This window comes from Streptomyces sp. NPDC002779, assembly GCF_042888685.1.
GTDB lineage: Bacteria > Actinomycetota > Actinomycetes > Streptomycetales > Streptomycetaceae > Streptomyces.
This window is the reverse complement of record NZ_JBIAQC010000001.1, coordinates 1-230,686: the sequence shown is the minus strand read 5'-3', so window position 1 is coordinate 230,686 and position 230,686 is coordinate 1. Positions and strand designations below refer to the sequence as shown.

General features: G+C 71.3%; 191 protein-coding genes, 5 tRNA genes, 5 pseudogenes and 1 riboswitch (1 of these 202 cut by a window edge). Of the genes and pseudogenes, 145 read left to right on the top strand and 56 right to left on the bottom strand.

What is annotated here, in order from left to right:
• From ligA to ACFYW5_RS00950, 12 genes are all read left to right on the top strand, one after another.
• Positions 1–1,744 carry the 3' portion of an NAD-dependent DNA ligase LigA gene (gene ligA, locus ACFYW5_RS01005; RefSeq protein ID WP_389414819.1) on the top strand. 449 nt of this gene lie to the left of the window's left edge, so only the last 1,744 of its 2,193 coding nucleotides appear in the window; its start codon lies off the left edge, out of view; it ends in the stop codon at positions 1,742–1,744.
• A 266-nt stretch (positions 1,745–2,010) separates the two neighbouring features.
• Positions 2,011–4,224, top strand: a complete 2,214-nt coding sequence (locus ACFYW5_RS01000; protein ID WP_389414818.1) for a putative bifunctional diguanylate cyclase/phosphodiesterase — start codon at positions 2,011–2,013, stop codon at positions 4,222–4,224.
• Positions 4,225–4,389: 165 nt separating this feature from the next.
• Positions 4,390–4,686 carry an Asp-tRNA(Asn)/Glu-tRNA(Gln) amidotransferase subunit GatC gene (gatC, locus tag ACFYW5_RS00995; RefSeq protein ID WP_007384860.1) on the top strand — a complete coding sequence of 99 codons (297 nt, stop codon included), beginning with the start codon at positions 4,390–4,392 and terminating at the stop codon, positions 4,684–4,686.
• Positions 4,687–4,690: 4 nt separating this feature from the next.
• Complete coding sequence (gene gatA, locus ACFYW5_RS00990; RefSeq protein WP_389414817.1) at positions 4,691–6,184, top strand: Asp-tRNA(Asn)/Glu-tRNA(Gln) amidotransferase subunit GatA; 1,494 nt, start codon at positions 4,691–4,693, stop codon at positions 6,182–6,184.
• Entirely contained in the window at positions 6,181–6,420 is a 240-nt protein-coding gene (locus ACFYW5_RS00985) for a hypothetical protein (protein ID WP_389414816.1), read from the top strand. Before gatA ends, ACFYW5_RS00985 begins: the two co-directional genes overlap by 4 nt.
• A gap of 12 nt (positions 6,421–6,432) precedes the next feature.
• Entirely contained in the window at positions 6,433–7,950 is a 1,518-nt protein-coding gene (gatB, locus tag ACFYW5_RS00980) for an Asp-tRNA(Asn)/Glu-tRNA(Gln) amidotransferase subunit GatB (protein WP_389415610.1), read from the top strand.
• A gap of 27 nt (positions 7,951–7,977) precedes the next feature.
• A complete protein-coding gene (locus tag ACFYW5_RS00975; protein ID WP_389414815.1) occupies positions 7,978–8,274 on the top strand; it encodes a hypothetical protein in 297 nt (98 codons plus the stop codon).
• A gap of 194 nt (positions 8,275–8,468) precedes the next feature.
• Entirely contained in the window at positions 8,469–10,712 is a 2,244-nt protein-coding gene (locus ACFYW5_RS00970; RefSeq protein WP_389414814.1) for an MMPL family transporter, read from the top strand.
• Complete coding sequence (locus tag ACFYW5_RS00965; protein ID WP_389414813.1) at positions 10,690–11,265, top strand: GNAT family N-acetyltransferase; 576 nt, start codon at positions 10,690–10,692, stop codon at positions 11,263–11,265. The genes ACFYW5_RS00970 and ACFYW5_RS00965 overlap by 23 nt, the downstream gene beginning before the upstream one ends.
• 35 nt (positions 11,266–11,300) lie before the next feature.
• A complete protein-coding gene (locus ACFYW5_RS00960) occupies positions 11,301–11,828 on the top strand; it encodes a hypothetical protein (protein WP_389414812.1) in 528 nt (175 codons plus the stop codon).
• Between the two features lie 189 nt (positions 11,829–12,017).
• The gene (locus ACFYW5_RS00955) at positions 12,018–12,203 is read left to right on the top strand and encodes a hypothetical protein (RefSeq protein ID WP_389414811.1); all 186 of its coding nucleotides are present in this window, start codon (positions 12,018–12,020) and stop codon (positions 12,201–12,203) included.
• 65 nt (positions 12,204–12,268) lie between these two features.
• A complete protein-coding gene (locus ACFYW5_RS00950; RefSeq protein ID WP_389414810.1) occupies positions 12,269–15,331 on the top strand; it encodes an AAA family ATPase in 3,063 nt (1,020 codons plus the stop codon).
• 42 nt (positions 15,332–15,373) lie between these two features.
• Here ACFYW5_RS00950 and ACFYW5_RS00945 read toward each other — a convergent pair whose 3' ends face one another.
• Complete coding sequence (locus ACFYW5_RS00945) at positions 15,374–16,579, bottom strand: PQQ-dependent sugar dehydrogenase (protein WP_389414809.1); 1,206 nt, start codon at positions 16,577–16,579, stop codon at positions 15,374–15,376.
• A 113-nt stretch (positions 16,580–16,692) separates the two neighbouring features.
• On the bottom strand, positions 16,693–17,691 hold the full coding sequence (locus ACFYW5_RS00940) for an aldo/keto reductase (RefSeq protein ID WP_389414808.1): 999 nt from the start codon (positions 17,689–17,691) through the stop codon (positions 16,693–16,695).
• A 76-nt stretch (positions 17,692–17,767) separates the two neighbouring features.
• Here ACFYW5_RS00940 and ACFYW5_RS00935 point away from each other — a divergent pair, with 76 nt between their 5' ends.
• The 6 genes from ACFYW5_RS00935 (at position 17,768) to serA (ending at position 27,686) form a co-directional block, all read left to right on the top strand.
• Positions 17,768–18,742, top strand: a complete 975-nt coding sequence (locus tag ACFYW5_RS00935) for a 2-hydroxyacid dehydrogenase (protein WP_389414807.1) — start codon at positions 17,768–17,770, stop codon at positions 18,740–18,742.
• Between the two features lie 390 nt (positions 18,743–19,132).
• Positions 19,133–22,135, top strand: a complete 3,003-nt coding sequence (locus ACFYW5_RS00930; RefSeq protein WP_389414806.1) for a putative bifunctional diguanylate cyclase/phosphodiesterase — start codon at positions 19,133–19,135, stop codon at positions 22,133–22,135.
• A 214-nt stretch (positions 22,136–22,349) separates the two neighbouring features.
• Positions 22,350–24,206: an acetolactate synthase large subunit gene (locus ACFYW5_RS00925; protein ID WP_389414805.1), complete on the top strand. Its 1,857-nt coding sequence runs from the start codon at positions 22,350–22,352 to the stop codon at positions 24,204–24,206.
• Positions 24,207–24,226: 20 nt separating this feature from the next.
• A complete protein-coding gene (gene ilvN, locus ACFYW5_RS00920; protein ID WP_383313593.1) occupies positions 24,227–24,751 on the top strand; it encodes an acetolactate synthase small subunit in 525 nt (174 codons plus the stop codon).
• Between the two features lie 118 nt (positions 24,752–24,869).
• Positions 24,870–25,868 carry a ketol-acid reductoisomerase gene (gene ilvC, locus ACFYW5_RS00915; RefSeq protein ID WP_389414804.1) on the top strand — a complete coding sequence of 333 codons (999 nt, stop codon included), beginning with the start codon at positions 24,870–24,872 and terminating at the stop codon, positions 25,866–25,868.
• A gap of 228 nt (positions 25,869–26,096) precedes the next feature.
• Positions 26,097–27,686 carry a phosphoglycerate dehydrogenase gene (serA, locus tag ACFYW5_RS00910; RefSeq protein WP_389414803.1) on the top strand — a complete coding sequence of 530 codons (1,590 nt, stop codon included), beginning with the start codon at positions 26,097–26,099 and terminating at the stop codon, positions 27,684–27,686.
• A gap of 12 nt (positions 27,687–27,698) precedes the next feature.
• Here the strand turns inward: serA and ACFYW5_RS00905 are convergent.
• Positions 27,699–29,237, bottom strand: a pseudogene (locus tag ACFYW5_RS00905) (MFS transporter).
• Positions 29,238–29,321: 84 nt separating this feature from the next.
• Between ACFYW5_RS00905 and ACFYW5_RS00900 the strand changes: the two are divergent.
• The gene (locus ACFYW5_RS00900) at positions 29,322–29,906 is read left to right on the top strand and encodes a TetR/AcrR family transcriptional regulator (RefSeq protein WP_389414802.1); all 585 of its coding nucleotides are present in this window, start codon (positions 29,322–29,324) and stop codon (positions 29,904–29,906) included.
• Between the two features lie 8 nt (positions 29,907–29,914).
• Here the strand turns inward: ACFYW5_RS00900 and ACFYW5_RS00895 are convergent, their stop codons facing one another.
• Positions 29,915–31,102 (bottom strand): PucR family transcriptional regulator, encoded by a 1,188-nt coding sequence (locus tag ACFYW5_RS00895; RefSeq protein WP_389414801.1) that lies wholly within the window; start codon positions 31,100–31,102, stop codon positions 29,915–29,917.
• 162 nt (positions 31,103–31,264) lie between these two features.
• Here ACFYW5_RS00895 and ACFYW5_RS00890 point away from each other — a divergent pair, with 162 nt between their 5' ends.
• The 3 genes from ACFYW5_RS00890 to ACFYW5_RS00880 all read left to right on the top strand — a co-directional run bounded on the left by ACFYW5_RS00890 (position 31,265) and on the right by ACFYW5_RS00880 (position 34,423).
• Positions 31,265–32,191, top strand: a complete 927-nt coding sequence (locus ACFYW5_RS00890) for a proline dehydrogenase family protein (RefSeq protein ID WP_389414800.1) — start codon at positions 31,265–31,267, stop codon at positions 32,189–32,191.
• Between the two features lie 175 nt (positions 32,192–32,366).
• Positions 32,367–33,998 (top strand): L-glutamate gamma-semialdehyde dehydrogenase, encoded by a 1,632-nt coding sequence (gene pruA / locus ACFYW5_RS00885; RefSeq protein ID WP_389414799.1) that lies wholly within the window; start codon positions 32,367–32,369, stop codon positions 33,996–33,998.
• 296 nt (positions 33,999–34,294) lie between these two features.
• Positions 34,295–34,423: a hypothetical protein gene (locus ACFYW5_RS00880; protein ID WP_389414798.1), complete on the top strand. Its 129-nt coding sequence runs from the start codon at positions 34,295–34,297 to the stop codon at positions 34,421–34,423.
• 51 nt (positions 34,424–34,474) lie between these two features.
• Here ACFYW5_RS00880 and ACFYW5_RS00875 read toward each other — a convergent pair whose 3' ends face one another.
• Positions 34,475–36,034: a purple acid phosphatase family protein gene (locus ACFYW5_RS00875; protein ID WP_389414797.1), complete on the bottom strand. Its 1,560-nt coding sequence runs from the start codon at positions 36,032–36,034 to the stop codon at positions 34,475–34,477.
• A 142-nt stretch (positions 36,035–36,176) separates the two neighbouring features.
• Here ACFYW5_RS00875 and ACFYW5_RS00870 point away from each other — a divergent pair, with 142 nt between their 5' ends.
• Positions 36,177–37,229, top strand: a complete 1,053-nt coding sequence (locus ACFYW5_RS00870; protein WP_389414796.1) for a 3-isopropylmalate dehydrogenase — start codon at positions 36,177–36,179, stop codon at positions 37,227–37,229.
• 243 nt (positions 37,230–37,472) lie between these two features.
• Positions 37,473–38,561 carry a branched-chain amino acid aminotransferase gene (locus tag ACFYW5_RS00865; RefSeq protein WP_389414795.1) on the top strand — a complete coding sequence of 363 codons (1,089 nt, stop codon included), beginning with the start codon at positions 37,473–37,475 and terminating at the stop codon, positions 38,559–38,561.
• Positions 38,562–38,576: 15 nt separating this feature from the next.
• On the opposite strand, the gene ACFYW5_RS00860 is transcribed toward ACFYW5_RS00865, so the two are convergent.
• On the bottom strand, positions 38,577–40,034 hold the full coding sequence (locus tag ACFYW5_RS00860; protein WP_389414794.1) for a cytosine permease: 1,458 nt from the start codon (positions 40,032–40,034) through the stop codon (positions 38,577–38,579).
• Between the two features lie 147 nt (positions 40,035–40,181).
• On the opposite strand from ACFYW5_RS00860, the gene ureA reads away from it, so the two are divergent.
• From ureA to ACFYW5_RS00825, 7 genes are all read left to right on the top strand, one after another.
• Positions 40,182–40,877 carry an urease subunit gamma gene (gene ureA, locus ACFYW5_RS00855; protein ID WP_389414793.1) on the top strand — a complete coding sequence of 232 codons (696 nt, stop codon included), beginning with the start codon at positions 40,182–40,184 and terminating at the stop codon, positions 40,875–40,877.
• A complete protein-coding gene (locus ACFYW5_RS00850) occupies positions 40,874–42,586 on the top strand; it encodes an urease subunit alpha (RefSeq protein ID WP_389414792.1) in 1,713 nt (570 codons plus the stop codon). The genes ureA and ACFYW5_RS00850 overlap by 4 nt, the downstream gene beginning before the upstream one ends.
• Positions 42,587–42,594: 8 nt before the next feature.
• Complete coding sequence (locus tag ACFYW5_RS00845; RefSeq protein WP_389414791.1) at positions 42,595–43,614, top strand: agmatine/peptidylarginine deiminase; 1,020 nt, start codon at positions 42,595–42,597, stop codon at positions 43,612–43,614.
• A 10-nt stretch (positions 43,615–43,624) separates the two neighbouring features.
• Complete coding sequence (locus ACFYW5_RS00840) at positions 43,625–44,224, top strand: TetR/AcrR family transcriptional regulator (RefSeq protein WP_389414790.1); 600 nt, start codon at positions 43,625–43,627, stop codon at positions 44,222–44,224.
• Positions 44,225–44,354: 130 nt separating this feature from the next.
• On the top strand, positions 44,355–45,602 hold the full coding sequence (locus ACFYW5_RS00835) for a TolB family protein (protein WP_389414789.1): 1,248 nt from the start codon (positions 44,355–44,357) through the stop codon (positions 45,600–45,602).
• A 323-nt stretch (positions 45,603–45,925) separates the two neighbouring features.
• Entirely contained in the window at positions 45,926–47,530 is a 1,605-nt protein-coding gene (gene cimA, locus ACFYW5_RS00830) for a citramalate synthase (RefSeq protein ID WP_389414788.1), read from the top strand.
• A gap of 75 nt (positions 47,531–47,605) precedes the next feature.
• A complete protein-coding gene (locus ACFYW5_RS00825; protein ID WP_389414787.1) occupies positions 47,606–48,967 on the top strand; it encodes a hypothetical protein in 1,362 nt (453 codons plus the stop codon).
• A gap of 50 nt (positions 48,968–49,017) precedes the next feature.
• Here the strand turns inward: ACFYW5_RS00825 and ACFYW5_RS00820 are convergent, their stop codons facing one another.
• The gene (locus ACFYW5_RS00820) at positions 49,018–49,797 is read right to left on the bottom strand and encodes a S1 family peptidase (protein WP_389414786.1); all 780 of its coding nucleotides are present in this window, start codon (positions 49,795–49,797) and stop codon (positions 49,018–49,020) included.
• Between the two features lie 207 nt (positions 49,798–50,004).
• Between ACFYW5_RS00820 and ACFYW5_RS00815 the strand changes: the two genes are divergently transcribed.
• Positions 50,005–50,565 (top strand): YdeI family protein, encoded by a 561-nt coding sequence (locus ACFYW5_RS00815; RefSeq protein WP_389414785.1) that lies wholly within the window; start codon positions 50,005–50,007, stop codon positions 50,563–50,565.
• A 77-nt stretch (positions 50,566–50,642) separates the two neighbouring features.
• Here the strand turns inward: ACFYW5_RS00815 and ACFYW5_RS00810 are convergent, their stop codons facing one another.
• Positions 50,643–51,239 carry a YceI family protein gene (locus ACFYW5_RS00810; protein WP_389415609.1) on the bottom strand — a complete coding sequence of 199 codons (597 nt, stop codon included), beginning with the start codon at positions 51,237–51,239 and terminating at the stop codon, positions 50,643–50,645.
• 152 nt (positions 51,240–51,391) lie between these two features.
• Here ACFYW5_RS00810 and ACFYW5_RS00805 point away from each other — a divergent pair, with 152 nt between their 5' ends.
• From ACFYW5_RS00805 to ACFYW5_RS00795, 3 genes are all read left to right on the top strand, one after another.
• Complete coding sequence (locus ACFYW5_RS00805; RefSeq protein ID WP_389414784.1) at positions 51,392–53,689, top strand: polysaccharide lyase 8 family protein; 2,298 nt, start codon at positions 51,392–51,394, stop codon at positions 53,687–53,689.
• 154 nt (positions 53,690–53,843) lie between these two features.
• Positions 53,844–55,427, top strand: a complete 1,584-nt coding sequence (locus tag ACFYW5_RS00800) for an acyl-CoA carboxylase subunit beta (protein ID WP_389414783.1) — start codon at positions 53,844–53,846, stop codon at positions 55,425–55,427.
• Positions 55,428–55,473: 46 nt separating this feature from the next.
• Positions 55,474–55,665 carry an acyl-CoA carboxylase epsilon subunit gene (locus ACFYW5_RS00795; RefSeq protein ID WP_389414782.1) on the top strand — a complete coding sequence of 64 codons (192 nt, stop codon included), beginning with the start codon at positions 55,474–55,476 and terminating at the stop codon, positions 55,663–55,665.
• 77 nt (positions 55,666–55,742) lie between these two features.
• On the opposite strand, the gene ACFYW5_RS00790 is transcribed toward ACFYW5_RS00795, so the two are convergent.
• The 9 genes from ACFYW5_RS00790 to ACFYW5_RS00750 form a co-directional block, all read right to left on the bottom strand.
• Entirely contained in the window at positions 55,743–56,096 is a 354-nt protein-coding gene (locus ACFYW5_RS00790; protein WP_389414781.1) for a hypothetical protein, read from the bottom strand.
• Between the two features lie 43 nt (positions 56,097–56,139).
• On the bottom strand, positions 56,140–56,721 hold the full coding sequence (locus ACFYW5_RS00785; RefSeq protein WP_389414780.1) for an ATP/GTP-binding protein: 582 nt from the start codon (positions 56,719–56,721) through the stop codon (positions 56,140–56,142).
• A complete protein-coding gene (locus ACFYW5_RS00780; protein WP_389414779.1) occupies positions 56,702–57,295 on the bottom strand; it encodes a DUF742 domain-containing protein in 594 nt (197 codons plus the stop codon). Before ACFYW5_RS00780 ends, ACFYW5_RS00785 begins: the two co-directional genes overlap by 20 nt.
• A 96-nt stretch (positions 57,296–57,391) precedes the next feature.
• On the bottom strand, positions 57,392–57,805 hold the full coding sequence (locus ACFYW5_RS00775; RefSeq protein WP_004983065.1) for a roadblock/LC7 domain-containing protein: 414 nt from the start codon (positions 57,803–57,805) through the stop codon (positions 57,392–57,394).
• Positions 57,806–57,815: 10 nt separating this feature from the next.
• Positions 57,816–61,025 (bottom strand): nitrate- and nitrite sensing domain-containing protein, encoded by a 3,210-nt coding sequence (locus ACFYW5_RS00770; protein WP_389414778.1) that lies wholly within the window; start codon positions 61,023–61,025, stop codon positions 57,816–57,818.
• A 379-nt stretch (positions 61,026–61,404) separates the two neighbouring features.
• A complete protein-coding gene (locus ACFYW5_RS00765; RefSeq protein WP_015657619.1) occupies positions 61,405–61,980 on the bottom strand; it encodes an ATP/GTP-binding protein in 576 nt (191 codons plus the stop codon).
• The gene (locus tag ACFYW5_RS00760) at positions 61,961–62,359 is read right to left on the bottom strand and encodes a DUF742 domain-containing protein (protein ID WP_015657618.1); all 399 of its coding nucleotides are present in this window, start codon (positions 62,357–62,359) and stop codon (positions 61,961–61,963) included. The genes ACFYW5_RS00765 and ACFYW5_RS00760 overlap by 20 nt, the downstream gene beginning before the upstream one ends.
• A gap of 111 nt (positions 62,360–62,470) precedes the next feature.
• Positions 62,471–62,884 carry a roadblock/LC7 domain-containing protein gene (locus tag ACFYW5_RS00755; protein ID WP_023546525.1) on the bottom strand — a complete coding sequence of 138 codons (414 nt, stop codon included), beginning with the start codon at positions 62,882–62,884 and terminating at the stop codon, positions 62,471–62,473.
• A gap of 9 nt (positions 62,885–62,893) precedes the next feature.
• Positions 62,894–66,562, bottom strand: a complete 3,669-nt coding sequence (locus ACFYW5_RS00750; protein WP_389414777.1) for a nitrate- and nitrite sensing domain-containing protein — start codon at positions 66,560–66,562, stop codon at positions 62,894–62,896.
• Positions 66,563–67,133: 571 nt separating this feature from the next.
• On the opposite strand from ACFYW5_RS00750, the gene ACFYW5_RS00745 reads away from it, so the two are divergent.
• The 9 genes and pseudogenes from ACFYW5_RS00745 to ACFYW5_RS00705 all read left to right on the top strand — a co-directional run bounded on the left by ACFYW5_RS00745 (position 67,134) and on the right by ACFYW5_RS00705 (position 70,388).
• Positions 67,134–67,322, top strand: coding sequence for a hypothetical protein (locus tag ACFYW5_RS00745; RefSeq protein ID WP_389414776.1), 189 nt, complete (start codon positions 67,134–67,136; stop codon positions 67,320–67,322).
• 80 nt (positions 67,323–67,402) lie between these two features.
• Complete coding sequence (locus ACFYW5_RS00740; RefSeq protein ID WP_389414775.1) at positions 67,403–68,179, top strand: fumarylacetoacetate hydrolase family protein; 777 nt, start codon at positions 67,403–67,405, stop codon at positions 68,177–68,179.
• On the top strand, positions 68,172–69,656 hold the full coding sequence (gltX, locus tag ACFYW5_RS00735; protein ID WP_389414774.1) for a glutamate--tRNA ligase: 1,485 nt from the start codon (positions 68,172–68,174) through the stop codon (positions 69,654–69,656). The genes ACFYW5_RS00740 and gltX overlap by 8 nt, the downstream gene beginning before the upstream one ends.
• A gap of 41 nt (positions 69,657–69,697) precedes the next feature.
• Positions 69,698–69,820 (top strand): annotated as a pseudogene (locus ACFYW5_RS00730) (HAD family hydrolase); the annotation flags it as partial.
• 92 nt (positions 69,821–69,912) lie between these two features.
• Positions 69,913–69,984: transfer RNA gene (locus ACFYW5_RS00725), tRNA-Gln, on the top strand.
• Between the two features lie 21 nt (positions 69,985–70,005).
• Positions 70,006–70,078 (top strand) — tRNA-Glu (locus ACFYW5_RS00720).
• A gap of 29 nt (positions 70,079–70,107) precedes the next feature.
• Positions 70,108–70,180: transfer RNA gene (locus ACFYW5_RS00715), tRNA-Glu, on the top strand.
• Positions 70,181–70,199: 19 nt separating this feature from the next.
• Positions 70,200–70,271, top strand: a tRNA-Gln gene (locus ACFYW5_RS00710).
• Positions 70,272–70,315: 44 nt separating this feature from the next.
• Positions 70,316–70,388, top strand: a tRNA-Glu gene (locus ACFYW5_RS00705).
• A gap of 151 nt (positions 70,389–70,539) precedes the next feature.
• Here ACFYW5_RS00705 and ndgR read toward each other — a convergent pair.
• A complete protein-coding gene (gene ndgR, locus ACFYW5_RS00700; RefSeq protein WP_250074667.1) occupies positions 70,540–71,256 on the bottom strand; it encodes an IclR family transcriptional regulator NdgR in 717 nt (238 codons plus the stop codon).
• A 195-nt stretch (positions 71,257–71,451) separates the two neighbouring features.
• On the opposite strand from ndgR, the gene leuC reads away from it, so the two are divergent.
• From leuC to ACFYW5_RS00680, 4 genes are all read left to right on the top strand, one after another.
• On the top strand, positions 71,452–72,882 hold the full coding sequence (gene leuC, locus ACFYW5_RS00695) for a 3-isopropylmalate dehydratase large subunit (protein WP_389414773.1): 1,431 nt from the start codon (positions 71,452–71,454) through the stop codon (positions 72,880–72,882).
• Between the two features lie 6 nt (positions 72,883–72,888).
• Entirely contained in the window at positions 72,889–73,482 is a 594-nt protein-coding gene (leuD, locus tag ACFYW5_RS00690) for a 3-isopropylmalate dehydratase small subunit (RefSeq protein WP_389414772.1), read from the top strand.
• Between the two features lie 277 nt (positions 73,483–73,759).
• On the top strand, positions 73,760–73,990 hold the full coding sequence (locus ACFYW5_RS00685) for a hypothetical protein (RefSeq protein ID WP_389414771.1): 231 nt from the start codon (positions 73,760–73,762) through the stop codon (positions 73,988–73,990).
• Between the two features lie 138 nt (positions 73,991–74,128).
• On the top strand, positions 74,129–74,770 hold the full coding sequence (locus ACFYW5_RS00680; protein WP_389414770.1) for an HU family DNA-binding protein: 642 nt from the start codon (positions 74,129–74,131) through the stop codon (positions 74,768–74,770).
• Between the two features lie 67 nt (positions 74,771–74,837).
• Here ACFYW5_RS00680 and ACFYW5_RS00675 read toward each other — a convergent pair whose 3' ends face one another.
• Positions 74,838–75,041, bottom strand: coding sequence for a cold-shock protein (locus ACFYW5_RS00675; protein WP_186282898.1), 204 nt, complete (start codon positions 75,039–75,041; stop codon positions 74,838–74,840).
• A 45-nt stretch (positions 75,042–75,086) separates the two neighbouring features.
• Positions 75,087–75,725 carry a 2-phospho-L-lactate guanylyltransferase gene (gene cofC / locus ACFYW5_RS00670; RefSeq protein ID WP_389414769.1) on the bottom strand — a complete coding sequence of 213 codons (639 nt, stop codon included), beginning with the start codon at positions 75,723–75,725 and terminating at the stop codon, positions 75,087–75,089.
• A gap of 154 nt (positions 75,726–75,879) precedes the next feature.
• On the opposite strand from cofC, the gene ACFYW5_RS00665 reads away from it, so the two are divergent.
• Genes ACFYW5_RS00665 through ACFYW5_RS00655 form a run of 3 tightly spaced genes read left to right on the top strand, consistent with a single transcriptional unit; the run spans position 75,880 to position 78,880 of the window.
• Positions 75,880–76,656: a lysophospholipid acyltransferase family protein gene (locus ACFYW5_RS00665; protein WP_389414768.1), complete on the top strand. Its 777-nt coding sequence runs from the start codon at positions 75,880–75,882 to the stop codon at positions 76,654–76,656.
• Positions 76,653–77,663, top strand: a complete 1,011-nt coding sequence (locus ACFYW5_RS00660; RefSeq protein WP_389414767.1) for an NAD(P)H-dependent glycerol-3-phosphate dehydrogenase — start codon at positions 76,653–76,655, stop codon at positions 77,661–77,663. Before ACFYW5_RS00665 ends, ACFYW5_RS00660 begins: the two co-directional genes overlap by 4 nt.
• 59 nt (positions 77,664–77,722) lie before the next feature.
• Entirely contained in the window at positions 77,723–78,880 is a 1,158-nt protein-coding gene (locus ACFYW5_RS00655) for a D-alanine--D-alanine ligase family protein (protein WP_389414766.1), read from the top strand.
• A 1-nt stretch (position 78,881) separates the two neighbouring features.
• On the opposite strand, the gene ACFYW5_RS00650 is transcribed toward ACFYW5_RS00655, so the two are convergent.
• Together ACFYW5_RS00650 and ACFYW5_RS00645 are read right to left on the bottom strand one after the other, a co-directional pair.
• Positions 78,882–79,382: a DUF3515 domain-containing protein gene (locus tag ACFYW5_RS00650; RefSeq protein WP_389414765.1), complete on the bottom strand. Its 501-nt coding sequence runs from the start codon at positions 79,380–79,382 to the stop codon at positions 78,882–78,884.
• A gap of 20 nt (positions 79,383–79,402) precedes the next feature.
• The gene (locus ACFYW5_RS00645) at positions 79,403–79,636 is read right to left on the bottom strand and encodes an Lrp/AsnC ligand binding domain-containing protein (RefSeq protein ID WP_328678679.1); all 234 of its coding nucleotides are present in this window, start codon (positions 79,634–79,636) and stop codon (positions 79,403–79,405) included.
• Between the two features lie 206 nt (positions 79,637–79,842).
• Between ACFYW5_RS00645 and ACFYW5_RS00640 the strand changes: the two genes are divergently transcribed.
• Positions 79,843–80,808, top strand: coding sequence for a thiamine-phosphate kinase (locus ACFYW5_RS00640; protein ID WP_389414764.1), 966 nt, complete (start codon positions 79,843–79,845; stop codon positions 80,806–80,808).
• A complete protein-coding gene (gene thiD / locus ACFYW5_RS00635) occupies positions 80,805–81,596 on the top strand; it encodes a bifunctional hydroxymethylpyrimidine kinase/phosphomethylpyrimidine kinase (protein ID WP_389414763.1) in 792 nt (263 codons plus the stop codon). The genes ACFYW5_RS00640 and thiD overlap by 4 nt, the downstream gene beginning before the upstream one ends.
• Before the next feature lie 97 nt (positions 81,597–81,693).
• Here thiD and rpmB read toward each other — a convergent pair whose 3' ends face one another.
• Positions 81,694–81,879: a 50S ribosomal protein L28 gene (rpmB, locus tag ACFYW5_RS00630; RefSeq protein WP_004924906.1), complete on the bottom strand. Its 186-nt coding sequence runs from the start codon at positions 81,877–81,879 to the stop codon at positions 81,694–81,696.
• A 257-nt stretch (positions 81,880–82,136) separates the two neighbouring features.
• Between rpmB and ACFYW5_RS00625 the strand changes: the two genes are divergently transcribed.
• A complete protein-coding gene (locus ACFYW5_RS00625; RefSeq protein ID WP_389414762.1) occupies positions 82,137–83,792 on the top strand; it encodes a DAK2 domain-containing protein in 1,656 nt (551 codons plus the stop codon).
• Between the two features lie 95 nt (positions 83,793–83,887).
• On the opposite strand, the gene ACFYW5_RS00620 is transcribed toward ACFYW5_RS00625, so the two are convergent.
• Together ACFYW5_RS00620 and ACFYW5_RS00615 are read right to left on the bottom strand one after the other, a co-directional pair.
• On the bottom strand, positions 83,888–86,833 hold the full coding sequence (locus tag ACFYW5_RS00620) for a tetratricopeptide repeat protein (RefSeq protein ID WP_389414761.1): 2,946 nt from the start codon (positions 86,831–86,833) through the stop codon (positions 83,888–83,890).
• Complete coding sequence (locus ACFYW5_RS00615) at positions 86,833–88,662, bottom strand: HSP90 family protein (RefSeq protein WP_389414760.1); 1,830 nt, start codon at positions 88,660–88,662, stop codon at positions 86,833–86,835. Before ACFYW5_RS00615 ends, ACFYW5_RS00620 begins: the two co-directional genes overlap by 1 nt.
• Before the next feature lie 187 nt (positions 88,663–88,849).
• Here ACFYW5_RS00615 and recG point away from each other — a divergent pair, with 187 nt between their 5' ends.
• The 8 genes from recG to mutM all read left to right on the top strand — a co-directional run bounded on the left by recG (position 88,850) and on the right by mutM (position 96,068).
• Positions 88,850–91,057, top strand: coding sequence for an ATP-dependent DNA helicase RecG (gene recG, locus ACFYW5_RS00610; protein WP_389414759.1), 2,208 nt, complete (start codon positions 88,850–88,852; stop codon positions 91,055–91,057).
• Between the two features lie 110 nt (positions 91,058–91,167).
• Complete coding sequence (gene rsmD, locus ACFYW5_RS00605) at positions 91,168–91,755, top strand: 16S rRNA (guanine(966)-N(2))-methyltransferase RsmD (RefSeq protein WP_389414758.1); 588 nt, start codon at positions 91,168–91,170, stop codon at positions 91,753–91,755.
• 26 nt (positions 91,756–91,781) lie between these two features.
• The gene (gene coaD, locus ACFYW5_RS00600; RefSeq protein ID WP_389415608.1) at positions 91,782–92,261 is read left to right on the top strand and encodes a pantetheine-phosphate adenylyltransferase; all 480 of its coding nucleotides are present in this window, start codon (positions 91,782–91,784) and stop codon (positions 92,259–92,261) included.
• A 58-nt stretch (positions 92,262–92,319) separates the two neighbouring features.
• Positions 92,320–93,360 carry a cell division initiation protein gene (locus ACFYW5_RS00595; protein WP_389414757.1) on the top strand — a complete coding sequence of 347 codons (1,041 nt, stop codon included), beginning with the start codon at positions 92,320–92,322 and terminating at the stop codon, positions 93,358–93,360.
• Positions 93,361–93,489: 129 nt separating this feature from the next.
• Positions 93,490–94,137 carry a YceD family protein gene (locus tag ACFYW5_RS00590; RefSeq protein ID WP_389414756.1) on the top strand — a complete coding sequence of 216 codons (648 nt, stop codon included), beginning with the start codon at positions 93,490–93,492 and terminating at the stop codon, positions 94,135–94,137.
• Between the two features lie 2 nt (positions 94,138–94,139).
• Entirely contained in the window at positions 94,140–94,313 is a 174-nt protein-coding gene (gene rpmF, locus ACFYW5_RS00585) for a 50S ribosomal protein L32 (protein WP_028802425.1), read from the top strand.
• A 7-nt stretch (positions 94,314–94,320) separates the two neighbouring features.
• The gene (rnc, locus tag ACFYW5_RS00580; protein ID WP_389414755.1) at positions 94,321–95,127 is read left to right on the top strand and encodes a ribonuclease III; all 807 of its coding nucleotides are present in this window, start codon (positions 94,321–94,323) and stop codon (positions 95,125–95,127) included.
• An 80-nt stretch (positions 95,128–95,207) separates the two neighbouring features.
• Positions 95,208–96,068 carry a bifunctional DNA-formamidopyrimidine glycosylase/DNA-(apurinic or apyrimidinic site) lyase gene (gene mutM, locus ACFYW5_RS00575; protein WP_389414754.1) on the top strand — a complete coding sequence of 287 codons (861 nt, stop codon included), beginning with the start codon at positions 95,208–95,210 and terminating at the stop codon, positions 96,066–96,068.
• On the opposite strand, the gene ACFYW5_RS00570 is transcribed toward mutM, so the two are convergent.
• Positions 96,041–96,442, bottom strand: coding sequence for a winged helix-turn-helix transcriptional regulator (locus ACFYW5_RS00570; RefSeq protein WP_389414753.1), 402 nt, complete (start codon positions 96,440–96,442; stop codon positions 96,041–96,043). The two genes, mutM and ACFYW5_RS00570, sit on opposite strands and share 28 nt — an antisense overlap.
• A 107-nt stretch (positions 96,443–96,549) precedes the next feature.
• Between ACFYW5_RS00570 and ACFYW5_RS00565 the strand changes: the two genes are divergently transcribed.
• Positions 96,550–97,134, top strand: a complete 585-nt coding sequence (locus tag ACFYW5_RS00565) for a flavodoxin family protein (protein WP_389414752.1) — start codon at positions 96,550–96,552, stop codon at positions 97,132–97,134.
• A 62-nt stretch (positions 97,135–97,196) separates the two neighbouring features.
• On the opposite strand, the gene ACFYW5_RS00560 is transcribed toward ACFYW5_RS00565, so the two are convergent.
• A complete protein-coding gene (locus tag ACFYW5_RS00560) occupies positions 97,197–98,372 on the bottom strand; it encodes a CAP domain-containing protein (protein WP_389414751.1) in 1,176 nt (391 codons plus the stop codon).
• A 159-nt stretch (positions 98,373–98,531) separates the two neighbouring features.
• Between ACFYW5_RS00560 and ACFYW5_RS00555 the strand changes: the two genes are divergently transcribed.
• The 4 genes from ACFYW5_RS00555 to ACFYW5_RS00540 all read left to right on the top strand — a co-directional run bounded on the left by ACFYW5_RS00555 (position 98,532) and on the right by ACFYW5_RS00540 (position 104,767).
• Positions 98,532–98,813: an acylphosphatase gene (locus tag ACFYW5_RS00555; protein WP_389414750.1), complete on the top strand. Its 282-nt coding sequence runs from the start codon at positions 98,532–98,534 to the stop codon at positions 98,811–98,813.
• 377 nt (positions 98,814–99,190) lie between these two features.
• Positions 99,191–99,394, top strand: coding sequence for a hypothetical protein (locus ACFYW5_RS00550; RefSeq protein WP_250074615.1), 204 nt, complete (start codon positions 99,191–99,193; stop codon positions 99,392–99,394).
• Positions 99,395–99,608: 214 nt separating this feature from the next.
• Positions 99,609–103,166: a chromosome segregation protein SMC gene (gene smc, locus ACFYW5_RS00545; RefSeq protein ID WP_389414749.1), complete on the top strand. Its 3,558-nt coding sequence runs from the start codon at positions 99,609–99,611 to the stop codon at positions 103,164–103,166.
• Between the two features lie 185 nt (positions 103,167–103,351).
• Positions 103,352–104,767 (top strand): sugar porter family MFS transporter, encoded by a 1,416-nt coding sequence (locus ACFYW5_RS00540; RefSeq protein WP_389414748.1) that lies wholly within the window; start codon positions 103,352–103,354, stop codon positions 104,765–104,767.
• Between the two features lie 80 nt (positions 104,768–104,847).
• Here ACFYW5_RS00540 and ACFYW5_RS00535 read toward each other — a convergent pair whose 3' ends face one another.
• Positions 104,848–105,819, bottom strand: coding sequence for an LLM class flavin-dependent oxidoreductase (locus ACFYW5_RS00535; protein WP_389414747.1), 972 nt, complete (start codon positions 105,817–105,819; stop codon positions 104,848–104,850).
• Between the two features lie 105 nt (positions 105,820–105,924).
• Here ACFYW5_RS00535 and ftsY point away from each other — a divergent pair, with 105 nt between their 5' ends.
• On the top strand, positions 105,925–107,133 hold the full coding sequence (gene ftsY / locus ACFYW5_RS00530) for a signal recognition particle-docking protein FtsY (RefSeq protein ID WP_389414746.1): 1,209 nt from the start codon (positions 105,925–105,927) through the stop codon (positions 107,131–107,133).
• Positions 107,134–107,431: 298 nt separating this feature from the next.
• Here ftsY and ACFYW5_RS00525 read toward each other — a convergent pair whose 3' ends face one another.
• Positions 107,432–108,088: a bifunctional DNA primase/polymerase gene (locus ACFYW5_RS00525; protein ID WP_389414745.1), complete on the bottom strand. Its 657-nt coding sequence runs from the start codon at positions 108,086–108,088 to the stop codon at positions 107,432–107,434.
• A gap of 458 nt (positions 108,089–108,546) precedes the next feature.
• Here ACFYW5_RS00525 and ACFYW5_RS00520 point away from each other — a divergent pair, with 458 nt between their 5' ends.
• The 5 genes from ACFYW5_RS00520 to ffh all read left to right on the top strand — a co-directional run bounded on the left by ACFYW5_RS00520 (position 108,547) and on the right by ffh (position 116,149).
• Positions 108,547–110,037, top strand: coding sequence for a hypothetical protein (locus ACFYW5_RS00520; protein WP_389414744.1), 1,491 nt, complete (start codon positions 108,547–108,549; stop codon positions 110,035–110,037).
• A gap of 325 nt (positions 110,038–110,362) precedes the next feature.
• The gene (locus ACFYW5_RS00515; RefSeq protein ID WP_389414743.1) at positions 110,363–111,703 is read left to right on the top strand and encodes an ammonium transporter; all 1,341 of its coding nucleotides are present in this window, start codon (positions 110,363–110,365) and stop codon (positions 111,701–111,703) included.
• Entirely contained in the window at positions 111,700–112,038 is a 339-nt protein-coding gene (locus ACFYW5_RS00510) for a P-II family nitrogen regulator (RefSeq protein ID WP_030990174.1), read from the top strand. The genes ACFYW5_RS00515 and ACFYW5_RS00510 overlap by 4 nt, the downstream gene beginning before the upstream one ends.
• A gap of 26 nt (positions 112,039–112,064) precedes the next feature.
• Positions 112,065–114,512 (top strand): [protein-PII] uridylyltransferase, encoded by a 2,448-nt coding sequence (locus tag ACFYW5_RS00505; protein ID WP_389414742.1) that lies wholly within the window; start codon positions 112,065–112,067, stop codon positions 114,510–114,512.
• Between the two features lie 83 nt (positions 114,513–114,595).
• Positions 114,596–116,149, top strand: coding sequence for a signal recognition particle protein (gene ffh, locus ACFYW5_RS00500; RefSeq protein WP_389414741.1), 1,554 nt, complete (start codon positions 114,596–114,598; stop codon positions 116,147–116,149).
• A gap of 78 nt (positions 116,150–116,227) precedes the next feature.
• Here ffh and ACFYW5_RS00495 read toward each other — a convergent pair whose 3' ends face one another.
• Positions 116,228–116,833 (bottom strand): hypothetical protein, encoded by a 606-nt coding sequence (locus ACFYW5_RS00495; protein ID WP_389414740.1) that lies wholly within the window; start codon positions 116,831–116,833, stop codon positions 116,228–116,230.
• Between the two features lie 154 nt (positions 116,834–116,987).
• Entirely contained in the window at positions 116,988–117,845 is an 858-nt protein-coding gene (locus tag ACFYW5_RS00490; protein ID WP_389414739.1) for a class I SAM-dependent methyltransferase, read from the bottom strand.
• Positions 117,846–118,042: 197 nt separating this feature from the next.
• On the opposite strand from ACFYW5_RS00490, the gene proS reads away from it, so the two are divergent.
• The 18 genes from proS to ACFYW5_RS00400 all read left to right on the top strand — a co-directional run bounded on the left by proS (position 118,043) and on the right by ACFYW5_RS00400 (position 132,561).
• Positions 118,043–119,455 carry a proline--tRNA ligase gene (gene proS / locus ACFYW5_RS00485; RefSeq protein WP_389414738.1) on the top strand — a complete coding sequence of 471 codons (1,413 nt, stop codon included), beginning with the start codon at positions 118,043–118,045 and terminating at the stop codon, positions 119,453–119,455.
• Between the two features lie 260 nt (positions 119,456–119,715).
• Positions 119,716–120,312 (top strand): hypothetical protein, encoded by a 597-nt coding sequence (locus tag ACFYW5_RS00480; RefSeq protein ID WP_186282930.1) that lies wholly within the window; start codon positions 119,716–119,718, stop codon positions 120,310–120,312.
• A gap of 285 nt (positions 120,313–120,597) precedes the next feature.
• Positions 120,598–121,017, top strand: a complete 420-nt coding sequence (gene rpsP / locus ACFYW5_RS00475) for a 30S ribosomal protein S16 (protein ID WP_389414737.1) — start codon at positions 120,598–120,600, stop codon at positions 121,015–121,017.
• Between the two features lie 2 nt (positions 121,018–121,019).
• A complete protein-coding gene (locus ACFYW5_RS00470; protein WP_005479813.1) occupies positions 121,020–121,259 on the top strand; it encodes an RNA-binding protein in 240 nt (79 codons plus the stop codon).
• Between the two features lie 88 nt (positions 121,260–121,347).
• Positions 121,348–121,890, top strand: a complete 543-nt coding sequence (gene rimM / locus ACFYW5_RS00465; protein WP_250074586.1) for a ribosome maturation factor RimM — start codon at positions 121,348–121,350, stop codon at positions 121,888–121,890.
• Complete coding sequence (gene trmD / locus ACFYW5_RS00460; RefSeq protein WP_389414736.1) at positions 121,890–122,723, top strand: tRNA (guanosine(37)-N1)-methyltransferase TrmD; 834 nt, start codon at positions 121,890–121,892, stop codon at positions 122,721–122,723. The genes rimM and trmD overlap by 1 nt, the downstream gene beginning before the upstream one ends.
• A gap of 131 nt (positions 122,724–122,854) precedes the next feature.
• The gene (rplS, locus tag ACFYW5_RS00455; RefSeq protein ID WP_030041016.1) at positions 122,855–123,205 is read left to right on the top strand and encodes a 50S ribosomal protein L19; all 351 of its coding nucleotides are present in this window, start codon (positions 122,855–122,857) and stop codon (positions 123,203–123,205) included.
• 45 nt (positions 123,206–123,250) lie between these two features.
• Positions 123,251–123,946 (top strand): signal peptidase I, encoded by a 696-nt coding sequence (lepB, locus tag ACFYW5_RS00450; protein WP_389414735.1) that lies wholly within the window; start codon positions 123,251–123,253, stop codon positions 123,944–123,946.
• Positions 123,939–125,024: a signal peptidase I gene (lepB, locus tag ACFYW5_RS00445; RefSeq protein ID WP_389415607.1), complete on the top strand. Its 1,086-nt coding sequence runs from the start codon at positions 123,939–123,941 to the stop codon at positions 125,022–125,024. Before lepB (ACFYW5_RS00450) ends, lepB (ACFYW5_RS00445) begins: the two co-directional genes overlap by 8 nt.
• The gene (lepB, locus tag ACFYW5_RS00440; RefSeq protein WP_389414734.1) at positions 124,915–125,874 is read left to right on the top strand and encodes a signal peptidase I; all 960 of its coding nucleotides are present in this window, start codon (positions 124,915–124,917) and stop codon (positions 125,872–125,874) included. The genes lepB (ACFYW5_RS00445) and lepB (ACFYW5_RS00440) overlap by 110 nt, the downstream gene beginning before the upstream one ends.
• 51 nt (positions 125,875–125,925) lie before the next feature.
• Complete coding sequence (gene lepB / locus ACFYW5_RS00435; RefSeq protein ID WP_389414733.1) at positions 125,926–126,690, top strand: signal peptidase I; 765 nt, start codon at positions 125,926–125,928, stop codon at positions 126,688–126,690.
• 19 nt (positions 126,691–126,709) lie between these two features.
• Positions 126,710–127,195, top strand: coding sequence for an NUDIX hydrolase (locus ACFYW5_RS00430; protein WP_389415606.1), 486 nt, complete (start codon positions 126,710–126,712; stop codon positions 127,193–127,195).
• A gap of 56 nt (positions 127,196–127,251) precedes the next feature.
• A complete protein-coding gene (locus ACFYW5_RS00425; RefSeq protein WP_003965949.1) occupies positions 127,252–127,560 on the top strand; it encodes a DUF2469 domain-containing protein in 309 nt (102 codons plus the stop codon).
• Between the two features lie 88 nt (positions 127,561–127,648).
• Entirely contained in the window at positions 127,649–128,011 is a 363-nt protein-coding gene (locus tag ACFYW5_RS00420) for a YraN family protein (RefSeq protein WP_389414732.1), read from the top strand.
• On the top strand, positions 128,011–129,636 hold the full coding sequence (locus tag ACFYW5_RS00415; protein WP_389414731.1) for a YifB family Mg chelatase-like AAA ATPase: 1,626 nt from the start codon (positions 128,011–128,013) through the stop codon (positions 129,634–129,636). Before ACFYW5_RS00420 ends, ACFYW5_RS00415 begins: the two co-directional genes overlap by 1 nt.
• A complete protein-coding gene (gene dprA, locus ACFYW5_RS00410; protein WP_389414730.1) occupies positions 129,633–130,793 on the top strand; it encodes a DNA-processing protein DprA in 1,161 nt (386 codons plus the stop codon). The genes ACFYW5_RS00415 and dprA overlap by 4 nt, the downstream gene beginning before the upstream one ends.
• 282 nt (positions 130,794–131,075) lie before the next feature.
• Positions 131,076–131,918, top strand: a complete 843-nt coding sequence (gene whiG, locus ACFYW5_RS00405; RefSeq protein ID WP_389414729.1) for an RNA polymerase sigma factor WhiG — start codon at positions 131,076–131,078, stop codon at positions 131,916–131,918.
• Between the two features lie 85 nt (positions 131,919–132,003).
• Complete coding sequence (locus ACFYW5_RS00400; RefSeq protein ID WP_389415605.1) at positions 132,004–132,561, top strand: TetR/AcrR family transcriptional regulator; 558 nt, start codon at positions 132,004–132,006, stop codon at positions 132,559–132,561.
• Positions 132,562–132,750: 189 nt separating this feature from the next.
• Here the strand turns inward: ACFYW5_RS00400 and ACFYW5_RS00395 are convergent.
• Positions 132,751–133,176: pseudogene (locus tag ACFYW5_RS00395) on the bottom strand (peptidoglycan DD-metalloendopeptidase family protein); the annotation flags it as partial.
• 272 nt (positions 133,177–133,448) lie between these two features.
• Here ACFYW5_RS00395 and rpsB point away from each other — a divergent pair.
• The 10 genes from rpsB to ACFYW5_RS00345 all read left to right on the top strand — a co-directional run bounded on the left by rpsB (position 133,449) and on the right by ACFYW5_RS00345 (position 143,852).
• Positions 133,449–134,375, top strand: coding sequence for a 30S ribosomal protein S2 (gene rpsB / locus ACFYW5_RS00390; protein WP_389414728.1), 927 nt, complete (start codon positions 133,449–133,451; stop codon positions 134,373–134,375).
• Between the two features lie 183 nt (positions 134,376–134,558).
• The gene (gene tsf / locus ACFYW5_RS00385; protein ID WP_389414727.1) at positions 134,559–135,395 is read left to right on the top strand and encodes a translation elongation factor Ts; all 837 of its coding nucleotides are present in this window, start codon (positions 134,559–134,561) and stop codon (positions 135,393–135,395) included.
• Positions 135,396–135,581: 186 nt separating this feature from the next.
• Positions 135,582–136,340, top strand: coding sequence for a UMP kinase (pyrH, locus tag ACFYW5_RS00380; protein WP_389414726.1), 759 nt, complete (start codon positions 135,582–135,584; stop codon positions 136,338–136,340).
• A 144-nt stretch (positions 136,341–136,484) separates the two neighbouring features.
• Positions 136,485–137,042 carry a ribosome recycling factor gene (gene frr, locus ACFYW5_RS00375; RefSeq protein WP_389414725.1) on the top strand — a complete coding sequence of 186 codons (558 nt, stop codon included), beginning with the start codon at positions 136,485–136,487 and terminating at the stop codon, positions 137,040–137,042.
• A complete protein-coding gene (locus tag ACFYW5_RS00370) occupies positions 137,042–138,166 on the top strand; it encodes a phosphatidate cytidylyltransferase (protein ID WP_389414724.1) in 1,125 nt (374 codons plus the stop codon). Before frr ends, ACFYW5_RS00370 begins: the two co-directional genes overlap by 1 nt.
• A gap of 122 nt (positions 138,167–138,288) precedes the next feature.
• Positions 138,289–138,738 (top strand): SRPBCC family protein, encoded by a 450-nt coding sequence (locus tag ACFYW5_RS00365; protein ID WP_389414723.1) that lies wholly within the window; start codon positions 138,289–138,291, stop codon positions 138,736–138,738.
• 47 nt (positions 138,739–138,785) lie between these two features.
• Entirely contained in the window at positions 138,786–139,892 is a 1,107-nt protein-coding gene (rlmN, locus tag ACFYW5_RS00360) for a 23S rRNA (adenine(2503)-C(2))-methyltransferase RlmN (RefSeq protein ID WP_389414722.1), read from the top strand.
• Between the two features lie 38 nt (positions 139,893–139,930).
• Positions 139,931–140,036: riboswitch (TPP riboswitch) on the top strand.
• A gap of 77 nt (positions 140,037–140,113) precedes the next feature.
• Complete coding sequence (locus ACFYW5_RS00355; protein WP_389414721.1) at positions 140,114–141,196, top strand: thiamine ABC transporter substrate binding subunit; 1,083 nt, start codon at positions 140,114–140,116, stop codon at positions 141,194–141,196.
• Between the two features lie 35 nt (positions 141,197–141,231).
• Positions 141,232–142,833, top strand: a complete 1,602-nt coding sequence (locus ACFYW5_RS00350) for an ABC transporter permease (protein WP_389415604.1) — start codon at positions 141,232–141,234, stop codon at positions 142,831–142,833.
• On the top strand, positions 142,833–143,852 hold the full coding sequence (locus ACFYW5_RS00345; RefSeq protein ID WP_389414720.1) for an ABC transporter ATP-binding protein: 1,020 nt from the start codon (positions 142,833–142,835) through the stop codon (positions 143,850–143,852). The genes ACFYW5_RS00350 and ACFYW5_RS00345 overlap by 1 nt, the downstream gene beginning before the upstream one ends.
• A 66-nt stretch (positions 143,853–143,918) precedes the next feature.
• Here ACFYW5_RS00345 and ACFYW5_RS00340 read toward each other — a convergent pair whose 3' ends face one another.
• The 7 genes from ACFYW5_RS00340 to ACFYW5_RS00310 all read right to left on the bottom strand — a co-directional run bounded on the left by ACFYW5_RS00340 (position 143,919) and on the right by ACFYW5_RS00310 (position 150,617).
• Positions 143,919–144,611: an LAETG motif-containing sortase-dependent surface protein gene (locus ACFYW5_RS00340; protein WP_389414719.1), complete on the bottom strand. Its 693-nt coding sequence runs from the start codon at positions 144,609–144,611 to the stop codon at positions 143,919–143,921.
• Between the two features lie 150 nt (positions 144,612–144,761).
• Complete coding sequence (locus ACFYW5_RS00335; RefSeq protein ID WP_389414718.1) at positions 144,762–145,883, bottom strand: LOG family protein; 1,122 nt, start codon at positions 145,881–145,883, stop codon at positions 144,762–144,764.
• Between the two features lie 26 nt (positions 145,884–145,909).
• The gene (locus tag ACFYW5_RS00330; RefSeq protein WP_389415603.1) at positions 145,910–146,317 is read right to left on the bottom strand and encodes a VOC family protein; all 408 of its coding nucleotides are present in this window, start codon (positions 146,315–146,317) and stop codon (positions 145,910–145,912) included.
• 119 nt (positions 146,318–146,436) lie between these two features.
• On the bottom strand, positions 146,437–147,786 hold the full coding sequence (locus ACFYW5_RS00325; protein ID WP_389414717.1) for a hypothetical protein: 1,350 nt from the start codon (positions 147,784–147,786) through the stop codon (positions 146,437–146,439).
• Positions 147,768–148,508 carry an ABC transporter ATP-binding protein gene (locus tag ACFYW5_RS00320; RefSeq protein ID WP_389414716.1) on the bottom strand — a complete coding sequence of 247 codons (741 nt, stop codon included), beginning with the start codon at positions 148,506–148,508 and terminating at the stop codon, positions 147,768–147,770. The genes ACFYW5_RS00325 and ACFYW5_RS00320 overlap by 19 nt, the downstream gene beginning before the upstream one ends.
• A gap of 194 nt (positions 148,509–148,702) precedes the next feature.
• Positions 148,703–150,067, bottom strand: a complete 1,365-nt coding sequence (locus tag ACFYW5_RS00315; protein ID WP_389414715.1) for an aspartate aminotransferase family protein — start codon at positions 150,065–150,067, stop codon at positions 148,703–148,705.
• 19 nt (positions 150,068–150,086) lie between these two features.
• A complete protein-coding gene (locus tag ACFYW5_RS00310) occupies positions 150,087–150,617 on the bottom strand; it encodes an Lrp/AsnC family transcriptional regulator (protein ID WP_389414714.1) in 531 nt (176 codons plus the stop codon).
• A 170-nt stretch (positions 150,618–150,787) separates the two neighbouring features.
• Here ACFYW5_RS00310 and ACFYW5_RS00305 point away from each other — a divergent pair, with 170 nt between their 5' ends.
• Positions 150,788–152,227: a gamma-aminobutyraldehyde dehydrogenase gene (locus tag ACFYW5_RS00305; protein WP_389414713.1), complete on the top strand. Its 1,440-nt coding sequence runs from the start codon at positions 150,788–150,790 to the stop codon at positions 152,225–152,227.
• 67 nt (positions 152,228–152,294) lie between these two features.
• On the opposite strand, the gene ACFYW5_RS00300 is transcribed toward ACFYW5_RS00305, so the two are convergent.
• Both ACFYW5_RS00300 and ACFYW5_RS00295 read right to left on the bottom strand, forming a co-directional pair.
• Entirely contained in the window at positions 152,295–152,987 is a 693-nt protein-coding gene (locus ACFYW5_RS00300; RefSeq protein ID WP_389414712.1) for a glycerophosphodiester phosphodiesterase, read from the bottom strand.
• An 8-nt stretch (positions 152,988–152,995) separates the two neighbouring features.
• A pseudogene (locus tag ACFYW5_RS00295) lies at positions 152,996–154,152 on the bottom strand (adenosine deaminase); the annotation flags it as partial.
• Positions 154,153–154,213: 61 nt separating this feature from the next.
• Between ACFYW5_RS00295 and ACFYW5_RS00290 the strand changes: the two are divergent.
• Positions 154,214–154,900, top strand: a complete 687-nt coding sequence (locus ACFYW5_RS00290) for a DUF4190 domain-containing protein (RefSeq protein WP_389414711.1) — start codon at positions 154,214–154,216, stop codon at positions 154,898–154,900.
• A 68-nt stretch (positions 154,901–154,968) separates the two neighbouring features.
• On the opposite strand, the gene ACFYW5_RS00285 is transcribed toward ACFYW5_RS00290, so the two are convergent.
• Positions 154,969–155,523 (bottom strand): NADAR family protein, encoded by a 555-nt coding sequence (locus tag ACFYW5_RS00285; RefSeq protein ID WP_389414710.1) that lies wholly within the window; start codon positions 155,521–155,523, stop codon positions 154,969–154,971.
• Positions 155,524–155,734: 211 nt separating this feature from the next.
• On the opposite strand from ACFYW5_RS00285, the gene ACFYW5_RS00280 reads away from it, so the two are divergent.
• The 8 genes from ACFYW5_RS00280 to ACFYW5_RS00245 all read left to right on the top strand — a co-directional run bounded on the left by ACFYW5_RS00280 (position 155,735) and on the right by ACFYW5_RS00245 (position 165,360).
• The gene (locus tag ACFYW5_RS00280; protein WP_389414709.1) at positions 155,735–157,270 is read left to right on the top strand and encodes a gamma-aminobutyraldehyde dehydrogenase; all 1,536 of its coding nucleotides are present in this window, start codon (positions 155,735–155,737) and stop codon (positions 157,268–157,270) included.
• 51 nt (positions 157,271–157,321) lie between these two features.
• Complete coding sequence (locus ACFYW5_RS00275; RefSeq protein WP_389414708.1) at positions 157,322–158,569, top strand: spermidine/putrescine ABC transporter substrate-binding protein; 1,248 nt, start codon at positions 157,322–157,324, stop codon at positions 158,567–158,569.
• A complete protein-coding gene (locus tag ACFYW5_RS00270; protein WP_389414707.1) occupies positions 158,566–159,723 on the top strand; it encodes an ABC transporter ATP-binding protein in 1,158 nt (385 codons plus the stop codon). The genes ACFYW5_RS00275 and ACFYW5_RS00270 overlap by 4 nt, the downstream gene beginning before the upstream one ends.
• The gene (locus ACFYW5_RS00265; protein WP_389414706.1) at positions 159,723–160,649 is read left to right on the top strand and encodes an ABC transporter permease; all 927 of its coding nucleotides are present in this window, start codon (positions 159,723–159,725) and stop codon (positions 160,647–160,649) included. The genes ACFYW5_RS00270 and ACFYW5_RS00265 overlap by 1 nt, the downstream gene beginning before the upstream one ends.
• Positions 160,650–161,450 (top strand): ABC transporter permease, encoded by an 801-nt coding sequence (locus ACFYW5_RS00260; RefSeq protein ID WP_389414705.1) that lies wholly within the window; start codon positions 160,650–160,652, stop codon positions 161,448–161,450.
• Between the two features lie 24 nt (positions 161,451–161,474).
• On the top strand, positions 161,475–162,893 hold the full coding sequence (locus ACFYW5_RS00255) for an NAD(P)/FAD-dependent oxidoreductase (RefSeq protein ID WP_389414704.1): 1,419 nt from the start codon (positions 161,475–161,477) through the stop codon (positions 162,891–162,893).
• A gap of 114 nt (positions 162,894–163,007) precedes the next feature.
• A complete protein-coding gene (locus ACFYW5_RS00250; protein WP_389414703.1) occupies positions 163,008–163,454 on the top strand; it encodes a hypothetical protein in 447 nt (148 codons plus the stop codon).
• A 112-nt stretch (positions 163,455–163,566) separates the two neighbouring features.
• Positions 163,567–165,360 carry a chitinase gene (locus ACFYW5_RS00245; protein ID WP_389414702.1) on the top strand — a complete coding sequence of 598 codons (1,794 nt, stop codon included), beginning with the start codon at positions 163,567–163,569 and terminating at the stop codon, positions 165,358–165,360.
• Here the strand turns inward: ACFYW5_RS00245 and ACFYW5_RS00240 are convergent.
• Entirely contained in the window at positions 165,299–166,141 is an 843-nt protein-coding gene (locus ACFYW5_RS00240; RefSeq protein WP_389414701.1) for a phosphatase PAP2 family protein, read from the bottom strand. The genes ACFYW5_RS00245 and ACFYW5_RS00240 overlap by 62 nt on opposite strands.
• Positions 166,142–166,274: 133 nt before the next feature.
• A complete protein-coding gene (gene gabT / locus ACFYW5_RS00235; protein ID WP_389414700.1) occupies positions 166,275–167,609 on the bottom strand; it encodes a 4-aminobutyrate--2-oxoglutarate transaminase in 1,335 nt (444 codons plus the stop codon).
• Between the two features lie 242 nt (positions 167,610–167,851).
• Between gabT and ACFYW5_RS00230 the strand changes: the two genes are divergently transcribed.
• The 3 genes from ACFYW5_RS00230 to ACFYW5_RS00220 all read left to right on the top strand — a co-directional run bounded on the left by ACFYW5_RS00230 (position 167,852) and on the right by ACFYW5_RS00220 (position 173,318).
• Positions 167,852–169,942 (top strand): ATP-binding protein, encoded by a 2,091-nt coding sequence (locus tag ACFYW5_RS00230; RefSeq protein ID WP_389414699.1) that lies wholly within the window; start codon positions 167,852–167,854, stop codon positions 169,940–169,942.
• A 110-nt stretch (positions 169,943–170,052) separates the two neighbouring features.
• A complete protein-coding gene (locus ACFYW5_RS00225) occupies positions 170,053–171,738 on the top strand; it encodes a PucR family transcriptional regulator (protein WP_389414698.1) in 1,686 nt (561 codons plus the stop codon).
• 134 nt (positions 171,739–171,872) lie between these two features.
• On the top strand, positions 171,873–173,318 hold the full coding sequence (locus tag ACFYW5_RS00220; protein ID WP_389414697.1) for an aldehyde dehydrogenase family protein: 1,446 nt from the start codon (positions 171,873–171,875) through the stop codon (positions 173,316–173,318).
• 62 nt (positions 173,319–173,380) lie between these two features.
• Here ACFYW5_RS00220 and ACFYW5_RS00215 read toward each other — a convergent pair whose 3' ends face one another.
• Together ACFYW5_RS00215 and ACFYW5_RS00210 are read right to left on the bottom strand one after the other, a co-directional pair.
• Positions 173,381–173,740, bottom strand: coding sequence for a hypothetical protein (locus ACFYW5_RS00215; protein WP_389414696.1), 360 nt, complete (start codon positions 173,738–173,740; stop codon positions 173,381–173,383).
• Positions 173,741–173,898: 158 nt separating this feature from the next.
• On the bottom strand, positions 173,899–176,718 hold the full coding sequence (locus ACFYW5_RS00210; protein WP_389414695.1) for a glycoside hydrolase family 3 C-terminal domain-containing protein: 2,820 nt from the start codon (positions 176,716–176,718) through the stop codon (positions 173,899–173,901).
• 324 nt (positions 176,719–177,042) lie between these two features.
• Here ACFYW5_RS00210 and ACFYW5_RS00205 point away from each other — a divergent pair, with 324 nt between their 5' ends.
• The 7 genes from ACFYW5_RS00205 to ACFYW5_RS00175 all read left to right on the top strand — a co-directional run bounded on the left by ACFYW5_RS00205 (position 177,043) and on the right by ACFYW5_RS00175 (position 187,949).
• Positions 177,043–178,737 (top strand): extracellular solute-binding protein, encoded by a 1,695-nt coding sequence (locus ACFYW5_RS00205; RefSeq protein WP_389414694.1) that lies wholly within the window; start codon positions 177,043–177,045, stop codon positions 178,735–178,737.
• Between the two features lie 27 nt (positions 178,738–178,764).
• Entirely contained in the window at positions 178,765–179,799 is a 1,035-nt protein-coding gene (locus tag ACFYW5_RS00200) for an ABC transporter permease (protein WP_389414693.1), read from the top strand.
• A complete protein-coding gene (locus ACFYW5_RS00195) occupies positions 179,796–180,725 on the top strand; it encodes a carbohydrate ABC transporter permease (protein ID WP_389414692.1) in 930 nt (309 codons plus the stop codon). Before ACFYW5_RS00200 ends, ACFYW5_RS00195 begins: the two co-directional genes overlap by 4 nt.
• A gap of 124 nt (positions 180,726–180,849) precedes the next feature.
• The gene (locus ACFYW5_RS00190; RefSeq protein ID WP_389414691.1) at positions 180,850–183,036 is read left to right on the top strand and encodes a 1,4-beta-glucanase; all 2,187 of its coding nucleotides are present in this window, start codon (positions 180,850–180,852) and stop codon (positions 183,034–183,036) included.
• Positions 183,033–185,003 (top strand): beta-galactosidase, encoded by a 1,971-nt coding sequence (locus ACFYW5_RS00185; protein WP_389414690.1) that lies wholly within the window; start codon positions 183,033–183,035, stop codon positions 185,001–185,003. Before ACFYW5_RS00190 ends, ACFYW5_RS00185 begins: the two co-directional genes overlap by 4 nt.
• Entirely contained in the window at positions 185,000–187,189 is a 2,190-nt protein-coding gene (locus ACFYW5_RS00180; RefSeq protein WP_389414689.1) for a glycoside hydrolase N-terminal domain-containing protein, read from the top strand. The genes ACFYW5_RS00185 and ACFYW5_RS00180 overlap by 4 nt, the downstream gene beginning before the upstream one ends.
• 40 nt (positions 187,190–187,229) lie before the next feature.
• A complete protein-coding gene (locus ACFYW5_RS00175) occupies positions 187,230–187,949 on the top strand; it encodes a hypothetical protein (RefSeq protein ID WP_389414688.1) in 720 nt (239 codons plus the stop codon).
• Between the two features lie 50 nt (positions 187,950–187,999).
• Here the strand turns inward: ACFYW5_RS00175 and ACFYW5_RS00170 are convergent, their stop codons facing one another.
• Complete coding sequence (locus ACFYW5_RS00170; RefSeq protein WP_389414687.1) at positions 188,000–190,042, bottom strand: TIM-barrel domain-containing protein; 2,043 nt, start codon at positions 190,040–190,042, stop codon at positions 188,000–188,002.
• A 66-nt stretch (positions 190,043–190,108) separates the two neighbouring features.
• Positions 190,109–191,116: a LacI family DNA-binding transcriptional regulator gene (locus tag ACFYW5_RS00165; protein WP_389414686.1), complete on the bottom strand. Its 1,008-nt coding sequence runs from the start codon at positions 191,114–191,116 to the stop codon at positions 190,109–190,111.
• A 275-nt stretch (positions 191,117–191,391) separates the two neighbouring features.
• On the opposite strand from ACFYW5_RS00165, the gene ACFYW5_RS00160 reads away from it, so the two are divergent.
• From ACFYW5_RS00160 to ACFYW5_RS00130, 7 genes are all read left to right on the top strand, one after another.
• Complete coding sequence (locus ACFYW5_RS00160; RefSeq protein ID WP_389414685.1) at positions 191,392–193,323, top strand: acyl-CoA dehydrogenase family protein; 1,932 nt, start codon at positions 191,392–191,394, stop codon at positions 193,321–193,323.
• Positions 193,324–193,408: 85 nt separating this feature from the next.
• Entirely contained in the window at positions 193,409–194,665 is a 1,257-nt protein-coding gene (gene dxr, locus ACFYW5_RS00155) for a 1-deoxy-D-xylulose-5-phosphate reductoisomerase (RefSeq protein ID WP_389414684.1), read from the top strand.
• A gap of 8 nt (positions 194,666–194,673) precedes the next feature.
• Complete coding sequence (locus ACFYW5_RS00150) at positions 194,674–195,966, top strand: M50 family metallopeptidase (RefSeq protein ID WP_389415602.1); 1,293 nt, start codon at positions 194,674–194,676, stop codon at positions 195,964–195,966.
• Positions 195,967–196,135: 169 nt separating this feature from the next.
• Positions 196,136–197,293: a flavodoxin-dependent (E)-4-hydroxy-3-methylbut-2-enyl-diphosphate synthase gene (gene ispG / locus ACFYW5_RS00145; protein WP_250074464.1), complete on the top strand. Its 1,158-nt coding sequence runs from the start codon at positions 196,136–196,138 to the stop codon at positions 197,291–197,293.
• 132 nt (positions 197,294–197,425) lie between these two features.
• Positions 197,426–198,274 carry a GNAT family N-acetyltransferase gene (locus ACFYW5_RS00140; RefSeq protein ID WP_389414683.1) on the top strand — a complete coding sequence of 283 codons (849 nt, stop codon included), beginning with the start codon at positions 197,426–197,428 and terminating at the stop codon, positions 198,272–198,274.
• Between the two features lie 19 nt (positions 198,275–198,293).
• A complete protein-coding gene (locus tag ACFYW5_RS00135) occupies positions 198,294–198,824 on the top strand; it encodes a GNAT family N-acetyltransferase (protein ID WP_389414682.1) in 531 nt (176 codons plus the stop codon).
• An 81-nt stretch (positions 198,825–198,905) separates the two neighbouring features.
• On the top strand, positions 198,906–200,609 hold the full coding sequence (locus tag ACFYW5_RS00130) for a proline--tRNA ligase (protein WP_389414681.1): 1,704 nt from the start codon (positions 198,906–198,908) through the stop codon (positions 200,607–200,609).
• 583 nt (positions 200,610–201,192) lie between these two features.
• Here the strand turns inward: ACFYW5_RS00130 and ACFYW5_RS00125 are convergent.
• Genes ACFYW5_RS00125 through ACFYW5_RS00115 form a run of 3 tightly spaced genes read right to left on the bottom strand, consistent with a single transcriptional unit; the run spans position 201,193 to position 203,089 of the window.
• Positions 201,193–202,092, bottom strand: a complete 900-nt coding sequence (locus tag ACFYW5_RS00125; protein WP_389414680.1) for an aminoglycoside phosphotransferase family protein — start codon at positions 202,090–202,092, stop codon at positions 201,193–201,195.
• Positions 202,093–202,118: 26 nt separating this feature from the next.
• Complete coding sequence (locus tag ACFYW5_RS00120) at positions 202,119–202,583, bottom strand: ferritin-like domain-containing protein (protein WP_389414679.1); 465 nt, start codon at positions 202,581–202,583, stop codon at positions 202,119–202,121.
• Positions 202,580–203,089, bottom strand: coding sequence for a hypothetical protein (locus ACFYW5_RS00115; RefSeq protein WP_389414678.1), 510 nt, complete (start codon positions 203,087–203,089; stop codon positions 202,580–202,582). The genes ACFYW5_RS00120 and ACFYW5_RS00115 overlap by 4 nt, the downstream gene beginning before the upstream one ends.
• Before the next feature lie 194 nt (positions 203,090–203,283).
• Here ACFYW5_RS00115 and rimP point away from each other — a divergent pair, with 194 nt between their 5' ends.
• The 9 genes from rimP to ACFYW5_RS00070 all read left to right on the top strand — a co-directional run bounded on the left by rimP (position 203,284) and on the right by ACFYW5_RS00070 (position 215,002).
• Entirely contained in the window at positions 203,284–203,793 is a 510-nt protein-coding gene (gene rimP, locus ACFYW5_RS00110; RefSeq protein ID WP_389414677.1) for a ribosome maturation factor RimP, read from the top strand.
• A 2-nt stretch (positions 203,794–203,795) separates the two neighbouring features.
• Positions 203,796–204,782 (top strand): transcription termination factor NusA, encoded by a 987-nt coding sequence (nusA, locus tag ACFYW5_RS00105; protein WP_389414676.1) that lies wholly within the window; start codon positions 203,796–203,798, stop codon positions 204,780–204,782.
• A gap of 90 nt (positions 204,783–204,872) precedes the next feature.
• Positions 204,873–205,151, top strand: a complete 279-nt coding sequence (locus ACFYW5_RS00100) for a YlxR family protein (protein ID WP_389414675.1) — start codon at positions 204,873–204,875, stop codon at positions 205,149–205,151.
• 147 nt (positions 205,152–205,298) lie between these two features.
• A complete protein-coding gene (gene infB / locus ACFYW5_RS00095; RefSeq protein WP_389414674.1) occupies positions 205,299–208,454 on the top strand; it encodes a translation initiation factor IF-2 in 3,156 nt (1,051 codons plus the stop codon).
• Between the two features lie 133 nt (positions 208,455–208,587).
• The gene (locus ACFYW5_RS00090) at positions 208,588–208,881 is read left to right on the top strand and encodes a DUF503 domain-containing protein (RefSeq protein ID WP_250074448.1); all 294 of its coding nucleotides are present in this window, start codon (positions 208,588–208,590) and stop codon (positions 208,879–208,881) included.
• A gap of 33 nt (positions 208,882–208,914) precedes the next feature.
• Entirely contained in the window at positions 208,915–209,367 is a 453-nt protein-coding gene (rbfA, locus tag ACFYW5_RS00085) for a 30S ribosome-binding factor RbfA (RefSeq protein WP_389414673.1), read from the top strand.
• Positions 209,364–210,269 (top strand): tRNA pseudouridine(55) synthase TruB, encoded by a 906-nt coding sequence (truB, locus tag ACFYW5_RS00080; RefSeq protein WP_389414672.1) that lies wholly within the window; start codon positions 209,364–209,366, stop codon positions 210,267–210,269. Before rbfA ends, truB begins: the two co-directional genes overlap by 4 nt.
• A gap of 245 nt (positions 210,270–210,514) precedes the next feature.
• A complete protein-coding gene (locus ACFYW5_RS00075; protein WP_389414671.1) occupies positions 210,515–213,904 on the top strand; it encodes a trypsin-like peptidase domain-containing protein in 3,390 nt (1,129 codons plus the stop codon).
• A 129-nt stretch (positions 213,905–214,033) separates the two neighbouring features.
• A complete protein-coding gene (locus ACFYW5_RS00070) occupies positions 214,034–215,002 on the top strand; it encodes a bifunctional riboflavin kinase/FAD synthetase (protein WP_389414670.1) in 969 nt (322 codons plus the stop codon).
• Positions 215,003–215,073: 71 nt separating this feature from the next.
• On the opposite strand, the gene ACFYW5_RS00065 is transcribed toward ACFYW5_RS00070, so the two are convergent.
• The 3 genes and pseudogenes from ACFYW5_RS00065 to ACFYW5_RS00055 form a co-directional block, all read right to left on the bottom strand.
• On the bottom strand, positions 215,074–218,661 hold the full coding sequence (locus ACFYW5_RS00065) for an AAA family ATPase (RefSeq protein WP_389415601.1): 3,588 nt from the start codon (positions 218,659–218,661) through the stop codon (positions 215,074–215,076).
• Positions 218,662–219,081: 420 nt separating this feature from the next.
• Positions 219,082–219,210, bottom strand: a pseudogene (locus ACFYW5_RS00060) (SCO5717 family growth-regulating ATPase); the annotation flags it as partial.
• 452 nt (positions 219,211–219,662) lie between these two features.
• Entirely contained in the window at positions 219,663–219,956 is a 294-nt protein-coding gene (locus ACFYW5_RS00055) for a DUF397 domain-containing protein (protein ID WP_389414669.1), read from the bottom strand.
• 288 nt (positions 219,957–220,244) lie between these two features.
• Here ACFYW5_RS00055 and rpsO point away from each other — a divergent pair, with 288 nt between their 5' ends.
• The 5 genes from rpsO to ACFYW5_RS00030 all read left to right on the top strand — a co-directional run bounded on the left by rpsO (position 220,245) and on the right by ACFYW5_RS00030 (position 225,653).
• Positions 220,245–220,532 (top strand): 30S ribosomal protein S15, encoded by a 288-nt coding sequence (gene rpsO, locus ACFYW5_RS00050; RefSeq protein ID WP_015657483.1) that lies wholly within the window; start codon positions 220,245–220,247, stop codon positions 220,530–220,532.
• 297 nt (positions 220,533–220,829) lie between these two features.
• On the top strand, positions 220,830–223,049 hold the full coding sequence (locus ACFYW5_RS00045) for a polyribonucleotide nucleotidyltransferase (RefSeq protein WP_389414668.1): 2,220 nt from the start codon (positions 220,830–220,832) through the stop codon (positions 223,047–223,049).
• Positions 223,046–224,425, top strand: coding sequence for a M16 family metallopeptidase (locus ACFYW5_RS00040; protein ID WP_389414667.1), 1,380 nt, complete (start codon positions 223,046–223,048; stop codon positions 224,423–224,425). Before ACFYW5_RS00045 ends, ACFYW5_RS00040 begins: the two co-directional genes overlap by 4 nt.
• 24 nt (positions 224,426–224,449) lie before the next feature.
• Entirely contained in the window at positions 224,450–225,202 is a 753-nt protein-coding gene (gene dapB, locus ACFYW5_RS00035) for a 4-hydroxy-tetrahydrodipicolinate reductase (RefSeq protein WP_389414666.1), read from the top strand.
• 7 nt (positions 225,203–225,209) lie between these two features.
• On the top strand, positions 225,210–225,653 hold the full coding sequence (locus ACFYW5_RS00030; protein WP_389414665.1) for a hypothetical protein: 444 nt from the start codon (positions 225,210–225,212) through the stop codon (positions 225,651–225,653).
• Positions 225,654–225,895: 242 nt separating this feature from the next.
• On the opposite strand, the gene ACFYW5_RS00025 is transcribed toward ACFYW5_RS00030, so the two are convergent.
• Positions 225,896–226,447 carry a PH domain-containing protein gene (locus ACFYW5_RS00025; RefSeq protein ID WP_389414664.1) on the bottom strand — a complete coding sequence of 184 codons (552 nt, stop codon included), beginning with the start codon at positions 226,445–226,447 and terminating at the stop codon, positions 225,896–225,898.
• Positions 226,448–226,548: 101 nt separating this feature from the next.
• Positions 226,549–226,701, bottom strand: a complete 153-nt coding sequence (locus ACFYW5_RS00020) for a hypothetical protein (protein WP_389414663.1) — start codon at positions 226,699–226,701, stop codon at positions 226,549–226,551.
• Between the two features lie 159 nt (positions 226,702–226,860).
• Between ACFYW5_RS00020 and thyX the strand changes: the two genes are divergently transcribed.
• The 3 genes from thyX (at position 226,861) to ACFYW5_RS00005 (ending at position 230,552) form a co-directional block, all read left to right on the top strand.
• Entirely contained in the window at positions 226,861–227,601 is a 741-nt protein-coding gene (gene thyX / locus ACFYW5_RS00015) for an FAD-dependent thymidylate synthase (protein ID WP_389414662.1), read from the top strand.
• Positions 227,602–227,811: 210 nt separating this feature from the next.
• Positions 227,812–228,711: a 4-hydroxy-tetrahydrodipicolinate synthase gene (gene dapA / locus ACFYW5_RS00010; protein WP_389414661.1), complete on the top strand. Its 900-nt coding sequence runs from the start codon at positions 227,812–227,814 to the stop codon at positions 228,709–228,711.
• Positions 228,712–228,866: 155 nt separating this feature from the next.
• Positions 228,867–230,552 (top strand): ribonuclease J, encoded by a 1,686-nt coding sequence (locus ACFYW5_RS00005; RefSeq protein WP_389414660.1) that lies wholly within the window; start codon positions 228,867–228,869, stop codon positions 230,550–230,552.
• Positions 230,553–230,686: the final 134 nt, after the last annotated feature.

Below are 230,686 nucleotides of genomic sequence, written 5' to 3'. Positions count from 1 at the left end.
CACGGGCGAGGACATCACTCCCAATGTCCGGACGATCGCGGAGATCCCGGACCGGCTGACCGGGGACAGCGTCCCGGACCTCGTGGAGATCCGCGGCGAGGTCTACTTCCCGATGGAGAAGTTCGAGGAGCTCAACGCCCGTCTGGTGGAGGCCGGCGACAAGCCCTTCGCCAACCCGCGCAACGCCGCCGCCGGTTCGCTGCGCCAGAAGGACCCGCGCGTCACCGCCACCCGCCCGCTGCACATGGTCGTCCACGGCATCGGCGCCCTGGAGGGCGGCGACGGCCTCACCCGCCTCTCCCAGGCGTACGACCTGCTCAAGAGGTGGGGACTGCCCACCTCCCGGCACAACAAGGTGGTCGGCGACCTCGACGGCGTCCGGGAGTTCATCGCCCACTTCGGCGAGCACCGGCACTCGGTCGAGCACGAGATCGACGGAGTCGTCGTCAAGCTCGACGAGATCCCGCTCCAGGGCCGCCTCGGCTCCACCTCGCGCGCGCCGCGCTGGGCCATCGCGTACAAGTACGCGCCGGAGGAGGTCAACACCAAGCTGGTCAACATCCGGGTCGGCGTCGGCCGTACGGGCCGGATCACGCCGTACGCCCAGGTCGAGCCGGTGACGGTGGCCGGCTCGGAGGTCGAGTTCGCCACCCTGCACAACCAGGACGTGGTCAAGGCCAAGGGCGTGCTCATCGGCGACACCGTGGTGCTGCGCAAGGCCGGTGACGTCATCCCGGAGATCCTCGGCCCGGTCGTCGACCTGCGCGACGGCAGCGAGCGCGAGTTCGTGATGCCGAGCGAGTGCCCCGAGTGCGGCACGGCGCTGCGGCCCATGAAGGAGGGCGACGTCGACCTGCGCTGCCCGAACGCGCGCACCTGCCCGGCCCAGCTGCGCGAGCGCCTGTTCTACCTCGCGGGCCGCAAGTCGCTGGACATCGAGCACTTCGGGTACGTCGCCGCGGCCGCCCTCACCAAGCCGCTGGAGCCCGAGGACCCGCCGCTGGCCGACGAGGGCGATCTGTTCGACCTCACCATCGAGCGGCTGCTGCCCATCAAGGCGTACGTCCTCGACCAGGACAGCGGCCTGCCCAAGCGGGACCCGAAGACCGGCGAGGAGAAGGTCGCCCGGGTCTTCGCCAACCAGCAGGGCGAGGCCAAGAAGAACGCGCTTGCCATGCTGGAGAACATCCAGGCGGCCAAGGAGCGCCCGCTCGCCCGGGTCCTCACGGGCTTGTCGATCCGTCATGTGGGCCCGGTCGCCGCCGAGGCGCTGGCCCGTGAGTTCCGCTCGATCGAGCGGATCGAGCAGGCGAGCGAGGAGGAGCTGGCGGCCACCGACGGCGTCGGCGCGATCATCGCCGCCTCCCTCAAGGAGTGGTTCGCCGAGGAGTGGCACCAGGAGATCCTCCGCAAGTGGCGTGCGGCCGGTGTCCGCATGGAGGAGGAGGGCTCCGGCGAGGACCAGGGCCCGCGCCCGCTCGAAGGGCTCACCGTGGTCGTGACCGGCACCCTGGAGCGCTTCACCCGGGACGGCGCCAAGGAGGCGCTGCAGACCCGAGGAGCGAAAGTGACCGGTTCGGTCTCGAAGAAGACGTCCTTCGTGGTGGTGGGGGAGAATCCCGGTTCGAAATATGACAAGGCGATGCAGCTCAAGGTGCCTGTTCTGAACGAGGACGGCTTCGACGTCCTGCTGGAACAGGGTCCCGAGGCGGCGGCCGACGTCGCGCTTCCCACCGAGGAGTAGGCGGCGGCAGCGGTTGAAGGCCACCCGATCGGCGCATATCAGATGCATACGGGTGGCCGGGGCGCATTCGGGCAACCGTCGACGACCGCTGCCCGTGGAAGCCCTCTGCGGCCTACTGTTGAGATGTGCGCCTGCCGTGCCCAGCTGCGGTCGGGGCATTCCCTTGCTCATGATGAGCCGGGGAAGGGTTTTCCAACGCGGTGCCGCCCGGTCGTCGGGCCACGGGCCGCGTGGCGTGGGCACCGCCGGCTGTGAGAGGGACGGGAATGGAACCGACCGAGAGCGCCGCCCCGGACTCACGGCTGCGCCTGCGCCGGGTCACCGGCCCCTGGCGCGCGAGCCGCTGGTCCGGGCGGCCCGGCGCGGTACCGCTCACCGGGGCGGCCGGCCTCGGCGCCGCCCAGCTCACCGTCGAGCGCGTCCCGGGTGTGCCGGAGAGCGAGACCGAACGGCACCTGTCGTGGCCCGCGCTGCCCGCGGGCGTCGTGGCGGCGGCGGGCTTCGTGCTCGGCGCCGGGTTCTACCGCGCCTTCACCGGCGGCCACGCCCTCTTCCCGTCCGGCACCGTCGGCTGGTCGCTGGCGCTGCTCACCGGCATCATCGTCGGCCACCTCGTCGCCCTCGGCCGGGCCCGCTGGTGGGGCGGCACCGGCTCCGGCGCCGCCCTCACCCTCGCCGTCCTGATGCTCTTCGGCTGGCTGCCCGCCGGCATGGTCAGCCTCACCGTCGTCGTGCTGGTCGGCACAGCCCGCCGCCACCGCTGGCGGCAGGGTGTCCTGCACGGCTCGGTGGACATCCTTGGCATCGCCGCCGGGGCCCTGGTGCTCGCCGCGTTCGGCCGGGTGCCGTCCGTCGAGAACCCCTGGAACCCGGACACCTGGACCTTCTACACCGCCCCCGAGGTGGTGCTGGTCGCCGTCGCCTACCTCGCGGTCAGCCGCACCCTGCTGTGGTACCTCCACGCCCCGCGCACCGCAGGAGTGCCCACCGTCGCCCGCACCGCCCTGGTCAGACAAGGTCTGGTCGCGGTCGCCCTGCTCGGGATCGCCCCGCTGGTCTGCGTCGTCGCCATGGCCAAGCCGGTGCTGCTGCCGCTGTTCGCCATCCCGCTGATCGCCCTCGACTCCACCCTGTGGATAGCCCGGGCGCGCGCCGAGGAGCAACTGCGCGACCCGCTGACCGGACTGCCCAACCGGCAGTGGCTGCTGGAGCGGATCTGGACCGCGCTCGACGACGCCGAGCGGATCGACGCCAAGTCCGCACTGATGCTGATCGACCTGGACCGCTTCCGCTCGGTCAATGACACCCTCGGTCATCTCGCCGGGGACCGGCTGCTGCTCCAGATAGCCGACCGGCTCCGGCTGGCGCTGCCGCGCGGTGCCGAGGCCGCCCGCCTCGGCGGGGACGAGTTCGCCGTCTTACTGCCGGTCGCCGACTCCACGACGTCCGCGACCCGGGTCGCCCGCAGTCTGGTCGCCGACCTCAGCTCCCCGCTCGACCTGGACGGCCTCACCCTGGTCCTGGAGGCCAGTGCCGGCGTCGCCGTCTTCCCCGACCACGCCCTGGACGCCGAGGGCCTGCTGCGCCGCGCGGACGTGGCGATGTACCAGGCGAAGCGGGACCGTACCGGCGTGGAGGTGTACGAGTCCAAGCGGGACTCCAACACCCCCGACCGGCTCGGACTCCTCGGCGATCTGCGCCGGGCGCTGGACGCGCACGAGGTGCAGCTGCACTACCAGCCCAAGGTCCGCTTCGACGGCCAGGTGGCCGGCCTGGAGGCGCTGGTCCGCTGGGTGCACCCGGAGCGCGGGAAGGTGCCGCCGGACGAGTTCATAGCCATCGCCGAGTCCTCCGGGCTGATGCCCTATCTGACCGAGTACGTGCTGGACACGGCGCTCGGACAGGTCGCCAAGTGGCGGGCGCAGGGCCTGTTCGTCCCGGTCGCCGTCAATGTCTCCCCGCGCGACGTCCACACCCCGGGCTTCGCCGGCTCGGTCGCCGCCCGGCTCGCCCGGCACGGCGTCCCCGCGGGAGCGCTCCAACTGGAGATCACCGAGCACGTCCTGCTGGAGGACCCGCAGCGCGCCGCCGACACCCTCGCGGGACTGACCGGGCACGGCGTGAAGATGTCCCTGGACGACTTCGGCACGGGGTACTCCTCCCTCGTGCACCTCAGGCGGCTCCCGGTGAGCGAGCTGAAGATCGACCGCTCGTTCGTGGCCCGCCTCGCCATCGACACCGAGGACGCCGCGATCGTGCGCTGCACGGTGGACCTCGCCCACTCGCTCGGCCTGCTGGTCGTCGCCGAGGGCGTCGAGGACGACGAGACCTGGGAGCGGCTGCGCGACCTGGGCTGCGACGCCGTACAGGGCTGGCTGGTCGCCGCCGCGATGCCTCCCGAGGAGACGACGGCGTGGCTGCGGGCCCGGGGGTCACGAGGGTGGCAGCGGCCGCGGGCGGCACTGCCGGCGGCCGATTAGCGCGTCCGCGGTTCGTCGGGGCAGGTCGCGCCCACGCGGCGAAGCCGCGAAATCGACGCGGCCCCGGGCCCCTTTCCGGGCGCTGTCGAAACCGTTTCCCTGGCACGGGTCCCCGCCCCATAGGATTGGGCCCGAACCACCCACTCCCACCCAGAGGATCGCTGCATGCCTGGCATCACGCGCGAGGAGGTCGCCCACCTCGCCCGGCTGGCGCGTCTGGAGCTGAAGCCCGAAGAGCTCGAGCACTTCGCGGGACAGCTGGACGACATCATCGGCGCGGTGGCCCGCGTCAGTGAGGTCGCCGACCAAGACGTACCGCCGACCTCGCACCCGCTCCCGCTGACGAACGTCATGCGGGCGGACGAGGTCCGTCCGTCGCTCACCCCCGAGCAGGCGCTCTCCGGCGCCCCGGCCCAGGAGCAGCAGCGTTTCAAGGTGCCGCAGATCCTGGGGGAGGACTAATCGCATGACGGACATCATCAAGCTCACGGCCGCCGAGACGGCCGCGAAGATCGCCTCCGGCGAGCTCACCGCGGTCCAGGTCACCGAGGCCCACCTCGCACGCATCGAGGCCGTCGACGAGAAGGTGCACGCCTTCCTGCACGTCGACCGCGAGGGCGCGCTGGCCCAGGCCCGTGCCGTCGACGAGAAGCGGGAGCGCGGCGAGAAGCTCGGCCCGCTGGCCGGCGTACCGCTCGCGCTCAAGGACATCTTCACCACCGAGGGCATCCCGACGACCGTCGGCTCGAAGATCCTCGAGGGCTGGATCCCGCCCTACGACGCCACCGTCACCCAGCGCCTCAAGGCCGCCGACGTCGTCATCCTCGGCAAGACCAACATGGACGAGTTCGCCATGGGGTCCTCCACCGAGAACAGCGCCTACGGCCCGACCGGCAACCCCTGGGACCTCACCAAGATCCCCGGCGGTTCCGGTGGCGGCTCCTCCGCCGCGCTGGCCGCGCACATGGCCCCGCTCGCCATCGGCACCGACACCGGCGGCTCCATCCGCCAGCCGGCCGCCGTCACCGGCACGGTCGGCGTGAAGCCGACGTACGGCTCGGTCTCCCGCTACGGCATGGTCGCCTTCTCCTCCTCCCTCGACCAGGGCGGCCCCTGCGCCCGTACGGTCCTGGACGCGGCCCTGCTGCACGAGGTCATCGCCGGGCACGACCCGATGGACTCCACCTCGATCGACGCCCCGGTCCCGCCGGTCGTCGAGGCCGCCCGCAACGGCAGCGTCGAGGGCATGCGCGTCGGCGTCGTCAAGCAGTTCCGCGGCGAGGGCTACCAGGCCGGTGTCATCCAGCGCTTCGACGAGTCCGTCGCCCTGCTCAAGGAGCTGGGCGCCGAGATCGTCGAGCTGGACTGCCCGTCCTTCGACCTGGCGCTCTCCGCGTACTACCTGATCGCGCCCTCCGAGTGCTCCTCCAACCTCGCCCGCTTCGACGGCCTGCGCTACGGCCTGCGCAGCGGCGACGACGGCACCCACTCCGCCGAGGAGGTCACCTCCCTCACCCGTGAGGCGGGCTTCGGCCCCGAGGTCAAGCGCCGCATCATGCTCGGCACGTACGCCCTGTCGAGCGGCTACTACGACGCCTACTACGGCAGCGCCCAGAAGGTCCGTACGCTCATCAAGCAGGACTTCGACAAGGCGTTCGAGCAGGTCGACGTGATCGTCTCCCCGACGACCCCGACCACCGCCTTCGCGATCGGCGAGCGCGCCGACGACCCGATGGCGATGTACCTCGCCGACCTGTGCACCATCCCGACCAACCTGGCGGGCAACGCGGCCATGTCACTGCCGTGCGGCCTCGCCCCGGAGGACAACCTCCCGGTCGGACTGCAGATCATCGCCCCGGTCATGAAGGACGAGCGCCTCTACAAGGTCGGCGCCGCCGTCGAGGCAGCCTTCGTGGAAAGGTGGGGCCACCCGCTGATCGAGGAGGCTCCGTCGCTGTGAGCGCACTGTCCAAGGCCAAGGTCTTCAAGAGCTCCAAGTCCGGTCTGTACATCTCGATGGCCACGTCGGCCTTCGGGGCCCTGGGTGTCTACAAGCAGATCAAGAAGGCCCGCGGCGACAACGACACGCTGCGGCTGCTCGACGCCGTCGTGACCGGTGCCGCGGTCGTCACCAACCTGGCCATTCTCTACCGCGAGCTGAAGCGGCTGGGCGACGACGACGTCCTGCTGGGCTGAGAGGGAAGTTTCATCGTGACCACCACGACCGACCTGGTGTCGTACGAGGACGCGCTGGCGTCGTACGACCCCGTCATGGGCCTCGAGGTCCATGTCGAACTCGGCACCAAGACCAAGATGTTCTGCGGCTGTTCGACCGCGCTCGGTGCCGACCCGAACACCCAGACCTGCCCGGTCTGCCTCGGCATGCCCGGCGCGCTCCCGGTCGTCAACGCGACCGGCGTCGAGTCCGCCATCAAGATCGGTCTCGCGTTGAACTGCGAGATCGCCGAGTGGTGCCGCTTCGCCCGGAAGAACTACTTCTATCCGGACATGCCGAAGAACTTCCAGACCTCCCAGTACGACGAGCCGATCGCCTTCAACGGCTACCTCGACGTACAGCTGGAGGACGGCGAGACCTTCCGCGTGGAGATCGAGCGCGCCCACATGGAGGAGGACACCGGCAAGTCGACGCACGTCGGCGGTGCCACGGGCCGTATCCACGGCGCCTCGCACTCGCTGCTGGACTACAACCGCGCCGGCATCCCGCTCATCGAGATCGTCACCAAGCCGATCGAGGGTGCGGGCGAGCGCGCTCCCGAGGTCGCCCGGGCGTACGTCCGTGAGCTGCGCGAGCTGATCCGGGCGCTCGGTGTCTCCGAGGCCCGGATGGAGATGGGCCAGATGCGCTGCGACGTGAACCTGTCGCTGCGCCCGCACGGCCGCGAGAAGTTCGGCACGCGGTCCGAGACGAAGAACGTCAACTCGCTGCGGTCCGTGGAGCGTGCGGCCCGCTTCGAGATCCAGCGGCACGCGGCCGTGCTGTCCTCCGGCGGCACGATCATCCAGGAGACCCGCCACTTCCACGAGGACACCGGGTCGACGACCTCGGGCCGCGTGAAGGAGGAGGCCGAGGACTACCGGTACTTCCCGGAGCCCGACCTGGTGCCGGTCGCCCCGTCCCGTGAGTGGGTCGAGGAGATCCGGGGCGGGCTGCCGGAGCTGCCGCTGGTGCGCCGCAACCGGCTGCGTGAGGAGTGGGGGATCTCCGCCACCGACATGCAGTCGATCCTCAACGCCGGTGCGCTGGACCCGATCGTCGCCACCATCGACGCCGGTGCCGACGCCGCCTCCGCCCGCAAGTGGTGGATGGGCGAACTCGCCCGCAGCGCCAACGAGTCGGGCACCTCGCTCGACGAGCTGGCGATCACCCCGGAGCAGGTCGCCCGGGTCACCGAGCTCGTCGCCAAGGGTGACCTGAACGACAAGCTGGCCCGACAGGTCATCGAGGGCGTCCTCGCGGGCGAGGGCACCCCGGACGAGGTCGTCGACAAGCGCGGTCTGAAGGTCGTCTCCGACGAGGGTGCCCTGACCACGGCCGTCGAGGAGGCCATCGCCGGCAACCCGGCCATCGCGGACAAGATCCGCGGGGGCAAGGTGGCCGCGGCCGGTGCCCTGGTCGGCGCGGTCATGAAGGCGACCCGTGGTCAGGCCGACGCGGCGCGCGTCAAGGAGCTGATCCTGGAGAAGCTGGGCGTCAGCGAGGGCTGACGGCCCCTTGTCCCGAGCCCCAGGGGGATGCATCGCAGCCGATGCATCCCCCTGGGCGCGTCCGGAGACCTCCGGCACCCCGCACCGCACCGGGCCCGCTGGACGGCGGCCGCTGCAGGTGTGCTGCTGACCCTGGCCGGACTCGCCGCCTCGACACTCCGCGCCACCGGCGCCGTCCCGGCGCTCGTGGCGGCCGCCTACGCCCTCGGCGCCGCCGTCTGCGGCCTCGCCGCCTTCCTCGGCTCCCGCGGCCGCACCCGGCGGGCGCTGTGGCTGCTGATCGCCGGGGTGAGGGTGATGGCGTTCGGGGATCAGTTCGGCTGACATGGCGCAGCAGCCGTTACTGTCCTGTGATCCGTCTCCCATTCCTGTGAATAAGCCCACGAACACATCAAATGATCACTTTGGGCTGTAAGAGTGGTGCTCGCATTGCTGATGCGTTCTTTGCGGGTTGTTCACCTCATGAACCGCTGTTCCCGGTCAAAGATCCATAAATCGCACTCCTGGGAGCACGTTTCGTGGCAGCCCTCGCCCGCTGGTGTGTCCAGCGCCGCCTTGTCGCCGTTCTGCTGTGGCTTCTCGCCCTCGGCGCGGTGAGCGCGGCGGCCGTCGCCGCGGGCGCCGCGTACTCCAACGACTACGAGGTCGCCGGCACCGAGTCCGGCCGGGCCACCCAGCTCCTCGAGGACGGCTTCCAGGGCCTCGGCGGGGACAGCAACACCGTCGTCTGGCACACCGACGCCGGCAGCGTGCGTGCCGCCGACGTCCAGCAGACGATGAACCGCGCCCTGGAGGAGATCGCCGAGCTGCCCGGCGTGGCCGCCGTGACCGGCCCCTACGGCGGCCAGGGCGCGGCCCAGGTCAGCGCGGACAGCCGGACCGCCTACGCCACGGTCATCTTCGAGGACCGGGCCGAGAACATCGACCCCGCCGAAGTGCGGGCGGTCGTCGACATCGCCGGGGAGGCCGAGGCCGACGGGCTGCAGGTCGAGCTCGGGGGCACCGCGATCGGGCTCACCGAGTCCTCCGGCGGCCATCTCGCCGAGGTGGTCGGGGTGGCCGTCGCCGCGATCGTCCTCTTCCTCGCCTTCGGCTCGCTCGCCGCCTCCGTGCTGCCCATCGCCACCGCCCTGGTCAGCGTCGGCACCGCCTACGCCGGGACCGTGCTGCTCGGGCACGTCATGACCGTCGCCGACTTCGCGCCCATGCTCGGCATGCTGATCGGGCTCGGCGTCGGCATCGACTACGCGCTGTTCATCGTCACCCGGCACCGGCGCGGCCTGAAGCGCGGACTGGACGTCACCGAGTCGATCACCCAGGCCGTCGCGACCACCGGACGGGCGGTCGTGTTCGCGGGTGCCACCGTTTGCATCGCCCTGCTGGGCATGCTCATCCTGCGGCTGAACTTCCTCAACGGCGTCGCCGTCGCGGCCTCGCTGACCGTGGTGCTCACCGTCGCGGCCTCCGTGACCCTGCTGCCGGCCCTGCTGTCCTTCATCGGCCTGCGCGCCCTCAGCCGCCGCGAGCGGCGCAGGCTCGTCGAGCACGGGCCCGAACCCGAGCTGCCGACCGGGTTCGCCGCCCGCTGGTCGGCGTTCGTCGAGCGGCACCCCAAGCTGCTCGGCGCCCTCGCCCTGGTCGTCATCACGATCCTCGCCCTGCCCACCCTCTCGCTGCGCCTGGGCACCTCCGACCAGGGCAACAACCCGGACACCGCCACCACCCGGCAGGCCTACGACCTCCTCGCCGACGGCTTCGGCCCCGGCGTCAACGGCCCGCTGACCCTGGTGACCCAGGTCGACGGCGGCGACGACAAGCTCGCCCTGGACAGCCTCGACGCCACCCTGCGCACCACCGAGGGCGTCGCCGCGGTGACCCCGGTGACCTTCAACGCGGCCGGCGACACCGCGTACCTCACGGTCGTCCCCGAGTCCTCGCCGCAGTCCCGCTCCACCAGCGACCTCGTCGAGCGGCTCCGCTCCGAGGTGCTCCCGCGCGCGGAGACCGGCACCTCGCTCGATGTGCAGGTCGGCGGGGTGACGGCCGGCTACGACGACTTCGCCGATGTCATCGTCGGCAAGCTGCCCCTGTTCGTGGGCGTCGTCGTCGGACTCGGCTGTCTGCTGCTCCTGCTCGCCTTCCGGTCCATCGGCATCCCGCTGAAGGCCGCCGCGATGAACATCGCCGCCGTCGCCGCCTCCTTCGGCATCGTAGTCGCCGTCTTCCAATGGGGCTGGGGGAGCGAGCTGCTCGGTCTCGGCCGCGCCGGGCCGATCGAGCCCTTCCTCCCGGTGATCATGGTGTCCGTGCTCTTCGGGCTCTCCATGGACTACCAGGTGTTCCTGGTCAGCCGGATGTACGAGGAGTGGCTGGAGACCGGTGACAACCGGCGGGCCGTACGGATCGGCCTCGCCGAGACCAGCCGGGTGATCAACTCCGCCGCGGTCATCATGATCTCGGTCTTCCTCGCCTTCGTGCTCAGCGGCGACCGGGTGATCGCCATGTTCGGCATCGCGCTCGCCGCCGCCGTCGCCCTGGACGCCTTCGTCCTGCGCACCCTGCTCGTGCCCGCCCTGATGCATCTGCTCGGCGGCGCCAACTGGTGGCTGCCACGCTGGCTGGACGCCCGGCTGCCCCGGATCAGCATCGAGCCGCCCGAGGCCCGCGCCGCCCATGAGAGGCTGGCCGCTGCGACGGACGCCGAGATGGCGGACGTACTGGCGAAGGAGCAGCGGCAGGATGTACGCGATATCGCTGGGTGACGACGGCGCCGAACTGCGGCCCCTGGAGCCCTGGCACGCCGAGGAGTTCCTCGCGCACCTGGAGCGCGGCCGGGAGTTCATCAACCAGTACGTCCCGTTCGGCTCGAAGGCCGAGGACACCGCCGGTGCCAGCGAGGTCCTCCAGCGGTACGCCGACATGCGGGCCGCCGACACCGGGTCCCTGCACGGGCTGTGGCTGGACGGGAAGCTGGTCGGCGGGGTGCTCTTCCTGAACTTCGACGCCGCGAGCCGCAACTGCGAGGTCGGGTGCTGGCTGGAGCCGGCCGCGACCGGACGCGGACTCGTCACCCGCGCGATGCGGACGCTCCTGGACTGGGCGTTCGGCGCGCGCGGCATGCACCGCGTGGAATGGCACGCGGCGGCGGCCAATGAGCCCAGCATCAATGTGGCGCGGCGGCTCGGCATGACCCGGGAGGGCGTCCTGCGGGAGAACTATCCTCACCGGGGCGTCCGCCACGACACCGAGGTGTGGGCGATCCTCGCCGCCGAGTGGGCGCACGCACGCGCGCGTACCGCTCACAAGGATCATTAAGAAACCTCTCAGACAGCCTCCGTACGGTGCGAGACATGGGAACGAAGACAGTGGACGTGACGAAGACAGCCGAGGAGCCGGAGGCCGTAGAGGCCACCGAGCCCGACGACGAAGTGATGGACGAGGTGACGGAGGCCGAGGCCGCCGACACCACCAAGGACGGGGGCACCTCCTTCGTCGGACAGGGCGCCGGCGCCGTCGTCTCCGCGGCGCTCGGCCTGGTGTCGCTGACGGGCGGCTGGATCGGTACGGTCGCCGCCGCGCGCGAGACCCTCATCGGCCAGCTGGAGACCTCCTCCAGCGCGACCGTCGCCCAGCAGGTCCAGCAGGTCTACGGCGACGCCTGGCAGACCACCGCCCTGTGGGCGGGCCTGTTCGCGCTCATCGCCCTGATCGTCGGCGTCTTCGTGCTGGCCCGGCCCGCCTTCGGCGTTCCCGGCGAGCCGCAGCCCGTGTGGATCAAGTCGGTCGCCTGGGGCGGCGTCGCGCTCGGTGTGATCGGCCTGCTGCTGGCCGTCCTGAAGTACACCGACGTCCTGCTCGGCCTTCCTTCCACCGGCTGAATCACCGCAGGTCCTGAGGGGTCTTAGAGCGTCCGTGAGCACCTTACGGAGCATCTGAGGCCCCTCACCCGCATCTAAGGCCCCGGGCACCGCCGAAGATGCGGAACTCTCCCGATGTGGCGGACCCCCCTGGGAGACGAGAGTTGAGGCATCGCAACAAAGCGAAGCCAACTCTTCCAAGGGGACACCATGTTCGAGCACGAGCTCTACCGCCTGCGCACCGCCGACCTCATGCGCGAGGCCCAGAACGACCGGCTGGCCCGTGAGATCGTCCGCGGCCGCCGCGCCGCCCGCCGGGAGGCGGCCCGCCAAGCCGCCGAGGGCGAGGTGCATACCTCCCGTCTCGGCCGCCTGCGGATCACCCGCACCGCATGACCATCGGGGGCCTGGCGCCAGGGCGCACCACGAAAACCGGTGCCCCGCCGTCAGGGCCGCGTGCGATGCTCTGGCCCGTGGAGAACCAGTCCGTCAGCCCGGTGTTCGTCGGTCGTGCCGACGAGGTCCAGATCCTGAACGACGCGCTCGCCCGTGCCGAGGCCGGAGGAACCTCCCCGGCCTTCGGCACCGGGGGAGAGCCCCAGGCGCTGCTCCTCGGCGGCGAGGCCGGGGTCGGCAAGACCCGTCTCGTCGAGGAGTTCGCCAACCGCGCCGCCCGCGCGGGAGCCGTCGTCGCCCTCGGCGGCTGCGTGGAGATCGGCGCCGACGGGCTGCCCTTCGCGCCCTTCTCCACCGCCCTGCGCGCCCTGCGCCACGAACTTCCCGGGGAACTCGCCGCCGCCGCGGCGGGCCAGGAGGAGGAACTGGCCCGGCTGCTGCCCGAACTCGGCGAGACCGGCTCCCAGCGGCACGACGAGAACGGCATGGCCCGCCTCTTCGAGCTCACCGCCCGGCTGCTGGAGCGCGTCTCCGCCGACCGCACGGTCGTCCTCGTCCTGGAGGACCTGCACTGGGCCGACGCCTCCACCCGCCACCTCCTCGCCTACCTCCTGCGCACCCTGCGCACCGGCCGCCTGGTCGTCCTCGCCACCTACCGCTCCGACGACATCCACCGCCGCCACCCGCTGCGCCCCCTGCTCGCCGAACTCGACCGGCTGCGCACGGTCCGCCGCATCGAGCTCGCCCGGTTCAGCCGCGCCGAGGTCGGCCGCCAGATCGCCGGCATCCTCGCCACCGAACCCGACCCGGCCCAGGTCGACGAGATCTTCGAACGCTCCGACGGCAACGCTTTCTTCGTCGAGGAACTCGCCGTCGCCGCCCACGAGGGCTGCTGCACCGGACTCACCGCCTCCCTGCGCGATCTGCTCCTGGTGCGGGTCGAGGCCCTGCCCGAGTCCGCCCAGCGGGTGGCCCGGATCGTCGCCGAGGGCGGCTCCACCGTGGAGTACCGGCTGCTCGCCGCCGTCGCCCGGCTCGCCGAGGACGATCTCCTGGAGGCGCTGCGGGCCGCCGTCAACGCCAGCATCCTGACCGCCGCGCCCGGCGGCGACGGCTACCGCTTCCGGCACTCCCTGGTCCGCGAGGCGGTCAGCGACGACCTGCTGCCCGGCGAGCGCTCCCGCCTCAACCGCGCCTACGCCGAGGCCCTCCAGGCCGATCCGAGCCTCGTCCCCGCCGACGAACGCGTCATGCGCCTGGCCAGCTACTGGTACCACGCCCACGACCCGGCCAAGGCCCTGCCCGCCGTGCTGGACGCCTCCGTCACCGCCCGCCGCCGGCACGCCTACTCCGAACAACTGCGGCTCCTGGAACGCGCGATGGAGCTGTGGGACTCCGCGCCCGAGGACGTACGGGCCACCCTGCGCCCCGTCGACTACACCGAGGTCTATCCGCCCTGCGGCTGCGACCCCGCCACCACACCCCTGCGCTATCTCGACCTGATGGCCGAGGCCGCCGTCGCCGGACGGCTGTGCGGGGAGCGCGAGCGCGCCCTGAAGATCACCAAGCGGGCGCTGCGTCTGCTCGACGGCGAGGACGATCCCCTGCGGGCCGCGTGGTTCTGGATCCAGCGCTCCCGGCTGGTCCAGGCCCAGGCCCGCGGCGACGGCTGGCAGGAGATCGGCACCGCCCAGGAGCTGGTCCGGGGCCTGCCGCCGTCCGAGGTGCACGCCGACGTGCTGGCCACCGCGGCCGCCTGGGCCATGGTCCGGGCACCCGGCCCGGACGCCATGACCGCCGCCGAGCGCGCCGTCGAGTACGCGCGCATGGTGGGCGCCTCCGACATCGAACTGAACGCCCGCCTCACCCTGGGGGTACTGCTCGTCGACGCCGGGGACATCGAGACCGGGCTCGCCCAGATGTACGAGGTGCGGGAGCAGGCGCTGCCGCTCGGACTGCCGTCGGTGCTCGGCCGCAGCCACATCAACCTGGCGTCCGTCCTCGAAGGCATCGGCCGTTCCGAGGACGCGGTCGGGATCCTCCGCGATGGCCTGCGGCTCACCCAGGACCGGGGCCTGCGGGACTCGGAGGCCTGGATCTGGGCCAACCTCGCCGAGGCACTGATCTCCCTGGGCCGCTGGGACGAGGCAGCGCAGGCCGCGCTGGCCGCCCAGCGCGTGGGCCAGGTCGCCAAGCCGCGCGGCTGCGCCGCCCACTGCCTCGCCCAGATCGCGCTGGCCCGCGGACATCTGGACGAGGCCGCCCGGCACCTCGCCGACGGCCGCCTCGCCTACGGCTCCCACGACCCCATGCCGCAGAACGACCTGCCCCTGTCCCGGCTCGCGATAGCCCTCGCGGCCGCCGAGGGCCGCATCCTGGACGCCCGCGCCGAACTCACGCGCGTCCTCGACGCCGGCTTCCAGCCCGGCACCCAGCGCTACGCCTGGCCCCTGCTGCTGGCCGCCGCCACCGCCGAGGCCGACGCCCGGGACCTCCCCGCCGCCGACGAGGGCCGCACCGAGACCCTGGAGCGCCTCTTCGGCGCGGTGAAGACCCTCACCACCGACGCGCCCATCTGGCGCGCCCACGAGCAGTGGGTCCGCGCGGAACTCCACCGCGCCGAGGGACAGGCGCCCCCCGACCTCTGGTCGTCGGTCGTCACCGCCTTCGAGCGCCTCCAGCGGCCCCACGACCTCGCCCGCGTCCGCCACCGGCTCGCCGAGGCCCTGGTGACGGCGGGCGGCGAGGACGACCGGGCCTCGGCGGCGGAACTCCTCCGCCTCGCCCACGCCGTCGCCGACCACCTGGGCGCCCGCCCCCTCGCCGACGAGGTCGCCTCCCTCGCCCGGCGAGCGCGCCTCCCCCTCACGCCCGACGCGCCCCGCCCCGCCGCCGACACCCTCGGCCTCACCAGCCGTGAACGGGACGTCCTGCGGCTGGTCACGGCCGGCCGCACCAACCGCCAGATCGCCGAGGAACTCTTCATCTCCCCGAAGACGGCCAGCGTCCATGTCTCCAACATCCTCGCCAAGCTGGGCGTCGCGGGGCGGGGCGAGGCCGCGGCGATGGCGCACCGGATGGGGCTGTTCCCGACGGAGGACGGAGAGCGGGTGGGCGGCGCGGTCTAAGACACCTGCACCTCGCCGGCTAGGACACCTGTTCCTCGCCGCCTAGGACACCTGCACCTCCAGGATCCTGTCGTCCGCGTCCTCCGGTGAGCCCCGGCCGTCGGTGTTGCTCGTCGTCAGCCACAGCTTGTCGCCGCCTGCCGGGACCACCGTGCGCAGCCGGCCGTACTCGCCCTCCAGGAAGGACTGCGGGTCGGCCGCGGCCTCCGTGCCCTTCAGGGGGACGCGCCACAGACGCTCGCCCCTCAGGCCCGCCGTCCAGACCGAGCCCTCGGCGTAGGCGATGCCGCTTGGGGAGGCCTCGTCCGTGGCCCACTGGGTTATCGGGTTGTGGAACGCCGGGTCGTCCGACTCGCCCTCGGCCCGGGGCCATCCGTAGTTGTCACCCGGCTTGATCGCGTTCAGCTCGTCCCAGGTGTCCTGGCCGAACTCCGCGGCGAACAGGCGCTGTTCGGTGTCCCAGGCCAGGCCCTGCACATTGCGGTGGCCGTACGAGTACACCGGGGAGTCGGGGAAGGGGTTGCCCGGCGCCGGTTCGCCCTCCGGGGTCATCCGCAGGATTTTGCCGCCCAGGGACTTCTTGTCCTGCGACAGCCCCTCCTCGCCGCTCTCGCCCGTGCCCGCGTACAGCATCTTGTCGGGGCCGAAGGCGATCCGGCCGCCGTTGTGGACGAAGCCCTTGGGGATGCCCCTGAAGACGGTGTCCGGGGCGCCCAGTTGCTCGCCGGCCGGCTTGTCCTCGTCGACGAGCAGCCGGACGATGCGATTGTCCGAGGCCGAGGTGAAGTAGGCGTAGACCATGTGGTCCGAGGCGTAGTCCGGGGAGAGCGCGAGGCCCATCAGGCCGCCCTCTCCGGCCGGGGACACCCCGGGCACCTCGCCCAGCTCGGTCTTCTTTCCGCTCTCGGTGTCGACCCGGGTGATGGTGCCCTCGTCACGGGAGGAGACCAGCAGGTCGCCGTCCGGCAGCGGGGCCAGGCCCCACGGGCTCTTCAGTCCCTCGGCGACGGTCCGCACCACCTTGGCGGAGCCCTTGGCGGGCGGGGTGTCGTCGGTGGCCCGGGACGACGGTGGTGCCTGGGAGGCCGCACCGGTCGACGCCGCGCTGTCACCCGCGCCGGACGAGCCCCCTTCGTCGTCGGAGGAACACCCGGCCGTCAGCAGGAGCGCGGCCGCGGCCAGTACGGCCGACACAGCTCGACGTTGCACGATCATGGTCCCTTCGACGCGACGGCTTCTCCTTGTCATACACCGCTCGCGCCTCACAGGTTCCCGATCAATGATTCCCGCATCAAGACCGCCCGGCAACCGCCGGCTCAGTACCCGCCGACTCAGTACCCACCGGCTAAGTACCCACCGGCTCAGTCCCAGGACCCCCGCGCCCCGGGCAGCGCCCCGATCTCCGCCAGATCCTCCGCCGTGAGCCGCAGCCGCGCCGCCCCCGCGTTCTGCGTCACCCACCGCTCCCGCTTCGCCCCCGGCACCGGCACCACGTGCCGTCCCTGCGCCAGCACCCACGCCAGCGCCACCTGCGCCGGGGTGACGTCTGCCCCATGGCGGCGGGCGATGCGGCGCAGACCGACCACGATCGGCTGGTTGGCGGCCATCATCTCCGCCGTGAAGCGGGGATGGCGGGCGCGGACGTCGTCCGGTTCGAAGCCCTCGCCCGGCGTCAGCGTGCCGGTGAGGAAGCCGTTGCCCAGCGGCATCGCCGCCAGGAAGCCGATGCCGCGCGCCTCGCACCACGGCAGGAGGGACTCCAGCGCCTCCGGCGACCACACCGACAGTTCCGCCTGCACCGCGCTCACCGGGAAGACCTGCTGCATCCGTCGCAACTGCCGCAGCGTGGCGTCGTGCAGGCGGCTCCCGGACCGGCGACCGCCGCGCGCCCCCACCGCGCACATGCCCAACGCCCGTACCTTCCCGGCCCGGACGAGGTCCGCCATCGCCCCCCAGGTCTCCTCGACCGGCACCTCCGGGTCCGCCCGGTGCAGCTGGTACAGGTCGATCACGTCCGTCTGGAGCCGCCGCAGCGAGGCGTCGCACGCCCGTTTCACGTACCCGGGGCGGCCGTTGGCCACGATGTGCTGCTCGCCGACCAGCAGCCCGACCTTCGTCGACACGAAGGCGTCCTGGCGGCGTTCCTTCAACACCCGCCCCAGCAACAGCTCGTTGGTGAACGGGCCGTACATGTCGGCCGTGTCCAGCAGCGTCGAGCCCAGATCGAGCGCCCGGTGCACGGCCCGCAGCGACTCGTCACCGCGCTGCCGGGATCCGCTGTACGCCCAGCTCATCGGCATGCACCCGAGTCCGACAGCCCCCACCGCGAGCGCCGCCGCGCCGATCGTCCTGCGCTCCACCTGCTCGTGACCCTCCCTCTTCCGCCACCCCAACCTAACCTCTGCCGTCCCGGGGACCTGACATAGCCTCCGGTGCATGACTGCTGACGTGTGGCTTCCCATCCCGCCGGACGAGATCGAAGGGCTCCCCGAGGGGCCGGACTACCGCTTCTGGAACGGCGCCGACGACTATCCCGCGGACCCCGCCGCGTGCGCCTTCTACGTCGTCCCCTACATGAAGCCGCCGGGACTCGGACAGCGCCCGCTGCCCCTGATGAGCTCCGTCGAGGTCGTGCAGACGCTGTCCGCCGGCATCGACCACGTCGAGCCCGGACTGCGGCATCTGCGCGCGGGCGTCCGGCTCTGCAACGCGCGCGGGGTGCACGAGGCGAGCACCGCCGAGCTCACGCTCGCGCTGATCCTGGCCTCGCTGCGCGGCATCCCCGACTTCGTGCGCGCCCAGGACAAGGGGGAGTGGCGCGGTGGCTTCCGGCCCGCGCTGGCGGACAAGACCGTGCTCATCGTGGGATACGGCTCGATCGGCGCCGCCATCGAGGACCGGCTCGCGCCGTTCGAGCTCGCGCGGGTGGCGCGCGTCGCGCGCTCCGAGCGCACTACGGAGCGCGGGCCGGTGCATCCACTCACCCGGCTGCCCGACCTGCTTCCCGAGGCGGACGTCGTCGTGCTCTCCACCCCGCTCACCGAGACCACGCGTCACCTCGTCGACGCCGACTTCCTGGCCCGGATGAAGGACGGGGCGCTGCTGGTGAACATCGCCCGCGGCGGCGTCGTCGACACCAAGGCCCTCCTCGCCGAACTGGAGAGCGGGCGCATCACCGCGGCCCTCGACGTCACCGACCCCGAACCGCTGCCGCCGGGCCACCCTCTGTGGCAGGCTCCCGGGGTGCTCATCAGTCCGCACGTCGGTGGCCCGACGTCCGCCTTCATGCCCCGCGCCAAGCGGCTGCTGGTCGAGCAGTTGAGCCGTTTCGTGAACCGGGAGCCGCTGCGCAACGTGATCCTTACGACGGGTGCGGACAGCGGCCCGTCGACCAACGCGACAGCCACGTAACCCGGTTCGGGTACCCTCCGCAACCTTCCGGACGCGGTCCGTACCCGCATCCCCGCTGGTCGTCACGGAGCGTAGAGAACCTATGTCCCTGAGTGACGAGACTGGTGTATCGTCCCGACAGGGGCTGCGCCGCGCACCGTTCGGCGCCGGGGATGGACATTGCAGACTGTGAGGGGGGCGACGGGCGATGCACGGCCTATGGACCAACGATCCGACGCGGCGGGGCCGCCGGCGGCGACCCTGGCGCACGGCCGCGCGCAGGCGCGGCCACCACGGCAGTCCCGGCGGACACCACAGCCATCACCGCAGGCACAGCAGCCGCCGCAGGCAGGCCCATCCAGCGCACCGGGACCCGCGGGACCCGGGAGCGGCGCGGACCGGGAGGGACCGGTGAGCTCGCCGCCGCCTCCCACGACGACCCTCAACGGCGCGTTGCGGGCCCATCCTTCGTCGGGGGCGCTGCCCCGGCCGCCGTCCTCCGGCGGCGGGGCGGGCATGGTCCCCCAACTCGTTCTGGCCCTGGTGTGCGCGGGATACGCCGTCGGTTCCGCGCTCGGCTGGGGTTCGGACGAACTCGCGTTGATCATGGGCGACTTCGGGCTGAGCGCCGCGGCCGCTGCCGCCGCGGTCTCGTGCTTCCTGTACGCCCGGAGCCGCCGGATCCGCTTCCGGCCGGCCTGGCTGCTGTTCGCCCTCTCCTCGGTGATGGCGTCCCTCGGCAATCTGGTCTGGGGGTGGTACGAGGTCGTGCTCGAGCGGCCCGTGCCCAGCCCCAGCTACGCGGACGGCTTCTTCCTGTGCTTCGCCCCGCCCGCCATCGTGGGGCTGCTGGTGCTCGCCAAGCGCCCGGTGACCCGGGCCGGCTGGGTCTGCCTCGGCCTCGACGCCTGGCTGATCGGCGGCTCCCTGCTGACGCTGGCGTGGAGCCTGGCCCTCGCCCAGACCGCCGCCCAGTCCGAGGCGACGAGCGTGTCGCACACCGCGCTGTCGCTGGCCTATCCGCTGCTGGACATCGCGCTGGTCAGCATGGTGCTGGCGCTGCACTTCCGGCGCTCGTCGGTGAACCGCACCGCGGTGAACACCGCGATCGGGGCACTCGCCCTGACCGTGATGTGCGATGCCCTGTTCACCTCGCCGCTGATGAACAGCAACTACCGCTCCGGCCAGCTCCTCGACGCGGGCTGGTTCGCCGGCTCGCTGCTGCTCGCCTACGCCCCCTGGGCCTCCCCCCGGGGCGGCGACACGGAGCGGCAGGAGGGCGAGGGCTACACGCGCGTGGTGCGCGAGCACCTGCCGGGACAGCGGGGCGGCGGCAGCCACCACCACCTGCCCCCGCAGGGAGGTGATCACAGCCGGTTCCCGGCGGCCCGGCCGATCGCCGGCTCGCTGGCCGCCCTCACGCCCTATCTCGCCGCCGCCGTCTGCACGCTGGGGATCCTCTACAACGTCCTCAACGGCCGCAGCGTCGACCGCGTCGTGCTCATCACCGGCGGCACCGTCGTGCTCGCCCTCGTGGTGCGCCAGGGCATCATGCTGCTCGACAACATCACCCTCACCCAGGAACTGGCGCAGAAGGAGAACCACTTCCGCTCCCTGGTGCAGGGCTCCAGCGACGTCATCATGATCGCCGCGCCGAACGGCATCCTGCGCTACGTCTCCCCGGCCGCGGCCGGCGTCTACGGCCGCCCCGCGGAGGAGTTGGTGGGCACCGAACTGGCCAACCTCATCCACCCGGAGGACCTGGGCTGCGTGGTGCACGAGGTGCGCCGCTTCCTCGCCGCCAGCCCGCACGAGGAACCCACTACGCGCATCGAGTGCCGCTTCCGCTCCGGCGACGGCGGCTGGCTGAACGTGGAGTCCACCGTCAACCGCCACCACGGCGGCCTCATCTTCAACAGCCGGGACGTGACCGAGCGCGTCCGCCTGCAGGCGCAGCTCCAGCACAACGCCGAGCACGACCCGCTCACCGACCTGCCCAACCGCGCCCTGTTCACCAAGCGCGTGCAGCAGGCCCTGTCCGGCCGCCGCGCCTCCGACCGCGGCGCCGCCCTGCGCGGCACGGCCGTCCTCTTCATCGACCTGGACGGCTTCAAGGCCGTCAACGACACCATCGGGCACCAGGCCGGGGACGAACTGCTCGTGCAGGCCGCCCGCAGGCTCCAGGAGGCGGTCCGGCACGGGGACACCGCCTCCCGGCTCGGCGGCGACGAGTTCGCCGCGCTGATCGTCGGAGACGGCACCCGTGACCGGTCCGCCCGCGAACGGCACATCCTGGATCTCGCCGACCGCCTCAGGCTCACGCTGTCGCAGCCGTACGTCATCGACGGCAACGATGTCCGGGTCGCCGCCTCCATCGGCGTCGCGTTCGCCGAGCCGGGCCTGGGCGCGGGCGAGCTGCTGCGCAACGCCGACCTCGCGATGTACCGGGCCAAGGCGTCCGGAAAGGGCCGGGTCGAGCTGTACAAGCCGCAGATGCAGCAGGACGTCGTACGCAAGGCCGAGCTGGCCACGCGCCTGCGGGCCGCGCTGCACGACGGCGAGTTCGCGCTGCTGCACCAGCCGGTGGTGTGCCTGGAGGACGGCCGGATCACCTCGGTCGCCGCCCAGGCGCGCTGGCGGTCCTCGCAGGGCGTGCTGTTCACGCCCGCCGAGTTCCTGCGGGTCGCCGAGGACAGCGACAAGACCGCCGAGCTGGGCCGCTGGATGCTGGAGGAGGCCGTGGAGCAGGCCGCCGAGCGCGCCGCCACCGGGCTCTCGGTGCCGGTGACCGTCCGGATCAGCGCGCGCCGGCTGCTGGACCGCTCGATGCCGCCCGACTCGATCGAGGCCCTGCTCACCCGGTACCGGCTGCCGTCGGGTTCGCTGGTGATCGAGCTGGCCGACACCGACGTACGGGGCTCGCTGGACGAGCTGGAGCGCCGCCTGGGCGCGCTGCGCAGACTCGGCGTGCGGATCGCGCTGGACGGCTTCGGCAGTGGCGGCGCGGCGATCGCCGCGCTGCGCAGGCTTCCCGTGGACGTGCTCAAGGTGGACCGCGGCCTGGTCGAGGGCGTCGTGGAGTCCGCGCGGCTGCACAAGATCACCAGCGGGCTGCTGCGGATCGCCGCCGACCTGGGGCTGCAGTCCGTGGCCGAGGGTGTGGACCTGCCCGAGCAGGTGGTGGCGCTGCGGGCGATGGGCTGCACCCACGGCCTGGGCATGGCCTTCTCCGGTCCGGTGGACGAGTACCGGCTGCGCCGGGCGCTCGCCTCCGGCCGCTACCCGGTCCCGCACGGGCCGGGGGAGCCGGCGTTCGCGGGTGTGCGGGAGCCGCAGGGCCGGGGGGTGCCCGCCGTTCTCGGAGGCGGCGGCACCCGTCGCTCACATAATGAGACTCCCGTCCCACCACCTTGACACGCGGTGCGTGCCGGGGGGAGGGTCAGTGCCATGCGCACCCGAATTCTCGTACTTGGAAAGCGCGTCGGCTGACGCTGAGCCCTTGACCGCTCAGCGACCCACTCCCGGCGCGCTCCCCTCGCTTGCCTGACGGCACGAGGGGTTTTTTGTTGCACCAGCAGCAGTCGTACACCGTACAAACTTCGCAAAAACCCTCAGCATCGAGAAGAGAATGCCGATGACCGAGCAGGCCACCGGGGCCCATCATCCGCAGCCGCGGCCCCGTTCCGGAGGACAGCCGTCCGCCCCCGAGCACGTCACGGGTGCGCAGTCCCTCATCCGCTCCCTCGAGGAAGTCGGGGCCGACACGGTGTTCGGCATTCCCGGTGGTTGCATCCTTCCGGCGTACGACCCGCTGATGGACTCCACCCGCGTGCGTCACATCCTGGTGCGCCACGAGCAGGGCGCCGGTCACGCGGCCGAGGGGTACGCGTTGGCCACCGGCAAGGTCGGTGTCTGCATGGCGACCTCTGGCCCCGGCGCGACCAACCTCGTCACGCCGATCGCCGACGCGCACATGGACTCGGTGCCGATGGTCGCGATCACCGGCCAGGTGGCCTCCAAGGCGATCGGCACGGACGCCTTCCAGGAAGCGGACATCGTCGGCATCACCATGCCGATCACCAAGCACAACTTCCTCGTCACCAAGGCCGATGACATCCCCCGGGTGATCGCGCAGGCGTTCCACATCGCCTCCACCGGCCGCCCCGGCCCGGTCCTGGTCGACATCGCCAAGGACGCCCTCCAGGCACAGACCACCTTCTCCTGGCCGCCGGTCATGGACCTGCCCGGCTACCGTCCGGTCACCAAGCCGCACGCCAAGCAGATCCGCGAGGCGGCCAAGCTGATCACCTCCGCGAAGCGGCCCGTCCTCTACGTCGGCGGCGGCGTCCTCAAGGCCAAGGCCACCGCCGAGCTGAAGGTCCTCGCGGAGCTCACCGGAGCGCCCGTCACCACCACCCTGGTGGCGCTCGGCGCCTTCCCCGACAGCCACCCGCTGCACGTGGGAATGCCGGGCATGCACGGATCGGTCACCGCCGTCACCGCGCTGCAGAAGGCCGACCTGATCGTCGCCCTCGGTGCCCGCTTCGACGACCGCGTCACCGGCAAGCTGGACAGCTTCGCCCCGCACGCCAAGATCGTCCACGCCGACATCGACCCGGCCGAGATCGGCAAGAACCGCGCCGCCGACGTGCCGATCGTGGGGGACGCCCGCGAGGTCATCGCCGACCTGATCCAGGCGGTCCAGAAGGAGCACAACGACGGCCACCAGGGCGACTACAGCGCCTGGTGGAACGACCTGAACCGCTGGCGCGAGACCTACCCGCTCGGCTACGACCAGCCCGAGGACGGCTCGCTGTCGCCGCAGCAGGTCATCGAGCGCATCGGTCAACTCGCCCCGGAGGGAACGGTCTTCACCGCGGGCGTGGGCCAGCACCAGATGTGGGCCGCGCATTACATCGAGTACGACAAGCCCGCGACCTGGCTGAACTCCGGCGGCGCCGGGACGATGGGCTACGCGGTCCCGGCCGCGATGGGCGCCAAGGCCGGCGCACCGGACCGTACGGTCTGGGCGATCGACGGCGACGGCTGCTTCCAGATGACCAACCAGGAACTGGCCACCTGCGCCCTGAACAACATCCCGATCAAGGTCGCCATCATCAACAACGGCGCCCTCGGGATGGTCCGCCAGTGGCAGACCCTCTTCTACAACCAGCGCTACTCCAACACCGTGCTGCACAGCGGCCCGGAGGCGGACGGCAAGCAGCCCAGCGCGGGCACCCGCGTCCCCGACTTCGTCAAGCTGTCGGAGGCCATGGGCTGTTACGCGATCCGCTGCGAGGACCCGGCCGACCTCGACAAGGTGATCGAGGAGGCCAACTCCATCAACGACCGCCCGGTGGTCGTCGACTTCATCGTCCACGAGGACGCGATGGTGTGGCCGATGGTCGCCGCCGGCACCTCCAACGACGAGATCCTGGCCGCCAGGGACGTCCGCCCCGACTTCGGCGACAACGAAGACGACTGAGCGAGAGAGACGCAGAGAAAATGACCAAGCACACGCTCTCGGTCCTGGTGGAGAACACGCCCGGCATCCTGGCGCGGATCGCCGCCCTGTTCTCCCGCCGCGGCTTCAACATCGACTCGCTCGCGGTCGGTGTCACCGAGCACCCCGACATCAGCCGCATCACCATCGTGGTCAGCGTGGCCGACCTGCCGCTGGAGCAGGTGACCAAGCAGCTCAACAAGCTCGTCAACGTGCTGAAGATCGTCGAGCTGGAGCCCGGTTCGGCCGTGCAGCGCGAACTCGTTCTGGTGAAGGTGCGCGCCGACAACGAGACGCGCTCCCAGATCGTCGAGATCGTCCAGCTGTTCCGCGCCAAGACCGTCGACGTCTCCCCGGAGGCCGTCACGATCGAGGCCACCGGCTCCAGCGACAAGCTGGAGGCGATGCTGAAGATGCTGGAGCCGTTCGGGATCAAGGAGCTCGTCCAGTCCGGCACGATCGCGATCGGACGCGGAGCACGCTCGATCACGGACCGCTCGCTGCGCGCCCTCGACCGGTCGGCATAACGACGGATCCGGGCGGCCGGGGAACACCGGCCGCCCGCATACCGAGACCCCCGAACTTCCCTTCCGCCCGCCGTCATACGGTGGGACGCAACACCTGCACACAAGGAGAGAACCCAAAGTGGCCGAGCTGTTCTACGACGCCGACGCCGACCTGTCCATCATCCAGGGCCGCAAGGTCGCGGTCATCGGTTACGGCAGCCAGGGCCACGCCCACGCGCTGTCGCTCCGTGACTCGGGTGTCGACGTGCGCGTCGGTCTGCACGAGGGCTCCAAGTCCAAGGCCAAGGCCGAGGAGCAGGGCCTGCGCGTGGTGACGCCGGCGGAGGCCGCCGCCGAGGCCGACGTCATCATGATCCTCGTCCCGGACCCGATCCAGGCCCAGGTCTACGAGGAGCACATCGCCCCGAACCTGAAGGACGGCGACGCGCTGTTCTTCGGCCACGGCCTGAACATCCGCTACGGCTTCATCAAGCCCCCGGCCGGCGTCGACGTCTGCATGGTCGCCCCCAAGGGCCCGGGCCACCTGGTCCGCCGCCAGTACGAGGAGGGCCGCGGCGTTCCGTGCATCGCCGCCGTCGAGCAGGACGCCACGGGCAACGCCTTCGCGCTCGCCCTGTCGTACGCCAAGGGCATCGGCGGCACCCGCGCCGGCGTCATCAAGACGACCTTCACCGAGGAGACCGAGACCGACCTGTTCGGTGAGCAGGCCGTCCTCTGCGGTGGCACCGCCGCCCTGGTCAAGGCCGGTTTCGAGACGCTGACCGAGGCCGGCTACCAGCCCGAGATCGCGTACTTCGAGTGCCTGCACGAGCTGAAGCTGATCGTGGACCTCATGTACGAGGGCGGCCTGGAGAAGATGCGCTGGTCGATCTCCGAGACCGCCGAGTGGGGCGACTACGTCACCGGCCCGCGGATCATCACCGACGCCACCAAGGCCGAGATGAAGAAGGTCCTCGCGGAGATCCAGGACGGCACCTTCGCGCAGGCCTGGATGGACGAGTACCACGGCGGTCTGAAGAAGTACAACGAGTACAAGCAGCAGGACTCCGAGCACCTGCTGGAGACCACGGGCAAGGAGCTGCGCAAGCTCATGAGCTGGGTCGACGAGGAGGCGTAAGCCGCATGTCACGGGGTCGGAGCGGTCGCTCCGGCCCCGTTGTCCACCACGTCCAGCCACGGACGGGTGATCCTTCCGCTGCGGCGTAAGACGCCTCGGCCCGCAGCACTACACTTCTCGACAACATACGCGTCAGGCCCACAGCGTCGTGCGTCTTCCACGCGGCAAGCCCCTCCACCGCCAGCGGCCGTCGGGACGGCCGTCCGCAATGGACATGTGAGGACTCACGTGAGCTCGAAACCCGTCGTACTCATCGCTGAAGAGCTGTCGCCCGCCACCGTCGACGCGCTCGGCCCCGACTTCGAGATCCGCCACTGCAACGGCGCCGACCGGGCCGAGCTGCTCCCGGCCATCGCCGACGTGGACGCGATCCTGATCCGCTCGGCCACCAAGGTCGACGCCGAGGCCATCGCCGCCGCGCACAAGCTGAAGGTCGTCGCACGAGCCGGCGTCGGCCTGGACAACGTCGACGTCTCCGCCGCCACCAAGGCCGGCGTGATGGTCGTCAACGCCCCCACGTCCAACATCGTGACCGCCGCCGAGCTGGCCTGCGGCCTCCTCGTCGCCACCGCCCGCCACATCCCGCAGGCCAACGCCGCGCTGAAGAACGGCGAGTGGAAGCGCAGCAAGTACACGGGCGTCGAGCTCGCCGAGAAGACCCTGGGCGTCGTCGGGCTCGGCCGGATCGGTGCCCTGGTCGCCCAGCGCATGTCCGGCTTCGGTATGAAGGTCGTCGCCTACGACCCGTACATCCAGCCCGCCCGCGCCGCGCAGATGGGCGTCAAGGTGCTGTCGCTGGACGAGCTGCTCGAGGTCTCCGACTTCATCACCGTCCACCTTCCCAAGACCCCGGAGACCGTCGGTCTCATCGGCGACGAGGCGCTGCGCAAGGTCAAGCCGAGCGTCCGCATCGTCAACGCCGCGCGCGGCGGGATCGTCGACGAGGAGGCGCTGTACTCCGCCCTCAAGGAGGGCCGGGTCGCCGGTGCCGGTCTCGACGTGTACGCGAAGGAGCCCTGCACGGACTCCCCGCTCTTCGAGTTCGACCAGGTCGTCGCCACCCCGCACCTCGGTGCCTCCACCGACGAGGCGCAGGAGAAGGCCGGTATCGCCGTCGCCCGCTCGGTGCGGCTCGCGCTCGCCGGTGAGCTGGTCCCGGACGCGGTGAACGTCCAGGGCGGTGTCATCGCCGAGGACGTCAAGCCGGGCCTGCCGCTCGCCGAGCGCCTCGGCCGGATCTTCACCGCGCTCGCCGGTGAGGTCGCGGTCCGCCTCGACGTCGAGGTGTACGGCGAGATCACCCAGCACGACGTCAAGGTGCTCGAACTCTCCGCGCTCAAGGGCGTCTTCGAGGACGTCGTCGCCGAGACGGTCTCCTACGTCAACGCCCCGCTGTTCGCCCAGGAGCGCGGCGTCGAGGTGCGGCTGACCACCAGCTCGGAGTCGGCCGACCACCGCAATGTCGTCACCGTGCGCGGCACGCTCGGCAGCGGCGAGGAGGTCGCGGTCTCCGGCACCCTGGCCGGCCCCAAGCACCTCCAGAAGCTCGTCGCGGTCGGCGACTACGACGTGGACCTCGCGCTCGCCGACCACATGGTGGTGCTGCGCTACGAGGACCGTCCGGGTGTCGTCGGCACCGTGGGCCGGGTCTTCGGCGAGGCGGGCATCAACATCGCCGGCATGCAGGTGTCCCGCGCGGTCGCCGGCGGCGAGGCGCTGGCCGTGCTGACGGTGGACGACACGGTGCCCTCCGGGGTGCTGGCGGAGGTCGCCGAGGAGATCGGGGCGACGTCCGCCCGTGCGGTGAACCTGACCTGACGCCACTGCCGCTCAAACGCCGGACGCGCTGAGGTCTCTCGGCTCGTCCGGCGTTTCGCATGTCTGCTCCCGCACCTCGATCCGCCGCAGGGTGAGCGCCGCCAGTACCGCCGCCCCCGCCAGCACCACCGCCCCCGCGACCGCCGCCCCCTGCATCGCGCTGGTGAACGCCTCCCGTGCGGCCGTGGCGAGGCCCGGCACCCGGTCGGCGACCGCCAGCGCCCCGCCCAGCGTCTCGTGGGCGGGTGCCGGGGCCGAGTCCGGGATCCCGTGGCGGTAGACCGCCGTACCGATGGAGCCGAGCAGGGCCATGCCCAGCGCGCCGCCGAACTCGGCGCCGGTCTCCATCAGGGAGGACGCCGAGCCCGCCCGTTCCACCGGGGCGGCGCCCATCGCCAGGTCCATGATCTGGGACATCACCACGACCGCGCCGACGGCGAGCACCGCGCACCCGGTCAGCACCAGCCACAGCGAGTCGGTACCGGCGAAGGACAGCAGCCCGAAGCCCGACGCGGCGATCAGGAAGCCGCCGGTGACCACATGGGCCCGGTCGGCGCCCTTCTGCACCAGCCGGGTACCGATCGGTGCCGCCGCCCCGATCGGCACCGACGGCAGCAGCGCCCACAGGGCCGCCTCCAGCGCGCTCTTGTCGAGGACGGACTGCAGGTACTGCGTGGTGAAGTACGCCGAGCCCATGATGCCGAACGCCGAGACGAGGTTCAGGGCGACCGCGGGGGCGAAGCCCCGGCCGCGGAACAGGGCGGGGGAGATCATCGGGGAGGCGGCCGTGCGCTGGCGGTGGACGAAGAGCGTCGCGAAGAGCAGGCCGACGGTGACCGAGACGACCTAGCGGACGTTCCAGCCCTCGGAGGGGATCTCCTTCAGGCCGTAGATCACGGGCAGTACGGCCGCCATCGACAGCGGGACGCTCAGCAGGTCGAAGCGGCCGGGCTCGGGGTCCTTCGACTCGGGGAGCAGCAGCGGGCCGAGGAGCAGCAGGAGCGCCATCGCGGGCAGGTTGACCAGGAACACCGAGCCCCACCAGAAGTACTCCACCAGGACCCCGCTCAGCACCGAACCGAGCGCCACCCCGGCCGTCATGACGCCGGACCACAGCCCGATCGCCTTCGCGCGCTGGCCGGGGTCGGTGAACATCGTGCGGAGCATGGCCAGCGTCGAGGGCATCAGGGTCGCGCCGCCGATGCCGAGCACCGCGCGGGCCGCGATCAGCATCCCGGCGTTGTTGGCGTAGGCCGCGGCCAGTGAGGCGGTGCCGAAGGCGGCGGCGCCGATCAGCAGGAGGCGGCGGTGGCCGATGCGGTCGCCGAGCGAGCCCATCGTCATCAGCAGGCCGGCCAGGACGAAGGCGTAGATGTCGAAGATCCAGAGCTGCTGGGTGCCGGTCGGTGCCAGGTCGGCGCCGATCACCGGGACGGCGAAGTAGAGGACCGAGACGTCCATCGACACCAGCAGCAGCGGCAGCATCAGCACGCCGAGCGCGGTCCACTCACGGCGGCCCGCACGGGTGGGGGACAGGGGGTTGATTGTCATGGCGGGGAATGTACACACGTATAAAACGTCCGTCTATGACGAGTGTATAGGACGGACGTATGGACCGAGGGTAGGCTGTCCGTCATGGGACACCGTGAGGATCTGCTCGAAGGCGCCAAGCGCTGCCTGCTGGCGAAGGGGTTCGTGCGGACGACCGCGCGCGACATCGTCAGGGAGTCGGGGACCAACCTGGCGTCGATCGGCTATCACTACGGCTCGAAGGACGCGTTGCTGGCGCAGGCTTACGTGGCGCTGGTCGAGGAGGTGGGCGACGCCTTCGAGGGCGACAGGGCCGCGGGGATCACCGCGGAGCCGGGTTCGGTCGAGCGGTTCCAGCAGGTGTGGTCGAACATCATCGCCACCATGCGCGAGCCCGGTTCGCTGTGGCGGCTCAGCATGGAGATCGTCGTCATGGGCGACCAACTCCCGGAGGTCCGCGACCATCTGGCGGTGGCTCAGCGGGAGGCCGGGCGCGGTCTGATTCCGCTGCTCATGGGCGGGCGCGAGGAGGACGTCGAGGACGGGACCGCCGACACCCTCGGCATGTTCTACGTGACCCTCATGACAGGCCTCATCGCCCAGTGGACCTTCGACCCGAAGACCGCGCCGGGCGCGGAGCAGCTCACCGAAGGGCTGCGTCAGGTGATCGAGGCCGCCACCCGGAACTAGGAGGCCGACTACAGCCGCGCCCCCTTCAGCGCCATGTGCAGCAGCAGCCGGTCCTCCCCGTCGTCCAGATCGAGACCCGTCAGCTGCTCCACCCGGGACAGCCGGTAGTAGAGCGTCTGCCGGTGGATCCCGAGCTCGGCGGCCGTGCGCGCCGCCTGTCCCGCGCGGTCGAGGTAGACCTCGGCGGTGCGCGCGAGTTCCCGGTGCGCCGGGGAGAGCAGCGGGGCCACCGCCGGATCGAGCGCCGTCCCCGGCGGCAGCGCGGTGAGCAGGCGGTACGGGCCGATGCGCGCCCACTGCGCGACGGGCCCGAGCCGCGGCTCGGCCAGCACCGCGCGCGCCGCGGCCGACGCCTCCCGCCAGGCCGCCCCCAGCTCCCCGAGCCCGGCCCGGGCGGCCGCGATGCCCGCGCCCCCGGGTCCGCCCACCCGCTCCAGCAGCCGTCCGGCCGCGGCGGTCGCCGGAGTCAGCACCTCCGGGGAGCGCAGCCGGATCAGCAGCGCCAGCGAGTGGGCCGTCGCCCCCCACGGCACCGTGCACAGCGCCGTGGCGCCCGGCACCGTGCGCACCGAGGGGGCGTCGTCCGGGTCGGCTGAGGGCCAAGGGGCGACGCAGACGACCGTGTGGAGGGAGTCGGCGCGTACGCCGAGGGCGGTGCGGAGTTCGGCGACGGCCATCTCGCGCTGCCAGTCCCGCTCGGCGGTGAGGACGGCCCGCAGCTCACGGGTGAGGTCGGCGCCGTGCTGGGCCTCGTCTGCGAGCAGGGCGCCGATGCGGACGGTGACGTCCATCGCGGCGGCCAGCCGGCGGTCGGTGGGCCCCGGGTCGTCGTCCAGGAGCCAGACGTAACCGAGGACCACGCCCCGATGACGTACCGGCAGACAGATCCGGCCGCGGTAGACGCCGGCCTCCGGGGTGGGCGGGATGCGGACGGGGGCGCTCGCGCGGGTGATGCCGAAGCCCTCGAACCAGGCGCGGACGGCGGCCGTGGAGCGGCGGGTCAGGATCGAGCGGGTGCGCACGGGGTCCAGCGCGGAGGCGTCCAGCTCGTCCTCACTGTCATAGGCGCCGAAGGCGATCAGCTCGAAGTCGCGGTTCTCCAGGGTCGCCGGGGCGCCCAGCAGCTCCGAGATCTCGTCGACCAGCTCCTGGTAGTCACCCTTGAATTCCGACGTCACCCGGGCATTCTCCCGCATTTTCCGAGGTGCCTCATACATCTGTATGAGATCTGCGGCACGGATGCGTGACAGCTGTCGATGGCCGAGGATCGGAGGGATCCTTAGGTTTCACGGTGGTTCTCCGTGCCGTACCCGAACCGTTGGGATACGGCCTGTTTCTGATGGTTGTGGAGGTGCCCCGTGCTGGGTCCCGTGATTCTCGCCGCGTCGCGCAGCGACCGGATGCGACGTCTCGTCTCGGCCGCTCCGGTCACCAAGCAGGTCGTCGACCGGTTCATCCCCGGCGAGACCGTGGACGAGATCGTCCCGATCGTCGAGGACCTCACGGCCAAGGGCCTGGATCTGACCATGGACGTGGTCGGCGAGGACATCACCACCCCCGCGCAGGCCGAGGCCGCCCGCGACGCCTATCTGGCGCTGATCGACCGGCTCAAGGGGCTGGAGCTCGGCACCCGCGCGGAGATGTCCGTGAAGCTGTCGATGTTCGGCCAGGCGCTGCCCGGCGGCCACGAGCTGGCGCTGGCGAACGTCCGCCCGGTGGTGGAGGCCGCCGCCGCCATCGGCACCACGGTCACCCTGGACGCGGAGGACCACACGACCCTCGACTCGATGTTCGCCATCCACGAGGAACTGCGGAAGGACTTCCCGCAGACAGGCTGCGTGATCCAGGCCTACCTGTTCCGCACCGAGGCCGACGCCCGCCGCCTGGCCGCGAACGGCAGCCGGGTGCGCATCGTGAAGGGCGCCTACAAGGAGCCCGCCGAGGTCGCGTACCAGGACAAGGCCGAGATCGACAAGGCGTACGTCCGGATCATGCGCATCCTGATGGAGGGCTCCGGGTACCCGATGATCGGGTCCCACGACCCGCGTCTGATCTCCATCGCCCAGGAGCTGGCCCACCGCGCCGGGCGCAAGCTCGACGAGTACGAGTTCCAGATGCTCTACGGCATCCGCGGCGACGAGCACCTGCGCCTGGCCGCCGAGGGCCACCGGATGCGCGTCTACACCGCCTACGGCACCGACTGGTACGGCTACTTCATGCGGCGCCTGGCGGAGAAGCCGGCGAACCTGCGCTTCTTCGTCCGCAGCATGCTCACCCGAGGCTGAGACATGACGTACGCAGAGACTTCCCCCTGCTGGGGGTCCGGGGGTCGGCCCCCGGGAAAGCACAGCATGCGGCGTTTGGCGGAGAAGCCGGCGAACCTGCGCTTCTTCGTCCGCTCGATGGTCACCAAGGGCTGAGCCCGAAACACCCGCTCACGTACAAGGAGTTACGGATCTCATGGACGCTGTGACCCAGGTCCCCACCCCCGTCAACGAGCCGGTGCACGGCTACGCCCCCGGCTCGCCCGAGCGCGCCCGGCTGGAGGCCAAACTCAAGGAGCTGGCCGACAACCCGATCGACCTGCCGATGACCATCGGCGGCGAGAAGCGGATGGGCGGCGGCGAGCGTGTCGACGTCGTGCAGCCGCACAACCACAAGGCCCGCCTCGGCACCTTCGCCCACGCCACCCGGCAGGACGCCCAGGACGCCATCGACGCCGCCCTCGCCGCCGCCCCGGCCTGGCGCGCGATGTCCTTCGACGACCGCGCGGCGATCATCCTGCGCGCCGCCGAGCTGCTGGCCGGTCCCTGGCGCGAGACGCTGGCCGCCTCCACCATGCTCGGCCAGTCCAAGACCGCCCAGCAGGCCGAGATCGACACCCCCTGCGAGCTGGTCGACTTCTGGCGCTTCAACGTCAAGTACGCCCGTGACCTGCTCGCCGAGCAGCCCCCGGCGAACTCCCCCGGCGTGTGGAACCGGCTCGACCACCGCCCGCTGGAGGGCTTCGTCTACGCGATCACACCGTTCAACTTCACGGCCATCGCGGGCAACCTGCCCACCGCCCCCGCGCTCATGGGCAACGTCGTCGTGTGGAAGCCGTCCCCGACGCAGACCCACGCCGCCGTGCTGCTGATGCAGCTGCTGGAGGAGGCGGGCCTGCCCAAGGGCGTCATCAACCTCGTCACCGGTGACGGCATCGAGGTCTCCAAGGTCGCCCTGGAGCACCGCGATCTCGCCGGTATCCACTTCACCGGCTCGACCAAGACCTTCCAGTACCTGTGGAAGACGGTCGGCAACAACATCGAGAAGTACCGCACCTACCCGCGCATGGTCGGCGAGACCGGCGGCAAGGACTTCGTCGTCGCCCACCCGAGCGCCGACCGCGCCATCCTGAAGACCGCGCTGACCCGCGGCGCCTTCGAGTACCAGGGCCAGAAGTGCTCGGCGACCTCCCGCGCCTACATCCCGGCGTCGATCTGGAACTCCGGTTTCAAGGAGGAGTTCGCCGCCGAGGTCGACTACCTCACCATGGGTGACGTCACCGATCTGGCGAACTTCATCGGCGCCGTCATCGACGAGCGTGCCTTCGCCAAGAACAAGGCCGCCATCGACCGCGCCAAGTCCGACCCGTCCTGCACGATCGTGGCGGGCGGCTCCTACGACGACTCGGTGGGTTACTTCGTCCGCCCGACCGTCATCGAGTGCGACGACCCGGCGAACGAGGTGTTCACCACCGAGTACTTCGGCCCGATCCTCGCCGTGCACGTCTACGAGGACGACAAGTACGAGCAGATGCTGACCCAGATGGAGTCCGGCTCCGACTACGCCCTCACCGGCTCGGTCATCTCCAGCGACCGCGCGGCCACCGCGTACACCATGGACAAGCTGCGCTACGCGGCCGGCAACTTCTACATCAACGACAAGTCGACCGGTGCCGTCGTCGGCCAGCAGCCCTTCGGCGGCGGGCGGGCCTCCGGCACCAACGACAAGGCCGGCGCCCCGCAGAACCTGATGCGCTGGACGCTGACCCGCGCGATCAAGGAGACGCTGGTCCCGCCGACCGACTACACGTACCCGCACATGGGCTGATCGCCGACAGCCTCGAACGGGCCGGGTCCTTCGGGATCCGGCCCGTTCGCGTGCCTGCCGTCTCAGATAGTAGGAAGTCCGAGTAATTGTGGAGACAGAAGCGTCCCGCTCCCTTAACTTTGTAGGAGCCGAACGTCTCGCTCGATCAAGCGAATGGCGGTCGTGAGCCGGGCCCCGTGCAGGCAACCCCTGCGGCCACCGCTCCCCGCTGGGGGCACCTCCCACGCCCATTAGGCAGTGGGGGAGTCTCGTACCCCTCTTCCGCACTCCAGGTTTCTCGAAGGAGTCGATTTCCCATGGCCGAGACGACCGCCCGCCGAGTCCGTCACCTCCCCCGCTCCAGCGAGTCCGACCGCAAGAACGCCGCCGCCGCCCTCCAGCGCGCGCTCGACCGCCGTGACAACGGCGGCGCCACCGGCCACTGAGCCGGACCGCACACGCCGGGAGCCGCACCCGCGCGAGGTGCGGCGCGGGGTTCAGGCGCCGCGCCGCACCTCGAAATGGTCGACGCGCTTGCCGTCGTGGGCGAGGGCGGACACCTTCAGCCGCGCACCGGCCCCGCTGACCGCCTCCACCTTCAGGACCGAGAAGCCCCGGTAGCGCACGCGGGACCACTCCACGGTCTCCCGCTTCACCGACCGCGACCTGGTCCACCGGAAGGTGTCCACCGACTCGCGGTCCTTCACCCGGCCCTCGTAGCTCTCCTCGACGCCCGCCGGGAAGCCGTACAGATCCTTGCCGCCTCCGCCGGCCGTGACGTACACCGTGCCGTCCCGCGCCGGGTCGGTCGCCGCGCCGATCGGCACCGGGCGGCCCACCTCGCCGTTCTTGATGGCGTCGGTCCGCTCGTAGACATGGTTGTGGCCGTTGATCACCAGATCCACCCGGTGCTCGGCGAACAGCGGCAGCCACTCGGCGCGCACCCCGCCGTCCGAGGCGTGCGTGGACGTCGAGTAGGTGCAGTGGTGGAAGAAGACGACGACGAAGTCCACCGCCGCCGACGCCCGCAGCTCCCGCAGCCGCCCGGCCAGCCACATCGTCTGCCGGCCCCCGGTGTACCCGAGGTTCGCCGGGATCTCGTACGACACGTCGTTGGCGTCCAGCGCCACGAAGCCGACGTTGCCGTAGACGAAGGAGTACACCCCCGGCGCGGTCCGCGGGTCGAAGCCGCTCTCCGGGAGGCTGAAGCGGGCCACCTGGCCGCCGTAGCCGTCGGGGGAGTACCAGGCCTCCATGTCGTGGTTGCCGGTGGTCACCATCCACGGCACGGTCTTGGCGACCGGCTCGTTCTGCTTGAGGAACAGATCCCAGAACCCGGGGTCGTAGCCGTCCGATTCCTCGCCCCGGCCTTTGACGTTCGCGTAGCAGATGTCGCCTGCGTGCAGATGGAACGCCGGGTCCTGACGCAGCAGCAGCTGGTCACCGGCCTCGGCCGCGTCGCTGACGCCCTGGTCGCCGAAGGCCGTGAACACGAAGGACTCCGGGTTCGCGGGCGCGGTACGGAAGGAGGCGACGGTGGAGCGGTGCGGGGGCGCGGCCGGGTCGAAACCCTCGTGGCCCACGCCGTAGTAGTACGTCGTGCCCGGCAGCAGGTCGTCCAGGGCCGCGTGCACGTAGTACTGCTCCAGTGCGAGGCGTACGCCCTCCACGCCCGGCGTGTGCAGGGCGCGGATCTCGGCCTCCACCTTGCGGCCCAGCTCGTCCGGGCGGGCGCCGATGCGTATGTACGGCTTCCCGACCGCCGCCGGGACCTGCCAGGAGATCCGCATCTGGGTGCGCGGGTCGGCGCCGAAGGCGAGATGGCGGCCGAAGGGCCTGACCGCCGAACCCGGCACCTTCGTGGTCGCGGACCGGGACGGGGCCGAGGAGGCGGTGGTGCCCGCACCCGAGCAGCCGGTCAGCGCTCCGCCCGCCACCGCGCCCGCCGTCACCAGCGCGCGGCGTCGGGTCAGCTTGGTGTGCGCGTACTCGTACTGCTCGGCCATGCTCATCCGGCGCGCGAGCCGCGGCGGAATTCCGACGTCGGGGAGGTCCATGACGGAGAACTTCCCAGCGAACCCCAACACCCGTGGGTCGTACGGGTGAACGGCAGCCGACACGATGGAGTTGCGGCCGCTCGGCTGTCCGCATCGCGGACATGGCGTGTCATCCCATGGGACGAGGAGTAGGGTGCTGCGCATGTCGGCTAGCTCTCGCATCCTCAATCTGGCAGTGATCCCCGGTGACGGCATCGGGCAGGAAGTCGTGGCCGAAGGCCTGAAGGTCCTCTCCGCCGTCCTCCCGCAGGATGTGAAGCTGGAGACCAAGGAGTACGACTTCGGCGCCCGGCGCTACCACGCCACCGGTGAGACCCTCACCGAGGCCGACGCCGAGGCGCTCAGGAAGCACGACGCCATCCTGCTCGGCGCGATCGGTGACCCCACGGTCCCGTCCGGCGTGCTGGAGCGCGGCTTCCTGCTCAAGCTCCGCTTCCTCTTCGACCACCACGTCAACCTGCGTCCGTCGAAGCTCCTCCCGGGCGTGGAGACGCCCCTGAAGGGCCAGCCGGCCATCGACTTCGTGGTCGTCCGCGAGGGCACCGAGGGCCCCTACACCGGCAACGGCGGCACCATCCGCAAGGGCACCCCGCACGAGGTCGCCACCGAGGTCTCCGTGAACACGGCCTTCGGTGTCGAGCGGGTCGTCCGGGACGCCTTCGCCCGCGCCCAGGCCCGGCCGCGCAAGAAGCTCGCGCTGATCCACAAGAACAACGTGCTGGCCTTCGCCGGTCACCTGTGGACCGACGTCTTCAACCGGGTGGCCGCGGAGTACCCCGACGTCACCACCGAGTACATGCACGTCGACGCCGCGACCATCTACCTGGTCACCCAGCCCGAGCGGTTCGACGTCATCGTCACCGACAACCTCTTCGGCGACATCATCACCGACCTCGCCGCGGCCGTCTCCGGCGGCATCGGCGTCGCCGCGAGCGGCAACATCAACCCCTCCGGCGAGTACCCCTCGATGTTCGAGCCGGTGCACGGCTCCGCGCCCGACATCGCGGGCCAGGGCAAGGCCGACCCCACCGCCACGGTCCTGTCCGTCGCGCTCATGCTGCGCCACCTCGGCCACGACACCGAGGCCGCCCGGATCGACGAGGCGGTCGCGGCCGACCTGACCGCGCGGGTCGGCAAGCCCGCCCGCAGCACCTCCGAGATCGGCGACGCGCTCGCCGTACGAGTAGCCGGCTGACCCGTCGCGCCACTCGAAGCCGCCGGGTCTCTCCAGCACCCGGCGGCTTCCGCATGTCCCCGCCGGGTGTCACCATCAACCCCTGGGCCGCATTCACGCCGTTTCTTCCACGGCTCCCCGCGCGCGATAATCGAACGCGGAGCCGCGGAATGAGGGAATGCTCGGACGTCCTAGCACTGGCCACTGACAGTACTGGCGCGACCGCGGCCCGCCACAACCAAAACCGGTGAAGGACAACCACTCATGACGACGCCCACGATCGAGCTCAAGCCCTCCGCCAGCCCGCTCGCCGACGCCGAGCGCGCGGCGATCCTGGCCAACCCGGGGTTCGGCCGCCACTTCACCGACCACATGGTGACCATCAAGTGGACCGAGGGCCGCGGCTGGCACGACGGTCAGCTCGTCCCGTACGCGGCGATCTCCCTCGACCCGGCCAGCATGGTGCTGCACTACGCGCAGGAGATCTTCGAGGGCCTGAAGGCCTACCGTCAGCCCGACGGCACCGTCGCCACCTTCCGCCCGGACAAGAACGCCAAGCGCTTCCAGGAGTCCGCCCGCCGCCTCGGCATGCCCGAGCTCCCGGTCGAGACCTTCATCGAGGCGTGCGACGCGCTCGTCGCGCAGGACGTGGCCTGGGTCCCGGAGCACGGCGGCGAGGAGTCGCTGTACCTGCGTCCGTTCATGATCGCGACGGAGGTCGGGCTCGGTGTGAAGCCGGCCAACGACTACCTCTTCCTCGTCATCGCCTCCCCGGCCGGCGCCTACTTCCCGGGCGGCGTGCAGCCGGTCTCCATCTGGGTCTCCGAGGACCACGTCCGCGCGGTGCCCGGCGGCATGGGCTACGCCAAGACCGGCGGCAACTACGCCGCGTCCCTGCTCGCCCAGGCGGAGGCCGCCGCGAAGGGCTGCGCCCAGGTCTGCTACCTCGACGCGGTCGAGCGCAAGTGGGTCGAGGAGCTCGGCGGCATGAACCTGTACTTCGTGTACGGCGACAAGATCGTCACGCCGGCCCTCACCGGGTCCATCCTGGAGGGCGTCACGCGCGACTCGCTGCTCTCCGTCGCCCGTGACCTCGGCTACGAGGCCGAGGAGGGCCGGATCTCCGTCGACCAGTGGCAGCGCGACTCCGAGAACGGCACCCTGACCGAGGTGTTCACTTGCGGTACGGCCGCCGTCATCACGCCGGTCGGCACGGTGAAGCGGACCGGCGCGGAGTGGACGCAGTCGGGCGGGGAGCCCGGCGAGGTCACCATGCGGCTGCGCCGGGCCCTCCTGGACATCCAGCGCGGCACCGCCGAGGACAAGCACGGTTGGATGCACCGGCTCGCCTAGGCCTTCCCGTTCGGATCATCCCGGCGTCGCGGGCTCCTGGACCTCGTTGTTCGCCAAGGCCGTCGTGGACCGCGGGTCCACGGCGGCCTTCGTGCTCTCCCGGGCCGTGAGCGCCAGGTACAGCGCGGCTCCCACCGCGCCCGACAGCAGGAAGCTGCAGTCCACCCCGCCGGTCAGCGCGAGCAGCGGGCCCTCGTACGACGGCAGCGCCACCGCGAGCACGCCGACCGTCGCCCCCAGCGCCCAGGACACCGTCGCCGGGATGTTCCAGCCGCCGGTGAACCAGTAGATCCCGCCCCGCGCACGGCGGTTGAAGACCTGGAGGGCCTCCGCGTCGTACACCCCCCGGCAGCGCGCGAAGCCGATCAGGGTGATGACCGCCCACGGTGTGCCGATCGCCGTCAGCAGCAGGACGAAGGAGGTCATCGCGTCCTGGGCGGTGGAGGCGTAGTGGCCGACGAAGACGCAGACCGTGGCGAGAACCGCGACCGTGTAAGTGGCGGTCGCCCGGGAGGCGCGCGGCAGGATGGCGTCCAGGTCGAGGCCCATGGAGTAGAGCATCAGACCCGCGTTGCCGACCGAGCCCGCGGAGGCGGCGAGCAGCAGCGGGACCAGGTACCAGGTGGGGGCCGCGTCCACGAGGGGACCGGCGTAGTCGAGGGCCGCGCCGGCCGCGTACGCCGTGAAGGTGCCGAAGAGCTGCGGGACGAGCAGGCCGAGGGCGAGCCCGAGCCAGGTGGCGTGCAGGACCTTGCGGGAGGAGTGGCGGGCCGGGGAGATGTAGCGGGTGTAGTCGCCCAGCAGGGTGATGAAGGCGATGGGGCCCGACAGGCCCGCGGCCACCGCGGCCAGCAGCCACGTCGGCCAGAACCCGCCCAGCAGATAGCCGCCGGCCTCGGGGAGCGCGGCGGTCGTGAAGTCGGGGGCGTAGGCGAGGACGCCGAGCAGCAGCAGGACTGTCATGCCGACCGCGAGGACGCGGGACAGGGCGAGCAGCACGCGGTAGCCGTAGACCGCGCCGGTGACCGTCGCCGCGGCGAGCAGGCCGTAGACCAGGCCGTAGGAGAGGTCGCTTGCGGGGACGCCGAACAGGCGGGTCAGGACGCCGAGCATCACGTCGCCGCCGATCCACACGGTCAGCGCGGTGTAGCCGAGGGCGAGCAGCAGGCCGACCACCGAGCCGACCAGCCGGCCGCGCACCCCGAACTGGGCGCCGGAGGAGGTGGACAGGTTGGTCGCCGTGCGCAGGGAAATCAGGGCGAGCGGCGCGGTCAGGGCGACGCCGACGGCGGTGCCCACCAGGATCGAGCTGACCGACGCCCACCAGCCGAGGCCGAAGGACGGCGGCAGCCACCCGAAGATGATCACGCCGAGGCAGAGATTCGACCCCACCAGGATCGAGACGAGGTCACGGGGTCCGCTGGTGCGTTCCTCGTCGGGGATGGTGTCGACTCCGCGCCGTTCCATCGGCATGGCTGGTCTCCCTTGATCGGCCGCCTGAGAAGTTAGAGCGACGCTCAATGTGACGTTTCCGGAGCTGGCACGTCAATGTTTCCCTCGTACGAATCTGATGTTTAGAGTGTTGTTCTAACGACTGGAAGGCAAGGAGGTGCCCGCGTCATGAGACTGACTCCCACGGAACGTGACCGGCTGCTGCTCTTCGGAGCCGCCGAGCTGGCCCGTGCCCGCCGGGCCCGCGGTCTGCGGCTGAACGTGCCGGAGGCCACCGCCCTGATCGCGGACACCGTCTGTGAGGCGGCCCGGGACGGCCGGCGGCTGGCCGAGGCCGTCGAGGCCGCCCGCTCGGTGCTCGGCCCGGACGATGTGCTGCCCGGGGTCGCGGACGTGGTCACCGAGGTGCACGTGGAGGCGGTCTTCGACGACGGCTCCCGGCTCGCGGTCGTCTCCGACCCGATCGGCGCCGGGCTCGGAGCCGAGGCGCCCGGCGCGCTGCTGCCCGGCCCCGAGCACCCCGAGCCCGCAGCCGCCGTGCGTCTTCCGGTCACCAACACGGCCGCCGTGCCGGTCTCCGTCACCTCCCACTTCCACTTCTTCGAGGCGAACCCGCGCCTCGACTTCGACCGCCAGCGGGCCTACGGCATGCGGCTCGCGGTCCCCGCCGGGTCCTCCGTGCGCTTCGGGCCGGGCGAGAGCGCCGAGGTCGGCCTGGTGCCGATCGGCGGCGCCCGGATCGCGATCGGCTTCGCCGGGCTCGTCGACGGGCCGCTGGACGCGCCGGGAGCCAGGGAAGAGGCCCTGCGCAGGGCCGCCGCCTGCGGATATCTGGGCGTCCCCGGAGAGGAGGCCGCCCGATGAGCCGCCCCGGAGGCCACCCCGCCGAGGCCCGCCGCCTCACGCCGTACGAGTACGCCGCCACCCACGGCCCCCGCGCGGGCGACCGGATCCGCCTCGGCGACTCCGGCCTCACCGTCAAGATCGAGTCCGACTCCCAGCGCCACGGCGACGAGTTCCTGGCCGGGTTCGGCAAGACCGCCCGCGACGGGATCCATCTCAAGGCCGCCGCCGTCCGGGAGACCTGCGACGTCGTCATCAGCAATGTCGTGGTGATCGACGCCGTCCAGGGCATCCGGAAGGTCTCCATCGGCATCCGCGAGGGCCGGATCAGCTCGATCGGGCGGGCCGGGAACCCGGACACGCTCGACGGGGTCGACGTCGTGGTCGGCACCGGTACGTCCATCGTGTCCGGCGAGGGGCTGATCGCCACCGCCGGTGCCGTCGACACCCATGTCCATCTGCTGTCACCGCGCATCATGGAGGCCTCGCTGGCCTCCGGCGTCACCACGGTCATCGGGCAGGAGTTCGGGCCCGTGTGGGGCGTCGGCGTGAACTCCCCGTGGGCACTGAAGCACGCCTTCGGCGCCTTCGACGCCTGGCCGGTCAACATCGGCTTCCTCGGGCGGGGTTCGTCCTCCGACGGCGCGCCGCTGGTGGAGGCGCTCGCCGAGGGCGGCGCGTCCGGCTTCAAGGTGCACGAGGACATGGGCGCGCACACCCGGGCGCTGGACACCGCGCTGCGAGTGGCGGAGGAGCACGACGTCCAGGTCGCCCTGCACAGCGACGGCCTGAACGAGTGCCTGTCGGTCGAGGACACCCTGCGGGTGCTGGAGGGCCGCACCATCCACGCCTTCCACATCGAGGGCTGCGGCGGCGGACACGTGCCCAACGTGCTGAAGATGGCGGGCGTCCCGAACGTCATCGGCTCCTCGACCAACCCCACGCTGCCCTTCGGGCGGGACGCGGTCGCCGAGCACTACGGCATGATCGTCTCCGTCCACGATCTGAAGACGGACCTGCCCGGCGACGCCGCCATGGCCCGCGACCGCATCCGCGCCGGGACCATGGGCGCCGAGGACGTGCTGCACGACCTGGGCGCGATCGGCATCACCTCCTCCGACGCGCAGGGCATGGGCCGCGCCGGTGAGACCGTCCGCCGTACGTTCGCCATGGCCGGCAAGATGAAGGCCGAGCTGGGCGACCCCGGCGTCGGCCACGACAACGAGCGCGTCCTGCGCTACATGGCCAAGCTGACCATCAACCCGGCCATCGCCCACGGGCTCGCGCACGAGGTCGGTTCGCTCGAGGTCGGCAAGCTCGCCGACATCGTGCTCTGGCGCCCCGAGTACTTCGGCGCCAAACCGCAGCTGGTGCTGAAGTCCGGCTTCCCCGCCTACGGGGTGACCGGTGACCCCAACGCGGCCACCGACACCTGCGAACCCCTCGTCCTGGGCCCGCAGTTCGGCGCGCACGGCGCCACTCCCGCCGAGATCTCCGTCGCCTTCGTCGCCCAGGCCGCCCTCGACCAGGGCCACGACACCATGCCCACCCGGCGTCGCCGGGTCGCCGTCCGCGGCACCCGCGGCATCGGACCGGCCGACCTGCGCCTGAACTCCCGTACCGGAGCCGTCGACGTCGACCAGCGCACCGGGCTCGTCACCCTCGACGGAGAGCCCTTGCGCTCCGAACCGGCCGACTCGGTCTCCCTGAACCGCCTCTACTTCCTCTAGGACCTGAGATGACCTTCCGTATGCCCCCGGAGTGGGCTCCGCACGAGCGCACCTGGATGGCCTGGCCCGGCCCCAACCCCACCTTCACCACCGAGGAGGAGCTGGCCGAGGCCCGCGCCGCCTGGGCGTCCGTGGCCCGCGCGGTACGCCGCTTCGAGCCGGTGACGGTGGTGCACGGACCAGGACAGGGCGACTCGGCGCGCGAACTGCTCGGCCCGGACATCGAGTTGGCCGAGCGGGAGCTCGACGACGCGTGGATGCGCGACATCGGCCCCACCTTCGTCAAGGACGAGGAGGGCCGACTGGCCGCCGTGGACTGGGTGTTCAACGGCTGGGGCGGCCAGGACTGGGCCCGCTGGGAGCACGACTCCAAGATCGCCCGGCATGTGGCGGATCTGGCGGGGGTCCCCGTCCTGCCCTCGACGCTGGTCAACGAGGGCGGCGCGATCCACGTCGACGGCGAGGGCACGGTCCTGCTGACCGACACCGTCCAGCTCGGCGCGGGCCGCAACCCCGACTGGACCCGGGAGCAGGTCGAGGCGGAGATCCACGCCAAGCTCGGCACCAGCAAGGCGATCTGGCTCCCGCACGGCCTGGCCGGCGACTACGGCATGTACGGCACCCAGGGTCACGTCGACATCGTCGCGGCGTTCGCCCGGCCCGGCACCGTCGTCGTGCACAGCCAGCAGAACCCGGACCACCCGGACCACGCCCGGTCCCGGCAGTACCTGGAGATCCTGCGCGGCCAGACCGACGCGAAGGGCCGCCGCCTGGAGGTCGTCGAGATCCCCGCGCCCACCGTCCTCAAGGACGAGGAGGGCGACTGGGTCGACTACTCCTACATCAACCACTACCTCTGCAACGGCGGAGTCGTCCTGTGCGCCTTCGACGACCCCCGCGACGAGATCGCGGCCGGGATCTTCCGGCGGCTGTTCCCCGAGCGGACGGTGACGCTGGTGGACGCCCGTACCATTTTCGCGGGCGGTGGAGGCATCCACTGCATCACCCAGCAGCAGCCGAAGATCTAGGAGCCGTCGGATGGCCGGTGCGCGCAAGCACGCGCCGCCGCGGGAGGACGTCCTCGTCGCCGCCATGGAGATGATCGCCGAGCGCGGTCTGGAGAAGCTCACCATGGCGGCGCTCGGCCGTGAGGTCGGGATGAGCAGTGGCCATCTGCTCTACTACTTCGGCTCCAAGGACGAACTGCTGCTGCAGACCCTGGAGTGGAGCGAGGGCCGGCTCGGCGCCGAGCGCGGCCGGCTGCTGACCGGGACCGGCCCGGTCCGGGAACGGCTCGATGCGTATGTCGACCTGTACGTCCCGGACGGCCATCGCGACCCGCACTGGACGCTGTGGCTGGAGGTCTGGAACCGCTCGCAGAACGCCGACGACACCGCCCGGGACCGGCAGGCCGCGATCGAGGGCGCCTGGCACCGCGACCTGGTCGCCCTGCTGGCCGAGGGGGTCTCCCGGGGAGAGTTCCGCCCGGTCGACCCGGACCGTTTCGCGGCCCGCCTCCGGGCCCTCCTCGACGGCTTCTCCATCCACGTGGCGATCGGGCTGCGCGGCACCGACCGGGCGCAAGTTCTCGGCCACGTACAGGAGTTCCTCCGCGAAGGCCTCCTCGCGGACGCTTGACGGTACGCCCGGGTTGTACTCAATTCGACGGATTGACGCGGTGTCGCGTGGTGCGTTTGTCTCGACGCAAGCCCTGGCGCAGGGCCGGGGGAAGCATCACGGGGGAAACGTGCTCAGAACCATGCGTGGGGTGTCCGTCGCCGTGCTCGCGGGGGCGATGGTCGCCCTGTCGGCGACATCGGCGGCGCCGGCGCCGAAGCCCGGGCCCGAGCGGATCACGCTGACGGCGGCGGGGGAACAGATCGGGACGGGGTCGGGCGGCGCGGCGCTCACCGCGGACGGGCGCCATGCCGCGTTCGTCTCGGCGGATCCGGACGTGGTGCCGGGGGACACCAACGGCCAAAGCGATGTGTTCGTCCGCGATCTGCGCCGCGGCACCGTGGAGCGGGTCAACGTCGCCTCGGACGGGAGCCAGGCGGAGGGGGGTTCGGGCAGCCACCAGGCGGAGATCAGCGCCGACGGCCGGTACGTCGCCTTCATGTCCTCGGCGAAGAACCTCGCCGAGTGGCCCTCCGGACCGCCCGCCGGCCATGTGGAGGACGTCTACGTCCACGACCGCAGCACCGGCCGCACGGAACGGGTCAGCGTCGGCGCCGACGGCGGCTCCGCCTGGGCGTTCGACACCTTCGACATGTCGGCCGACGGCCGGTACGTCGCCTTCGGTGCCTCGGCGCAGCGGATGGAGGGGGCCGCGAGCGACCAGACCCTCGCCTACGTCGTCGACCGCCGCACCGGCACCGCCCAGCGGGTCAGCGACCGCATCCCGGCGGACTGGTACGTCCCGAGCGTCACCCTGAGCGCCGACGGCAGCCACCTGGCCTATGTGCAGCGGCACCCGCGCGGCGGGCGGCACGAGCTGTGGCACGTCGACCTGGGCACCGGGGAGCAGAAGCTGGTGAACGCGGTCGCGGGCGAGCCCACCGACGGCAGCCCGGCGGGCGCGACCCTCTCGGCGGACGGCCGGTTCGTCTCGTACACCTCCTTCGACGAGAGCGTGGTTCCCGAGGCGCCGGAGTACACCTGGGAGCTCTACCTGTACGACAGCCGCACCGGGGCGACCCGGTGGATCACCCACGACGGCGCGGGCGGGCTCGGCGCCGGTCTGCTCAGCCCCGACGGCAGCCGTCTCGCCTACACCACCGAGACCCGGTCGGGCGACGAGGTCGTCGCGGAGAACGTCCATGTCCGGGATCTGCGGACCGGCCGTACCCAGCTCGTCACCCGCACCCTGGCGGGCGGACCGCAGACCGAGGGGTACGCGGCACCCAGCGGGTTCGCCCGGGACGGGCGGCTGCTGTCCGTCCACTCCGCCTCGTCCGAACTCGTCCCCGGCGACACCAATGCGGCGGGCGACGGCTTCCTCTTCCGGCTGCGGTGACTCCGGCCGCGGTGACCAGCAAGGGGTTCGCATTGTGAGACGGCGGTGAGCGCGGGGGCGGTCTGTGCCACACTGCCCCCGTGCTCTCGTTCGCCATGATTATTGGCAGCAGGCGCGCCGGTCCGCAGTGACCGCCACGTACGACCAGGTACGGGCGGACACCGTCGTTCTCGACCCGCGCGCAGACCTCTCGCACCCGCGAGGGGTTTTTCGCATTTCTGGCCCACCTGCAGCCGGGACCGCAGCGCGAGGGATCATTGGAGGACGGTGGAGCCGGTCATTCCGGTACAGACCGAGATCCAGACCTCAGGAGCCTTCAGACCATGACGGAAACCAGCGAACTCGACGACTCGTTCCACGTCTTCGACACCACCCTGCGCGACGGCGCGCAGCGCGAGGGGATCAACCTCACCGTCGCGGACAAGCTGGCCATCGCACGGCACCTGGACGACTTCGGCGTGGGCTTCATCGAGGGCGGCTGGCCCGGCGCCAACCCGCGGGACACCGAGTTCTTCGCCCGCGCCCAGCGGGAGATCCACTTCCGGCACGCGCAGCTGGTCGCCTTCGGCGCCACCCGCCGGGCAGGCGCCAAGGCAGCGGACGACCCGCAGGTCAGGGCGCTGCTGGAGTCGGGCGCCCCGGTCATCACGCTGGTCGCCAAGTCCCATGACCGGCATGTGGAACTCGCGCTGCGCACCACCCTGGACGAGAACCTGGAGATGGTCCGGGACACGGTGTCGTTCCTGGCGGAACAGGGCCGCCGGGTCTTCGTCGACTGCGAGCACTTCTTCGACGGCTACCGCGCCAACCCCGAGTACGCCAAGGCCGTCGTCCGTACGGCCTCGGAGGCGGGCGCCGACGTCGTGATCCTCTGCGACACCAACGGCGGCATGCTCCCGGCGCAGGTCCAGGCGGTCGTCTCGACGGTGCTGGCCGACACCGGCGCCCGGCTCGGCATCCACACCCAGGACGACACCGGCTGCGCGGTCGCCAACACCCTCGCCGCGGTGGACGCGGGCGCGACGCACGTCCAGTGCACGGCGAACGGCTACGGCGAACGCGTGGGCAACGCCAACCTGTTCCCGGTCGTGGCCGCGCTGGAGCTGAAGTACGGCAAGAAGGTCCTCCCCGACGGGCACCTGCGGGAGATGACCCGGATCTCCCACGCCATCGCCGAGGTCGTGAACCTCACCCCCTCCACCCACCAGCCCTACGTCGGCGTCTCGGCCTTCGCCCACAAGGCGGGCCTGCACGCCTCCGCGATCAAGGTCGACCCGGACCTGTACCAGCACATCGACCCCGAGCAGGTCGGCAACACCATGCGGATGCTGGTCTCCGACATGGCGGGCCGCGCCTCCGTCGAGCTCAAGGGCAAGGAGCTCGGCGTCGATCTGGGCGGCGACCGGGAGCTGGTCGGCCGGGTCGTCGAGCGGGTGAAGGAGCGCGAACTCAAGGGCTACACCTACGAGGCGGCGGACGCGTCCTTCGAACTCCTGCTGCGCGCCGAGGTCGAGGGCAAGCCCCTGAAGTACTTCGGCGTCGAGTCCTGGCGCGCGATCGTGGAGGACCGCCCCGACGGCAGCCACGCCAACGAGGCCACCGTGAAGCTCTTCGCCAAGGGCGAGCGCATCGTCGCCACGGCGGAGGGCAACGGCCCGGTCAACGCCCTGGACCGCGCCCTGCGCGTCGGCCTGGAGAAGATCTACCCCCAGCTCGCCAAGCTGGACCTGGTCGACTACAAGGTCCGCATCCTGGAGGGCGTCCACGGCACCCAGTCCACCACCCGCGTCCTGATCTCCACCTCCGACGGCACCGGCGAGTGGTCCACGGTAGGCGTGGCGGAGAACGTCATCGCGGCGTCCTGGCAGGCACTGGAGGACGCGTACACCTACGGATTGCTGCGGGCGGGAGTGGAGCCGGCGCAGTAGGCAGGTACCGGGCCCGGCGGGATTGGCTCCCCCGGGCCCGGTACGTTTGCCCGTTTCGTCAGGTAGCGTCGAGGTATGAGGACTCCGTTGCTCCGGGGCCTTGTCCGGTGGGCCCTCGTCCCGGTCGCCGCCACGCTGGCGGTGCTGACGACCGGCGCGCCCGGCGCGTTCGCGGCCGCGGACCCGTCGACGGTCGCCGAGGCCCTGCGCGAAGACCCCGTCTACGTGGACCCCGCCGCCTCCGACCAGCTCTCGTCCGCGGACGCCGAGGCGCTCGCCGACAAGATCAGGGACGCCGGCAAACCCGTCTTCGTCGCCGTCCTCCCGGCCGACCAGCCCGAGCGGGACCTCTTCCTGAACCTGCGTACCGAGACCGGGATCACCGGCCTGTACGCGGTGCGCAGCGGTGACCGCTTCGGCGCCCGGGCCGACTCCTCGGTGCTGAGCCGACAGGGAGTGAACAACCTGGTGACGTCCGTACGGGGCACCGACGACGTCAAGGCCCAGCTGAACGACTTCGTCGACGCCGCCCTGAACAACGTGGGCGGCTCCGCACCCTCCTCCTGGGGTTCCACGACCGACGCCGGTGTGCCGGTCGCCGGTCTGGTCACCACCGGAGTGGTCCTGGCGGCGGGCGGCGCGGGCGCCTACACGCTGGTCCGGCGCCGGCGCCTCGCGCACGAGCGGGAACAGCGGGCCGCGCTGGAGAAGCTGCGGGTGGTGGTCGACGAGGACATCACCGCGTTCGGCGAGGAACTGGACCGCCTGGACTTCCACCCCGGCGAGCCCGGCGCCGACGACGCGATGCGCACCGACTACGAACACGCCCTGGACTCCTACGAACAGGCCAAGCGCCTGATGGCCGCGGCGACCAGACCGGAGGAGGTCAAGGGCGTCACCCAGGCCCTGGAGGACGGCCGCCACGCGCTGGCCGTGCTCGCCGCCCGCCGCGAGGGCCGCCCGCTGCCCGACCGCCGGCCGCCCTGCTTCTTCGACCCCCGGCACGGCCCCTCGGTCGCCGACGTGACCTGGACACCGTCCGGCGGCGCCACCCGCGAGGTCCCGGTCTGCGCGGCTGACGAGGCCCGCCTCGCCGACGGCCAGGACCCGATGATCCGCGAGGTCACCACCGACACCGGCGCCCGCCGTCCCTACTGGGACGCCGGACCCGCCTACGGCCCCTATGCCGGCGGCTACTTCGGCGGCGGCCTCCTCCCGGGCCTGCTCATCGGCACGATGCTCGGCGGCATGATGGCGAGCCCCGCCTACGCCGCCGACTACGGGGCCGGTTACGGCGACTTCGGCGGCGGCTACGAGGGCGGTGACGTCTCGGGCGCCGACTTCGCCTCGGACGACTTCACGGGCGGCTTCGGCGGCGGGGACTTCGGCGGCGGCGACTTCGGGGGCGGCGGGGACTTCGGCGGCGGCGGGTTCTGACGAAAGATGGGGCGCGTACGGGTTCGTACGCGCCCCTCGTGCGTCAGGACTCAGAGCCCGGCCGCCGCCGAGGCGATGGCGGAGGCGAAGGTGGAGACCTCGGTGTAGACACCGGGGGCGTTGGGGCGGGCGCAGCCGATGCCCCAGCTGACGATGCCGACCTGGATCCACTGGTTCGCCGCGTCCCGGCGGAACATGGGGCCACCGGAGTCGCCCTGGCAGGTGTCGACGCCGCCCGCGGTGTAGCCCGCGCAGATCTCCTCGCTCGCGATGAGACCGCTGTAGCCGCTGTACGAGCGGCAGGTCGCGTCACTCACGAACGGCACGGTCGCCTTGAGCAGGTAGCGCTGCTGGGAGCCGCCCTCGGTGGCCGCGCCCCAGCCGGCCACGGTGAAGGTGCCGGTGTTGTGCTGCGTGGTCGTGGCGATCTTCAGCGTGGGCAGGTTGATCGGCTGGGCGAGCTTGATGAGCGCCCAGTCCTTGCCGTCGCCGTTGTAGCCGGGGGCGCGGTAGACGTAGGTGGAGCGCACCTGGATCCGGCTGCTGGACTGCAGGTCCACGACGCCGGCGGTGGCGGTGATGCCGGTGTTGGCGCCGGTACGGCCCACGCAGTGCGCGGCGGTGAGCACGATCTGCTGGGTGTAAAGGGCGCCGCCGCAGCCCATCGAGAGCCGCACCATGAACGGGAACTCGCCCTGCGCGGCGCGGGTTCCGCCGACGACGGGGGCGGGGGCCGCCTGCGCGGCGGACACGGGCTGGAGGCTGGCGACGGCGAGCGCGGCCGTGGCCGCGACGGCGCATCTCTTGAGCGCCTTGAGGAGAGACTTCAAGGGGGTGCCTTCCGTGGGGTTCGGTGGAGGCGTACCGCGCCCGCAAGATTGTCGCGGACACGTCAAACTATGGCTCGGATTATGAGAACGCCGTGCGCGCGAGCACAAGAGGGGATATCCAGCCATGCGTCATCGAGGACAGAGCGGGCTCGTCCAGGACGCTTATCTAGGACGGAAACTGGCCTATTCCCCGCCTACGGTCTCCCCATGACCGAGATCGCAGGCCCTCTTTTCTTCGCCTCCGTCGACGCCCTCGACACCTGGCTCGCCGAGCACCCCGCCCCGCATCCGGGGCTGTGGGTCAAGGTCGCCAAGAAGGGGTCGGGCATCGCGTCCGCGGACTTCGCCGACGTCAACGACGTGGCCCTGTGCCACGGCTGGATCACCGGGCAGCGCAAGCCGCTGGACGAGTCGTACTTCCTGCAGAAGATCACTCCGCGCCGCCCCGGCAGCCTCTGGTCGATGGTCAACGTGCGGCGGATCGCGGAGTTGAGCGCCGCCGGGCGGATGCGGCCCGCCGGGATCGCGGAGGTCGAGGCGGCCCGGGCCGACGGGCGGTGGGCGGCGGCGTACGAATCGCAGCGCAACGCGACCGTGCCGGAGGACCTGACGGCGGAACTGGAGCGGAACCCCCGGGCCCGGGAGGTCTTCGAGAAGCTGGGCAGGAGCGACCGCTATCAGGTGGTCCTCGGCCTGCTCCAGGCCCGTACGCCCGAGACCCGGGCGGGCCGGCTGGCCGCGGCGATCGCGAAGCTGGAGGGACGTTAGACAGCCGAGCGCCCGCCTTCCGTCGGGGGAGTCGGAGGGCGGGCGCGCTCAGGGGGTGCGACTGAGGGGCGGACGGGTCACGCGTTGCGGATCGCCGAGATGTCGAAGTTCAGCTTGATCTTGTCGGAGACCAGCACGCCACCCGTCTCCAGGGCCGCGTTCCAGGTCAGGCCGTACTCGGAGCGCAGGATCTCGGCCTTGCCCTCGAACCCGACGCGCTCGTTGCCGAACGGGTCCTTCGCGGCGCCGTTGAACTCCAGGTCGATGGTGAGCGGCCGGGTGGTGCCGAGGATCGTCAGGTCACCGGTGACGCGGTAGTCGTCGCCGCCCAGGGCCTCCGCCTTGGTGGAGCGGAAGGTCATGGCCGGGAACTCGTCCGTGCGGAAGAAGTCCGCGCTCTTGAGGTGGCCGTCGCGGTCCGCGGAACCGGTGTCGATGCTGTCCATCTTCACGTCCAGGGAGGCGGTGGACCTCGCCGGGTCGGAGCCGTCGAGGTGCAGCGAGCCGGTGAAGTCCAGGAACGTGCCCTTGACGTTCGTGACCATGGCGTGCCGGGCCACGAAACCGAGCGTGGAGTGTGCGGCGTCGATGCTGTAGTCGCCGGTCAGGGCGGCGAGCTCCGGGGTGACGGCGGCGGGGGTCTCGACGGTGTTCTTGCGGCCGAAGATGCTCATGACGTTCTCCTTGGGGACGGTCGTGCCGGTGGCGGTCGTGCTGGTGACGATCGCGCGGTTAAGTTGAATGTTCAACCAGCTCCAACATGGACGACGGTAGACCTATTCCGTTCGGATTTCAACTATCTTCGCGAGGTGGTTCCCTGGAGGGCATGCGCTTCACTCGCCGGGTCCTTCTCCTCGCCGCCGGGCTGACCCTCACGGCGGCGACCCCGCAGGGGATCACCGATCCGTACGCCGCCCTCCGGCGCCGATGGCTCGATCTCGCCCTCGGGTCCGGCTACGACCCCACGGCGGAGCCGTACGCCTCCCGCCTCGCCGACACCGGGGTGCTCGCGCGCGGCTTCCAGGCGTCCATGGCGCCCACCGCCGGCTCCCTGTGGCCCGGCACCCCCTACGACCCGCCCTCCGGCATCACCCGGAGCTACAGCCGGCTGTGGACCATGACCCAGGCCTACGTCCAGCCCGGCACCGGATCGACCGGTGACCCGAGCCTGCTCGCGGACGTCCTGCGCGGGCTCGACCACCTGTCCGCCACCGTCTACCACCCCTCCACCACCCCGTACGGCAACTGGTGGGAGTGGCAGATCGGCAGCCCGAGGCTGCTGATGGACATCACGGTCGCGCTCCACGACCGCCTGGGCGAGGCCCGGCGAGCCGCCGCCTGCGCCGCCGTCGACCACTTCGTCCCCGACTCCGCGCTCACCGACTACTCCGGCACCTCCACCGGCGCCAACCGGGTCGACCTGTGCCGTTCCGTCGCCCTGCGCGGGGTCCTGGGCCAGGAACCCGAACGGATCGCCCTCGCCCGGGACGCGCTCTCGCCGGTCTTCCCGTACGTCACCCGGGGGGACGGGCTGTACGCGGACGGATCGTTCGTGCAGCACACCCGGGTCCCCTACTCCGGCACCTACGGACAGGTCCTGCTCGACGGGCTCGGACGGCTCTTCGCGCTGCTCGCCGGGTCCGAGTGGGAGGTGACCGATCCCCGTCGGCAGACCGTCCTCGACAGCGTCGAGCGGGCCTGGGCCCCGCTCGTCCACGACGGGCTGATCATGGACAGCGTCAACGGCCGGGCCATCAGCCGCGGTTGCCTCAAGGGCGACGACCGGCAGGTCATGCGCAGCGACCACGTCCACGGGCACGCCGTCATCGCCGCCGTCGCCCTGCTCGCGGGCGGGGCGAGCGAGGCGGAGCGGCAGCGCTGGTACGGCCGTGTCAAGGGCTGGATCGAGCGGGACACCGTCGCCCCGGTCCTGACGGGACGGCAGTTCGGGGTCGCCGACCTCGCGCGGCTGCACGCCGTCGCCGCCTCCTCCCTGCCCGCCGCGCCCGAACCCACCGGCCACCATCTCTTCGCCGCCATGGACCGGGCCGTCCACCGCCGCCCCGGCTTCGTCGCGAACATCGCGATGGCCAGCGACCGCATCGCCCACTACGAATGCGGCAACGGCGAGAACCCGCGCGGCTGGCACACCGGCGCCGGGATGCTGTCCTGGTGGGCGGCGGGGCTCGGGGACCAGTACACCGACTGGTACTGGCCCACCGTCGACTGGTACCGGCTTCCGGGGACGACCGTCTCGACGCGGCGGCTGCCCGACCGGGCCGGCGGCGAGTGGGGCGAGCCCCGGCCCGACGCGCGCTGGGTGGGCGGGGCGACCGACGGCGAGTACGCGGCGATCGGGCAGCACCTGAAGGGGCTCGGCTCGACCCTCCAGGCCCGCAAGTCGTGGTTCTGCGTCGCGGACGCGGTGATCTGCCTGGGCGCCGGGATCACCTGTGCCGACGGCGTCCCCGTCGAGACGGTGGTCGACAACCGGAACCTGGGGGAGAGCGGCGAGCAGACCTTCGTACGGGGCGACGGCTGGGCCCATCTCCAGGGGCACGGCGGGTGGCTGGTTCCCGAGGGGGAGCCGCGGACCCTGCGCGAGGACCGCACGGGAGCCTGGGCCGACATCAACACCGCCGGTACGGCCGAGCGGCGCACCCGCCGCTGGCAGACGCTCTGGCTGGACCACGGCACGGACCCCACGGACGCCTCCTACCGGTACGTCCTGATGCCCGGCGCCTCCCGCGGCGCGGTCGCCGCCCGGGCCGCCGACCGGGACTGGCTGTCGGTCCTCGCCAACGACGCCGGACGCCAGGCGGTCCACGTCCCCTCGCTCGGCCTGACCGCGGCGAACTTCTGGCAGGCGGGCACCGCGGGCCCGCTCACCTCCTCCTCGGGGGCGAGCGTCCTGGTCCGCACCCACGGCCGTACCGCCGCCCTCTCGGTGAGCGAGCCGCCCCGCACCGGCGCACCGGTGGAGATCGTCTGGGACCGTCCGGTGCGCTCGGTGATCCGGGCCGACGACAGCGTCGAGGTGCTCGCCACAGGCCGCCGACTGCATCTCCGTGTCACTCCGGGGATGGCATGTGCGAGCCATGAATGTGAGGTGACTCTCAGCTGACGGCTTTGTGTGACCTCTACAAGCCAAACGACCTCTGAGCAGTCAGAACGGCTGCATACCGGCATGGTTCTGTTCAGGGGTACCAGGAAAACGGGCCGGAGACTGTACGGAGTCGACGGCCCGCATTACCCCGCGTTCTTCGTAAGGTCGCTACATGACCGTTTTGGAAGAGACGACGGGTGAGCCCACGGACGCGCGCGGCCGGGTCGCCGAGCTGCACGAGATCCGTGCCCAGGCACTGGCCGGTCCCAGCGAGAAGGCGACCGAGGCGCAGCACGCCAAGGGCAAGCTGACCGCCCGGGAGCGGATCGAGCTGCTGCTTGACCCGGGCTCCTTCCAGGAGGTCGAGCAGCTGCGCCGGCACCGGGCCCAGGGCTTCGGCCTGGAGTCCAAGAAGCCGTTCACCGACGGTGTCATCACCGGCTGGGGCACGGTGGAGGGCCGCACGGTCTTCGTCTACGCCCATGACTTCCGCATCTTCGGCGGCGCGCTGGGCGAGGCCCACGCCACCAAGATCCACAAGATCATGGACATGGCCATCGCGGCGGGCGCGCCCCTGGTCTCGCTCAACGACGGTGCGGGCGCCCGGATCCAGGAGGGCGTCTCGGCCCTCGCCGGCTACGGCGGCATCTTCCAGCGCAACACCAGGGCCTCCGGTGTCATCCCGCAGATCTCGGTGATGCTCGGCCCGTGCGCGGGCGGCGCGGCCTACAGCCCCGCCCTGACCGACTTCGTCTTCATGGTCCGCGAGACCTCCCAGATGTTCATCACCGGCCCGGACGTGGTGAAGGCGGTCACCGGCGAGGAGATCACCCAGAACGGCCTGGGCGGCGCGGACGTGCACGCCGAGACGAGCGGCGTCTGCCACTTCGCGTACGACGACGAGGAGACGTGCATCGCGGAGGTCCGCTACCTGCTGTCGCTGCTGCCGCAGAACAACCGCGAGAACCCGCCGCGCGTGGAGTCCACGGACGCCGCGGACCGCCGCGGTGACGTACTGCTCGACCTGGTCCCGGCCGACGGCAACCGCCCGTACGACATGGCCAAGGTCATCGAGGAGATCGTCGACGACGGGGAGTACCTGGAGGTCCACGAGCGCTGGGCGCGGAACATCATCTGCGCGCTGGCCCGGCTGGACGGCCAGGTCGTCGGCATCGTGGCCAACCAGCCGCAGTCCCTGGCGGGCGTCCTGGACATCGAGGCGTCGGAGAAGGCGGCTCGTTTCGTCCAGATGTGCGATGCCTTCAACATCCCGATCCTCACCCTTTTGGACGTGCCCGGCTTCCTCCCCGGCGTGGATCAGGAGCACGGTGGAATCATCCGCCACGGCGCCAAGCTGCTGTACGCCTACTGCAACGCGACCGTGCCCCGGATCTCGCTGATCCTGCGCAAGGCCTACGGAGGTGCGTACATCGTCATGGACAGCCAGTCCATCGGTGCGGACCTGACGTACGCCTGGCCGACGAACGAGATCGCCGTGATGGGTGCCGAAGGTGCCGCCAACGTCATCTTCCGGCGTCAGATCGCGGAGGCCGAGGACCCCGAGGCCATGCGCTCCCGCATGGTCAAGGAGTACAAGTCCGAGCTGATGCACCCGTACTACGCGGCGGAGCGCGGTCTCGTCGACGACGTGATCGACCCGGCGGAAACCCGCGAGGTCCTGATCCGTTCCCTGGCGATGCTCCAGTCGAAGCACGCCGACCTGCCGTCCCGCAAGCACGGCAACCCCCCGCAGTAACCCACCGGTACCGCTGCGGAAACCTCTCTTACGGAGACTGACACCCATGAAGCTCCCTGACATTCGCGTCGAGAAGGGCCACGCCGGGCCCGAGGAAGTCGCCGCCATCACGGCGATCCTGCTGGCCCGCGCGGCCGCCCGGCCCGCGTCCGCCCCGGCCCACCGGGGCCGCGCCCGGGCAGGCTGGCGCCGCCTGGAACGCGAGCCGGGCTTCCGCGCCCCGCACAGCTGGCGCTGAGCTTCTGCGCTGCCACGGCCCCGTTCTCCCGGCTGGGAGGGCGGGGCCGTAGCCGTACGGCCAGCAGACGCTGACGGTCACACCGGGGCGTAGCAGCACCAACGGATCGTCGGGCATGACGCACGCTGTGAGCCGGAGGGTTCCCTCTGCCGGCGGGAGGCTGCTTTGGGTCTCGTCCAGACCCACCGGCGGCCGCACCGTCCGCACTCCGCCGCCGCGAAGGTGTCGCAGACCGCGTCGATCACGGCCTCGGGCGTGGACAGGCCCCTGAACTCGTGCTCCAGGAACGGCTCCCTGCGGTCGAACACCGCGTCCGCGATCTGCTCGAACTGCCGCTTGACGCTCCGCGAGAACTTCACCCCGGGCACCCGCACCCGGGCCAGCTCCTCGATGGTCAGATGGCGTTCCTGAAAACGACGTACGGCCCCCATCCCTCCCACAGGAGGCACGGAGGCCGCAACCGGTTCGGGTGGACTAGCGCAGGCGGGCCATCAGGGCGTGCTCGACCAGGGTGATCAGCGTCGACTTGGCGTCCGAGCGGTGCCGGGCGTCCGTCGTGATGATCGGGGTGTCGGGGCCGATCTGCAGGGCCTCGCGCACCTCGTCCGGGTTGTACGGCTGGTTGCCGTCGAAGCCGTTCAGGGCGATCACGAAGGGGAGGCCGGAGTTCTCGAAGTAGTCGACGGCCGGGAAGCAGTCGGCCAGGCGCCGGGTGTCGACCAGCACGACGGCGCCGATCGCGCCGCGCACCAGGTCGTCCCACATGAACCAGAAGCGGTCCTGGCCGGGCGTACCGAAGAGGTACAGGATCAGGTCCTGGTCCAGGGTGATGCGGCCGAAGTCCATGGCGACCGTCGTGGTCGTCTTGTCTCCGGTGTGGGTGAGGTCGTCGATGCCCGCCGACGCAGACGTCATGACGGCCTCTGTGCGCAGCGGGTTGATCTCCGAAACGGCCCCGACGAACGTGGTCTTGCCCACGCCGAAGCCACCCGCCACCACGATCTTCGCCGAGGTGGTGGAGCGGGAAGGACCGCCGCTAGAGCTTGCGAAGTCCACTGAGCACCCTTTCGAGCAGTGTCACGTCTGGCTGGCCGCCGGCGTTCTCGTCGCCGCCGGGCTGATGGATGGCGACCAGGCCCGCCTCCGCCAAGTCGGCGACGAGGATCCTGGCCACGCCGAGAGGGATCGTGAGCAGGGCCGAGACCTCGGCCACCGACTTGATCTCCCGGCAGAGGTTGCAGATCCGCTGATGCTCGGGCAACTGGCCCTGCATCTGGTGCGGCTGCGCGGTGGTGTGCACCAGCGCCTCGATGGCGAGCTGGTAGCGCGGGCGCGTCCGGCCGCCAGTCATGGCGTACGGGCGCACCAAGGGGTTGTGATGCGACGCCCCGGCGGGCGTCGGCTCAGGGGCGCGTCGCTGCGGCTGCTCGGGCTGGATGCGCGGCGCCTGCGGCTGGTCGTACGGCGACTGCCCCGGGCCCTGGGGGCCCTGCGGCTGTCCGTACGGCTGCTGCCGCCGCTGGCTCGGCGCGGAGGGGAAGTTGTACCGGTTCTGGGAACCGTCGTTCTGGCCCTGGGCAGGGCCGTACGACCAGTTGCCCGATGACGAACCGTCTGGGGGTGTTGCCACTTTCTCTCCTCCTCCGACTGTGCCTGGCACCCGTCAATGGGGAGCCGCGTCCCGAAACCTTACGGCCCCGGGACGACAAAACGCACCGTGTGTCTGTTAGTTGAGAAGGCTCCCTTGGAGCTCCGCACGCAGATCCGGCGTCAGGACCGTACCGGCACGGTCCACCAGAAGGGCCATCTCGTACCCAATGAGGCCGATGTCCGCCTCCGGGTGGGCAAGAACCGCGAGCGACGAACCGTCGGAGATGGACATGATGAAGAGGAATCCCCGCTCCATCTCCACAACCGTCTGGTTCACGCTGCCGCCCTCGAAGATGCGCGAGGCACCAGCGGTCAGCGAGGTCAGACCGGAGGCGACCGCCGCGAGCTGATCGGCGCGGTCACGCGGAAAGCCTTCGGACATCGCCAGAAGGAGTCCGTCGGCGGAGACCACCACCGTGTGCGACACCCCGGGGGTGTTGTCCACGAAGTTGGTGATCAACCAGTTCAGGTTCTGCGCCGCCTGGCTCATCGGGCTCACACTAACGCTCCTGGTTGTAGGTGCTGTCAGGACCACTGTGCTGATTCCTAGTGGCCTGGCCGTTCGTTTCGCTTCCCGCACTGCGACCCCGCTGGACCCCGCGGCGCAGGTTGCTCAGCCTGCCCCGGACGTCCTCGGGAGCACGGGAGATCTGTGGACCTCCCTGAGGGGTGGTCTCGGCGGCTCCCTCGACCAGGTTGGCCTTGGGCACCCGCCGGGGCAGACCGGAGGAGGTGACTCCGCCCGCCTTGGGCTTGCGGAGCTGCGCCGCCTGCTGCCAGCGATCGTCGTTCGCCGAGCGCCAGCTGTCGTCCTTGGGGTTCTCCGCGGGGGCCGGCGTCTCCTGGCTCACTGGCCGGGCGCCGTTCGAGCCGCTCGCGGGGGATCCGCGGCGCGGAAGCCCGGCGTCGGTCAGCTCGTGGGCGGCGGAGGGGGCCGGTCCCGGACGGTCGAAGCCTACGCGGTCCCGCTCATCTGTGTCAGCGGCCTGCACAGGTTCCGTTTCCGGAGCGTACTGGTCCGGGTAGCTGTTGCGGTAATCGTCCTGCTGCGGCCAGTCGTCCTGGTAGCGCCGCTCCTCGAAGGCCGGGAAGGCCTCCGGGGCCGACTGCTGCGCGGCCGCGGGCTCCTCCCGAGCGGGCTCCGCATAACCGGGGTCGGGGTAGCCGCCGTTGGAGGAGAAGGAGTCGTTCTGCGGCAGGCCGCCGTTGGGCGCGTAGTACTGCGCCTCGTACGACGGCTGCTGCCCCTCGTACGCCGTCTGCGGGTCGTACGCCGACTGCTGCTCGGGGTAGCCGCCGTGGCCGCTCGCGCCGGTGCCGTCGTAGCCCTGCTGCTGGCCGGTGTACTCGTCGTACCCGCCCTCGGGCCCGCTCTGGCCGTGCTCGTCGCCGTTCGACTGGGCCTCCAGGGCCGCCCGGCGCTCCTGGCGCGTCAGGGAGCGGCCGACCGGGTCCAGGTCGCGGATGTCGTCCGGGACCTCGTAGCGGCTGTCGTCGAAGCCGAGTTCGGCCGCCGTGCGCATCGGCTGGCGGTTGAAGTCCTCACCCTGGAAGTTCTGTTCCGGGATGATCTGCGAGACCGTGAACTGGTCCTGCATCGGCGCGTCGCCGCCGCCACCGTGGGTGATCGCGTCGGGCAGCATGACCAGCGAGGTCGTACCGGCCTGCTCGCCGGAGGGGCGCAGCTGGACGCGGATGCCGTGCCGGTCGGACAGCCGGCCGACCACGAACAGGCCCATGCGCTGGGAGATCGCGGCGTCCACGGTCGGCGGGTTGGCCAGCTTGTGGTTGATGTCCGCGAAGTCCTCGGCGGTGAGGCCGATGCCCTTGTCGTGGATCTCGACCATCACACGGCCGTCGGGCAGCCGGGTCGCGGTGACGCGGACCTTGGTCTGCGGGGAGGAGAACGTCGTCGCGTTCTCCAGCAGCTCGGCGAGCAGGTGCACGAGGTCGGTCACGGCGCGGCCGTGGATCTCGGCCTCCGGGACCCCGGACAGCTCGATGCGCTCGTACTGCTCCACCTCGGAGGAGGCGGCACGCAGCACGTCGACCAGCGGGACCGGCTGGTCCCAGCGGCGGCCGGGCTCCTCGCCGGCGAGGACCAGGAGGTTCTCGCCGTTGCGGCGCATACGGGTCGCGAGGTGGTCCAGCTTGAAGAGGTTCTCCAGCTGGTCCGGGTCGGCCTCGTTGTTCTCCAGGTCGGTGATCAGGGTCAACTGGCCCTCGATCAGCGACTGGTTGCGCCGGGACAGGTTGGTGAAGATCGCGTTGATGTTGCCCCGCAGCAGGGCCTGCTCGGCGGCCAGCCGGACCGCCTCCCGGTGGACCTGGTCGAAGGCGCGGGCGACCTCGCCGATCTCGTCGGTGGTGGTGATCGGGATGGCCTGGACCCGGGTGTCGACCCGGCCGGGGTCGGTGCGCGAGAGCTGGTCGACCAGCATCGGCAGCCGCTGCTCGGCGATGTTGAAGGCGGCGTTGCGCAGCTGGCGCATCGCGCGGGACATCTGGCGGGCCACCATGCCGGCCAGGATGAACGCGGCGAGCAGGGCGATCACGACGGCGGCACCCACGATGAAGGCGTCCCGCTTGGCCTCGTCGGCGATCGCCGCGGCCTCGCGCACCGCACTGTCGGCGAGGTCGGACTCGATCTGCCCGTAGGCGTCGTACTTGAGGGTGTTGACCGCCCACCAGTTCTCGGCGGTGACGCCCTTCTCGGCGAGGGCCAGCCGCTCGGCGGGGTCGGTGGTCTTCAGGCCCGCGACGAGCCGCACCATGTCGGTGGGGTCCTCCGGCGGCGGGACGTAGTCCGGGTTCTCGGCCCTGGCCTCCTTGGCCATGGCCGCACCCTTGGCCTTGATGTCCGCCTTGGCGTCGTCCAGCTTCTGCGCGTCCGCCTCGGTACCACCGCCGAGGTACTCCTGGACGGCGATGCCCTCCAGGTAGGCGTAGGAGGTCAGGGCGACCTTCTGGCTGGTGAAGCTGCCGGTGCCGGGGCCGGGGTCGACCAGCATGTGCATACCGATGGAGCGCTGGAGCGACAGGGCGCCCTTGGTCAGCTCGATCGCGTAGACGGTACGGCCGTAGGAGGTGATGTTGCCGGTGCCGAGGCCGAGCTCGTTGGCGAACTCGGTCAGCGGGTGGGCGATGTCGACGTAGCCCTCTTCGGTCTCCACGCCGGGGCGCTTGGTGGTGTACGCCTCCTCGCGCAGGATCGCCAGCTCGGGCTCGACCTTGCGGAACAGCGTCAGACGGCGTTCGAGGCCGGCCTTCGACGGCATGCTCCGGGCCGCCTCGTCGAAGGCGTCGGCGGCGGCGTCCGTCTTCTTGCGGGCCGCGGTGACGACGTCCTTGTCCTGGTTCAGCAGGAGGGGGGCCGCGGTGATGTCGCGCTCGTTGTACAGCGCGTCCGCGTAGTTGAGGGAGGCCCGCACCAGAACGGCGGTGTTCTCCGCGTCCTCGGCCTCCTGCCAGGTGTCGATCGAGCTCTTCACCTGGAAGCCGCCCATGACGAGGCCGACCAGCACGGGTATGAGCAGGATCGCGTTCAGCCGGGTCGGCACCCGCCAGTTGCGCGGGGAGAGCCGGCCGCCGCTCGGAGCGGGGCCGGCCGTCGGCTCCGAACCGGGCACAGGGGCGGGCGCCGCTCCGCGCGGCGGCGGGGTGAAGTTGCCCCGGGCCGACGGCTCGGGACTGTTCTTGCTTCGCCTCACTCGACCAACAACCTCTCGGCGGTCGGCACCTATCGTTGTGCCGCAGTGTCTCAGAGCCCGGTACGTCCTCGGCTGGGGAGTACGTCATTGACTATTGGGCAGTTCAGGCATTCCAGCACGTGGACCAGCGCAGTTCCAAACAGTGGAGAGCGCTGGTTTCACGTGACACGAGCCCCAGATAAAACGGTCATAAAGAGCGAGCCCCGCCAAAAGGCGGGGCCTACGTGAGCGCAGTGAGACCGGTTGACCGCGACGCGTGGCGGTACCACCCGATTCCTCTGCCGAAACGTTATGAACACCGGAGCCGACCGTGTCAAAGGCCACAGCCGACTCCGGGACATCTACGACAACTGCCGTACGCGACCGATCACTTGATCCACTACCGCAGGCGGGCCATCAGGGCGTGCTCGACCAGGGTGATCAGCGCACTCTTGGCATCCGAGCGGTGCCGGGCGTCCGTCGTGATGATCGGGGTGTCGGGCCCGATCTGCAGGGCCTCGCGCACCTCCTCGGGAGCATACGGCTGGTGCCCGTCGAAGCCGTTGAGGGCCACGACGAAGGGCAGTCCGCTGTTCTCGAAGTAGTCGACCGCCGGGAAGCAGTCGGCCAGGCGCCGGGTGTCGACCAGCACGACGGCGCCGATCGCGCCGCGCACCAGGTCGTCCCACATGAACCAGAAGCGGTCCTGGCCGGGGGTGCCGAACAGGTACAGGATCAGGTCCTGGTCGAGCGTGATGCGGCCGAAGTCCATGGCGACCGTGGTGGTCGTCTTGTCCCCGGTGTGGGTGAGGTCGTCGATGCCCGCGCTCGCGGACGTCATCACGGCCTCCGTGCGCAGCGGGTTGATCTCGGAGACGGCGCCGACGAACGTCGTCTTGCCGACGCCGAAGCCGCCCGCCACCACGATCTTCGCGGAGGTGGTCGCCCGGCCTCCGTCAGAGCTTGCGAAGTCCACTGAGCACCCTTTCGAGCAGTGTCACGTCCGGTGCACCGCCGTTGTTCTCGTCGCCACCCGGCTGGTGGATGGCGACCAGCCCGGCCTCCGCGAGGTCCGCGACGAGGATCCGGGCCACACCGAGAGGCATCGACAGCAGCGCCGAGACTTCGGCGACCGACTTGACCTCTCGGCACAGATGGCAGATGCGCTGGTGCTCCGGGAGCAGCCCCATGAGCGCTGCCGGGTCGGCCGTGGTGCTGATCAGGGCCTCGATGGCCAACTGGTAGCGCGGCCGGGTCCGGCCGCCGGTCATCGCGTACGGACGTACCAGCGGCTGGTCGCCCTCATCCTCGTACGGCTCCGCGTACGGATCATGAGAGGCGTTGGGCGGGGTCATGAATCCTCCGGGCGGGACAGCAAGTTGGTCAGTCGTGCCGTCTGACGGGGCCGGTGGGGGGACTGTGGCGGCCTGACGGTGATTTGGTGAGGCGGGTGGATCCGAGATCGGTCAGTGGAGCAGACTGCCTTGCAGCTCGGCACGCAGGTCGGGCGTGAGCACCGCGCCCGCACGGTCGACCAGCAACGCCATCTCGTAGCCGACGAGGCCGATGTCGCACTCGGGGTGCGCGAGCACGGCGAGCGACGAGCCGTCGGAGACGGACATCAGGAAGAGGAATCCTCTCTCCATCTCCACGACCGTCTGCGCGACGGTGCCGCCCTCGAAGATCCGGGAGGCACCCGCCGTGAGCGAGGTGAGTCCGGACGCCACGGCCGCCAGCTGGTCGGCACGGTCGCGCGGGAATCCCTCCGACATCGCCAGCAGGAGGCCGTCGGCGGACACGACGACGGTGTGGGACACCCCTGGGGTGTTGTCCACAAAGTTGGTGATCAACCAGTTCAGATTCTGTGCCGCCTGGCTCATCGGGCTCAACTAACGCTCCTGCTGGTGAGTGGGGCTCGGGAAGCTTCCGGTCTGGCCGTTGCCGGCCTGTCGACCTTGTGCGATGCCCCGACGAAGATTGGTCAGCCGCCCGCGCACGTCATCAGGCGCACGCGAGACCTGCGGACCGGTTTGGTGCTGTTGCTGCTGAGCCGTGCCCGGGACGAGGTTCGCCCTGGGCACCCGGCGCGGAAGGCCGGAGGTGGTGACACCGCCCGCGGCCGGCTGCCGGACGCGTTCTGCCTGCCGTACGAGATCGTCGTTCGGCGAGCTGCGCCAGGAACCGGTGTTGGCGGAACGCTGGGGAGCCGGGGCCGGAGCCTGCGGCGCCTGAGCCGGAGCGGGAGCAGCGCCGTTGGGCTGCTGGCCCGGTCCCGGCTGGCCCTGGTCCGGCTGGCCCTGCTGGCCGCGGAACCAGTTGGTCTCCAGCGTGTCGTACAGCGGCGTACGCCCGTCGCCCGGACCAGCCGGGGGCAGGGCCTCGGGCTCGGGACGGTTCGGCCGCTGCTGCGGACGCTGTGGGGCCGGCGGGCGCGGGGTGCCGAAGTCGGCCGGCCCGCCCTGCTGAGGCCGTTCGTACTGACCCGTGGTGGACGGGTTCTGCCGGCCGGGCAGCTGGTGCTGTCCGGTCGAGCCGTTGTCGTAGCCCTGCGGGGCCGGGAACTGCCCCGTGGACTGCCCGCCGCCCGTGCCGTAGACGTCCGGGCGGACGAACTCGCCCGTGTGCTGGCCCTGCGGGGCGTCGGGACGCTGGAACTGGCCCGTGTTCTGCGGGGCCTCGTAGGAGCCGAAGTCCGCCGGTCCCGCGGGGGCCTGACGGCCGTCACCGCGCGGGATCGCCGGCATCTGCGTGGTCGCACCCGGGCCCTGCCGGTCGTCGATCCGCGGCATCCGGGAGGTCTGCGCCGGGTCCTGCTCGTCGTGTCCGCGCGGGGTGTCCAGCGAGGCGCGCGGCACCGGCGGCTGGGCGTTGTCGTCGCTCCAGCTCGGCGTACGCGGCTGCGAGGCGCCGGCGCCCGGCAGCTCGGCCCGCGGGCCACCACGGCCGCCGGGCAGCTGCGGCCGACGGCCACGCCGGCCGCCACCGCTCTTCTCGGCACCCGGGTTGGGGGCCTGCTGCGGGGCGGCGGAGGCGGGGCGGCCGCCACCGAAGGCGTCCTGGGTCTGCGGGGCGCCGGGGCCCTGGGCCTGAAGGCCCTGCGGGACGCCGGGCGCCTGGCCGAAGTGTGCGGGGGCCGGGGGAGCCTGGCGGCTCGGGGGTCCGGCCGGGGCCTGGGGCGCGCTCTGGCCCTGCGGTCCACGCGGGGCGTTGGGACGGCCGCCCGAGTCACGGCCGGGCAGCGCGGCGCGCGGTCCCTGACCGGCACCGAGCAGACCACCGGAGGGCGCACCGGCGCCGAGGGCACCGCCGCCCTGGCCGGCCGAGCGGCGTGCGGCGGCCGCACCGGCGGCGGCCTGCGCGGCGGCGGGACCGCCGGAGGGGACACCCTGGCCGGGCTTGCCCGGAACGGGCTTCTTGCCGCCCTGGGCGACATCGACGGGGAGCATGACCAGCGCGGTCGTACCGCCGGAGTCCGACGGGCGCAGCTGGATGCGGATGCCGTGGCGCTGCGAGAGCCGGCCGACCACGAACAGACCCATGCGCCGGGAGACCGACACGTCCACGGTGGGCGGCGAGGCGAGCCGCTCGTTGATCGCGGCGAGGTCCTCGGGGGAGAGGCCGATACCGGTGTCGTGGATCTCGATCAGTACGCGGCCGTCGGGCAGCGCGTGACCGGTGACCTTGACCTTGGTCTGCGGGGAGGAGAACGAGGTGGCGTTCTCCAGCAGCTCGGCGAGCAGGTGGACGAGGTCGTTGACGACCCGGCCGGCCACTTCGGTGGTGGGCACGGAGGACAGCTCGATGCGCTCGTACTGCTCCACCTCGGAGGCGGCGGCGCGGAGCACGTCGACCAGCGGGACCGGGCGGGTCCAGCGGCGGCCGGGCTCTTCACCGGCGAGCACGAGGAGGTTCTCGCCGTTACGGCGCATGCGGGTCGCGAGGTGGTCGAGCTTGAACAGCGAGGACAGCTGGTCCGGGTCGGCCTCGCGGGACTCCAGTTCGGAGATGAGCGACAGCTGACGCTGGATGAGGCCCTGGGAGCGGCGCGAGAGGTTGGTGAACATCGCGTTGACGTTGCCCCGCAGCAGCGCCTGCTCGGCGGCGAGGCGGACCGCCTCGCGGTGCACGTCGTCGAAGGCCGCGGCCACTTTGCCGATCTCGTCCCGGGAGTGCACACCGACCGACTCCACGGAGGTGTCCACGTCCTGCGGGTCGGTCTCGGACAGCTGCTTGACCAGCTCGGGCAGGCGGTCCGAGGCGACCCGGGTGGCGGTCTCCTCCAGCCGGCGCAGCGAGCGGATCATGGAGCGGGCCACCACGAAGGCGCCGACCAGCGACACACCGAGCACCAGCAGGATCAGCGCACCGGAGATGATCGCGTCGCGCTCCGACTCGTTGCGCAGCTCGCGGGCCTTCTGCTCCATCTGCTCCAGCAGCGTGCGCTCGATGTTGCCCATCTGCTCGATCTTGATCGAGCTGTCGTCCACCCAGTCCTTGTACGAGCGCCGGTCCACCGTGGCCAGACCACTGGTGATGGCGCGGTCGCCGTAGGTGTCGGTGGCCTGGATCGTGGAGTTGCCCTCCTCGACCGGCTTGAGCAGCTCGGCGGCGTCCTCACCGCCGTAGATGGCCTTGAAGCTGGCGAGTTCGGAGGTCTGGCTGGCCAGCGCCGACTGGGCGTAGAGCCGGTCGTTGTCCGAGAGGTTGCCGGTGGACTTGGTGTTCACCGGCAGGGCCGCGGCGAGCACCGCGCGCTGGATGGAGGCGTACTCCTTGGCGGAGGAGAAGGCCGCGAGCGCGCGGGTGCGCTGGATCATGTCGGGGTTGCTGGTCGCCTCGGCCATGTCCTGGGAGAGGTCCAGCAGGTGCTCGATCAGCCGGTGGTAGGCCTCGACCGTCTGCGTGGAGTTGTCCTCGGCCTGGTAGGCGTCCTTGCGGATGCTGCTCAGGGTGCGCAGGTCGCGGACCACGCCGACGAGGGTGTCGTGGACGCCCTGGAGGGTGCCGTCCTCGCTGGAGGTGTCGACCTCCTCGGCGGACTCGATGAAGTTCTCGCGCAGCCGGTCGGTCTTGTCGGTGTAGCCCTTGACCGTGTAGCCGGTGGCCTTCTCGCCGTGCGCCAGGGGACCGGCGGACTGGTCGCGCTCCTCCTGGAGCGCGGCGGCCAGCTCGGTGGCCTGCTTGGTCATGTCGGTCAGCAGCTTCATGTTGTCGAGCTGCTGCATGTCGTCCATGGAGTCGCTGATACGCAGGGCGCCCAGCGAGGTGGCCGCGACCACCGGGAGGGCGAGCAGCGACACCAGACGCGTGGAGATACGCCAGTTGCGCAGGGCTATTCGCGGGCCGGGGTTGGTCGAGCTCTTCGGCGGCTTGACCGGCGCGGTGGCCGGGCCCGAGGAAGCCGGTCCGCCGGGTGCGCCGGGGCGACCCGAGCCGTCACCGGCCGGGCCCGGGTTCTGGGCGTGCTGGGGCGAGGGACTGCCGGCATTGGGGCCAGTCCCGCCGTGCAGCTCCGGCTCCGCCGAAGCACTGCCATCCCTCTTGAAACGTCCCTGCACTAGCGTCGCAACCTCTGGACCAGGCGCCCCTCCGCGTGAACGGAAGGACGGTGTCGGCGTCGTAGGGGGCGTCCTGAATTACGTCCCCTGGTGGTCGTGAGACCGGCGCTGGCTCCCCCTTCCACCGCCGCTCGGCGCTGCGTAGCGCCCCTGCGCGCCGGTTCGATCCTGCGGCGGTCCGTGGAATTCCAGCACAGTGCAGGATCTCCAACAAGGGCCGTGAGCCGAGCCGTGACCTAGGTGACACCTTGTGAGTAGGGGGTCACCGGTCGTAGAAAGTGATCCACCCCAAAACGGACTTACAAGAGCGAGTCGTCAGGGGGGTGGGGGTGTCCCAGTCGCCATGATCAGGAGCGGAATGATGGGTTCAGGGGGGCAATGTCCGTTTCGTTGGGGTGGGGTGTGGGCCTGATTTGACCGGTTTGGGAATGAACTCGTGAGCAAACTCACACGGAGATCATGGAGTCTTCACGGCTTCCCCGGGGAATCGCGTGTTTAGCCTGACGCTTTACAGGGCGGCGCAAACTGCCAACTCTCCGACCACCGCACACGACAAGGGTTACGTAGAACCGTGAAGACGACGACGATGATCCGCACGATAGCCAACCCGCGGCGCACCACGCTGGCCCACCTCGAGGGCGCCGGCGACCTGCTGACCATGGAGCGGCCGGAGCACTCCGTCGACCTTCCGGCCCAGACGGCCAACCCCCGCCGCACGATCCTGGACGAGGCGCCCGTCGCCGCCACCGCCGCGGAGTAATACCGCGAGGTGCGGGCCCCTGGCCACGTTAGCCTGGAGCGTCAGACTCCAGCCGCTTAACCCAAGGGGCCAAGCATCCCGTGCGCATCGCCAGATTCTCCATCGACGGGAACGTCGCCTTCGGCGTGGTCGAAGGCGACAAGCCTGACGAACTCGTCCTCGACATCATCAAGGGCATCCCGTTCGCGGAATTCGAGCTCTCCGGCACCAAGGTCCCGCTGAGCAAGGTCCGGCTGCTGCCCCCGGTGCTCCCCAACAAGGTCGTGGCCTTCGGCCGCAACTACGCCGAGCACGCGAAGGAACTGGGCAACGAGGTCCCGGACGCGCCCTTCGCCTTCTTCAAGCCGTCGACCTCCGTGATCGGCCCCGGCGACGACATCCAGTACCCCTCCTTCTCACAGGAGCTGCACCACGAGGCCGAGCTGGCCGTGGTCATCGGCCGGATGTGCCGCGAGGTCCCGCGCGAGCGCGTCAAGGACGTCATCCTCGGTTACACCTGCGCCAACGACATCACCGCGCGTGACGTGCAGAAGCGTGAGAAGCAGTGGGCCCGGGCCAAGGGCTTCGACACCTCCTGCCCGCTGGGTCCCTGGGTGGAGACGGACCTGGACCCCTCCGACCTGACCGTCCAGCTCACGGTCAACGGCGGGCAGCGGCAGCTCGGCCGCACCAGCGAGATGATCCACTCCATCGAGGATCTGATCGTCAACATCACCGAGGCCATGACGCTGCTCCCCGGCGACGTGATCCTCACGGGCACCCCCGCGGGGGTCGGCCCCCTGGCTGTCGGCGACGAGGTCTCCGTCAGCATCGAAGGCATCGGCACTCTCACCAACAAGGTTGTCAAGCGTGGCTAGCGCATCCGCCCCAGCAGTCCGTGTCCGTTTCTGCCCGTCGCCCACCGGCAACCCCCATGTGGGCCTGGTCCGCACCGCCCTGTTCAACTGGGCGTTCGCCAAGCACCACGGCGGCACCCTGGTCTTCCGCATCGAGGACACCGACGCGGCCCGCGACTCGGAGGAGTCGTACGACCAGCTGCTGGACTCGATGCGCTGGCTCGGCTTCGACTGGGACGAGGGCCCCGAGATCGGCGGCCCGCACGCGCCGTACCGCCAGTCGCAGCGCATGGACCTCTACCGGGACGTCGCGCAGAAGCTCCTGGACGGCGGCCACGCCTACCACTGCTACTGCTCCCAGGAGGAGCTGGACAGCCGCCGCGAGGCCGCCCGCGCGGCCGGCAAGCCCTCCGGCTACGACGGCCACTGCCGTGAGCTGAGCGCCCAGCAGGTCGCCGAGTACCAGGCCCAGGGCCGCGCCCCGATCGTCCGCTTCCGGATGCCCGACGAGACGATCACCTTCACCGACCTGGTCCGCGGCGAACTGACCTTCACCCCGGAGAACGTCCCCGACTACGGCATCGTCCGCGCCAACGGCGCCCCGCTGTACACCCTGGTGAACCCGGTCGACGACGCCCTGATGGAGATCACCCACGTGCTGCGCGGCGAGGACCTGCTGTCCTCGACGCCCCGTCAGATCGCCCTGTACAAGGCGCTGATGGAGCTCGGCATCGCGAAGCGGATCCCCGACTTCGGTCACCTGCCGTACGTCATGGGCGAGGGCAACAAGAAGCTCTCCAAGCGCGACCCGCAGTCGAGCCTGAACCTCTACCGGGAGCGCGGCTTCCTGCCCGAGGGGCTGCTCAACTACCTCTCCCTGCTCGGCTGGTCGCTCTCGGCCGACCAGGACATCTTCACGATGGACGAGATGGTCGCGGCCTTCGAGATCACGGACGTGAACCCCAATCCGGCCCGCTTCGACCTGAAGAAGTGCGAGTCGATCAACGGCGACCACATCCGCATGCTCGATGTGAAGGACTTCACCGAGCGCTGCGCCCCCTGGCTGAAGGCCCCCTTCGCCCCCTGGGCGCCGGAGGACTTCGACGAGGCCAAGTGGGCGGCGGTCGCCCCGCACGCGCAGACCCGCCTGAAGGTCCTGTCGGAGATCACCGACAACGTCGACTTCCTCTTCCTGCCCGAGCCGGTCTACGACGAGGCGAGCTGGACGAAGGCGATGAAGGAGGGCTCGGACGCCCTGCTGGTCACCGCCCGCGAGAAGCTCCAGGCGGCGGACTGGACCTCCCCGGAGTCCCTGAAGGAGGCCGTCCTGACGGCCGGCGAGGCCCACGGCCTGAAGCTCGGCAAGGCCCAGGCCCCGGTCCGGGTGGCCGTCACCGGCCGCACCGTCGGCCTGCCGCTCTTCGAGTCCCTGGAGATCCTCGGCAAGGAGAAGACGCTGGCCCGCATCGACGCGGCGCTGGCGAGGCTCGCCGCGTGAGCTGACCCACAGCCGAGGGGCGGCACCCGGGACTCCGGGTGCCGCCCCTCGGCGTTCGCCGCGCCGATCAGGGGCCCGGTGGCGCGGTCCGGGCCCCGTCGGCCGAACTCCCGGTGATCCTCGGCGCCGATACCCGTTTTGGAGCCCCGTCCACCTTCGGGTAATGTTCTTCCTGCGCCGCCGAGGAGCGGGCCGAAAGGCCGGTAACCGGAGGGCGCAAGCTAGAACAAAATCCCCTCAGGGGCTTGCGTTCCAGTGGCCTATGGTGTAATTGGCAGCACGACTGATTCTGGTTCAGTTAGTCTTGGTTCGAGTCCAGGTAGGCCAGCTCGCAGAGCTTATCTGCAAAGCCCCCGTTGTGTAGCGGCCTAGCACGCTGCCCTCTCAAGGCAGTAGCGCCGGTTCGAATCCGGTCGGGGGTACGGTGATCTCCTTCGAGACGATCGCTAGGGCCCCCGTTGTGTAGCGGCCTAGCACGCCGCCCTCTCAAGGCGGTAGCGCCGGTTCGAATCCGGTCGGGGGTACTGCTGGTCTAAACCACATTGGTCTATGGTGTAATTGGCAGCACGACTGATTCTGGTTCAGTTAGTCTTGGTTCGAGTCCAGGTAGACCAGCTCGGACCTGCGGCGGTGCAGTATCAAAAGCCTGCAGGATCCACGCCCCCGTTGTGTAGCGGCCTAGCACGCCGCCCTCTCAAGGCGGTAGCGCCGGTTCGAATCCGGTCGGGGGTACAGAAGGAAGGGCTCTCCACTTCGGTGGAGGGCCCTTCGCATGCTCCTGGCACCGCCATGAACTCCATGTCCGGCACGGGTACTTCGGATCTACGGGAGGGTCTGCCGCGGCGTTGGGACGGACCCTCCCCACTGTGGTGCCCGGGACGTGTCAGCCGGTGCGGCGCAGGGCCTCGGAGAGGCGGGCGGCGGCGTCGATGACCGCCTGGGCGTGCATCCGGCCCGGGTGGCGGGTCAGGCGCTCGATGGGGCCGGAGACCGAGACGGCGGCCACCACACGGTTGGAGGGGCCGCGCACCGGCGCGGACACGGACGCGACGCCCGGCTCGCGCTCGCCGATCGACTGGGCCCAGCCGCGGCGCCGTACGCCCGACAGGGCCGTCGCCGTGAAGCGGGCGCCCTGCAGGCCCCGGTGCAGGCGCTCCGGCTCCTCCCAGGCCATGAGGATCTGCGCGGAGGAGCCCGCCTTCATCGTGAGCGTCGAGCCGACCGGGACCGTGTCCCGGAGTCCGGACAGGCGCTCCGCCGCGGCGACGCAGATGCGCATGTCGCCCTGGCGGCGGTAGAGCTGCGCGCTCTCGCCCGTGACGTCACGCAGGTGCGTGAGCACCGGGCCCGCGGTGGCGAGGAGACGGTCCTCACCCGCGGCCGCGGCCAGCTCCGCCATGCGCGGGCCGAGAATGAAACGGCCCTGCATGTCGCGCGCCACCATGCGGTGGTGTTCCAGCGCCACGGCCAGCCGGTGGGCCGTGGGTCGTGCCAACCCGGTCGCCGCCACCAGACCCGCGAGGGTGGCCGGACCGGACTCCAGGGCGCTCAGGACAAGGGCTGCCTTGTCCAGCACGCCGACGCCGCTACTGTTGTCCATGCAACGATACTCGCGTCTCACTCTGTGAAACGCAAGTTCAATTTTCCGTGGAACACGCCACTCTGGATGACACGAAGGCACAGCGGCCCGCAGACCGACGGGCCCGGCGGCGGACGCCCGGACACAGGGGCGCGGGCGCCGCTTCCACAGATCTCTAGTTGGGTCGGCGCACCTTTGCCGGCCGGAGGGAAAGCGATGGGTAGGACACTCGCGGAGAAGGTCTGGGACGACCATGTCGTCCGGCGCGCCGAGGGCGAGCCCGACCTCCTCTTCATCGATCTGCACCTGCTGCACGAGGTGACCAGCCCGCAGGCCTTCGACGGCCTCCGCAAGAGCGGTCGCCGGGTCCGCCGGCTCGACCTGACCATCGCCACCGAGGACCACAACACCCCCACCCTCGACATCGACAAGCCCATCGCCGATCCGGTCTCCCGGATCCAGCTGGAGACGCTGCGCAAGAACGCCGCCGACTTCGGGGTGCGGCTGCACCCGCTGGGCGACGTCGAGCAGGGCGTGGTGCACGTCGTCGGCCCGCAGCTGGGCCTGACCCAGCCCGGCATGACCGTGGTCTGCGGCGACTCCCACACCTCCACGCACGGCGCCTTCGGCGGCCTGGCGTTCGGCATCGGCACCTCCCAGGTGGAGCATGTGCTGGCCACCCAGACGCTGCCCCTCGTCCGCCCCAAGACCATGGCCATCACGGTCAACGGCGAGCTGCCCGACGGCGTCACCGCCAAGGACCTGATCCTGGCGATCATCGCGAAGATCGGCACCGGCGGCGGCCAGGGCTATGTCCTGGAGTACCGCGGCCCCGCCATCGAGAAACTGTCGATGGAAGCCCGGATGACCATCTGCAACATGTCGATCGAGGCCGGCGCCCGCGCGGGCATGATCGCCCCTGACCAGACCACCTTCGACTACCTCGAGGGCCGTCCGCACGCCCCCAAGGGCGAGGACTGGGACGCGGCCGTCGCGTACTGGAAGACGCTGCGCACGGACGACGACGCCGAGTTCGACGCCGAGGTCGTCATCGAGGCCGCCGAACTGTCGCCGTTCGTCACCTGGGGCACCAACCCGGGCCAGGGCGCGCCGCTTTCGGCGAACGTCCCCGATCCCGCTTCGTACGAAGACGCTTCGGAGCGCCTCGCCGCCGAAAAGGCCCTGGAATACATGGGGTTGGAGGCCGGACAGCCGCTGAACTCCATCAAGGTGGACACCGTCTTCGTAGGCTCCTGCACCAACGGCCGCATCGAGGACCTGCGCGCCGCCGCGGAACTCGTGAAGGGCCGCAAAGTCGCCGACGGCGTACGGATGCTGGTCGTCCCCGGCTCCGCGCGGGTCGGTCTGCAGGCCGTCTCCGAGGGCCTGGACGTCGTTTTCAAGGAGGCCGGCGCCGAATGGCGGCACGCGGGCTGCTCGATGTGTCTGGGCATGAACCCCGACCAGCTGGCCCCCGGCGAGCGCTCCGCGTCCACCTCCAACCGCAACTTCGAGGGCAGGCAGGGCAAGGGCGGCCGTACGCACCTGGTGTCGCCGCAGGTCGCCGCCGCGACCGCCGTGCTGGGCCACCTGGCCTCCCCGGCCGACCTGTCCGACGCCGAGACCCGTACGCCCGCTGGAGTCTGAGAAGTCATGGAAGCATTCACCAAGCACACCGGCCGGGCCGTCCCGCTGCGCCGCTCCAACGTCGACACCGACCAGATCATCCCTGCTCACTGGCTCAAGAAGGTGACCCGGGACGGTTTCGAGGACGGGCTGTTCGAGGCCTGGCGCAAGGACGAGAAGTTCATCCTCAACCAGCCCGAGCGCGCGGGCGCCACGGTCCTGGTCGCCGGTCCCGACTTCGGCACCGGGTCCTCCCGTGAGCACGCCGTCTGGGCGCTGCAGAACTACGGCTTCAAGACCGTCATCTCCTCCCGCTTCGCCGACATCTTCCGGGGTAACTCGCTCAAGAACGGCCTGCTCACCGTGGTTCTGGAGCAGAAGATCGTGGACGCGCTGTGGGAGCTCACCGAGCAGAACCCCGAGGCCGAGATCACCGTCGACCTGGAGGACCGCGAGGTGCGCGCCGAGGGCGTCACCGCCTCCTTCGAGCTGGACGAGAACTCCCGCTGGCGGCTGCTGAACGGCCTCGACGACATCTCCATCACCCTCCAGAACGAGGCGGACATCGCCGCGTACGAGGCCAAGCGGCCGTCGTACAAGCCGCAGACGCTCCAGGCGTGACGCCCGGAGCCCTCCGGAGCAACTGAACAGGTCGAGTTTCGGCCACCCCAAGACCCCCGCCGTACCCCCGATCAGCCCGATCGGGGGTACGGCCATGTCTGCACCCGAACGGCCCCGCGCGCGTCCTCTGGGGCCGTCAACTTCCCACGTTACGGCGGCTGTTGCCGGGGTAGCCGAGTGATACAGCCGCGGCTTCCGCCGGTGCCCGGACGGCCGTTTGAGGCGGCAGTTGCACCCTGAGCAGGCGACAACTCGCCCCAGATGGCACAATCTGTGCATGGAACACGACGGCCAACTCGAGCTCTATGCGGCGGTCGCGGACCAACTCAAGGAAGCGCACACAAGAGTGCGCGCACTGCAAGTCCCGGAGGGCGTACGGATGGCGCTGACCCGGAAGCTGCTGGTCATTACGGCCGCGGCCAAGCACGATCTCGCCGATGCGGCAAGGCGACTGGAGGCGTTCTCGGCGGACCTCGAGGCGGGGCGAATCCCCGACGAGGAACGCTGAAGGCTCCGAAGACAGTCGAGTTCCGTTGCGGCACAAGGGTGATAAGCCCGTTTCGTGTTTGATTTGCGGTATATATCTGCCTAACGTGCGAAAAAGCTTGAACACTTTCGTTCGGGCAATGTCTCCGAAGGGGAAGACGTGAACAAGGCGCAGCTCGTAGAAGCGATTGCCGACAAGATGGGCGGCCGCCAGCAGGCTGCCGATGCTGTCGACGCCGTTCTGGACGCCGTCGTCCGTGCGGTGGTCGCGGGGGACCGGGTCTCGGTCACCGGCTTCGGGTCGTTCGAGAAGGTCGACCGTCCGGCGCGTTACGCCCGCAACCCCCAGACGGGCGAGCGGGTTCGGGTCAAGAAGACCTCTGTGCCGCGGTTCCGCGCCGGCCAGGGCTTCAAGGACCTGGTGAGCGGTTCGAAGAAGCTCCCGAAGAACGACGTCGCCGTGAAGAAGGCGCCCAAGGGCAGCCTGACCGGCGGAGCTTCCGCGACCGTCAAGAAGGCGGCGGCGAAGAAGACCACCGCGAAGAAGACCACGGCGACCGCCAAGAAGGCGACCGCGAAGAAGACCACGTCGGCCACCGCGAAGAAGACCACGGCGACCGCCAAGAAGGCGACCACGAAGAAGGCCACGGCCGCCGCCAAGAAGACCACCGCGAAGAAGGCCACCACCGCCAAGACGGCCCAGAAGGCCCCCGCGAAGAAGGCGACCGCCAAGAAGGCCCCGGCCAAGAAGTCGACGGCCCGCAAGACCACCGCCAAGAAGACCACCGCCCGCAAGAGGTAGGGCGCACGGGTACTCACGCGCCGGGCCGGACTCCCCAGGGAGTCCGGCCCGCGGCGTTTTTCGGGGCCTACAGGGTCTGCAGCGTGACGAGGGTGATGCGCGGCCCGTCCTTGGGGCCCTCCACCTCGATGCGTACCCGCTGGCCGGGGCGCAGCAGGCGGAGCCCGCCCGCGTCGAACGCCGCGGCGTCGAAGGGGACCGGGGTGCCGTCGTCCAGGAGTACCTGGCCGCTGCGCGTGTCTGGGTCGTACGTGTATGCGGTGGCCTGCATGGCGTCAGCGTACGCTGCGCCGGTCGCGTCGCGATGGGGCGGCGGCTACTGTCCCTTGATCAGCAGACGGGCCGCCGCGGCCGTGGTGCGCGGGCCCACCCCCAGCGCCAGTGCGGCCCGCAGGTCATCTCCGGTGTCCACGTCCTGGCGTACGGAATCCACCTCGGTGAGCCGGAGTTCCACGGCTCCCGACGCGTGATGGCGGGCGCGGGAATCCAGCCCGAATGCCGGGTGCAATTGCCTTCCCGAAGTCGCGGCCAGCAGGGTCGTGCCGATTGCGGCGGCGTCCGCCAGGAAAGCGCGTGGAAATTCCGCCGCCGAGTCCAGGACCCGGGTCAATTCCGCCGGGCGCAGCGCCGGAAGATCCGCGTTCAGGGCCGCCACGGCCACCTCGGGGCGCGATGCCCGGACGACCGCCTCGCCGTGTGCCACGGCGGCGTTCAGGCCGTCCCCCGGCTCGTCCGCGACGATCCGCGCGCCCAGGGCCGCCAGCTCCCGGCCGGCCAGGGCGTCGTCCGTGACGACGGCCACATCCCGTACCGCGGCGCTGGCCAGCGCCGCTGCGACGGTGTCCTGCGCGAAGGCCAGCGCCAGGGCCGGGCGCAACCCGTCGGCCGCGGTGTCCGCGAGCCTGCTCTTGGCCCGCGTCAGCGGCTTCAGGGGGATGACCAAGGTCCACTGCACGCGTGTTCGTACCTCTCTTGTCACGGCCATTGTCACCCGGCTTTCCCCTGGGCCATCTGGCGGTCCGGTCGGCGGGGCGTACGGTGTTCTCGACAGACGGTCGGCCTGGGGCGACACTTGTGCGGCCCCCCAGGCCCTGGAGGAAGGTGTCCGCGTGCCCCGCCGCAGAATCGGCTTCTGGTACCGCTTCGCAGCGGTCCTGTGCAAACCGCCACTGGTGGTTCTGCTCAAGCGGGACTGGCGCGGAATGGAGCACATTCCGGCCGCGGGTGGATTTATCACCGCGGTGAACCACAATTCGCACATCGATCCTCTCGCCTACGCGCACTTTCAGTACAACACCGGTCGTGTTCCGCGATTCCTGGCGAAGAGCGGGCTTTTCAAGAAGGGATTCGTCGGGGCCGCGATGCGCGGCACCGGGCAGATCCCCGTCTACCGCGAGAGCACCGACGCGCTGAGCGCTTTCCGGGCCGCGATCGACGCGGTGGAGCGCGGCGAATGCGTCGCCTTCTATCCCGAGGGCACCCTCACCCGGGACCCGGCCGGCTGGCCCATGACCGGCAAGACCGGCGCCGCGCGGGTCGCCCTGCAGACCCGGTGCCCGGTGATCCCGGTCGCGCAGTGGGGCGCCAACGAAGTGCTGCCGCCGTACGCCAGGAAGCCCAGCCTGCTGCCGCGCAAGACGCACCGCGTGCTGGCGGGCCCGCCCGTGGACCTGACGCGGTTCTACGGCAAGGAGATGACCCCCGAGCTGCTGAAGGAGGCGACCGAGGTCATCATGGCCGCCATCACCGTCCAGCTCGAGGAGATCCGCGGCGAGAAGGCGCCGATGACGCCGTACGACCCGCGGCATGAGCGGATCGAGCAGCGCCGCAGGACCATGGCGCAGACGCAGCGCAAGGTCGAGCAGGAAGAGGGGCAGGGTACGTGAGCAAGCCCGTCAAGGCGGCCGTCTTCGGCACCGGATCATGGGGCACCGCCTTCGGCACGGTGCTCGCCGACGCGGGGTGCGAGGTCACCCTGTGGGGGCGCCGCCCGGAACTCGCCGAAGCGGTCAACTCCACGCGGACGAACCCCGACTACCTCCCCGGCGTGGAGCTCCCGGAGAACCTGCGGGCCACCACCGACGCCGCCGAGGCGGCACGCGGCGCCGACTTCACCGTCCTCGCGGTCCCCTCGCAGACGCTGCGCGGCAACCTCGCCGAGTGGACCCCGCTGCTCGCCCCGGACACGGTCCTCGTCTCGCTGATGAAGGGCGTCGAACTCGGCTCCGCGATGCGGATGAGCGAGGTCATCGAGGACGTCGCCAAGGTCGGCCCGAACCGGATCGCCGTGGTGACCGGACCCAACCTGGCCCGGGAGATCGCCGCCCGGATGCCGGCCGCCGCCGTGGTCGCCTGCACCGACGAGGCCGTCGCCCAGCGCCTCCAGGCCGCCTGCCACACGCCGTACTTCAGGCCGTACACCGAGACGGACGTGGTCGGCTGCGAGCTGGGCGGGGCCGTGAAGAACGTGATCGGGCTCGCCGTCGGCATCGCGGACGGCATGGGGCTCGGCGACAACGCCAAGGGCTCGCTGATCACCCGCGGCCTCGCGGAGACCGCGCGGCTCGGTGTCGCACTGGGTGCCGACCCGATGACGTTCGCCGGACTCGCGGGCCTCGGCGACCTGGTGGCCACCTGCTCCTCGCCGCTGTCGCGCAACCACACCTTCGGCACCAACCTCGGCAAGGGCATGACGCTGCAGGAGACCATCGCGGTCACCAAGCAGACCGCCGAGGGCGTCAAGTCCTGCGAGTCGGTGCTGGATCTGGCCCGTCGGCACGGCGTCGACATGCCGATCTGCGAGACCGTCGTCGGCATCGTGCACGAGGGCAAGGCTCCGGTGGTCGCGCTCAAGGAGCTGATGTCGCGCAGCGCGAAGCCCGAACGACGCTGAGCGACGCGGGGTCCGCGGCGCTGTATCAGGCCCCTACCACCGGGTACCCTCAACGCGATATGAGCACCGAGAACCTCCCCCAGAGCCCTCAGCAGCCGCCTCGCAAGCCGCGCGTGGCCGTCGTGTTCGGCGGCCGCAGCTCCGAGCACGGGATCTCCGTGGTCACGGCCGGCGCCGTACTGAAGGCCATCGACCGGACCCGGTACGACGTCCTGCCGATCGGCATCACCCAGGACGGCCGCTGGGCGCTCACCGCCGACGAACCGGAGCGCATGGCGATCACCGACCGCCGCACCCCGAGCGTCGCGGAGCTCGCCGAGTCGACCGAGGGCGGCGTGGTGCTCCCCGTCGACCCCGCGAACCGCGAAGTCGTCTACAGCGAGCCGGGATCGGTGCCCAAGGCGCTCGGTGAGGTCGACGTCGTCTTCCCCGTCCTGCACGGCCCCTACGGCGAGGACGGCACCCTCCAGGGCCTGCTGGAGCTCTCCGGTGTCCCCTACGTGGGCTCGGGTGTGCTCGCCTCGGCCGTCGGCCAGGACAAGGAGTACATGAAGCGGGTGTTCACCTCCTTCGGGCTCAAGGTCGGCCCGTACGTGGTGATCCGGCCCCGGGAGTGGGAGCGGGACGAGCCGGCCGCGTGCAAGAAGATCGTCGACTTCGCCGGTGAGCACGGCTGGCCGCTCTTCGTGAAGCCCGCGCGCGCGGGTTCGTCGATCGGCATCACCAAGGTCGAGGACCTGGCGGGCCTCGACGAGGCGATCGCGGAGGCCCAGCGGCACGACCCGAAGATCTTGGTCGAGGCGGCGCTGCGGGGCCGTGAGATCGAGTGCGGGGTGCTGGAGTTCGAGGACGGCCCGCGCGCCTCGGTGCCCGCGGAGATCCCGCCGCCGGACGCCCACGCGTACTACGACTTCGAGGCCAAGTACATCGACTCGACCCCCGGGATCGTGCCGGCGCCGCTGACGCCCGAGGAGACGGCTCAGGTGCGTCAGCTGGCCGTGGACGCCTACGACGCGGCCTCCTGCGAGGGACTCGTACGGGCGGACTTCTTCCTCACGGAGGACGACGAGTTCGTGATCAACGAGATCAACACGATGCCCGGCTTCACCCCGATCTCGATGTACCCGCAGATGTGGCAGGCGACCGGGGTCGGTTACCCGGAGCTGGTGGACCGGCTGATCCAGGCGGCGCTGCGCCGCTCCACGGGTCTGCGCTGAGCTAGTCGGCGATCCCTGCGGGGATCGCCTTTTTCACGGCCGGCGCCAGGTCGATCAGCACGGCCGAGCTGTCCACCCCCTCCGGCACGGTCACTTCGACGTACGCCTCGCGATTGGCGCAGGTGAAGCGGTACGCCCCGCCGTCCCGCCGCTCCATCAGCCAGTCGACGCCGTTCACACCGCCGGCCACCGCGTCGGAGTCGCGCCCCTCCGCGACCTTCGGGTCGATCATCTTCGGCGGCCGGGGCACACCGCAGCGCAGTATGATCTCCGGGTTTCCCCAGCCCGCCGTCAGCGCGGAGGCGGGCCCGGGGTCACGGCGGCTCTCACCGGCCACCTTCGACGGCAGTACCTTGTCCAGGTTCTGGCACAGCTCGGTGGTTCGCGCCCCCGGCGAGGGAACCGCCGCCGACCCGCTGTCGTCTGCTGAGGAGCAGCCCGCGACGGTGATCGACACAACGAGCGCGGGCAGACCGATGAGCCGGTGACGCAAAGAGTTCACCGGCCAAGGGTAGACGGGGGCTACAGATGGACGACCGGGCAGGTCAGGGTGCGGGTGATGCCGTCCACTTGCTGGACCTTGGCGACCACCATGCGGCCGAGGTCGTCCACGGTGTCGGCCTGCGCTCGCACGATCACGTCATACGGTCCTGTCACGTCCTCGGCCTGGATGACTCCAGGGATCTTGCTGATCGACTCGGCGACGGTCGACGCCTTGCCGACCTCCGTCTGGATCAGGATGTACGCCTGTACCACGGAACCTCCAGGGCGGCCACGAGGATCATGTGGGGAAAAGGAACGCCACGGTATCGCGTCGTCGCTCGTCGCGGGGAGACCCGCGGTGCCCGGGGGTCCCGCGCCGGGGTGCAGGCACGACAGTGGTTGACGGTCACCTCGACCGTATCGAGGACAGTAGAGACACGCGACCGGGAACGCATAGGGACAGAAGGGGCGTAAGGGCAATGAAGGGCACTGTTGGTGAGCTCGGGGAGTTCGGGCTCATCAGGGAGCTCACCTCCCGTCTCACCACCACCCCGGCGGTCCGGGTCGGCCCCGGCGACGACGCCGCGGTGGTCGCCGCGCCCGACCGCAGGGTCGTGGCGAGCACCGACATCCTGCTCGAGGGACGGCACTTCCGCCGCGACTGGTCCACCGCCTACGACGTGGGCCGCAAGGCGGCCGCGCAGAACCTCGCCGACATCGCGGCCATGGGTGCCGTGCCGACCGCCCTGCTGCTCGGCCTGGTGGTCCCGGCCGAACTCCCGGTGACCTGGGCGACCGAGCTGATGGACGGCCTGCGCGACGAGTGCCAGGTGGCCGGCGCCTCCGTGGTCGGCGGCGATGTCGTACGCGGCGACACGATCATGGTGTCGATCACCGCGCTCGGCGACCTGCGCAACCAGGAGCCCGTCACCCGGGGCGGCGCGCAGCCCGGGGACCTCGTCGCGGTGACCGGCTGGCTGGGCTGGTCCGCGGCCGGGTACGCGGTGCTGTCCCGGGGGTTCCGCTCGCCGCGGGCCTTCGTGGAGGCGCACCGGCGTCCGGAGCCGCCGTATCACGCGGGCCCCGCGGCGGCCGGGCTCGGGGCGACGGCCATGTGCGACGTCAGTGACGGGCTGATCGCCGACCTCGGGCACATCGCCGAGGCCAGCAAGGTGCGGATCGACATCCGCTCCGGCGCGATCGACATCCCCTCCCAGATGAACGACATCGGGCAGGCCGTCGGGGTCGATCCCATGCAGTGGGTGCTGAGCGGGGGAGAGGACCACGCGATCGTGGCGACCTTCCCGCCGGATGTGAAGCTGCCCGCCCGCTGGAAGGTCATCGGCGAGGTCCTCAACCCCTCGGCGCTGCCCCAGGTGACGGTCGACGGGGCGCCGTGGACCAGCAAGGGCGGCTGGGACCACTTCGGGGACATCGAGTCGTGAGCGCGCCGCCGAGGGTGCTGACGGTCGCGGGCTCCGACTCCGGGGGCGGGGCGGGGATCCAGGCCGACCTGAAGACGATGCTGGCGCTCGGCGTGCACGGCATGAGCGTGATCACGGCGGTCACCGCGCAGAACTCGCTGGGAGTGCAGGGTGCTTGGCCGCTGCCCGTGGAGGCGGTGCGGGCCCAGTACCGCAGTGTCGTCGACGACATCGGCGTGCAGGCCGTGAAGACCGGCATGCTGGCCTCCGCCGAACTCGTCGAGGCGGTGGCCGCCTTGCTGGGCGGCACGGACGCGCCGGTGGTGGTCGACCCGGTGGGGGTGTCCAAGCACGGGGACTCGCTGCTCGCCGCCTCGGCGCTGGACTCCGTACGCAGCACGCTGCTGCCGGTGGCCACCGTCGCGACCCCGAACCTGGACGAAGTGGCCCAACTCACAGGAATCACGGTCGAGTCCGAGGGCGATCTGCGACGGGCCGCGGCGGCCGTGCTGGCGTACGGGCCGCGCTGGGTCGTGATCAAGGGCGGCCATCTCGCGGGGGACGCCGTCGATCTGCTCACCGACGGCTCCGAGGAGCACTGGCTGCGCGCGCCGCGGCACGACAACCGGCACACCCATGGCACGGGCTGCACGCTGGCCTCCGCGATCGCGTCCCAGCTGGCGAAGGGGCAGCCGGTGCCGGAGGCGGTGACGGCGGCCAAGGAGTACGTCACGGGGGCCATCGCGGCCGGGTTCGCGCTGGGTGGGGGGATCGGGCCCGTGGATCACGGGTGGCGGTCCCGCGCGTAGGGCATGTACGGCGCTTAGGGCATGCAAAAAGCCGGTCCACGCGAGGTGGACCGGCTCAGAGCAGCGAACCAGCAGTGGCCGCGCGCTTAGCTGTGCGTCAGCGCGAGACCTTGCCGGCCTTGATGCACGAGGTGCAAGCGTTCACGCGCTTCGGCGTCCCGCCCACCACGGTACGGACGCGCTGGATGTTCGGGTTCCAGCGACGGGGCGTACGGCGGTGCGAGTGCGAGATGTTGTTGCCGAAGCCCGGCCCCTTGCCGCAGACGTCGCAGTTGGCAGCCACGGGTCACTCCAAAGACTTCAGATGCACGTACGGTTGAACCCGGCAGGCCGGGATCAGAATCGCAGGATCAGAGATCTGAGTGGCGTTGCCAGGGGGAATGGCCCGATCTGCATCGGGCAACCGGAGCAGCATACAACGACTGCGCCAGTACAACGAAACTACCATGGCTGCTCAGGGCTCCGCGCCCGGCCCTCTTCCGGCGGGCCCGGTCCCTGGGTCTACGCTGCGTCCACGTCCAGCAGCTCAGGGAGGCGCAGGTGGCGCAGGTGCCGCAGACATTCTTCGATGCTCTCGCGGTACGCACCTGGTGCGGCCTCGCGCTGGAGGCGCTCGGGCGCGCGCGCGAGGAGATCGACGCGATCAATGTCTACCCCGTGGCCGACGGGGACACCGGCACGAACCTGTACCTCACGGTGGAGTCGGCGGCGGCGGCCGTGGACGCGGTGTTCATCGGGCACGAGGCGGGCTCCGCGGGCTCCGCGCCGTCCCTGGCGGAGGCCGTGCGCGCGATGGCCCACGGCGCGCTCATCGGGGCGCGCGGTAACTCCGGGACGATCCTGGCGCAGCTGCTGCGCGGCATGGCCCAGGTGCTCGCCGCCGACGGTGACACGGCGCACACCGGGGCGGGCGGGCTCCGGCTCGCCCTGCGGCACGCCGCCGACTCCGCCCGGCAGGCCGTGGCCCACCCGGTCGAGGGCACGATCCTCACCGTCGCCTCGGCCGCCGCCGACGCCGCCACGGAGGCCGACGGCGACTGCGGGACCGTCGCCCGGGCCGCCTACGAAGGGGCGCGCGCCGCCCTCGCCGCGACCCCGCGCCAGCTCGCCGTGCTGGAACGCGCGGGGGTGGTGGACGCCGGGGGACGCGGTCTCGTCACCGTCCTCGCGGCTCTGGTGCAGACGCTCACCGGGGAGAAGCCGGCCGCGACCGTGACCTACGCGCGCGGGCCCGTCGACAGTCCCGGTGAGTGCGCGGCCCTTCCGGAGGGCGGGCCCGCCTTCGAGGTGATCTACCTGCTGGAGGCCGAGGACGCGGCCGTCACCCGGCTCCGGGAGCGGCTCGACACCCTCGGGGACTCGCTGGTCGTGGTCGGCGGCGACGGGCTGTGGAACGTCCATGTGCACGTCGACGACGCCGGTGCCGCCGTGGAGGCGGGCGTCGAGGCGGGCCGCCCGCACCGGATCCGGATCACCCACTTCGGCGTCGGTGACGTGCACACCACCGGAGGCGAGCGGCCGCCCCGCGAGCGGGCCCAGCGTGCGGTCGTGGCCGTCGTACCGGGGCCGGGCCTGGCCGGGCTGTACACCGAGGCGGGTGCGACCACCGTGCTCGCGCGCCCCGGGGAGCCGCCCGCGAGCGGGGAACTGGTGGAGGCCGTACGACGGGCCCACGCGCGCGAGGTCGTGCTGCTGCCCAACGACGCGGAGCTGCGGCACACCGCGGCGGCCGCCGCCGAGCAGGCCCGCGCCGAGGGCATCCGGGTGGCGCTGATCCCCACCCGGTCCGCGGTCCAGGGGATCGCCGCGCTCGCCGTGCACGAGCCCGACCGACGCTTCGACGAGGACGTGGTGTCGATGACCTCGGCGGCCGGCGCCACCCGCTACGCCGAGGTCGCCGTCGCCGAGCGCCAGTCCTGGACCATGGCCGGCATCTGCCAGGCCGGCGATGTGCTCGGCCTCATCGACGGCGACGTCGCCGTCATCGGCGCGGAGGTCACCGCCACCGCCGAGACCGTCCTGGACCGCATGCTCTCGGCCGGCGGCGAGCTGGTCACCCTCGTCCTCGGCGACGAGGCGCCCGACGGGATCGCCGGACACCTCGAAGCGCGGGTACGGGAGTCCTACCTCGCCGTCGACACGGTGGTCTACCGGGGCGGACGGCAAGGGGCGCTGCTGCTGATCGGCGTGGAATAGGCGCTGTTGCTGATCGGCGGGGAACAGGGCACAGCTGCTGATCGGCGGGGAAGAGGGCGCAGCGCCCTCAGCCCGCACGGCCCGCTCAGCCCGCCTCAGTCCTCCTCGGTCACCTGGAGCAGCTGCTCCGCCTCGGCCCGCCGCTCCCCGGCCGCCCCGTCCTGCGCGGGCACGCCCTCGTAGGCCGCCAGCACCGCACGCGCGCGTGCCGCCGCCTGAGCGGGCCGGCCCAGGTCCGCCTCCAGCCAGCCCGCGGCGAGTTCGGCACCGGTCCGGGCGTGCCGGCCGGCCTCCCCGAGCGTGGCGGACACCGTGATCGCCTCCGTCATCCGGGACAGCGCCCCCTCCAGGGCGGCCCGGATCGAGTCGTCCTCGTCGTCCTCGGCCGCGGACCGGGCGAGCAGGTCGCCGAACTGGCGGTGGGTGTGGCCCAGCTCGGCGGTGAGCCGGGCGTACGCCTCCTCGTCGGGCGCCGCGTCCAGCGCTTGCGCGCACTCCTGGACCGCGGCCGCCATCAGCTCCCGGGCCGCGTCGACCCCGGCCGCGCCGTCCTCGGCCCGCAGCGCGAGCCACGCGCGGGCGCGCAGGGAGCGGACGAGCCCGTGGACGTTGCCCAGCTCCCGCCACAGATCGCCCGCGCGCGTGTAGGCGCGGTCCGCCTCCTCGTGCAGCTCCGCCTGACCGAGCGACTCGGCGGCGAGGTGGGCGAGCGTGGCGTGGTCGTGCTGCTCGGGCCAGTGCCGGGCGATGTCGGCGGCCTGCAGACGCCGCTCGGCCGCCTCCCGGTGCTCGCCCAGCTCGCGCAGACAGTCGCCGAGCCACCACTGCGTCTGCACGAGAGCACCGTCGCCGTGCGTCTCCGGGGACAGATCGGGCAGCGCCGACTCCAGCACCTCGGCGGCCTCCGCCCAGCGCCCCTGGCGCAGCAGGAACCCGCCGAGCTGATGCCGCGCCCAGGCGCCGAGCGTGCGGCCCTCGCCCGCCTCGTCGGCCCAGTGCGCCGCCTCCAGGGCGTGCTCGGCGGCCTCCTCCGACAGACCCCGGCCGCCCAGGACCTCGGCGAGCTGGAGATGCAGCTGTGCCCGGCCCGGCGCCTCCAGGTGCGGTCCGCCGTGCTCCAGGGCCGCCCGCAGCGCCCGCTCGGCCTGAGCCGTGTCGCCGAGGTGGTGCGCGAGTCCGGCGAGCCGGGCCTCGTACTCCACCGCGAACCAGGGAAGCCCCGCCTCGACGAAGGCCGCCGCGGCCCGCGCGAACAGCCCCGCGGCCGCCTCCACGTCCCCGGCCAGCGCCGCCAGTTCGGCGAGCATGGCCTGCGCCTCGGCGGCCCGCGAGGCGAGCCGAACGTCGTCCGCGGTGCGCCCGTCCACCAGCGCGAGGAGTTCGCGCGCGGCGCCCTCGGCGGTGTTCGCGATCACGGGGTCCACCGGCTCGTCGGCCTCGTGCACCTGCCGCATCAGCACCCGCGCGCGTCCCATCAGCACCGACGCCGTCTGCCGCAGCCCCGTGCCGTCCTCGGCGTACAGCGCGAGGACCCGGTCGTAGGGCTCGGCCACCGCCGCCAGCGCCTCGTGCAGATGGCCGGTGAGCGCGCGGACGTACGCCGCACGCGTGCGTGCCGCCAGCGACTCGCCCGGGTCGTCCGCCTCGGCGTACAGCTCGGCGGCCCGCTCGAACAGCTCGACCCCGTCGGGGCCGAGCTCCATCGCCCGGTGGTCGACGATCTCCGCGAGGTCGCGCACGTCCAGCTCGGCGCCCTCGGCGGCTCGCGCCACCGCCGCCCACGCCTCCACGGCGTGCGGCTGCAAGGTGTCCGACAGCCGCCGGGCCTCGGCCAGCAGGGTCGGCAGGTCCGCCTCCACGGGCTCATCCTGCGCCGGAACCTCCCGCACCGGAACAGCGGCGGACGCCACGGTGGACCGCGCCGAGCGCACCCCGAGCGGCAGCCGCTCCGCCAGCGGCTCCTGCGCCATGCGGGCTCGTGCCAGCTCGCTGACCCGACCGGTGCCGTTGCGCCGGTCGAACCGTCCGGCCAGTTCCAGCGCCTCCGCACGCGCGTGTGCGGCGAGTTCGTGTGCCGTCCAGGTCCGGCCCGCGGGCCCCGGCACCCGCTGCCCGCCGAGCCCCAGCCCGGTCAGCCGCTCCATGAGCAGCGTCACCACGGTCAGGAACTCGAGCCTGGTGCGCGGCTGCCCGGTGTCGGTGAAGTAGGCGGGCCGCTCGGCGAGCAGTTCCAGGCCGCGTGCCTCGTTGCCGGTCAGCGCGCAGAACTCGACGTGGTCCGCGTAGGCGCCGCGCATGCTCTCCATCGGCCGTACCAGACGGAAGCCGCGCAGGTGGTGGGCGCGGGCCTCGTCCACCCGGCCCAGCCGCAGCAGGGACGCGAGCGAGGAGGCCAGCACGGTGTGCGGCTCGTGGGCGCAGGTGTACTCGCCCTCCAGGACCGGGGCCCACAGCTCCAGCGCCCGCTCGTCCCGGCCCCGCTCCGCCTGCCACCAGCCCTGCCCGTGCAGCTCACAGGCGTGGCAGTCGGCCATGCTGTCCCGGTCGGCGGCCAGCCAGGCGGCGTACGCCCGCTCGGCCCGCTCCAGGTCCCCGATGTGCGCGGCCACGCTGAACTCGGCGCTGCGCACGGCCCGTTCGGAGTGGCCGGCGAGCCGGTAGCGGTGCTCCATCTCGCCGAGCCACTTCTCTATGGAGGCGAGCGGGACGTGCGGCTGGTCGAGCATCCCGGCCGTCATCCACTTGAAGACCCAGTGCAGGGAATGGGCCTCGTACTCGTCGAAGTCCTCGGGCCGTTCGTCCCACATGCGCAGCAGCCGCGCGAACGGGACGAACATCTTGTCCTTCTCGGAGCTGTAGTTGTAGACCTTCAGCTGGTGCCCGAGCGCCTCGATCACGGCGAGCGGCACGTTCAGCTTCTCGGCCTCGGCGAGCAGCTGCTCCGCGCGCGCGTTGCGGGCCGGGCCCTCCGGCTCCTCGGAGTTCTCCGCCATCGCCCGGCGCAGTGCGTCGAAGTCCGCGCCCCCGTCGGTTCCGGTCATCAGCGACCCTCCTCGCCGTTCGTGGCCCACTCCAGCAGGCCCATGAAGGCCCGGTTCAGCAGCGCCGAGTCCGCGGGCCTGAGCGGCCGCTGCGCCATCAGCAGGGCCTGTCCGTACAGCGACTCGGTGGCGGTGCCGATCAGTTCCGCGTCGCTGAGGGAACTGATCCGCCGGATCAGCGGATTGAGGTGGTTGAGCACCAGCCGCGCGCGGGGCGCGCTGCCGCGCAGCGAGCCGAGGATGCCCGCCCACAGGTCGTCGGCCTGCTCCTCGGCGTCGGCCCGCGCCTGCTCGTGCCGGGACGCGCGGTCGTCCAGGTGGAGTGCGGGCACGGACAGCGGATGGAAGGCCCGCAGGACCACATCGCAGCCCAGCGGGTCGAGCCTGGCCCGCGCGGCCGCCAGGAAGCCGGACAGCGCCAGCTCCTCGGCCGGGTCGACGGCGTCCAGATGGGCGGTCACGGTGTCCGCGTCCAGCTCGGCGACCACCGTTCCCGGCCGCACCGAGGGCAACGCCTCGACGAGTTCACTGTCGTACGTGTAACCGCCGTTGATCACTCCGACGCCCTGCGCCGAGGCGATCGGCGCGACCTGCCGGTACTCCTCGACGGTCCGGGTGAAGTGCACCACCGGGTGCCGCTGCGCGAACTCCTCCAGGGACAGCCGCCCGTCGGTGGTCTCGAAGGGCAGCCACGGCAGCATCGTGCGCAGCATCTCCTTGTCGTGCCGCGCCAGGGACTTCACCCCGAGATGGTGCACCGACAGGAAGGCCGCCAGCCGTTCCGGATCGCCCGCGGCGAGCCCGGTCAGCCACGACCGGATCCGTTCCCCGAGCGCCTCCCGCACGGCCGCCAGCGTCTCGTCCTCGTACAGCGACTCGCGCGAGGCCGTGGGCCGCAGGCTGTCGGTGTCCAGGACGCAGCGCACGAAGAACGCCCAGTCGGGCAGCAGCTGTTCGGCCCGCTCGGTCAGCAGCATGCCCTTGAGGTGGACGCGATGACCGGCGCGCTGGGCCGGGCTGACCGCCGCCGGCAGCACGTAGGCCACCCCGCGGACGCCCGCCAGCGGAACGTTCAGCTCGATCGAGTCCAGCGGAGTGAACCCGAACAGCTCATGACAGTGCCGGGCCAGCGCCACCCGCCGGTTGGCGGGGGAGGGGTAGGCGCGGTCCCAGGGCGCCGGGAGGTCGGTGACCTCCTCCTCGCCCACCCGTACGTCGTACGGCAGCAGCGAGCCGAACTCCCGGGCCAGCGCGAGCACCCGCTCCTGCGTCAGCCACTCCCCGGCTCCGGCCCGCGCCACCAGATGCACGGTGGTGCCCGGTTCGGGCCGCTCGGCGTCGGGGAGCGTCCGCACGGTGTACGAGCCGTCGTCCGCCGCCGTCCACTCCACCGGTGGCGCATCGGGCGTACGGGCGCTGCGGCTGACCACCCGGATCCGCTCGGCGACCACGAAACAGGCCAGCAGCCCGATGCCGAACTGGCCCAGGAAGTCCGAGCGGGCGGCCTGCAGTCCGTCCGCCCGCTTGGAGCTGCGGCCGATCGTGGCCAGCAGGCTGTGCACATCGGACTCGGTCAGCCCGACACCGGAATCCTCCACCCGCAGCCCGCCGCCGGCGTCGACGGACAGCCGCACCCGCGCCGGGGCGTCGGGCTGCTCGGCGCGCCGGGCGGTGATGGCGTCCACGGCGTTCTGCAGCAGTTCGCGCAGATAGACCTTAGGACTGGAGTACAGGTGATGGGAGAGCAGGTCGACCAGACCACGCAGGTCGACCTGGAAGGTATGAGGGGACTGGGATGCCTGGGACGGCTGTGAGGTCTGGGAGTCCATCGTCGCTGCGCCGGTGGGGGGAAGGCGTCGGCGCGGGGTCGGGCGGTCCGTGTGAGGCGGTGACCGCGAAGGATGGCCGGAGGCGCGCCATCCTATGGCCCGGGCCACCCGTCTGACCAGGGGTTTCCTCAGACGGATCCGGGCCCTCAGGCAGGCGTCTGCGGCGATGTCAGTGCCGTGGTGTGCAATGGATCTCGTGCCCGCACTGCAAGAACCACTCCAGCAGCCACTGAAGTCGGTGCTCGGCCCCGCCACCGCGAAGGTGATGGCCGAGCACCTCGGCCTGCACACCGTCGGCGACCTCCTGCACCACTACCCGCGCAGATACGAGGAGCGCGGCCAGCTCACCCACCTCGCCGACCTCCCCATGGACGAGCACGTCACGGTGGTCGCCCAGGTCGCCGACGCCCGGCTGCACACCTTCGCCTCCGCCAAGGCCCCGCGCGGCAAGGGCCAGCGCCTGGAGGTGACCATCACCGACGGCAGCGGCCGGCTCCAGCTGGTCTTCTTCGGCCACGGCGTGCACAAGCCCCACAAGGAGCTCCTGCCGGGCACCCGCGCGATGTTCTCGGGCAAGGTCTCCGTCTTCAACCGCCGCCTCCAGCTCGCCCACCCGGCCTACGAACTGCTGCGCGGCGACGGCGAGGAGACGGTCGAGACCTGGGCCGGCGCCCTGATCCCCATCTACCCCGCCACCGCCAAACTGGAGTCCTGGAAGATCGGCAAGGCGCTCCAGACGGTGCTGCCGAGCGCCCAGGACGCCGTCGACCCCCTCCCGGAGAGCCTCCGCGCGGGCCGCGGCCTGGTCCCGCTCCCCGAGGCGCTGCTGAAGATCCACCGCCCGCACACCAAGGCGGACGTCGAGGACGCCCGTTCCCGCCTCAAGTGGGACGAGGCGTTCGTCCTCCAGGTCGCCCTGGCCCGCCGCCGGCACACCGACGCCCAACTCCCGGCGGTGTCCCGCACCCCCGGGCCGGACGGTCTCCTCGCGGCCTTCGACGACCGCCTGCCCTTCACCCTCACCGAGGGCCAGCAGCGCGTCTCCGAGGAGATCTTCGACGACCTGGCCACCGAGCACCCGATGCACCGCCTGCTCCAGGGCGAGGTCGGATCCGGCAAGACCATGGTGGCCCTGCGCGCGATGCTCGCCGTCGTCGACGCCGGCGGGCAGGCCGCCATGCTCGCCCCCACCGAGGTGCTCGCCCAGCAGCACCACCGCTCGATCGTCGAGATGATGGGCGACCTCGCCCAGGGCGGCATGCTGGGCGGCTCGGAGCACGCCACCAAGGTCGTCCTGCTCACCGGGTCCATGGGAGCCGCGGGCCGCCGCCAGGCGCTGCTCGACCTCGTCACCGGCGAGGCCGGCATCGTCATCGGCACCCATGCGCTGATCGAGGACAAGGTGCAGTTCCATGACCTCGGCCTGGTCGTGGTCGATGAACAGCACCGCTTCGGCGTCGAGCAGCGGGACGCGCTGCGCGGCAAGGGCAAGCAGCCGCCGCACCTCCTCGTCATGACCGCCACGCCCATCCCGCGCACGGTCGCGATGACCGTCTTCGGCGACCTGGAGACCTCGGTCCTCGACCAGCTCCCGGCCGGCCGCTCCCCGATCGCCAGCCATGTCGTCCCGGCCGCCGACAAGCCCCACTTCCTCACGCGCGCGTGGGAGCGCGTGCGCGAGGAAGTGGAGAACGGCCATCAGGCGTACGTCGTCTGCCCCCGCATCGGCGACGAGGAAGCGGATTCGAAGAAGAAGTCCGCCGAGGAGGCCGCGGAGAAGCGTCCGCCGCTCGCCGTCCTCGACGTGGCCGACCAGCTCGCCCAGGGTCCCCTCGGAGGGCTCAAGGTGGAGGTCCTGCACGGCCGGATGCACCCCGACGACAAGGACGCGGTCATGCGCCGCTTCGCCGCGGGCGAGACCGACGTCCTGGTCGCCACCACCGTCATCGAGGTCGGCGTCAACGTCCCCAACGCCACCGCCATGGTGATCATGGACGCCGACCGCTTCGGCGTCTCCCAGCTCCACCAGCTGCGCGGCCGGGTCGGCCGTGGCTCGGCGCCGGGCCTGTGCCTCCTGGTCACCGACATGCCCGAGGCGAGCCCCGCCCGCCAGCGCCTGAACGCCGTCGCCGCCACCCTCGACGGCTTCGAGCTCTCCCGCATCGACCTCGAACAGCGCAGGGAGGGCGACGTCCTGGGCCAGGCCCAGTCCGGCGCCCGCACCAGCCTGCGAATGCTGACGGTCATCGAGGACGAGGAGATCATCGCGGAGGCGAGACAGGAGGCGACCGCGGTGGTGGAGGCGGACCCGGAACTCCAGACCCTCCCCGGCCTGCGCACGGCCCTGCAAGCTCTTCTGGACGAGGAAAGAGAGCAGTACCTGGACAAGGGGTGAACCGTAGGCGCCCCGACAGGGGCGCGGGGCTGTACCCATATGCGGCTACCGCCGCGCGGGCGCGACCAGCCACACTGAGACCGACAGCCGCCCACGACGAAGGACCGAAGATGACCCGCGTGATCGCCGGCGCAGCCGGCGGCCGACGCCTCGCCGTGCCGCCAGGCAATGGCACCCGCCCCACCTCCGACCGCGCACGCGAGGGCCTCTTCTCCACCTGGCAGTCCCTCCTGGGCGGCCCCCTGGCGGGCGAACGAGTCCTCGACCTGTACGCGGGCTCGGGCGCCGTAGGCCTGGAGGCCCTCTCCCGGGGCGCGGGCCACACCCTCCTCGTCGAGGCGGACGCCCGAGCCGCCCGCGTCATCCGCGAGAACGTCAAGAACCTGGGTCTCCCCGGCGCCGAGGTGCGGGCCGGAAAGGCCGAACAGATCATCAGGACCCCGGCGCCGGCCGAGCCGTACGACATCGTCTTCCTGGATCCCCCGTACGCCGTCACGGACGACGATCTTCGGGAGATTCTGCTCACACTCCGCTCGGAAGGCTGGCTCGCGGACGACGCGCTCGTCACCGTGGAGCGCAGCACCAGAGGCGGCGAATTCCACTGGCCGGACGGCTTCGAAGCGCTCCGGGCCCGTCGCTACGGCGAGGGAACGTTTTGGTACGGTCGCGCCGCCTCTACGTGCGAAGACGCACGATGACCGGACCGGAGAGCGAGGGATCACTAGTGCGCCGCGCCGTCTGTCCCGGGTCGTTCGACCCGATCACCAACGGACATCTCGACATCATTTCCCGCGCCTCCAGGCTGTATGACGAGGTCTACGTCGCGGTCATGATCAACAAGGCCAAGAAGGGCCTGTTCGAGGTCGACGAACGGCTCGACCTCATCCGCCAGGTCACGGCCGAGTACGGCAACGTGCGGGTCGAGGCCTTCCACGGCCTCCTCGTCGACTTCTGCAAGCAGCGCGACATCCCGGCCATCGTCAAGGGTCTGCGCGCGGTCAGCGACTTCGACTACGAGCTGCAGATGGCCCAGATGAACAACGGGCTCTCGGGCGTCGAGACCCTGTTCGTGCCGACCAACCCCACCTACAGCTTCCTGTCCTCCTCGCTGGTCAAGGAGGTCGCGACCTGGGGCGGCGACGTCTCGCACCTGGTCCCGCCCATCGTGCTGGAAGCCCTGAACGACCGGCTGCTGAAGGACTGATGGGGCTACAGTCGTCCCGTCCGTCTCCAACACAGCTGTAGAGAGTGGCGAGCACACGGTGGACGTGCAGAAGAAGCTCGACGAGATCGTCGCGGCGGTCTCCAGTGCCCGGTCGATGCCGATGTCGGCCTCGTGCGTGGTCAACCGCGCCGAGCTGCTCTCCCTGCTCGAAGAGGTGCGCCAGGCCCTGCCGGGCTCCCTCGCGCAGGCCCAGGAGGTCATCGGGGACCGCGAGCAGATGGTCGAGCAGGCCCGCCAGGAGGCGGAGCGGATCGTCCGCTCCGCGCACGCCGAACGGGGCTCCCTGATCTCCGACACGGAGATCGCCCGCCGCTCCCAGGCAGAGGCCGACCGCATCCTCGCCGAGGCCCGCAAGGAGGCCGAGGACATCCGCGCCGAGGCCGACGACTACGTCGACTCCAAACTCGCCAACTTCGAGGTCGTCCTCACCAAGACCCTCGGCTCCGTCGGCCGCGGCCGCGAGAAGCTCCTCGGCACCGGACCCGGCGTCGACGAGCAGGGCTACGAGGACGAGGACGCCCCCGAGCGCAGCCACGACCCCGAGACCCTGCGCCGCACGGCCGACGAGTACGTCGACGTCAAGCTCGGCGCCTTCGAGGCCGTCCTCGCCAAGACCCTGCAGGCCGTCGGCCGCGGCCGGCAGAAGCTGCACGGCCGGATCGCCAGCGACGACCTCGGCGCCCTCGCCGACGACACCAGCACCGTCCAGCACTCCAGCGACGCCGACTACCTCGCCGACCTCGCTGCCCTGGCCGAGCAGGACGCCTCCGCCGCACAGCAGCAGCCGCAGCAGCCGGACTACGCCCCGCAGCAACCGGCGTACGACACCTATGGCGGCTACCAGCAACCCGCGTACGCCCAGCAGGACCCGTACGGCTATCAGCAGGCCGACCCCTACGCCTACCAGGGCTACGACGCCCAGCAGCAGGGTTACGACCCGCAGCAGGTCCCCCAGCAGGCCCAGCAGCCCCAGCAGGCGCAGCAGGGTTACGCCCTGGACGAGACCAGTCTCTTCGACACCGGCATGATCAGCGCGGAGCAGCTGCGCGCCTATGAGCAGGGCCGCGGCCAGGGCTGAGCCCACCGGATTGGGCCGTTGGCGAAAGGTCCAGTATCCTGGCTCTTCGGTCGCGCGTACGTCCGCGATCAGCGCTGCCCGGGGACACCGAGGGCAGTGTGACCTGAGCTCAGAAGATCGAAAGCAGGAATGGCTCTGAACGCCCGCCTCGACCACCGCGACCCTCTCGTGTTCGACACACACGAGCTGGGGCGGCGTCCTGGCGCGCTCCAGCGCCTGACCCGCACGATCGACGCCCCCAAGGACCTCGGTCTGAAGGACGTCATCGGAGTGCCGGAAGGCGCCCCGGTGAAGCTCGAACTCCGCCTGGAGTCGGTCATGGAAGGGGTGCTTGTCACAGGCACCGCCCATGCGTCGGCCGAGGGGGAGTGCGTAAGGTGTCTGGAGCCGCTTCAGCTCGACCTCGAAGCGGACTTCCAGGAGATGTTCTCGTACCCTGACGCCGACGACCGGGGCCGCGCACACCACGCGGAACCCGTCGACGACGCCGAGGAAGACGAGGACAGGCTCTTTCTCGAGGACGGCCTGTTCGACCTCGAACCCGTGCTGCGTGATGCGGTGGTGCTCGCACTGCCGATGCAGCCGGTGTGCCAGGAAGACTGCCCGGGACTGTGCGCCGAGTGCGGCGCACGCCTCGCGGACGACCCGGACCACCACCATGACGCCGTCGACATCCGTTGGGCGGCACTGCAGGGACTCGCCGGTTCACTCGAAGACGGCGAGAAGGACGAGATGAGCGGCGCCGAACCGGGCGTCGACGAGAAGCAGGAGAAGTAGCCGTGGCTGTTCCGAAGCGGAAGATGTCGCGCAGCAACACGCGCCACCGCCGGTCGCAGTGGAAGGCTGCGGTCCCCACCCTGGTTGCGTGCGAGCGCTGCCACGAGCCCAAGCAGCAGCACATCGCGTGCCCGGCTTGTGGCACCTACAACAAGCGCCAGGTCCTCGAGGTCTGAGCGGCTGGTGAGAGGCACTGTGTCCACGCCGAAGAAAACCTCTGCGGAGACCACGGCCTCGTCCCACACGCTGTTGGAAGGGCGGCTCGGGTACCAACTCGAGTCCGCCCTTCTGGTGCGTGCGCTCACCCATCGTTCCTACGCGTACGAGAACGGCGGTCTGCCGACGAACGAGCGTCTGGAGTTCCTCGGGGACTCCGTGCTCGGCCTCGTCGTCACCGACACGCTGTACCGCACCCACCCCGACCTGCCCGAAGGCCAGCTGGCCAAGTTGCGGGCCGCGGTGGTCAACTCGCGTGCGCTGGCGGAGGTGGGCCGTGGGCTCGACCTGGGTTCCTTCATCCGGCTCGGCCGCGGTGAAGAGGGCACGGGCGGCCGGGACAAGGCGTCCATCCTCGCCGACACCCTGGAAGCGGTGATCGGCGCGGTCTATCTCGACCAGGGCCTGGACTCGGCGGCGGAGCTCGTGCACCGCCTGTTCGACCCCCTGATCGAGAAGTCCTCGAATCTCGGTGCCGGCCTGGACTGGAAGACCAGTCTCCAGGAGCTCACCGCGACCGAAGGGCTCGGCGTGCCCGAGTACCTGGTCACGGAGACCGGCCCCGACCATGAGAAGACCTTCACTGCTGCCGCCCGCGTCGGAGGCGTCTCGTACGGCACCGGCACCGGCCGCAGCAAGAAGGAGGCGGAGCAGCAGGCCGCCGAGTCCGCCTGGCGGTCCATCCGGGCCGCGGCGGACGAGCGCGCCAAGAACGCCGCCGCTGCCGCGCAGGCCGCGGCAGCGGAAGCCGACGAGGCGTCCGCCTCCGCCTGAGAAGAACAGCGCGACCCGAGCGCCCGCACCCGTCCCGGGGCGGGCGCTCGGCTCGTACACCGGCTCGTACGGGGGATGCCATGCCCGAGTTGCCCGAGGTAGAGGTCGTCCGGCGCGGTCTGGAGCGGTGGGTCGCCCACCGGACCGTCGCCGACGCCGAGGTGCTGCACCCACGTGCGGTACGCCGGCACATCGCGGGCGCCGACGACTTCGCGCACCGGCTGAAGGGCCACCGCATCGGCGTGCCGAGCCGCCGCGGCAAGTACCTGTGGCTGCCCCTGGAGGACACCACCCAGTCGGTCCTGGCCCACCTCGGCATGAGCGGCCAGCTCCTGGTCCAGCCGCACCAGGCACCGGCCGAGAAGCATCTGCGCATCCGGGTGCGGTTCGCCGACGACCTCGGCACCGAACTGCGCTTCGTCGACCAGCGCACCTTCGGCGGACTGTCGTTGCACGAGAACACCCCCGACGGACTGCCCGACGTCATCGCGCACATCGCCCGCGACCCGCTCGATCCGCTCTTCGACGACGAGGCGTTCCACCAGTCGCTGCGTCGCAAGCGCACCACCATCAAACGGGCCCTGCTCGACCAGTCGTTGATCAGCGGAGTCGGCAACATCTACGCGGACGAGGCCCTTTGGCGCTCCCGCCTGCACTACGACCGCCCCACGGCCACCTTCACCCGGCCGCGCAGCCTCCAACTCCTCGGCCACGTACGGGACGTGATGAACGCGGCCCTCGCGGTGGGCGGCACCAGCTTCGACTCCCTGTACGTCAACGTGAACGGCGAGTCGGGCTACTTCGACCGGTCCCTGGACGCGTACGGCCGCGAGGGCCTGCCGTGCCGCCGATGCGGTACGCCGATGCGCCGCCGCCCGTGGATGAACCGGTCGAGCTACTTCTGCCCCACGTGTCAGCGGGCGCCGCGCGTCTCGTCGTAGCGCTCGCGTGCGTCGAGCACGTGGTCCATCTGCCCTTCCAGGAAGTGGATCAGGGTGAGCAGCCGCTCGGCGACACCGCGTCCCAGCGGCGTCAGTTCGTAGTCCACGCGGGGCGGGTTCGTCGGCTGCGCCTCGCGGTGCACCAGGCCGTCGCGCTCCAGCGCGTGCAGGGTCTGGGACAGCATCTTCTCGCTCACACCGTCCACGCGGCGCCGCAGCTCGTTGAAGCGCAGCGACCCCTCGTGCAGCGCCCCGAGGGTGAGCGCGCCCCAGCGGCCGGTGACGTGCTCCAGCGTCCCGCGCGAGGGACAGGCCTTCGCGAACACGTTGTACGGCAGCTCCTGCTCCGCCGTGCGCTGCTGCGTGGTGTCCATGACTGAAGCCTACTCCAGCGCAGCGCTAACCAAGGGGTTGCACTAACCAAAAGTTAGTGCTTTCATTTCGGCATCGTCAGCGACCTGCTCTCCCAGGAGTTCCCCTCGTGACCACTCCCGTTGTCTCCATCGCCTACCACTCCGGCTACGGCCACACCGCCGTCCTCGCCGAGGCCGTCCGCTCCGGCGCCGCCGACGCCGGTGCCGAGGTGCACCTGATCAACGTCGCCGAGATCACCGACGAGCAGTGGACGGTCCTCGACGGCTCGGACGCCATCGTCTTCGGCTCCCCGACCTACATGGGCACCGCCTCCGGTCCGTTCCACGTCTTCGCCGAGGCCACCTCCAAGCGCTGGTTCGGCCAGGACTGGAAGGACAAGCTGGCCGCCGGCTTCACCAACTCCGGCTCCAAGAGCGGCGACAAGCTGCACACGCTGCAGTTCTTCCAGATCCTCGCCGCCCAGCACGGCATGCACTGGATCAACCTCGGGCTGCACCCGGGCTGGAACAGCAGCGAGGGCTCCGAGCACGACCTCAACCGGCTCGGTGTGTTCGCGGGCGCGGCCGCGCAGACCAACGTCGACGAGGGTCCCGACGGTGTCCACAAGGCCGATGCGGCGACCGCCGAGCACCTCGGGCGCCGGGTCGCCGAGGCCGCGCGGGCCTTCGCGCGCGGCCGGGCCGCCGCGTAAGGGGCACACGCGTGAGGGCTCCCACCCGGTCACCGGATGGGAGCCCTCACGCCTGCGTGCTGTCAGTACCCGAAGTTCTGCGTCCACCAGGGCCCGCCGGGCGCGATGTGCACGCCGACGCCCAGCGTCTTGAAGTCGCAGTTCAGGATGTTGGCCTTGTGGCCGGGGCTGTTCATCCACGCGTCCATCACCGCGGCCGCGCCGGCCTGGCCCCGGGCGATGTTCTCGCCGCCGAGCCCGGTGATGCCCGCCTTCTCGGCACGGTCCCAGGGGCTCGCGCCGTCCGGGTCGGTGTGGTCGAAGAAGTCCCGCTTGTCCATGTCCTCGCTGAAGGCGGCGGCGAGGTCGGCGAGGGCGCTGTTGGCGGCGACGGCGTTGCAGCCGGCCTTCGCCCGCTCCTCGTTGACGAGCTTGAGCACCTCGGCCGCGGCGACGGCCTCCTCGGTGAGCGTCACCGGCGGGGTGGTCTTCTCCGGCGCCTTGGTGGCGGGCTTCGACGGGGTCGCCTTCGGCTTCTTGGACGGCGTCGCCTTCGGTTCCTTCGACGGCGTCTTCGTCGGCGCGGCCGACGGGGCCGAGGTCGAGGGCGCTGCCGACGGAGAGGCGGCCCGCTCCTGGTCACGGCTGGCCGGGGAGCCGTCGTCGCGGCTCTGGTCCTGGTTCTGGTTCTGGTTCTCCACGCTGCCGGACGTGCCGCCCTGCTCGCTCGGGGAGCTGGTCGGGGAGTCGGCGGTCTGCACCTTGTCGCCGCTGCCCCCGCCGAGGGTGTAGGTGTCGCCGCCGGGCAGCACGCCCGTGGCGACCGCGACGGTACCGATGGCCACGGCCGCGGAGACCCCCAGCAGACCGGTGCGCACCGGGGTGGCGGCCTTCTTCTTCTTGCGGCGGTGACCGCTCGCCGGCCGGGGGCCGTCGTCGGGCAGGAAGCCGTCGGCGGCGAAGTCGCTCGTGAAGTCGCTGGCGAAGACGGTGGTGTCCGTCACGCGGGCGTAGTCCTCGGCATAGCCGTCGCCACGGCCGGCCTCGGCCGCGAAGAGGTAGGCCTCGGTCTGCGCATAGGCGCCGGCGTAGGCGTCCTGGTGGAGATAGGGCGCTATGCCCACCGGCTCGCCCGGGTGCGGGTCCGGATACGAGTTCAGCGGGTCACGGCTCCTCGAAGAGGAACCCTCGGTGCGATTGACCCCCGTGGCGCGGCCCGTGGCGGCGCGGCCGGCGGCGGAGCGTCGGTGGCGTCCCATGTTCTGGCCTTCCTCGTCCGTGCGGTCGACTCGTCCTTTGCGATCAACCAACTCACCCGATCGAGTGAGTTTCATATGAGATTCATTGGGTCGGGACGGTACCGCATGGCGCGGGGTGAGGAAGTGCCCAGTGAGACATTGGCCGGTTAGGTTGCAGCTATGAGCGAGGATGTACGGCTGGTTGCCTGGGTGCGTGGACGGGTCCAAGGTGTGGGTTTCCGCTGGTTCACCCGTGCCAAGGCACTCGAGATCGGCGGCCTGAGTGGTTTTGCTCTCAATCTGGAGGACGGACGCGTCCAGGTGGTCGCCGAAGGCCCCCGCCCCGGCTGTCAAGGGCTCCTAGACTGGCTCCAGGGCGGCGACACGCCCGGCCGCGTGGAGGGTGTCACCGAGATCTGGGACACACCTCGCGGGGGATACGACGGCTTCGCCATCCGGTGATCACCGGACGCGACCCGTCCCCGGGGAACCCCGAGAGCACGCCACGGGCAGCCGCCCCCCACGGAAAGAAGCAGGTAGTTGCCGAGAAACGCTTGCGTCGGCACGTCCGGCACGCCAGGATGATCGCCACGCCCTCAGGGCCCCGCAGGAGTCGCAGCGCCGCCGTTTCGGCCGCGCGCCCCGGGACGCCCGTCAATACGGGGCGTGATCGTGTTGACCGTCAAACTTTTTGGTGAGACGCTGAAAGCCCCGCGCACCTTAGCTGTTTGGCATGTAAGAACGGCAGCAAGAACTCAAGAGTGCCAAGCACCGTGGGTGCGAATCCCTCACGACCCACACCGCATCGGTCGGTCACTCATTGTGGAGGACCATCCATCATGGCAAAGGCGCTTCTCGGTTACGTCGGCGGCTCCGACCCTCGACTCCTCGCCGAGATGCGACGGCTCCAGCAGCGCGTACAGGACCTGGAATCCGAGCTCGTACGGATCCAGGCGGAGAAGGACGCGCTGGCGGCTGCCGCTTCTCACGACAGGATCATGGAGAGCATCGACGCACACCAGGCGGAGCCTGCGCTCACCTGATCACTGCACCGCTCCACAACGGCGAACGCAGTGGTTGGGAAGCCCGGATCCACCGCTGAGTTGTGTCAGAAATTGCAAGGGACGCTTCGGCGTCCCTTCTTTCTTGCCCTCAGGCATCCTTTTACCGTCTTAACGTCTGGTGTGCCCTGCGCGTTCAGGGGTGAAACCGCGGGTTCATGGAGTGAGACAGGCCCGGAAGGTAGAGTCCAGCGGCGTGCACCTCAAGGCCCTGACCCTCCGAGGGTTCAAGTCGTTCGCCTCCGCGACCACACTCCGGTTCGAGCCGGGCATCACGTGCGTCGTCGGACCGAACGGCTCGGGCAAGTCCAATGTCGTGGACGCGCTCAGCTGGGTCATGGGCGAGCAGGGTGCCAAGTCGCTGCGCGGCGGCAAGATGGAGGACGTCATCTTCGCCGGCACCACCGGGCGCCCGCCGCTGGGCCGCGCCGAGGTGTCGCTGACCATCGACAACTCCGACGGGGCGCTGCCCATCGAGTACGCCGAGGTCACCATCACGCGGATCATGTTCCGCAACGGCGGCAGCGAGTACCAGATCAACGGCGACACCTGCCGGCTGCTCGACATCCAGGAGCTGCTCTCCGACTCCGGCATCGGCCGCGAGATGCATGTGATCGTCGGCCAGGGCCAGCTGGACTCGGTCCTGCACGCCGACCCCATGGGGCGCAGGGCCTTCATCGAAGAGGCCGCGGGCGTGCTGAAGCACCGCAAGCGCAAGGAGAAGGCGCTCCGGAAGCTCGACGCGATGAAGGCCAACCTCGCGCGGGTGCAGGACCTGACCGACGAACTGCGCCGCCAGCTCAAGCCCCTCGGCCGGCAGGCCGCCGTCGCCCGCAGAGCCGCCGTCATCCAGGCCGACCTGCGCGACGCCCGCCTCCGCCTCCTCGCCGACGACCTCGTACGGCTGCGCGAGGCCCTCAACGCCGAGGTCGCCGACGAAGCCGCCCTGAAGGAACGCAAGGAAGCCGCCGAAGGGGAGCTGAAGAAGGCGCTCCAGCGCGAGGCGCTCCTGGAGGACGAGGTACGGCAGCTCACCCCGCGCCTGCAGCGCGCCCAGCAGACCTGGTACGAGCTCTCCCAGCTCGCCGAGCGGGTCCGCGGCACCGTCTCGCTCGCCGACGCGCGGGTGAAGAGCGCCACCTCCGCGCCCCCGGACGAGCGGCGCGGCCGTGACCCCGAGGACATGGAGCGCGAGGCCGCCCGGATCCGTGAGCAGGAGGCCGAGCTGGAGGCGGCCCTGGAGGCGGCCGAGCGCGCCCTGGAGGACACCGTCGCGCACCGCGCCGAGCTGGAGCGCGAACTCGCCCATGAGGAGCGGCGCCTGAAGGACGTCGCCCGAGCCATCGCCGACCGCCGCGAGGGCCTGGCCCGACTGAACGGCCAGGTCAACGCGGCCCGTTCGCGTGCCGCGTCGGCCCAGGCCGAGATCGACCGGCTCGCCGCCGCCCGCGACGAGGCACAGGAGCGGGCGTTCGCCGCGCAGGAGGAGTACGAGGCCCTGCAGGCCGAGGTCGACGGCCTCGACGCCGGCGACGCGGAACTGGCTGAGCGGCACGACGCGGCGAAGGCGGCCCTGGCGGAGGCGGAGGCCATGCTGACGGCGGCCCGGGAGGCGGCGACGGCGGCGGAACGCAGGCGCGCGGCCACCCAGGCCCGTCACGAGGCGCTGGCACTGGGCCTGCGCCGCAAGGACGGCACGGGTGCGCTGCTGGAGGCGAAGGACCGGCTCACGGGGCTGCTCGGCCCGGCCGCGGAACTCCTCACGATCACCCCGGGCCACGAGGTTGCCCTGGCGGCGGCCTTCGGGGCGGCGGCGGACGCACTGGCGGTGACCTCACCGGCCGCGGCGGCCGACGCGATCCGGTTGCTGCGCAAGCAGGACGGGGGACGGGCGTCACTGCTCCTGACGGGGGCGCCGGAGGCGCCGGCCCGCGGTGGGCCCGCGGACGACCGCCGGCCCCGGGCGGCGGACCTGGTCCGTGGCCCGTCCGAGCTGATGCCCGCCGTCCATCGCCTGCTGCGCGACATCGTCGTGGTCAGCACCCTCGAGGACGCCGAGGACCTGATCTACACCCACCCCCACCTCACCGCCGTGACCGCCGAAGGCGACCTCCTGGGCGCCCACTTCGCGCACGGCGGCTCCGCGGGCGCGCCCAGCCTCCTCGAAGTACAGGCGTCCGTGGACGAGGCGGCCGCCGAGCTGGAGGAGCTGGCCGTCCGCTGCGAGGAGCTGACCGAGGCACAGCACGCGGCGAGCGCGCGACGCACGGAGTGCGCGGCCCAAGTGGAGGAGCTAGGGGACCGCCGCCGGGCCGCCGACCGGGAGAAGTCGGCGCTGGCCCAGCAGCTCGGCCGGCTCGCCGGGCAGGCGCGGGGCGCGGCCGGGGAGGCCGAGCGGTCCACGGCCGCCGCGGCGCGCGCCCAGGACGCGCTGGAGAAAGCCCTCACCGAGGCCGAGGAACTCGCGGAACGGCTCGCCGTCGCCGAGGAGATGCCGGTCGAGGAGGAGCCGGACACCTCGGTACGGGACCGGCTCGCCGCCGACGGGGCCAACGCGCGCCAGACCGAGATGGAGGCTCGCCTCCAGGTCCGTACGCACGAGGAACGTGTCAAAGGGCTGGCCGGACGGGCCGACTCGCTGGACCGGGCCGCGCGTGCGGAACGCGACGCACGCGCGCGTGCCGAGCAGCGGCGGGCGCGCCTCAGGCACGAGGCCGCCGTCGCCGGGGCCGTCGCCGCAGGCGCCCGGCAGTTGCTCGCGCATGTCGAGGTCTCCCTCGGCCGGGCCGAGCGGGAGCGGGCCGCGGCCGAGGCCGCCAAGGCGATGAGGGAGCAGGAGCTGACCGCCGCCCGGACCACGGGCCGCGACCTCAAGGCGGAGCTCGACAAGCTGACCGACTCCGTGCACCGCGGTGAGGTCCTCGGCGCCGAGAAGCGGCTGCGGATCGAGCAGCTGGAGACCAAGGCGCTGGAAGAGCTCGGCGTGGAGCCCGCCGGGCTCGTCGAGGAGTACGGCCCCCATCAGCTCGTACCGCCCTCGCCGCCCGCCGAGGGCGAGGAGCTGCCGGAGGATCCCGACCATCCGCGCAACCGGCCGAGGCCCTTCGTGCGAGGTGAGCAGGAGAAGCGGCTGAGGGCGGCCGAGCGGGCCTACCAGCAGCTCGGCAAGGTCAATCCGCTCGCCCTGGAGGAGTTCGCCGCGCTGGAGGAGCGCCACCAGTTCCTCAGCGAGCAGCTGGAGGACCTGAAGAAGACCCGCGCCGATCTGCTCCAGGTCGTCAAGGAGGTCGACGAGCGGGTCGAGCAGGTCTTCACCGAGGCCTACCGGGACACCGCCCGGGAGTTCGAGGGCGTCTTCAGCCGGCTCTTCCCGGGCGGCGAGGGGCGGCTGATCCTGACCGACCCCGAGAACATGCTGACCACGGGCGTGGACGTGGAGGCGCGTCCGCCGGGCAAGAAGGTCAAGCGGCTGTCGCTGCTGTCGGGCGGCGAGCGCTCGCTGACCGCCGTGGCCCTGCTGGTGTCGATCTTCAAGGCGCGGCCCAGTCCGTTCTACGTCATGGACGAGGTCGAGGCGGCCCTCGACGACACCAACCTCCAGCGGCTGATCCGCATCATGCAGGAGCTCCAGGAAGCCTCCCAGCTCATCGTGATCACCCACCAGAAGCGGACCATGGAGGTCGCCGACGCGCTGTACGGCGTCTCCATGCAGGGCGACGGTGTGTCGAAGGTCATCAGTCAGCGACTGCGCTGACCCTCCCCGCTTCGTTCAAGAGGTGAACACAGAGCCTCCATCTATGCCCTTAAACGTCACATCAATTGCCTCTTGACTTCGAAACCTGAAGGCATAGTCTCTGCAACGTTGCTTTTACCTTCAGGTATCTCGACTTGGAGGAGCTGACCCACCCGGCAGCGTTGCCGGTGTCCGAGGAGTTACACGTGACCAGCACAGCGCAGGCACCCCAGTCGGGTGCGAAGGCGAGCCACCCCGAACATCTCGGGCACGTCGTCTTCATCACGGCCGCGGCCGCCATGGGCGGTTTCCTGTTCGGCTATGACAGCTCTGTCATCAACGGCGCCAACGGCGGCATTCAGGACAGGTTCGACCTGAGCTCGGGTGCCACCGGAACGGTCGCCGCCTGCGCCCTGCTCGGCAGCGCGGTCGGCGCGGCCATCGCCGGCCGGATCGCGGACCGTATCGGCCGTATCCGCGTCATGCAGATCGCGGCGGTGCTGTTCGCCGTGTCGGCCGTGGGCTCCGGCCTTCCCTTCGCAGCGTGGGACCTCGCCGCCTGGCGTGTCCTCGGCGGCATAGCCATCGGCATGGCCTCGGTCATCGGCCCCGCCTACATCGCCGAGGTCGCCCCGCCGGCCTACCGCGGCAGGCTCGCCTCCTTCCAGCAGGCGGCCATCGTGATCGGCATCGCCGTCTCCCAGCTCGTCAACTGGGCCATCCTCAACATGGCCGACGGCGAGGAGCGCGGCAAGATCGCGGGCCTTGAGTCCTGGCAGTGGATGCTCGGCGTGATGCTCGTGCCGGCCCTGGTCTACGGCCTGCTCTCCTTCGCCATCCCCGAGTCCCCGCGCTTCCTGATCAGCGTCGGCCGCATCGCCGAGGCCAAGAAGGTGCTCGCCGACGTCGAGGGCGACATCGACCTCGACGCCCGGGTCGCCGAGATCGACGACGCCATGCGCAGCGACCACAAGTCGACCTTCCGGGACCTGCTGGGCGGCACGTACGGCCTGCTGCCGATCGTCTGGATCGGTATCGGCCTGTCCGTCTTCCAGCAGCTGGTCGGCATCAACGTCATCTTCTACTACTCGAACCTGCTGTGGCAGTCCGTCGGCGTCGACCCGTCGAGCTCGTTCTTCTACTCCTTCGAGACCTCGATCATCAACATCATCGGTACGGTCATCGCGATGATCTTCGTCGACCGGATCGGCCGCAAGCCGCTCGCCCTGATCGGTTCCGTCGGCATGGGCATCTCGCTGGCGCTGGCCGCCTGGGCCTTCTCCTACCAGAACGGCAACGACCCGCTGCCCACCGCGCAGGGTGCCGTGGCACTGATCGCCGCCAACGCGTTCGTACTCTTCTTCGCCCTGTCCTGGGGTGTCGTGGTCTGGGTCATGCTCGGTGAGGTCTTCCCGAACAAGATCCGCGCCGCCGCGCTCGGCGTGGCCGCCTCGGCCCAGTGGATCGCCAACTGGGTCATCACGATCACCTTCCCGGACCTGTCGGAGTGGAACCTGTCGCTCACCTACGTGATGTACGCGGTGTTCGCCTTCCTCTCCATCCCCTTCATCCTCAAGTTCGTGCCCGAGACCAAGGGCAAGAAGCTCGAGGACATGGGCTGACACCGGCCCCCGGACCCGGGGAGAAGGGCCAAGTCCCCGCTGCCCCTCTCCTCGTCCCGGGAAAGACGTACTGCCCCGGCTCAGTCCTTGAGCCGGGGCAGTACGTCTTCGCACAGCAGCCGCAGACTGCGCCGGCCCTCCTCCGGCGGCATCCCGCCGCACAGCGGATGCAGGACGAGGCTGTCCAGGCCCTGCGCCACGCACTGGTCGGGCGTGAGCACCCGGTACACGCTCTCCGCGCGCAGCTCGTCCACGGTCGTGGCCGCCGATCGCACGGCCGAGCGGATGTCACCGGACTGCCAGGAGGCGTACGTCCGTGCCTCGTGCAGGAAGTGCCGGCCGTACCGCTCCCAGGTCCGGTCCGGGTCCTCGGCGAGATGCAGCAGCGGGGTCTCGGCGGCCGGCATCATCGTCCAGCCCTCGGTGCCGTACTCGATGAGCCGCTCCTTGTAGTACGCCGCCAGCTCCGGCAGGTGCGCGCTGGGGAAGAACGGCAGGCCGAGGCGGGCGGCCCGGCGCGCGGCGGCCTTCGAGGAACCGCCGACCAGCAGCAGGGGGTGCGGCTCGGTGAAGGGACGCGGGGTGACCCGTACCGGACGCCCCCGGTACGTGAACTCCTCGCCGGTCCACGCCTTCAGCAGCGTCTGGAGCACCTCGTCCTGGAGCCGGCCGCGCCACTTCCAGTCCACGTCGAACTGCGCGTACTCCTCGGGGCGGTACCCGATCCCGGCGACCGTCACCAGACGGCCGCCGCTGATCAGGTCCAGTACGGCGATGTCCTCGGCCAGCCGCAGCGGGTCGTGCAACGGGCCGATGACCGCCGAGACCGTCACGGTGATCCGCCGGGTCGCGCCGAACACCGCGCCGGCGAAGGTGAAGGGGGAGGGCAGCCAGTTGTTCGCGGCGCCGTGGTGCTCCTCGGTCTGCACCGTGGTGACGCCGTGCTCGTCGGCGTACCGGGCCATCTCCAGGGCCGCCGCATAGCGGGCGGCGAGCGAGGCGGGGGTGGCGTCGGGCTCGACGAGGTTGAAGCGTACGACCGTGACGGGCATGGGAGTCCCCCTTCACCGGGCGGGTGTGAAGGCGGACGGTAGCTGACGGTGTGTCAGACAGCCAGAGGGGTGTCACCCGGCTCCATGGCTGATACTGGACGGGTTATGGACATCGTCATCCTTGCTGTAGTCATCGCCGTGGTCGTGCTCGGCGCGCTCGGCGGGCTCGTGGTCGGCAGCCGGCGCAAGAAGCAGCTGCCCCCGCCGCCCCCCGCAGCGCCCGACATCACCGCCCCCCCGGCCGAGCCGCACGTCGGCGACGAGGCCGAGACGCCGCGCGACGAACCGCGCCGGACCATAGAGGAGGTGGATCTCCCCGGCGGACCGGCCACCGCCGTCGAGGAACCGCCCGTCATCGAAGAGCTCCCGCCGACCGCGATCGAGGTCCCGGAGCCCACCGCGGGTCGCCTCGTGCGGCTGCGCTCCCGACTGTCCCGCTCCCAGAACGCCCTCGGCAAGGGCCTGCTCACGCTGCTCTCGCGCGAGCACCTGGACGACGACACCTGGGAGGAGATCGAGGACATCCTGATCACCGCCGACGTCGGCGTGCTGCCCACCCAGGAGCTGGTCGAGAGCCTGCGCGAGCGGGTGCGGGTGCTCGGCACCCGGACCCCCCAGGAGCTGCGCGCCCTGCTGCGCGAGGAGCTTCTCAAGCTGGTCGGCACCGACCTGGACCGGACCGTGAAGACCGAGCCGGAGGGCCGAAAGCCCGGCATCGTGATGGTCGTCGGGGTCAACGGCACCGGCAAGACCACCACCACCGGCAAGCTCGCCCGGGTCCTGGTCGCGGACGGCAACACCGTCGTCCTCGGCGCCGCCGACACCTTCCGTGCCGCCGCCGCGGATCAGCTCCAGACGTGGGGTGAGCGGGTGGGCGCCCACACCGTGCGCGGTCCGGAGGGCGGCGATCCGGCCTCCGTCGCGTTCGACGCGGTCAAGGAGGGCAAGGAGCTGGGCTCCGACGTCGTCCTCATCGACACCGCGGGCCGGCTGCACACCAAGACCGGCCTCATGGACGAGCTCGGCAAGGTCAAGCGGGTCGTGGAGAAGCACGCGCCGCTCGACGAGGTGCTGCTCGTGCTGGACGCGACCACGGGGCAGAACGGGCTCGTGCAGGCCCGTGTGTTCGCCGAGGTCGTCGCCATCACCGGCATCGTCCTGACCAAGCTGGACGGGACGGCGAAGGGCGGCATCGTGATCGCCGTCCAGCGGGAGCTGGGGGTGCCGGTCAAGCTGATCGGTCTGGGCGAGGGCGCGGACGATCTGGCGCCGTTCGAGCCGGAGGCGTTCGTCGACGCCCTGATCGGCGAGTGATTCCGCCGCGCCCGAAGAAGCGCCCGCCCCCGGAGGTCACTCCTGGAGGCGGGCGCTCTGCTGTGGCGGGGGAGAGGGAGGGCCGGGGGCCGGTGGGTGACGTGAGCCGGTTGCGTCCGGGGCCGGAGCGACTGAGCCGGCTGTGCCAGGGGCCGGAGCGACTGAGCCGGCTGGGCCCCGGACCGTCGGGCGACGTGAGCCGGTTGTGCCGGGGCCCGGTGGGTGACGTGAGCCGGTTGCGTCCGGGGCCGGAGCGACTGAGCCGGCTGTGCCGGGGACCGATGGGTGACGCGAACCGCTAGGCCCGCGACCGGTGCGCCACGTACGCCAGCGTGCCGAGCAGCAGCCGTGCCGCCGGGGGTTTGGTCGCCGAGTCCAGCGCGGGGGAGCGCAGCCAGCGCACCGGGCCGAGGCCGCCGCGGTCGGAGGGCGGGGCCGTGATGTACGTACCGGGGCCGAGGCCGCGCAGGTCGAGGGAGGTCGGGTCGTCCCAGCCCATGCGGTAGAGCAGCGCGGGGAGTTCGGCGGCGGCACCGGGGGCGACGAAGAAGTGGGCGCGGCCATCGGGGGTGGCGGTGACCGGACCGAGGGGCAGGCCCATGCGCTCCAGGCGGGCCAGTGCGCGGCGCCCGGCGGGTTCGGCCACCTCGATGACGTCGAAGGCCCGGCCGACGGCCAGCATCACCGCGGCGCCCGGGTACTCGGACCAGGTGCGGGACACCTCGTCGAGGGTGGCGCCGGCCGGGACCCGGGGGGCGAAGTGCAGGGGGTGGGCGCCCGGTTCGCGGCAGTCCGCGCGGCCGCAGGAGCAGGCGCCCGCCGCCGCACGCGCGCCCGGCACCACGTCCCAGCCCCACAGACCGGTGAACTCGGCGACGGCGGTGCACTCCGAGGACCGGCCGCGTCGGCGCGTGCCGGAGCGGATCTCGCGGATGCCGGCGATCGTGAAGCCCATGCCCCCTCCAACGGGTCCGGCGCGTCTTCGGTTACGACGCGGATGCGGATCGTGACCCTCTGTATCCACCTTGTGCCTTCTGCGGCCCGGCTCCACACATCCGAAGCGGCGCTCGGAAGCGTCCTGGGTCGTGCGCCCGGCGGTGCGCGCCCCTGAGTGCATCGCTCCGCCCACTGCTGGCCGTCCTCTGTCAAGTGAATCGTGCGGAGCCGACCGTGAGTTCATTCGAAGGGGTGGCGAATGGTGGCGTTTCCGGGATCGCCATGGCTGGACGGGTGATCGTAGGATTACTTTGAGTGCACGAGTCCTGAGGGCACATGCACTTGCGGGTATGCCGGAGGCAACTCGGCTTTCCGTTCGAAGGGTGAGAACTGCCGGACGGGGAGCCGTATTTACCGGCATTCTGATAAGGCTTGGCGCACTCGGTGACAAGTGGTCCAAGGGATGGGGGCGTTCCAGTGAGCGGCAACAGCGGAAGCGACACGAGCGCCGGCAGCGCCACGCACGCTGACAAGCGCCCGAACGAGCTGCTCACGTCCTGGTTCGTGCGCAGCGGCTGGTCGAAGGGCGAACTCGCCCGCCAAGTCAACCGCCGGGCCCGTCAGTTGGGCGCCAACCACATCTCCACCGACACCTCCCGGGTGCGCCGCTGGCTGGACGGCGAGAACCCGCGCGAGCCGATCCCGCGGATCCTGTCCGAGCTGTTCTCCGAGCGGTTCGGCTGTGTCGTCTCCGTCGAGGACCTCGGCCTGCGCGCCGCCCGCCAGGCACCGTCGGTGTCCGGCGTCGACCTGCCGTGGACGGGCCCGCAGACCGTCGCCCTGCTCAGCGAGTTCTCGCGCAGCGACCTGATGCTGGCGCGGCGCGGTTTCCTCGGGACCTCGCTGGCCCTGTCCGCGGGCCCGTCCCTCATCGAGCCCATGCAGCGCTGGCTCGTCCCCGCCCCGCCCGCCCCGCGCTCCGAACCCGAGCCTTCCACCCAGGCCCGCCGCGGCCGGCTCTCCCGGCCCGAGCTGGACCTGCTGGAGTCCACCACCGTGATGTTCCGGCAGTGGGACGCCCAGTGCGGCGGCGGCCTGCGCCGCAAGGCCGTCGTAGGACAGCTGCACGAGGTGACCGACCTCCTCCAGGAGCCCCAGCCAGAGTCCACCACCCGCACGCTCTTCAAGGTCGCCGCCGAACTCGCCGAGCTGGCCGGATGGATGTCGTACGACGTCGGGCTCCAGCCCACCGCGCAGAAGTACTTCGTGCTCGCCCTGCACGCCGCCAAGGAGGCCGGCGACCGGCCGCTCGGCTCGTACATCCTCTCCAGCATGAGCCGCCAGATGATCCACCTCGGCCGGCCCGACGACGCCCTGGAACTGGTCCACCTCGCCCAGTACGGCAGCCGCGACTGCGCGAGCCCGCGCACCCAGTCCATGCTGTATGCGATGGAGGCCCGTGCGTACGCCAACATGGGCCAGCCCGGCAAGTGCAAGCGGGCCGTGCGGATGGCCGAGGAAACCTTCGGCGAGGCCGAGGAATGGGACGAGGCCGACCCCGACTGGATCCGCTTCTTCTCCGAGGCCGAGCTCTACGGCGAGAACTCCCACTCCTATCGCGACCTCGCCTATGTCGCGGGCCGCAGCCCGACCTACGCCTCCCTCGCCGAGCCGCTGATGCAGCGGGCCGTGGACCTGTTCGCCAAGGACTCCGAGCACCAGCGGTCCTACGCGCTCAACCTCATCGGCATGGCCACCGTGCACCTGCTCCAGCGCGAGCCCGAGCGGAGCGCGCAGTACGCCACCGAGGCCATGACGATCGCCAAGAAGGTGCGCTCCGAGCGGGTCAACACTCGTATCCGAAAAACCGTGGACACGGCCGTACGCGATTTCGGTGATCTGCACGAGGTCGTGGACCTCACCGAGCGGCTCGCCGTAGAGCTGCCCGAGACCGCCGAAGCCGTCTGACACACCCGCACCACCGCCCGAGCCCCGGCCGCGGCCGGCCCTCCCGAACTGCCCGACTCGGCTCCCCCATGCCAGGTCATCGGAAGGCCGTCCGCGGCCGGCCCATGCCTTCTTGCGAAGGTTGCGCCACGATAACGATCGCGGCGGCCGTCATCCGGCAGTTCACCGACGCGTAACACCCACAGCGCCTTCGTCACGGCGGCGAAACAACGAGGGGCGTCCACCGAAACCGCGCTGCGCCAATCTCATGGCGCATAACCGGCCCACCCCTCAATCCGCTCAGGCTTCGCCCGCACGGGGCCGTACCAACGACGAGGAGACGCCGATGGCACCAGCCATCACGCTTGCCGCAGAGACGGAGCTCTCTGCCGCCAACACAGGCTTCATGCTCATCTGCTCCGCCCTGGTGATGCTCATGACACCGGGCCTGGCCTTCTTCTACGGAGGCATGGTCCGTGTCAAAAGCACCCTGAACATGCTGATGATGAGCTTCATCAGCCTGGGGATCGTCACCATCCTGTGGGTGCTGTACGGCTTCTCCATGGCGTTCGGCACGGACTCCGGCAGCATCATCGGCTGGAACTCCGACTGGGTCGGCCTCAGTGACATCGGCCTGACGGAACTGTGGGACGGCTACACGATCCCGGTCTTCGTCTTCCTGGTCTTCCAGCTGATGTTCGCGATCATCACGCCCGCCCTGATCAGCGGTGCCCTGGCCGACCGGGTGAAGTTCGGCGCCTGGGCGCTGTTCGTCGCCCTGTGGGCCACGATCGTCTACTTCCCGGTGGCGCACTGGGTCTGGGGCGCCGGCGGCTGGGCCTTCGAGCTCGGTGTGATCGACTTCGCCGGTGGTACGGCCGTCCACATCAACGCCGGTGCCGCGGCGCTCGGCGTCATCCTGGTCATCGGCAAGCGCGTCGGCTTCAAGCGCGACCCGATGCGCCCGCACAGCCTCCCGCTGGTCATGCTCGGCGCGGGCCTGCTGTGGTTCGGCTGGTTCGGCTTCAACGCCGGCTCCTGGCTCGGCAACGACGACGGCGTCGGCGCGCTGATGTTCGTCAACACGCAGGTCGCCACCGCCGCCGCCATGCTGGCCTGGCTGCTCTACGAGAAGATCCGCCACGGCGCGTTCACCACGCTGGGCGCCGCCTCCGGCGCGGTCGCCGGTCTGGTCGCCATCACCCCGGCCGGCGGCGCGGTCTCCCCGCTCGGTGCCATCGCCGTCGGTGCCGTCGCCGGTCTGCTCTGCGCCATGGCCGTGGGCCTGAAGTACAAGCTCGGCTACGACGACTCGCTCGACGTCATCGGCGTTCACCTGGTCGGCGGCATCGTCGGCTCGCTGCTGGTCGGCTTCCTCGCCACCGGCAAGGGCCAGTCCGACGTCGAGGGCCTCTTCTACGGCGGCGGCCTGGACCAGTTCTGGAAGCAGTGCGCCGGTGTCTTCGCGGTCCTCGCCTACTCGCTGGTGGTCTCCGCGGTCCTCGCCTTCCTCCTCGACAAGACCATCGGCATGCGGGTTTCCGAGGACGAGGAAGTGGCTGGCATCGACCAGGCCGAGCACGCCGAGACCGCATACGACTTCAGCGGGGCCGGCGGTGGCTCCGCCCGCACGACCGCTGTCCCGGCCCCGGCCGTCGACACCGCGAGCAAGAAGGTGGACGCATGAAGCTCATCACCGCAGTCGTCAAGCCCCACCGGCTCGACGAGATCAAGGAAGCCCTCCAGGCGTTCGGCGTGCACGGCCTAACGGTCACCGAGGCCAGCGGCTACGGTCGTCAGCGGGGCCACACCGAGGTCTACCGCGGTGCCGAGTACACCGTCGACCTGGTCCCGAAGATCCGCATCGAGGTCCTTGCCGAGGACGACGACGCCGAGCAGCTGATCGAGGTCATCGTCAAGGCCGCCCGTACCGGCAAGATCGGTGACGGCAAGGTCTGGTCCCTGCCGGTCGAGACGGCCGTACGGGTCCGCACCGGCGAGCGCGGACCGGACGCGCTCTAACAGAAGAAGACGACAGGAGTCGCTGGGTGACGAGTACGGACGTGCCGACGGAAGCAGAAGACTCGGGACCCAGCGGCTACGCGGCGGCCCGGCTGCGCCTCCTCACCGAGGGGGCGCGGTCCGGGCCGCCGCGCCGTACCGCCCTCGCGGAACTCACCGACGACTGGCTCACCGGCCTGTTCGCCGCCGGCGCCGGAACCCTGCGCGGGGTCTCCCTGGTGGCGGTCGGCGGCTACGGCCGCGGCGAGCTGTCCCCACGCAGCGACCTCGACCTGCTGCTCCTGCACGACGGGGCCGACCACGACACGGTCGCCGCGCTGGCCGACCGGATCTGGTACCCCGTCTGGGACCTCGGTCTCGCCCTCGACCACTCGGTGCGGACGCCCGCCGAGGCCCGCAAGACCGCCGCGGAGGACCTCAAGGTCCAGCTGGGCCTGCTGGACGCCCGGCACATCGCCGGCGACCTCGGCCTGACCGCGGGACTGCGCACGGCCGTCCTCGCCGACTGGCGCAACCAGGCACCCAAGCGCCTGCCCGAACTCCAGGAACTGACCGCCGAGCGCGCCGAGCGCCAGGGCGAGCTGCAGTACCTTCTGGAACCCGACCTCAAGGAGGCCCGGGGCGGCCTGCGCGACGCCACCATCCTGCGTGCCGTCGCCGCCTCCTGGCTGGCCGACGCCCCCCGCGAGGGCCTCGACGACGCCCGGCGCCGACTGCTCGACGTACGCGACGCACTGCACCTGGCCACCGGGCGCGCCACCGACCGGCTGGCCCTCCAGGAACAGGACCAGGTCGCCGCCGAGCTGGGGCTGCTCGACGCCGACACCCTGCTGCGGCAGGTGTACGAGGCGGCGCGGGTCATCTCGTACGCCAGTGATGTCACCTGGCGTGAAGTGGGCCGCGTCCTGCGGTCGCGCGCGGTGCGGCCCCGGCTGCGCGCCATGCTGGGCGGCGGCAAGCCGGTGGCGGAACGGTCGCCGCTGGCCGAGGGCGTGGTGGAACAGGACGGCGAGGTCGTGCTCGCCCGTGCCGCGCGCCCCGAACGCGACCCCGTGCTCCCGCTGCGCGCCGCGGCCGCCGCCGCACAGGCCGGACTCCCGCTCTCCCTGCACGCCGTACGGCGGCTGGCCGCCACCACCCGCCCGCTGCCCACGCCCTGGCCCGCCGAGGCCCGCGAACAGCTCGTGACCCTGCTCGGCTCCGGGCGCCCCACCATCGAGGTCTGGGAGGCGCTGGAGGCCGAGGGCCTGATCAGCCGGCTGCTGCCCGACTGGGAGCGGGTGCGCTGCCGCCCCCAGCGCAACGCCGTGCACATCTGGACCGTGGACCGGCACCTCATCGAGACCGCCGTCCGCGCCTCCGAGTTCACCCGCCGCGTCCACCGCCCCGACCTGCTCCTGGTCGCCGCGCTGCTGCACGACATCGGCAAGGGCTGGCCCGGGGACCACTCGGTGGCCGGCGAGATCATCGCGCGTGACGTGGCCGCCCGGATCGGCTTCGACCGCGAGGAGGTCGCGGTACTCGCCACCCTCGTACGGCACCATCTGCTGCTCGTCGACACCGCCACCCGGCGCGACCTGGAGGATCCCGCCACGGTCCGCTCGGTCGCCGAGGCGGTCGGCAGCCAGTCCACGCTGGAGCTGCTGCACGCGCTGACCGAGGCCGACGCGCTGGCCACCGGCCCCGCCGCCTGGTCGTCCTGGCGCGGCTCCCTCGTCACCGACCTGGTCAAACGCGTCTCGGCGGTGCTCGCGGGGGACGCCTCCGACGAACCGGAGGCCGCCGCGCCCACCGCCGAGCAGGAGCGGCTGGCCATCGAGGCCGTCGCCACCGGCAGCCCGGTGCTGGCCCTGCGCGCCCAGACCGAGCCCCCCACGGACGACCAGCCGACGGGGGATCCGGAACCGCTCGGCGTGGAGCTGCTGATCGCCGTACCGGACCAGCCGGGCGTGCTGCCCGCCGTCGCGGGCATCCTGGCGATGCACCGCCTCACCGTCCGCACCGCGGAACTGCGCGCGCTGGACCTCCCCGCCGGCGTCGAGGGCTCGGTCCTGCTGCTGAACTGGCGGGTCGCCGCGGAGTACGGTTCGCTGCCCCAGGCCGCCCGGCTGCGCGCCGACCTGGTCCGGGCCCTGGACGGCTCCCTCGACATCGCGGGCCGCCTGGCCGAGCGGGACGCGGCCTATCCCCGGCGCCGGGGCGTCCTGGCGCCGCCCGCCAGGGTCACCGTCCACCCGGCCGCCTCCCGCCTCGCCACGGTGATCGAGGTCCGCGCCCAGGACGCCCCGGGACTGCTGTTCCGGATCGGCCGGGCCCTGGAGGACGCGCGGGTGCGGATGCGCAGCGCGCATGTCAGCACGCTGGGCGCGAACGCCGTGGACGCGTTCTATGTCACCGGCCCCGAGGGGGCGCCGCTGCCCCACGAGGAGGCCGCTTCGGTGGCCCGGAAGCTGGAGGAGATGTTGCGTGGCTGAACGGGGATCCCGGTGACTCCTGCCGCCGGGATACCCTGGAGGGCGATTCCCAGCTGCCACCGACCCCGAGGACCGACGCCGCCGTGTTCGATACTCTCTCCGATCGCCTTTCAGCGACCTTCAAGAACTTGCGCGGCAAGGGGCGCTTGAGCGAAGCGGACATCGACGCCACGGCGCGCGAGATCCGCATCGCGCTCCTGGAAGCGGATGTCGCCCTGCCGGTCGTCCGTACGTTCATCAAGAACGTCAAGGAGCGCGCGCTCGGCGCCGAGGTCTCCAAGGCGCTGAACCCCGCCCAGCAGGTCCTCAAGGTCGTCAATGACGAACTGGTCACCATCCTGGGCGGCGAGACGCGCCGTCTCCGGTTCGCCAAGCAGCCGCCCACCGTGATCATGCTGGCGGGTCTGCAGGGTGCCGGTAAGACCACCCTCGCGGGCAAGCTCGGCCACTGGCTGAAGGAGCAGGGCCACTCCCCGCTGCTGGTCGCCTGTGACCTCCAGCGGCCGAACGCCGTGAACCAGCTCAGCGTCGTCGCCGAGCGCGCCGGGGTCGCGGTGTACGCCCCGGAGCCGGGCAACGGCGTCGGTGACCCGGTCAAGGTCGCCAAGGACTCCATCGAGTTCGCGAAGTCGCGGATGCACGACATCGTGATCGTCGACACCGCCGGCCGCCTGGGCATCGACCAGGAGATGATGCAGCAGGCCGCGGACATCCGGGACGCGGTCAGCCCCGACGAGATCCTGTTCGTCGTCGACGCCATGATCGGCCAGGACGCGGTCAACACCGCCGAGTCGTTCCGCGACGGCGTCGGCTTCGACGGCGTGGTGCTCTCCAAGCTCGACGGTGACGCCCGCGGTGGTGCCGCCCTGTCGATCCGGCAGATCACCGGCAAGCCGATCATGTTCGCCTCGAACGGCGAGAAGCTCGGCGACTTCGACGCCTTCCACCCGGACCGGATGGCCTCCCGCATCCTCGACATGGGTGACCTGCTCACCCTGATCGAGCAGGCGGAGAAGACCTTCGACCAGGCCGAAGCCCAGAAGATGGCGGAGAAGCTGGCCTCCAAGAAGGGCCAGGACTTCACCCTCGACGACTTCCTGTCCCAGATGGAACAGGTCAGGAAGATGGGCTCGATCTCCAAGCTGCTCGGCATGCTGCCCGGCATGGGGCAGATCAAGGACCAGATCAACAACCTGGACGAGCGGGACGTCGACCGCACCGCCGCGATCATCAAGTCGATGACCCCGGCCGAGCGCCAGGAACCCACGATCATCAACGGCTCGCGCCGCGCCCGCATCGCCAAGGGCTCCGGTGTCGACGTCAGCGCGGTGAAGAACCTGGTCGAGCGGTTCTTCGAGGCCCGCAAGATGATGTCCCGCATGGCCCAGGGCGGCGGCATGCCGGGGATGCCCGGGATGCCGGGCATGGGCGGCGGCCCCGGCCGGAGCAAGAAGCAGCCCAAGAAGGCCAAGGGCAAGCAGCGCTCCGGCAACCCGATGAAGCGCAAGCAGCAGGAGCAGGAGGAGGCCGCCCGGCGCGCGGCCGCCGCGCAGAGTGGCGGCGCCTTCGGCGTGCCCGGCCAGCAGGCTCCGCAGGACTTCGAACTGCCGGACGAGTTCAAGAAGTTCATGGGCTGAGACCGAGTCCCCGTACGACGAGGAGGGCGCCCCCGGCCACCGGGGGCGCCCTCCTCGCCTGCCGGGGCAGGAGCCCCGCTAGCTGTTAGGGAAGGTCCAGGTGTACGGCTCTCCCTCGGCCTCCTGCCAGTGCACCTCGACGTTCTTCGCGCCGGCGGGCACCAGGTAGGTCTCGCAGAAGGTGTGGCTCTCGCCCCGCTTCCAGCTCTCCACGTCGTACGGGTCCTCGCAGCCGGCCGCGTCCTCGGCGGCGCCGATGAGGATGGAGCCGCGCTGTCCGTCGGCCCAGACGGTGGTCTCGTCGCCGACCCGGGGGGAGCCGGTCAGTGCCGGGCCGCCCTTGTGTGTGAACGTCACATGGGCGACGGCCGGGACGAGCCCCGCGGCCTTCTCCGGGTCGGCCACCGCCTGCGCCGCCTCGGCCTCGGTGCCCACGTCGACCCGCTTCGCGAGGATCTCGTACGTGACCGTGCCCGGGTCCTCCTCGTACACCCCCGTGGCGCTCTCGCCGGTCTTCACCGCGCCGCCGGAGGAGGGCTTCGGCGCGGCGGGCGAGGCCTTCGCCCGCGAGGTGGCCGGGCTCTTCGCGTCGGCCTCGTCGTCCCCGCCCGAGCAGGCGGTGAGCGCCAGGGCGAGGACGGCGACGGGCGCGGCCAGACGCAGCGCGGTCTTGCGGTACAGCACAACAGCTCCTGTATGCAGATGTGTAAGTCCCCCGAGCGATTCGTCAGGCTAAAGGGAAGGCGCGCAGTTCAGCGAAGCGAGAAGACTCCCGCTTCGCATCCTTCACACCATTCACACGTGCATTTTCAGGAACTCGCCCACCGGCGCGGGGCTTTCAGGGGACCCGGGCGATCAGGTACCGGAACACATTCGGCATCCACACGGTCCCGTCCGTCCGTTGATGCGGATGCAGGGCTTCCGTCAGCTCCTTGTCCACCTGTGCCCGGTCGGTCGCGGCGATCGCCGCGTCGAACAGCCCGGTCGACAGCAGTCCTCGTACGGCGCTGTCGACGTCGGCGTAACCGAAGGGGCACGCGACCCGCCCGGAGCCGTCGGGGCGCAGGCCCGCGCGGTGGGCGACCTCCTCCAGGTCGTCCCGGTGCGCGGGGCGCCAACTGCCCGCGCGGCGCAGCGGATCGGCCAGTTTCGTGGCCACGCGCAGCACCGACGAGGTGGCGCAGCGCTCCGGCGGGCCCCAGCCGGCCAGCACCACGGGCGCCCCCCGCTCGGCGAGCTGCCGCGCCCCGCGCAGCAGGTCGCCGAGGCCCTCCGAGTCGCCCGCGAGACATCCGACAGGCTCGAAAGCCGTCACCAGGGTGTACGCGGGCTCCTCCGTCTCTGCCGCGTCCCGCGGTGAGCCGTCGGTCAACCGGGCGTCGGTACGCGCGCGTGCGCCCCACGGCCCGGACGCCAGCCGCTGCCGGGCCAGGGCGAGCCGTTCGCGGGAGGAGGACTCGACACCGGTGATCGCGGCCCCTCGGGAGGCCGCCATCAGCAGGGCGAGCCCGGAACCGCAGCCGAGGCCCAGCATCCGTGTGCCGGGGCCCACTTCGAGCCGCTCGTAGACGGCCTCGTAGAGCGGTACCAGCATCCGCTCCTGGATCTCCGACCAGTCACGCGCGCGTGCCCACAGGTCCACACGGGGCGTGGATCCCGCGTGAGACAGGTGCTGCCGCACGAGCGTAGGTGTCATCGAAAGCGCCCCAATCCGCAGAGAGTTGCCGCTGTGCCGGTTTCCGTGCCCCCGTGCCGTGCGCTCGCTCTTCCCCCGTATGCCAGGTAACTCCGCGCTCGACCCGGCGTCCAGGGGTCGTCGGGCCCGGCTTGGGACCGGCACGTGCCTGTGGCGAGAATTCACATTCCGGCAACCTGGGCCCTTACCATCGCGCCATGGCAAAAGCACCCGTTCTCACACCGCGGGCGGACGACTTCCCGCGCTGGTACCAGGATCTGATCAGCAAGGCCGAGCTGGCCGACAACGGGCCGGTGCGCGGCACGATGGTGATCCGACCGTACGGGTACGGACTGTGGGAGCGGATGCAGGCGGAGATGGACGCCCGCATCAAGGAGACGGGCACCCAGAACGCGTACTTCCCGCTGCTCATCCCGCAGTCGTACTTCGCCAAGGAGGCCGACCACGTCGAGGGCTTCGCGCCCGAGCTGGCGGTGGTCACGCACGGCGGGGGCAAGGAGCTGGAGGAGCCGGCGGTCGTCCGGCCCACCTCCGAGATGATCGTCAACGACTACTTCTCCAAGTGGGTGCAGAGCTACCGCGATCTGCCGCTGCTGATCAACCAGTGGGCCAACGTGGTGCGTTGGGAGCTGAGGCCCCGGCTGTTCCTGCGGACCACGGAGTTCCTGTGGCAGGAGGGCCACACCGCGCACGCCACCTACGAGGACGCCCGCGACTTCGCCGCGCACATCCATCGCCAGGTGTACGAGGACTTCATGGTGAACCTCCTCGCCATGGACGTCGTACCCGGCCGCAAGACCGTCAGGGAACGGTTCGCCGGGGCTCTCAACACCCTCACGCTCGAAGGCATGATGGGTGACGGCAAGGCGCTCCAGATGGCCACCAGCCATGAGCTGGGCCAGAACTTCGCCAAGGCCTTCAACACGCGGTACCTGTCCAAGGACGGCACGCAGGAACTGGTCTGGCAGACCTCGTGGGGTTCGACGACGCGCATGATCGGCGCCCTGGTGATGGCGCACGGGGACGACAACGGCCTGCGGGTGCCGCCCCGGCTGGCGCAGATCCAGGTCGTCGTCCTCGCGATCAAGGGCGACGAGGCGGTTCTGGCCAAGGTCCGCGAGCTGGGCGACCGGCTGAAGGCGGCGGGCATCCGGGTGCGGGTCGACGACCGTACGGACACGCCCTTCGGGCGGCGCGCGGTCGACTGGGAGCTCAAGGGCGTGCCGGTGCGGATCGAGATCGGGCCGCGCGACCTGGAGAACGGCACCGCGATGCTGGCGCGCCGGATCCCGGGCGGCAAGGAGGCGGTGCCCCTGGAATCCCTGGTGGAGCTGCTGCCGGGGATGCTGGAGGACGACCAGGCGCTGCTGCTCAAGCAGTCCCGGGAGCGACGCGAGTCCCGCACGAGCGAGGTGTCCACGACCGAGGAGGCCGTCGAGGCCGCCGCGACCGGCTGGGCCCGCATCCCCTGGGCCACGCTCGGCGCGGCGGGCGAGGCCGCGCTGGCCGAGCACTCGGTGACCGTACGCTGTCTGGTCGCCGAGGACGGGTCGGTGCCGGACGACGAGGACGCGCCCGGTAACGTCGCGATCGTCGCGCGCGCTTACTGAGACGGGGCAGAAAGGCGCGAGAGCGACCGAAAGGCCTCTTGCGCCGCCGCCCGACACTGCCATCCCGCCGTGCGGAGACGGCCTACGCGCGGGGGCGTACGTCGGACTACGCACCAGCTTGTGGTGAGCTGCGAGGCTTCTCCGCAGATCAGCGCACCCGCCCTCGTCAGGACGCATCAGCGGCAACTGACGGGTACGTGCAAAATATTTGGGATGGCCCGGAATCGGAACACAGGGGCACCCCAGCTCGTTGTGATTACGTGAGCACGACACAGACACCACCTGTTCTCGCCGCAGAGCTGGCGCAGGCGTGGGCCGACATTCAGCGGCACCACCCCGAGCTGCCGGATCTCGCCGCGCCAGAGTCCCTGATCGGAGAGTCGTCGTCCGCGTGCGGACACGAACTCTCCTTCGAGCGGCTGCTTCATGAGGCGGTGCACGGCATCGCCGCCGCCCGCGGAGTGCGCGACACCTCCCGGGCGGGCCGCTACCACAACCGCCGATTCCTGGCCATCGCCGAGGAGCTGGGCCTGGACCACCCCGACGAACCGCACCCCAGCAGCGGATTCTCGCTGGTCACCCTCAATCCGGAGGCCAAGCGCCGCTACCGCCCGACGATCGAGCGCCTCCAGCGCGCCCTGAAGGCGCACACGGCGGCCACATCGGCGGACACGGCCCGGTCCTTCCGGGGGCCGGCGGCCCGGCACGGCTCCTCCGGCGGCGGGGTCCGCGTCAAGGCGGTCTGCGACTGCGGCCGCAATGTCCGCGTGGTCCCCTCGGTGCTGGCCCAGGCCCCGATCGTCTGCGGCGGCTGCGGGAAGCCGTTCCGGATTCCCGAGGTCGTGGGCGCGGCGTAACCCGACCGGTACCGGCAACTCGTGGCTGCCGGTGCGGTCGGCTCGCGCCGGCTGCGCACCCGACGTTCCTCACCTCCGCGCCGGGTGCGCCTCAGCCATGCCCGCCGCCCGGGCCCTCGGTCCGAGGCGAGCCGCGGGGTGTGGCACAATGGCTAGCTGTACTCGACAGCCGCACAGGACCCCTCTCTCCTCCGGCTGACGCGTCCGTCGGGCACTCGGGTACCGCAACCCCACGCGGCCATCTCGCCGTGCCCAACCACGTCAAATCCAGGAGAACCCACTCCCGTGGCAGTCAAGATCAAGCTGAAGCGTCTGGGCAAGATCCGTTCGCCTCACTACCGCATCGTCGTCGCCGACTCCCGTACCCGTCGTGACGGTCGTGCGATCGAGGAGATCGGCCTGTACCACCCGGTGCAGAACCCGTCGCGCATCGAGGTCGACGCCGAGCGTGTCGCGTACTGGCTCTCCGTCGGCGCTCAGCCGACCGAGCCCGTCCTCGCCATCCTCAAGAAGACCGGCGACTGGCAGAAGTTCAAGGGCGAGCCCGCCCCGGCGCCGCTGCTCCAGCCGGCCGAGAAGGCCACGCGCCCCTCGTTCGAGGCTCTGAGCGGTGACGACGAGGGCAAGGGTGAGGCCATCACCCAGAAGAAGAAGGCCGACAAGAAGGACGAGGCTGCGGCTGAGTCCGAGTCGACCGAGGCCTGAGCATGCTCGAGGAGGCTCTCGAGCACCTCGTGAAGGGCATCGTCGACAACCCTGACGATGTGCAGGTCGCATCCCGCGACCTGCGCCGTGGACGCGTGCTCGAGGTCCGGGTCCACCCCGACGACCTCGGCAAGGTGATCGGCCGCAACGGCCGCACCGCACGCGCTCTGCGCACCGTCGTGGGCGCCATCGGCGGCCGTGGTGTCCGTGTCGACCTCGTCGACGTGGACCACGTCCGCTGACGCCGAACGCAGCACCGGCTCGGGCCGGGGAGGGCCACAGCGCCGTCCCCGGCCCGCAGTCGTACGTACGACAGGAGATCTTCGAAAAGTGCAGCTCGTAGTCGCCCGGATCGGCCGCGCCCACGGCATCAAGGGCGAGGTCACCGTCGAGGTACGTACCGACGAGCCGGAACTCCGGCTCGCCCCCGGCGCCGTACTGGCCACCGATCCCGCATCCGCGGGCCCGCTCACCATCGAGACCGGCCGGGTGCACAGCGGCCGGCTGCTGCTGCGCTTCGAGGGCGTGCGCGACCGCACCGGAGCCGAGGCCCTGCGCAACATCCTCCTCATCGCCGACGTCGACCCCGACGAACTGCCCGAGGAGGAGGACGAGTACTACGACCACCAGCTGATGGACCTCGACGTGGTCACCAAGGACGGCGAGGAGGTCGGCCGGATCACCGAGATCTCGCATCTGCCCTCGCAGGACCTGTTCATCGTCGAGCGGCCCGACGGCAGCGAGGTGATGATCCCGTTCGTCCAGGAGATCGTCACCGAGATCGACCTCGCCGAGCAGAAGGCGGTCATCGACCCGCCGCCCGGCCTCATCGACGACCAGGCGGAGATCGCCTCCTCGCGGGACGAGTCCTGATGCGCCTCGACGTCGTCACGATCTTCCCCGAGTACCTGGAGCCCCTGAACGTCTCCCTGGTCGGCAAGGCACGCGCGCGTGGACAGCTCAACGTCCAGGTGCACGACCTGCGCGGCTGGACCTACGACCGCCACAACACGGTCGACGACACGCCCTACGGCGGCGGCCCCGGCATGGTCATGAAGACCGACCCCTGGGGCGACGCGCTGGACTCCGTCCTCGCGGACGGCTACGAGAGCGGCTCCCACGCGCCCACGCTGATCGTCCCCACGCCGAGCGGCCGGCCCTTCACCCAGGAACTCGCGGTGGAGCTCTCCGCGCGTCCGTGGCTGATCTTCACCCCGGCCCGCTACGAGGGCATCGACCGACGGGTCATCGACGAGTACGCGACCCGGATGCCGGTCCACGAGGTGTCCATCGGCGACTACGTCCTGGCCGGCGGGGAAGCGGCCGTCCTGGTGATGACGGAGGCCGTGGCCCGGCTGCTGCCCGGGGTCCTCGGCAACGCCGAGTCCCACCGCGACGACTCCTTCGCGCCCGGCGCCATGGCGAGCCTCCTGGAGGGACCCGTCTACACCAAGCCGCCCGAGTGGCGCGGCCGCGGCATCCCGGACGTACTGCTCAGCGGGCACCACGGGAAGATCGCCCGCTGGCGGCGCGACGAGGCCCTGAAGCGGACGACCGCCCATCGGCCCGACCTGATCGAGCGCTGCGACCCCAAGGCCTTCGACAAGAAGGACCGCGAAATGCTCTCCATCCTCGGCTGGGCACCGGATCCCGAGGGCGAGCGATACGGCCGATTTTGGCGCAGGCCCGGGGCCGTGGAAGAATAGGCCGCTGTTGTGCGCCGTCCGGCGTGCGCCCCTGCCACAGGGGGACACGACGCCCGCCCCGACGCGAACAGCATCCTCCTGGAAACTACTCCCGCCTATGACCTGTGGCATGGGTGAAGAAAGCAGACGACATGTCTCACCTGCTCGACTCTGTCGACTCCGCGTCGCTGCGCAGCGACGTCCCGGCCTTCCGCCCGGGTGACACCGTCAACGTCCACGTCCGCGTCATCGAGGGCAACCGCTCCCGTGTGCAGCAGTTCAAGGGCGTAGTCATCCGCCGCCAGGGCGCCGGTGTCCGTGAGACCTTCACGGTCCGCAAGGTCTCCTTCTCCGTCGGCGTCGAGCGCACCTTCCCGGTGCACACCCCGATCGTGGAGAAGATCGAGCTCGTCACCCGTGGTGACGTGCGGCGCGCCAAGCTGTACTACCTCCGTGAGCTGCGCGGCAAGGCCGCGAAGATCAAGGAGAAGCGCGACAACTGAGCGCTTTCCGGACGTCACAGCGAGGCCGGATAGCATCTGGCCCCGATGGACACCGAAGCACAGCCGACGGAGCGCGACCGCTCCTCCGCACCCGCACCGAGCGGCACGGAGGGCCGGTCGCGCTTCGCGTTGGTGGCGCGGATCTCCGAGTGGCTGCCCGGCGGCCGGATCACCCTGACCCTGCTGATCTGCCTGCTCTTCCTGCTGCTGCTCAGCACGTTCGTGCTCCAGCCCTTCCAGATCCCCAGCGGATCCATGGAACGCGGATTGAGGATCGGGGACCGCGTTGTCGTAAATAAGTTGGCGTACCGTTTCGGTGCCCAGCCGCAGCGTGGCGATGTCGTGGTGTTCGACGGAACCGGGTACTTCGGGGACGCGGACTACATCAAGCGCGTGGTCGGGGTGGGGGAGGACCGGGTGGTCTGCTGCGACAAGGAGGGGAGGATCCAGGTGAACGGCCGGTCGGTCGACGAGTCGGAGTTCCTGTACCCCGGGGACGGCCCCTCCGGCGTGTCCTTCGACGTCGTCGTGCCCGCGGACAGCCTCTTCGTCCTCGGCGACCACCGCAGCGGCTCCAGCGACTCCCGCGACCACCTCGGCTCCCCGGGCGGCGGGATGATCCCCGTCGAGGACGTGATCGGCCGCGCCGACTGGATCGTCTGGCCCACCGCCCACTGGACCCGTCTGGAGCGCCCCGACGCGTACGCGCGCGTGCCCGGCCCGGCCGGTGGCCATGGGTAACCGCGGCAAGCCGCGCGGGGCACCGAGCAGCGCCGCCGAAGACCTCCTGCCCACCGGCTCCCGGCGCGCCTCCGCCTCCGGGGGCGGCCGGACGCGCGCGGAGCGGCGCAAGCTGCAGCGCAAGGTCAAGCGACGGCGCCGGCGCAGCGCGATCAAGGAGATACCGCTCCTCATCGGTGTCGCGGTGCTCATAGCGCTCGTCCTGAAGACCTTTCTCGTCCAGGCCTTCGTGATCCCGTCCGGGTCGATGGAGCAGACGATCCAGATCGGCGACCGGGTCCTGGTCGACAAGCTCACCCCGTGGTTCGGCTCCAAGCCGCAGCGCGGGGACGTCGTCGTGTTCAAGGACCCCGGCGGCTGGCTCCAGGACGAGCAGCCCACGGCCAAGAAGGAGGACCCCGTCGTCGTCAAGCAGATCAAGGAAGGGCTCACCTTCATCGGTCTGCTGCCGTCCGAGAACGAGAAGGACCTGATCAAGCGGGTCGTCGGCGTCGGCGGGGACCGGGTCACGTGCTGCGACGCGCAAGGGCGGGTCACCGTCAACGGCGTCCCCCTGGAGGAGGACTACCTCTTTCCCGGGAACGTCCCCTCCCTGACCGAGTTCGACGTCACCGTCCCGCAGGGGCGGCTGTGGGTGATGGGTGACCATCGCGCCGACTCCGCCGACTCCCGCTCGCACCAGGACCAGAACGGCGGCACGGTCTCCGAGGACGAGGTGGTCGGCCGTGCCGTGGTCATCGCCTGGCCCTTCGGTCACTGGGGCACCCTGGACGAACCGAAAACGTACGCGTCGGTCTCCGACTCGGCCACCGGGTCGACCGCGGCTCCCCGGCTGTCGCATAGGGTTGCCTCCGACGATCCGAACGAACCGATCCGACTCCCGAGCCCTGCGGAACTCCCGCTCGTTATGGGAGTGGTGGGCCTGCACCGCCTTTGGGGCAGGCAGCGGCACAGAGTAAGGAGTTGGCGTGGGGGATGTGGCGGTAGGCGCACGATCCGGGCACGACGGCGAGGACCGCGGACGCCCCGCGGAGGCGACCGGACCGGGCGCGGACGGCGCCGTGACCTCCGGACATGACCCCGGCAGGGCCGACGCGGGCACCGCGGCCGGCGAGCAGGCCCGCACGGACGGCCAGGGGCCGGGCGAGCCCGCCCCCAAGGCGAACAAGGCGCGCTCCTTCTGGAAGGAGCTGCCCATCCTGATCGGTATCGCGCTGGTGCTGGCGCTGCTGATCAAGACGTTCCTGGTGCAGGCCTTCTCCATCCCCTCCGACTCGATGCAGAACACCCTCCAGCAGGGCGACCGGGTGCTGGTCGACAAGCTCACCCCCTGGTTCGGTTCGGAGCCCGATCGCGGCGAGGTCGTCGTCTTCCACGACCCCGACAACTGGCTGGCCGGCGAGCCCACGCCCGAACCGAACGTCCTGCAGACCTTCCTCAGCTGGATCGGCCTGATGCCCTCCTCCGAGGAGAAGGACCTGATCAAGCGGGTCGTCGGGGTCGGCGGTGACACCGTCGAGTGCAAGGGCACCGGCCCGCTGAAGATCAACGGCAAGGCGCTGAACGAGTCGTCGTACGTCTACCCGGGCAACACCCCGTGCACCGACGACAGCGACGGCGGCCAGTTCAAGGTGAAGATCCCCGAGGGCTACCTCTGGGTCATGGGCGACCACCGGCAGAACTCCCGGGACTCGCGCTACAACCAGGCGGACGCCAACAAGGGCATGGTGCCGGTCGACAAGGTCGTCGGGCGTGCCGTCGTGGTGGCCTGGCCGATCAACCGCTGGGACAACCTGCCGGTTCCGGACACCTTCGACCAGAACCTCAGCGCGCGCACGGCGGCCGTCGCTCCTTCGGGCCTCGCCCTCGTCGGTGCCGTACCGCTCGTTCTGTGGCGTCGTCAGCGGGCCCGCAACGGCTCCGAGTGATCCAGACCATGGGCTGACCCCGGGGTGTACCCCCGGGTAGGGTGCGGACCCATGGGTGAGACCACTACGCGTACGGCCCCGCCGAGCGGCGGAGGCAAGGGCCCGGCGGGCAGCCGGACCGGACAGCGGTTGTCCGGTCTCGCGGTCGCGCTGGGCCTGGTGCTGTTCCTGGGCGGCTTCGCCTGGGCGGCGGTGGTCTACCGGCCGTACACCGTGCCCACCACCTCCATGGCGCCGACCATCGATGCCGGGGACCGGGTGCTGGCCGAGCGGGTCGACGGGGACGCGATACGTCGCGGGGACGTCGTCGTCTTCAACGACGAGGCGTGGGCGAACGCGCCGGTGCTCAAGCGGGTGGTGGCCATCGGCGGCGACACCGTCGCCTGCTGCACGGACGGCAAGCTGACGGTCGACGGCAAGAAGATCGACGAGCCGTATCTGGCCGACGGCAGCCTGGCCGGGAGCACCGACTTCCCGACCGTGACCGTCCCCGAGGGGCGGCTGTTCCTGCTCGGTGACGAGCGGCACGGCTCGCTGGACTCCACCGCCCATCTGACCGATGCCGCGAGCGGCACGGTGGCGACCGGCGCGGTGACCGCCCGGGTCGACGCCGTCGTCTGGCCGATGGACGGCATGCTGGAGCGGCCCTCCGGCTTCGAGGAACTGGGCGCGATCTCCTCGCCGGGGCCGCTGCGCACCATGGGCGTCCTGATCCTGGTGGGCGCGCTGCTGGTGCTCGGCGGTGCGGCGTACGGGCCCGTGGCGAAGTGGCTGGGGCGCTCCCGTACCGGGACGGAGCCCGCGGGTGCCCGCTGAGGACGTGTACGCGGGCGGGATGCGCAAGGTCGCCCGGGTGGTCCTGCTGGACCCCGAGGACCGGATCCTGCTGCTGCACGGGCACGAGCCGGACGACGTGAGTGACGACTGGTGGTTCACGCCCGGCGGGGGCGTCGAGGGCGACGAGACCCGGGAACAGGCCGCGCTGCGGGAACTCGCCGAGGAGACCGGCATCACCGAGGTCGAGCTCGGCCCGGTGCTGTGGCGGCGGACGTGCTCGTTCCCCTTCGCCGGGCGCCGCTGGGACCAGGACGAGTGGTACTACCTGGCCCGTACGGCGGACGCTCGGGACGTGGTTCCGGGGGCCTGGGGCCTCACCGAGCTGGAGCGGCGCAGTGTCGCCGGAGCACGCTGGTGGACCTGTCAGGAACTGAGCCAGGCACATGAGACGGTGTATCCGACCAGACTCGCCGAGCTGCTGCGCAGGCTGCTCGACGAAGGTCCCCCGGCCGGGCCCGTGACCCTGGACACCGAAATCGTCTAGGGGCTCGCGGGACTGGCGCACAATGGGGGGATCGCACGGCTGAAGGGGAACATGCCATGAGCGCCGAGGACCTCGAGAAGTACGAGACCGAGATGGAGCTCAAGCTCTACCGGGAGTACCGCGATGTCGTCGGTCTGTTCAAATACGTGATCGAGACCGAGCGGCGCTTCTATCTGACCAACGACTACGAGATGCAGGTGCACTCGGTCCAGGGAGAGGTGTTCTTCGAGGTGTCCATGGCGGACGCCTGGGTCTGGGACATGTACCGGCCGGCCCGCTTCGTGAAGCAGGTGCGTGTGCTCACGTTCAAGGACGTGAACATCGAGGAGCTGAACAAGAGCGACCTGGAGCTCCCGGGCGGGTGACGGAGTTGTCCACAGTCAGTGACTTGTCCACCAAGATCCTTTTCTTGGGGGCGGATACGTGATCGTCGGTGCCGGAGGTGGTGCCGACATGAACGCACGCAGTGCACTCGGAAAGTACGGAGAAGGGCTGGCCGCCAGGAGGCTGGCCGAGGCCGGGATGACGGTCCTGGAGCGCAACTGGCGCTGCGGCCGGACCGGCGAGATCGACATCGTGGCGCGGGACGGGGACGCGCTGGTCGTCTGTGAGGTCAAGACCCGCAGGGGCGACTGCTTCGAACACCCGATGGCCGCGGTCACGCCCGAGAAGGCGGACCGCCTGCGACACCTGGCCGAACGCTGGATCCAGTCCCACGGCGGAGCACCACCCGGCGGCGTCCGCATCGACGTCGTCGGCGTCCTCCTCCCCCAGCGGGGCGCCCCCGTGGTCGACCATGTGCGGGGGGTGGCGTGATGGGGTTCGCCCGCACCTGCTCGGTGGCCCTGGTCGGAGTCGAGGGCGTGGTGGTGGAGGTCCAGGCCGACCTCGAACCGGGCGTCGCCGCCTTCACCCTGGTCGGCCTGCCGGACAAGAGCCTGACGGAGAGCCGGGACCGGGTCCGGGCGGCGGTGGTGAACTCCGGGACCCCGTGGCCGCAGAAGAAGCTGACGGTGGGGCTCAGCCCGGCGTCGGTACCCAAGGCCGGCAGCGGCTTCGACCTGGCGATCGCCAGCGCGGTCCTGGGCGCGGCGGAGCGCATCGATCCGCGGGTCCTCGCCGACATCGTGATGATCGGGGAGCTGGGCCTGGACGGCCGGGTGCGGCCCGTCCGGGGCATCCTGCCCGCGGTGCTCGCCGCCGCCCACGCCGGGTACGAACAGGTGGTCGTACCGGAGAGCGCCGCCGCCGAGGCCTCCCTGGTGCCGGGCGTCTCCGTGCTGGGGGTGCGCAGTCTGCGCCAGCTGATCGCGGTACTGGCCGACGAACCCGTGCCCGAGGAGGAACCGCACGAACCCGGGCGCCCCGATCCGCTGCTCGCCGGACTGCGGGTGCCCGGCACGGGCGCGGCCACGGGCATGCACAGCGCCGGAGCGGCACAGCAGGACAGCGCCCACGACCTCGCCGACGTCGTGGGCCAGCTCTCGGCGCGTACGGCCGTGGAGGTCGCCGCGGCCGGCGGACACCATCTGTTCCTGGAGGGGCCGCCCGGTGCCGGCAAGACCATGCTCGCCGAGCGGCTGCCCGCGATCCTGCCCCCGCTGGCCAGGCAGGAGTCCCTGGAGGTCACGGCGGTGCACTCGGTGGCGGGACTGCTGCCCGCGGGCAAGCCGCTGATCGACGTCCCGCCCTACTGCGCCCCGCATCACTCCGCGACGATGCAGGCCCTGGTCGGCGGCGGTCCCGGCATCGCCCGGCCGGGCGCGGTGTCGCTGTCCCATCGGGGCGTGCTGTTCCTGGACGAGACGCCCGAGTTCAGCAGCCAAGCGCTCGATGCCCTCCGCCAGCCCCTGGAGGCCGGGCACGTGGTGATCGCGCGCAGCGCGGGTGTCGTCCGGTTCCCGGCGAAGTTCCTGATGGTGCTGGCGGCCAACCCCTGCCCCTGCGGCCGGTTCTCCCAGAACGACGACTTCTGCGAATGCCCGCCCGCCGTCGTCCGCCGCTACCAGGCCCGGCTCTCCGGGCCGCTGCTCGACCGGGTCGACCTGCGGGTCGAGGTGGACCGGATCACGCGGGCGGAGCTGACCGAGCGCGGTGCCAGGGGCGAGTCCACGGCGGCGGTGGCCGCCCGGGTCCGGCAGGCCAGGGAGCGGGCGTCGGCCCGGCTGGCGGGTACGCCGTGGCGGACGAACAGCGAGGTACCGGGCCGCGAGCTGCGCAGCCGCTGGCACGCCGCGTCCGGCGCGATGGAGGAGGCCGAGCGCAGCCTGGAACGGGGTGCCCTGACCGCACGCGGCCTCGACCGGGTCCTCCGGGTCGCCTGGACCGTCGCCGACCTCGTCGGCCACGACCGGCCCGACGCGACGGACGTCGCCCTGGCGCTGCAACTGCGGACCGGGGTCCCCCGAGGGGTGCCGATGGCCATCGGGGCGTTGACGTGAGCCGCGCCGACGATCCGGACGAGGAGCTGCACGACCGGGTGTTCCTCGCCAGGGTTCTCGAGCCCGGCTACGAGACGGCGGGGCGGTGGCTGCGGGAACGGGGGACGCGGGAGGTCGCACGGTGGTTGCGGGAGAAGGGGGCCAGGCCCGAGGGGGTGAGTGAGCGGCGCTGGGCCGGGCTGTTGGCGCGGGCCGAGCGGGCCGATCCCGAGCGGGACCTCGCGGTGGCCCGGGCCGCGGGGGTCCGGTTCGTCCGCCCGGGGGCCACCGAGTGGCCGGGGCAGCTCGACGATCTCGGGGACGCGCGGCCGGTGGGGCTGTGGGTGCGGGGCGTGGCCAGTCTGCGGATGTGGGCGCTGCGGTCCGTGGCCGTGGTGGGAGCGCGGGCGTGCACCGAGTACGGCTCCCATATGGCGGCCGTCCTCGGCGGGGAGCTCGCCGAGCGGGGGTGGGTGGTGGTCTCCGGAGGTGCCTACGGCATCGACGGCGCCGCCCACCGCGGGGCCCTCGCCGCGGGCGGGGCCACCGTGGCCGTGCTCGCCTGCGGGGTGGACCGGCCCTATCCGCGGGGGCACACCCAGTTGATCAACCGGATCGCGGAACAGGGCCTCGTCATCGGTGAGTTGCCGCCCGGGGACCACCCGACGCCCAGCAGATTCATCGTGCGCAACCGGGTGATCGCCGCGCTCACCAGGGGCACCGTCGTGGTCGAGGCCGCGCATCGGAGCGGGTCGCTGGCCACGGCGCGGGCGGCACAGCGGTTGGGGCGCCACACGATAGGGGTACCGGGGCCGGCGACCAGCGGGCTCTCCGCGGGGGTGCACGAACTGCTGCGGGGAGACGCCGTCCTCGTCACCGACGCCGCGGAAGTCGTCGAACTCGTCGGGGACATGGGCGAGCTCGCTCCGGACCGGCGCGGGCCCGTCCTGCCGCGGGATCTGCTGGCGCCGGGCGCCCGCCGGGTGCTGAACGCGCTGCCCGGGAGCCGCCCGGCCCTGCCCGACGAGATCGCCCGCGGGGCGGGGACCACGGACGACGACGCCATCGCCCGGCTGTACGAACTGCGAGCACTTGGTTACGTCGAACGACACGGCGACGGCTGGAAGTTGACACGCCAGTCGATGATCTCGGTCCGCGGAGATCGAAGTCGGTGCTGACCGAGCGTGTTCGGCCGTCCGGGGGAACCGTGACGCCCTTGCGGATTCCCGGAGTTGATGCGCCGGGGTGATCACGCAGAGCGACCGCCATGCCCCGGGGGGACGCCCAGCGGAACGTATCTGCGCACGCTCCGAGCCCTGGCCTTCGCACACCGCGACTGTCCAGTCACGCTACGCTCACGTGGATTCCGGTGCAGACCGGCAACGCGGCATCAGACCCGTACCAGACCGACAGCTCACCCAAGCACCCGCACTTCACGGCAGAACGGCACAAGGCGACGAATGCCCCAGCACACCTCCGGGGCCGACCGGGCGGCGCTCCCCCCAGCCGCCCGGGACGGTGGCAGCGTGCGGCCCCCCGCTCCCTCGACGCTCGACGAGCTGTGGCGGTCGTACAAGGCGACGGGGGACGAGCGGCTGCGCGAGCAGCTGATCCTGCACTACTCGCCGCTCGTGAAGTACGTGGCGGGGCGGGTGAGCGTCGGACTGCCGCCCAATGTGGAGCAGGCCGATTTCGTGTCCTCGGGGGTGTTCGGGCTGATCGACGCGATCGAGAAGTTCGACATCGAGCGGGAGATCAAGTTCGAGACGTACGCGATCACCCGGATCCGGGGCGCGATGATCGACGAGCTGCGGGCGCTCGACTGGATCCCGCGGTCGGTCCGGCAGAAGGCGCGCAACGTGGAGCGGGCCTACACGACCCTGGAGGCGCGGCTTCGGCGCACGCCGTCGGAGGGGGAGGTGGCCGCCGAGATGGGCATCGGCGTCGACGAACTGCACGCCGTGTTCAGCCAGTTGTCGCTGGCCAACGTGGTGGCCCTGGAGGAGCTGCTGCATGTGGGCGGCGACAGCGGGGACGGGCTCAGCGTCATGGACACGCTGGAGGACACCGCCGCGGACAACCCCGTGGAGGTGGCCGAGGACCGGGAGCTGCGCCGGTTCCTGGCACGGGCGATCAACACGCTGCCCGAGCGGGAGAAGACCGTCGTGACGCTCTACTACTACGAAGGGCTCACGCTCGCCGAGATCGGCAACGTGCTCGGGGTGACCGAGAGCCGGGTGAGCCAGATCCACACCAAGTCGGTGCTCCAGCTGCGGGCGAAGCTGGCGAGTTTCGGTCGGTGAGCCCGAGCGGGCGGCCGGGAGTCACTCCCGTCGTGGGCGGCGCGTCCGTAGAGTGGTTGACGTGCCAAGGATTCGAGCGGCCTCCGTGGCCGAGCACCGGTCGATGCAGCGAGCCGCCCTGCTGGACGCGGCTCGTTCCCTGCTGTCCGAGGGCGGGACGGAAGCGCTGACGTTTCCGGCTCTCGCCGAGCGGACGGGGCTTGCGCGGTCGTCCGTGTACGAGTACTTCCGGTCACGGGCCGCCGTGGTCGAGGAGCTGTGCGAGGTCGACTTCCCCCTGTGGGCCGCGGAGGTCGCCGCGGCGATGGACGGGGCGGCGTCGGCCGAGGGCAAGGTCGAGGCGTATGTGCGGGCGCAGCTGGCCCTGGTGGGTGACCGGCGGCACCGGGCCGTGGTCGCCATCTCCGCGAGCGAGCTGGACGCGGGGGCCCGGGAGAAGATCCGGGCCGCGCACGGCAGCCTGGTCGCGATGATCGTCGAGGCGCTGCGGGACATGGGGCATGCGGAGCCCCGGCTCGCGGCGATGCTGTTGCAGGGCGTGGTGGACGCGGCCGTGCGGCGGATCGAGCTGGGGGCGGCGGAGGAGCCGTCGACGATCACGGACGCGGCGGTGTCGATGGCGTTGCGCGGGGTGCGGGGCTGAGGTCTGCGCCCTTCGGGCTGAGGCCTGCGTCCTTCTGTACCGGACGGCCGCCGAGGGCCGCGCCGGCTGGGGCAGCGGCACGTCCAGTACCGGCAGGAGCCGGGACGGGCCCCTGCTCAGGAAGCCGAGCGGGTTCAGGTAGGTGTCCCCTCTGCGCAGGCCCCAGTGGAGGCAGGTCCCCGGGCAGTGGGGCGTGGGGCCGGTCACCGTCCCCACCACCTCGCCCGCCGTCACCTCGGCTCCCCTCTTCACCTCCGGCGTGATCGGCTCGTACGTGGTGCGCAGGGGCGGGGTGCCCGTGTTCGTCAGTTCGATCGAGATCACGCCTCGGCCCGCCACCCGGCCCACGAAGCTCACCCGGCCCGGGGCCACCGCCCGTACGGGAGTACCGGAGGGGGCCGCAAGATCCACTCCTCGATGGCCGCGGGCGTACGGGGCCGGGGGCGGTTCCCAGCCGCGCAGGACCGTGGGACGGGGGACCGGCCAGCTCCGGGCCGCGGCCGCAACCGGGGTGGCCGTGGCCGCGGGGGACAGGGGCACCCCAGGTCCCGCGCCGGGCGGCGCCAGAACCGCCAGCGCCAGCACCGCCGTACTCGCCCATCGTTTCGCTCGCATGCCCACAGGGTCCCGCCACCCCGTCGATCATGGCGGGATCTGTGGACCACCCCGCGCTTGTGGACAGCGGCGTCACCCGGCGCCTTCTCGGTCCCGTACACTTCTTCTGGCGATCCGGGTCACCGGGTCGACTTCGCACGCCCCGACATCGGGTCGACATAACGACCCGTGTCAGCGCTCCTCGGTCCTTCGTGGCACGGCGCATGTGGGCGTCAGGCGCGGGAGCCGTCCGGCACCCGCGGCACAACCGAGAAATTCAAGGAGATACGGCCATGGCCGTCGTCACGATGCGGGAGCTGCTGGAAAGCGGCGTCCACTTCGGTCACCAGACCCGTCGCTGGAACCCGAAGATGAAGCGCTTCATCTTCACCGAGCGCAACGGCATCTACATCATCGACCTGCTCCAGTCGCTGTCGTACATCGACCGCGCCTACGAGTTCGTCAAGGAGACCGTCGCCCACGGCGGCACGGTCATGTTCGTCGGCACGAAGAAGCAGGCGCAGGAGGCCATCGCCGAGCAGGCCACCCGCGTCGGCATGCCCTACGTCAACCAGCGCTGGCTGGGCGGCATGCTCACCAACTTCTCGACCGTCTACAAGCGTCTGCAGCGCCTCAAGGAGCTCGAGCAGATCGACTTCGAGGACGTCGCCGCTTCGGGTCTGACCAAGAAGGAGCTCCTGGTCCTCTCGCGTGAGAAGGCCAAGCTGGAGAAGACCCTCGGTGGTATCCGCGAGATGTCCAAGGTGCCCAGCGCCGTCTGGATCGTGGACACCAAGAAGGAGCACATCGCGGTCGGTGAGGCCCGGAAGCTCAACATCCCGGTCGTCGCCATCCTCGACACCAACTGCGACCCCGACGAGGTCGACTACAAGATCCCGGGCAACGACGACGCGATCCGCTCCGTCACCCTGCTCACCCGCGTGATCGCCGACGCCGTCGCCGAGGGCCTCATCGCCCGTTCCGGCGTGGCGACGGAGGGCAAGGGCGAGAAGGCCGCCGGCGAGCCGCTCGCCGAGTGGGAGCGCGACCTGCTCGAGGGCGAGAAGAAGGCTGAGGACGCTCCGGCCGCCGCCGAGGCCCCGGCCGAGGCTCCCGCCGAGACCCCGGCCGAGGCTCCCGCCGACGCCGAGGCTCCCGCCGCCGAGGCTCCGGTCGAGGCCGCTGCCGAGGCCCCGGCCGCCGAGGCCGAGCAGGCCTGACCCGTCAGCGTCAGAGGTGACGGCGGGGGCGGTGCTGCAGCCAATAGCGCCTCCGGCGCGGGCAACTCCGCCCCCGCCGTTCACCCCTAGGTCAGCGGTGGGTCGTCGGTCCGCGTCTACATGTGGAGCGCGGACCCCCGCAGATCTTCGACCTTCCAGACTTCGAGAAAGATTTCGAGACTCATGGCGAACTACACCGCCGCCGACGTCAAGAAGCTCCGTGAGCTCACGGGCGCCGGCATGATGGACTGCAAGAAGGCGCTGGACGAGGCCGAGGGCAACGTCGACAAGGCCGTCGAGGCGCTCCGCATCAAGGGCCAGAAGGGCGTCGCCAAGCGCGAGGGCCGTTCCGCCGAGAACGGCGCCGTGGTCTCCCTCATCGCCGACGACAACACCTCCGGTGTCCTGGTCGAGCTGAAGTGCGAGACGGACTTCGTCGCCAAGGGCGAGAAGTTCCAGGCCGTCGCCAACCAGCTCGCGCAGCACGTGGCCGCCACCTCCCCGGCGGACATCGAGGCCCTGCTCGCCTCCGAGATCGAGGCCGGCAAGACCGTCCAGGCCTTCGTGGACGAGGCCAACGCCAACCTCGGCGAGAAGATCGTCCTCGACCGCTTCGCGCAGTACGCCGACGGTTTCGTCTACGCCTACATGCACCGCACCATGCCCGACCTGCCGCCGCAGATCGGTGTCCTGGTCGAGCTGGACAAGGCCGACGCCGAGCTGGCCAAGGGTGTCGCCCAGCACATCGCCGCCTTCGCGCCGAAGTACCTCTCCAAGGAGGACGTGCCGGCCGACGTCGTCGAGACCGAGCGCCGCGTCGCCGAGGAGACCACCCGCGCCGAGGGCAAGCCCGAGGCCGCCCTGCAGAAGATCGTCGAGGGTCGCCTCAACGGCTTCTTCAAGGACGCCACGCTGCTCGGCCAGCCGTACGCGCTCGACAACAAGAAGTCCGTCCAGAAGGTTCTGGACGAGGCCGGTGTCACCCTGAAGCGCTTCACGCGCATCAAGGTCGGCATCTGAGTCCGTACCGCGATCGACGCTCGACCCGGATAGGGTCGACAGCAGTCGTCCGCGTACGCCGTCACCTCGGTGGCGGACGACAGCAGATCTGACGAGGAGGCCATTGCCGCGTATGGGATACGAACCCATCCCCACCGGCAGTGGCCTTCTTCGTATGTGCGACCCGTGGAAAGAAGTGAGAGTCCGATGACCACCAAGGCCCAGAAGAGCGACGACGGCAAAGTACGCGGCCGGTATCTGCTGAAGCTGTCCGGAGAGGCCTTCTCCGGCGGTGGGGGCCTCGGCGTGGACCCGAACGTGGTGCACAAGATCGCCCGCGAGATCGCCGCCGTCGTACGCGACGGCGCGGAGATCGCGGTCGTCATCGGCGGCGGCAACTTCTTCCGCGGCGCCGAACTGCAGCAGCGCGGCATGGACCGCGCCCGCTCCGACTACATGGGCATGCTCGGCACCGTGATGAACTGCCTCGCCCTCCAGGACTTCCTGGAGAAGGAGGGCATCGACAGCCGGGTCCAGACCGCCATCACCATGGGCCAGGTCGCCGAGCCGTACATCCCGCTGCGCGCCGTGCGCCACCTGGAGAAGGGCCGTGTGGTCATCTTCGGCGCCGGTATGGGCATGCCGTACTTCTCCACCGACACGACCGCCGCCCAGCGCGCCCTGGAGATCGACGCCGAGGCGCTGCTGATGGGCAAGAACGGCGTGGACGGCGTCTACGACTCCGACCCGAAGACCAACCCGGACGCGGTCAAGTTCGACTCCCTCGGCTACGGCGAGGTCATCACCCGGGACCTCAAGGTCGCCGACGCCACCGCCGTCACGCTCTGCCGCGACAACAAGCTTCCGATCCTGGTGTTCGAGCTTCTGGCGGAGGGCAATATCGCCCGTGCCGTCAAGGGTGAGAAGATCGGCACGCTTGTGGGTGACCAGGACAGCCGCCACTGACGGGCAACACCTACGGACCCTGACCGGGGGATGGACAATGTCCTGCCGGTCGGGAACCGTGCAGGAAGAAGACGCGACGCAGCCGGCCGCCGCCTCCCGCAAGGAACCGCAGCCGGGCCTACTCAAGACACGCAGGAGCAAGTGGTGATCGAAGAGACCCTCCTCGAGGCCGAGGAGAAGATGGAGAAGGCCGTCGTGGTCGCCAAGGAGGACTTCGCCGCGATCCGCACCGGCCGTGCGCACCCGGCGATGTTCAACAAGATCGTGGCCGACTACTACGGCGCGCCGACGCCGATCAACCAGCTGGCTTCGTTCTCCGTGCCGGAGCCGCGCATGGCGGTCGTGACCCCGTTCGACAAGACCGCCCTGCGCAACATCGAGCAGGCGATCCGCGACTCCGACCTGGGCGTCAACCCGAGCAACGACGGCAACATCATCCGTGTGGTGTTCCCCGAGCTCACCGAGGAGCGCCGCCGCGACTACATCAAGGTCGCCCGGAGCAAGGCCGAGGACAGCAAGGTCTCCATCCGCTCGGTGCGCCGCAAGGCCAAGGACGCCATCGACAAGCTCGTCAAGGACGGCGACGTCGGTGAGGACGAGGGCCGCCGTGCGGAGAAGGAGCTCGACGACACCACCCACAAGTACGTCGCCCAGGTGGACGAGCTCCTGAAGCACAAGGAAGCTGAGCTGCTCGAGGTCTGATGAACGACTCTTCCTGGGGAGCGCCGCCACAAGCCGGGTACTGGGGGCCGTCCGACCAGGGGCCTGTCCAGGGGGCTGCCCCGGCGGGTCCCACGTACGATGCGCCTGAGGCGCAGCAGACTCGCCCCATGCCCATCGTGCCCGACGTACCCGCGTATGGCGGAGACCAGGATGACGATCGGGGGGCCGCTCGGCTGGGTGGCCCCCTGTTCCGCGACGAGACGCCGCGGGCGCAGCCCCACGGCAACGCGCCGCAGAATCCGGAGCCCATGCACGACGCCCCGCAGCCGGCGCCCCGACCGCAGAAGAAGAGCGCCGGGCGCGATCTGGGTGCGGCGATAGGGGTCGGCATCGGGCTCGGCGCGGTGATCGTCGCCTCGCTGTTCGTCTACAAGGCCGCGTTCGTCGGGGTCGTCGCCGTCGCCGTCGTGGTGGGTCTGTGGGAGCTGACCAAGCGGCTGGAGGAGCGCAAGGGCATCAAGGCGCCGCTCGTCCCGCTCGCGGTCGGCGGTGCGGCGATGGTCGTCGCCGGGTACGTCCGTGGCGCCGAGGGCGCCTGGGTGGCGATGGCGCTGACCGCGCTGGCCGTCCTGGTCTGGCGGATGACGGAACCCCCCGAGGGGTACCTCAAGGACGTCACGGCGGGCGTCTTCGCCGCGTTCTACGTCCCGTTCCTGGCCACGTTCGTCGCGATGATGCTCACCGCCGACGACGGCCCGGCCCGGGTGCTGACGTTCCTGCTGCTGACCGTCGTCAGCGACACCGGGGCGTACGCCATCGGCTGGCGCTTCGGCAAGCACAAGCTCGCTCCGCGGATCAGCCCCGGCAAGACCCGCGAGGGGCTGCTCGGGGCGGTTTCCTTCGCCATGGTGGCGGGTGCGCTGTGCATGCAGTTCCTGATCGACGACGGCGTCTGGTGGCAGGGCCTCCTGCTCGGCCTCGCGGTCGCGGCGAGCGCCACGCTGGGCGACCTCGGCGAGTCGATGATCAAGCGGGACCTGGGGATCAAGGACATGGGCACGCTGCTGCCGGGGCACGGCGGCATCATGGACCGGCTGGACTCCCTGCTGCCCACGGCGCCCGTGGTCTGGCTGCTGCTCGTGCTGTTCGTCGGGTCCGGCTGAGCGTCGGGTCCGGCTGCGCGTCGACGGACCCCTGGGAGCCCCCGCCTCGGCGGGGGCTCCGCTGTTCCCGGGGGCGGCGTGGTGGGACGCTTGAGGTGTACGCCCGTGAAGGGGGTCCCACCATGTCCGCCATCCGCGAATCCATCGACCTCGACTGCACGCCCGAAGAAGCGTTCGCGTACATCACCACCCCCTCCCATCTGCCCGAATGGCAGCTGAGCGCCGTCAAGGCGGAGCCACTGGAGCTGGGGCCGATGCACCCCGGCTCGCGCGTCCGGGTCACCCGCCGCATCGGCACCCGCGAGGTCCCGATGACCATCGAGTTCGACGCCCTCGACCCACCGCACAGCTGGGACCTGCACGGCATCGAAGGGCCGGTCCGTCCCCGCACCCACGGCTCGATCGAACCGCTCGACGAGGGCCGGCGCTGCCGCGTGACCATCGAGATCGACTTCGAAGCACACGGCCTGGGCAAGGCCCTGGTGCCCTTGGTCGTCCGCCCGCAGGTCCGCAAGGAGCTGCCGCGGGACGAGGCGCTGCTGAAGGAACGGCTGGAGGGGATCGGCGGATGATCGGGTGGCCCCGGCCACACGAATCGATCTGCGACACTGGTACAGCCATGCCTAAGCCCGGAGAACTCACATTCGTCGCCCCGCGCGGAGCCAAGAAGCCGCCGCGGCATCTTGCTGATCTTTCGCCCGCCGAGCGTAAGGACGCCGTCGCTGCGGTCGGGGAGAAGCCGTTTCGTGCCAAGCAGCTCTCGCAGCACTACTTCGCGCGGTACACCCACGACCCCGAGCAGTGGACCGACATCCCGGCCGCGGCGCGCGGCAAGCTGCGCGAGGAGCTGTTCCCCGAGCTGATGACGGTCGTGCGGCATCTGTCGACCGACCAGGGGACCACCCGCAAGACGCTCTGGCGGCTGTTCGACGGGACGCTCGTCGAGTCGGTGCTGATGCGGTATCCGGACCGGGTGACCATGTGCATCAGCTCGCAGGCCGGCTGTGGCATGAACTGCCCGTTCTGCGCGACCGGGCAGGCCGGGCTCGACCGGAATCTGTCCACCGCCGAGATCGTGCATCAGATCGTCGACGGGATGCGGGCGCTGCGGGACGGGGAGGTGCCCGGTGGGCCCGCCCGGCTGTCCAACATCGTCTTCATGGGGATGGGCGAGCCGCTCGCCAACTACAACCGGGTCGTGGGCTCCATCCGGCGCCTCACCGACCCCGAGCCGGACGGGCTGGGGCTGTCGCAGCGCGGGATCACCGTCTCCACCGTCGGTCTGGTCCCGGCGATCCACCGGTTCTCCGACGAGGGCTTCAAGTGCCGGCTCGCGATCTCGCTGCACGCCCCCGACGACGAGCTGCGCGACACCCTCGTCCCGGTGAACACCCGCTGGAAGGTCCGCGAGGTGCTGGACGCGGGGTTCGAGTACTCCGCGAAGTCCGGGCGCCGGCTGTCCATCGAGTACGCGCTGATCCGGGACATCAACGACCAGGCCTGGCGGGGCGACCGGCTCGGGCGGCTGCTCAAGGGCAAGCCCGTGCATGTGAACCTGATCCCGCTGAACCCGACCCCGGGCTCGAAGTGGACCGCTTCCCGGCCCGAGGACGAGAAGGCGTTCGTCGAGGCCATCGCGGCACACGGGGTGCCGGTGACGGTCCGGGACACCCGGGGCCAGGAGATCGACGGGGCGTGTGGTCAGCTCGCGGCCACCGAGCGGTAGTGTGCGCGCGGTAGTCTGATCGTCGTACGTACATCTTCATATTCCGACAGGGGAGCGCCACAGCGCTGAGAGTGCGGGACAGGCCGCAGACCCTCTGAACCTCGCCCAGGTCATTCTGGGTAGGGAGATCGGTCGTCACTCGAGCTGTTGCGCCCTGCCCGGACTCTTGGGAGGTCCGGGCAGGGCCGCGTCTCTTCCTGGTCCACTCCAGGAGGAATTCAGTGAGCATCACCAAGAAGGCCACCGTCATGGCCGTCGGACTCGGCCTCGTCACGCTCTCGGCGTGCGGGTCCTCCGACGACGACCACGGGTCCGGCGGCGCCGCCAGGACCGTCACCCTGGTCAGCCACAACTCGTGGGCCGTGTCCAAGGAGGTCCTCGCGGACTTCGAGAAGAGCTCCGGGTACCAGGTCAAGGTCCTGGAGGACGGCGACGCCGGGCAGGCCGTCAACAAGGCCATCCTGACCAAGGACGACCCGCAGGGCGACGTCTTCTTCGGCGTCGACAACACCCTGCTGTCCCGCGCGCTCGACAACGGGCTCTTCCAGCCGTACGAGGCGAAGGGCCTCGACCGGATCGACGCCACGTTCCAGCTCGACCGGGACGAGCACCGGGTCACCCCGGTCGACTACGGCGACATCTGCGTCAACTACGACAAGAAGTACTTCGAGGACCGTGACCTGGCCCCGCCGTCGACCCTCGACGACCTGGCCGAGCCCGCGTACAAGAACCTCCTCGTCACCGAGAACGCCTCCACCTCCTCGCCCGGCCTCGGCTTCCTGCTCGGCACCGCCGCGCGCTACGGCGACGACGGCTGGCCGGAGTACTGGAAGAAGCTCAAGGCCAATGGCGTCAAGGTGGTCGACGGCTGGGAGCAGGCCTACAACGAGGAATTCTCCGGCTCCGCCGGCGGCAAGGCGGCCAAGGCCGACCGGCCGCTCGTGGTGTCGTACGCCTCCTCGCCGCCCGCCGAGGTGATCTACGGCGACCCGAAGCCCGCCACCGCTCCCACCGGCGTCGCCGAGGGCACCTGCTTCCGGCAGATCGAGTTCGCGGGCCTGCTCGGCAACGCGCGGAACAGCGAGGGCGGCAAGGCGCTGATCGACTTCCTGATCAGCAAGAAGTTCCAGGAGGACATGCCGCTGAACATGTTCGTCTACCCCGTGGTCGAGGAGGCGGACGTGCCCGCGGAGTTCACCGAGCACGGGCCCGCGGCCAAGAAGCCCTTGACCATGGACCCCGCGAAGATCGCCGACCACCGCGACGAGTGGGTCAAGTCGTGGACCTCGCTCGTACTGAAGTAGCCGGCCGGCGCCGGCACGCGGCGCGGCTGGGCCTGATGGCCCTGCCCGTCGCGTTCTTCGGCGTCTTCTTCGCCTACCCCGTCGCCGCGATCGTCGCCCGCGGCCTGCGGGTCGACGGGGTCTGGCAGCTCGGCCGGATCGCGGACGTGCTGACCCAGCCGGACGTCCGGCACGTCCTGTGGTTCACCACCTGGCAGGCGCTCGCCTCCACCGCGCTGACCCTGCTGCTCGCGCTGCCCGCCGCCTATGTCTTCGCCCGCTTCGACTTCCCCGGCAAGCAGATCCTGCGGGCGGTGGTGACGGTGCCGTTCGTGCTGCCGACGGTCGTCGTCGGTACGGCCTTCCTGGCGCTCGTCGGACGCGGCGGACTCCTCGACGAGCTGTGGGGCCTGCGGCTGGACACGACGGTGTGGGCGATCCTGCTGGCGCACGTCTTCTTCAACTACGCCGTGGTCGTCCGCACCGTCGGCGGGCTCTGGGCGCAGCTGGACCCGCGGCAGGAGGAGGCGGCGCGGATGCTCGGCGCGTCCCGCCGGCGGGCCTGGCGGACGGTGACGCTGCCGGCGCTCGGGCCGGCCGTGGCCGCCGCCACCCTGATGGTCTTCCTGTTCACCTTCACCTCCTTCGGTGTCGTGCAGATCCTCGGCGGCCCGACCTTCTCCACCCTCGAAGTGGAGATCTACCGCCAGACCTCCGAGATCTTCGACCTGTCCACGGCCGCGGTCCTCACGCTCGTCCAGTTCGCGGCCGTCGGCGCGATCCTCGCCCTGCACGCCTGGACCGTACGGCGCCGGGAGACCGCCCTGCGCCTGGTGGACGCCTCGCTGACCGCACGCCGGCCGCGCGGGGCCGGGCAGTGGGCGCTGCTGGCCGGGGTCCTCGCCACCATCGCCGTGCTGCTCCTGCTGCCGCTCGCCGTGCTGGTGCAGCGGTCCCTGGGCGCCCCCGGGCTCGGCTACTACCGGGCGCTGACCTCGGCCGACGGCGGGGTCTTCCTGGTCCCGCCGATCGAGGCGATCGGCAACTCGCTGTCGTACGCCGTGGTCGCCACCGCCATCGCCGTGCTGGTCGGAGGTCTCGCCGCCGCCGCGCTGACCCGGCGGGACGCGGGCCGGTTCGTCCGCGGGTTCGACGCGCTGCTGATGCTGCCGCTCGGGGTCTCCGCGGTGACCGTCGGGTTCGGGTTCCTGATCGCCCTGGACGAGCCGCCGCTGGATCTGCGGGCCACCTGGATCCTGGTGCCGCTCGCGCAGGCGCTGGTCGGCGTGCCCTTCGTGGTACGGACCATGCTGCCGGTGCTGCGGGCCGTCGATCACCGGCTGCGGGAGGCGGCGGCCGTGCTCGGGGCGTCGCCGTGGCGGGTGTGGCGGGAGGTGGACCTGCCGATGGTGCGGCGGGCGCTGCTGATCGCGGCCGGGTTCGCCTTCGCGGTGTCGTTGGGGGAGTTCGGGGCGACCGTGTTCATCGCGCGGCCCGACGATCCGACGCTGCCGGTCGCGGTGGCCAAGCTGCTCGGGCGCGCCGGGCAGCTCAACTACGGCCAGGCGATGGCCCTTTCGACGATTCTGATGGTGGTGTGCGCGGTGGCGCTGCTGGTGCTGGAGCGGCTGCGGACCGATCGGACGGGGGAGTTCTGATGCTGCTGAGCCTGGAGAACGCGACCGTGCGGTTCGGCGGGCGGGCCGTGCTCGACGCCGTGGATCTGGCGGTGGCCGAGCACGAGGTGGTCTGTGTCCTCGGGCCCAGCGGCTGCGGCAAGTCGACGCTGCTGCGGGCGGTGGCCGGACTCCGGCCGCTGGACGCCGGGCGGGTGTCGCTCGACGGGCGCGACCAGGGCGGCGTGCCCGCGCACCGGCGGGGGGTGGGGCTGATGTTCCAGGACCATCAGCTCTTCCCGCAGCGGGACGTGGGCGGCAATGTCGCCTTCGGGCTGCGGATGCACGGGGCGTCGAAGCGTCAGCAGGCCGAACGGGTGCGGGAGTTGCTCGACCTCGTCGGGCTGCCGGGTGCCGAGGGCCGGGCCGTCGCCGCGCTCTCCGGCGGGGAGCAGCAGCGGGTGGCGCTGGCCCGGGCGCTGGCGCCCAGTCCCCGGCTGCTGATGCTCGACGAGCCGCTCGGCCAGCTCGACCGCTCGCTGCGGGAGCGACTGGTCGTCGAACTGCGGGAGCTGTTCAGCGAGTTGGGCACGACCGTGCTGGCCGTGACGCACGACCAGGGGGAGGCCTTCGCGCTCGCCGACCGGGTGGTGGTGATGCGGGACGGGCGGATCGCCCAGTCCGGTACGCCGCTGGAGGTGTGGCAGCGGCCGGCCGACGAGTTCGTGGCCCGCTTCCTCGGCTTCGACAACGTGGTCCCCGCCGCGGTCTCCGGGCAGGCCGCCGACACCCCCTGGGGCAAGCTGCCGGTGCCCGACGACACCGCCGAGGGCAGCCGCACGCTCCTCGTCCGGCCCGCCGGGGTCCGCCTGGTCGCGGCCGACCAGGGCCTGCCCTGCACGGTGGCCGCGCGCACCTTCAAGGGCACCCATGTCGCCGTACACCTGCAGCCCGAGGGCGCGCCCCGGCTGGAGGCGGCGTGCGCGCTGCGGGAGGCGCCGGAGGTGGGGGACCGGGTCGGGGTGGAGTTCGACGCGGCCGACATCGTGGTGCTCGGCTGACCGGCCCGATCGCGGGGGAGCGGGCCACCGTCCGGTACGGCCCGGACGATGGCCCGCTCCGGGGGTTCAGCGGGAGCCGCGCCTGCGCAGGCCGAGGAAGACCGCGCCGCCGCCGATCGCGACCAGCGCGACCGCGATGCCCGCGATCAGGCCGGTGTTGGAGTCGGCGCCGGTCTCGGCGAGGTTGGACTCACCGGCCGGGGTCGGGACGTTGCTGGAGGTGTCCGCCGGGGCGGTGCTGTCGCCCTCGGAGGGCGCGGGGGCCGGGGTCTCCTCGGCCGGGGCGGAGGCCGACGGCGTCGGTGTCGCGCTGTCCGATGGAGTCGGCGCCGGGGTGTCGGTGTCCTCCTTCTTGCAGGCCGTGGCCGGGGTCGTCAGGTTGGGCTTGATGTCCTCGTCGACATAGCCCGCGGCCTTGACGTGGATGCGGTACTCGGCGTTCGGCTTCCAGTTCTCGGCGAAGGTGATGGTGACGCCCTCGCGCGAGCCCTCGACCACCTGCTCGCCGACCTTCTTCAGGTCGGCGCCGTTGTTCTGGAGGTAGACGCTGACGGTGGCGGGGACACCGCCGGGGTCCACGTCGGTGACGGTGATGACACCGTTGTCACCATCGCACTTCGCTTCGGCGGAGAAATCCTTGATGTCGCACGCGAACGCGTTGCCGCCGAGACCGAGCACGAGCGCGGCCGAGGCGGAGGCGATGCCGAGCACGCGCGCGGAACGGGCGAGAGGTCGGCGGGGTATGGACAGGACTGCCACGTTGGTCCTTCACATGTTGCGCATTTGCGGGGGGTTGAGGGAGTGCAGACGCACCGGCGTCTCCACTCCCCGGAGGCTCACAGGTTTATAAGTGCCGCGTAAGCAGTGTCAACGCATATGCCGGACAAGGGTCTTGGCTTTGCCCGCTTATTAACCGCCGAGACGTTTCAACGCCTGCGGGGCCTCCTCGATCCGGTCGACCAGGGCGATCCGGGACTCCATCGACCGCTCCCGCGCGAGCGCCTGCAGCAACGGCCAGGCCGGCAGCTTCTGAGTCCAGTGCGCGCGGTCGACCAGCACCATCGGGGTGGGCTCGCCGCGCGACTCGTAGTAGTTCGGCGTGGTGTTGTCGAAGATCTCCTGCACGGTGCCGGCGGCGCCGGGCAGGAAGACCACGCCCGCGTCGCAGCGGGCCAGCAGGCCGTCCTCGCGGGTGGCGTTGGCGAAGTACTTGGCGATGTGCGCCGCGAAGGCGTTGGGCGGCTCATGGCCGTAGAACCAGGTCGGGATGCCGATGGAGCCGCCGCCCTTGGGCCAGCGGGCGCGGACCTCGAAGGCCGCGGTCGCCCAGGCGGTGACCGAGGGGGTGAACATCGGTTCCTTGGCGAGGAGTCGGAGCGCCTCGGTGAGCATGGTGTCGTCGTGCGGGGCGGCGTACGCGCCGAGGTTCGCCGCCTCCATCGCGCCCGGGCCACCGCCGGTGGCGACCGTGAAGCCCTCGCGGGTCAGCTCCCGACCGAGGCGGGCCGCACCGGCGTACGCCTGCGTGCCGCGGGCCATCGCGTGGCCGCCCATCACCCCCACCACCCGGGCACCGCGCAGGAGTTCGTCGAGGGCGTCGGAGACGGCGTCGTCATGGATCGAGCGGAGCATCGACGCGAAGATGTCGCCGTCCGCCTTGGTCTGCTGGAACCAGGCGTACGCGAGGGCGTCGGGGGTCTGTTCATAGCCCCGGTCCAGCCCGGCGAACAGCCCGTCGGGGGAGTAGAGCAGGCCGCGGTACGGGTCGAAGGGGAGGTCCGGTACCGGCGGGAAGACCATGGCGCCGTCCGCGCGGATCTTCACGGCCGCGTCCTCGCGCATCGGGCAGCCGAGGAAGACGGCGCCCGCCGTGTCCGTGGCGAGCAACTCCCGGGTCCGGTCGGTCAGATCGACGGCCTGGATCCGGAATCCGGCGAGGGTGCCGCGGGCCGAGACGGTGGCGTCGAACTCCTGGAGCGTCTCGATCTCACGGTCGTCGTGGTGGGCCGCATGGGCGGGCATCGTCTGCACGCGCCCATGCTAGACACGGCGACTGCTCAGCCCTCGACCGCGGCGGGGTCCATCCATACGACCTCCCAGCTGTGGCCGTCGAGGTCGTCGAAGCCGCGGCCGTACATGAAGCCCATGTCCTGGACCTTCTCGGAGGCGGTGCCGCCGGCCGCGACCGCCTTCTCCACCAGCTCGTCGACCTTCTCGCGGCTCTCGGCGCTCAGGCAGATCAGCACCTCGCTGGTCTTCGTGGCGTCCGCGATCTCCTTGTCGGTGAAGGTCGAGTAGAACGGCTTGGTGAGGAGCATCGCCACGATGGTCTCGCTGATCACGACACTCGCCGCGTTCTCGTCGCTGAACTGGGCGTTGATCGAGTAGCCCAGGTCCGTGAAGAACTTCTTCGAGGCGTCGAGGTCGGCGACGGGCAGGTTCACGAAGATCATCTGCTGGTACATCGGGGTCTCTCCCATTCGGTGTCGGTCTGTTCGATGGGGTAGACCGGGGGGCCGGGCGGAACTCATCGCGGTCCGGTGATTTTTTCCGTACGGATTTCTGGTGCCGGTTCCGCGACCGCTCAGCGGGCCAGCGGCAGCGCCGCCAGCTCGGCGACGATCAGGGTGAGCGGGCCGAAGACGGCCAGCAGCGCGCCCGCGCGCAGGGCGGCGGCGCCGCGCAGGACCGTGGGCGGGGCGCCGAGGCGGAGCAGGGCGGCCGTGGTGTCGGCGCGGGCCTGCCGTGCTTCCACGGCGGCGGTGAACAGGGTGGCCACCGCGCAGCCGGTGACCACGCTCGCGCCGAGGGTGGTGAGCGGGCCCAGCGAGCGTCCGTCCGCCGCGGGGTCGTGCAGGACGGCCAGGGCGTACCCGGCGGAGGCGACGGCGCAGACGATCCCGAGGGGGCGGCCGATCCTGGTGGCCTCCTCCATGAGGACCCGGCCGGCCAGGAGGCGCAGGGCGCCGGGGCGGAGCGTCTGGAGCAGCCGGCCGCACAGATGGGTGAGTCCCGGGCCGGCCAGGGCGAGGCCGACCGCGGTCAGCGCCCAGCCGACGAGGACGGCGGCGGGGCCCGTGGGAAGGCCCGACGGCATCCTGGTGGCGTTCGTGGTGGCCGCGCTGGCGTACGCCTCCACGGCCAGGCCCGCGGCGAGGACGGCGGTGCCCCAGGGCAGGCCGGAGGGCGTAGCCGTGGCCTGCGGGGCCTGCGGGATCGAGCCCGGCGCAGTCTCCTCGCCCGACCGCGCCCGCGGGGTGCCGCCGGTCTGCGTGCCGGGAGCCGCCCCGGCCGCCCGGCCGCCCGTGGCCTGGCGGAACCGTGCGCCGAACCGCCCGTACGCGCCGAACGTCTCCCGCTCCGCCGAGCTGCTCCGGGCCCCGAACCGGCCGTAGCGCCGGAGCCCTTCTCCCGCGAGCCGTGCCTCTCTCGGCCGGAGCGTCAGGGCCACTGCCAGGGACGCCGCCGCCGGTACCAGGGACAGCAGGGTCAGCGCCGCCGGGAGGGGCAGGGGCTGCGTCGCCGCCAGGAAGTCCGCCGCCGCGCCGTCGAAGGGCATGCCCGTCAGGTCGCCGCGCAGGTGGAGGAAGAACAGCAGCGCGAGCATGGACCCGAGCAGGGTCGACAGGGCTGTCGTCGTCACCGAGATGGCCACCAGGCGGACCGGGCCCAGACCGATCGCCGACAGACCGGGGCGGGGGCGGGTGCCCGGGTCGGTGCGGGCCACCGCCACCGCGAAGTGGACGGTCGCCGCCAGCGGCGCCGCGCACCAGGTCAGGCGGAGGAAGGACGCGCCGGGGGAGCCGGGGTGGGTCATCGCGTGGCCCAGGGTGCACAGGAGCAGAAACCCCGTGCCCGCCGACGCCGTCGCCACCAGCAGACGGCGCAGTTGTACGGCGGGGTGGGCGCGGCGGCTCAGGCGGAGAGCGAGCACGCGGCCCGGCCTTCCGCTTCGGCCATCGGGGGCAGGTGCACCGTGTTCACGCGGCGTCCGTCCAGCAGGGACACCGTGCGGTCGGCCAGGGCCGCGGTCTCGGAGTCATGGGTCGCCAGGACCACCGTGATGCCGTGCGAGCGGGCCGCCGTCGTGAGCGTGCGCAGGACGTGCGCGCGGTCGGCGCGGTGCAGCGGCGCCGTCGGTTCGTCCGCGAACAGGACCGTGGGCGCCGGGGCCAGCGCGCGGGCGATGCAGACCCGCTGGCGCTGCGCCTGGGTCAGCTCCCGCGGGCGCTTGCGGGCGCTGTCACCGATGTCGAGGCGCTCCAGCCACTCCAGGGCGGCCGTCTTGGCGCGGCGGCGGCCGGTGCCGCGCAGCATCAGCAGCAGGGCGGCGTTCTCCCAGACGTTGAGCTCGGGGACCAGTACCGGCTCGGGGTCGATCCAGCCGAAGCGGTCGCGGCGCAGCCGTTCGCGGCCGACGGGGCCCAGGGTGTGCACCGGGGCGCTGTTGAAGAAGATCTCGCCGCGCTGCGCCCGTGTCTGGCCGGAGAGGCAGCGCAGGAGCGTCGACTTGCCGCTGCCGCGGGGCCCGCTGACGGCGAGGATCTCGCCCTCGCGGACGCCGAGCGAGACACCGCCGAGCGCGGGCGAGCCGTCGGGGTGGGTGAAGTGCAGGGCACGGGCCCAGAGCACATCGTTGTCGGGCGGGGCCTCCATGCGCGTACCACCTCGTTCTGATCCGTTTTCCCTGCCGTGGTCCCCCGTGCGGGGGAACGACAGCAGGGCCGATCGGTTACCAGGCACGCTAAGGATCCCGGGACAGGAGCCCGGACAGCACGCGGCCCGGGGTGCGCCCTTCTCACTCGGATGGGTGCACCCCGGGCCGTACGGGCGGCTCGGCCTTTCGAGGGCTAGAGCTTCGTCCACGCCTCCGTCAGCGTCGCGCGCAGGATCTGCTCGATCTCGTCGAACGTCTCCTGGTTGGAGATCAGCGGCGGGGAGAGCTGGATGACCGGGTCGCCGCGGTCGTCGGCACGGCAGTACAGGCCGTTGTTGAAGAGCTCCTTGGAGAGGAAGTTGTAGAGCACGCGCTCGGTTTCCTCGTCGCTGAAGGACTCCTTGGTGTGCTTGTCCTTGACCAGCTCGATGCCGTAGAAGAAGCCGTTGCCGCGGACGTCGCCGACGATCGGCAGGTCGTACAGCTTCTCCAGCGTGGCGCGGAAGGCGCCCTCGTTGTCGAGCACGTGCTGGTTGAGGCCCTCGCGCTCGAACAGGTCGAGGTTGGCGACGCCGACCGCCGCGGAGACCGGGTGGCCGCCGAAGGTGTAGCCGTGCAGGAAGGTGTTGTCGCCCTTGTAGAACGGCTCGGCCAGGCGGTCGGAGATGATGCAGGCGCCGATCGGGGAGTAGCCCGAGGTCATGCCCTTGGCGCAGGTGATCATGTCCGGGACGTAGCCGAACTTGTCACAGGCGAAGGTCTTGCCCAGCCGGCCGAAGGCGCAGATGACCTCGTCCGAGACGAGCAGCACGTCGTACTGGTCGCAGATCTCGCGCACCCGCTGGAAGTAGCCGGGCGGGGGCGGGAAGCAGCCGCCGGCGTTCTGCACGGGCTCCAGGAACACCGCGGCGACGGTCTCCGGGCCCTCGAAGAGGATCTGCTGCTCGATCTGGTCGGCGGCCCAGCGGCCGAAGGCCTCCGGGTCGTCGCCGAAGAGCGGGGCGCGGTAGATGTTGGTGTTCGGGACCTTGTGCGCGCCCGGGACCAGCGGCTCGAAGGGGGCCTTCAGGGCCGGCAGGCCGGTGATGGACAGGGCGCCCTGCGGGGTGCCGTGGTAGGCGACCGCGCGGGAGATGACCTTGTACTTGGTCGGCTTGCCGGTCAGCTTGAAGTACTGCTTGGCGAGCTTCCAGGCGGTCTCGACCGCCTCGCCGCCACCGGTGGTGAAGAAGACCTTGTTGAGGTCGCCGGGGGCCTCGTTCGCCAGGCGCTCGGCCAGCTCGACGGCCTTGGGGTGGGCGTAGGACCAGACCGGGAAGAAGGCGAGCTCCTGCGCCTGCTTCATGGCGGTCTCGGCCAGCTCCTGGCGGCCGTGGCCTGCCTGGACCACGAACAGGCCCGCGAGCCCGTCGAGGTAGCGCTTGCCCTTGTCGTCGTAGATGTAGGTGCCCTCGCCCCGGACGATCGTGGGGACGGGGGAGTTCTCGTACGAGGACATGCGGGTGAAGTGCATCCACAAGTGGTCGTACGCGGTCTGGCTGAGGTCCTTGGTGCTCACGGTTATCGGGTCCTCACGGCTATCGGGTTCCCCACATGTAGGTCTGCTTCTTGAGCTTCAAGTAGACGAAGCTCTCGGTGGAGCGCACTCCGGGGATGGCTCGGATACGGCGGTTGATGACGTCCAGCAGGTGGTCGTCGTCCTCGCAGACAATCTCCACCATCAGGTCGAAGGAGCCCGCTGTCATCACGACGTACTCGCATTCGGGCATCGCGGTGAGCGCGTCGGCCACGGACTCCACGTCGCCCTCGACATGGATGCCGACCATCGCCTGGCGACGGAAGCCCACGGTGAGCGGGTCCGTGACGGCGACGATCTGCATCACGCCCTGGTCGAGCAGCTTCTGGACGCGCTGGCGCACGGCCGCCTCGGAGAGGCCCACGGCCTTGCCGATGGCGGCGTACGGCCGGCGGCCGTCCTGCTGGAGCTGTTCGATGATGGCGAGGGAGACGGCGTCCAGGTGCGGCGAGCTGCCGTTCCTGGATTCGCGGGGGGACTCACGAGAGTCCCGGGGGTCTGCGCTTCGACTGGCCACGACCTCACTGTGCACGAGGTCTCGATAGTTTCGCAAGGCCCAGGCGATGAAATTCGTTGTTTACGTGTGTGAGTCCTGCGGATTTCGCAGTTCGCGTGGGATCAGGGGTGTTGAAAACGTCGGCTTGCCGATTAGGGTGGGTGTCTCAGCAATCGGACAGTAGAACCCCTGACAGGAGGCCGGCAGTGAGCACCGAGCTGCGTCGTCTGCGCAACTACATCGACGGTGAGTTCCGGGACGCCGCCGACGGACGGACCACCGAGGTGGTCAACCCCGCGACGGGCGAGGCGTACGCGACCGCGCCGCTGTCCGGGCAGGCGGACGTCGACGCCGCCATGGAGGCCGCCGCCCGCGCCTTCCCCGCCTGGCGCGACACCACCCCCGCCGAGCGCCAGAAGGCCCTCCTGAAGATCGCGGACGCGTTCGAGGAGCGTGCCGAGGAGCTCATCGCGGCCGAGGTGGAGAACACCGGCAAGCCGATCGGACTGACCCGGTCCGAGGAGATCCCGCCGATGGTGGACCAGATCCGGTTCTTCGCCGGCGCGGCCCGCATGCTCGAGGGCCGCTCGGCCGGTGAGTACATGGAGGGGATGACCTCCATCGTCCGTCGCGAGCCGGTGGGCGTCTGCGCGCAGGTCGCGCCGTGGAACTACCCGATGATGATGGCCGTATGGAAGTTCGCGCCGGCCATCGCGGCGGGCAACACCGTCGTGCTGAAGCCGTCGGACACCACCCCGGCCTCGACCGTCCTGATCGCCGACATCATCGGCTCGATCCTGCCCAAGGGCGTCTTCAACGTCGTCACCGGCGACCGGGACACCGGCCGCCTGATGGTCGAGCACCCGATCCCGGCGATGGCCTCCATCACCGGCTCGGTCCGCGCCGGCATGTCGGTCGCCGAGTCCGCGGCCAAGGACCTCAAGCGGGTCCACCTGGAGCTGGGCGGCAAGGCGCCGGTCGTCGTCTTCGAGGACACCGACATCGCCAAGGCCGTCGAGGACATCTCCGTCGCGGGCTTCTTCAACGCCGGCCAGGACTGCACGGCCGCCACCCGCGTCCTGGTCCAGGAGTCCATCCACGACGAGTTCGTGGCCGCGCTCGCCAAGGCCGCCGCCGAGACGAAGACGGGTCAGCCGGACGACGAGGACGTGCTCTTCGGCCCGCTGAACAACCCCAACCAGCTCAAGCAGGTCTCCGGCTTCATCGAGCGGCTGCCCGCGCACGCCAAGGTCGAGGCCGGCGGTCAGCGGGTCGGCGACAAGGGCTACTTCTACGCGCCGACCGTCGTCTCCGGGCTCAAGCAGGACGACGAGATCATCCAGAACGAGGTCTTCGGGCCGGTCATCACCGTCCAGTCCTTCTCGGACGAGGCGCAGGCCGTCGAGTGGGCGAACGGCGTGGACTACGCCCTCGCCTCCTCGGTGTGGACCAAGGACCACGGGCGGGCGATGCGGATGTCGAAGTCGCTGGACTTCGGCTGCGTCTGGATCAACACGCACATTCCGCTGGTCGCGGAGATGCCGCACGGCGGCTTCAAGAAGTCCGGCTACGGCAAGGACCTCTCGGGGTACGGCTTCGAGGACTACACGCGGATCAAGCACGTGATGACGTCGCTGGACGGCTGACGGCTGGTCTCCGCGGTTTCGTTTCGCACCAGGGGTGCCGGGAGAAGTCCCGGCACCCCTGGTGTCGTCAGGGGTTCTCGCGACGGGCGGCGAGGAGGGTGTCGATGCGGTTCGTGGTGATCGAGTCGACGCCCAGGGCGATCAGCCGGCGCATCGAGCGGCGGGTGTCCGGGGTCCAGACCGACAGCAGGTGCCCGCCCCGGTGGACGCGCTCCGCGAGGGCCCGGTCGACCAGGCCGAAACGGTAGTTGAGCCAGCGCGGCCGCACCGCCTCCAGCAGCGCGGGCCGCGGCGGTGCCAGCGTCGTCCAGGTCAGAGCGATCTCGGCGGCCGGATCGGCGGCGCGCACCGCGAGCATGGCGGGGGCGCCGGCGCAGTAGTACACGCGGTCCGAGGCGCCCGCCTCCCGTACGGCGTCCACGATCCGGCGGGCGGCGCGCAGGTCCGGCCGGCCGGGCAGGTCGAGCATCACCCGGTGACCGTCGGTCGCCGCCAGCGCCTCGGCCAGCGTCGGCACTTTGCCGCCCGTGTGTCCCAGCACCTCGTCCGCCGACAGGGAGCACAGCGGGCGGTCCAGCTCCCACAGCCGCTTCAGCGACTCGTCGTGCAGCAGGACGGGCGTGCCGTCCCGGGTCAGGCGTACGTCGACCTCCACGGCGTCGGCGCCCCTGCTGAGCGCCGAACGCAGCGAGTCGAGCGTGTTCTCCCGGAACCGATAGGGGTCGCCGCGGTGGGCGACCGCGGTCACCTCGGTGGTCATCGGGGCGGTCAGGGGGCGAGCCAGGCGGCGGTGTACGCGTCGATCTCGTCCTTGACGCGGGCCTTGCCGGGCTCGTCGAGGAAGGACGCGTCGACCGCGTTGTGCGCGAGTGCGGCCAGGCCGCGCTCGTCGAGCTCCAGCAGGCGGGCGGCCACCGCGTACTCGGTGTTGAGGTCGGTGCCGAACATCGGCGGGTCGTCGGAGTTGATCGTGACCACGACACCCGCCCGGACGAAGTCCTTGACCGGGTGCTCGTCGAGGGTGCGTACCGCGCGCGTGGCGATGTTGGAGGTCGGGCACACCTCCAGCGGGATCCGGTGCTCGGCGAGGTGGGTGAGCAGCTTCGGGTCCCGCGCGGAACTCGTGCCGTGCCCGATGCGCTCGGCGCCCAGATGCGTCAGGGCGTCCCACACCGTCTCCGGGCCCGTGGTCTCACCGGCGTGCGGCACGGAGTGCAGGCCCGCGGCGATGGCCCGGTCGAAGTACGGCTTGAACTGCGGCCGCGGCACGCCGATCTCGGGGCCGCCGAGCCCGAACGACACCAGGCCCTCGGGGCGCAGCCGGTCGTCGGTGGCGAGCCGCACGGTCTCCTCGGCGGAGTCGAGCCCGGCCTCGCCGGGGATGTCGAAGCACCAGCGCAGTACGGTCCCGAACTCGGCCTCGGCCGCCTTGCGGGCGTCCTCGATCGCGTCCATGAAACCGCGCTCGTCGATGCCGCGGCGGGTGGAGGAGAAGGGGGTGATGGTCAGCTCGGCGTAGCGCACCTGCTGCCGGGCCAGGTCCCGGGCCACCTCGTACGTCAGCAGACGTACGTCCTCCGGGGTGCGGATCAGGTCGACGACGGACAGATACACCTCGATGAAGTGGGCGAAGTCCGTGAAGGTGAAGTAGTCGACCAGGGCCTCGGGGTCGGTGGGCACCTTGGAGTCGGGGTGGCGGGCGGCCAGCTCGGAGACGATGCGCGGGGAGGCGGAGCCGACGTGGTGCACATGGAGTTCGGCCTTGGGCAGTCCGGCGATGAAGGCGTGCAGGTCGCGCGTGGCGCCCGCGAGGCCGGCGGCGGTGCGGTCGGTCAAGGTTCCTCCCCGGGAACGGCGTCCCCGGCCGGGTTGCGGCGGGACGCGGGTGATCGGCTGATCGGTGACTCGGGATCATCGTAGGCCGGGGCCGCGGGGTCCGGGGCCGCGCCGTAGCATGACGGGAGGCAGACAGAGGGGGGCCCGCGCATGTCCGAGGACACGCCGCCGCGGCGCGAACCGCAGCACCCGTCGGGACACGGGCCCGCGCGTGAGGTCCGGCTGGACAAGGGACCGGAGGCGTCCGCGCCCGAGCCGAACCCCTGGGCACCGCCGTCGGCGGACGGTCCCGGGAACACGGTGGCCTCGTCGTCGGGGACCTGGTCGGCGCCCTCGGTTCCGTCGGCGCCCTCCGTGCACGATCAGCAGACGGTGGCCTCCATGCCGGGCGCCGGCGCGCCGGGCCCGCAGCAGCCGTGGCCCGCTCCGGCGAACCCCTTCGCGGCTCCGGGTGCCTCCTACGGCCAGGGCGGGCCGGTCCCTCCGCCGCCCATCGCCCCGGACGGCCCCGGACAGCTGCCCTACGGCTACCCGGGCGGATACGGCTACCCGGGCGGGGAGTACGCCTGGCCCGGTATGCAGCCCGCGCCGATGCCGAGCAACGGCATGGGCACGACCGCGCTGGTGCTCGGGATCATCTCGGCGGCGGTGTTCTGCCTGTGGCCGGTGGCCATCCTGCTCGGCATCCTGGCGCTGATCTTCGGCCTGATCGGCCGGGGCAAAACCCGCCGGGGCGAGGCGACCAACGGCGGCCAGGCCCTGGCCGGGGTGATCTGCGGCGCCGCGGGCATCGTCCTCGGCTGCGCCATGCTGGCCTTCGTGATCGCTACGCGGTAGGGGGTGCGGGAGCTGCTGCGGGGGCCGTCAGGCCTCGCGGCCCGTACCTCCATCCCGTACATCCGCCCCTACCCCCGCAACCGCTCCCGCGCCTCCATCAGCGCGAAGCCCAGCAGGTTCGGACCCCGCCACCGCTCCGGGTTCATCGCCCCGTCGTCGGTCGCTGCGAGGCCGATGCCCCAGACCCGGTCCACCGGGCTCGCCTCCACCAGGACCCGCCGACCCGTACCCAGCAGGAAGCCGCGCAGCGCCTCGTCCGACGCGAACTTGTGCACGCTGCCCTCGACCACGATGCCGAACCGTTCGCGCGCCCATGTCTCCTCGTCGAAACCGCGCACCAGCCGCCCGGCGTTCTTCGCCTCCGAGGGGTGTCCGGCCGCCAGGATCCGGCGCTCGGCGTCGGGGTCGCCGAACAGCCGGGCCTTGCCGGCCATCATCCAGTGCTCGGCCGTCGCGTACCGCACGCCGTCCACGGTGAACGGCGACGGCCACCACTGACTCAGACAGCTCGCGCCGACCCGGCCGTCAGTTCTCGGCCGATGGCCCCAGAAGTGCAGATACTTGATATCCGCCCCCGCGCGGACCTCCCTGACCAGGGCATCCAAAGAATCGATCTTTCCCATGCACGCGAGTCTGGCAGGCACCACGGACACTCCGTCCTGGCTTTTTCGCGTTCACTCGACACCTGGTCGACAGATTCCGTCGCGTAACCAAAAGGCAACAACGGAATCCCTTGTTGGAGTGCTATTGCTCTGTCAGGATCGGCACTCAAATCGAGCTGGAGCTACGCCACCCGCCCCCGTGGACAGCGGGGCGAAGGCGGAGGAGAGCGACATGCACAACCCGGGCAACGCCACCCCGGAACGATTCCCCGCATCCGAGCGCTTCGCGGCCGGTGCGCAGTACATCGCGGGCCGCTTCACCCAGGGCACCTCGGGCCGCACCCACGCGGTCGTCGACCCGGCAACCGGGGAGGAGGTACTCAGCTACGAGCTGGCCGGCCCGGCCGACGTGGACGCCGCCGTCGCCGCCGCCCGCGCCGCCTTCCCGGCCTGGTCCGGAGCCACCCCCGGCGAGCGTTCCGACGCGCTGCACAAGCTGGCGGCCGTGCTCGCCGACCGGGCGGAGGAGTTCGCCCGCGCCGAGTCCCTCCAGTGCGGCAAGCCGCTGAAGCTCACCCGTGAGTTCGACGTGCCGGGCACCATCGACAACACCGCGTTCTTCGCGGGTGCCGCCCGGCACCTCCAGGGGCAGTCCGCCGGTGAGTACTCCGGCGACCACACCTCGTACGTCCGCCGGGAACCCATCGGCGTGGTCGGGTCGATCGCCCCCTGGAACTACCCCCTCCAGATGGCCGCCTGGAAGATCCTCCCGGCCATCGCCGCGGGCAACACCATCGTGCTCAAGCCGGCCGAGCTGACCCCGCTGACCTCGCTGCTCTTCGCCGAGGCCTGCACCGAGGCGGGGATCCCCGACGGTGTCGTCAACATCGTCACCGGCGCGGGCAAGGAGGCGGGCGAGCACCTCGTCGGGCACCCCGACGTGGCCATGACCTCCTTCACCGGGTCCACCGCCGTCGGCAAGCGGGTCGCCGAGATCGCCACCGCCACCGTGAAGCGGATCCACCTGGAGCTCGGCGGCAAGGCACCCTTCGTCGTCTTCGACGACGCCGACCTGGAGGCCGCCGCCAACGGCGCCGTCGCGGGCGCGCTCATCAACACCGGCCAGGACTGCACGGCCGCCACGCGCGCGTACGTGCAGCGGCCGCTGTACGAGGCGTTCGTGGAGCGGACCGCCGCCCTCATGGAAAGCGTCCGGCTCGGCGACCCCTTCGCCGCCGGCACCGACCTCGGCCCGCTGATCTCGCACGTCCAGCGCGACCGGGTCGCCGGGTTCGTCGACCGGGCGCGTGCCTACGCGCGCGTGGTGACCGGCGGGGAGGCCCCGCAGGGGGACCTGAAGCAGGGCGCCTACTACCGGCCCACGCTCGTCGCGGACGCCGCCCAGGACAGCGAGATCGTCCAGTCCGAGATCTTCGGACCCGTCCTGGTCGTCCTCCCCTTCGACACCGACGACGAGGGGCTCGCGCTCGCCAACGACACGCCGTACGGCCTGGCCGCCTCCGCGTGGAGCCGGGACGTCTACCGGGCGAACCGCGCCACCCGGGAGATCCAGGCGGGGTGCGTGTGGGTGAACGACCACATCCCGATCATCAGCGAGATGCCCCACGGCGGCTACAAGGCGTCCGGCTTCGGTAAGGACATGTCAGCCTACTCCTTCGAGGAGTACACGCAGCTCAAGCACGTGATGTTCGACAACACGGCGGTCGCCCGCAAGGACTGGCACCGCACGATCTTCGGGGACCGATAGCAGCCAGGCCGCCTGACCCGCGGCCGCCCCCTCCGAAAGGGCACCAAGCGCATGGAGCAGTACGAGCCCGACCGCCTGTCACCGGCCCAAGTGGCCGCCATGCGGCGCAGCTTCCGCAACGGCAGGGCCGCCCTCAGCCGCCGTTCGCTGCTGCGCGCCTCCACCGGCGGCGCGCTCGCGGTCGGCGGTCTGGGCACGCTGAGCGCCTGTGGCATCCCGGCCGCCGGCAAGACCGAGGGCGAAGTGTCCTCGGACGACCACTCGGCCAAGGAGAAGACAGTCAGCTTCTCCAACTGGACCGAGTACATGGACGTCGACGAGAGCGAGAAGCACCACCCCACGCTCGACACGTTCACCGAGCGGACCGGTATCAAGGTCAAGTACACCGAGGACATCAACGACAACGTCGAGTTCTTCGGCAAGATCAAGCCGCAGCTCGCGGCCGGCCAGGACACCGGGCGCGACCTCATCTGCGTCACCGACTGGCTCGCCGCCCGGCTGATCCGCCTCGGCTGGGTCCAGAAACTGGACCCGGCCAACCTGCCGAACGCCTACGCCAACCTGTCGTCCCAGTTCCGCTCCCCCGACTGGGACCCGGGCCGCTCCTACTCGTACGTATGGCAGGGCATCTCGACCGTCATCGCCTACAACAAGAAGGCGCTGGACGGCGTCGAGGTGAAGACGGTCTCCGACCTGCTCGACAACCCCAAGCTCAAGGGCCGGGTCGGCTTCCTGTCCGAGATGCGCGACAGCATCGGCATGACCCTGCTCGACATGGGCAAGGACCCGGGCGACTTCACCGCCGACGACTACGACGCGGCGATCGCCCGTATCCAGAAGGCCGTCGACGAGGGCCAGATCCGCCGCTTCACCGGCAACGACTACACCTCGGACCTGTCCAGCGGCGACTTCGCCGCCTGTATCGCCTGGGCGGGGGACGTCGTCCAGCTCAAGGCGGACAGCCCGGACATCGACTTCATCATCCCGGACAGCGGTTACGTGACCTCGACCGACAACCTCATGGTCCCCAACAAGGCCCGGCACAAGACGAACGCCGAGCGGCTCATCGACTACTACTACGAGCCGAAAGCGGCGGCCCAGCTCGCCGCGTACATCAACTACGTCTGCCCCGTCGACGGGGTCAGGGAAGAACTGGCCAAGATCGACGAGGACGCGGCGAACAACCCGCTGATCATCCCCGACAAGGCCATGGCCGCGAAGTCCCGCGCCTTCCGCTCGCTGAGCTCGAAGGAAGAGACCGAGTTCGAAACGAAGTTCGCGAAGCTGACGGGGGCGTGACAGACGTGACCACGACGAACGACCACACCGGGGACGTCCGCCTCACCGGCATCAGCAAGACCTACGGCTCCTTCACCGCCGTACACCCGCTGGACCTCACCGTGCCCCAGGGCTCCTTCTTCGCCCTGCTCGGCGCCTCCGGCTGCGGCAAGACCACCACCCTGCGGATGATCGCCGGACTGGAGGAGCCGACCTCCGGCACCGTCTTCCTCGGCGACCAGGACGTGACCCGGCTGCCGCCGTACAAGCGGCCGGTGAACACCGTCTTCCAGTCCTACGCCCTCTTCCCGCACCTCGACATCTTCGAGAACGTCGCCTTCGGTCTGCGCCGGCGCGGCGTCAAGAGCGTGAAGAAGCAGGTCGAGGAGATGCTGGAGCTGGTCCAGCTCGGCGAGCAGGCGCGCAAGAAGCCGCACCAGCTCTCCGGCGGCCAGCAGCAGCGGGTCGCGGTCGCCCGCGCGCTGATCAACCACCCCAAGGTGCTCCTCCTCGACGAGCCGCTCGGCGCCCTCGACCTCAAGCTGCGCCGCCAGATGCAGCTGGAGCTCAAGCGCATCCAGACCGAGGTCGGCATCACCTTCGTGCATGTCACGCACGACCAGGAGGAGGCCATGACCATGGCCGACCGGGTCGCCGTGATGAACGCGGGCCGCGTCGAGCAGCTCGGCGCCCCCGCCGATCTGTACGAGAACCCGAGGACCACCTTCGTCGCCAACTTCCTCGGCACCTCCAACCTCATCGAGGCCGAGGTCGACGCCAGGAGCGGCGACGACATCGTGCTCCGGGCGGGCGGCGGCAAGCTCGTCCTGCCCGAGGCGCGCTGCTCGGCCCCCGCCGCCACCGGCGGCAAGGTGCTGGTCGGCATCCGCCCGGAGAAGATCTCCCTGACGCACGCCGACGACGCCGGTGAGATCCCCGACGGCCGCAACCGCGTCACCGGCACGATCGCCGACGCGTCCTTCATCGGCGTCTCCACGCAGTACGTCATCGACAGCCCGGTCTGCGCCGACCTCTCGGTCTACGTCCAGAACGTCGACCGCGACGCCCGGCTGGTCCCCGGCGCCGAGGTCGTCCTGCACTGGAGCCCCGCCCACACCTTCGGCCTGGACGCCACGCAGGACATCGACGCGGGCATCCAGGAAGAGGCGGTCTGATGGCGACCCTCACCGACGCGCCGCCGCCCCTGGCGCCGCCCGCCCCGAAGAAGCCCCCGCGCAGAAGGGGCCGCTGGACGCCGTACCTGCTGCTGCTGCCCGGACTGGCCTGGCTGCTGGTGTTCTTCGCGCTGCCGATGGTCTACCAGGCGTCCACCTCCGTGCAGACCGGCTCGCTGGAGCAGGGCTACGAGGTCACCTGGCACTTCGCGACCTACTGGGACGCGCTGACCGAGTACTACCCGCAGTTCCTGCGGTCGGTGCTGTACGCCGGTTCCGCGACGATCCTGTGTCTGCTGCTGGGCTACCCGCTGGCGTACCTCATCGCCTTCCGGGCCGGGCGCTGGCGGAACCTGATCATGATCCTGGTGATCGCGCCGTTCTTCACCAGCTTCCTGATCCGCACCCTGGCCTGGAAGACGATCCTCGCCGACGGCGGCCCGGTCGTCGGCGCGCTCAACTCGCTGCACGTGCTGGACGTCACCAGCTGGCTCGGCATGACGGCGGGGGACCGGGTGCTGGCCACCCCGCTGGCGGTGGTGTGCGGTCTGACGTACAACTTCCTGCCGTTCATGATCCTGCCGCTCTACACCTCGCTGGAGCGCATCGACGGCCGGCTGCACGAGGCGGCGGGCGATCTGTACGCCAAGCCGATCACGACCTTCCGGAAGGTCACCTTCCCGCTGTCGATGCCCGGTGTCGTCTCCGGCACGCTGCTGACGTTCATCCCGGCCGCCGGTGACTACGTCAACGCCGATCTGCTCGGTTCCACCGACACCCGCATGATCGGCAACGTCATCCAGTCGCAGTTCCTCAGGATCCTCGACTATCCGACGGCGGCGGCGCTCTCCTTCATCCTGATGTTCGCGATCCTCGTGATGGTGTCGCTGTACATCCGCAAGTCCGGCACGGAGGATCTGGTTTAAATGGCCTTCGTCAACTGGTTCAAGCGCAATCTGGTCGTCCTCGCGGGCCTTTTCACCCTCGGATACCTGCTGCTGCCCAACGTCGTCGTGACGGTGTTCTCCTTCAACGACCCCAAGGGCCGCTTCAACTACGAGTGGCAGAAGTTCTCCACCGACGCCTGGACCGACCCGTGCGGGGTCTCGGGGCTGTGCTCCTCGCTCACCCTCAGCCTCCAGATCGCCTTCTGGGCGACGCTGGGCGCCACGGTCCTCGGCGCGATGATCGCCTTCGCTCTGGTCCGCTACCGGTTCCGGGCGCGCGGCGCGGTGAACTCGCTGATCTTCATGCCGATGGCGATGCCCGAGGTCGTGATGGCCGCCTCGCTGCTCACCCTGTTCCTCAACATGGGCGTCCAGCTGGGCTTCTGGACGATTCTCATCGCCCACATCATGTTCTGCCTCAGCTTCGTGGTGACGGCCGTCAAGGCGCGCGTGATGTCGATGGACCCGCGGCTGGAGCAGGCCGCGCAGGACCTCTACGCCGGCCCGCTGCAGACCTTCCTGCGGGTCACCCTGCCGATCGCGGCGCCCGGCATCGCCGCGGGCGCGCTGCTCGCCTTCGCGCTCTCCTTCGACGACTTCATCATCACCAATTTCAACGCGGGCTCGACCGTCACCTTCCCCATGTTCGTCTGGGGCTCGGCCCAGCGCGGAACGCCCGTGCAGATCAATGTCATCGGTACCGCCATGTTCGTCATCGCCGTACTCCTCGTCCTGACCTCCATGGTCATCACCAACCGCCGCACCAAGCGCAAGGCATGAACGCAGTCGTAGGGAGTTGAAATCATGGCCCCAAGCGCCATGAGCCGTTGGACGACGTCACTTTCCGATGCCCAGCCGGTCGCGTACTGGCTGGACGACCCCGGCAGGCCCCACCCCGAGCCCGCGCTCACCGGCGCCGAGACCTGCGATCTGCTGGTCGTCGGCGGCGGGTACAGCGGACTGTGGACCGCGCTCCTGGCCAAGGAGCGCGACCCGCAGCGGGACGTCGTGCTGCTGGAGGGCCGCGAGGCGGGCTGGGCCGCCTCGGGCCGCAACGGCGGCTTCTGTGCCGCCTCCCTCACCCACGGGCTGTCCAACGGACTGACCCGCTGGCCGGACGAGATCCACAAGCTGGAGGAGCTGGGCGCCCGCAACCTCGACGAGATCGAGGCGGCGGTCGCCCGGTACGGCATCGACTGCGACTTCGAGCGCACCGGCGAGATCGACGTCGCCACCGAGCCCTACCAGGCGCGGGAACTGCGCGAGTGGTACGAGGAGATCGAGCGCCGGGGACTGGCCGAGGGCATCGAGTTCCTGGACGCCGACGCCGTACGGCGACAAGTCGACTCACCGACATTCCAGGCGGGGCTCCACGACCGCCGGGGCGTCGCCATGCTCAACCCGGCCAAACTGGTCTGGGGCCTGAAGGCGGCCTGCGTCCGGCTCGGGGTGCGGGTCTACGAGCACACGCCCGCGCTGGACCTGAAGCCGTACGGCGCCGGCATGGCCGTACGCACCCCGTACGGTACGGTCCGCGCCCGCCGGGTCGCCCTCGGCACCAACATCTTCCCGAACCTGGTCAAGCGGGTGCGCGCCTTCACCGTCCCGGTCTACGACTACGCCCTGATGACCGAGCCGCTCACCGACGACCAGCTCAAGGAGATCGGCTGGCAGGGCCGCCAGGGCCTCGGAGACAGCGCCAACCAGTTCCACTACTTCCGGCTCTCCGCCGACAACCGGATCCTGTGGGGCGGTTACGACGCCGTCTATCCGTACGGCGGCCGGGTGCGCGCCGAGTACGACGACCGCCCGGAGACCTACGCCAAGCTCGCCGAGCACTTCTTCACCTGCTTCCCGCAGCTGGAGGGCCTGCGCTTCACCCACGCCTGGGGCGGCGCGATCGACACCTGCTCGCGCTTCTCGGCGTTCTTCGGCACCGCCCACCAGGGGAAGGTGGCGTACGCGGCGGGCTTCACCGGGCTCGGTGTCGGGGCCACCCGGTTCGGCGCGGACGTGATGCTGGACCTGCTGTCGGGGGAGTCCACCGAGCGCACCGAGCTGGAGATGGTCCGCAGGAAGCCGCTGCCGTTCCCGCCCGAGCCGTTCGCCTGGACCGGCATCGCGCTCACCAAGTGGTCGCTGGCCCGGGCCGACGCGCACGACGGGCGGCGCAACCTGTGGCTCAGGACGATGGACCGGCTGGGGCTGGGCTTCGACAGCTGACGGTGACCCACGTCACCCTTACGGGTGCGCGGAACCCGCGTAATGGCAGGCAGGGGACCTCCCTCTCCCTCGTGACGCACAAGGCGTCCACGACGGACAAGGGAGGTCCCCGTCATGACAGGGGCGAAGACGGCGGTCGAATGGCTCGCGTCCGTGGCACCGGATCCCGAGGCCTGCCGCTGGGAATGGGAGCGCAACCCGCTCGGGGTCGCGCTGCTGCCGGCCGGGAAGGACTGGGACGTGCTCGTCCTGCCGGCCGGGCTCGGCTACCCGACCCTCGATGTGCTCACCCGCATTCTCGACCGGCCCGGGCCGGTGCTCGTCGACTTCGGTGACGCGCGCATGGGCTTCTTCGTGCCGCCGGGCACCGCGGCCCGCTGGCTGGGCACCGGCATCCGCACCGCGGGCGCCGGCACCTGGATCGTGGTGCCGTATCCGGGCCGTTCCACCCAGGGCGTGCGATGGCTGGTGCCGCCGGACGGCTCCGGCACGCTGACCGATCCCGCGCTGCTGGAACTCGCCATGCACGAAGCGGCGGCCGGATTGGCCGATGACGACTGAAGCGGTGCCGTGACGGATGCGCGGTCACGGTGAGAAGTCTTGACAACCCGATTGGTCTGGACCAAGTTGAGCGCGTTCCACCCCTCCACATCCCCCATGCCCGGAGGCACTCGTGGACCGCTCCAGACCTTTCGTCGCCGTGCTGACGGCCGCTCTGCTGGCCGCGACCGGCATCACCGCGCTCTCGTCGGCCGCCCGTGCGGCCGACGCGGACCTGGCCAGGAACGGAGGCTTCGAGTCCGGCCTCACCGGCTGGACCTGCACGGCGGGCACCGCCGTCACCTCACCCGTGCGCAGCGGCAGTTCGGCGCTTCAGGCGACCCCGGCCGGCAGCGACAACGCCCGGTGCGCGCAGACGGTGACCGTGAAACCGGACGCCCAGTACACGCTGTCCGGACACGTCCGGGGCTCCTACGTGTATCTCGGCGCGAGCGGCACCGGCACCACCGACGTCTCGGCCTGGACCCAGTCCGCCCCGGCCTGGCAGCAGCTCACCACCACCTTCCGCACCGGCCCGGCCACCACCAAGGTCACGATCTACACCCACGGCTGGTACGGCACCGGCGCCTACCACGCCGACGACATCTCCCTGGCCGGCCCGTCCGTCGACCCCGGTCAGCCGCCCGCCCCGCCCACCGGCCTGCGCACCGGCACGGTCACCTCCTCCAGCGTCGACCTGTCCTGGACCGCGGTGCCGGGCGCTTCCGGATACGCCGTCTACCGTGACGGGACCAAGGTCCGGACGGTGAGCGGCACTTCGGCGACGATGACCGGACTCGCGCCGCAGACGGCGTACGCCTTCCAGGTCGCCGCCGTGAACGACGCCGGAGAGTCCTCGAGGTCCGCCCCGGTCACCGCGACCACCACCGCGGGCGGCGGCGGCTCCTCCGACCTGCCGCCGCACGCCCTGGTCGGCTACCTGCACGCGAGCTTCGCCAACGGCTCCGGCTACACCCGGCTCGCCGACGTCCCCGACAGCTGGGACGTCATCGACCTGGCCTTCGGCGAACCGACCTCGGTCAGCTCCGGCGACATCCGCTTCGACCGCTGCCCGGCCGCCGAGTGCCCGAACGTCGAGAGCGACGCCGACTTCAAGGCCGCGATCAGGGCCAAGCAGGCGGCCGGCAAGAAGGTGCTGATCTCCATCGGCGGCCAGAACGGCCAGGTGCGGCTCACCACGACCGCCGCGCGCGACACGTTCGTCAGCTCGGTCTCGAAGATCATCGACGAGTACGGTCTCGACGGCCTGGACATCGACTTCGAGGGCCACTCACTGTCGCTGGACGCCGACGACACCGACTTCAAGCACCCGAAGACCCCGGTGATCGTCCACCTGATCTCCGCCCTGAAGACCCTCAAGGCCCGCTACGGCGACGACTTCGTCCTGACCATGGCCCCGGAGACCTTCTTCGTCCAGCTCGGCTACCAGTACTACGGCACCGGCAAGTGGGGCGGCCAGGACCCGCGCGCCGGGGCCTACCTCCCCGTCATCCACGCGATGCGCGACGACCTGACGCTTCTGCACGTCCAGGACTACAACTCGGGCCCGATCATGGGCCTCGACAACCAGTACCACTCGATGGGCGGCGCCGACTTCCACATCGCGATGACCGACATGCTGCTCACCGGCTTCCCGGTAGCCGGTGACACCGGCAACGTCTTCCCGCCGCTGCGCCCCGACCAGATCGCCATCGGCATGCCGGCCTCCACGAACGCGGGCAACGGTCACGTCCCTCCGGCCGAGGTCGTCAAGACCCTCGACTGCCTGACGAAGAGGGCCGGTTGCGGCTCGTACGCCACCCACGGCACCTGGCCCGCGCTGCGGGGCCTGATGACGTGGTCGATCAACTGGGACCGCTACGCGAACTGGGAGTTCCAGCGGACGTTCGACGGATACTTCGGCTGACGAGCAGGACGTAACCGGTCAGCAGGACCGCACCGAGGCACCAGCTGGCCACGACGTCCAGCGGCCAGTGGAAGCCACGCCGGACCAGGCCGTAGGAGACGCCGAGCACGAGGGCCGCGCAGCCGGTGACGACGGCGCGGCGGGCGGCCGCGGAACGCAGCAGGGGCAGGAGCAGCACGGTGGCGGCGCCGTAGGCGATGACGGCGGTCGCGGTGTGGCCGGACGGGAAGTAGCCGGTGGCGGGCGGTACGGCCGGGGTGCCCGGGCGGTCGGTCAGTTCCTTGAGGGGGATGACCAGGGCCGGGACCAGGGCCATCAGCAGCAGGGCGCCGGCGGCCGGCCACCACCACCGGTCTGTGCCGGCGCGCCGGGACCGCCAGGCCGCGTATCCCGCGCCGAGGAGCAGGACGGGCAGCGCGATCTGGACATTGCCCAGGTCGGAGAGGAGTTCGCCGGCGCGGTCGGGGTGGACGAGGGCCTTGCTGAGGCGCTCGTCCAGGTCCACCAGCGGGCCGTCGGCGACGACCTGCCAGGTGATCAGCGCGAAGAGAAGGGCGGGAAGCCCGAGAAGTCCCAGCCGGGAGAGGAGGGAGGTCGGCCGCCCCGGAACAGGGGGGGTAGTTCCGGGGCGGCCGACCGGATCGGGTGGCCGCACGCCCCGGGGGGTTTGGGGCGGGCGGCTGTCCGATCGGTGAGGAGATCCGGAGCCAGAGGCTCCGTATGTGTGCGCGAGGGCACGACCAGGCCGAAGCTGGGGAGGCCCCGTCCTGATGTCGCCCACAGTCCCCTGTGGGCGGGGTGTATCTCTCATCTGGGTAGAACCTACGACAGGGCGTGGGCCCAGGACAGGCGGTTTCGCGTCCTGACAGAGACCTCGCACACCTTCTTCACACCCTCTGTCCCCCGGGTCCCCGTCAGATGCGGGAGAAGGCCTGCTCGATGATGTCGAGGCCCTCGTTCAGCAGGTCCTCGCCGATGACCAGCGGCGGCAGGAAGCGCAGCACGTTGCCGTAGGTGCCACAGGTCAGGACCAGCAGGCCCTCGGCGTGGCAGGCCTTGGCGAGGGCGGCGGTGGCCTCCGGGTGCGGCTCCTTGGTGGTGCGGTCCTTGACCAGCTCGATGGCGATCATCGCGCCGCGGCCGCGGATGTCGCCGATGATCTCGAACTTCTCGGCCATGGCGCCGAGGCGGGTCTTCATGACCGCCTCGATGTTCTTCGCCTTGGCGTTGAGGTCGAGCTCCTTCATGGTCTCGATCGAGCCGAGGGCGCCGGCGCAGGCCACCGGGTTGCCGCCGTAGGTGCCGCCCAGGCCGCCCGCGTGCGCGGCGTCCATGATCTCGGCGCGGCCGGTGACGGCGGCGAGCGGCAGACCGCCCGCGATGCCCTTGGCGGTGGTGATCAGGTCCGGGACGATGCCCTCGTCCTCGCAGGCGAACCACTGGCCGGTACGGCAGAAGCCGGACTGGATCTCGTCCGCGACGAAGACGATGCCGTTGTCGTTGGCGAACTTCACGATGGCCGGCAGGAAGCCCTTGGCCGGCTCGATGAAGCCGCCCTCGCCGAGCACCGGCTCGATGATGATCGCGGCCACGTTCTCGGCGCCGACCTGCTTGGTGATCTGGTCGATGGCCTGCGCGGCGGCCTCGGGGCCCGCGTTCTCCGGGCCGGACGGCCAGCGGTAGCCGTAGGCGACCGGCACGCGGTAGACCTCCGGGGCGAACGGGCCGAAGCCGTGCTTGTACGGCATGTTCTTCGCCGTCAGCGCCATCGTGAGGTTGGTGCGGCCGTGGTAGCCGTGGTCGAAGACGACGACGGCCTGGCGCTTGGTGTAGGAGCGGGCGATCTTGACGGCGTTCTCGACGGCCTCGGCGCCCGAGTTGAACAGCGCGGACTTCTTGGCGTGGTCACCCGGGGTGAGCTCGGCGAGGGCCTCGGCGACCTCTACGTAGCCCTCGTACGGGGTGACCATGAAGCAGGTGTGGGTGAAGTCGGCGAGCTGGGCGCTCGCGCGCCGTACGACGGCCTCGGCGGAGGCGCCGACGGACGTCACGGCGATGCCGGAGCCGAAGTCGATCAGGCGGTTGCCGTCGACGTCCTCGATGATGCCGCCGCCCGCGCGCGCGGTGAACACCGGCAGCACGGAGCCCACGCCCTGCGCCACCGCGGCGAGGCGGCGGGTCTGCAGCTCCTGCGACTTCGGGCCGGGGATGGCGGTGACGACGCGGCGCTCCTGCGGAAGGTCGGACATGAGGGGCTCCTGGGGGGTCTTGCGGACGCTTGTCTTCTCTTTTCTCGCAGGCTAGGCCGGGGAACGGGGGGTGGGCATGCTCCATGTGGGCGTTGTCGAGGGGGAGGGTTGTCCGTGGTGGACATAGCGGGAGGACGGCTTCCCCCGGACCGCCGGGGTGGCTAGCGGTGAACTCCCCTTGCCGGCGCGTTAGATTGGCTCGCTGACGGTGATACGGGATGGCTGGTCAGGGGGCAAGGGCGATGGACAGCGACGGGACGCAGGACGCGCGGGGTACGCATGCGACTCCGGTGCCGCGATCACGCTCCGCTGTGCCACCGAGACCCCTGACGCCGCCGATGCCGGACGGTTCGGCGTTCCTGACCTGGCTGCGCACCCCCCGGCCGGAGGCCGCTCCGGGGGTGTGGCGGTTCGGACACCGGCCGAGGCCGGACGAGGAGCCGGAGGTCGTCCCCGCGCGGCAGCTCTTCAGCGGCGCGGTGATCGCCTTCCTGGTGGGGTGGCTGATCTGGTCGCTGCTGTGGAACGGCTACCTCGGCGGGTGGTGGCTGCTGCCCCTGCAGGCCATGACGGACTCCTGGACCTCGCCCCATTCGTTCAGTCGGGTCGTGTTCAGTTACGCGTGGTACGTCATCGTCGCGCTGACGATCCTGGTCAGCCTGGCTCGCCTCGGCCGCTGGTCCGAGGTCTGGCAGCGCTTCATCGCCCCCCACCTCCGGCGCAGGCAGCCCGCCCCCGCGCCCCCCGTCCCCGAGCAGGATCCCGCTGAGTGGCCGCAGGTTCGGGCCGTGGGGGCCGTTGACGCTGCTGAGCGGCTGGCCGGGGAGGCCAGGGCCGGGATGATGCGGGATGTGGACCACGCTCGGATCGTCCGGGCCTGGCAGGGCGTGCGCAGTGGGCGGCACAGCCTCGCCACCTTCACCGGCGCCGTGCTCAAGGACGGCGCCGCCGCCTGCCCGCACCCCTCCGGCGCCCGCGATCTGCCCACCCGGCTCGCCCCGCACGACCTGGTCACCGGCCAGGTCCGGCTCGGTACCACCGCCGACGACCCGCGCAACCCCTACGCCTACCGCGGCACCGGCCTCGCCCTCGGCCCCGAACTGCTCGGCACCTCCCTGCTCGCCGTCGGCCCGGCCGGCTCCGGCAAGACCGGCACCGTCGTCCGCCCGCTCGCCGAGTCGCTGTGCCTGCACGCCCTCGTCGGCCGCGCCGCGGTCGTGGTGGTCGGCGCCGCGGGCACCGGACTCGGCCCGGCCGACGCCTACGACGTCGTCGTACGCATCGGGAACCCGGAGTCCGTGTACGACCTCGACCTGTACGGCGGGACCACCGACCCCGACGAGGCCGCGGCCGTCCTGGCCGAGGCGCTGGCCGGGGACCTCGCCGATCCGCACCCCGGCAGCGACACCCGCCGCTCCACGACCGTGCTGGCGCAGCTGCTCGGCCCGTTCCGGGCGGTGCACGGACGCTTCCCGTCCGTTCCGGAGCTGCGCCAGCTGCTCGACGGCGCGCCCGGACCGCTCGCCGCGCTGCGGACCGCGCTGGAGGGCTCGGGGCAGGAGTCGCTGCTGCGGGAGCTGGACGCGCGGGAGCGGCAGATGGCGCAGCCCGGCGATCTCGGGGGCGTCCTCGCCGACCGGGTGGCCCTGCTGGACCGGCCCGCCTTCGCCGGGTTCTTCGACACCTCCGGGCAGTCGCGGCCGTTCTCCCTCAAGGCCCTCGACCACCCCGTGCGGGTCCGGATCGACCTGCCCGCGCGCGGGCACGCGGACGCCTCGCGCATGCTGACGCGGCTGGTGCTCGCCCAGTTCACGGCGAGCGTGGCGGTCCGCGAGGACCGCTCGCTGTTCGCCTGTCTGATCCTCGACGACGCGACGGGCGCGGTGACGCCCGAGGCCGTCCGGGGCATCCAGCGGCTGCGCTCCGGGAACGCCGGGGCCGTGCTGACCCTGCGCTCCCTGGACGACGTGCCCAGGCCGCTGCGCGGTCCGCTGCTCGGGGCCGCCGGCTGCCGGATGGCGCTGTCCGGGATCACCCCGTGGGACGGGCAGGACTTCGCCGACGTGTGGGGCAAGGAGTGGACCGAGGCACGGGACGTCACCGACCGGCAGATCATCGCCGAGACGCCCGCCGGGAAGGCCGTGCACATGGTGCGCCGGGTGATCACCGGCAAGGCGGCGACCGCGCGGGCCGTCACCGTACGGCAGGTCGAGCGGGAGCGGTGGTCGGCCTCCGAGCTGGCGCACGCGGTGCCGCCGGGACACGCGGTGCTGTCGCTGACGGACGTGCGGGGCGAGCACGCGCCGCCGCTGCTGGTGGATCTCCGGGGCTGATTCGAGGCGGCGCGGTGACCTTACGGTGAGGCAGAATCGGCATAGGCCGTTCATACGCGGCGGCCAAATGATCACCGCGATCACACAGACTTCATCGAACTGAAGGCCCCATGCCCCCCACGCTCGCCTCGCTCGTCCAGCACTCCGCGCTCAAACTGACCGTGCGTGCGGGTGAGGACCACCTGGACGTCCCCGTCCGCTGGGCGCACGTCAGCGAGCTCGCCGACCCCGTCCCCTACATGGAGGGCGGGGAGCTGCTGCTGATCACCGCCCTGAAGCTGGACGCGGAGGACCCCGAGGTGATGCGCCGCTATGTGAAGCGGCTGGCCGGCGCCGGGGTCGTCGGACTCGGGTTCGCCGTCGGGGTGAACTACGAGGACATCCCGGCCGCCCTGGTCGAGGCGGCCCGGCAGGAGGGGCTGCCGCTGCTGGAGGTGCCGCGCCGCACCCCCTTCCTCGCCATCAGCAAGGCCGTGTCGGCGGCCATCGCGGCCGACCAGTACCGGGCCGTGACGGCGGGGTTCGCCGCCCAGCGCGAGCTGACCAGGCAGGCGCTGACCGACGGCCCCGAAGGGCTGCTCACCGCGCTGGCCTCGCAGGTCGACGGCTGGGCCGCGCTCTACGACGCCTCCGGCGCCGTCGTCGCCACCGCCCCGGAGTGGGCGGGCCGCCGGGCGGCGCGGATCACCGCGGACGTGGAACGGCTGCGCGAACGGCCGGCGCCCGCCTCGTCGGTCGTCGGCGGCCCGGACAACGAGGACCGGGTCGAACTGCACTCCCTGGGCACCGGCCGCAGGCCCCGCGCGGCGCTCGCGGTCGGCACCGCCGCGGCCCTCGGCACCGCCGAGCGGTACGCCGTCCACTCGGCCATCGCGCTGCTCACCCTGACCACCGAGCGCTCCCGTTCCCTGCACGCCGCCGAGCAGCGGATCGGCACCGCGGTGCTGCGCATGCTGCTCGCGGGCGAGCCGGACCACGCCCGGGCGGTCGCCGGGGACCTGTACGGCGTGCTGCTGGACGCCCCCTTCCGGGTGATCGTCGCGGAGTCGGTGGTGGTGTCGGGCTCCGCTTCGGCCGCCCTGGCCGCCGTGGAGAACCCGCCGCGCGTCCCGTCCGGCGCCAAGCCCTCGGCCGCCGGCCTCGCCGCCGCCTCCGGCACCGACGGCGACCCGCTCGGCGCGCTCGCCGAGATCGTCGAGTCGGCCGCCGCACGCGCCGGGGAGGCGGTGCTCGTCGTACCGGAGGGGGAGCGCCTGGTGGTGCTGGCCGCGGACGGCGGCGCCGCGGTGGCCGCGTGCGCGGAGTACGCGACGGCACTGGAGGCGGCGCGGGCGGGCAGCGCCGGACGGGAGACGGCGGCCGGTGAGGAGGACGAACTGGTCGTCGGGCTCTCCGCGCCGGCCGGCCCGATCGCCGCGGCAGCCGCCTACAAGCAGGCCGAACAGGCGCTGTCGGTGGCCCGGCGGCGCGGGCGGGTGTGCGTGGAGCACGAGCAGCTGGCGGCCGGATCGGTGCTGCCGCTGCTCGCGGACGACGCGGTGCGGGCCTTCGCCGACGGGCTGCTCAGGGCGCTGCACGACCACGACGCGACCGGCCGCGGCGACCTGGTCGCCTCCCTGCGGGCCTGGCTGTCCCGGCACGGCCAGTGGGACGCGGCCGCGGCCGACCTCGGCGTCCACCGGCACACCCTGCGCTACCGGATGCGGCGCGTCGAGGAGATCCTCGGCCGCTCCCTGGACGACCCGGACGTCCGCATGGAGCTGTGGCTGGCGCTGAAGGCGACCTCCGTCGAATAGCCCACCGCGCCAATCCGTAGTGCCCTGCTCCGCCACTACTACGACTCGGACAAACGCCCCGCCGCCCTCGCGCCCCTACCGTGGATCCCGAACCGAGGAACACCCACCCCCAACGCGGAAGGGCCGGGAATCACATGACTTCCACCCACGCCTTCTGGCTCGCCGGCCGCCAGGTCTCCGGCGCGGACACCTTCGACGTCACCTCGCCGTGGGACGGCCGGGTCGTCGGCAAGGTGAGCGTGCCGACCGACGCCCAGGTCGAGGAGGCCGTGGCCGCCGCGTATGCCGTGCGGGACGAGTTCGCCGCGACCCCGGCGCACGTACGGGCCGCCGCCCTGGACCACGTCAGCCGCCGTCTCGCCGAGCGCACCGAGGAGATCGCCCAGCTGATCTCCGCCGAGAACGGCAAGCCGATCAAGTGGGCCCGCGGTGAGGTCGGCCGTGCCGTCTCGGTGTTCCGCTTCGCCGCCGAGGAGGCCCGCCGCTTCAACGGCGGCGAGGCCCAGCGCCTGGACACCGACCTCGGCGGCCAGGGCCGGCTGGCGCTGACCCGGCGCTTCCCGAAGGGGGTCGTGCTCGGCATCGCGCCGTTCAACTTCCCGCTGAACCTGTGCGCGCACAAGGTCGCCCCCGCGATCGCCGCCGGCGCCCCGATCATCCTCAAGCCCGCCCCGGCGACCCCGCTCTCCGGTCTGATCCTCGGTGACCTGCTCGCCGAGACCGAGCTGCCCGCCGGTTCCTGGTCGATCCTGCCGGTCGCCAACGACCGGATGCCCGCCCTCGTGCAGGACGAGAGGCTGCCGGTGATCTCCTTCACCGGCTCCGAGCAGGTCGGCTACGCGATCATGGACTCGGTGCCGCGCAAGCACTGCACGCTGGAGCTCGGCGGCAACGGCGCCGCCGTCGTCCTCGGCGACTGGGCGAGCGACGAGGACCTGGACTGGGCCGCGACGCGCATCGCCACCTTCTCCAACTACCAGGGCGGCCAGTCCTGCATCTCGGTGCAGCGCGTGATCGCCGACGCCTCGGTGTACGACCGGCTGCTGCCGCGGATCGTCGCCGCCGTCGAGGCCCAGGTCACCGGTGACCCCTCCGACGACAAGACCGACGTCGGCCCGCTGGTCAGCGAGGACGCCGCCCGGCGCGTCGAGGCGTGGGTCCAGGAAGCGGTCGGGGTGGGCGCCTCGCTGCTCACCGGCGGCAAGCGCGACGGCGCCTCCTACGCGCCGACCGTCCTGACCGACCTGCCGGCCGGCACCACGCTGGCCTGCGAGGAGGTCTTCGGCCCGGTGCTGTCGGTGCAGAAGGTGGACGGCGAGGCCGAGGCGTTCGCCGCCGTCAACGACTCCAAGTACGGCCTCCAGGCGGGCGTGTTCACCCACGACGTGCAGGCCGCCTTCCGCGCCCACCGAGCCCTCGAGGTCGGCGGCGTGGTCATCGGCGACGTCCCCTCCTACCGCGCCGACCAGATGCCGTACGGCGGCGCCAAGCAGTCCGGCGTGGGCCGTGAGGGCGTGCGGTTCGCGATGGACGACTACACCTACGAGCGGGTGCTGGTCCTCACCGGCCTCGCTCTCTGAGCCGACCCGACGGCCACCGGCGGCCGGAGCCCACTGTGCGGGGGCTCCGGCCGCCGGCGTGTTCAGCCGGTGGCCGCCGAGCCGCCGCGCTCCTCCCGCCCGTCCTGCGCGAAAGCGGTGCGGCAGCGCTCCACCTGATCGGCCACCAGTTCCATGAACCAGCGCATGATCTCGTAGGGCACGACATGCTCGTCGTGGCTGTGGATGTGGACGACCGGTTCCCGGTCCGGGTCCTCGTCCGGAACGAACGCCACCGCGAAGGCCACCCCGGGCATCAAGGTCTCCGCGCCGGGGGCCTCGCTGAGGGACGCCGGGGTGGGCCTGGCCTCGCTCAGTTCCACGGCCCAGGCGTCGTCGGGCAGCGCGTAGTGGTACTGGACCGCGTAGTGGCGGCCCGCGTGCTCGCGCAGTTCGGCTGGCATGGCGGCAGGCTGCCACAGTCCGGCGGCGGCCGTAACGGGTTTCCCGCCCCGAACTCCTAGCTAATGGGAACCGTTTTCATATAGTCTTCCCGAAGGGGTCCGGCGCCGATGCCTTCCGGCGCCGGGCCCCTTCCTCCGCGTCGGCTCGGTCCGGCCCCTCAACCGGAGAAGCCGACGTGCGCGAGCCGCAGGGCGCCGCGCAGTCTGAGGCGGACGTCGTGCACGCCCTCGGCCGGGAAGCCGGCGGTGAGCGCGGTGTAGGAGTACGGGCCCGACCGGGAGGCGGCGGTGAGGGTCGCCAGCGGCGGCGTGCCGTCCAGGGACACCTCCACCGTTCCCTCCCCGGCCACCGTCGCCGTCACTCGGGTGACGCCCGTGCCGAAGTCGCAGGCCCGGTAGAGGAGTTCGCCCGTCCGGTCCCCGGCCGGGGTCACCGCGTCGCCCGTGGTCCGCGTGCGGTCGACGATCGCGGTGCCGCTCTGCTCGTCGAAGTCGGCCGCGTCCAGCCCGTGTTGCCGCACCGCGCGCGGGGCCACCGGGTCCCCGGCGAGCGTCACCGTCGTCCGCAGCCGGATGTCCTCGCTGGAGCCGCCGGCCAGCAGGTCGTACGGGCCCGGGTCGAGGTGCCATCGGCCGTGCGCCACGTCCCAGAAGGCGAAGGCGGACAGCGGCACGTCGAAGGCGAGCCCGGTCCGCTCGCCGGGCGCGAGGGTGACACGGCGGTGGGCGAGCAGTTCGCGGCGGGGACGCGGGACCGACGGGTCCACGGCGCGGGTGTAGAGCTGGGCGACCTCGTCGGCCGTGCGCCGCCCGGTGTTGGTCACCGTGAACGACACGCGCACCGCGTCCCCGGTCACGCGCGCGGTCAGATCGCCGTAGGCGAACGAGGCGTACGACAGGCCGTGGCCGAACGGGTAGAGCGGGGTGCCCTCGAAGTACAGATAGGTCTGGCAGCCGCCGATCACGTCGTAGTCGAGCAGGTCCGGCAGGTCGGCGTCGCTCGCGTACCAGGTCTGCGGGAGGCGTCCGGCGGGGGAGACGTCGCCGGCCAGGACGCGGGCCAGCGCGGTGCCCGCGGCCTGGCCGCCGTGCGCCGTCCAGAGCAGGGCCGCGAGGGAACCCGGTTCGACCGCGTACGGGTAGGCGGAGACCAGCGCCAGCACCGTCTTCGGGTGGGCGGCGCGGGCCGCGCGCAGCAGCCGCTCCTGGTGGGCGGGCAGGAACAGGGTCGTACGGTCCTCGGTCTCGCGGCCGTTGATGTGCGGGTCGTTGCCGGCGACCACCAGCACCACGTCGGCCCCTGCCGCGACCCGGGTCACCGCCTCCTCGCCGCGCTCCACGACGACCGTCTCGAAGATCTCCGGGTCCGCCTCGGCAACCTTCACCCCGTCGGCGGCGACCGAGACATGGCGGCCCGTGCCGAGGTGCCGGAGGAGGTGTCCGCTGCCATGGGGTTCCAGCCGGAAGGTCTCCTGCACGACCCAGCCGCCGGGCCGGTCGGCCGAGGCGCGGACGTAGCCGTCCTCGGCGACCGACAGATAGCCGCCGTCGGGCGCGCGCAGCGTCAGCACGCCCTCGCCCCAGTCCACCAGCGCGAGTTCGGTGCCGCCCGAGTCCGTGGTCAGCGGCGGCAGGTCGGTGCGGCCCGCGAGCAGGGCCGGGTCCAGCGCGCCCTCGGCGCCGCGCACCTCTTCGGCGGCGGCACCCTCGGGGACGTACAGGAAGGCTCCCGTCGACGTCCTCAGCCGGATGCGGTCCACGCCCTCCGCGAACTCCACGCGGTCGGCGCCGAACCGCTCGCGCAACCCCTCCAGCGGGGTGGAGCGGTGGATCAGGGTGCCGCTGTACCAGTCGAGCTTGCACTCGTCGGCGAGCAGTCCCACCACCGCGATCCGGCTGTCCGGGCGCAGGGGCAGCACGCCGTCGTTCCGCAGCAGGACGACCGCCTGCTCGGCCGCCTCCTGGGCGAGTGCGCGGTGTTCGGGGGTGTCGAAGGCGCCGGGGTCCTCGTGGTCGTCGAACTCGCCGAGCCGGAAGCGGACCGAGAGCTGACGGCGGACCGCGGTGTCGATGTCGGCCTCGGTCAACAGGCCCCGCTCGTACGCCGTCCGCACCCGGCCGGTGATCTTCGAACCGTCCGTGCCGTGGTCGGTGAAGCTGTCGACGCCCGCCCGGAGCGCGGCCGCCGTCGCCTCCTCGTGGGTGTCGAAGTAGTGCTCGGAGTCGACCAGGTTGGAGGGCGCGCCCGCGTCCGAGCAGACCAGCAGTTCGTCCGCCGTCCAGGTGCGCAACTGCTCACGCAGATACGGCGACACGTGGTTGGGGCGGCCGTTGACCAGGTTGTACGCCGGCATCACCCCCGCCACCGCGCCCGCCTCGACCGTCTCGCGGAAGGCCCGCAGGTCGTACTCGTGCAGCACGCGCGGGCGGACCGAGGAGGACGAGGTGTCGCGGTCCGTCTCGTTGTTGTGGGCCAGCCAGTGCTTGAGGACCGGGGCGGTCCGCCAGTACACCGGGTGGTCGCCGCGCAGACCCCGGGTGTACGCGGTGGCGATGGCGGAGGTCAGTCTCGGGTCCTCGGAGTAGCCCTCCTCGTTGCGGCCCCACAGCGGGTGGCGCAGCAGATTGACCGTCGGGGACCAGACATTGAGGCCGACGCGCTCGTCGCGGGCGCGCATCGCGCGGGCTTCCCGGGACACGGCCTCGCCGACCCGGCGCACCAAGTCCGGGTTCCAGGTCGCGCCGAGCCCGACCGCCTGGGGGAAGACCGTCGCCGGGCCCATCCACGCCACGCCGTGCAGCGCCTCCTGGCCGGTGCGGAACGCGGCGACCCCGAGCCGCTCGACGGCCGGGGCGAACTGGTGCAGAAATCCGATCTTTTCCTCGCGCGTGAGCCGCGCCAACAGATCGTCGACGCGCTTCGCGACCGGCAGGCCGGGATCGCGGAAAGGCGGGGTGGGCGGCGGGACTGCGGTCACTTGGGGATCCCCTTGCGATGGATCGACGCGGCTCTTTCGAAGCGCTTCGATGCTCATTCGACACGGGGGTGGGTGTCAAGGGATCAGCACTGCCCATTCAGGCAGCACATAAGAAAGGGGCGGGTCGTATGCGGCGGAGGAATCTTGGGAGCGGGCCTTGTGCGCCCCTGGGTGTTCACTTAACCTCACAGCAACATCGAAGCGCTTCGACGCAGCACGCAGACATTGGTCGGAGGACTGCTTCCGCTCAGCCAGTTCCACTTACGACACCGCAGCCGACGGCCCACCGCCGGGTGTCCAGGTGCGCCATGAAGGGTTGACGCAATGACGCCGAACGCCTCCTCCGCCTCTTCCGCGACCAGCCGGAGAAGCTTCCTCGCCTCCTCGGCGGTCGCCGCCGCAGCGGTGGCGGGAGGAATGCCGCTGCTTGCCGCGTGCGGAGACTCGGACAGCGGCTCGCGCGAAGGCACCACCTCGGGCAAGGACGCCAAGAAGCTTCTGCCGGCCTATGTGGCCAGCAATGTCGTCGTGCCGGACATCCCCGCCAAGAACGGCTCCGCGGCCGGTTTCACCAGCAAGCTGGAGCTGGCCGAGCTGAAGACCTCGGTGCCCAAGAGGCTCGGCAAGGGCGGCAAGGTCACCATCATGTCGCCGTTCTGGGGCTCGCCGCCCAAGAGCGACAACGCCTACTACCGGGCGATGAACGACCTGATCGGCGTCGACGTCCGGTGGCAGAACCAGGACGGCAACACCTACGAGCAGAAGCTCGGCGCGGTGCTGGCCTCCAGCGACGTCCCGGACGTGGTGGTGGTCCCCGGCTGGAACATGAACGGCAAGATACCCAGCGCCATCATCAGCAAGTTCGCCGACCTCGGCCCCTATCTCTCCGGTGACGCGGTCAAGGAGTTCCCGAACCTCGCCGCCATCCCGACGGACGCCTGGCAGCGCTCCATCTTCGGCGGCAAGCTGCGCGGCCTGCCACAGCCGGCGCCGTACGTCACCGGCATCGTGCCGCTGTACCGCCAGGACGTCTTCGACAAGGAGGGCTACGAAGTCCCGCGCTCCTGCGACGAGTTCCTGGCGCTGGCCAAGGACATCACCAACGCCAAGGCCAAGCGCTGGGCGTGCATGGACATGAAGTGGACGGCCTTCCAGGCCTTCGGTGTGCTCTCCGGCAGCGAGAAGCCCCTGGGCTGGAACCTGGTCGACGGCAAGATGATCTACCGCATCGAGACCGAGGAGTACCTCGAGGCGCTGGAGTGGTCCCGCAAGCTCTTCGCCGCGGGCGTCGTCCACCCGGACGCCGAGCTCGGCAAGAGCCAGGCCACCGACCCGGGCCCCAAGTTCGCCGCGGGCGAGTTCCTGATCTACGCCAACAACATCTCGCAGTGGTGGAGCCGCACCGCCGAACAGGCCACCCAGAACCCGGAGTTCAAGGTCTGGGGCATGGACGTGTGGGGCCATGACGGCGGCGACCCCACGCTCTGGGCCGAACAGCCCGCCGGCATCTTCGCCTTCGTCAACAAGAAGGCGTCCGAGTCGGTCATCCGCGACGTGCTGGCCGTCGCGAACGTCACCGCGGCGCCGTACGGCACCAAGGAGTACATGATGACCAACTACGGCGTGGAGGGCACCCACTACGCCGTCGAGGACGGCGTCCCCACCAAGACCGACCAGGGCAACATCGACGTGATGAACGCCTACGTCATGGTCGCGAGCCCCGCCCCGACCCTCGCCCACCCGGACTTCCCGGAGGTCGCCAAGGGCCAGGTCGAATGGCAGCAGCGGATGGGCGCCTTCACCAAGAAGTCCTCCTTCTACGGCATGCAGATCACCGAGCCCAGCCGCTACACCAACCTCGCCAACGACATGGAGCAGATGGAGGACGACGTCGTCCGGGGCCGCAAGAAGATCAGCGACATGCAGCAGTGGATCTCCGACTGGAAGAGCAAGGGCGGCGACAAGCTGCGCGACTGGTACCAGCAGGTCCTCGACGAGAACGGCTCCGCGGCCAACTGACCGGGCACCGAGGCAAGGAGAACGGCCGTGTCCCACAGCACGGTGCCTCGGAGCAGGGCCGAGGCCGACATGACGGCGAAGTCCCCGGTGCCGCCGGACGGCGCCAGCGGGCGGGGCGGCAGGCCCCCCGCACCGAAACCGAGCCTGCGGCACAGGTTCCGACGCGACCGCGTCCTGCTCCTGATGACCCTGCCGGCCGTCGTCCTGATCCTGCTCTTCAACTACGTGCCGATCCTCGGCAACGTGGTCGCCTTCCAGGACTACGACCCCTACATCAGCGACAACGGCGTCGTGTCCATCCTCAACAGCCCCTGGGTGGGCCTGGAGAACTTCCAGCGGATCTTCGAGGACTCCGCCTTCTGGCAGGCGGTGCAGAACACGCTGGTGCTGTTCTTCCTCCAGCTCCTGCTGTTCTTCCCGATCCCGGTCCTGCTCGCGCTGCTCATCAACAGCGTGGTCAGGCCCCGGGTGCGGGCGATCGCGCAGGCCGTGCTCTATCTTCCGCACTTCTTCTCGTGGGTGCTGGTGATCGCCGTCTTCCAGCAACTGCTGGGCGGCGCGGGGCTGTTCTCGCAGCTGCTGCGCGATCACGGGTACGACGGGCTCGACATCATGACGGACCCGAACACCTTCAAGTTCCTGGTCACCGCGCAGGCGGTGTGGAAGGACGCCGGCTGGGGGATCATCGTCTTCCTCGCCGCGCTGGCCGCGGTCAGCCCCGATCTGTACGAGGCCGCCGCGATGGATGGCGCCAATCGCTGGCGCCGGATGTGGCACGTCACGCTGCCCGCGCTGCGGCCGGTGATCGCGCTGCTGCTGGTGCTGCGCGTCGGTGACGCGCTGACCGTCGGCTTCGAACAGATCCTGCTCCAACGCGACGCCGTGGGGCCGGGCGCGGCGGAAGTCCTCGACACCTTCGTGTGGTGGAACGGAGTCCGCAACCAAGACTTCGGCTATGCGGCCGCCGCGGGGCTCGTCAAGGGCGTCATCAGCATCGGACTCGTCCTGGCCGCGAACAAGGTGGCCCATCTGATGGGCGAGCAGGGGGTGTACAAGAAGTGACCACCGTCCTCGACAAGCCCGCACGCAACCGCTGGGCCGCTCCGCCGCGGCCGGTCTGGGAGGAACAGCCGACCAGGGCCGGGCTGGCGGGCAAGGGTCTCGTGCTGGGCATCGCCTGCCTCGCGATCCTGTTCCCGCTGTGGATCGTCGTCGTCACCAGCCTGTCCACCCGCGAGACCATCGACGAGGCCGGCGGTCTGGTGATGATCCCCAAGGACATCACCTTCATCGCCTACCAAGAGCTGCTGAGCGGCGGGCAGGTGACCCGGGCGGCGATCATCAGCGTGCTGGTCACGCTCGTCGGTACGGCGTTCTCGATGACGGTGTCGGTGCTGTGCGCGTACGGGCTCTCCCGCACCGGATCGCTCGGGCACCGGTGGATCCTGATGACCCTGCTGGCGACGATGTTCTTCAGCGCCGGGCTCATCCCGACGTATCTGCTGGTGCAGACGCTCGGCCTGACCGACAGCTATCTCGCGCTGATCCTGCCCAGCGCGCTCAGCGTCTTCAACATCCTGGTCCTGCGCGGCTTCTTCATGGGGATCTCGCAGGAACTGATCGACAGCGCCCGGATCGACGGGGCGGGGGACTTCCGGATCCTCCGGCAGATCGTCCTGCCGCTGTCCCGGGCCGTCATCGCCGTGATCACCCTGTTCTACGCGGTCGGGTACTGGAGCGCCTGGTTCAACGCGTCGCTGTACCTTAACGACCAGAACATGATGCCGTTGCAGAACGTGATGATCCAGCTGGTGCAGAAGCAGGAGGCACCGGTGGGGCTGGGCCAGGCCATCAAGACGGGGCAACTGTCCGGGCTGGCCGTGCAGATGGCGGTCATGGTGATGGCGCTGCTCCCGGTGGCCGTCCTGTCGCCGTTCGTCCAGCGGCACTTCAAGAAGGGGATGCTGACGGGCGCGGTCAAGGGTTGACATGGCGCCTGGTCAGCGGGGGTCACCTGCTGCGCGGCGGCCGCGGGTTCGTCGTGGCCGGTCGCGCGGTTCCCCGCGCCCCTGAGGTAGGTAATCCCGCCCTTCTCGACAAGCGAGGTATGTCATGCTCACGCCCCGCCTTGGCCGGCGAGCCGTTCTTGCCGGGACCGCGGCCGCCGCGCTCACCGCTGTCCCCGCGTTCCAGGCAAGCGCGCAGGCCGCCCCCACCGCCCCCGCCTACCGCTGGCGCAACGCCGTCATCGGCGGCACCGGCTTCATCACCGGCGTGCTCTTCCACCCCTCCGTCCGCGGCCTCGCCTACGCCCGTACCGACATCGGCGGCGCCTACCGCTGGGACGACCGCACCGCCCGCTGGACCCCGCTCCTCGATCATCTCGGGTGGGACGACTGGAACCTGCTCGGCGTCGAGGCCATGGCCGTCGATCCGGCCCACCCCGGCCGCCTCTACCTCGCCGTCGGCACCTACGCCCAGTCCTGGGCCTCCAACGGCGCCGTCCTGCGCTCCGACGACCGGGGCGCCACCTGGAGCCGTACCGACCTCGGCGTGAAGCTCGGGGCCAACGAGGACGGACGGGGCACCGGAGAGCGGCTGCTCGTCGATCCCCGCAACAGCGACACCCTCTGGCTCGGCACCCGGCACGACGGCCTGCTGAAGTCGACCGACCGCGGCGCCACCTGGGCCCCCGCCGGCGGCTTCCCCGCCACGCCCAGTGCCTCCGGGCAGGGCGTCACCCTGCTGGTCGCCGCAGGACGCAGCCTCTACGCCGGCTGGGGCGACTCCGACGGCACCGAGGCCAACCTCTACCGCACCTCCGACGGCACCACCTGGGAAGCCGTCCCCGGCCGGCCCTCCGGCACCGCCGCCAAGGTCCCGATCCGCGCCGCCTACGACCGCACCGGCCGGCACCTGTACCTGACGTACGCCGACGCGCCCGGCCCCAACGGGCAGTCCGACGGCAGCGTCCACCGGCTGTGCACCCTGGACGGCAGATGGAGCGACGTCACGCCGGTGGCACCCGGCGGTGACGACACCTTCGGGTACGGCGGCGTCGCCGTCGACGCCCGACGGCCCGGCACCGTCGTCGTCTCCACCAACAACCGGTGGGCGGCCGTCGACACCGTCTTCCGCAGCACCGACGGCGGACGCACCTGGACGTCCCTCAAGGACTCCGCGGTTCTCGACGTATCGGAAACCCCCTATCTGAAGTGGGGCGGAGACGCCCCCAAGTTCGGCTGGTGGATCCAGGCGCTCGCCCTCGACCCCTACGACTCCCGGCACCTCGTCTTCGGCACCGGCGCCACCCTGTACGGCACCCGGGACCTGAAGCACTGGGCCCCGCAGATCCGCGGCCTGGAGGAAGCCTCGGTGGTGCAGCTGGTGTCACCTCCGGTCGGGGAGGCACACCTGCTCAGCGGGTCCAGGGACATCGGCGTGATGTACCACGAGAAGCTCACCGCGTCCCCCTCGCGCGGCATGGCCACGAACCCCGTGTTCGGGTCGGCGACGGGACTCGCGCAGGCCGCGGCGAAGCCGGCGTACGTCGTCCGCACCGGCTGGGGCGACCACGGCAACGGCGCATATTCCGACGACGGCGGACGGACCTGGGCGCCCTTCGCGGGCTCGCCCGACCTCGCCAGGAACGCACCGGGACCGATCGCGACCAACGCCGACGGCACCGCCCTGCTCTGGGTCTTCGTGCACTGGGACGGCACCAGGCACCCCGCCTACCGCTCCGCGGACAACGGCTCCACCTGGACCGAGGTCCCCTCCTTCCCGAAGGGCGCCACGCCGGTCGCCGACCCGGCCGACCCGACGCTCTTCTACGCGTACGACACCGATACAGGAACGCTACTCGCCAGCACTGACAGTGGCCGCTCGTTCACCGCGCGTGCGACCGGGCTGCCCTCCGGCGACAGTCAGTTCAAGGTCGTCGCGGCGCCGGGCAGATCCGGCGACCTGTGGCTGAGCGCCAAGTGGAACGGGCTGTACCGGTCCACCGACGGCGGCGCGAGCTTCGCCGAGGTCGACAGCTGCTGGGCCTCGTACACCCTCGGCTTCGGCAAGGCCGCCGACGGCGCCGACTATCCGGCGGTCTACCAGGTCGGCTCCACGGAGGCGATCACCGCCGTGTACCGCTCCGACGACGCCGGCCGGAGCTGGGTCCGCATCAATGACGACCGGCACCAGTGGGGCTGGATCGGCGAGACCATCACCGGCGACCCGCGCGTGTACGGCCGGGTGTACCTGGCCACCAACGGCCGGGGCATCCAGTACGGGGAGCCCGCGTGAAGCCGTCCCTCGCCGACGTCACCCGGGGCCGCGTCCTCTTCGGCGGCGACTACAACCCCGAACAGTGGCCCGAGGAGACCTGGCCGGACGACATCCGGCTGATGCGCGACGCCGGCGTCAACTCCGTCACCCTCGGCGTCTTCTCCTGGGCCAAGCTCGAACCCCGCCCCGGAGCGAGGGAGTTCGGCTGGCTCGACCGCCTGATGGACCTGCTGCACGTGAGCGGCATCGGTGTCGTCCTCGCCACCCCCACCGCCTCGCCCCCGCCCTGGCTCGGCCGTCTGCACCCCGACACCCTCCCCGTCGACCAGGACGGCCGGACCGAGTGGTGGGGCGGCCGCCAGCACTTCTCCCACTCCAGCGCCACCTACCGCCGTCATGCCGCCGCCATCACCGAGGACCTGGCCGCCCGCTACGCCACCCACCCGGCCCTCACCATGTGGCACATCAACAACGAGTACTGCACCTACGACTGGAGCGAGGCGGCCGCCGCCCGCTTCCGCGGCTGGCTGCGGCGCAAGTACGGCAGCCTCGACGCCCTCAACACCGCCTGGGGCACCGCCTTCTGGAGCCAGGGCTACGACGACTGGGAGGAGATCCACACCCCCCGTCACGCCCACTATCTGAAGAACCCCGCCCAGGTCCTGGACTTCAAGCGGTTCACCTCCGACATGCTCCTGGAGTGCTGCCTCGCCGAGCGGGACATCGTCCGCCGGTACACCCCCCACCTCCCGGTCACCACCAACTTCATGCCGCTGTGGGCCGGGCAGGACGCCTGGCGCTGGGCCGAGGAGGAGGACGTCGTCTCCGTCGACCTCTACCCCGACCCCCGCGACCCCCTCGGCGCCCAGCACGGCGCCCTGGTGCAGGACATGACGCGCTCCCAGGCCCGCGGCCCCTGGATGCTGATGGAACAGGCCGCCGGGCCGGTGAACTGGCGGGGCGTCAACCACCCCAAGCCGCCCGGCCTCAACCGGCTGTGGTCCCTCCAGGCCGTGGCCCGGGGCGCGGACGCCGTCTGCTACTTCCAGTGGCGCCAGTCCCGGCAGGGCGCCGAGAAGTTCCACTCCGGCATGGTCGGCCACGCGGGCGAGCAGGGGCGGACGTACCAGGAGATCAAGCGGCTCGGCGCCGACCTCGCCCGGATCGCCGGTGAGGTGAGCGGCGGCCACAGCGACCACGACATCGCCGTGCTGCACGACTGGCACTCCTGGTGGGCCGGCGCCCACGAGGGCCGGCTCTCCACCGAGGTCGACTACGCCCAGATCCTCACCGCCTGGCACCGCGCCCTCTGGGAGGCCCACCTCACCACCGACTTCGCCCACCCCGAGCACGACCTGACCCGGTACCGGCTGGTCGTCGTGCCCCAGCTGTACGCCCTCACCGACACCGCGATCGACAACCTCCTCGGCTACGTCCGCCAGGGCGGCACCCTCGTCTCCGGCTTCCTCACCGGGGTCGCCGACGAGGACGACCGGGTACGCCCCGGAGGCATGGACGCCCGGTTGCGCGAGCTGTTCGGCATCCGCACCCTGCACGAGTGGTGGCCGCTGGAGGCGGGGGAGAGCGTCGAGTGCGAGGGGTTCCGCGGCACGCTGTGGTCGGAGGAGATCGAGAAGAGCGACGACGCCCGGACCGTGGCCTCCTACCAGGGCGGTGAGCTCGACGGCCTGCCCGCGGTCCTGCGCACCGGCCGCGCCTGGTACCTCTCCACGCTCCCCGAACCGCCGGACCTGCGCGAGCTGTTGGAGCGGATCGGCGCCGAGGCGGGCGTCCGGCCCGTGCTCGACGGACTGCCCCCGCAGGTGGAGGCCGTCCGCCGGGGCGAGGTCCTGTTCGTGCTGAACCACGGCCGCGACCCGGTCACGGTGCAGGTCCCCGGCACCCACCGGGACCTCCTGACGGACACGACCGTCACGGACGAACTCACCCTCGGCCGGTACGCGGTGGCGGTGCTGAAGCCATGACCGTGCACGGCACGTGGGAGCCCGCCCCCGCCGCCCGCTGGGAGGACGCCTTCCTCAGCGGCAACGGCCACCACGGCGCCCTGGTGTTCGGCGATCCGGACGACGACCGCGTCATCGTCACCCAGCACACCCTGGTACGACCCAACGGCGGCGAGAAGGCCCGTCCCCCCGAGCTGGCGGCCGAACTCCCCGCGCTGCAGGACAGGTTGCTGGCAGGTGACACCACGGCCGCCGAGACCTTCACCGACGGCCGCCCCCTCCAGTGGGTGCAGCCCTTCCACCCCGCCTTCCGGATCCGGCTGCGCAGACCGCCCGCCGACGCCCCCGGCTACCGCCGCTCCGTCGACTTCACCACCGGTGAGACCATCGCCGAGCGCGCCGACTGGTCCAGCCGCCTCTTCGTCTCCCGCACGGACGACGTGATCGTCCAGCACGTCACCACCGCCGGCCCCCGCCTCGACATCACCCTGGACCACCGCCTCCCCGGCGCCCCCGACGGCCTCGGCGTCGGCCAGGGCGCGCTGCTCACCCCCGAGGGCGCCCTGCTCAGCCTGCGCGCCCGCTACCCGGACAGCGACCGGGCGTACACCGGCATCACCCTCGTCGCCGTCACCCGCGGCACCTGCGTGCTCGTACCCCCAGGCGTGCGCGTCGAGGGCGCCGCCTCGGTCCTGCTGCTCACCCGGGTCCGCCGGCACACCGGCGCGCTGGACGTGATCGAGGAGGGCCGCGCCCTGCGCGCACTGCTGCCCGCCACCGAGCAGCCGTACGACGTCCTCCTCGCCCGCCATCTGCCCCGGCACCGCACCGCCTACCAGCGCGTCACCCTCGACCTGGACGGCGACCCGGCCGAGCGTGCCCTGCCCGGCTCGGAACTGCTCCGGCGGACCCGCAGCGCGGCCCTGCTGGAGCGGCTCTTCGCGGCCGGCCGCTACCACCTGCTGTCCAGCAGCGGTCTGCTGCCGCCCCGGCTCACCGGAGTGTGGACCGGCGACTGGAACACGGCCTGGTCGGGCGCCTTCACCACCGACGCCAACCTCAACCTCCAGACCGCCTCCGCCGTGGCCGCCTCGCTCCCCGAAGTCACGGCAGCCCACGCCGCGCTGATTGCCCGTCAGCTCCCGCACTGGCGTGAGAACGCCCGTGCCGTCTTCGGCACCCGAGGCGTCGTCGCGCCCGCCCACACCGACGGCGAGTCCGGGCACCTGTACCACTTCAGCCGCGAGTACCCCCTGCACCTGTGGACCGCGGGCGCCGACTGGCTGCTCAAACCACTCGTCGACCACGACGAGACACGGGGCGAACGCGACCCCGGCACCGCGACCGCGCTCGCCGAAGTCGCCCGGTTCTACGAGGACTTCCTCACCCGCACCGACGACGAAGGCCACCTGGTGGTCGTCCCGTCCTACTCGCCGGAGAACCGGCCCGCGAACGCGAGCTGGGGCACCCTCAACGCGGCCATGGACCTCTCGGCCGCCCGGCACGCCCTGCGCGCCGCGGCCGAGTACCACCCCGAGCACGCCGACCGCTGGAGAGCACTCGCCGACCGGCTCCCCCCGCACCGCGTCAACGACCGGGGCGCCCTCGCCGAATGGGCCCGGCCCGGCCTGGAGGACAGCTACGACCACCGCCACCTCAGCCACCTCTACGGCGTCTGGCCCCTCGACGAGATCAACCCCTACGACACCCCGGACCTCGCGCGGGCCGCGCACCGCGCCCTCGAACTGCGCGGCGCCGAGAACGACTCCGCGCACGGCCATCTCCACCACGCCCTCGTCGCCGCCCGCCTGCGCGACGCGGACCGTGTCGCCCTCGCCCTCGGCCAGGTCCTGGACGGCGACTTCTTCCACGCCTCCCTGATGAGCGCGCACTACCCGAACCGGGACGTCTACAACGCGGACGCCGCCCACACCCTGCCCGCGGTGCTGATCGAGGCGCTCGTCCAGTCGACCCCCCACCGGCTGGTCCTGCTGCCCGCGCTCCCACGGGCGTACCCGACGGGCCGGATCTCCGGCATCCGCACCCGGTTCGGCGCCGAACTCGACCTCGACTGGACCCCGCACGGAGCGAGCGCGATCCTCCGCCCCACCCGCACGCTCCGCGTCGAACTCAGGACTTCCACCGGCGCGAGACCGCTCGACCTCGTCGCCGGAGAAGACCACGTCCTCACCCCAGGGACGTGGTGACTCCCCGCACTTCCCCCCCCCCACCCATGGAAGGGACACCATGGCATCAACCCGCACGCTCCGCCGTGTCACCCGGGCCCTCGTCGCCCCGGCGCTCGCCCTCGGCGCCACCGTCGGCCTCGCCTCCGCACCCGCCCACGCCGCCGTCTGGAACTCCTGCGACCAGTGGGGCAACACCACCCTGAACGGCTACACGCTCTACAACAACATCTGGGGCTCCGGCGCCGGCAGCCAGTGCGTCTGGGCCAACTCCGGTACCAACTGGGGCGTCTGGGCCAACCACCCCAACACCGGCGGCATCAAGTCGTACCCGAACGCGAAGAAGGTGGTCAACAAGCCGATTTCCTCGATCGCGTCGCTGACCAGCAGCTACAACGTCACGGTCCCCGCGTCCGGCGCCTACAACACGTCGTACGACATCTGGGACACCGACTACGACTACGAGATCATGCTGTGGGTCAACCACCACGGCCCGGTCGGCCCGCTCGGCAGCTCCCAGGGCTCGGTCACGCTCGGCGGCCACACCTGGAACGTCTACAAGGGCAACAACGGCGCCAACGAGGTCTTCTCGTTCCTGCGCACCTCGGACTCCAACGCCGGCACCGTGAACATCAAGCCGATCCTCACCTGGATCGCGGGCACCAAGGGCTGGATGTCCGCCAACGAGACGATCGGGGACGTCCAGTTCGGCTACGAGATCACCTCGTCCTCCGGCGGCCTGGACTTCGTCACCAACAACCTGACCATCAGCAGCAGTTGACGGTCTGAGCGTGCGGCCGGTCCCGCGGATAGCGGGACCGGCCGCATCCGTCATTCCGCGATCGGCAGCTCGGCCCCGTCCCGCAGGAACAGCGGGATGCGGTCCAGCGGGGCGTCGACCGTCACGGCTGCGCCGCCCTGGTACGTCTGACCCGTCCACGCGTCCGTCCAGACCGCGCCCGCCGGCAGATGCACCGTCCGGGCGGTGGCCCCCGCCGTCAGCACCGGCGCCACCAGCAGGTCCCGGCCGAAGAGATAGGCGTCGTCCACCGACCAGGCGGCCGGGTCCCGCGGAAACTCCAGGAACAGCGGCCGCATCACGGGCAGCCCTTCCTCGTGCGCCTCGCGCATGACCTTCAGCACGTACGGCTTCAGCCGCTCGCGCAGCCGCAGATACCGCTCCAGGATCGCGCCGGCCTCCTCGCCGTACGACCAGACCTCGTTGGGACCGCCCGTCATGTCCGGGCCCAGCGGCATACCCGGGTCGCGGAAGCCGTGCAGCCGCATCAGCGGGGACAGCGCGCCGAACTGGAACCAGCGGACCATGACCTCCCGGTACGCCGGGTCCTGCGGGTCGCCGCCGTGGAAGCCGCCGATGTCGGTGTTCCACCAGGGGATACCGGCCAGCGCGGTGTTGAGACCGGCCGCGATCTGGCGGCGCAGGGTCGGGAAGTCGGTGCCGATGTCACCGGACCACAGGGCGGCGCCGTAGCGCTGACTGCCCGCCCAGGCCGAGCGGTTGAGGGTGATGATGTCGGACTCGCCCTCGGCGCTGAGCCCCTCGTGGAAGGTGCGGGAGTTTTCCGCCGGGTAGAGGTTGCCGACCTCCAGGCCGGGCCCCGCCCAGTACCGCAGGTTCTCCTGGAAGCCCGGCTTCAGCTCCGGCTCGCAGGCGTCCAGCCAGAAGGCCGTGATGCCGTACGGGCGCAGGTAGTTGTCGCGGATCCGCGACCACACGAACTCCCGGGCCTCCGGATTGGTGGCGTCGTAGAAGGAGACCTGGACGGTCGAGGCGACCTCCTTGTCCGGCCAGTCGGCGTGCGCCATCGGGCCGTACTGGGTGCCGATGAACCAGCCGCGCTGCTCCATCACCGGGTGGTTCTCCGACAGCGGGGACACCGACGGCCAGACGCTCACCACCAACGTGACGCCCAGCTCCTCGAGTTCGCGGACCATCGCCGCGGGGTCCGGCCACTCCGCGGGGTCGAACTTCCACTCGCCGAGGTGCGTCCAGTGGAAGAAGTCGCAGACGATCGCGTCCAGGGGCAGGCCCCGCCGCTTGTACTCCCGTGCCACGGCGAGGAGTTCGTCCTGGGTGCGGTAGCGCAGCTTGCACTGCCAGAACCCGGCCGCCCACTCGGGCAGCATCGGCGTCCGGCCGGTCACCGCGCTGTAGCGGCGCTGGGCGTCGGCCGGGTCGCCCGCGGTGATCCAGTAGTCGATCTGCCGGGCCGAGTCCGCGACCCAGCGGGTGCCGTTGTGGGCCAGCTCCACCCGGCCGATCGCCGGGTTGTTCCACAGCAGGGTGTAGCCGCGGCTGGAGGTGAGCACCGGGATGCCGACCTCGGCATTGCGCTGCACCAGGTCCAGGACCAGGCCCTTCTGGTCGAGCCGGCCGTGCTGGTGCTGGCCGAGGCCGTAGAGCTTCTCGTCGTCGTAGGCGGCGAAGCGCTGCTCCAGACGGTGGTGGCCGTTGCCCACGGCCGTGTACAGCCGCGGACCCGGCCACCAGAAGTGGGCGCGCTCCTCGGCGAGCAGTTCGGCGCCGTCGCCGGTGCGCAGGAAGCGGACCATGCCCTCGGCGTCGACCTCCACGGTGAGCGCCCCGACCGTCAGCCGCCCCCGCCCGCCCTCGATCTTCACCGTGGACGGCGTCGCGGGAGCCTCGTCCAGCAGCGCGCCCGGCAGACCGGCCAGCACCGGCCCGCCCAGCCGGGCCCGCACCCGCACCGCGTCCGGACCCCACGGCTCGACGCGTACGGTCTCCTGACGGCCGCTCCACTCCAGCGCGCCGTCCCGCTCGCGGAACGTGCCGACGGTGGGGGAGGACTGCGCCAGGCTGATCTTCGCTTGGCTTTCGGCAGGCTGATTCACGAGGCGTACTCCTGAACGATGACAGGGGGAAGCCGCCCCCGCAGGGGCCGCACGGGGACGTACAGGTCAGGAAGCGGCCGGACCCGAGCTCGCCCGGACCGTCAACTCGGGGGCGATGAGCACGACCTCGTCCTCGCCCCGCCCGTCCAGCTTGGCCACCAGATGCTCCACGGCCTGCCGGCCCATCTCCTGCGCGGGAATGGACACCGACGTCAGCCGCACCGAGGCCTGGACGGCGACCTGGTCGGGGCAGATCGCGACCACCGACACGTCCTCCGGCACGGCCCGGCCCTGCTGGCGCAGCAGCGCGAGCAGCGGCTCCACCGCCGACTCGTTCTGCACGACGAAGCCCGTGGTGCCCGGACGCTCGTCGAAGACGCGGGCCAGGGTCACGGCCATCGCGTCGTAACCGCCCTCGCACGGCCGGTGCAGCAGCCGGGCGCCCAACTCCTGGGCGCGCGAGCGCAGTCCGTCGAGGGTGCGCTCGGCGAACCCGGTGTGCCGTTCATAGACCGCGGGCGCCTCGCCGATGACAGCGATGTCGCGGTGCCCGAACTTCGCCAGATGCTCCACGCACAGCGCGCCGGTCGCCCGGAAGTCCAGATCGACGCAGGTCAGCCCGGAGGTGTCGGCGGGCAGTCCGATCAGCACGGACGGCTGGTCGGTGTCGCGGAGCAACGGCAGCCGCTCGTCGTCGAGTTCGACGTCCATCAGGATCATCGCGTCGGCGAGGCCGCTGCCGGTGACCCGGCGCACCGCGTCCGGGCCCTCCTCGCCGGTGAGCAGCAGGACGTCGTAGCCGTGCGTGCGCGCGGTGGTGGCCACCGCGATGGCGATTTCCATCATCACCGGCACATACATGTCGGTGCGCAGGGGGATCATCAGCGCGATGATGTTCGACCGGCTGCTGGCCAGCGCCCGGGCGCCCGCGTTCGGGTGGTAGCCGAGCTCGCGGATGCTCTGCTCGACCCGGTGCCGGGTGGTCGCGGAGATGGACCGCTTGCCGCTGAGGACATAGCTCACCGTGCTCGCCGAGACTCCGGCGTGCTGGGCGACCTCGGCGAGGGTGACCATCCAGCTCTCCAAGCTTTGTGAAGCGCTTCGACAGTGCGCACGGTGAATACGGGCGGGTGAGGGTGGTTCGACAGTAGCTCCACCGGGGGTGGGTGTCCATAGGCTGTCGAAGCGCTTCGACAGCGATTTTGCCCGGGAGCGATTCTCGGCTGAACGGCCGCACACAGGGTGGCCACCTCGCCCCGCATCGGGTACATACGATCGGGTAGCACCCGTCAGTAACTCTCGGTCCGGAAGATCCGGAAAAGATACCTATGCGCGGCGAGGTGAGCGTCATGTCCGCTCCAACGACCAAGCCCACAGTCACCGAACGTGAGGCCCGCCAGGTGGCGGAGGCGGCCCGTGAGCAGGACTGGCGCAAGCCCAGCTTCGCCAAGGAACTGTTCCTCGGCCGCTTCCGCCTCGACCTCATCCACCCCCACCCCATGCCGACCGACGAGGCCGCCCAGCGCGGCGAGGAGTTCCTCGCCAAGCTCCGCGACTTCGTCGAGACCAAGGTCGACGGCGCCCTCATCGAGCGCGAGTCCCGCATCCCCGACGAGGTCGTGGGCGGCCTCAAGGAGATCGGCGCCTTCGGCATGAAGATCGACACCAAGTACGGCGGCCTCGGCCTCACCCAGGTCTACTACAACAAGGCCCTCGCCCTGGCCGGCTCCGCCTCGCCCGCGATCGGCGTGCTGCTCTCGGCCCACCAGTCGATCGGCGTGCCCCAGCCGCTGAAACTGTTCGGCACGGACGAGCAGAAGGAACGGTTCCTGCCGCGCTGCGCCCGCACCGACATCTCGGCGTTCCTGCTCACCGAGCCGGATGTCGGCTCCGACCCGGCCCGGCTCGCCGCCTCCGCCGTACCGGACGGGGACGACTACGTCCTCGACGGAGTGAAGCTGTGGACCACCAACGGAGTGGTCGCCGACCTGCTCGTCGTCATGGCCCGGGTGCCGAAGTCCGACGGGCACAAGGGCGGCATCACGGCCTTCGTCGTGGAGACCAACTCACCCGGCATCACCGTCGAGCACCGCAACGCCTTCATGGGCCTGCGCGGCATCGAGAACGGCGTCACCCGCTTCCACCAGGTCCGGGTCCCCGCCGCCAACCGCATCGGCCCCGAGGGCGCCGGCCTCAAGATCGCGCTGACCACCCTCAACACCGGGCGGCTGTCGCTGCCCGCGTCCTGCGTGGCCGCCGGCAAGTGGTGCCTGAAGATCGCGCGGGAGTGGTCGGCGGCCCGCGAGCAGTGGGGCAAGCCGATCGCCCGGCACGAAGCGGTCGGCGCCAAGATCTCCTTCATCGCGGCCACCACCTTCGCCCTGGAGGCCGTGCTCGACCTGGCCTCGCAGATGGCCGACGAGGACCGCAACGACATCCGCATCGAAGGCGCCCTGGCCAAGCTGTACGCCTCCGAGATGGGCTGGCTGATGGCCGACGAGCTCGTCCAGATCCGCGGCGGACGCGGCTTCGAGACGGCCGAGTCGCTCCGGGCCCGCGGCGAGCGGGCGGTCCCCGCCGAGCAGGTCCTGCGCGATCTGCGCATCAACCGCATCTTCGAGGGCTCGACGGAGATCATGCATCTGCTCATCGCCCGCGAGGCCGTCGACGCCCACCTCTCGGTCGCCGGTGACCTCATCGACCCCGACAAGTCCCTCCAGGACAAGGCCAAGGCGGGCGCGAACGCGGGCGTCTTCTACGCCAAGTGGCTCCCGAAACTGGTCGCCGGGCAGGGACAGCTCCCCTACTCGTACGGCGAGTTCAAGCGCGAGGTGGACCTCTCCGCCCACCTGCGGTACATCGAACGCACCTCCCGCAAGCTGGCCCGCTCCACCTTCTACGCCATGTCCCGCTGGCAGGGCCGGATGGAGTCCAAGCAGGGCTTCCTCGCCCGGATCGTCGACATCGGTGCGGAACTGTTCGCGATGAGCGCGGTCTGCGTACGCGCCGAGCACCTGCGCTCCCGCGGCGAGAACGGCCGGGAGGCCTACCAGCTCGCCGACGCCTTCTGCCGCCAGTCCCGCATCCGCACCGAGGAGCTCTTCGGCCGGCTGTGGAGCAACACCGACGACGTCGACCGCAAGGTCGTCAAGGGCGTCATGTCCGGTACCTACGCATGGCTGGAGCAGGGCATCGTCGACCCCTCGGGCGACGGCCCCTGGATCGCCGACGCCCTCCCGGGCCCGAGCGAACGGGAGAACGTCCACCGCCCGATCCGCTGACCGGCCGTCGACCGGGCGTTCCCCTCCGCCCCCGTGAGGGGGACGCCCTGTCCTCCCACGCCGTGCTTGCGGCAACAATGGAGGGATGAGCGACTCTCCAGCCCCCCTCGCCGACCCGCACCTGGTGTACGACCCCGTCGCGGGAGACGGCCCGAAGGACGTGGTGATCCTCGGCTCCACCGGGTCGATCGGCACTCAGGCCATCGACCTGGTGCTGCGCCACCCCGACCGCTTCCGGGTCACCGCGCTCTCCGCCAACGGCGGCCGCGTCGCCCTCCTCGCCGAGCAGGCCCACCGGCTGAAGGCCCGCACGGTCGCCGTCGCCCGCGAGGACGCCGTACCGGAGCTGCGCGAGGCCCTCCGCGCGCGGTACGGCGCCGGCGAGCCGCTGCCCGAGATCCTCGCCGGACCGGAGGCCGCCACCGAGGCCGCCGCCTCCGACTGCCACACCGTCCTGAACGGCATCACCGGCTCGATCGGCCTGGCCCCGACCCTCGCCGCCCTGGAAGCGGGCCGCACCCTCGCGCTCGCCAACAAGGAGTCGCTCATCGTCGGCGGCCCGCTGGTCAAGGCGCTCGCCAAGCCGGGCCAGATCATCCCGGTCGACTCCGAGCACGCGGCGCTGTTCCAGGCGCTGGCCTCCGGCACGCGCGCGGACGTACGCAAGCTCGTCGTCACCGCGTCCGGCGGCCCCTTCCGCGGCCGCACGAAGCAGGAACTGGCGAGCGTCACCGTCGAGGACGCCCTCGCCCATCCCACCTGGGCCATGGGCCCGGTGATCACGATCAACTCCGCGACCCTCGTCAACAAGGGCCTGGAAGTCATCGAGGCACACCTTCTCTACGACATTCCCTTCGACCGCATTGAGGTCGTCGTGCACCCCCAGTCGTATGTTCACTCGATGGTCGAGTTCACCGACGGATCCACGATCGCCCAGGCGACGCCCCCCGACATGCGCGGGCCGATCGCCATCGGTCTGGGCTGGCCCGAGCGCGTCCCCGGCGCGGCGCCCGCCTTCGACTGGAGCAGGGCCTCGACGTGGGAGTTCTTCCCGCTCGACAACGACGCGTTCCCGTCGGTGAACCTCGCCCGGCACGTCGGTGAGCTCGCGGGCACGGCCCCGGCGGTGTTCAATGCCGCCAACGAGGAGTGCGTGGAGGCCTTCCGGGCCGGCGCGCTGCCGTTCAACGGCATCATGGAGACCGTGACCCGGGTGGTCCAGGAGCACGGCACCCCCGTGACGGGAACCTCACTCACCGTCGCGGACGTCCTCGAAGCGGAGGCCTGGGCGCGCACCCGGGCCAGGGAACTGGCGGCACAGACGGCGGAGGCCCGTGCATGACGACCTTGATGTTCATCCTCGGCATAGTGGTCTTCGCCGTCGGGCTGCTCTTCTCGATCGCGTGGCACGAGCTGGGGCACCTGTCCACCGCCAAGCTCTTCGGCATCCGCGTGCCCCAGTACATGGTCGGCTTCGGCCCGACCCTGTGGTCGCGGAAGAAGGGCGAGACGGAGTACGGCATCAAGGCCATCCCGTTCGGCGGCTACATCCGCATGATCGGCATGTTCCCGCCCGGCCCCGACGGCCGGCTGGAGGCCCGCTCCACCTCGCCCTGGCGCGGCATGATCGAGGACGCCCGCGAGGCCGCGTTCGAGGAGCTCAGGCCGGGTGACGAGACCCGCCTCTTCTACACGCGCAAGCCGTGGAAGCGGGTCATCGTGATGTTCGCGGGCCCCTTCATGAACCTGGTGCTCGCCGTCGGCCTGTTCCTCACCGTGCTGATGGGCTTCGGCATCTCCCAGCAGACCACCACCGTCAGTTCGGTCTCGCAGTGCGTCATCGCCCAGAGCGAGAACCGCGACACCTGCGAGAAGTCCGACCCGGCCGCACCGGCCGCCGCCGCGGGCCTGAAGGCCGGCGACAAGATCGTCGCCTTCGACGGGGTGCGCACCGACGACTGGAACAAGCTCTCCGACCTGATCCGCGCCAACCCCGGCAAGCAGGTGCCGATCGTCGTCGACCGGGACGGCCAGGAGGTCACCCTCACCGCGAAGATAGCCACCAACCAGGTCGCCAAGAAGGACGCCGGCGGCCAGATCGTCCAGGGCGAGTACGTCACCGCCGGCTTCCTCGGCTTCAGCGCCGCCACCGGCATCGTCAAACAGGACTTCGGTGACTCCGTGACCTGGATGGGCGACCGGGTCGGCGACGCCGTCGACTCCCTCGCCGCCCTGCCCAGCAAGATCCCTGCCCTGTGGGACGCCGCCTTCGGCGACGGCGAGCGCGAGTCCGACTCGCCCATGGGCGTGGTCGGCGCCGCCCGGGTGGGCGGCGAGATCTTCACCCTCGACATCCCCGCCTCCCAGCAGCTGGCCATGGCGGTCATGCTGGTGGCCGGCTTCAACCTCTCCCTGTTCCTGTTCAACATGCTCCCGCTGCTGCCGCTCGACGGCGGCCATATCGCGGGCGCGATGTGGGAGTCGCTGCGCCGGAACGTCGCGAAGGTGCTGCGCCGCCCGGACCCGGGCCCGTTCGACGTGGCGAAGCTGATGCCGGTGGCCTACGTGGTGGCCGGAATCTTCGTCTGCTTCACACTCCTGGTGCTGATCGCCGACGTGGTCAACCCGGTGAGAATCTCCTAGCCATACGGCGTTGGCGGCGGCCCGGGCTCCTGTGTCCCGGGCCGCCTTCCATCGAGTGGGTTTACGGGCCGTGATGTGCTGTCGCCATTGCCCGTGCCGTAATCTCGAAGCCTGGAGCCCGCTGCTGACGGGACCGGACCTTGATCCACGACTTGGGGTTGCACAGCAGATGACTGCGATTTCTCTCGGCATGCCGTCCGTTCCGACCAGGGTTGCCGAGCGCCGGAAGAGCCGGCAGATCCAGGTGGGCACGGTCGCGGTGGGCGGCGACGCCCCGGTCTCCGTCCAGTCGATGACGACGACCCGGACGTCCGACATCGGCGCGACCCTCCAGCAGATCGCCGAGCTGACGGCGTCCGGCTGCCAGATCGTGCGGGTCGCCTGCCCCACGCAGGACGACGCGGACGCCCTCGCCACCATCGCCCGCAAGTCGCAGATCCCGGTGATCGCGGACATCCACTTCCAGCCCAAGTACGTCTTCGCGGCCATCGAGGCCGGCTGCGCCGCGGTCCGGGTGAACCCCGGCAACATCAAGCAGTTCGACGACAAGGTCAAGGAGATCGCCAAGGCGGCGAAGGACCACGGCACCCCGATCCGCATCGGCGTGAACGCGGGCTCGCTGGACCGGCGGCTGCTGCAGAAGTACGGCAAGGCGACGCCCGAGGCGCTCGTCGAGTCGGCCCTCTGGGAGGCCTCGCTCTTCGAGGAGCACGACTTCCGCGACATCAAGATCTCGGTGAAGCACAACGACCCGGTCGTCATGATCGAGGCGTACAAGCAGCTCGCCGCCCAGTGCGACTACCCGCTGCACCTCGGTGTGACGGAGGCGGGCCCCGCCTTCCAGGGCACGATCAAGTCGGCGGTCGCCTTCGGCGCGCTGCTCTCCCAGGGCATCGGCGACACGATCCGCGTCTCCCTCTCGGCGCCCCCCGCCGAGGAGGTCAAGGTCGGCATCCAGATCCTGGAGTCCCTGAACCTCAAGCAGCGCGGCCTGGAGATCGTCTCCTGCCCGTCCTGCGGCCGTGCCCAGGTGGACGTCTACAAGCTGGCGGAGGAAGTCACCGCGGGCCTGACCGGCATGGAGGTCCCCCTCCGCGTCGCGGTCATGGGCTGCGTCGTGAACGGCCCCGGCGAGGCCCGCGAGGCCGACCTCGGTGTCGCCTCCGGCAACGGCAAGGGCCAGATCTTCGTCAAGGGCGAGGTCATCAAGACGGTGCCGGAGTCCAAGATCGTGGAGACCCTGATCGAGGAGGCCATGAAGCTGGCCGAGCAGATGCAGGACGCGGGCATCGAGTCGGGCGAGCCGTCGGTCTCGGTAGCGGGCTGACCCCCCGGGGAAGGGCTGAGCGGCACCCCCGGCGAGCAGCACCTCGACCGGTCTCACTCCGGCAGGGCGGCACTCCACATCCCCGCCAGGTACAGTGCGGAGATCAGCTGTCTTTAGTGTGAGGCCCCGCAGTTGCTGACCCAGACCACCTCCCGGGTCCTCGAACCGAGCGACCTGGACGCAGCGCTCGCCGTCCTGGACCGCGATCCCGTGACGAACGCCTTCGTCACGTCCCGGGTCCAGGTCGCCGGCCTGGACCCCTGGCGCCTCGGCGGCGAGATGTGGGGCTGGTACGAGGACGGCATGCTGACGTCCCTGTGCTACGCGGGCGCCAACCTCGTCCCCATCTGCGCCACCCCCCGAGCCGTCCGCGCCTTCGCCGACCGGGCCCGCCGGGCGGGCCGCCGCTGCTCCTCGATCGTGGGCCCGGCCGAACCCACCGCCCAGCTCTGGCGCCTGCTGGAACCGAACTGGGGCCCGGCCCGGGACGTCCGCGCCCGGCAGCCCCTCATGGTCACCGACCGCATGCCGCGGACCATCGCCCCCGACCCGCGCGTCCGCCGGATCCGCAAGGACGAGATGGACACGATCATGCCGGCGTGCGTGGCGATGTTCACCGAGGAGGTCGGCGTCTCCCCGATGGCCGGCGACGGCGGCCTGCTGTACCAGGCCCGGGTGGCCGAACTGGTCGGCTCCGGCCGCTCGTTCGCCCGCCTCGACGAATACGGCCGGGTCGTCTTCAAGGCGGAGATCGGCGCCGCGACCGACCGCGCCTGCCAGATCCAGGGCGTCTGGGTGGCCCCCGAATACCGGGGCCAGGGCCTGGCGGCCCCCGCCATGGCGGCCGTACTGCGCTACGCCCTCGCGGACGTGGCCCCGGTGGTGAGCCTCTACGTCAACGACTTCAACACCGCGGCGAGAAGGACGTACCGACGGGTCGGCTTCGAAGAGGTCGGCGCCTTCATGAGCGTCCTCTTTTAGCTCCCTGTACCCTCCCCGCATGGACGTCGTCATCGGCCCCCTGGATCTGCCGGCCCACGTGGACGAGGCCCTGGCCGTCCAAGCCGTCGCCTTCGGGCTCGGCCCGGACGAGGTGGTCGTACGCCGTCAGATCGTCCTGCGTCACATGGCCTATCCCGGCGCCCGCGCCCTCGGAGCCACCGCGGACGGCCGGCTCGTCGGATTCGTCTACGGCATGCCGAACGACCGCACCCACTGGTGGTCCACGGTCGTGGAGCCGTACCTCCGCGGCCGGGGCAACGACCACTGGCTCGACGACTCCTTCGTCATCACCGAGCTGCACGTCCACCCGGCGTACCAGAACCGCGGACTGGGCCGCGCCCTGATCACCGCCCTCACCGACGACGCCGCCGAACCCCGCTCGATCCTCTCCGCGATCGACACCGACAGCCCGGCCCGCGGCCTCTACCACTCCCTCGGCTACCAGGACCTCGCCCGGCAGGTCCTCTTCCCCAGCGCCCCGAGGCCGTACGCCGTGATGGGGGCCGCGCTGCCGCTGCGCAGGCGATAGGGGCCCCAACCGATTTCCACCGCCCCGTACCGCCCGGCTAACCTCCTGCCATAACCCTCACGCAGCAGGAGTACACGAACCATGGCGAACGTACCGGTCCAGCGCATGTCCCAGTTGATGGCGAAGACGCTGCGCGACGACCCGGCGGACGCCGAGGTCCTCAGCCACAAGCTGCTCGTCCGGGCCGGCTACGTCCGCCGCACGGCGGCCGGCATCTGGTCCTGGCTGCCGCTCGGCAAGCGGGTGCTCGCCAATGTGGAGCGGATCGTCCGTGAGGAGATGGACGCGATCGGTGCCCAGGAGGTGCTGCTGCCGGCCCTGCTGCCGCGTGAGCCGTACGACGCGACGGGCCGCTGGGACGAGTACGGCCAGGAGCTGTTCCGCCTCAAGGACCGCAAGGGCGGCGACTACCTGCTCGGCCCGACCCACGAGGAGATCTTCACCCTGCTGGTGAAGGACCAGGCGTCCTCCTATAAGGACCTGCCGGTCATCCTCTACCAGATCCAGCACAAGTACCGCGACGAGGCCCGCCCCCGGGCGGGCATCCTGCGCGGCCGTGAGTTCCTGATGAAGGACTCCTACTCCTTCGACCTCGACGACGAGGGCCTGGCCCGGTCCTACGCCCTGCACCGCCAGGCCTACCAGCGCGTCTTCGAGCGGCTCGGCCTGGACTACCGCATCTGCGCCGCCACCGCGGGCGCGATGGGCGGCTCCAAGTCCGAGGAGTTCCTCGCCCCGGCCGAGGCCGGCGAGGACACCTTCGCCGACTGCCCGAACTGCGACTTCGCGGCCAACACCGAGGCGATCACCTACGCGCTGCAGCCGGTGGACGCGGACGGCGTGGCCGCGCTGGAGGAGATCCCGACCCCGGACACCCCCACCATCGAGACCCTCGCCGCCCACCTCGGCGTCCCGGCCTCCGCGACCCTGAAGAACCTCCTGGTGAAGGTCGACGGCGAGATCGTGGCCGTCGGTGTCCCCGGTGACCGTGAGGTCGACCTGGACAAGGTCGAGGCGCACTTCGCCCCGGCGACGGTCGAGATGGTCACCGAGGAGGACTTCGCGGGCCGCCCCGACCTGGTGCGCGGTTACGTCGGTCCGCAGGGCCTGGGCGAGAAGGTCAGGTACCTCGCCGACCCGCGCGTGGCCCCCGGTACCTCCTGGATCACGGGCGCCAACAAGGAGGGCACGCACGCGAAGAACGTCGTCGCGGGACGGGACTTCGAGGTCGCCGAGTACGTCGACGTCGTGGTCGTCCAGGAGGGCGACCCGTGTCCGAACTGCGGCACCGGCCTCAAGCTGGACCGCGCCATCGAGATCGGCCACATCTTCCAGCTCGGCCGCAAGTACGCCGACGCCCTCAAGCTCGACGTCCTCGGCCAGCAGGGCAAGCCGGTCCGCGTCACCATGGGCTCCTACGGCATCGGCGTCTCCCGCGCGGTCGCGGCGCTCGCCGAGCAGACCGCCGACGACAAGGGCCTGTGCTGGCCCGCCGAGGTCGCCCCGGCCGACGTCCATGTGGTCGCCGCCGGCAAGGCCCTGCAGACCGAACTCGCCCTCGACGTCTCCGAGAAGCTGGCGGCGAAGGGCCTGCGGGTCCTGTGCGACGACCGCGCCGGGGTGTCCCCGGGCGTGAAGTTCACCGACTCCGAGCTGATCGGCGTCCCCAAGATCCTGGTGGCCGGACGTCGCGCGGCCGAGGGCGTACTCGAACTCAAGGACCGCCGCACCGGCGAACGCGAGGAACTGACCATCGAGGAAGCCCTCACCCACCTGACGGCGTAACCCCTCCGGGGGAGGGCGGCCAAGAGCCGGCCCGCGCAGTCCCCCAGCCCCGAGAGAAAGCCCGCGGCCCGTTCATGGGCGGCGGGCTTTTCCGGCGTGAGAGCAGGCGGGGGAGCAGCCGCCCGAGAGGCCATCCCAGGCCCCGTGGGGATGCGGGTGCCTGTGGTCGTGGGGGCGAGGGTTTCCGGCGTCAGAGCCGGCGGTGGCGCAGACGGCCGGGGAGGCCTCGCGCGCCCGGTCGCTTAGGCCGTCCGGGTCCGGGAGGAGGAGGCCCGCGGTCCGGTCATGGCGGCGGTTTTCCGGTGTGAGATGGCGGGGGAGCAGACGGCCGAGGAGGGCATCGTGCGCCCGGCCACGGGCCCTCCAGACCCGCGGGGAGGCGGGGGGCCTGTGGTCGTGGGGGCGCGGGTCTCCGGAGTCAGAGCCGGCGGTGGCGCAGTCGGTCGAGGAGGCCGTCGCGCGCCCTGCAGACCCCCGCGGGGATGCGCGCTTCCTGTGCCGTGGGGCCAGGGTTCCCGGTGGCGGAGTCGGCCCGCGAGGGCGCCCGGGTTCCCGTGCGGTGGGTGCTTGCCGGGTGGGGAGGTCAGAGCCAGGACGCGAACTCCAGTAGCAGTTCGGCGTCCTGGGGGCGGCCCACTCGCAGGGCGCGTACGCCGGACTCCACGGCCCGGAACAGGGTCCAGCCGCGGAGTCGTTCCTGGTCCACGTCCAGGGACTCGGCCAGCCGCTTGATCCGGCGGCGCGTCGTCGCCGCCCCCGACGGCGTGGCGATCAGGTCCTCCACGCGGTCCCGCACCAGCCGGGCCAGATCGAACGCGCACTCACCCACCACGGGATCCGGCCCCACGGCCAGCCACGGCGTCCGTTCCCCCGCCAGCACCTTGCTCTGCCGGAACGTCCCGTGCAAAAGCCGGTGCTCGGGCGGCGCCGCCAGCAGCTCCTCCCGAGCGGAGAGCGCCGCGTCCACCAGCACCGCCGCTCCCGCGTCACCGGCGGAGCCGAGCCGCATCGCCTCGGCCTGCCGCCCCGTCCGCTCGGCGACGGTCTCGAAGACATGGTCCCCGGGCGGCTCCACCCACAGCCGGCGCAACGTCCCCGCCGCCTCCAGCAGCGCCTTCGCCTCCGGCAGCGACCGCACCGACACATCCGGGTGCAGCCGCTCCAGCACCAGCACCCCCTCCGTACGGAAGGGCTCCAGCAGCTGTACGGCGCCCCGGCCGCCCCAGTGCGCCAGCGCCGCGCGCTCGCTCTCGGGCCGGGCCCGCGGCGGGGCCAGCTTCAGCACGGCCGGCGTACCGTCCGCCTGCCGCACCAGCACGACCAGGCTGCTGCGCCCGCCGGGCACCTGCACCCGCTCCACGGTCAACTCGCGTAGCGTTACGGCCTGTTGCGCCGCATCGGGCAGCTTCTCCAGCCAGCCGTCGGCATCCGGTGCCGTCTCACCGAGCGCCCTGACCAGACGCCGCGGCGGTTCGAAAGCCATACGCGAGAGTTTCCTTCCCGTTCACATCACGCCGTGGGCGTCGCCGATGGCGAGCCGGTGGCCGCCCGCTCGGCGAGCCCAGGGAAGGCTACGCTCTCGCCGCGCCAGCGCACCGCCCGCACCGCCGCCTCCCGCAGCGCCTCGGCGGCCGTACGCCGCCGCTCACCGGTGGCCGCCCGCACCAGATCCGAGTAGACCCCGGCCACCCGGTCCTCCACCTCGGCGGCGAGCCGGGCCGCCGCGGCGGGGCCGGACACCGCGAACGGCAGGGCGTACCCGGGCTCCGCGGCGACCGGCTCCCCGCCCAGGTCCAGCACCTCGCGCACCAGGGCGTCCCGGCGCGCCCGATGGGCGTCGTAGGCCCCGCGGGCCTCGGCGCGGCGCCCCTCCCGGATCCGCCCCCCGACGACGCCGTACCCGTACACCGCCGCGTGCTCGGCGGCCAGCGCCGCCTGGAGCGCGGTCAGTTCCCCGGCCTTGGCCTTGCTCACGCCGCACCCTCCGTCAGCAGATACACATGCGCCGCCCCGGAAGCCGCCACCGAGGCCAGCAGCCGGGCGAGCTCCCCGGGCAGCGCCGACAGCGCCCCGATCCTGCGGTCCGACAGCGTCCGTTCGGCGGCGGCGAGTTCCGCGAGCGCGCCCTTCGCGTCGGACGGCACCGCCGGCCCGGTCGCCGGCGCGGACGGGGTCCCCGGCCCGGCCGCCGCCGTACCGCCGAACGCCTCCGCGTGCCGGAGCACCTCCGCGCGCAGCGGCCGCAGCCGGTCCGCCAGGGCCGGATGAGCGGCGATCACCGCGTCGTAGCGGTCCACCAGCTCCGCGCTGTCCCGGGCCGCACGCGCGCGTGCGCGGTCCGCGGCCGACGGGCTGCCGGCCGTGCCGTCGGTGTCCGAACCGGGTGAACAGCCCACCAGCACGGCGGCACCGGTGACCGCGGCGAGCAGGCTCCTTCTGCGCGGCCCCGAGGGCAGGCGCGGCGGCGGGGGAAACGGCACGGCAGACGTCCTCGGTGCTCGTACGGAGTGGAGGGCGGCACGCCCGTGATCACGGTACCCGTGGACATGTCCGGGACCACCCACCGGCACCCGTCCGCCACCCGATGGACGGCAACACACCCCGCGACCCGATACCCTTTGACCAGACACGCGACCCATCCCACAACAGCACACGCGGCCGAGGAGTCACCCGGATGAGCACCACCCAGAGCGAGAGGCTGCGAGAACTTCTGGAACCCCTTGTCAGCTCCCAGGGCCTCGATCTCGAAGAGATCGCAGTGGACTCCGTCGGACGCAAGCGGGTGCTGCGCGTGGTCGTCGACTCGGACACCGGTGCCGATCTGGACCAGATCGCCGATGTGAGCCGTGCGCTCTCGGCGAAGCTCGACGAGACCGATGCGATGGGTGACGGCGCGTACGACCTCGAAGTGGGTACCCCCGGTGCGGAGCGCGAGCTCACCGAGCACCGGCACTATGTGCGCGCCGTCGACCGGCTGGTGAGATTCCAGCTCACCGAGGGCGGGGAACTGGTCGCGCGGATCCTGACCGTGGACGAGGACGGCGTGGATCTGGAAGTACCCGGTGTGAAGGGCCGCAAGGCCACGACCCGCAGGCTCGGCTTCGGCGACATCGCCAAGGCCCGCGTCCAGGTCGAGTTCAGCCGCAAGGACAAGAAGGACATGAAGGAAGAGGAGGAGGCGTAGCCGTGGACATCGACATGAGCGCCCTGCGGGGCTTGGTGCGGGAGAAGGAGATCTCCTTCGACCTGCTGGTCGAGGCGATCGAGTCGGCCCTCCTCATCGCCTACCACCGCACCGAGGGAAGCCGCCGACACGCGCGCGTGGAGCTCAACCGGGAGACCGGGCATGTGACCGTGTGGGCGAAGGAGGACCCCGAGGACCTCGAGGAGGGCCAGGAAGCCCGCCCGTTCGACGACACCCCGTCCGGCTTCGGCCGTATCGCCGCCACCACCGCCAAGCAGGTCATCCTGCAGCGGCTGCGCGACGCCGAGGACGACGCCACGCTCGGCGAGTACGCGGGGCGTGAGGGCGACATCGTCACCGGAGTGGTCCAGCAGGGCCGCGACCCGAAGAACGTGCTCGTGGACATCGGCAAGCTGGAGGCCATCCTGCCGGTGCAGGAGCAGGTGCCCGGCGAGACCTACCCGCACGGCCTGCGGCTGCGCAGCTACGTCGTACGGGTCGCCAAGGGCGTCCGCGGCCCCTCCGTGACCCTCTCGCGCACCCACCCGAACCTGGTGAAGAAGCTCTTCGCCCTGGAGGTGCCGGAGATCGCCGACGGTTCCGTCGAGATCGCCGCGATCGCCCGCGAGGCCGGACACCGCACGAAGATCGCCGTCCGGTCCACCCGCTCCGGGCTGAACGCCAAGGGCGCCTGCATCGGCCCCATGGGCGGCCGTGTGCGCAATGTCATGGGCGAGCTGAACGGCGAGAAGATCGACATCGTCGACTGGTCGGACGACCCGGCCGAGATGGTGGCGAACGCGCTCTCGCCGGCCCGGGTCTCCAAGGTGGAGGTCGTGGACATGGCGGCCCGGTCCGCGCGCGTGACCGTGCCCGACTACCAGCTGTCACTGGCGATCGGCAAGGAAGGGCAGAATGCCCGGCTTGCGGCCCGTCTGACCGGCTGGCGCATCGACATCCGCCCCGACACCGAGCAGCCCGGGGAATAGAACCCGGCCGCGGGTGGCTGAGATCACGACAACAACCGTTCGATTCTTGCCCCAAAGGGGTGAGGTCGGTGCGGGGAGGTAGACTTAACAGTGTCTGGCCGGACGCAAGCCCCAGCATGCCCCGAGCGCACCTGCGTGGGGTGCCGGGAGCGAGCGGCCAAGAGAGACTTGCTGCGTATCGTGGCGATCGAGGACGAGTGCGTCCCCGATCATCGCGGTACGCTGCCCGGCCGGGGTGCGTACGTGCACCCCGCCCTGGTCTGTCTCGACCTGGCGGTACGCCGTCGGGCGTTCCCACGGGCGTTGCGCGCCCCGGGACCGCTCGACACCAAGGCGTTGCGCCTCTACGTCGAGCAGGCAACACCGTAAGAAGCGTCGTGCGGAACCCCCGCGCGGCCCAGGTACCCCGCGAGTTGGAAGTAGGTCGAGATTGCGATGAGCACTCGATGAGCACGCGATGAGTACGCCCATGAAGTAGCGACGGTCCGGCCGCAACCCGGACCTAAAAGGAGCGAAGTGGCTAAGGTCCGGGTATACGAACTCGCCAAGGAGTTCGGAGTGGAGAGCAAGGTCGTCATGGCCAAGCTCCAAGAACTCGGTGAATTTGTTCGTTCGGCTTCCTCGACGATCGAGGCGCCCGTCGTACGCAAGCTGACTGACGCCCTCCAGCAGGGCAGCGGCGGCGGCAAGTCCGCCCCCGCACGCAAGGCTGCACCGGCCAGGCCGGCAGCCCCCTCTCCCGCGCAGGCCGCCCGTCCGGCTGCCCCGCGCCCGCCGGCCCCCAAGCCGGCCGCCGCCGAGCAGCCCGCGGCTCCCGCCGCGCCGGCCGCTCCCGGCCCCCGTCCGGGCCCGAAGCCCGCGCCGCGTCCGGCGCCGGCGTCCCCGGCTCCGACCACGCCCGAGTTCACGGCACCGCCGTCGGCTCCCGCCGCGCCGGCCGCCTCCCAGGGCAGCCAGGCTCCGAGCCAGGCTTCGGGTCAGGCCCCGAGCCAGGGTCAGGGCTCCGGCCCGCGTCCGGGCGCTCCGCGTCCGGCCGGCCAGGCCCCGCGTCCGGGCTCCCGTCCGGCCGGTCCCGGCCAGGGCCGCGGTGACCGTGGCGACCGTCCCGGCGCCCCGCGCCCGGGTGGTCAGGCCCCGCGTCCCGGTGCCCGTCCGGCCGGTCCCCGTCCGGGCAACAACCCCTTCACCTCCGGTGGCTCCACCGGCATGGCGCGCCCCCAGGCGCCCCGTCCGGGCGGTGCCCCGCGTCCCGGCGGCCAGGGTGGCCCCGGCGCTCCCGGCGGCGCTCCGCGTCCGCAGGGTCAGGGCCAGGGCGGTCCTCGTCCCCAGGGTGCTGCCGGCGGTCCCCGTCCGCAGGGTCCGGGCGGCGCGCGTCCCACCCCGGGCGGCATGCCCCGTCCGCAGGGCGGCGCCCCGCGTCCCGGCGGCGGTCCCCGTCCTAACCCCGGCATGATGCCGCAGCGTCCCGCCGCGGGCCCGCGTCCCGGTGGCGGTGGCCCCGGTGGCCGCGGTCCCGGTGGCGGCGGTCGTCCCGGTGGCGGTGGCGGCGGTCGTCCCGGTGGCGGTGGCGGCTTCGCCGGTCGTCCGGCTGGTCCCGGTGGCGGTGGCGGCGGCTTCGCCGGTCGTCCCGGTGGTCCCGGTGGCGGTGGCGGCGGCTTCGCCGGCCGTCCGGGTGGTCCCGGTGGCGGTGGCGGCGGTCGTCCCGGCTTCGGTGGTCGTCCCGGTGGTCCCGGTGGCCGTGGTGGCACGCAGGGCGCCTTCGGTCGTCCCGGCGGTCCCGCGCGTCGCGGTCGCAAGTCGAAGCGGCAGAGGCGCCAGGAGTACGAGGCCATGCAGGCCCCGTCGGTCGGCGGTGTGATGCTGCCTCGCGGCAACGGCGAGACCGTTCGCCTGTCGCGCGGTGCCTCGCTCACCGACTTCGCGGAGAAGATCAACGCCAACCCGGCGTCGCTCGTCGCGGTCATGATGAACCTCGGCGAGATGGTCACCGCCACGCAGTCCGTCTCCGACGAGACGCTCCAGCTCCTCGCCGACGAAATGAACTACACGGTTCAGATCGTCAGCCCGGAGGAGGAGGACCGCGAGCTGCTCGAGTCCTTCGACATCGAGTTCGGCGAGGACGAGGGCGACGAGGAGGACCTGGTGGTCCGCCCGCCGGTCGTCACCGTCATGGGTCACGTCGACCACGGAAAGACCCGACTGCTCGACGCCATCCGCAAGACGAACGTCATCGCGGGCGAGGCCGGCGGCATCACCCAGCACATCGGTGCCTACCAGGTCGCGACCGAGGTCAACGACGAAGAGCGCAAGATCACCTTCATCGACACCCCGGGTCACGAGGCGTTCACCGCCATGCGTGCCCGTGGTGCCCGGTCGACGGACATCGCGATCCTCGTCGTCGCGGCCAACGACGGCGTCATGCCGCAGACGGTCGAGGCGCTCAACCACGCCAAGGCGGCCGAGGTGCCGATCGTGGTCGCGGTCAACAAGATCGACGTCGAGGGCGCCGACCCGACCAAGGTCCGCGGTCAGCTCACCGAGTACGGGCTGGTGGCCGAGGAGTACGGCGGCGACACCATGTTCGTCGACATCTCCGCCAAGCAGGGTCTGAACATCGACTCCCTGCTGGAGGCCGTGATCCTCACCGCCGATGCCTCGCTCGACCTGCGGGCCAACCCGCACCAGGACGCGCAGGGCATCTCGATCGAGTCCCGTCTCGACCGCGGCCGCGGTGCCGTGTCGACGGTCCTCGTCCAGCGCGGCACGCTGCGGGTCGGCGACACCATGGTGGTCGGCGACGCGTACGGCCGAGTCCGGGCGATGCACGACGACAACGGCAACAGCGTGGCCGAGGCCGGCCCGTCGACGCCGGTCCAGGTCCTGGGCCTGACCAACGTCCCGGGTGCGGGCGACAACTTCCTGGTGGTGGACGAGGACCGTACGGCCCGTCAGATCGCCGAGAAGCGCGCCGCCCGTGAGCGCAACGCCGCGTTCGCCAAGCGCACGCGCCGCGTCTCCCTCGAGGACCTGGACAAGGTGCTCAAGGCCGGCGAGATCCAGCAGCTCAACCTCATCATCAAGGGTGACGCTTCTGGTTCCGTCGAGGCGCTGGAGTCCTCGCTGCTCCAGCTGGACGTCGGCGAAGAGGTCGACATCCGCGTCCTGCACCGCGGCGTCGGTGCGGTCACGGAGTCGGACATCGACCTGGCGATGGGCTCGGACGCCATCGTGATCGGCTTCAACGTCCGTGCGGCCGGCCGCGCGGCGCAGATGGCCGAGCGCGAGGGCGTGGACGTCCGCTACTACTCGGTCATCTACCAGGCGATCGAGGAGATCGAGGCGGCCCTCAAGGGCATGCTCAAGCCGGAGTACGAAGAGGTCGAGCTCGGTACGGCGGAGATCCGCGAGGTCTTCAAGTCGTCCAAGCTGGGCAACATCGCCGGTGTCCTCATCCGCTCGGGCGAGGTCAAGCGCAACACCAAGGCGCGCCTCATCCGCGACGGCAAGGTGGTCGCGGAGAGCCTCAACATCGAGGGTCTGCGTCGCTTCAAGGACGATGTCACCGAGATCCGCGAAGGGTTCGAGGGCGGTATCAACCTCGGCAACTTCAACGACATCAAGGTCGACGACGTCATCGCGACGTACGAGATGCGCGAGAAGCCGCGCGCGTGACCTGACACGCGACCGGGGCCGGTCGGCGGAAGTTATTTCCGTCGATCGGCCCCGGCCGTTGCGTGTACGGTTCCCGTATCGGCGTCGATGCGTGGCGCCCGTACCCCGAACCGGCGGGACATCCGGATCGCACATGTATGTGGGGACTCTCTCCTTCGACCTGCTTCTCGGCGACGTTCGCTCGCTGAAGGAGAAACGCTCACTCGTCCGTCCGATCGTGGCCGAACTCCAGCGCAAGTACGCGGTGAGCGCGGCCGAGACGGGCAACCAGGACCTTCATCGCCGGGCCGAGATCGGGCTCGCGATGGTATCCGGGGACACCGGACACCTCTCCGACGTCCTGGACCGCTGCGAGCGGCTGGTCGCCGGACGGCCCGAGGTGGAACTGCTCTCGGTTCGACGCAGGCTCCACAGCGACGAAGACTGATGCAAGAAGAGAAACACTTAAGGAGACGGACCAGTGGCCGACAACGCGCGGGCGAAAAGGCTGGCGGACCTCATCCGGGAGGTGGTGGCCCAGAAGCTGCAGCGCGGGATCAAGGACCCGCGGCTCGGCTCGCACGTCACCATCACGGACACCCGGGTCACGGGTGACCTGCGGGAGGCGACCGTCTTCTACACGGTGTACGGGGACGACGAGGAGCGGGCCGCGGCGGCCGCCGGACTGGAGAGCGCCAAGGGCGTGCTCCGCAGCGCGGTCGGTGCGGCGGCGGGCGTGAAGTTCACCCCGACGCTCACCTTCGTGGCGGACGCGCTGCCCGACACCGCCCGGACCATCGAGGACCTCCTCGACCGGGCCCGCCAGTCCGACGAGAAGGTGCGCGAGGTCTCGGCCGGCGCCGCCTACGCCGGTGAGGCGGACCCGTACAAGAAGCCGGGCGAGGACGAGGACGAGGACGACACCGCCGAATGACCCAGCAGAACCGGACGCCCGACGGGCTTGTCATCGTCGACAAGCCGTCGGGCTTCACCTCGCACGACGTGGTCGCCAAGATGCGCGGGATCGCCAGGACCCGCCGCGTCGGCCACGCCGGCACCCTCGACCCCATGGCGACGGGCGTGCTCGTCCTCGGCGTCGAGAAGGCCACCAAGCTCCTCGGCCACCTCGCGCTGACCGAGAAGGAGTACCTGGGCACGATCCGGCTCGGCCAGACCACCCTGACCGACGACGCCGAGGGCGCGATCACGGGGTCGCAGGACGCCTCGAAGGTCACCCGGGACGCCGTCGACGCCGGGATCGCCAAGCTGACCGGCGACATCATGCAGGTGCCGTCCAAGGTCAGCGCCATCAAGATCAACGGCGTGCGCTCCTACAAGCGGGCGCGCGAGGGCGAGGAGTTCGAGATCCCGGCCCGTCCGGTCACCGTCTCCTCCTTCGGGGTCCACGACATCCGGGACGCCGTCGCCGAGGACGGCACCCCCGTCCTGGACCTGGTGGTGTCGGTCGTCTGCTCCTCCGGCACCTACATCCGGGCGCTCGCCCGGGACCTCGGTGCCGGTCTGGGCGTCGGCGGCCACCTCACGGCGCTGCGCCGGACGCGGGTGGGCCCGTACAAGCTGGACGGGGCGAGGACCCTGGACCAGCTCCAGCAGGAGCTGACCGTACTGCCGCTGGCCGAGGCCGCCACGGCCGCGTTCCCGCGCTGGGACGTGGACACCAGGCGGGCGCGGCTGCTCACCAACGGCGTCCGGCTGGAGATGCCCGAGGAGTACGCGGGCCGGGGCGCGGTCGCGGTCTTCGACGCCGAGGGCCGCTTCCTGGCGCTGGTCGAGGAGCACAAGGGCAAGGCGAAGAGCCTGGCCGTCTTCGGCTGAGGCCCCGGCCCCGCCCGCGGAGCGGCGCGCACGGGGTCTTTCACTGCCCGCCGCTCCACGGTCCCCCTCGGTTCCCCCACCCCTAGGGTGTATCCAGCCGCCCCGGTCTGTTCACCCTTCCGGGCAGGCGCTCGGAGTGAACCGAGGGAGTGCAAGGGGGCGCGTTCGCCGCGCGATCTGTGCCGCTGATCATCCCCGGCCTACCGTCGAGAACAGGCACTTCGGTACGGCGGGGAGGTGGGACCATGGCGGCAGCCGGCCCGCGGATTCCCCAGGAGTCCGGTGGGGCTCACGAGGACGCTCTGGTGCGGATCCACGATCTCGCCGGCCGCCCTCGGGGCCTGGGTTTCGTGGCCGACCACCACGGCACGGTGATCACCAGCCATGAGGCCGTCGACGGCCTGCCGCGCCTGGTCCTGCGCGCGGGCGAGGAGCGCACCTGTGTCGTGCCGGCCGCCGCGGTGACCGCACTCCCCGCCCTGGACCTGGCCCTGATCCGCACCGAGGGCCTCGGCGCCCGGCCGCTGCCCGTGTCGGTGCGGCACGGTGCCGAGCCCGGCCGGTACGTCCGGATCGCGACCGGCTGCTGGCGCGAGGCACGGGTACTGGGCGCCACCCCGGTGACGTACACGGCGACGGACCGTGTCCACCACCTCGACCATGCTCTGGAGCTGGCCATCGGCACCGCCGGCCGGGACGCGCTGCGGCTGGGCGGAGGGGCGGCCGGGGGACCGGTGCTGGACGCGGAGACCGGCACGGTGCTCGCCGTCCTGGGCACGGCTCTGAAGCGCGGCGACCGGGACTCGGGCTTCGCCATCCCCCTCCGGCCGCCCCCGCCCGGCCCGCTGGCCGACCTGCTCACCGAGAACGCGACCACCGTCCCTGCCTACGGCGTCGACCTGAACCCGGCGGGCGTCCTGGAACTGACGGCGACCTCGGTGGGCCAGGACGGTCCGTCCGGGGACGCGGAACCGGTGCAACGGCCCTCGGTGACACGGCAGTTCGACGACTTCACCGCCCGCGCGGGAGCCTCGGTGCTGGCCCTCGTGGGCCCACCGGGCAGCGGCCGTACGACCGAACTGGCGGCCCTGGCCGGCCGCCGCCACCGGGGACCGGAACCGGCCCCCACCCTGTGGCTGCGCGGCGCCGACCTGAAGGCCGACGACACCTCGGTGGCGGACGCGGCGAGCAGGGCGCTGACCAGGGCCGCCCGCATCGTCGCGGCGTCCCGCGGCCTCGCACCGGGGGAACTGGGCGACCTGACCCCCGAGCATCTGGCCCGCACCACCGCCCGCCCCCTCCTGCTCCTGCTGGACAGCCCCGAGGAGATGCCCCCGCTGCTCTCCCACCGCCTGCCCGAATGGACCGCGGGCACGGCACAGTGGCTGACCCGGACCGGCGCCCGGCTGGTGGTGGCGTGCCGGGAGGAGTACTGGGAGGGAGCGGGGACGCAGTTCCCGGCCGGAATGCTCCACGACGGGCGCACGGGTGAGATCCGCCGGCGCCTGCCCCCGTGCGTACGGCTCACCGACCTGACCCCTGCCGAAGCCCACCAGGCCCGCACCCGCCACGGCATCCCCGACGGCACCCTCGCCCCCCGGGACGCCCGCCACCCCCTCACCCTCCGCCTGCTCGCCGAGGTCCGCGCCGCCCTCCCCGACGCCCCGCTCACCCGGGTCGACCGGGACGACGTCTTCGCGGCCCACCTGGACCTGATGTGCCTGCGCATCGCCGTGCGCCTCGCCGCGGAGAACGGCCTGCGCGGCACCGCGGTGAAACGCCTCGCCGCCAAGGTCGCCGGCCAGGTCCACGAGGCCGCCCGCCGCAGCCTCGGCCCCGGCCAGGGCGGACTCGACCGGGAGACCTTCGAGGCGGTCTTCCCCTGGGGCCCCGCACCGGCACGGCTCGGCGGCGGCACCGGCTGGGCCTCCGCCGTACTCACCGAAGGGCTCCTCGTCCCCGCCGGCCAGGGCTACCGCTTCGCCCACGAGGAGTTCGCCGACTGGATCCAGGGCACCCACCTCGACCTGGACGAGGCCCTGCGCGCCCTGATCCACCGCCACCGCACCGCCGGACCCCACCCCCTCCCCGTCCCGCACCACCGCATCGGCCCGGTGGTCGAGGCCCTGCTGCTCCTCGCCCGCCATCACACGCCCCTCCAACTCGCCCTACGAATGCAGGAGTTGACGCACGCCCTGGACGCTGACCCGCAGTCCTGGTGGTCCGCCCGCCTCCTCGCCCAGGCCCTGCTGCGCGTACCCGACGCCCGGCCCTACACGGACGTCCTGCGCACCCTCACCGACCGGATCGTGACCTGGCGGCAGCAACAGCAGCCGGTGCCCGCCGAGTTCGGCCCGGACTTCTGGATCGCGCTGCCCCTGCCGCACGACACGCGGCTGGACCTGCTCCGGCACCTGGTCCTGGCCGACTCGAAAGCCGGCCCCCGTTACCTCGACGCCGTGGCCCGGCTCCTGGCCGCCGACGCCCCCGCCGTACAGCCGCACCTCACCCGCTGGTTCCACGACGACCGTCCGCTGCCCGCGACCCCGCACGCGACCGTCGCGAGGGCCGCGCAGGCGCTGCTGCACACGCATCGGCACGGCGCACCGGACGATCTGATCGAGACGCTGGTCGAGGCCGGCCACCAGCGGGCCGACGAACTGCTGGCCGTGCTCGCGGAGGAGGAACCCTCCGCGCTCTGCCGGGCCGTGGACCGGTGGGTGCGCGACGAGCGGCCCGCGCGCAGGGTGGCGGCGGTGGCGTACGGACTGCGCGCTGCCCCGCACGTCCGGACCAGCGCCGACCGCGAACTCCTGCGCTACGCCGCCCTCGCCCTGCTCGCCCGCCCCGACGAGTGCACCCTGCACGGCGGCGCGCTCGCCCTGCTCGTGCACGACCCGCACACCCGCGCCCGCCATCTCCCGCTCGCCCTGCGCCACTTCGCGTCCGGTGACCCGCAGGTCCCGCCGAGCGCGCTGGCCGGTGCCCTGATCACCCACCCCGAGCCGGTCCTCGACGCCTTCCGGGAGCGGCTGCGCCGACCGGACGCGGGACCGGCACTGCGCACCCTCGCCGACGTCACCACCCCGGCGCTGGCCCGCCGGGTCGCCGCGCTCCTGCGGGAGGCGGTGGAGCGGCGCCCGGAGCGTGCCGGGGACGTCGCCGCCTGCATGGACCGCCGTCTGGAGCACGGTCCGGCCGCCCGAGCCGTACTGTTCCCGCTGGTCACCGGGTTGCTGGACGGCGGGTCCGAACAGCTGCGGGCCGCCCTCGCCGGAGTCCTCGCGGCCCCCGGGAGCCCCGCCTCCCGCCCGCTGCGCCAGGAACTCCTGGAAATCCTGCTCGCCCACGAACACGACCCCGGCGTCCTGGACGCCGTCCTGCACGCGGCCGCCCAGCAGGACGGCGAGGGACTGCGCGACCTCGTGCACCGCACCGGACTGCTGCTCGTCCGCACCCCCGAGGGGGCGGCCCGCTTCGATCGCGGTCTCGTCGACCTGGGCCGCCATGTCCCCGGCTTCGCCGCCCGGGTGGCCGGCTGGCTCACCGACGCGCCCCAGGACTGGGCGGCCGTGGTGGGCCCCAGCACCCGGCGGATGATCGAGAACCTGGCGGGTGTCCGGGTCCCCGCATGACTTCGGCCCCCCGGCACGTGCTAACCGTCACAGCCTCCATGCCGATGCGGGGCGGGGGCACGCGGCATGGCACCCTTAGACCTGCGTAGAAGGCAGTGACGGACACGGGTTCGACAAGGAGCGGTCACAGTGCAGCGCTGGCGTGGCTTGGAGGACATCCCCCAGGACTGGGGGCGCAGCGTCGTCACCATCGGGTCCTACGACGGTGTCCACCGCGGACACCAGCTGATCATCCGGCACACCGTGGAACGCGCCCGCGAACTGGGCCTGCCCGCCGTGGTCGTCACCTTCGACCCGCACCCCAAGGAGGTGCTGCGGCCGGGCACCCACCCGCCCCTGCTCGCCCCGCACCACCGGCGGGCCGAACTCATGGCGGAACTGGGCGTGGACGCGGTGCTGGTGCTGCCGTTCACCGCGGAGTTCTCCAACCTCTCCCCGGCGGACTTCATCGTGAAGGTCCTCATCGACAAGCTGCGCGCCAAGGCCGTCGTCGAGGGCCCCAACTTCCGCTTCGGCCACCGCGCGGCGGGCGATGTCGTGTATCTGGCCGAGCTGGGCAAGACGTACGACTTCGACGTCGAGATCGTCGACCTGTACGTGTCCGGTGAGGCGGGCGGCGGTCAGCCGTTCTCCTCGACCCTGACCCGGCGGCTGGTCCTGGAGGGCGATGTCGAGGGCGCCGCCGAGATCCTGGGCCGCCCGCACCGGGTCGAGGGCATCGTCGTGCGCGGCGCGCAGCGCGGACGCGAGCTGGGTGTCCCGACGGCGAACGTCGAGACCCTCCCGCACACCGCGATCCCCGCGGACGGTGTCTACGCCGGCTGGCTGCACGCCCAGGGCGAGGTGATGCCGTCGGCGATCTCCGTCGGCACGAACCCGACCTTCGACGGCACCGCACGCACGGTCGAGGCGCATGTCATCGACCGGGTCGGCCTCGATCTGTACGGCCTGCATGTCGCCGTCGACTTCCTCGGCTTCGTGCGCGGCCAGGTGAAGTTCGACTCGCTCGACGCGCTGATCGAGCGAATGATGGAGGACATCAAGATCAGCCGCGATCTGACGGCAGCGGCGGAGGCGGCGGCGCAGGCGAGGGGTTAGTCGCCGCTGCGACGCCGAAGGGCGGCCGGTGCCTCGCGGGCACCGGCCGCCCTTTCGTGTGCCGCCACTGCCTACTGCGGGGGCTGCTGGGGGTAGGGGTAGGGCGGCTGCCCGGGCTGCTGCGCCGGCGGCTGACCGGGGTGGCCGGGGCCGGGGCCGTGGCCGTAGGGCTGGCCGGGGGCGTACGGCTGGCCGGGTGCGGGTTGTCCGGGGGCGGGCTGCGCGTGTGTCGGCTGTCCGGGGTGTCCGGGGTGACCGGGCTGGCCGTGGCCGTAAGGCTGGCCGGGGATGGGCTGGCCGGGCAGCGGCGGGGCCGCCACCGGGGGCGGGTTGCCGTCGCTGGTCCACAGGCCGTGGGCCTGCTGGTGGCGGACGAAGTCCTCGGCGACCATCGAGGCGAGGTTGAAGTACGCCTCCCGCACCTTGGGCCGCATCATGTCGAGGTCGACCTCGGCACCGGCGGCGAGGTGCTCGTCGAAGGGCACGACGATGACGCCCCGGCAGCGGGTCTCGAAGTGGCTGACGATGTCGTCGACCTTGATCATCTTCCCGGTGTCGCGGACGCCGGAGATGACGGTGAGGGACCGCGAGACGAGATCGGCGTAGCCGTGCGCCGACAGCCAGTCCAGCGTCGTACTGGCGCTGCTCGCCCCGTCCACGGACGGCGTCGAGATGATGATGAGCTGGTCGGCGAGGTCCAGCACACCGCGCATGGCGCTGTAGAGCAGACCGGTGCCGGAGTCGGTGAGGATGATCGGGTACTGCTTGCCCAGTACGTCGATCGCGCGCCGGTAGTCCTCGTCGTTGAACGTCGTGGAGACGGCCGGGTCGACGTCGTTGGCGATGATCTCGAGCCCGGACGGCGCCTGGGAGGTGAACCGGCGGATGTCCATGTACGAGTTGAGGTACGGGATCGCCTGCACGAGGTCACGGATGGTGGCCCCGGTCTCCCGGCGCACCCGGCGGCCGAGGGTGCCGGCGTCCGGGTTGGCGTCGATGGCGAGGATCTTGTCCTGGCGCTCGGTGGCGAGGGTGGAGCCGAGGGCGGTGGTGGTCGTGGTCTTCCCGACGCCGCCCTTGAGGCTGATGACGGCGATCCGGTAGCAGGACAGCACGGGCGTACGGATGAGCTCGAGCTTGCGCTGCCGCTCGGCCTCCTCCTTCTTCCCACCGATCTTGAACCGCCCACCGCCCGCGGCGGGCCGCCCGCTCTTCGCCTTCTGCTTCTTGTTGTTGAGCAGCCGGTCGGACGACAGCTCCACGGCAGCGGTGTAACCGAGCGGCGCGGCCCCGGGGTTGGTCGGCTGCCGCTGATCATGCCGCATCGGCTGAGGCCAGACGGCCCCGGCCCGGGGGTCGACGGGCTGCTGCGGCGGACCCTGCGGCTGGCTGTGCGGCGGCATGCCGGGCTGGCCCTGCGGCTGGCTGTACGGGGGTACGGCGGGCTGGGCCTGGGGGTGGCCGTGTGTGGGTACGCCCGGCTGGCCCTGCTGGGGTGCGGCGGGTTGGGCCTGGGGGTGGTCCTGCGCCGGTACGGCGGGTTGAGCTTGCGGCTGGCCGTGCGGCGGCATGCCGGGCTGGCCCTGCGGGGGTACGGCGGGTTGGGCGGGGTCCTGGCCCGGTACCGGTCCCGGCTGGGCGGGCGGCTGGGGGAAGCCGTAACCGCCGGGCTGCGCGGGGGAGTTGGGAGCGGCGGGGGAGGGCTGCTGCGGAGGCTGGCCCGGCTGTGCGTGCGCGGCCGCGGGGGCGCCGGGGTGTGCGTACGGGGCCGCGGGGGTGCCGGGCTGGGCGTGTGCAGCCGCCGGGACGCCGGACTGCTGAGGCTGGGCGTGCGCGGCGGGCTGCTCAGGCTGGGGGTGCGGCTGGCCGTGCGGCGGCATGCCGGGCTGGCCCTGCGGGGGTACGGCGGGTTGGGCGGGGTCCTGGCCCGGTACCGGTCCCGACTGGGCGGGCGGCTGGGGGAAGCCGTAACCGCCGGGCTGCGCGGGGGAGTTGGGAGCGGCGGGGGAGGGCTGCTGCGGAAGCTGGCCCGGCTGTGCGTGCGCGGCCGCGGGGGCGCCGGGGTGTGCGTACGGGGCCGCCGTGGCGCCGGGGTGCGGGAAGCCGTAGCCGCCCTGGGGGTTGGGCACCGGGGCGGCGGGCGGCTGCTGCGCGGGCGTAGCCGGAGTGCCGGGCTGGGGGGAGCCGTATCCGCCTTGCGGGGTGGGGGTGCCGGGCTGGGGGGAGCCGTAGCCGCTCTGCGGGGCGGACGCGGGGTTGGGGGCGTCGGCCATCGGCTGTGCGGGGGCTGCAGGGGTGCCGGGGTGCGGGAAGCCGTAGGCGCCCTGAGGTGTCGGGGCGGAGGTGTCGGTGGATTCCGGTACGGGCGCGGTGGGGGCGCTGGCCTGCGGGAAGCCGTAGCCGCCTTGCGGGCTGGGGGTGGAGGGCTGAGCGCCGGGCTGAGGGGAGCTGTAGCCGTCCTGGGGCGCGGGTGCCGGGGAGTCGGTGGGGTGCGGGGCCCTGAGTTCCTGCGCCGGTGCGGTGGGGGCGCCGGGGTGCGGGAAGCCTGAGGCGCCCTGGGGGTTGGGCGCCGGGGCGGCGGGCGGCTGTTGCGCGGGCGCGGTGGGCGTGCCGGGCTGCGGGGCCGTGGGTTCCTGCGCGGGGGCTGCCGGAGTGCCGGGGTGCGGGAAGCCGTAGCCGCCCTGCGGTGCGGGGGCGCCGGGGGGCGGGGGCGTCGGCTGGGCCCAGGCCGCGGGCGCGGGCTGCGGGGCCTGCGGCTGGAACGGAGGCTGCTGCTGCGGCTCCGCGGGAGCCACCGGCTCCTGCTGCTGTACGGGCCACTGCGGCGCCGACGGCGGAGCCGCGGGCTGGTACGACGGCGGCAGCGGCGGCACCCCGACCGGCGGTGTCGGCGGAGGAGTCCAGGCGGCAGCCGCGGGTACGGCGTCCTGCGGCTCGGCGTCGGCGGGTACGGCGTCCTGCGGCTGCGCGTCGGCGGGTACGGCCTCCTGCGGTTCCGCGTCGGCGGGTACGGCCTCCTGCGGTTCCGCGTCGGCGGGTACGGCGTCCTGGGGTTCGGCGTCGGGCTCTGCGGCCTCTTCCTTCGGTTCCGTGTAGGCCCGTGCCGCGTCTTCCGGTTCGGCGTCAGCCGGTACGACGTTCCCCGGCTCGGCCTCTGCCTCGTCCGAAGGCTCAGCCTCATCGGTTACGACGTCCTCCGGGACGGAGTCAGTCGGCTCCGGCTCGGACAGCTCGGCGCCCGAGCCGTCCGGCTCCGTGTCCGCCAGTTCCGCGGTCCGGTGCTCGGTGCTCTCCACCTCCGCGTCCACCAGTTCCGCGTCCACCAGTTCCGCGTCCTCCGGCTCGGCCGCCACCGCGTCCGTTTCGGTCGGGACGACACCGGAGTCGCCCGAGGCGTCCTCGGGCTCTACCTCCGGCTCCTGCTCCCCGGAGACACCGTCCTCGTCCTCCGACGGCAGCCCCGCCCCGGCCTCCGCCGCGCGCTCCTCGATCTCCCGCTGCAGCGCCACCGCGGAGAACCGCATCGTGGCGCCGCTCTCCAGGTCACCGTTCCCTGAGTCGGACTCCTCGGCGGCCGGAGCCGTGGAAGAAGCCTCGGAAGGCGCGGAAGCAGGCGTGCTCCACTGCGACTGGAACCCCCCGACGGGGATGCTCGGCACGGCCGTAGGAGATGCCGCATCCCCCGCGGGCGGATCCGCGGGCGGCGTCCCCTGCGGTTCGAAACCACTCCCCACCGGCAGCTTGGGCACCGCGACCGGCCCCCCAGCCGCAGGCAGCGGCGGAGTGAAAGGCGCCCCGGGCGCGGGCCGCACCGCAGGAGCGGGCGGAGTGAAAGGCGCCCCCGGAGCAGGCGTCCCCTGCGGAACGGGCGGCGTCAGCCCCGGGAGCGAGGAAGGCAGCGCGGTGGGAGAGGGCGTGAAGGTCGGCCGAGCAGCGGAACCACCTTCACCGGCAGGACCACCTTCACCCGCCGCCGAAGAGTCCGATGCCGAACCAGAGGACCCCGTAGAGCCAGAGGCACCCGACGCCCCCGACCCGCTCTCGTCCCGCCCCGCCCCGGCGGAGCCACTCGCGTTCTGCGTGTACCAGGCAGGCGGCGCATAGTCGATGGTGAACTCACCCGTGACCTCGTTCGCCGACTCCGCGTCGGGCTGGTCATCGCCGGGTGTGGCCCAGCCCCCGCGGATCCCGTCCCGATCGCTGCTCACAGTTCCTCCTGGTGTGGTCGAGCACCCCCATGCCGTGCCGGGGCGACCCTTGCTCGTCGTCCGAAGTCGTTCGAGGTCGTCCGTTTCGGTCGGCTCTCCCCCTGGGCCACCGACGCCCGGTCCACGGGTTCTGGCGTCGCGCCCGGTCCCAGCCTAATCACCACGGGCATCACCCCGGCAGGCCCGTCCACCCCCGAGCAGCCGCCCACTGCGTCACAGCCTGCCCCGAAGTGCCGTACACAGCCGTCCTATTGGTGAACAAACCGGACGACACCTATGAACAATCCGGAACGAAAGCGAAGCAAGCGACCAAGCCACCCCGCGCAACCACCCCGCCGCACACCCGCGCAACCACCCCGCCGCACAGGAGAATTGGCGGCCGCGGGGAGCCACGAACCCGCACCCCCACGACCGCCTGGGAACCGCCCGTCGACCCGACGGCCGCCCGTCGATCACTCCCCCTCAGAACCGCCGCTCCCCGGCGCCGGCTCCAGGTCGAACTCCCCGTCCCGCGCGCCCAGCACGAACGCCCGCCACTCGGCCTCCGTATAGCGCAGCACCGTCTCCGGCTCCAGCGACGACCGCATCGCCACCGCCCCGCCGGGCAGCTGCGCGATCTCCACCCGCTCCTCGTGTGCCTCCGTGCCCGGCGCGCTCTGCCACTCCACGCCCGAGATGTCGAGGGCGTACAGCTCGTCGCGCTCCCGCTCCTTGCGCGCCTTGATCTCCGCTTCCGTCTCCGCCATGCCCAGCGACCCCTTCCAGACTTCCGGCGTACGGGTCCTTACGACGTACGCTTGATCGGCGCGCTCACCCTAGTGGTCCATTCCTCGCGATCAGGGCGGTTCCGGAACCGATGCAAGGGCGCCCACCTCTGGCTGGTACCCTGAGTGACGGCCGTTTGTGTACGCACCCCCGGAGCGCTCGCTCTGGAGGCCGCGCCCAGCGGATCCCCGCCTCCCGAGTAACGGAAGCTCCCCCGAGACATAGACCGGGGGCACTCGGTGGCCACTCAGAGACTACGAGGAGTACGCGTGCCGCTCGACGCCGCTACGAAGAAGCAGATCATCAGCGAGTTCGGTCAGAAGGAGGGCGACACCGGCTCCCCCGAGGTCCAGGTCGCCATGCTCTCGCGCCGGATCTCGGACCTGACCGAGCACCTCAAGACCCACAAGCACGACCACCACTCCCGTCGTGGTCTGCTGATCCTGGTCGGTCAGCGTCGCCGCCTTCTCCAGTACCTGGCGAAGAAGGACATCCAGCGCTTCCGTGCGCTGGTCGACCGCCTCGGCATCCGCCGCGGTGCGGCGGGCGCCAAGTAAGACGCCGTGAAGGGAGCGGTTCCCGAAACGATCGGGGGCCGCTCCCTTTGCCGTACGTACGGAGCCGTAGACACGGAAACGTGCGGAGTATCACACCCGCTTTGTAGTGTGGTAGCACAACGCAGTGGCACGAGGAGAAGTGCACCTCGCCGCCGCCGGTCCTCGGTAGTGGCCCCCGGGCAATGCGAACCCGGGTGCTTCGATCGAAGACCGGCCCGCAGAGCGCTTCTCCGCCCCCGTCCCCCCGCCACACGGGCGGATCGGGACAAAAGACGAAAAGTAATGGAGAAATTGCTAGTGGAGAACGAGACCCACTACGCCGAGGCCGTCATCGACAATGGCGCCTTCGGCACCCGCACCATCCGCTTCGAGACGGGCCGCCTGGCCAAGCAGGCCGCCGGTTCCGCCGTGGCGTACCTGGACGACGACACCATGGTGCTGTCGGCCACCACCGCCTCCAAGAACCCCAAGGACCAGCTCGACTTCTTCCCGCTGACGGTGGACGTCGAGGAGCGGATGTACGCCGCCGGCAAGATCCCCGGCAGCTTCTTCCGCCGCGAGGGCCGTCCCTCCGAGGACGCCATCCTCACCTGCCGGCTGATCGACCGCCCGCTGCGCCCGTCCTTCAAGAAGGGCCTGCGCAACGAGATCCAGGTCGTCGCCACGATCATGGCGCTCAACCCCGACCACCTGTACGACGTCGTGGCGATCAACGCTGCCTCCGCGTCCACGCAGCTGGCCGGTCTGCCCTTCTCCGGCCCGATCGGCGGCGTCCGCGTCGCGCTGATCCGCGGCCAGTGGGTGGCGTTCCCGACGCACACCGAGCTCGAGGACGCCGTCTTCGACATGGTCGTCGCGGGCCGCACCCTGGAGGACGGCGACGTCGCGATCATGATGGTCGAGGCCGAGGCCACCGAGAAGACCATCAAGCTGGTCGAGGGCGGCGCCGAGGCGCCGACCGAGGAGGTCGTCGCCGCCGGTCTGGACGCCGCGAAGCCCTTCATCAAGGTGCTCTGCAGGGCCCAGGCCGACCTCGCCGCCAAGGCCGCCAAGCCGACCGGCGAGTTCCCGGTCTTCCTGGACTACCAGGACGACGTCCTCGAGGCGCTCACCGCCGCCGTCAAGCCGGAGCTCGCCTCCGCGCTGACCATCGCCGGCAAGCAGGAGCGCGAGGCCGAGCTGGACCGCGTCAAGGCGCTCGCCGCCGAGAAGCTCCTGCCGGAGTTCGAGGGCCGCGAGAAGGAGATCTCCGCCGCGTACCGCTCGCTGACCAAGACCCTGGTCCGTGAGCGCGTCATCAAGGAGAAGAAGCGCATGGACGGCCGCGGTGTCACCGACATCCGCACCCTGGCCGCCGAGGTCGAGGCCATCCCGCGCGTGCACGGCTCCGCGGTCTTCGAGCGTGGCGAGACCCAGATCCTGGGCGTCACCACCCTCAACATGCTCCGCATGGAGCAGCAGCTGGACACCCTCTCCCCGGTGACCCGCAAGCGCTACATGCACAACTACAACTTCCCGCCGTACTCCACCGGCGAGACCGGCCGCGTCGGCTCCCCGAAGCGCCGCGAGATCGGCCACGGCGCCCTCGCCGAGCGCGCCCTCGTGCCGGTCCTGCCGACGCGCGAGGAGTTCCCCTACGCGATCCGCCAGGTCTCCGAGGCGCTGAGCTCCAACGGCTCGACGTCCATGGGCTCGGTCTGCGCCTCCACCATGTCGCTGCTGAACGCCGGTGTGCCGCTGAAGGCCCCCGTCGCCGGTATCGCCATGGGCCTGATCTCCCAGGAGATCGAGGGCGAGACGCACTACGTCACCCTCACCGACATCCTCGGTGCGGAGGACGCCTTCGGCGACATGGACTTCAAGGTCGCCGGCACCAAGGAGTTCGTGACCGCCCTCCAGCTCGACACCAAGCTGGACGGCATCCCGGCCTCCGTCCTGGCCGCGGCCCTCAAGCAGGCCCGCGACGCCCGCCTCCACATCCTCGACGTGATGATGGAAGCGATCGACACGCCGGACGAGATGTCCCCGAACGCCCCGCGGATCATCACCGTGAAGATCCCCGTGGACAAGATCGGTGAGGTCATCGGCCCCAAGGGCAAGATGATCAACCAGATCCAGGAGGACACCGGCGCCGAGATCACGATCGAGGACGACGGCACCATCTACATCGGTGCCCAGGTCGGCTCGCAGGCCGAGGCCGCCCGCGCCACGATCAACTCGATCGCCAACCCGACCATGCCGGAGGTCGGCGAGCGCTACCTGGGCACGGTCGTGAAGACGACCACCTTCGGCGCGTTCGTCTCGCTGCTCCCGGGCAAGGACGGTCTGCTGCACATCTCGCAGATCCGCAAGCTCGCCGGCGGCAAGCGCGTGGAGAACGTCGAGGACGTGCTCGGCGTGGGCGCCAAGGTCCAGGTCGAGATCGCCGAGATCGACTCGCGCGGCAAGCTCTCCCTCATCCCGGTGATCGAGGGCGAAGAGGCTTCCGAGGACACGAAGGACGACACCGACCAGTGACGTCGAGCACCTCCAGGACGACGGCCCGCACCTCCACGGAGGCGCGGGCCGTCGCCCGTACCCAAACGCTCATCAAGGGCGAGAACGGCATCGGCACGGTCCGTAAGACCACCCTCCCGGGCGGCCTGCGCATCGTCACCGAGACCCTGCCCTCGGTCCGCTCCGCGACCTTCGGTATCTGGGCGCACGTCGGCTCCCGCGACGAGACCCCGGCCCTGAACGGCGCCACGCACTACCTGGAGCACCTGCTCTTCAAGGGCACCCGGCGCCGTTCGGCCCTGGACATCTCCTCCGCCCTCGACGCCGTCGGCGGCGAGATGAACGCGTTCACGGCGAAGGAGTACACGTGCTACTACGCGCGTGTCCTCGACACCGACCTGCCGCTCGCCATCGACGTCGTCTGCGACATGCTCACGGGCTCGCTGATCCTGGAGGAGGACGTCAACGTCGAGCGCGGCGCGATCCTCGAGGAGATCGCGATGACCGAGGACGACCCGGGCGACTGCGTGCACGACCTGTTCGCGCACACGATGTTCGGCGACAACCCCCTCGGCCGCCCGGTCCTCGGCACGGTCGACACGGTCAACGCCCTCACCGCCGACCGCATCCGCCGCTTCTACAAGAAGCACTACGACCCGACCCACCTGGTCGTGGCCGCCGCGGGCAACATCGACCACAACAAGGTCGTACGGCAGGTCCGGGCCGCCTTCGAGAAGGCCGGCGCCCTGACGAACCTCGACGCCACGCCGATCGCCCCGCGCGGCGGGAGGCGCGCGCTGCGCACGGCGGGCCGCGTCGAGCTGATCGGCCGCAAGACCGAGCAGGCGCACGTCGTCCTCGGCATGCCGGGCCTCGCCCGCACCGACGAGCGCCGCTGGGCCCTGGGCGTGCTGAACACGGCCCTGGGCGGCGGGATGTCGTCCCGGCTCTTCCAGGAGGTCCGGGAGAAGCGCGGCCTGGCGTACAGCGTGTACTCGTACACATCCGGCTTCGCCGACTGCGGCCTGTTCGGCGTCTACGCCGGCTGCCGGCCCTCGCAGGTGCACGACGTGCTGAAGATCTGCCGCGACGAACTCGACCAGGTCGCCGAGCACGGGCTGTCCGACGACGAGATCGGCCGCGCCATCGGCCAGCTCCGGGGCTCCACCGTCCTCGGCCTGGAGGACACGGGCGCGCTGATGAACCGTATCGGCAAGAGCGAGCTGTGCTGGGGCGACCAGATGTCCGTGGACGACATGCTGGCCCGGATAGCGTCGGTCACCCCGGACGACGTCCGCTCGGTGGCCCGGGACATCCTGGGACAGCGGCCCTCCCTGTCGGTCATCGGCCCGCTGAAGGACAAACAGGCGTCCCGTCTGCACGAAGCGGTCGCGTAAGCCTCTCCCGAAGGAAGCAAGAAGATGAGCAAGCTGCGAGTGGCGGTCCTCGGTGCCAAGGGCCGGATCGGTTCCGAGGCGGTCCGGGCCGTCGAGGCGGCCGACGACATGGAGCTGGTCGCCGCCCTGGGCCGGGGCGACACCCTGGACACCCTGGCCGGGACCGGCGCCCAGGTCGCCGTCGAACTGACCACGCCGGACTCGGTGATGGACAACCTCGACTACTGCGTGCGCCACGGCATCCACGCGGTCGTCGGTACGACGGGCTGGACCGACGAGCGCCTCGCGCAGCTGAAGGGCTGGCTGGCCGAGTCCCCGGAGACGGGCGTGCTCATCGCGCCCAACTTCTCCATCGGGGCCGTCCTGACCATGAAGTTCGCGCAGATCGCCGCACCCTGGTTCGAGTCGGTCGAGGTCGTCGAGCTGCACCACCCCAAGAAGGTGGACGCGCCCAGCGGCACCGCCACCCGCACCGCCCAGCTCATCGCCGAGGCCCGCGCCAAGGCCGGCTCGGCCCCCGCACCGGACGCCACGACCACCGCCCTGGACGGTGCGCGCGGCGCCAGCGTGGACGGGATCCCGGTCCACGCGATCCGGCTGCGGGGCCTGCTGGCCCACCAGGAGGTCCTGCTGGGCGGCGAGGGCGAGACCCTCACCGTCCGCCATGACTCCCTGCACCACAGCAGCTTCATGCCGGGCATCCTGCTCGGCGCCCGCCGCGTGGTGGCCACCCCCGGCCTCACCGTCGGCCTGGAAAACTTCCTGGACCTGGGCTGACCGACTGATGCGCGCGAAGATCTCCTACGCCGTCACGGCCGCCGTCCTGGTCGTCTACTTCGTCCTGGTCGGCAGCCGGGGCCTGATGCTCATCCAGGCCGGCACCCTGCTCACCGTCGCCTTCGGTGTCGCGGTGCTGATCCTGCCGCTGATCGGCCTGTGGTTCCTGTGGAAGAACACCGAGTTCGTCCGCAAGGCCAATAAGCTCGCCGCCGAACTCGACGCCGAGGGCGGCCTGCCCGTCGACGAGCTGAAGCGCACCCCCAGCGGGCGCATCGACCGTGACTCGGCCGACGAGGTCTTCGCCCGCCGCAAGGCCGAGACGGAGGACGCCCCGGACGACTGGCGCAGCTGGTTCCGCCTCGCCATCGCCTACCACGACGCCCGCGACACCCCCCGCGCAAGAAAGGCGATGCAGCGAGCCATCGCGCTCCGCGAAACAGCCCGCTGAAGCACGCCCCACGCTTCGATGGTGTCCGCGACGGGATCGTTCGCGTCCGGCCGCGCCGGGCAGCGCCCCGAAGGGGCGCGGGGAACTGCGCGACGAGCCCCCACGACCCGCGGAGTGCCTCCGGACCCCAGGCTTGGATGGTGTCCGCGGCCCGGACGAACGATCGCCCGGAGGAGCGTCCCGAAGGGGCGCGGGGAACTGCGCGATCAGCCCCCACCGCCCCGCAGATTGTCACGGCGCCCCTAGCGGCGCGCTTCCGCGCCCCAGGCCTCGATCGTGTCCGCGGCCCGGTCGAACGCCTCCGGCCGCGCCAGGAAGTCCGCGTTGTGCGTGGTCAGCAGCGGCGGCAGATCGTCCGCGGCCCGGTCGGCGCGTACGAGGACCAGGGCCTGCCCCTGCAGAGTGCGCGGAAGCCCGAGCCAGCGCACCGGCCGCTGCACCGTGCGCACCGCGACGACTTGTTCCCAGGGCGTCGTACGCGTGACGAAGAACCCGACATGGCGCAGCCCTTGGGCACTCACCCACACGCCCATGCGCAGCAGCCGCAGCGCGACGGCGATCGCGGCCACGGCGATGCCGAAGACCACGCCGGCCTCGGCCGGTGTGCCGGTCAGCGCGATGATCACCGCCGCGAACAGCACGTAGGAGGCGAGCAGCAGTACAACCGCGGCCGCGCCCACCCGCCAGGGGCCCGGGCGGTAGGGGCGTCGCCAGCGGTCACGGTCGTCGAAGGGCAGCGCGACATCGTCGGCTGTTTCGAAGGCTCGGTCGGCCGTCAGGAAGGGCAGGGGCACGGCTGGTCCTCACTCAATCCATGCTGGGCTGTGCCCGGTGAGGCTATCGACCTGTGTCCCGGCTCACCACCCTTGGGGGTCCGGATGGGTCGATACCGGCCTCAGCGCCCGTCGGACGCCTGCGTCTGCTGCGTCTGCTGCGACGGCTGGTCGGCGGAGAGCGCCGGCATCCCGAGGACGAGCGAGCCCGCCGGCGCGGACACGATGGTGGGCCCGAGGAACCAGCGCCGTACGGGCTCGCGCCGACGGAACATCGGAGATCCTGCTCCTCACGGGAGCCGAACGAATCACTGTCACCAACACAGACGAGCGGGTACCGGGAGAAGTGCCGGTCAACCGGGAAAAACCTCGCGCCTCGCCGCTGAGTAGAGTGGGCGCCGCCCGAGTGAAGTGATGGAAGGACCCTCCACGTCGTGACCGACACCCCCGCCGACGACCTCAAGCCCAGCTACCGCAGCGACGTCACCGTCGAGCTGGTCAAGCACAGCGCGGCCGACTCCGACGTGCTGTGGGCCGCCCGCGTCTCCACCGCCGGCGAGCAGTCCCTGGACGAGCTGAAGAAGGACCCCGAGCGCTCCAAGGGCCTCATCAACTACCTGATGCGGGACCGGCACGGCAGCCCCTTCGAGCACAACTCGATGACCTTCTTCATCAGCGCCCCGATCTTCGTCTTCCGCGAGTTCATGCGGCACCGCGTCGGCTGGTCCTACAACGAGGAATCAGGCCGGTACCGGGAGCTCCAGCCGGTCTTCTACGTCCCCGCCGAGTCCCGCAAGCTCGTTCAGGAGGGCCGCCCGGGCAAGTACGTCTTCGTGGAGGGCACCCAGGCCCAGCAGGAACTGGTCGGCCGCTCGATGGAGGACTCCTACCGCCGGTCGTACGAGGCGTACCAGGAGATGCTCGCCGCCGGCGTCGCCCGCGAGGTCGCCCGCGCGGTCCTCCCCGTGGGCCTGTTCTCCTCCATGTACGCCACCTGCAACGCCCGCTCGCTGATGCACTTCCTCGGTCTGCGCACCCAGCACGAGCTGGCCAAGGTCCCGTCCTTCCCGCAGCGGGAGATCGAGATGGTCGGCGAGAAGATGGAGGCGGAGTGGGCCAAGCTCATGCCGCTCACCTACGCCGCCTTCAATGCGAACGGACGTGTGGCGCCGTAGCGCATCCGAGTTCCCGGTCGGGCACAGATGTACGGGTCAGCCTCACGAGGTGTCCGGATTGCGGCATTTAGCGAAGTTCATCTAGCCTGATCAAACGGACCCGGCACTGCTTGAACCCCCGAGCAGGCAGTGCCGGGCTCCTTCTTTGTCAGGACTTTCCCCGCACCCCTAGGGCAGACCGCGCTTTGAGCAACGAGTAGCGTGTAACCCATGGCTCCGACCTCCACTCCGCAGACCCCCTTCGGGCGGGTCCTCACCGCTATGGTCACGCCCTTCACGGCGGACGGCGCACTCGACCTCGACGGCGCGCAGCGGCTCGCCTCGCACCTGGTGGACGCAGGCAACGACGGCCTGATCATCAACGGCACCACAGGCGAGTCCCCCACCACCAGCGACGCGGAGAAAGCGGATCTCGTACGAGCCGTACTGGAGGCGGTGGGCGACCGTGCCCACGTCGTGGCCGGAGTCGGCACCAACGACACCCACCACAGCATGGAGCTCGCCCGCCAGGCCGAGAAGACCGGCGCCCACGGCCTGCTGATCGTCACGCCGTACTACAACAAGCCCCCGCAGGAGGGCCTGTACCGGCACTTCCGGACCATCGCCGACGCCACCGAGCTGCCGGTCATGCTCTACGACATCCCCGGCCGCAGCGGCGTCCCGATCAGCACCGAGACACTCGTCCGGCTCGCCGAGCACCCCCGGATCGTCGCCAACAAGGACGCCAAGGGCGACCTCGGCCGCGCCAGCTGGGCCATCGCCCGCTCCAGCCTCGCCTGGTATTCCGGCGACGACATGCTGAACCTGCCGCTCCTCTCCGTGGGCGCGGTCGGCTTCGTCTCCGTCGTCGGCCATGTCGTCACCCCGGAGCTGCGCGCCCTCGTCGACGCGTACACCAGCGGTGACGTCCAGAAGGCGACCGAGATCCACCAGAAGCTGCTGCCCGTCTACACGGGCATGTTCCGCACCCAGGGCGTCATGACCACCAAGGCCGCGCTCACCCTCCAGGGCCTGCCCGCCGGACCGCTGCGCGCCCCGATGGTCGAATGCTCGCCCGAGGAGATCGAACAGCTCAAGATCGATCTTGCCGCGGGTGGGGTAGAGCTCTAGCACGAGACTTCGCGCGGCCCGACCGCGCGCACCGACTTCACAACTGAATAAGCAGGCCACCGGTGCCTGCACCACAACGACAACTGCTTCTGCACGAACGTCATGCGCGCCACGTGCCCTACCGGTACGTGGCGCGCGTGGTTGAGGAGAGTCTTTTGAGTCATCCGCATCCTGAACTCAGCCCGCCCCCGCCGCTCCCCGAAGGCGGCCTGCGGGTCACCCCGCTCGGCGGCCTCGGTGAAATCGGCCGGAACATGACGGTCTTCGAATACGGCGGCCGCCTGCTGATCGTCGACTGCGGAGTGCTCTTCCCCGAGGAGGAGCAGCCCGGAATCGACCTGATCCTGCCGGACTTCTCATCCATCAGGGACCGCCTCGACGACATCGAGGGCATCGTCCTCACCCACGGCCACGAGGACCACATCGGCGGCGTCCCCTTCCTGCTCCGCGAGAAGCCGGACATCCCGCTGATCGGCTCCAAGCTGACCCTCGCGCTCATCGAGGCCAAGCTCCAGGAGCACCGCATCCGCCCGTACACCCTCGAGGTGGCGGAGGGGAACCGCGAGCGCATCGGCCCCTTCGACTGCGAGTTCGTCGCCGTCAACCACTCCATCCCCGACGCCCTGGCCGTCGCCATCCGCACCCCCGCGGGCATGGTGGTCCACACGGGCGACTTCAAAATGGACCAGCTCCCGCTGGACAACCGGCTCACCGACCTGCACGCGTTCGCACGCCTGAGCGAAGAGGGCATCGACCTTCTCCTCAGTGACTCGACGAACGCCGAGGTCCCGGGGTTCGTTCCGCCGGAGCGCGAGATCTCCAACGTCCTGCGCCAGGTCTTCGCCGGGGCCCGCAAGCGGATCATCGTGGCGAGCTTCGCCAGCCACGTCCACCGCATCCAGCAGATCCTGGACGCCGCTCACGAACACGGCCGCCGGGTCGCCTTCGTCGGCCGCTCGATGGTCCGCAACATGGGTATCGCCCGCGACCTGGGGTATCTGAAGGTCCCGCCGGGCCTGGTGGTGGACGTCAGGACGCTGGACGACCTGCCCGAGAGCGAGATCGTGCTGGTCTGCACGGGCTCCCAGGGCGAACCGATGGCCGCCCTGTCCCGCATGGCCAACCGCGACCACCAGATCCGCATCGTCGACGGCGACACGGTGATCCTGGCGTCGTCGCTGATCCCCGGCAACGAGAACGCTGTCTACCGCGTCATCAACGGCCTGACCCGCTGGGGAGCCAACGTCGTCCACAAGGGCAACGCCAAGGTGCACGTCTCGGGCCACGCGTCCGCGGGTGAGCTCCTGTACTTCTACAACATCTGCCGTCCGCGGAACCTGATGCCGGTCCACGGCGAATGGCGCCACCTGCGCGCCAACGCCGAGCTGGGTGCCATGACCGGCGTCCCGCACGACCGGATCGTCATCGCCGAGGACGGCGTGGCCGTCGACCTCATCGAGGGCAAGGCCAAGATCTCCGGCAAGGTCCAGGCGGGTTACGTCTACGTCGACGGCCTCTCCGTCGGTGACGTGGGCGAGCCGGCGCTGAAGGACCGCAAGATCCTCGGCGACGAGGGCATCATCTCGGTCTTCGTGGTCGTGGACTCCTCCACCGGCAAGATCACGGGCGGACCGCACATCCAGGCCCGCGGCTCCGGCATCGATGACTCCGCCTTCGGGGATGTCATCCCGAGGATCACGGAGGTGCTGGAGCGGTCGGCTCAGGACGGCGTCGTCGAGCCCCACCAGCTCCAGCAGCTGATCCGCCGCACCCTGGGCAAGTGGGTCTCCGACACCTATCGCCGCAGGCCGATGATCCTCCCTGTCGTGGTGGAGGTCTGACGGACCGTCGGCTCTCTGACGCGTGAACCCGGAGCGGGGGGGGGGGGGGGGGGGGGGGGGGGGGGGGGGGGGCCCCCCCGGCCGCCCCCCCCGCCCCCCCCCCCCCCCCCACCCCCCCCCCCCCCCCACACACA

Bases quoted from the DNA above. Each gene is read 5' to 3' on its own strand.
- ACFYW5_RS01000 (WP_389414818.1), top strand. From the start codon at position 2,011: ATGGAACCGACCGAGAGCGCCGCCCCGGACTCACGGCTGCGCCTGCGC.
- gatC (WP_007384860.1), top strand. From the start codon at position 4,390: ATGCCTGGCATCACGCGCGAGGAGGTCGCCCACCTCGCCCGGCTGGCG.
- gatA (WP_389414817.1), top strand. From the start codon at position 4,691: ATGACGGACATCATCAAGCTCACGGCCGCCGAGACGGCCGCGAAGATC.
- ACFYW5_RS00975 (WP_389414815.1), top strand. From the start codon at position 7,978: ATGCATCGCAGCCGATGCATCCCCCTGGGCGCGTCCGGAGACCTCCGG.
- ACFYW5_RS00965 (WP_389414813.1), top strand. From the start codon at position 10,690: ATGTACGCGATATCGCTGGGTGACGACGGCGCCGAACTGCGGCCCCTG.
- ACFYW5_RS00960 (WP_389414812.1), top strand. From the start codon at position 11,301: ATGGGAACGAAGACAGTGGACGTGACGAAGACAGCCGAGGAGCCGGAG.
- ACFYW5_RS00955 (WP_389414811.1), top strand. From the start codon at position 12,018: ATGTTCGAGCACGAGCTCTACCGCCTGCGCACCGCCGACCTCATGCGC.
- ACFYW5_RS00950 (WP_389414810.1), top strand. From the start codon at position 12,269: ATGCTCTGGCCCGTGGAGAACCAGTCCGTCAGCCCGGTGTTCGTCGGT.
- ACFYW5_RS00945 (WP_389414809.1), bottom strand. From the start codon at position 16,579: ATGACAAGGAGAAGCCGTCGCGTCGAAGGGACCATGATCGTGCAACGT.
- ACFYW5_RS00935 (WP_389414807.1), top strand. From the start codon at position 17,768: ATGACTGCTGACGTGTGGCTTCCCATCCCGCCGGACGAGATCGAAGGG.
- ACFYW5_RS00925 (WP_389414805.1), top strand. From the start codon at position 22,350: ATGCCGATGACCGAGCAGGCCACCGGGGCCCATCATCCGCAGCCGCGG.
- ilvN (WP_383313593.1), top strand. From the start codon at position 24,227: ATGACCAAGCACACGCTCTCGGTCCTGGTGGAGAACACGCCCGGCATC.
- ACFYW5_RS00900 (WP_389414802.1), top strand. From the start codon at position 29,322: ATGGGACACCGTGAGGATCTGCTCGAAGGCGCCAAGCGCTGCCTGCTG.
- ACFYW5_RS00895 (WP_389414801.1), bottom strand. From the start codon at position 31,102: ATGCGGGAGAATGCCCGGGTGACGTCGGAATTCAAGGGTGACTACCAG.
- pruA (WP_389414799.1), top strand. From the start codon at position 32,367: ATGGACGCTGTGACCCAGGTCCCCACCCCCGTCAACGAGCCGGTGCAC.
- ACFYW5_RS00880 (WP_389414798.1), top strand. From the start codon at position 34,295: ATGGCCGAGACGACCGCCCGCCGAGTCCGTCACCTCCCCCGCTCCAGC.
- ACFYW5_RS00875 (WP_389414797.1), bottom strand. From the start codon at position 36,034: ATGGACCTCCCCGACGTCGGAATTCCGCCGCGGCTCGCGCGCCGGATG.
- ACFYW5_RS00870 (WP_389414796.1), top strand. From the start codon at position 36,177: ATGTCGGCTAGCTCTCGCATCCTCAATCTGGCAGTGATCCCCGGTGAC.
- ACFYW5_RS00865 (WP_389414795.1), top strand. From the start codon at position 37,473: ATGACGACGCCCACGATCGAGCTCAAGCCCTCCGCCAGCCCGCTCGCC.
- ACFYW5_RS00860 (WP_389414794.1), bottom strand. From the start codon at position 40,034: ATGCCGATGGAACGGCGCGGAGTCGACACCATCCCCGACGAGGAACGC.
- ureA (WP_389414793.1), top strand. From the start codon at position 40,182: ATGAGACTGACTCCCACGGAACGTGACCGGCTGCTGCTCTTCGGAGCC.
- ACFYW5_RS00850 (WP_389414792.1), top strand. From the start codon at position 40,874: ATGAGCCGCCCCGGAGGCCACCCCGCCGAGGCCCGCCGCCTCACGCCG.
- ACFYW5_RS00845 (WP_389414791.1), top strand. From the start codon at position 42,595: ATGACCTTCCGTATGCCCCCGGAGTGGGCTCCGCACGAGCGCACCTGG.
- ACFYW5_RS00840 (WP_389414790.1), top strand. From the start codon at position 43,625: ATGGCCGGTGCGCGCAAGCACGCGCCGCCGCGGGAGGACGTCCTCGTC.
- cimA (WP_389414788.1), top strand. From the start codon at position 45,926: ATGACGGAAACCAGCGAACTCGACGACTCGTTCCACGTCTTCGACACC.
- ACFYW5_RS00825 (WP_389414787.1), top strand. From the start codon at position 47,606: ATGAGGACTCCGTTGCTCCGGGGCCTTGTCCGGTGGGCCCTCGTCCCG.
- ACFYW5_RS00815 (WP_389414785.1), top strand. From the start codon at position 50,005: ATGACCGAGATCGCAGGCCCTCTTTTCTTCGCCTCCGTCGACGCCCTC.
- ACFYW5_RS00810 (WP_389415609.1), bottom strand. From the start codon at position 51,239: ATGAGCATCTTCGGCCGCAAGAACACCGTCGAGACCCCCGCCGCCGTC.
- ACFYW5_RS00805 (WP_389414784.1), top strand. From the start codon at position 51,392: ATGCGCTTCACTCGCCGGGTCCTTCTCCTCGCCGCCGGGCTGACCCTC.
- ACFYW5_RS00800 (WP_389414783.1), top strand. From the start codon at position 53,844: ATGACCGTTTTGGAAGAGACGACGGGTGAGCCCACGGACGCGCGCGGC.
- ACFYW5_RS00795 (WP_389414782.1), top strand. From the start codon at position 55,474: ATGAAGCTCCCTGACATTCGCGTCGAGAAGGGCCACGCCGGGCCCGAG.
- ACFYW5_RS00790 (WP_389414781.1), bottom strand. From the start codon at position 56,096: ATGGGGGCCGTACGTCGTTTTCAGGAACGCCATCTGACCATCGAGGAG.
- ACFYW5_RS00775 (WP_004983065.1), bottom strand. From the start codon at position 57,805: ATGAGCCAGGCGGCGCAGAACCTGAACTGGTTGATCACCAACTTCGTG.
- ACFYW5_RS00760 (WP_015657618.1), bottom strand. From the start codon at position 62,359: ATGACCCCGCCCAACGCCTCTCATGATCCGTACGCGGAGCCGTACGAG.
- ACFYW5_RS00755 (WP_023546525.1), bottom strand. From the start codon at position 62,884: ATGAGCCAGGCGGCACAGAATCTGAACTGGTTGATCACCAACTTTGTG.
- ndgR (WP_250074667.1), bottom strand. From the start codon at position 71,256: ATGGACAACAGTAGCGGCGTCGGCGTGCTGGACAAGGCAGCCCTTGTC.
- leuC (WP_389414773.1), top strand. From the start codon at position 71,452: ATGGGTAGGACACTCGCGGAGAAGGTCTGGGACGACCATGTCGTCCGG.
- leuD (WP_389414772.1), top strand. From the start codon at position 72,889: ATGGAAGCATTCACCAAGCACACCGGCCGGGCCGTCCCGCTGCGCCGC.
- ACFYW5_RS00685 (WP_389414771.1), top strand. From the start codon at position 73,760: ATGGAACACGACGGCCAACTCGAGCTCTATGCGGCGGTCGCGGACCAA.
- ACFYW5_RS00675 (WP_186282898.1), bottom strand. From the start codon at position 75,041: ATGCAGGCCACCGCATACACGTACGACCCAGACACGCGCAGCGGCCAG.
- ACFYW5_RS00655 (WP_389414766.1), top strand. From the start codon at position 77,723: ATGAGCACCGAGAACCTCCCCCAGAGCCCTCAGCAGCCGCCTCGCAAG.
- ACFYW5_RS00640 (WP_389414764.1), top strand. From the start codon at position 79,843: ATGAAGGGCACTGTTGGTGAGCTCGGGGAGTTCGGGCTCATCAGGGAG.
- ACFYW5_RS00620 (WP_389414761.1), bottom strand. From the start codon at position 86,833: ATGACCGGAACCGACGGGGGCGCGGACTTCGACGCACTGCGCCGGGCG.
- ACFYW5_RS00615 (WP_389414760.1), bottom strand. From the start codon at position 88,662: ATGGACTCCCAGACCTCACAGCCGTCCCAGGCATCCCAGTCCCCTCAT.
- recG (WP_389414759.1), top strand. From the start codon at position 88,850: ATGGATCTCGTGCCCGCACTGCAAGAACCACTCCAGCAGCCACTGAAG.
- rsmD (WP_389414758.1), top strand. From the start codon at position 91,168: ATGACCCGCGTGATCGCCGGCGCAGCCGGCGGCCGACGCCTCGCCGTG.
- ACFYW5_RS00590 (WP_389414756.1), top strand. From the start codon at position 93,490: ATGGCTCTGAACGCCCGCCTCGACCACCGCGACCCTCTCGTGTTCGAC.
- mutM (WP_389414754.1), top strand. From the start codon at position 95,208: ATGCCCGAGTTGCCCGAGGTAGAGGTCGTCCGGCGCGGTCTGGAGCGG.
- ACFYW5_RS00570 (WP_389414753.1), bottom strand. From the start codon at position 96,442: ATGGACACCACGCAGCAGCGCACGGCGGAGCAGGAGCTGCCGTACAAC.
- ACFYW5_RS00560 (WP_389414751.1), bottom strand. From the start codon at position 98,372: ATGGGACGCCACCGACGCTCCGCCGCCGGCCGCGCCGCCACGGGCCGC.
- ACFYW5_RS00555 (WP_389414750.1), top strand. From the start codon at position 98,532: ATGAGCGAGGATGTACGGCTGGTTGCCTGGGTGCGTGGACGGGTCCAA.
- ACFYW5_RS00550 (WP_250074615.1), top strand. From the start codon at position 99,191: ATGGCAAAGGCGCTTCTCGGTTACGTCGGCGGCTCCGACCCTCGACTC.
- ACFYW5_RS00535 (WP_389414747.1), bottom strand. From the start codon at position 105,819: ATGCCCGTCACGGTCGTACGCTTCAACCTCGTCGAGCCCGACGCCACC.
- ftsY (WP_389414746.1), top strand. From the start codon at position 105,925: ATGGACATCGTCATCCTTGCTGTAGTCATCGCCGTGGTCGTGCTCGGC.
- ACFYW5_RS00525 (WP_389414745.1), bottom strand. From the start codon at position 108,088: ATGGGCTTCACGATCGCCGGCATCCGCGAGATCCGCTCCGGCACGCGC.
- ACFYW5_RS00515 (WP_389414743.1), top strand. From the start codon at position 110,363: ATGGCACCAGCCATCACGCTTGCCGCAGAGACGGAGCTCTCTGCCGCC.
- ACFYW5_RS00510 (WP_030990174.1), top strand. From the start codon at position 111,700: ATGAAGCTCATCACCGCAGTCGTCAAGCCCCACCGGCTCGACGAGATC.
- ACFYW5_RS00490 (WP_389414739.1), bottom strand. From the start codon at position 117,845: ATGACACCTACGCTCGTGCGGCAGCACCTGTCTCACGCGGGATCCACG.
- proS (WP_389414738.1), top strand. From the start codon at position 118,043: ATGGCAAAAGCACCCGTTCTCACACCGCGGGCGGACGACTTCCCGCGC.
- ACFYW5_RS00470 (WP_005479813.1), top strand. From the start codon at position 121,020: ATGCTCGAGGAGGCTCTCGAGCACCTCGTGAAGGGCATCGTCGACAAC.
- trmD (WP_389414736.1), top strand. From the start codon at position 121,890: ATGCGCCTCGACGTCGTCACGATCTTCCCCGAGTACCTGGAGCCCCTG.
- rplS (WP_030041016.1), top strand. From the start codon at position 122,855: ATGTCTCACCTGCTCGACTCTGTCGACTCCGCGTCGCTGCGCAGCGAC.
- lepB (WP_389414735.1), top strand. From the start codon at position 123,251: ATGGACACCGAAGCACAGCCGACGGAGCGCGACCGCTCCTCCGCACCC.
- lepB (WP_389415607.1), top strand. From the start codon at position 123,939: ATGGGTAACCGCGGCAAGCCGCGCGGGGCACCGAGCAGCGCCGCCGAA.
- lepB (WP_389414733.1), top strand. From the start codon at position 125,926: ATGGGTGAGACCACTACGCGTACGGCCCCGCCGAGCGGCGGAGGCAAG.
- ACFYW5_RS00430 (WP_389415606.1), top strand. From the start codon at position 126,710: ATGCGCAAGGTCGCCCGGGTGGTCCTGCTGGACCCCGAGGACCGGATC.
- ACFYW5_RS00425 (WP_003965949.1), top strand. From the start codon at position 127,252: ATGAGCGCCGAGGACCTCGAGAAGTACGAGACCGAGATGGAGCTCAAG.
- ACFYW5_RS00420 (WP_389414732.1), top strand. From the start codon at position 127,649: ATGAACGCACGCAGTGCACTCGGAAAGTACGGAGAAGGGCTGGCCGCC.
- ACFYW5_RS00415 (WP_389414731.1), top strand. From the start codon at position 128,011: ATGGGGTTCGCCCGCACCTGCTCGGTGGCCCTGGTCGGAGTCGAGGGC.
- whiG (WP_389414729.1), top strand. From the start codon at position 131,076: ATGCCCCAGCACACCTCCGGGGCCGACCGGGCGGCGCTCCCCCCAGCC.
- rpsB (WP_389414728.1), top strand. From the start codon at position 133,449: ATGGCCGTCGTCACGATGCGGGAGCTGCTGGAAAGCGGCGTCCACTTC.
- tsf (WP_389414727.1), top strand. From the start codon at position 134,559: ATGGCGAACTACACCGCCGCCGACGTCAAGAAGCTCCGTGAGCTCACG.
- pyrH (WP_389414726.1), top strand. From the start codon at position 135,582: ATGACCACCAAGGCCCAGAAGAGCGACGACGGCAAAGTACGCGGCCGG.
- ACFYW5_RS00370 (WP_389414724.1), top strand. From the start codon at position 137,042: ATGAACGACTCTTCCTGGGGAGCGCCGCCACAAGCCGGGTACTGGGGG.
- ACFYW5_RS00365 (WP_389414723.1), top strand. From the start codon at position 138,289: ATGTCCGCCATCCGCGAATCCATCGACCTCGACTGCACGCCCGAAGAA.
- rlmN (WP_389414722.1), top strand. From the start codon at position 138,786: ATGCCTAAGCCCGGAGAACTCACATTCGTCGCCCCGCGCGGAGCCAAG.
- ACFYW5_RS00350 (WP_389415604.1), top strand. From the start codon at position 141,232: ATGGCCCTGCCCGTCGCGTTCTTCGGCGTCTTCTTCGCCTACCCCGTC.
- ACFYW5_RS00345 (WP_389414720.1), top strand. From the start codon at position 142,833: ATGCTGCTGAGCCTGGAGAACGCGACCGTGCGGTTCGGCGGGCGGGCC.
- ACFYW5_RS00330 (WP_389415603.1), bottom strand. From the start codon at position 146,317: ATGTACCAGCAGATGATCTTCGTGAACCTGCCCGTCGCCGACCTCGAC.
- ACFYW5_RS00320 (WP_389414716.1), bottom strand. From the start codon at position 148,508: ATGGAGGCCCCGCCCGACAACGATGTGCTCTGGGCCCGTGCCCTGCAC.
- ACFYW5_RS00300 (WP_389414712.1), bottom strand. From the start codon at position 152,987: ATGACCACCGAGGTGACCGCGGTCGCCCACCGCGGCGACCCCTATCGG.
- ACFYW5_RS00290 (WP_389414711.1), top strand. From the start codon at position 154,214: ATGTCCGAGGACACGCCGCCGCGGCGCGAACCGCAGCACCCGTCGGGA.
- ACFYW5_RS00285 (WP_389414710.1), bottom strand. From the start codon at position 155,523: ATGGGAAAGATCGATTCTTTGGATGCCCTGGTCAGGGAGGTCCGCGCG.
- ACFYW5_RS00280 (WP_389414709.1), top strand. From the start codon at position 155,735: ATGCACAACCCGGGCAACGCCACCCCGGAACGATTCCCCGCATCCGAG.
- ACFYW5_RS00275 (WP_389414708.1), top strand. From the start codon at position 157,322: ATGGAGCAGTACGAGCCCGACCGCCTGTCACCGGCCCAAGTGGCCGCC.
- ACFYW5_RS00265 (WP_389414706.1), top strand. From the start codon at position 159,723: ATGGCGACCCTCACCGACGCGCCGCCGCCCCTGGCGCCGCCCGCCCCG.
- ACFYW5_RS00260 (WP_389414705.1), top strand. From the start codon at position 160,650: ATGGCCTTCGTCAACTGGTTCAAGCGCAATCTGGTCGTCCTCGCGGGC.
- ACFYW5_RS00255 (WP_389414704.1), top strand. From the start codon at position 161,475: ATGGCCCCAAGCGCCATGAGCCGTTGGACGACGTCACTTTCCGATGCC.
- ACFYW5_RS00250 (WP_389414703.1), top strand. From the start codon at position 163,008: ATGACAGGGGCGAAGACGGCGGTCGAATGGCTCGCGTCCGTGGCACCG.
- gabT (WP_389414700.1), bottom strand. From the start codon at position 167,609: ATGTCCGACCTTCCGCAGGAGCGCCGCGTCGTCACCGCCATCCCCGGC.
- ACFYW5_RS00230 (WP_389414699.1), top strand. From the start codon at position 167,852: ATGGACAGCGACGGGACGCAGGACGCGCGGGGTACGCATGCGACTCCG.
- ACFYW5_RS00225 (WP_389414698.1), top strand. From the start codon at position 170,053: ATGCCCCCCACGCTCGCCTCGCTCGTCCAGCACTCCGCGCTCAAACTG.
- ACFYW5_RS00220 (WP_389414697.1), top strand. From the start codon at position 171,873: ATGACTTCCACCCACGCCTTCTGGCTCGCCGGCCGCCAGGTCTCCGGC.
- ACFYW5_RS00215 (WP_389414696.1), bottom strand. From the start codon at position 173,740: ATGCCAGCCGAACTGCGCGAGCACGCGGGCCGCCACTACGCGGTCCAG.
- ACFYW5_RS00205 (WP_389414694.1), top strand. From the start codon at position 177,043: ATGACGCCGAACGCCTCCTCCGCCTCTTCCGCGACCAGCCGGAGAAGC.
- ACFYW5_RS00190 (WP_389414691.1), top strand. From the start codon at position 180,850: ATGCTCACGCCCCGCCTTGGCCGGCGAGCCGTTCTTGCCGGGACCGCG.
- ACFYW5_RS00180 (WP_389414689.1), top strand. From the start codon at position 185,000: ATGACCGTGCACGGCACGTGGGAGCCCGCCCCCGCCGCCCGCTGGGAG.
- ACFYW5_RS00175 (WP_389414688.1), top strand. From the start codon at position 187,230: ATGGCATCAACCCGCACGCTCCGCCGTGTCACCCGGGCCCTCGTCGCC.
- ACFYW5_RS00165 (WP_389414686.1), bottom strand. From the start codon at position 191,116: ATGGTCACCCTCGCCGAGGTCGCCCAGCACGCCGGAGTCTCGGCGAGC.
- ACFYW5_RS00160 (WP_389414685.1), top strand. From the start codon at position 191,392: ATGTCCGCTCCAACGACCAAGCCCACAGTCACCGAACGTGAGGCCCGC.
- dxr (WP_389414684.1), top strand. From the start codon at position 193,409: ATGAGCGACTCTCCAGCCCCCCTCGCCGACCCGCACCTGGTGTACGAC.
- ACFYW5_RS00150 (WP_389415602.1), top strand. From the start codon at position 194,674: ATGTTCATCCTCGGCATAGTGGTCTTCGCCGTCGGGCTGCTCTTCTCG.
- ispG (WP_250074464.1), top strand. From the start codon at position 196,136: ATGACTGCGATTTCTCTCGGCATGCCGTCCGTTCCGACCAGGGTTGCC.
- ACFYW5_RS00135 (WP_389414682.1), top strand. From the start codon at position 198,294: ATGGACGTCGTCATCGGCCCCCTGGATCTGCCGGCCCACGTGGACGAG.
- ACFYW5_RS00130 (WP_389414681.1), top strand. From the start codon at position 198,906: ATGGCGAACGTACCGGTCCAGCGCATGTCCCAGTTGATGGCGAAGACG.
- ACFYW5_RS00125 (WP_389414680.1), bottom strand. From the start codon at position 202,092: ATGGCTTTCGAACCGCCGCGGCGTCTGGTCAGGGCGCTCGGTGAGACG.
- rimP (WP_389414677.1), top strand. From the start codon at position 203,284: ATGAGCACCACCCAGAGCGAGAGGCTGCGAGAACTTCTGGAACCCCTT.
- ACFYW5_RS00090 (WP_250074448.1), top strand. From the start codon at position 208,588: ATGTATGTGGGGACTCTCTCCTTCGACCTGCTTCTCGGCGACGTTCGC.
- truB (WP_389414672.1), top strand. From the start codon at position 209,364: ATGACCCAGCAGAACCGGACGCCCGACGGGCTTGTCATCGTCGACAAG.
- ACFYW5_RS00075 (WP_389414671.1), top strand. From the start codon at position 210,515: ATGGCGGCAGCCGGCCCGCGGATTCCCCAGGAGTCCGGTGGGGCTCAC.
- ACFYW5_RS00055 (WP_389414669.1), bottom strand. From the start codon at position 219,956: ATGGCGGAGACGGAAGCGGAGATCAAGGCGCGCAAGGAGCGGGAGCGC.
- dapB (WP_389414666.1), top strand. From the start codon at position 224,450: ATGAGCAAGCTGCGAGTGGCGGTCCTCGGTGCCAAGGGCCGGATCGGT.
- ACFYW5_RS00030 (WP_389414665.1), top strand. From the start codon at position 225,210: ATGCGCGCGAAGATCTCCTACGCCGTCACGGCCGCCGTCCTGGTCGTC.
- ACFYW5_RS00020 (WP_389414663.1), bottom strand. From the start codon at position 226,701: ATGTTCCGTCGGCGCGAGCCCGTACGGCGCTGGTTCCTCGGGCCCACC.
- dapA (WP_389414661.1), top strand. From the start codon at position 227,812: ATGGCTCCGACCTCCACTCCGCAGACCCCCTTCGGGCGGGTCCTCACC.